Here is a 228,993-nt window from a genome sequence, read left to right as displayed (position 1 = left end):
ACGAGATCGCCGTCGTCGAGCCCGGGGTGATCACCGCCGACCTGGACAGGGCCGCCAGGGAGCACGGGCTCATGTACGCCCCGGACCCGTCGTCGTACGAGATCTCCACGATCGGCGGCAACCTGGCGACGAACGCGGGCGGGCTGCGCTGCGTCAAGTACGGCGTCACCCGGGACTCGGCGCTGGGCCTGGAGGTCGTCCTGGCCGACGGCCGGGTCATGAACACCGGCCGGCGCACCATGAAGGGCGTCACGGGCTACGACCTGACCGGGCTCTTCGTCGGCTCGGAGGGCACGCTGGGCGTGATCACCTCGGCCACCGTCCGGCTGCGGCGGGCGCCGGCCGCGCCGCCGGCGACGTTCGCGGCCGAGTTCGGCTCGCTGCGGGACGCGGGGGCGGCGGTGTCGGCGATCATGGCCGCGGGCTGTCAGCCGTCGCTCATGGAGCTGCTGGACCGCGCCACGCTGGAGGCCATCGACGACTGGCGCAACATCGGGCTGGAGCCCGCCACGCAGGCCATGCTGATCGGCCAGTCGGACGCCGCCGACGGCCAGGCGATGATCGAGCGCATGGAGCGGCTGTGCACCGAGAACGGGGCCTCCTTCGTGGCCGTGTCCTCCAGCCCGGCCGAGACCGAGGAGCTGATCGGGCTGCGGCGGATGGCGTACCAGGCCAAGGAGCGGCTCGGGGCGTGCCTGGTGGAGGACGTGTGCGTGCCGCGATCCGTACTGCCCGACATGATCTCCGCCATCGAGGCGGCGGGCGCGCGGCACGGGGTGCGGATCTGCACGGTGGCGCACGCCGGGGACGGCAACCTGCACCCGGTCTTCATCTTCGAGCACGGGACGGTGGAGCCGCCGCCGGAGGTGTGGGCGGCGGCCGACGAGGTGTTCAGGCACGCGCTGGAGCTCGGGGGGACGCTGACGGGCGAGCACGGGGTGGGGGTGCTGAAGCAGCGCTGGCTGGCGCTGGAGTCGGGGCCGGTGGCCACGGAGGTCCAGCGCGGCATCAAGGCGGTCTTCGACCCCCTGGGCATCCTCAACCCCGGCAAGGCGATCTAGACCCGGCGCCTCCAGAACCGCCCGTCGCGCGGGAGGCCGCCTTGGACCGATCCGGTTCAGGGGCCGGACCGGCGCCGGATCGTGGCCGTTCACCTGGCTGGACCGGTCCCGGCCCGGTTCTTGCGCCCCCATCCGCCTTCACCAAGCCGTGACCTTGGGCATCACGGCATTCACGACCTGCGATGAAGCTGACATCTCTCGTCAAAGGATGAAACTTCTGATAAGTCCGGCAGACGCCTCAACGGTCGCGCTGGTAGCGTTTCGCCACATCCGAAGGGTTTGATGGGGGTCCGACGTGAATCAGTTCCAGCCGTTGGCGGCGGACGATCCGCGACGGCTGGGGACGTTCGACATCGTCGCCCGGCTCGGCGAGGGTGGCCAGGGTGTCGTTTACCTGGGCAGGAGCGACTCGGGGGAACAGGTCGCCGTCAAGCTGCTGCACAACGCCCTGGTGGCCGATGCCGACGCTCGGACCAGGTTCCTGCGCGAGGTCGCGGTGGCGCAGCGGGTCGCCCGGTTCTGCACCGCTCCAGTGCTCCACGCCGACCTGGACGGGAGCCGCCCGTACATCGTGAGCGAGTACGTCCCGGGGCCGTCGCTGCGCGAGCTGGTCATCAACGAGGGACCGCGGCGGGGCGCGGCGCTGGAGCGCCTGGCGATCAGTACGGCCACCGCGCTCGCGGCCATCCACCGTGCCGGGATCCTGCACCGCGACTTCAAGCCGGCCAACGTGCTGATGGGCCCCGAGGGGCCGGTCGTGATCGACTTCGGCATCGCCCGCGCCCTGGACTCGCCGGGGGCGACGGCCACCGGGATGGCCATGGGGACGCCGTCGTACCTGGCGCCCGAGCAGCTCAGCGGCGCGGCCGTGTCGGAGGCCGCCGACGTGTTCGCCTGGGGCGTCACGATGGTGTTCGCGGCCACCGGCAAGCCCGCGTTCGGCGCCGACTCCATCCCCGTGGTGATGAACCGGATCCTCAACGAGGAGCCGGAGCTCGGCGGCATGGACGGCGTGCTGGCCGAGCTGGTGGAGGCCTGCCTCTCCAAGGACCCGGCCCGCCGCCCCAGCGCCGACGAGATCATCGTCCACCTCACCGGGCAGCCCGCCCCGAAGTCCGCCATCGAGCCTGTGGCGGGCGGGCAGTTCGCCACCCCCGCGCCGCACCCGTCCGGCCCGCGACCGGCCGCCCCCTCCGGGTCCACGGACGGCCACGACGTCTACCCCGGCCCCTGGACGCAGCCGACCGGCCCGCAGCAGGTGGGCCATCTCCAGGCGCCCGGCAACCCGCATCTCACCGGCCCGCAGCCCGTGGCCCCGCCCCAGACCGGCCCGTACGGGATGCCCGCCACCCAGACCGGCCCCTACGGGATGTCCGCCGCCCAGACCGGCCCCTATGGCGTGCCCGCCGCGGCCGCCCAGAACGACCCCGGGCAGAACGCCTTCGCGCCGGGCGTTCTCGGCGGCCCCGGCCAGGGCACGGGGCAGATCGGCCCCGGCCAGGGCCCCGCTCAGGGCGGACCGGCGGCGGGCGGACCAGCGGCGGGCGGACCAGCGGCGGGCGGTCCGGCGGCGGGCGGACCGGCCGGTAACTCGCCCTACGGAGTCCCGCAGGCGGGGCTCCCGCAGAACGCTCCGGGAATGCCCGGCAACCCGCAGGCCGGGATGCCCGGCGGGTCCCAGCCACCTCATTCCGCGGTCCCGGGCAACGGCGCCGGGATGCCGCACGGCGGTGGACACGGTGCTCCCCAGGGCGGCTTCCCCGGTGGCCCGCACGCTGCCGCGCCCGGCGTGCCGTCCCACGGTCCCGGCATGCCCCCGGGCCAGCCCTTCCAGGCGGGAACCCAGGGCGGCGGTCCTACTGGTCCTGGCGGCCCTGGTGGTCCGAACGGTCCTGGTGGGCTCGGCGGGCCGGGTGGACCGGCGGGGGCGGAGGACGGTGGGGCGGCCAAGCAGCGCCGTACCCTGACGCTCGCCCTGTCCAGTGCCGCCGCGGTGGCGCTGATCGTCGTCGCCGGCGCGGTCGTGGTGCAGGCGAACAGTAAGCAGGTCCCGGTGACCAGCGTCGGCAGCACCGCCCAGAACGCCTCCGGCTCCGGCGACCAGCCGCCCGGCGTCGAGCAGCCCCCCTCCTCCTCGGCCGTCCCGACGGACGTCTCCGTCCCGATCCCCACGATGGACATCGAGGAGGCCAAGCCGACCAGGAAGCCGAGCAGAACGCCCACCGTCCAGGTGCCGGACCCGGTCACCCACGCGCCCCAGCCCACCAGGACGGCCAGCCCCACCCCCACCAAAAAGAAGAAGCGGAACCTCGTCCCGCCCGCCGAGGACCCGACGACGACGCCGAAGGCGACCTCCCGCCCGACGATCAGCTCCAGCCCCAAGAAGAACCAGACTCAGCCGGTGCCGCCGCCGAAGCCCAACACGTACACGGCGACCTCGGTGTGCGGCTCCGGCTACAAGATCATCGACTCGCACGCACTGGGCAGCAGCGCCGTCATCTACCTGCTGTACAGCTCCGCCGCGGGCAAGAACTGCGTCGTCACGATGTCGCGCCTGATGTATCCGGACAAGATCCAGATGAACGCCACGCTCCAGGTCAAGGGCGGCTCCAGTGGGAGCAACCCGGGCGCGTTCACCGCCTACGCCGGCCCGGTCCGCCTGTCCGCCGTGAAGAAGTGCGTGATGTGGGGCGGTTCGTGGGGGATGCTGAGCTGGAAGTCCGCCTGGAGCCACTGCACCTGACGAACCACCGCACCCGACGAGCACCCCGCACCGCCTTCTCGATCAGCACCCGCACTGTCCCCTCGATGAGCACCGCACCGTCTCCTCGCTGAGCCCCGCGCCCGCCTCGGTGGGCGCTGCTCCGTGTTCCCGTCGCCGATCCGCACCGTGAGGCGATGCTCGCCGGGCGGCGTGTCCCTGGGCGGGATGCCCTGGGTGGGTGATCCTGGCGACGGTGGTGGCGCCCTGGTCGGCGGGCGCGTTCAGGATGGCCTCGGCCGGGGTGGCGGTGAGCGGCGCCGGGGCCGTCGCCGTGACCGGGCGGGACAGGGCAGGACAGGGCGGCGGCGGTGTGGTCGACGAGCCTGGGCGCCACCCCGTGACGTGGGCTCCGTTGTCCGCTAGCGTTGTTGACGTGATCGTCAAATCACCCGCGCCGACGTCCCGCGGCAGGCGGACGCGGGCCGCGTTGGTGCAGGCCGGGCGGGAGGCGTTCGACGAGCACGGCTACGACGCCGTGCGGGTCGACGACGTGTGCCGGCGGGCCCGGGTCTCCCATGGCACGTTCTACACGTACTTCGGGTCCAAGGAGGCGCTGTTCGGCGAGGTGGCCGAGGCGGTGGTCGGCGAGATGTTCGCGGCCAGCGTGGTCGGCGCGGCGGCCCCGGACGACCCGTACGCGCGCATCGAGGCGGCCAACCGGCTCTACCTGCGCGCCTGGGCCGCCAACTCCCGGATGGTGCGGATGCTGGAGCAGGCCGCGACCGGCACGGACCGGTCCGGGCGGCTGCTGCTGGAGTTGCGCGAGGTGTTCGTCCGGCGGGGCGCGGAGGGGCTGCGGCGGCTGCAGGAGCAGGGGCTGGCCGACCCGTCGCTGGATCCCCGGCTCACCGCGATCATGCTGGGCGGCATGGTGGAGCATTTCGCCCATGTCTGGCTGGATCTCGGCGAGCAGGCCGACGAGCAGGTGGCCGTCGACCACCTGACGCGGCTGTGGGCTCGGGCCATCGGGTTGACACGGACGTCAACTCCGGCGGAGGAGGGCACGTGATCAAAAGCAGGCTCGACCCCGGCGGCGAGGACTACCTGAGGCGGCGCGAGGCGATGCTGGCCAAGCTGGCCGAGCTCGACGCCGAGCACGCCAAGGCGGTGGGCGGCGGCGGCGAGAAATACGTCGAACGCCACCGCAAGCGGGGCAAGCTGCTGGCCAGGGAGCGGATCGAGCTGCTGGTCGACCCCGACTCGCCCTTCCTGGAGCTGTCACCGCTGGCCGCCTGGGGCAGCGAATACCCCGTGGGCGCCGGCGTGGTCACCGGCATCGGGGTCGTCGCGGGCGTCGAGTGCGTGATCACGGCGAACGACCCCACGGTCCGGGGCGGCTCGTCGAACCCGTGGACGTTGCGGAAAACCATCCGCGCCTCGGACATCGCCCTGCGGAACCGGCTCCCGTACGTGAACCTGGTCGAGAGCGGCGGCGCGGACCTGCCGGCGCAGAAGGAGATCTTCATCCCGGGCGGCCAGATATTCCGGGATCTGACCCGGCTGTCGGCGGCCGGGATCCCGACGGTCGCGATCGTGTTCGGGAACTCCACGGCGGGCGGCGCGTACGTGCCCGGCATGAGCGACTACGTGGTGATGGTGCGCGAACGCGCGAAAGTGTTCCTGGGCGGTCCGCCGCTGGTCAAGATGGCCACCGGGGAGGAGTCGGACGACGAGTCGCTGGGCGGCGCCGAGATGCACGCCCGGGTGAGCGGCCTGGCCGACTACCTGGCCGAGGACGAGCACGACGCGCTGCGCATCGGACGGAACATCATCGGCTCCCTGCACTGGCGCAAACTGGGCGTCACCCCCTTCGAGCCGCGGGAGCCGCGATATCCGGCGGACGAGCTGCTCGGGATCGTTCCCGAGGACCTCAAGGTCCCCTTCGACCCCCGCGAGGTGATCGCGCGGGTGGTGGACGGGAGCGAGTTCGAGGAGTTCAAGCCGGCCTACGGGACCTCGCTGGTCACGGGATGGGCGCGGATCCACGGCTATCCGGTGGGGGTGCTGGCCAACGCCCGCGGCGTGCTGTTCAGCGCGGAGTCGCAGAAGGCCACGCAGTTCATCCAGCTGGCCGGCCAGTCGCGCACCCCGCTGCTGTTCCTGCAGAACACCACCGGCTACATGGTCGGCAAGGACTACGAGCAGGGCGGCATCATCAAGCACGGAGCCATGATGATCAACGCCGTGTCCAACTCGACCGTCCCGCACCTGACCGTCGTCATGGGCGCCTCGTACGGCGCCGGCAACTACGGCATGTGCGGCCGAGCCTACGATCCCCGCTTCCTGTTCAGCTGGCCGAGCGCGAAGTCCGCGGTCATGGGCCCCGCGCAGCTCGCCGGCGTGCTGTCTCTGGTGGGCCGGGCGTCGGCGCAGGCCAAGGGCCAGGTCTACGACGAGGAGGGCGACGCGGCCATGCGCGCGATGGTGGAGGCCCAGATCGAGGCTGAGTCGCTGGCGTTCTTCCTGTCCGGGCGGCTGTATGACGACGGGGTCATCGACCCCCGCGACACCCGTACCGTGCTGGGCCTGTGCCTGTCGGCGATCAACAGCGCGCCGGTGCCGGCACCGGGCGGGTTCGGAGTGTTCCGGCCGTGATCAACCGCCTGCTCGTCGCGAACCGGGGCGAGATCGCCCGCCGCGTCTTCCGCACTTGCCGCGCGCTCGGCATCTCCACGGTGGCCGTGTTCTCCGACCCCGACGCGGACGCACCGCACGTGGCCGAGGCCGATCTGGCGGTACGCCTGCCCGGCGCCCGTCCCGCCGACACCTACCTGAACGTCGATCGCCTCCTGGACGCCTGCCGCGCGTCCGGTGCGGACGCCGTTCACCCGGGATACGGCTTCCTGTCGGAGAACGCGGACTTCGCCCGGGCCGTACTGGCGGCCGGGCTGGTCTGGGTGGGCCCGCCGGCCGCGGCCATCGCCACCATGGGCTCGAAGATCGGGGCGAAGCGGCTGATGGCGGAGGCCGGGGTGCCCGTGCTGCCCTCGCTGGATCCGGCCGCGCCCGGGGAGTTCCCGGTGCTGGTGAAGGCGTCCGCCGGTGGCGGCGGGCGGGGCATGCGGATCGTGCGCGGGCCGGATGAGCTGGCGCGGGAGGTCGAGTCCGCGCGGCGCGAGGCCGCCGCGGCGTTCGGCGACGGCACCGTGTTCGTGGAGCCGCTGCTGGAGCGGGCCAGGCACGTCGAGGTGCAGGTGCTGGCCGACCGGCACGGGACCGTGTGGGCGCTGGGCGAGCGCGAGTGCAGCGTGCAGCGGCGGCACCAGAAGGTGGTCGAGGAGTGCCCCGCGCCGGGGATCGCGCCGGAGTTGCGGGCGAGGTTGTGCGACGCCGCCGTCCGGGCCGCCCGGAAGATCGGATATGTCGGGGCGGGCACGGTGGAGTTCCTGGTCCTCGGGGACCGGGTGGCGTTCCTGGAGATGAACACCCGGCTCCAGGTCGAGCACCCGGTGACCGAGTTGGTCCATGGCGTCGATCTCGTACGGCTGCAGATCGAGGTGGCCGAGGGCGCCGCGCTGCCCCCGACACCGCCTGAACCCTCCGGGCACGCCGTCGAGGTCCGGCTTTATGCGGAGGACGGCGATTACGTCCCGCAGAGCGGGGTGCTACGGCGCTTCGAGGTCCCCGGCGACGTCCGGGTGGACTCGGGGGTGGAGTCCGGCTCCGTGATCTCGCCGCACTACGACGCGATGCTGGCCAAGGTCGTCGCGCACGGCTCGTCCCGGGCGCAGGCGGTGCGCCGGCTCGTCACGGCGCTGCGGCGGGCGCGGCTGCACGGCATCACGACAAATCGCGATTTGCTGGTAAAAATCCTGACGAGCCAGGCGTTCTTGGCCGGCGACACCCACACCGACTTCCTCTCCCCCACCGGCCCCCTCCACGACGGCGCCCGCCCGCACGCGCAACGTCCCGGCGACCCCCCGCACGCGGACCGCCCCGGCGAGCCGCCGCACGTGGAGCGTCCCGGCGAACCCCCGCACGTGCAACGCCCCAGCGGCCCCCTGCACGCGGAACGCCCCGGTGAGTTGCCGGTCCTGGCCGCCGCCCTGGCCCTGGCGGCCGCCAACAGGCGGCGGGCGCCCGTGCTGGCGAGCCTGCCGAGCGGCTGGCGCAACGTCCGTTCCCAGCCCCGCCACGCCCGCTTCGAGCAGGCCGAGATCGTCTACGACCCGCTCCCCGAGGGCGTCACGGTGATCGCCGCCGATCCCGGACGGGTCACTCTGGAACGCGACGGCGTCCGCCACACCTTCGACGTGGCCCGCTACGAGGACGACGGAACGGTCTACGTCGACCACGAAGGCGGCTGCCTGGCCCTCACCCCGATCCCCCGCCTGCCCGAGCCGGTCGAGCACGTCACTCCCGGATCCCTGCTGGCCCCCATGCCGGGCAGCGTGTCCCGGGTCGAGGTGGCGCCCGGCGACCGGGTGACCAGGGGCCAGGCGGTGCTGGTGCTCGAAGCGATGAAGATGGAGCATCGGATCGCCGCTCCGGCCGACGGCGTGGTGTCCGGGGTACACGTCGAGCAGGGCCAGCAGGTCGACGCGGGCGCGGTGCTGGCGATCATTCAAGAGGGGAACTCATGAGTCTCGTACACAAGGAGCTGGCGGCGGGCGTCGCCACCGTCACGCTGGACTCGCCGCCCAACCGCAACGCGCTGTCGATGCGGCTCCTGGGAGACCTCAAGGACCGGCTCACCTGGGCGCTGGCCGAACCGGAGGCCAGGGTGATCGTGCTGACCGCCACGGGCACGGTGTTCTGCTCCGGCGCCGACATCAAGGAGCAGCGCAGCGCGGAGGGCCGGCCGGAGGCGCCGGTGACGGCGTCGTTCCCGGAGATCCTCGAACTGATCTGGGAAAGCCCCAAGCCGGTCATCTGCCGCATGAACGGCACCGCGCGGGCGGGCGGCCTGGGACTGGTGGCGGCGTGCGATTTCGCGGTCGCGCCGCTGACGGCGTCGTTCGCGTTCACGGAGGTACGGCTCGGGGTCGTGCCCGCCATGATCTCGGTGCCGGTGCTCCGGCGGGTGGGCGCCCGGGCGGCGGCCGAGTACTTCCTGACCGGCGAGGTGTTCGACGCCGCCAGGGCGGTGGAGATCGGGCTGATCTCGCGGGCGGTGCCAGGGGAGGAGCTGGACGCGGCGGTCGCCCACTACGCCGGGCTGCTGGCCAGGGGCGGCCCTGAGTCCCTGGCCATCACGAAGCGGCTGGTCAGGGAGGTGCCCACGATGTCGTTCGCGGAGGGGTTGCGGCGGATGACCGAACTGTCGGCCGAGCGGTTCACCTCGGCGGAGGGCCAGGAGGGCATCGCGGCCTACATGGACAAGCGCCCGCCCAAGTGGGTCCCGCCCCAGGGATGAGCGAGTTGAGCCTGCGCATCGCCAACTGCAGCGGCTTCTACGGCGACCGCCTCTCGGCCGCCAAGGAGATGGTCGAGGGCGGTCCGATCGACGTGCTGACGGGTGACTGGCTGGCGGAGCTGACCATGCTCATCCTGGCCGGCAACCGCCTGAAGGGCCGCCCCGGCTACGCGCCGACGTTCCTGCGGCAGTTGGAGGACGTTCTCGGCCCCTGCCTCGACCGGGGCATAAAGATCGTGTCGAACGCGGGCGGCCTGGACCCGGCCGGTTGCGCCGAGGCCGTCCACGACCTGGCCGCCCGGCTCGGCCTGTCCCCCGCGGTGGCCCACGTCACGGGCGACGACCTCACCGGCACCCCGCTGGACCTGACGAACGCCGACACCGGCGAACCGCTCACCGCGACCCCGCTGACCGCGAACGCCTACCTCGGCGCCCGTCCCATCGCCGCGGCCCTGTCCGCGGGGGCCGACGTGGTGGTGACGGGCCGCGTGACGGACTCCGCCCTGGTGACGGGTCCGGGCATCTGGCGGTACGGGTGGGGCCCCGAGGACCTGGACCCGCTGGCGGGCTCGGTGGTGGCGGGGCACATCATCGAGTGCGGCTGCCAGGCCACGGGCGGCAACTACGCGTTCTTCCAGGACGTACCGGACCTGGCCCACTGCGGCTTCCCGATCGCCGAGCTGCACGCGGACGGCTCGTCCGTCATCACCAAGCACCCCGGCACCGGCGGCCTGGTCTCGACGGGCACGGTCACCGCCCAGCTCGTCTACGAGCTGACCACCCCCCGTTACCTCGGCCCTGACGTGGTGGCCCGCTTCGACACCATCACCCTGACGGACGAGGGCCCGGACCGGGTGCGCGTCTCGGGCGTCCGCGGCGAGCCTCCGCCCGACACCCTCAAGGTCTCCGTCACCTACCTGGCCGGCTACCGCAACACGATGACGCTCGTCCTCACGGGCCTGGACGTGGCGGCCAAGGCCCGGGTGGCGGAGGAGGCGATCTGGGCCAGGATCCCCCGGGAGTCGTTCGAGCACGTCGACGTGACGCTCACGGACTCGGGGCTGCTGCGGATCACGGTCATGGACGCCGACGCCCAGCGGGCCGGCCGCGCCTTCTCCGCCGCGGTGGTGGAGACGGGCCTGGCCAGCTACCCGGGCTTTTACGCGCTCACCCCGCCGGGCAATGCCTCGCCCTACGGCGTCCACTGGCCGGTGCTGGTCCCGGCCGCGCGGGTCCGCCCGCGCGTCTTCCTGAACGGCACGGAGCTCCCCCAGGCGCCACCGGCCCCTCCGCGCGCCCTCGCCGGAACGCGCCCCGCCGGCCCGGTGGACGACCGGAGGGCCACGCCATCCGCCCCCGGCGGACCGGCCGTGTGCCTGCCCCTGGGCCGGATCGCGGGCGCCCGCTCCGGCGACAAGGGCGGCGACGCCAACCTCGGGGTGTGGACGGACACCCGCGAGCGCTACGACTGGCTGGCGGGCCACCTGACGGCCGACAGACTGAAGGAGCTGCTGCCGGCCCTGGCCGGTTACCGCGTGGACCGCTACGAGCTGCCCAACATCAAGGCGCTCAACTTCGTCGTCCACGGCCTCCTGGGCAGGGGCGTCGCCGCCAGCCCCCGGATGGACCCACAGGCCAAGGCGCTGGGCGAGGAGCTGCGCGAGCAACTCCTCAACGTCCCAGCGAGCCTGGCCGGCTGAGCGCTCCGGAAGCTCAGCCCGAACCCTTGCCGGCTGAACGCCCCGACGGGCCAGCCTGAGCCTGGCCGGCTGAGCGCCCCCGGCGGGTTATCCGGCCGTGGAGGCGGCCCGCCAGCCCAGGAGCCCGGCTCCCAGCATCCCCGCCTGCGCCCCGAGGGCCGAGGCCAGGATCTCGGGAGGGCGCCGGAACGACAGGCGCGCCGACAGCCGCTCCCGCAGCGGGCTGAGCAGCGCTTCCCCCGCCTGCGACACCCCGCCGCCGATCACGATGACGGCCGGGTCCAGCAGCAGCGTGTACGTGGCCAGCCCCGCGGCCAGCGCCCCCACCGCCTCGTCCCACACCCGCACCGCCCGCTCGTCACCCTCCGCCACCCGCCGCGCCGCCTCCGAGGCCGAGGGGACCCCGCACCGGGCCGCGAGGGCGCCGCCCGAGGCGTAGGCGGCCAGGCAGCCCCGCTGCCCGCATCCGCAGGGCAACCCGTCGGGATGGACCGGGATGTGCCCGATCTGCCCGGCCCAGCCCCCGGCGCCGCCGTACAGCGAGCCTGACAGGACCACCGCGCCCGCGATGCCCGTGCCGATGGGGAGGAACAGCACGTCCCCGCTGGAATGCCCCCCGTAGGCCAGCTCCGCCTCACCGGCCGAACGCACGTCGTGCCCCAGCGCCACGGGCAGGTCCACCTCCGTGAACGCCGAGGCGGGCACGTCACGCCAGCCGAACGCCGCCGAGAAGACCGCGTGCGTCGGCGTGACCAGCCCGGGGACGGCCAGCCCGACGGCCAGCGGCCGCAGCCCGGCGCGGGGGCGGGACAGCTCGGAGACGAAGGCGGAGATCGCGGCGATGACGCGGTCGGCGCCTTCGGCACGCGGCGTGACCCGACGCTCGAAATGGAGAACCGTCCCGTCCTGGGCGACAAATCCGCCTTTCATGGTGGTACCGCCGACATCGAGCGCGACGACGCAGTACATACCTGGTCATCCCCCGTCAATGGTTTTGAGATCAACGTCCTCTCTGGAGAAAGATAGGTCCTATGTCGAGGGCGCGTCGGACGCCGGGCCCGGCAGGCTCGCCGTGCGCACAAGCGCTCACGCAGGGTTGACCGTGCGCGCGGTGCCCTCGTAGGGTCAGCGACTAGAATATCGTTCTGTAGAGGGGCGGTACATGACCTCCAGCCACATCGACGTCAGCGCCATCGACCTGGCCGAGCTCGCCACGTGGATGGACGGCCAGGGCCTGCCCGGTGGCCCGATCACGGGCGTGGCGCCGGTGCCGGGCGGCACCCAGAACGTCATGGTCCGCCTCGAACGCGCCGGCCGCCCGTACATTCTGCGCCGCCCGCCCCTGCACGCCCGCAGGAAGAGCAACGAGGTGCTGCGCCGCGAGGCGCGGGTGCTGGCGGCGCTGCGCGACACCGCCGTGCCCGCGCCCGTGCTGGTGGCCGCGCAGACGGCCCAGGAGCCGGTCTTCTACCTGATGGAGCCGGTCGAGGGGTTCAACCCCTCGCTCGGGCTGCCGGAGCCGCACTCCTCCGATCCGGCGATCAGGCACCGGATGGGGCTGGAGGCCGCCGCCGCGCTGGCCGAGCTGGGGCGGGTCGATCCGGGGGTGCTGCCGGGGTTCGGCCGGCCGGAGGGGTTCCTGGAGCGGCAGGTGCCGCGCTGGCTCAAGGAGCTCGACTCCTACGGCGAGCTCGACGGCTACCCCGGCCCCGACATCCCGCACCTGCCCGAGACCGCCGACTGGCTCACCCGCCACCTGCCGAAGACCTTCACCCCGGGCATCATGCACGGCGACTACCACTTCGCGAACCTCATGTTCGCCCCCGACGGCCCCCGCGTGGCCGCGATCGTGGACTGGGAGATGTGCACGATCGGCGACCCGCTGATCGACCTCGGCTGGCTGCTGGCCACCTGGCCCACCAACAACGGCCACGTCCCCGGCCTGCCGGCGCCGCGGGAGCTGATCGCGTACTACGCGGCGCTGTCGGAGCGGGACATGTCGGCCATCGACTGGTACGCGGTGATGGCCTGCTTCAAGCTCGGCATCGTCCTGGAGGGCAGCCACGCCCGGGCGTACGCCGGCAAGGCGCCCAAGGACATCGGGGACCTGTTGCACGCGACGACGCTGGGGCTGTTCGAGCGGGCCAGGGAGTTCATGGACGGCGCACTCGACTGACCCGCATCACGATTTCGGGAAATTTGATCACATAGCGCCCCCCAAGTCCTACAATTGCGCGCAATTGCATCACTTAACGGGGAAGGATCGTCATGCGTATGCGGTTCCTCGGCTCCACCTCGGAAGCGGGCGCCTGTCCCACCCTGTACGAGACCGACCGCGGCACCATCGTCGTACAAGGACTCCAGGTCACCGACGCGGAGGCGCTCGCCGACCTCCGCGACGTGCTCGACGGCGAGACCGCGGTCGAAGTGCCCCGAGAGCTCATCACCGAGATCGCCCGCCGAGTTCTGTCCGACGACCCGGCAACCGCTTTCCAGCCCGGCGAGCCATCACCGTCGGCCACCGGTTGATCACATTCGCTCCTGGCCCTGGCATGATCGGCATCACCGGGGCTAGCCTCTTGCGGCGTGACGTCGTTTCAACAGGCGCGCGTCGATCTCGGCGGTCACTTACGCCAGTTACGCGAGGCCGCTCATCTGTCGGGCAAGGAGCTTGCCGAACGGCTGCAATGGCAGCCGTCCAAGGTCTCGCGCCTGGAGAACGCCCGGCAGACGGCCACCGAGGATGACGTCATCGTGTGGGCGCAGGCCGTAGACGCCTCGCCCGGCACGACCGACGAGCTGATCAGGCAGGCCGTCTCTCTGCTGGAGCGGCACGACGACTGGAAGCAGCGCCACCGCAGCGGCCTGGCGGCCATCCAGGAGGACATCCGCGACCTGGAGGCACGCACCAAGCTGTTCCGGGTGTTCGAGCCCGGCATCATCGTCGGCCTGCTGCAGACCTCCGAATACGCCAGGCACGTCTTCCGCAAGGTCAAGCGCCTCTACAGCGCCGCTGACCAGATCGACGCGGCGGTGCGGGTGCGGATGCAGCGACAGGAGATCCTCTACGACCGCACGCGCACGTTCAGGTTCGTGGTGACGGAGGCGGTGCTGCGCACCTCCCTGGCGCCGCCCGAGGTCATGCGGGGCCAGCTCGACCGCCTGCTGGCCGTCAGCACGCTGCCGAACGTGGAGTTCGGCGTGGTGCCGTTCGGCACCGAGCTGCCGTCCAACCCGATCAACGGCTTCTGGATCTACAACGACTCCATGGTCTCCGTGCCCACCATGACCAAGGACCTGACCCTGCGCGACCCCGACGACATCGCCTTCTACGTCCGGGCCTTCAACGACTACGCCAAGGCGGCGGAGTTCGACGAAACGGGGCGAGGCGTCATCATCAGCGTTCTCGACGAGTATCGCAAACAATCCGCACATTAAACGCAGCAATTGCTTGCCTCCCGGCACAAGATCGTGCAATTCTGTCGCGAGACGTTGCGGAGGTGACGCATGATGCTCGATACCTCGCTCTGCCTAGAGCGGTTCGCCTGGCACGCGGGTCGTCACGCCGACCTGTCGGTCCAGAGCCTGGCCCTATCCAGCGACCCGGCCTACGTGTCGGTTCGCAATCGCTTCTCGGCGACCCTGGCGGAGACCGTGACCTGCTCCGACGAGGGGGCGTTCGTCACCTCGTGGGGCTACCGCCTGGGCACCACTGACGACGTCGAGTCCGCCGCCGCCCGGCTCGCCTTCCTGCTCGCCGCCCTTCCGGCCTAGCCACCGGCCTCGCGGCAGACCTTCCGGCCGCCGGGCCGCTTCGTGACGATGGTGGCGCGCGATCGACAGCGTGACCTGCTGGGTTGACAGCCTGACCCGCCGCTCCCTTGAACGCGACCAGGACGGGCCATGACGTGTCGCCGTCAAGGCCCGTCTCAAGCGGGCTGCCCGGCCTCCGAGCCCCGGACGACCGTCCCCGGCAAATTCATCGTGGCGACGGCGCCGCCGTCCTGTGCGTTGGCCAGGGTGACCTGGCCGCCGGCCTCCTTCACGGCCTGGGCCACGATCGCCAGTCCCAGCCCGGACCCCGGCAGGCCGCGCGCCAGCGGTGACCGCCAGAACCGCTCGAAGACGTGCGGCAGGTCCTCCTCGGCCAGCCCGGGGCCGTGGTCGCGCACGGTCAGCCAGCCGTGCCGCAGCCGCACCTCGACCTGGCCGCCGGGGCTGAACTTGGCGGCGTTGTCGATGAGGTTGAGCACGGCACGTTCGAGCGAGGCGGCGTTGCCGACGACGTACCAGGGGGACAACTCGGTGGTCACCTCCGCGCCGCGCAGCCGCGCGCGCTCGACGGCGGCGGTCACCACCTCGTGGAAGGCCAGCTCCACGTGCGGCTCGTGGTCGGTGTCGCCCCTGGCGAGCTGGAGCAGGTCGGCGACGAGCGTGGTCAGCTCGGCGAACTGCGCCTTCACGTTGACCAGCAGACGCTCCTTGGCCCCAGGGTCGAGGCTGCGCCCGGTCTGCTCGCTGCGCAGCAGCAGGTCGATGTTGGTGCGCAGGGTGGTGAGGGGGGTGCGCAGCTCGTGGCCGGCGTCGGCGACGAGCTGCCGCTGCCGCTCGCGGGACCCGGCCAGCGCGGTGGTCATCGCGTTGAACGAGGAGGACAGGCGGGCGATCTCGTCGCTGCCCTGCACGGGGATGTGTGTGCCGAGGTCCTCGGTCTGCGCGATGTGCTCGACCGCCCGGGTGAGCCGCCCCACCGGGCGCAGCGCGGCGCGGGCGATGAGCAGCCCGGCGGTCGCGGCCAGCAGGATGCCCAGCGCGGCCACGCCGCCGAGCAGTAACGCCACGCCCTGCAGCGTGTCGCGCAGCTCCCCCACCGGCCTGGCGTCCATGACCGCCGTGTTGTCCCCGACCCGCTCGGTGAGGATGCGCATCTGCGTGCCGTCCTCGGTGAGGCCGTTGTGGTAGTGCCGCTCGCGCGTGCCGGCGGCCACCTCCCGGTCCTCCTCGGTGACCACCAGGGCGGGGCCGTCGTAGCAGGTGGGACGGTCGTCGGAGTAGATGATCTGCGTGGAGTATTGCGGCCCGTAGTGGTCCTCGGCGACCGGCTCGGGCCTGCACTCCTCCCGCAGGTATTCGAGCTGCTCGTGCGCGTTCTTGCCCGCGCCGAGCTGGCGGTCCAGCTGGTCGTAGAGCTGCTGACGAACGATCATGAAACAGGCGCCCGCGATGATCGCCACCGCGAGCGCCACCGCGATGGTGACCAGCAGCGTCAGCCGGGTGCGCAGGCTGCCCCGAATCACCGCTCCGCCCGCAGCACGTAACCCACGCCGCGCACGGTGTGGATCACCCGCGGCTCGCCCCCCGCCTCGGTCTTGCGCCGCAGATACATCACATAGACGTCGAGCGAGTTGGACGTGGGCTCGAAGTCGAAGCCCCACACCTCGCTCAGGATCTGGTCCCTGGTCAGCACCTGCCGGGGATGCGCCAGGAAGAGCTCCATCAGCAGGTATTCGGTCCTGGTCAGGTCGAGCCGGCGCGTGCCCCGGGTGACCTCCCTGGTCGCCGGGTCCATCCGCAGGTCGCCGTAGGACAGCGTGTCGGCCTCGGGCGCGCCGGCGTTGAGCGCGCCCCTGCGCAGCAGGGCCCGCACCCGGGCCAGCAGCTCGTCCAGCTCGAACGGCTTGACGAGGTAGTCGTCGGCCCCCGCGTCCAGCCCGGAGACCCGGTCGCCGACCGCGTCGCGGGCCGTGAGCATGAGGACGGGGATGTGGTTGCCCGAGGCCCGCAGCCGGCGGCAGGCGGTCAGTCCGTCGAGGCGCGGCATCATGACGTCGAGCAGCACCGCGTCGAAGGGTCCTGCGGCCAGCGTGGCGAGCGCCGCGTGCCCGTCGCCGGCGGTGACGACCTCGTAGCCCTCGAACTCCAGGCTCGACTGCAGCGCCTCACGCAAGGCGGGCTCGTCGTCAACGACCAGCAAACGGGCGGGCTCACTCATGGCTTAAACGCTAGGGCCTCATCATGAGAACGCGATGAAGGGGTCCGCTGGTGTTCATGAGATCGGCTGGATTCGCTCCACTTCAGCGTCCCAGAACGGCCATGGCCGCGTTGTGGCCGGGGATTCCGCTGACGCCGCCGCCCCTGCGGGCGCTCGCGCCGCAAATGAGGATGCGCTCGTGCGCGGTTTCCACGCCCCAGCCGCTTTCCTCCGCGTACGGCCAGGTCAGGTCCTTGTGGAAAATGTGACCGCCGGGGAGTCCCGCGTCCTTTTCGAGATCGACGGGCGTTTTGGCCTCCACGCACGGGGTGCCGTCGGGGGTCCGGAGCAGGCAGTCCTCGATGGGTTCGGCGAGGACGGAGTTGATGGAGGCGAAGGTGGCATCCAAAGCGACTTCCCGCGATTTATCGGGATTTTTCCGGAAAAGTCGGGCTGGCATGTGCAGGCCGAACAGCGTCATCGTCTCGGCCTTCCCGCGCAGTTCCGGGCCGAGAATGGACGGGTCGGTCAGGGAATGGCAGTAGACCTCGGCCGGCGGCAGTTCCGGGATCTCGCCGTTCGCCGCCTGCGCGTACGCCCTGGCCAGCTGATCATGGCCCTCGTTGATGTGGAACGTCCCGCTGAAGGCCGCCCGCGGGTCCACCGTCGGGTCCTTCAGCCTGGGCAGGCGGGCCAGCACCATGTTGACCTTGAGCTGCGCCCCCTCGGACACCGTCGCCGGCCGGCCCATCACCCGGTCGAGCACGGCGGGCGGCAGGTTGACCAGCACCCGCGTACCGTTCACCGTGTGCTCGCGGCCCTCCGACTCGAACGTGACCTCCCCGGACGGCGCGATCCCGACGATCTCCGCCCCGGTCCTGATCTCCGCCCCCGCCCGCCGCGCCGCCGCCTCCAGCGCGCCGGACACCGCGCCCATCCCGCCCACGGGGACGTTCCAGTCGCCGGTGCCGTCGCCGATCACGTGATAGAGGAAGCACCGGTTGGCCAGCAGATCGGCGGCGGGGTCGGCGAAGGTGCCGATGAGCGCGTCGGTGAGCACGACACCCCGTACGGTGTCATCGCGGAACCGCTCCGCCACGGTCTCGCCGATCGGCCGGGCGAACAGGTCCCGCCACGCCTGCGCCCCGACCAACCGCTCGATCTCGACGGGTTTGCGCAGCGGTTCGAGCAGGGTGGGCGCCAATGCCTGCGCGACCTGCTGCACCATGCCGTAGAAGTCCTGCCACGCCTCGTGGTCGCGCCGGCCTCCCGTGACCGCCGCGAACGAGGCCGCCGTCCGACCCGCGTCCACGTTGTCCACGAGCAGCCCGGTGTCCCCGGTGGGGGTGTAGGAGGCATATCGCCGGCGCCTCAGCTCCAGGTCCAGCCCCAGGTCCCGGACGATCTTCGACGGTAGCAGGCTGACCAGGTAGGAATAGCGCGACAGCCGTACGTCGACCCCGGGGAACGGCCGGGCCGAGATCGCCAGGCCGCCGACGTGACCGTACCGCTCCAGCACCAGCACCCGCCGCCCGGCCCTGGCCAGGTACGCGGCCGCGACCAGCCCGTTGTGCCCACCACCGGCTACAACCACGTCATACACCCTCATTACCGCACCATAAGTCCCAAACCACACCATCCGTCAACAACCCCACCCCCCGACCACACACCGTCGCACGGCACTGCAGGCAGCCGGGGCGGCCTTACGTTCCGCGAGCGCCACCGCCCCGGGGCCTCCCGAGCGGGCCTCGCAGGCGGGCCTCGCGGGCGGGCCGAGCGGCACTTGCCGACGGGCCTTGCCGACGGGCTTCCCGGGCGGGCTTCCCGGGCGGGCCTCGGGGGCGGCACTTGCCGACGGGCCTGGCGGGTGGCCGGTTCAGGGGCGGCTGGCGATGCTGAGCAGCGTGGCGGCCGGGCCGGCGAGCGGGCGGCCACGCCGCCACACCGCGCGCAGGCTCCTGACCAGGTTGAGCCCCGCCAGCGGCACCTCCACCAGGCGCCCGGTCGCCACCTCGGCCTCGACCGCGTACCCGCTGAGCACCGCGGGCGCCGCGCCCGCCTGCGCCGCCCCCTTGACGGCGGAGTTCGACCCCAGCTCCAGCCGCGGACTGGCCCGAGGCAGGGTCGTGAACGCCACGTCCAGGGTCTCCCGCGTACCCGACCCGGGCTCCCGCACCACCAGCGGCGTGGCGGCCAGTTCCGGCCCTCTCAGCACCGTGCGGCGGCGCGCCCACGGATGACCCGGGGCCACCACGACCACCAGCCGGTCGGTGCCCACGACCCGGCTGGCCAGGCCCTCCGGCACCTGCGGCCCCTCGACGAACCCCAGCTCCACCTCCTCGCGCAGCACCCGCGCCGCGACGTCGGCCGAGTTGACGACGTCCAGCCCCACCTGCACGTCGGGTTCGCGGTTCTGCAGCTCGCCGAGCCACCGGGGCACCAGGTACTCGGCCACCGTCATGCTGGACGCCACCCTCAGATGGGCCGCCTCGCTGGTCCGCACGGCCTGGACGGCCCGCATGAGCTCGTGGGCGGCGGCCAGCACGTGGGCGGCCCAGTCGGCCACCATCCTGCCCTCGGCGGTGAGCGTGGATCCCCTCGGCGTGCGTTCGATCAACGGCAGGCCGAGGCGGCGTTCGAGGTGGGCGACGCGCTTGCTGGCCGACGGCTGCGCGATCCCCGCCGCCTTCGCCGCCTGCCCCAGACTGCCCAGTTCGCCCACATCGACGAGAAGCTTCAACGAATCGAGATCAGGCAGCCCGCTCATAGCCGCAGGCTATGACCTCCCAGGCAACATGCGCCTACCGCCCCCGCCCCACCCTCAGAACACTGAGCTCATGCCCGCCCCCGATCACCCCACCCCACCCTCCCCACGCACCTCCACCCCAACGCCCCCGCCCCCACACCCCACTCCACCGACCATCGCCGGTCCACTGGCGGCGCCCCCCCAGCCCACTCCCGCTCCACTGGCCACGCACTCGCAGCCCAATCCACCCGCCGCATCCCCGCCGCCCGCCACACCACCATCGCCGGCCCGCCACACCCCCGCGCGGACCGGCACGCTGTGGCCCGGGCTCGCGCTTGCGGCCGTGGCCGTGGTGGTCGCCATGCTGATCAGCCGGTTCGTGCCCGTGCTCAGCCCTGCCGTAGTCGCGGTGCTCTCCGGTGCGGCCCTCGCGAACACGGTGGGAATCCGGGAACGCTCCAAGCCGGGCCTCGCGTTCGTGTCCCGGCGGGTGCTCCGGGTGGCCGTCGCCCTGCTCGGCCTGCAGATCGCGATCCCCCAGGTGCTCGCCCTCGGCTGGCAGACCCTGGCCATCGTGGCGGTCGCGACGACGACCACGTACGCGCTGACGCCGCGCATCGGCCGCCGGCTGGGCCTGTCCCCGGGCACCTCCCTGCTGGTCGCCACGGGCGTGTCCATCTGCGGCGCGGCGGCCATAGCCGCCATGCGCGACAGCACGGACATCGCCGACGACGATGACACGGCCAACGCGCTCAGCGTCATCGTCCTGTACGGCACCGCCGCCATCGTCCTCGTCCCGCTCGCCGGTTCACTCCTCGGCCTCACCCCCGCGCAGCTCGGCGTCTGGACGGGAGCCTCCGTGCACGAGGTGGCCCAAGTGGCCGCGATCGGCGCCGCCACAGGCGTGCTGACCAGCGCGGTAACAGTCAAGCTGGGCCGCGTCATCCTGCTGGCCCCGATCGTCGCCCTCACCACCCACCGCCCGCGCCGCCACCCCGCCCCGCGCCGGCTCCCGGTCCCCCCACAGTCCGCCCACCCCGAAACCACCCCCCAGACCGACCCCCGATACCCGACCACCACCCCGCCACCCGGCACCCGGCACGCGGCCAAGCCCCCGATCATCCCCTTCTTCGTGGCCGCGTTCCTGGCGATGGTCGTCCTGCGGAGCACCGGCTGGCTCCCGCCCGCCGTCACCGCCGCCGCGCCGGTCGTCACCAATGTGCTGATGGCGGCCGCCCTGTTCGCCCTGGGCACCGGTATCAACCTGCGTAAACTCGCCAAGGGCGGCCGGGCCGTGCTGCTCGGCGGCATCGCCACGGGCATCATCGCCGCCGTGTCTCTGGCAGGCGTGACCCTCCTCGTGTGATCCTCAGGTGGACGGCCGGACCGAGAGGCCCGTAACCTCCTCTCTTTCTGAAGATAATCCGCGAAACACCCAGTTCCCGTTAAACGGGGTCAGGACCACGCAAGGAGCACATAACTCACCATGCGCAGCACCACGGACTCCGTTCTCCAGCCGTCCGACGAGGTGGCCGAGGCCCTGGCTCAGGGACGGCCGGTCGTGGCGCTGGAATCCACGATCATCTCCCACGGGCTGCCTCAGCCGCGCAATCTGGAGGTGGCACGGGAGCTGGAGGGTGTCGTACGCGCCGCGGGCGCCGTACCGGCCACGATCGCCGTGCTGGACGGCGTGCCCAGGATCGGCCTGAACGACGTGGAGCTGGAACGCGTCGCGACCGAGTCCGGGCTGCGCAAGCTGGGCCAGCGGGACCTGCCCATTGCGGCGGCGCTGAAGGCCAGCGGCGCGACGACCGTGTCGGCCACGTCGTTCCTGGCCGCCCGGGCCGGCATCCGGGTCTTCGCCACCGGCGGGCTCGGCGGCGTGCACCGTGGCTGGACCGAGGACCAGGATGAGTCCGCCGACCTCGACACCCTCGCCCGTACCCGCATCACGGTCGTCTGCGCCGGCGTGAAGTCGATCCTGGACGTGCCCGCCACGCTGCAACGCCTGGAGACGAGAGGGGTGGCCGTGGTGGGCTACCGTACCGACAGTTTCCCCGGCTTCTACCTGCACTCCTCCGGCCTGCCGGTCGACTGGCGGATCGAGTCGCCGGGCGAGGCCGCCGACATCATGCACGGACAGGACGCGCTCGGCGGCCAGGAGAGCGCGCTGATCGTCGCCAACCCGGTCCCCCGGGACCAGCAACTCGATCCGGAGCTGCACGACCGCGTACTGGCCGAGGCGCTGGCCGCCGCCGAGCGCGCGGGGGTCACGGGGCAGGCCATCACCCCGTTCCTGCTCGGCTATCTGGTGGACGGCACCGCGGGCGCCTCCCTGGAGGCGAACCTGGCCGCCGTACGCGGCAACGTCGCCCTGGCCACCCAGATCGCCCTGGCGTGGGCTCGGTCGTGACGGGCCGGGCGCTGCTCGTCATCGGGGACGTGGTCACCGACGTGGTGGCGTTGCATGGCTCGCCGGTCATGTGGGGCACCGACACGGCCGCCGACATCGTGCTCCGCCCCGGCGGCTCCGGCGCGAACACCGCCGCCTGGGCCGCCCACCTGGGCGCCGACGCCCGGCTGCTGGCCCGGCTCGGCTACGACAGCAGCGAATGGCACCTCGCCGAACTGGTCAAGACCGGCGTGCGCCCGCAGATCGCCGTGGATCCCGCGCACCCCACCGCCGTCGTGATCTCGATGGTGGACAAGAGCGGCGAACGTTCCATGCTCACCAACCGCGGCGCCGGCGGTCTGATCTCGGAGGCCGACTGGCACCCGTCCCTGCTCGACGGCGTCGGCCGCCTGCACCTGTCCGGTTACATCCTCTTCGCCCCGGCCGGGTTACTGCTGGCCAGGCGTGCCATGGCCGACGCGACCGCGGCGGGCATCCCCATCAGCATCGATCCGGCCTCCACGAGCCCGTTGGGTGACTTCGGCCTTGAACGTTTCATCCGCGAATCATCCCCCGCCGACCTGATCATCCCAAATCTCTCCGAGGCCCTCCTCCTCAGTGGTGCCACGAGCGCGGAGCCCGCCGCCGTACTCTTGAGTGAGATGTACGGCACAGCGGTCGTGAAGCTGGGAGCGAAGGGCGCGGTGGCTGCCGTCGACGGCGAGGTCGTCGCGACGGCGGCGGGCACGCCCGTCGAGGTCGTGGACTCGACGGGGGCCGGTGACGCGTTCGCCGCCGGGTTCCTCACCGCCACTTTGCATGGTGTCAGCGAGGAGGCCGCTTTGGAGGCAGGTTGCCGTGCTGGGGGCGAATGCGTGGCCCAGGTGGGCGGCCGTCCACGGTACGGTTTGGATCTGAACCGTCTTTACCCTATTCACACTGATTGATAGCTTGCCGCGTAGGCTGCACCAATAGCCACATTAGAGTAGGGCAGCACCATGCGGCTCACTTGGGGAGGATAAGGTCCGCCGATGGAAGTCGAGTCATCGATCTGCCTGAGCGACCTAGTCCCTGCGCTGCGCTGGAGCCGTCCGCAGCAGGTGGCCGAGGCGCTGGGTGATCCGCGCCTGCCCGCGGGGTGGTGGTCCTCTCTCGCGTTGTCGAGAGCGCTCGGCACGGCGGGGCTCGACTGGATCTGCGAGCGCCTGGCCCGACTGGCCACCGCCAACTGGGACCATCTGCCGCTGACCGACCTTCTGCCCGCACTGACGGTTCATCGCATCGATCCCGCGCTGCCCGGCTGGCCCGAATCCACCCGTACGGCGATCACCGGCCTCGGTGGCTGGCAGCGGCTGCGCCGCCTGTCGCCCAGTGACCTGAGCACTCCGTCGGCCACGCCGGAGGTGGTGATCGGATCGATCTTCCGCGAGATCCTCGCCCGCATCCCGGCCCAGTCCGACGCCGCCGCCTCCCTTCCTGCCAAGCCCGACGTCGCCCTTCCCGCCCAACGCGACGCCGCCGCCTCCCTTCCTGCTCAGCGCGACGCCGCCCCCTCGCTCCCGGGCCAGGGCGACGTCCCCGCGCTGCCGGGCCGAGCTCCCCTCCCCGCCGGGCACCCCGAGGTCACCCGCCCGCTCCAGCGCGGGGTCAGCGGCACGGGTTCGTTCCCGGCCCAGCCGCAGGGCGAGCCCTTCGCGGCACAGACCGGCTCGCTGTCCGACAGCGCGCCGCAGCACCAGCCCACCGGCCCGTTCCCGGGCCAGGGCGAGAACCTGCCGCAACGCCCGGCCGCCGCGGCGGAGGGCCCGCGCCAGCCAGGCTCGTTCCCGGGCCAGCCCACACCGCGCCAGACCGGCTCCTTCCCGGCGGTCGCCGCCGACGGCACACCGCAGCGCCAGCCCGGCACCTTCCCGGCAGGCACCCCCGAGGGCGGCTCACCCCGCCAAACCGGGTCCTTCCCGGCAGGAAGCTCCGAGAGCGGCTCGCCCCGCCAGACCGGCTCTTTCCCCGCCGTCACCCCTGAGGGCACTTCGCCCCGCCAGACCGGCTCCTTCCCGGCAGGCACCCCCGAGGGCGGCTCACCCCGCCAGACCGGGTCCTTCCCCGCCGTCACGCCCGAGGGCACGCCGCAGCGTCAGCCGGGCGCGTTCCCCCCGCCGGCGGTGCCGGACAGCGGCCCGCAGACCGGCATGTTCGCGGCTCAACCGGCGGAAGGCCCCATGCGCCGCCCGACCGACTCGTTCCCCACGCAGCAACCGGACAGCGGCCCGCAACGGCAGTCGGGCCCCTTCCCAGGTGGCGGCGCGCGCCAGGTTTTCCCGGCCGAGGGCCAGCGCCCCGCCCCCTCCGAACCTTTCTCAGGCCAGGGCGGACTCCCGCAGCGCCCGTCGGGCAACACCCAGTCCGGCGCCCAAGAACTCCCGGGCGCCCCCGCCCCCGGCGGCCCGGCATCGAGCGGTTCCGCCCCAGGCGGCTCGGGGTCCGGCAGTTCCATCCCCTCCCTCTCCGGCAGCCCTGCTTCCCTGTCCGGCGGCCCCACGTCCGCGAACCCCATCCCCGGCAGCCCGGAATCCACCGGCTCCATGCCGGGCGGACCTGGATCCGCAGGCTCCATGCCGGGCGCGCCCGGATCCGTCCCCGGCGGCGCAGGATCCACCGGCTCCACCCCTGCGGGCCTCCCCACGTCCGGCGTCGCCCCCGCAGGGTCCAAACCGGCCACGCCGGGCGCGCTTGGCTCCGGCGGCCCTCACACCGGCTCGATCCCGGCCATTCCCGGCACGGGCCCGGACAGCGCCAAAGGCACCACGAGCGGCGGCACGCCGGGCTACCCGGGCCCCCGCACCCCCTCCACCGAAACGCCCGCTCCCGTGTCGTCCGACCCCGACCACGCGATGGTCCGGGTCGTGGACAGCCTGTTCCGCAGCCTGGACAAGCTGGAGCTGGCGGTCGCGGTGCACCGGCTGTTCGCGGAGGATCCGATCAGCCTGCGTACCCTCGCACACAAGCTGCTGGTCGACAGGGATGCGCTGTCCCAGGCCCAGCGCACCGCCGAGGAGCGCGTGCTCCAGTGGCTCCGCTCCTCCGAGTCCGCGCCGGTCACGGGCCACATGTTCCGCCTGACCGAGTGGCTCGGCGCGGCGGCCACCGAAGAGCAGCTCGTCGGAGCGGACCCGGCCCACCCGGTGATGGTCCCGTCGCTGCGCACCCCGCTCTGGCGAGTGCTGGTGACGCTCATGCCCGACCGCCGTCTCCAGGACGGCTGGCTCGTGGTGGGCGACATCCACGGCCTGCAGGCCCGTACGAGGCAGCTGCTCGCCGCGAGCCCGGCCGACGCCGACCTCGTGGCCCTCATGTCCGAGCTGGGCATCCGCACCCACTCGGCCAAGGCGTGGCTCGACGCCCTCCCGCCGGAGTCGACCCGGGACGCGGTGGCCTCCGCGACCCCCATCCCGGCCCAGCCGCTACCCCGCCGCACCCCCGGCGCGAACGGCCACCACCACCGCGGCGGCCAGCCCATCCCCACGGCCCCGTCAGGCTCGATCGACCCGACGGCGGCCCTGGCCACGCTTTCGGCGCTGTCCGGCGGCCGCTCCCCGATTCTCGCGGGCACCCCGCCCACGCCGCCCCCGCCACTGCCCAGCCCGTCCTCCGACCCACGCCGCTGGCAGCGCATCGAAGTGACCCCCGAACACCTCAGGGGCGGCCCGGTGCCCGTCCCCGAGGGGTACGCGGCCCAGCTCGGCATGCGCCCCGGCACCCTCCTGTCGGTGACGGGCCCCGGCGACAACGCCATCGTCCTGGTCTGGCAGGGCCACCAGCCGGTCTTCGACTCCCTCCAGCCGGTGCTCATGCGCCTGAACGCCCGCCCCGGCGACCAGGTCTACGTCACGGTGGACGGCTACCGCCTGGAAGCCCAGCTGACCGGCTGACCCCTGACCACGTCGCCGGGTCCGGCGCGCACGTAACGGCGCCCGACCCCGCACCGGTCAGCGGCCGTTCTCCTGGAGGCCGCCGGCTTGGTCGGCGGGTGGCGGCCCACAGTGCGAAGCCGTACTGGAGGGACGTTAAAACCCCGTCCGACCGCCGGATGACCAACCCACCGAAACCACACCCCACCCGGCCGAGCAGTCACCCACACGAGCAGCCCCACCAAAGGCGGCACAGGAGACTTCCCCGATCGCCGACCTCACGCGCCACACAGCGACGGCACGGGCGTGCTGGCGGGAGTGCTCAATAAACCCGGTGACGTCGACGAACATCCCCGGGATACTGGTCGCCCATGGATGAGGTCAAAGTGGTCGTCGCCCATTCCGAGCGCGCGACCCTGCGCGTCGGCGACGTGTTCCTGAAGGTGGACTCCGATCAGGCGCGCATCGGCGTCGAGGTCGAGGCGATGGCCCTGGCGCCGGTCCCGACCCCGAAGGTCCTGTGGCACAAGCCGCCGGTGCTCGCGATCGCCGCAGTCCCGGGGACGGCGCTCGGCCGCCTCGGCGAGCCGTCGACCGCGTCCCCGGCGGCGTGGGCCGCGGCGGGCGCCGCCATTCGGAGGTTGCACGACGCGCCGTTGCCGCCCAGGCTCGGCCGGGCCGGCCGGGGCCTCGACGAGTTGGCGGCGGATCTCGATGGCGAGTGCGAGTGGCTTGTGACGAACGGCGTCCTGCCCGCCGACCTGGTCACCCGCAACCGCCAGATCGCCGAGGCCGCGCTCCGGCCGTGGGCCCCGGTGTTCACGCACGGCGACCTGCAGATCGATCACGTGTTCATCGACGGCGACGAGATCACGGGCATCATCGACTGGTCCGAGGCGGGCCAGGGCGATGCCCTGTTCGACCTCGCCATCTTGACGCTCGGACACGAGGAGAACCTCGACGACGTCGTCGCCGGTTATGGCACCGACGTCGACCTCGACGTGATCCGCGCGTGGTGGTCGTTGCGAAGCCTGCTGGGGGTTCGCTGGCTGAGCGAGCACGGCTTCGACCCGTTCGCGCCGGGCTGTGAGATCGACGTGCTGAGATCCGCGCGGGCCCGACTGCCATGAGACGTCCTAGCGGAACGATCAGTGGATGAGGCGTCGCCAGCAGATGATGCCGGCGGCGAAGGTCATGAAGGTTTCGTGGATGTCGTCGCGAATCTCCCAGCGGATGCGCAGGCGGCGGAACCAAGGCAACAGGGCGATCGTCTGCTCGATCACCGAGCGATGCCTACCCACGCCGGCGTGGCAAGACCGGCAACAACGGTTCGATCCGCGCCCACAACTCATCCGGGATGATCCACGGCGGCTGCTCGCCCCTCTCACACAGATGATCAACGGTATTCCTAGATCATTTTGTTGGGATTCTTAAGCCGCTCACCAACCGCTACGAGTCGGGGGCGTCGAAGAGGCGCAGGCGGTGGGCGGTGGCGGCGGCCTCGCCTCGGGTAGCGACGCCGAGCTTGCCCAGGATGTTGGAGACGTGCACGCTCACCGTCTTGATCGAGATGAACAGCGCCTCGGCGATCTCCCGGTTGCTCCGCCCGTTGGTCACCTCCCGCAATACTTCCAGCTCCCGAGCCGTCAGCCCCAGCGGATGCCCGTCGGCCGCCTCGTCCGTCCCGCCGATCCGGGCGCGCCGCCCGAAGACGTCGAGCTGCGCCAGCAGCGGCGCAGCGCCCAGCCGGCTCGCCAGTTCCCGTGCCCGTGCCAGCCGCGCCGCAGCCTCCTGACGATCGCCCATGGCGAGCGCCGCCTGCGCCGCACCCGCCTGAACCCGAGCCTCCGCGTACGGCTGCCGCAACGCCGCCCAGGCCCCCACCGCCAGATCCCACGCCTTGAACTGCCACGCCCCCGGCCCATCGACACCCTCCGCCGACACACCAGCCGACGGCCCGTCGGCACCCTCCACCGACACGCGCGCCCCCGGCTCGTCAAGCTCCTCCCCCGACGCGCCAGCCGACGGCCCGTCGGCACCCTCCACCGACACGCGCGCCCCTGACTCGTCAAGCTCCTCCGCCGACGCACCGGCCTCCACCTGGGACACGTCCGCCCCCAGCTCCTCCCCACGGACCCCCGCCTCAGACCCACGGGCTCCCAGCTGCGACCCCCGTCCCCCCGTCAGAGACACATGTGCGCCCATCAGAGCGGTGAACGTGAGCCGCTGCGCCTCCTGGAGATCCCCATCGGCCTGCAGCTTCTCCCCCAGCTCCCACAGCTGCGGCAGCAGGAACGCGCAGAACTGGGCGAGCCCCCTGAGCCCCGCCCCACTGTGGCGAATCGCCTCACCGGCCTGGCCACCCCCGAACCGCGCAACGTCCCCACCGACCCCCGCAGGGAAGGCAGGAGCCCCAGCACCCGATACAGACCCCCCACCAGCCCCGGAGCCAGCAGCCCCACCCGCCCCGGCACCCGAAGCGGCGCGATCCTCGCCCGCCCCCGGACCAGAACCCGACAGCCCACCACCGGAAGCGGACGGTCCACCAAGCCCACCACCCGAACCCGGCAGCGCACCGACTCCACCACCGGAAGCAGACACTCGGCCCGCGCCAGGACCGAGAGCTGGCGCCCCACCCGCCCCGGTGCCGGAGGCGGAGGCCAGCACCGCTCCCAGGAGCTGGGCGAAGGTCAGCAGCACCGGCCACGAGTAACGCGGGTTGGACAGCAGGTCGCGCTCCTCCATGGCTCGCGCCGCCGCCAACACGGCCGCCTCCATCTCCCCTCGCGCCTGGAGCAGCTGCACTTCCCTACACAAATGCGGCAGAACCACCTGGTCCCGATAAGTCCCGCGCGCCAGCACGCTCCGCGACGACTCCAGCAACCGCTCCGCCCGGTCGAACTGCCCCCGCGCGAGCGCGATGTCCGTCGCGAACCCCTGCAAACTCGCCCCGATGGGTGCCGGCGGCGCGAGGTCGAGCGCGTGCTCCAGCACCTCCAGCGCCTCGTCCCAGCGCCCGAGCGACACCAGCGGTTCGGCCAGGTTGATCGACAGGAACGTCCCCGACGTCCGTGCCAGGCCGTAGAGCCCGGCCTCCTTGACCCCGTCCCTGGCCACCTGCGCGGCCCGCTCGTGCCGCCCCGCGCCCTCCAGCGCGTCGGACTCGGAGATCGCGCAGCGCATCATCGCGTTGTACGCCTCCGCGCGGTGCGCGATGCGCCGCGCCTTCGCGAACGCCTCCAACTGGGCGTCGATCCCTGAGTAACACGCGTGCGACCAGGTGTAACTGATCAGGGCGTGGGCCTCGGTGTTGGCGTCGCCGACCTCGTGGGCGATCTCCATCGCGAGCCGGGCCGTGGCGAGCCGCTCCGGCCAGTCCGCCGGCCGGTAGAGCATGCGGGCCAGGCTCTCCAGGACCTGGCCGCGCAGCTTGCTCGGCTTGTCGGACGGGGTCAGCTCGGCCGCCCGGCGCAGATCGTCGAGGTGGTCGGGGCGGCCCAGGTCATAGCGGGTCAGGCCGCGCTGGCGCAGCATCTGGGCCGCCCTGATCGGGTCGGCGGCGTAGTCGAGGTCGGCGAGGGCGGCGCTGGCCAGGGCGACCGAGCGCTCGTATTCCCCGGCGAGGTGGGCGACCGTGGCCGTCTGCTTGAGCACGTCGAAGCGGTCGCCGCCGATGCGCTCGGCCGCGTCGGGCACCTGGTCCCACAGCTCCAGCACCCGGGACAGCATCCTGAGCTGCTCGTCGTAGGCGGTGGACTTGCGGGCCGCGGCGGCCGCGTGCCACGCGCTGACCAGCGCCCAGGTGGAGTCGTGGGCGGAGTGCCAGTGGTGGGCCAGCTCGATCGCGCCGCGCGGGACGGGCAGGATCGACAGGTCACGCTCAAGGGCCTGCGCGTAACGGGTGTGGAGACGGGTGTGCTCGCCGGGCAGCAGGTCGTCGTGGAGCGCCTCACGGATGAGCGCGTGCCTGAAGCCGTAGCCCTCGCCGTCGACCATCAGCACGTTGCCCGCCACCGCGGGCCGCAGCGCCCGGGAGAGCGCGCTGTCGTCGAGCCCGGCGACGGCGCTGAGCAGGTCGTGCTCGATGCGCTGGCCGCCGGCGCTGGCCACGCGCAGCAGCTCCTGCGTGTCGTCCGGCAGCCGCTCGACGCCGGCCAGCAGCAGGTCGCGCAGCGACTCGGGCAGCGCGTCGCCGGCGCCCGACTCGCTCAGCAGCGCCTCGACGAACAGCGGGTTGCCCTCGCTGCGCGCGTAGATCAGGTCCATGGTGGCGGGGGACGGCTCCCGCTCCAGGATGCTGGCCGCCTGCGCGACGGCCTCCCTGCGGGTGAGCCTGCGCAGCTCCACCCTGCCCACCCACTGGACCCGGCCCAGCTCGGCGAGCATCGGCCGCAGCGGGTGGGTGCGGTGCAGCTCGTCGGTGCGATAGGTCACGACGATCAGCAGGCGCCCGGCGGTGCGCTGGGAGCGGACGAGGAACGACAGCAGATCGCGGGTGGACCGGTCGGCCCAGTGCGCGTCCTCCACGAGGAGCAGCACGGGACGCTCCTCCGCCAGCCGCTCCAGCAGCCCGAGCATCTGCTCGAACAACCGCGCCCTGGCCTCCGCCCCGTCCTTGCCCGGCTCCCCGAACTCGGGCAGCAGCCGCGCCAGCCCGCGCGTGTTGCCGCCGGGCACGAGCGCCGCGACCCCGTCACGGCCCAGCTCGCGGACGAGCCCGCGCAGCACGGCCGTGAACGGCGCGAACGGCAGGCCCTCCGTGCCCAGCTCCAGGCACCCGCCGACGAGCACCGTCACGTCGTCGGCCCGGTCGGTGAACTCCTTGGCCAGCCGCGTCTTGCCGACACCGGCCTCGCCGCCGATGAGCACGGTGGACGACACCCCGGCACGCGCCCTGGCCAGCGCGTCACCGAGCATGGCCAGCTCGCGGGCGCGCCCGACGAACAGGGGGCTGACGGCGTGGATACTCACGCCTAAAAGGATGCCATCCGGCCACGACAGAAACGCGCCACCGCCGGTCTCCACCATTCAGCCAGAAGCTGACGACCTGCCCAAACCGGCCCTCACCCTCCAGCCGAGACGCCGACTACCCCCCCAGCCGATCCTCGCCGTTCAGCCGAGACGCCGGCCACCCGCCCAGCCCGTCCTCACCGTCCAGCCGAGACGCCGGTTGCCCCGCCCCCAGCCGATCCTCACCGTTCAGCCGAGATGCCGGCTGCTCGTCCCTAGCGCAGGACCTTGCGGAAGAACGTTGCCGACGCCTCGTATTCGAGCGCGTGATAGAACTCCGGCGCCCGCCGCGTGGCCATGCCCACATAACGCGCGTTGCGCACGCGGGCCCACTTCTCGAACTCCTCCAGCAGCGCCCTCCCGATCCCCTGCCGGCGCGCCCCCGACCCGACCATGGCCTCCTCGACCCAGGCGACCGGCCCGTTGGCGAACAGCGTCAGATGCACGAACCCCAGCAGGTAACCCTGGACATGCCCGCCCACGACGGCGGCCAGCAGCAGGGCGTCCCGGTTGGCCAGCAGCTCGGGCAGCGCGGCGTCGAAGGACTCGCGCTCCGGTCTGAAGGTCAACCCGAACTCGCGGGCCAGCGCGAACACCGCGTCCGCGTCGGCCTTCTCCGCCCTCCTGATGACAAGATCGTCAGCCGTCATGGTTCATGACACTAGATCGTCGCACGTTCCACGCGCAAACCCCGCGCCGGGCGGGCCGGTGAGTGCGCCACGCACCCGCACCGGGGCGAGCCGCTGGTCAAAGGTCGCCCAGCCCGAGCTGGCGGGCGATGAGCATGCGCTGCACCTCGCTCGTGCCCTCCCCGATCTCCAGGATCTTGGCGTCGCGGTAGAAGCGGCCGACGGGGAACTCGTTCATGAACCCGTACCCGCCGAACACCTGCGTGGCGTCCCGCGAGTTGTCCATGGCGGCGTTGGAGGCGACCAGCTTGGCGATCGCCGCCTCCTTCTTGAACGGCTGCCCCGCCATCATCTTCTCGGCCGCGTGGTAGTAGGCCAGCCGGGCGGTGTGCGCCCGCGCCTCCATGTCGGCGATCTTGAACTGGATGGCCTGGTAGTGGCCGATCGGGTGGCCGAAGGCCCGCCTGTCCCTGACGTACTTCAGGCACTCGTCCACGCACCCCTGCGCCAGCCCCACGCTGACGGCGGCGATGGCGACGCGGCCCTCGTCGAGCGTCTGCAGGAACTGGGCGTAGCCGCGGCCACGCTCGCCCAGCAGGTTCCCGGCGGGGACGCGGCAGTCGGAGAAGGACAGCTCGCGGGTGTCGGAGGCGTTCCAGCCGACCTTGGAGTACTTCTTCGACACCGTGAACCCGGGCGTCCCCTTCGGCACGAGGATCGTGGAGATCTCGCCCTCGCCGGTGAGCGCGGCCACGCCGACGAAGCCGGTGATGTCGGTGCCGGAGTTCGTGATGAAGGCCTTCGTCCCGTTGATCACCCATTCCGCGCCGTCGAGCACGGCCGTGGTGCGCATCCCGCCCGGCACGTCGGTGCCGCCGCCGGGCTCGGTCAGCCCGAACGCGCCCAGCTCGGCGCCGGAGGTCAGCCGGGGCAGCCAGTGCCGTCGCTGCTCCTCGGTGCCGAACCGGAAGATCGGCATCGCGCCCAGCGACACCGCGGCCTCCAGGGTGATCGACACGCTGGAGTCGACCCGGGCCAGCTCCTCCAGCGCGATGCACAGGGCGAAGTAGTCGCCGCCCATCCCGCCGTACTCCTCCGGGAACGGCAGGCCGAACAGGCCCATCGCGCCCATCTGCCGCACGATGTCGTACGGGAACTCCTCGCGCTCGTAGTAGTCCCCGATCACGGGGGCCACCACGTCGCGGGCGAACCCCTCGACCGTCTTGCGCAACTCTTCGTACTCGTCCTTGAGCATGTCAGCCTTTCGACAGCGCCTGTACGACGCGGGACGGGCTGGGCCGGCCGAGCAGCTCCGCCAGCCAGGTGCTGGTGGACACGAGCTTGCCCAGGTCGAGCCCCGTTTCGATGCCGAGCCCCCGCAACATCCAGACCAGGTCCTCGGTGGCGAGGTTGCCGGTGGCGGACTCGGCATAGGGGCAGCCGCCGATGCCTCCGGTGGAGGCGTCCACCGTGGTCACGCCGGCCTTGAGGGCGGCCAGGGTGTTGCCGAGCGCCTGGCCGTAGGTGTCGTGGAAGTGCACCGCGAGCCGCTCGGGCGTGCGGAAGGCCCTGATCAGGGCGGTGACGTGACCGGGCGTGCCGACGCCGACGGTGTCGCCGAGCGACAGCTCGTAGCAGCCGAGTCCGAGCAGCCGTTCGCCGACCCTGACCACCTGGGGGATCGGCGTCGGCCCCTCCCACGGGTCGCCGAAGCACATCGACACGTACGCCCGGACCTTGATCCCGTTGTCCAGCGCCCGCGCCACGACCGGCTCGAACATGTCGAACTGGCTCTCCAGGCTCCGGTTCAGGTTCTTCGCGGCGAACGTCTCGGTGGCGCTGGCGAAGATCGCGATCTCGTCCACGTTCAGTTCGAGCGCCCGGTCGAGGCCGCGCAGGTTCGGGACCAGCACGGGGTAGCGCACGCCGGGTTTGCGGTGCAGCCTGGTGAGCAGTTCGTCGGCGTCGGCGAGCTGCGGCACCCAGCGCGGGTGCACGAAACTGGTCGCCTCGATCACCTTGTGCCCCGCCTCGGCCAGCCGGTCGATGAACTCGGCCTTCACCTCGACGGGCACGACGGAGGACTCGTTCTGCAACCCGTCGCGCGGCCCGACCTCGTAGATCGTGACCTGCTGCGGAAGACCTTCCATGGGGTACGGCATCACGTCTCCTCGCTGGTGACCACGGCCAGCACGCCGTCCATGTCGACCGGCTGACCCGCCTGCACGGGCAGCTCGGAGACCACGCCGTCGCGCGGGGCGGTGACCGTGTGCTCCATCTTCATGGCCTCGACGACGACCAGCGGCTGCCCCTTGCTCACCCGCTCGCCCGGCTGGGCCTTGACGATCAGGACCGTGCCCGGCATGGGGCTCCTGACCACGCCGTCACCGGCCGTGGCGGCGCCCGGCCGGTCGCCGGGGTCGCCGATGAGGTGCCGGGTGAACGCCCACGATCCGCCGTCCCGGCCGAGCCACAGCGTGTCGCCCTGGCGCGCGCAGAGGTAACGCTCGGTACGCCCGCCGAGCGTGACCACCAGATCGGCCCCGTCGAACCGGAGGTGCCCAGCCACCTTCTCACCATTTATCAGCACTTCAGCGGACTCTTCGGGCAGTCCGCGGACCTGAACCGCGTGCACCCCGGCCCGCGACTCCAGCCGCCACGTCGTCCACGCCCGCTCCCCGACCCGCCACCCGTCGGTGACCTCCCACGGGTCCGCACCCTGCGGGAGGGCGTGGAAGGCGAGCCCGGCCGCCGCGACCACCTCGTCCGGCACGCCCACGTCCGGGACCAGCTCGGGAAGCACCCGCTCGACCAGCCCCGTGTCCAGCTCACCCGCCGCCACGGCCGGATGCGCGGCCAGGGCGCGCAGGAACGGGACGTTGGTGACCACCCCGAGAACGGCCGTGCGTGCCAGGGCGCGGTCGAGTGCCCTGAGCGCGGTCCCACGATCGGGTGCCCAGGCGATCACCTTCGACAGCATGGGGTCGAACTCGCTCCCCACGACCCCGCCCTCGACCAGCCCGGAGTCCACCCGGACGACCGCCGCCCGCCCGTCCGCCGCTCCAGGACCACCGCCGGGCCCACGGTCACCGGCGCCTGGCCCATGACCGCCGGCGCCCGGCTCGCGCAGTGCGAGGACGCGCCCGCCGCTGGGCAGGAAGCCGCGTGCCGGGTCCTCGGCGTAGACGCGGGCCTCGACGGCGTGACCGTCGAGCCGCACGTCCTCCTGCCCGAACGGCAGCGGCTCCCCCGCCGCCACCCGCACCTGCAGCTCCACCAGGTCCAGCCCCGTCACCAGCTCCGTGACCGGGTGCTCGACCTGCAGCCGGGTGTTCATCTCCATGAAGTGGTAGGCCCCGGTGGTCCCGTCCACGATGAACTCGACCGTCCCCGCCCCCACGTAACCCACGGCCCGGGCGGCCTCCACGGCCGCCGCCCCCATCCGGGCGCGCGTCTCGGGGTTCACGAACGGCGACGGCGCCTCCTCGATGATCTTCTGGTGCCTGCGCTGCAGGCTGCACTCGCGCTCACCGAGGTGTACGACGGTGCCGTGGGCATCGGCCAGGACCTGGATCTCGATGTGGCGCGGGTTCTCGACGTAACGCTCGATCAGCAGGGTCCCGTCCCCGAACGCCGCCAGCGCCGTACGCCGGGCCGACTCGATCGCCCCGGCCAGCTCGGTGGCCGACCGTACGAGCACCATGCCCTTGCCCCCGCCGCCGGCGGACGGCTTGATCAGGGCGGGGAAGTCGCGCCAGCCCTCCAGCGCGTCGTGCGGCTCGGCCCCGCCCGGCACCACGGGCACACCCGCGGCCGACACCGCGGCCTTGGCGCGGATCTTGTCGCCCATGGCGTCGATGGCCTCGGCCGGCGGGCCGACGAAGACCAGCCCGGCCTCCGCGCACCGCCTGGCGAACGCGCCGTTCTCCGCGAGGAACCCGTATCCGGGATGCACCGCTTGCACGCCCGAATCCCGCGCTGCCCCGACAATCGCCTCAATATCCAGATATTTCGGCACCTGGAGGGCTATGTCGGCTTCGCGGACGTGCCTGGCGTCCCTGTCGGACGCCGTGTGCACGGCCACCGACCCGATGCCGAGCCGGCGCAGGGTGCGGATGATCCGTACGGCGATCTCGCCCCTGTTGGCGATCAGAACACGGTCAAACACCTTGAGCCACCCTCATGCTTGGGCCACCGACAGCAGCGGACGACGCGCCGGCCGGGCGGGCCGGTGAATCGCGTACCTCATCTCAGCCTCCTCGTCGCGGAGAAGTGGGTACAAATCCCCCCGCCGGCGGCGGGGAGAGGTCAGATCCTGAACACGCCGTAACCCACGGGATCGAGCGGCGCGTTGGCCGCCGCGGACAGGGCCAGCCCCAGGACCGTGCGGGTGTCGAGCGGGTCGATCACCCCGTCGTCCCATAGCCGGGCTGTGGAGTAGTAGGGGTTTCCCTGGTGCTCGTACTGCGCCCTGATCGCGTCGGCGTCGGCGTCGCCGACGGTCGTGAGCACGTTCGCGGCCTGCTCGCCGCCCATGACCGAGATGCGGGCGTTCGGCCACATCCACAGGAACCTGGGGGAGTATGCCCGCCCGGCCATCGCGTAGTTCCCCGCCCCGAAGGACCCGCCGATCACCACCGTGAACTTGGGCACCCGCGCGCACGCCACGGCCGTCACCATCTTGGCCCCGTGCTTGGCGATGCCGCCCGCCTCGTAGGCCTTGCCGACCATGAACCCGCTGATGTTCTGCAGGAAGACGAGCGGGATCCGGCGCTGGTCGCACAGCTCGATGAAGTGCGCGCCCTTCATCGCGGACTCGCTGAACAGGATGCCGTTGTTCGCCACGATCCCCACCGGATGGCCGTGGAGGTGGGCGAACCCGGTCACGAGCGTCGGGCCGTATTCGGCCTTGAACTCCAGGAACCGCGACCCGTCCACGATCCTGGCGATCACCTCGTGCACGTCGTACGGCTGGCGGGTGTCGGCGGGCACGATCCCGTACAGATCGCGCGGGTCGAGCGCGGGCGGCTCCGGCCGGACGGTCTCCCACGGGCGCTCGGCCCGCGGCGCCAGCGTGGAGACGATGTCGCGGACGATGGCCAGCGCGTGGGCGTCGTCCTCGGCCAGGTGGTCGGTCACGCCGCTGACCCGGGCGTGCAGGTCGCCGCCGCCCAGCTCCTCGGCCGTGACCTCCTCGCCGGTGGCCGCCTTGACCAGCGGCGGGCCGCCCAGGAAGATCGTGCCCTGGCCGCGTACGATGACGGCCTCGTCGCTCATCGCGGGCACGTAGGCCCCGCCGGCCGTGCACGAGCCGAGCACCGCGGCGATCTGCGGGATGCCGCGCGCCGACATCGTGGCCTGGTTGTAGAAGATGCGGCCGAAGTGCTCGCGGTCCGGGAAGACCTCGTCCTGCCTGGGCAGGAACGCGCCGCCCGAGTCGACCAGGTAGACGCAGGGCAGGCGGTTGTGCAGGGCCACCTCCTGCGCGCGCAGGTGCTTCTTGACGGTGACCGGGTAGTAGGTCCCGCCCTTGACCGTGGCGTCGTTGGCGACGACCACGCACTCGCGGCCCGAGACCCTGCCGACCCCGGTGATGATCCCGGCGGCGGGCGCCTGGTCGTCGTAGAGGCCGTTCGCGGCCAGCGGCGACAGCTCCAGGAAGCGGGAGCCGGGGTCGAGCAGGCCGTCGACGCGGTCGCGCGGCAGCAGCTTGCCGCGCTCGACGTGGCGTCGCCGTGACCGCTCAGGGCCGCCGAGGGCGGCCGCGGCAAGGCGTTCGAGCAGCTCGGCGGCGAGCCGCTCGTTGAGCTCGGCGTTGCCCTTGTACGCCTCGCTCCCGGGCTCGGCGGCAGACTTCAGCACCGGCCAGTCGCTCATGAGTCCCCTCCTCCCACGCCACGGATGTTAGCCATCATTAACGTTATCGTCTAGCATGCGAAATGTGACCACCGCCTCCACCCCTACCCGCAATCGCGGCAACCGGCGCGCCGAGATACTGGAGGCGGCCGCCCGGCTGTTCGCGGCGCGCGGATTCCACGGCGTCTCGATCGAGGACATCGGGAGCGCGGTCGGCGTCTCCGGGCCGGCGCTCTACCGGCACTTCACCGGCAAGGAGGCGCTGCTGGCGGAGATGCTGCTGGACATCAGCTCCCGGCTGCGGGCCTCGGCCGCCGCGGTGGTGACGGCGTCGGCGGATCCGCACGAGACGCTGGACGCGCTGCTCGACACGCAGATCACCTTCGCGATCGAGCAGCCGGCGCTCATCTCGGTGCACGACAGGGAGCTGGGCAACGTGCCCGAGCCCGCGCGGCGCCAGATCAGGCGGCTGCAGCGGCTCTACGTCGAGGAGTGGGTGACGGTGCTGGCCGAGCTGCACCCCTCGTGCCCGCCCGCGCGCCTGCGCGCCACGACTCATGCGATCTTCGGGCTGCTCAACTCGACCCCGCACAGCGCGAACGAGCTGCCCGCGCAGGACATGCGGCCGCTCCTGCACGCGATGGCCCGCGCCGCCATCGACGCCGCGGTTAACGAGCGCTAACTAAGGGCGTCCGGCGACAGCCAATCGTCACCTTCGCATCGATTACTGAGTGCGTTCATTCGCTTACAATTACCGCATGGCTAGAGCAATGCCTTGCTGAACCAAATATCTAGATATATCGTCGGGCTATCTAGATATTTGGAGGGTTCATGCGCGAGCCTGACTTCTGGGACGCACCGCCGCCTCCGCCGCTCCCCGGACCGCCCCCTTCACCGCCCCCGATGCGCCCGATGCCGCTGATGCCCGGCCCGCCGCCGCACCTGTTCCAGGGCGAGCCGCCAGCGCCGAGGATCCGCCGGGGCGACGTCCGGGCGGCGCTGCTGGCCCTGCTGCACGAGGGCCCGCTGAACGGCTACCAGATGATCCAGGACATCGAGGAGCGCAGCCTCGGCGTCTGGCGGCCCAGCCCGGGATCGGTCTATCCGGCGCTCCAGCAACTCGAGGACGAGGGCCTCGTGACCGGCGACGAGTCGGGCGGGAGCCGTACGTACAGGCTGACCGAGCGGGGCGGCGCGGCGGCCGCCAGGCACGCCGGCGAGGCTCCGTGGGAGGAGGTCGCGCGCACGGTGCCTGCCGGGCACCACGAGCTGCGCCGGCTGTGGGCCCAGCTCAACGAGGCGTTCTCACACCTGATGAGCACGGCCAGCGACCGCCAGCTGGCCGAGGCCAAGAAGTTGATCAAGCAGACCCGGAAGTCCGTTTTCCAGATTCTGGCGGAGGACTGAATGGCTACAGACGCGGCGGTGTCCGTACACGGGCTGAAGAAGACCTACGGCAAGCTCGACGCCGTCAAGGGCGTCGACTTCGAGGTCCGGCCGGGAGAGGTGTTCGGCTTCCTCGGCCCGAACGGCGCCGGCAAGACCACCACCATCAGCATGTTATGCACCCTGGTCAACCCCACCGGCGGCAGCGCCACGGTGGCCGGCCACGACGTCGTACGCGAACGCGACGAGGTCCGCAGGAACATCGGCCTGGTCTTCCAGGACCCCACCCTCGACGGCTACCTCAGCGCCGAGCAGAACCTGCGCTTCCACGCCGAGCTGTACGGCGTGCCCAAGTCCGTCGTCGGCGACCGGATCCGGCAGGTGATGGAGATGGTCGCGCTCTGGGACCGCAAGGACGCCAAGGTCATGACCTTCTCCGGCGGCATGAAGCGGCGCCTGGAGATCGCCCGCGGCCTGCTGCACTCGCCGCGCGTGCTGTTCCTCGACGAGCCGACCGTCGGGCTCGACCCGCAGACCCGGTCGGCCATCTGGGGCTACATCAACCAGCTCCGCCTGCTGGAGGACATCACCATCTTCATGACCACCCACTACATGGACGAGGCCGAATACTGCGACCGCATCGCCATCATCGACCACGGCCAGGTCGTCGTCATCGACTCGCCCGAGGCGCTGAAGGCCAGCGTCGGCAAGGACCGGGTGCAGATCCACACCGCGGACGACGCGGCCGCGATCGAGGCGCTGCGGGAGCGGTTCGGGCTGGAGGCCGCCGTGCACGAGGGCGCGGTCACCTTCGCCGTCGCCGCCGGCGAGGAGTTCGTCCCCCGGCTGTTCGCCGAGCTCGGCATGCCGATCGAGTCGGTCAGCGTCTCCAAGCCGTCCCTGGACGACGTGTTCATGTCCTACACCGGTACCACGATCCGCGACGCCGAGGCCGGCGCCGACAACCTGTCGTGGATGAGAGCGATGGCGAGGCGATAGCCATGGCGACAGAGGCCATCAGTGTCCGCGTGCCCGCCCGGAGCACCGGTCACGACCTGCGGGCGGTCAAGGTCGTGCTGCACCGGGAGATGCTTCGTTTCGTCAACGACCGCACCCGCATGCTGTCCATGCTGATGCAGCCCGTGCTGTGGCTGTTCGTCATGGGTACGGGGCTGGGCTCGCTGGTGCAGGGGGCGATCCCGGGAATCGACTACCGTACGTTCATGTATCCCGGCATGATCTCCATGACCGTGATCATGACGGGCATGTTCTCGGCCGGGTCCATCGTGTGGGACCGCGAGTTCGGCTTCCTGCGGGAGATGCTGGTCGCCCCGGTGTCGCGGGGGGCGATCGTCGTCGGCAAGTGCCTGGGCGGGGCCATCGTGGCCACCGGGCAGGGCGTCGTCATCCTGGCCATGGCGGGGCTGGTGGGGGTGCCGTACTCGGTGACGCTGATGGTCACGCTGCTGGCGGAGATGTTCCTGGCGGCGTTCACGATCACGGCGTTCGGGGTGATGCTGGCGGCCCGGATGAAGAACATGCAGACGTTCTTCGGGCTGATGCAGATGGCGATCATGCCGATGATGTTCCTGTCGGGGGCGATGTTCCCGCTGGCCAACCTGCCCTCGTGGCTGCACGTGCTGACGGTGGTCAACCCGATGACGTACGCGGTGGACCCGATGCGGGCGGCGGTCTTCTCGCACCTCGACGTGCCCGCCCAGGTGAACGCGGTGCTGAATCCGGGGGTGCGGTGGTTCGACTTCCAGGTGCCGGTGCCGCTGGAGCTGGGCATCGTGGCGGCGCTCGGGGTCGTGCTGCTGGGGGTGGGGATCGCGGAGTTCCGGCGGGCGGAATAGGAGGGGCTTTCGCGTCCGACTGCGATCGATCTTGTACGGAGGGTAACCTTCCCGATGCGCGCGCACCGCAAGTTCCCCTCCCTCCGAAAGGAGCACGCCAGTGATGTTCGATGTTCGAGAGAAGTGTCGCGAGCTGGATGTCAGGGTCGCAGCCTTGGAGCGCGCTACTGTGAGTGGCGTGGCCGAGAGCAGCATCGCCGAGCGCTTCGACGAACTTCACAACCGTCTGGACCTCGTCGGGACGAACATCCAGGCCAAGATCGAACGAGAGGTCGGCCAGCTCAGGACAGAAATGAAGGCCGGCTTCGCCGGAGTAGAAGAGCGCTTCACGAAAGTCGACGAACAGTTCGACAAGATCGACGGACGCTTCACGAAGGTCAACGAACGCTTCGACGAGATCGACGGACGCTTCACGAAAGTCGACGAACGCTTCGACGAGATCGACGGACGCTTCACGAAAGTCGACGAACGCTTCGACGAGATCGACGGACGCTTCACGAAAGTCGACGAACGCTTCGACGAGATCGACGGACGCTTCACGAAGGTCAACGAACGCTTCGACAAGATCGAGAAGCGGCTCGATGGGCACGATGAGCGGTTTGATCGGATCGAGTCCATTCTCGTCCGTATCGATGCCAAGCTCACCGACCAGAGCCCCAACTGACCGAGCGCGAAGGAGAGGCCCGGGGTGGTGTGCCCCGGGCCTCGTCCCGTGTGCGGGTGGTCAGCGCTTCACAGTGACGTAGTCCCGCTCGCTGGTGGAGCCGTTGGTGTCCTCGTCACCGCCGAACACGAACCTCCACTGGCCCGAGTTCCAGGCCTTGGCCGTGGTGAACAGGCGGCCGTCGTCGTTCGCCCAAGTGGTCTTCACGTACTGCCACTTGCGCGAGCCCGGCGGCTGGAAGTACAGCGCCACGCGACCCGAGTAGCCCTCCCACGAGCCCTCGTCATCGATCTGGAGCCTGCCGGAGAACCGCAGGTCCTTGCCGCGCTTGACCGGGTCCGGGGAGGCGCCGAACCTGATCAGCCGCGTGTCCGCCTTCTCGGGCGGCAGGTTCACCTTGACCCGGTCCGGGGCGCTGGCCGAGCCCTTGACGCCGCGGTTGCCCTCGTACTCGGCCCGCCACCAGCCGGAGGTCTCGGCGGTGGCCGAGGCCCGGAAGCGGCCCTGGCGGCCGGTCACGTCGCTGGTGACGTACTTCCACCGGCGCGAGCCGTCGGCCTTGAACAGGACGGCCACGCGCTGGCCGGACACGCCGCCGCGGCGCTCCACCTGCAGCGCGCCGCTGAAGGTGAGCCTGTCGCCCTTGTCCACGGGCTCGGGACGGGCGTCGAAGCCGGTGATCCTGCTGGTGAGCTTGCCGCGCCGGACGTCCACCCGGTCGCCGTCGCTGACCGAGCCGCGAGCGGTGCTGGTGGTCGCGAACTCGGCCCGCCACCAGCCGGTGGCCTGGGCCCGTACGGTGGCGCCGAACCAGCCGCCGCGACCGGTCGTCACCTTGGTGACCTCGTCGTAGGAGTCTGCGCCGCGGGCGCGGAACGTGATCGCGACGCTCTGCCCGTCGTACCCCTTGCCGTTGGCCAGGAGCCGCCCGGAGACCTTGATCCGGTCGCCCTGGTCGACGCGGCCGGGGCCGGCACGGAAGTCGTCGATCTTGGTGTCGAGCGCCTTGACGATCTCGAACGAGCCGTTGGCGGACTTCTGGCCGTCACCGTGGGCGATGGCGAGGACGCTCCACCGGCCGGCGTTCGAGGCGCTGAAGGACTTGGTGCCGGTCCACTTCGTCAGCTGCCCGAACGGCTCCGGCTTCAGCTCGACCTGTGACGAGACGCCCGGACCCGGCGGTTTGACCTGCAGTTCGGCCCGTCCCGCGGCCTCGGTGGTGAAGGTGAACGTGACGGTCACCGGGTTGTCGAAGACGACGATCGGGGAGGCGGGGCTGATGGTCACAGCGGAGATGCTGGGAGCCTGGGCCGCCGTCGCGGGACTGGCCGTCAGGGCGAGGGCCCCGGCGCCGAGTACGAGAGCGAGGGCGGCGACACGAATGCGTTGTAACATGCGGGTTCCTTTCTGGAGACCCCATTGGTTCAACGCGGCATTGAGGGTGCCACGTGTGTCCTCCAAGTAGACGGGCACCCGCCGGTGAAAGTTGTGGGTTCTGACAAACGGTCATCTATGCGGGTCAAACGGACCGGTCCACGACATGTCACCGGGGTCCAGCAGACGGCGACGCCGGAGAACGACATAATCAGGAGTGTGGCGCGCGACACTGTTGAGACTCATTTCATCCAGGCGGTTGCGAATCTGGAGGCGGGCCCCGCGCGAGATCCCGGCCGGGCGGTGCACGACGGCACGGCCCTGACCGGTGAGATCTGCAGGAGGCTCTTCCTGCGCCAGATCGACAGCCGGCTGCTGGACATCGCCGCCCGCTGGCTGCGCGAGCAGGACGAGGGCTACTACACGATCGGCTCCGCCGGTCACGAGGGCAACGCGGCCGTCGCCGAAGCCCTGCGGCCCACCGATCCGGCGCTGCTCCACTACCGGTCGGGCGCGTTCTACCTGGCCAGGTCCGAGCAGGCCGGGCGGCTGCCCGAGCAGGGCATCCGCGACGTGCTCATGGGGCTGACCGCCGCCGCCGGCGAGCCCATCGCGGGCGGCAGGCACAAGGTGTTCGGCCATCCGGACTTGGCCGTCATCCCGCAGACCTCCACGATCGCCAGTCATCTGCCCAGGTCCGTGGGGGTGGCGTTCGCCATCGAGCGGGCGCGGGTGCTCGGCGTGCGCTCGCCGTGGCCGCAGGACGCGATCGCGGTGTGCAGCTTCGGCGACGCCTCCACCAACCACGCGAGCGCCCTGTCGGGCTTCAACACCGCCGCCTACGCCACCTACCAGGGCCAGCCGCTGCCGATCCTGTTCGTGTGCGAGGACAACGGCATCGGCATCAGCGTACGCACGCCCGCGGGCTGGGTGGAGACGGCCGCGCGGCGTCCCGGCATCGAATACTTCGCCGCCGACGGTTGCGACCTGGCCGCGGCCTACGACGCCGCCGTCCGGGCCGTCGAGCACGTGCGTACCAACCGCTCCCCCGCGTTCCTGCATCTGTCGACGGTGCGGCTCATGGGGCACGCCGGGTCCGACGTCGAGTCGGCTTACCGGACGCAGCGTGAGATGAGGGCCGACCTCGATCGCGACCCGCTCGTGCGCACGGCGGCGATGCTCGTGGCGGCCGGGCTGGAGACGCCGGAAGGGCTGCTCAGGACGTACGAGTCGGCGCGCGAGCACGTGCTGCGGATCGCGCTGGAGACCACCCGCAGCCCCCGGCTCGGCACCGCCAAGGAGATCATGGAGCCGATCGCGCCGCGCCGGCCCGAGCTGATCGCCAAGATCAGCCCGACCGCGGCCACCCCGGCGGCCAGGGAGAAGGCGTTCGCCGGGGCGCTGCCGGAGAACGACAAGCCGATGACCCTCGCCCAGGCCCTCAACCGCACGCTCGCCGACGCGCTGACCGTCTATCCGGAGATGACGGTGTTCGGCGAGGACGTCGCCAAGAAGGGCGGCGTCTACGGCGTCACCAGAGGGCTGCAGAAGCGGTTCGGGGCCGGGCGGGTCTTCGACACGTTGCTCGACGAGCAGGCCATCCTGGGGCTGGCGCTCGGCTCCGGCCTGGCGGAGCAGCTCCCCGTGCCGGAGATCCAGTATCTGGCCTACCTGCACAACGCGCTCGACCAGATCCGCGGCGAGGCGGCCACGCTGTCGTTCTTCTCGCAGAACAGGTACACCAACCCGATGGTGGTGCGGGTGGCCGGATACTCCTACCAGAAGGGGTTCGGCGGCCACTTCCACAACGACAACGCGGTGGCCGCGCTGCGGGACATCCCCGGGCTGGTCATCGCCTCGCCCGCGCGTCCCGACGACGCCTCGGCCATGCTGCGCACGTGCCTGGCCGCCGCCCGTACGGCCGGGTCGGTGTGCGTGTTCCTGGAGCCGATCGCGCTCTACCACACGCGCGACCTGTTCGACGAGGGGGACGGGGGCTGGCTGGCGCCGTACGCGCCGCCCGCGCGCTGGCCGGAGACGCACATCCCCATCGGGCAGGCGCGCTCCTACGGCGAGGGGCGCGACCTGACGATCGTGACGTTCGGCAACGGGCTGCGGATGAGCCTGCGGGCCGCGGTGCGGCTGACCCAGGAGGGGTACGGGTGCCGCGTCCTAGACCTGCGCTGGCTGGCGCCGTTGCCGAAGGAGGACCTGCTGCGGGCGGCCGAGCTGACCGGCAACGTGCTGATCGCCGACGAGACCCGGCACAGCGGCGGCGTCTCGGAGGGCATCGTGGCCGCGCTGATCGACGCCGGCTACAGCGGGTCGATCGCCCGGGTGACCTCGGCCGACAGCTTCATCCCGCTGGGCGGGGCGGCCGCGCACGTGCTGCTGTCGGAGGAGGAGATCGAGCAGGCGGCGCGCAAACTACTGGGGTGACCGGGCGACCGCGCCCCTGATGCAGGCGGGCTTGGACCAGGCGACCGTCGAGTTCTCCGAGAAGCTCAGCGGCACGCCCACCAGGAAGCAGTAGCCCGTGCCGGGGTCCAGGCCGGCCACCCGGGTGGTGGTCGTGCCCTGGGCCAGGGCGGTGATGGGGTTCTCGTCCTGCTCGATCGGGGAACGCTGGAGCACCACCGGATAGCGGCGGGCCCCGGCGGGCAGCGTCCAGCGCAGCTCCACCAGGGCGCCCTGGTCGGACGTCACCTGTACGCCACGCGGGGCGAGGGCGGCCACCTCCTGCTGGTCGATCGGCTGCTCGTTCTCGGCCGGGGGCTGCTGCTGCTCTGTCTGCTGTTGCTGGGTCTGCCGGGGCTCGGCGACCGGATCAGCCGGATCCTGCCGGACGGACAGGAAGATGGCCAGGGCCGCCCCGCCGAGCACCACCGTTGCGACCGCGAGACCGATGATGATGCCCTTCTGCGGGCCGGGCGAGGATCTGTGCGCGGGCGCGGACCTGGGTGAGGGACCGGGTGGGTATCCGGGCTGGTGGGCGGGGTGCGGCGCGTAACCGGATCCCGGCACGGGTGCGGGCTCGGGTGCGAACCCGGGACCGGGCGCGGGCATGGCGGCCGGTGGTGAGGCGGCCGGTGGGGTGGTCGCCGGTGGAGTGGTGGCCGCGGGGTGCGGGGGCGGGACGGTCGCCGGGAAAGGGGGGAGGTGGTTGCCGGTGAACGGCATGGACGCGTGGTCCGCGGGCTGTTCCGGGCCGTCGTGGCGGGGGCGGGGGACGGTGGACATGGTCGGTCCCGGGCCGGGATCCTCGCCCACCAGGTCCGTCACCGACAGGCCCAGCTCGGCCTGGACCTGCTGCAGGCGCCGGGCGAAGTCGCGGGCGGTGCCGTACCGGATCTCCGGCTGCTTGGCCATGGCCCGCAGGACCACCTCGAAGAGCACCGGCGGCACGTCCGGGCGGTTGAGCGGCGGCGGCTCGACGCTGAGCACCCGGTACATCAGCGGCGCGATCGACGGGTCGGCCGGGTTGTGGAAGGCGGGCTGGCCGGCCAGCAGGTGGTAGAGGGTCGAGCCGAGCGAGTAGATGTCGGTCGAGGCGGAGTGGGGCTGACCGGTGAGCACCTCCGGGGCGGCGTGCAGCGGCGTGAACGCCTGCGACGTGGCCGAGATCTCCGCGGCGTCCACGACCCTGGCCACGCCGAAGTCGGCGATGGCGAGCTCGCCGTAGCGGGAGATGAGGATGTTCTGCGGCTTGATGTCGCCGTGCAGGACGCCCGCCTCGTGCACGGCGGCCAGCGCGCCGGCCAGCTTCACGCCTGCCCGCAGCACGTCGGGCACCGGCAGCGGGCCTTCCTTGCGCACCCGGTCGCGCAGGGAGCCGTTCTCGAAGAAGTCCATCGCGATGTACGGCTTGCCGGACCTCGTCACGCCGGTGTCGAAGACGGTCACGACGTTGGGGTGGCCGGTGAGACGGCCGGTGAGCTGCAGCTCGCGCTGGAACCTGCGCATCGTGCGCTGGTCCACCCGGTCCACGGACAGCACCTTCAGCGCCACGACCCGGTCGAGGCGCTCCTGGTAGGCGCGGTACACGACGGCGAACCCGCCCTGCCCCGCCTGATCGAGCACCCGGTAACCGGGCGCGTCCTCGGCTGGCAGCACAACACTCCCCCCTGTTGCAGGCGAGTTTAGTGCGTTCAGAATGGATTCATGAGGTATGCCCCGAAGACCACGGACGCCAACGACACCAGCAGGAAGAAGAACACGTAGAAGCCGCCGGGCAGGACCGTCAGCCTGGCCAGCTGGTCGGCGTCGGAGTCGCGGGCCTGGCGGCGGCGGCGCTTGCGCTGTAACTCGATGATCGGCCTGATCCCGCCGAACAGCAGGAACCAGGTCGCCACCATGGCCACGACCTGCTGGGCGTCGCTGGGCGCGTACATGACCAGGGCGTACACGGCACCGCCGGTGACCAGCAGGATCAGCGCGCCGTACAGGTTGCGGACCAGCAGCAGCATGCAGACCAGGAGCAGCAGCACCGCCCAGATGAGCAGCGAGACGCGGCCCTGCTGGGTCAGCCAGGCGGCGGCCAGCCCCAGCAGCGGGGGCGCGAGGTAGCCGGCGAGCGCGGTCAGCACCATGCCGGGCCCCGTGGGCCGGCCCCTGGTGAGGGTCACGCCGGAGGTGTCGGAGTGCAGGCGGATGCCTTCGAGCTTGCGCCGGGTGAGCAGCGCCATCAGCGCGTGACCGCCCTCGTGGGCGATCGTGATCAGGCCTCTGGACATCTGCCAGGGCATGCGGAAACCGACGATCACGAGCGCGGCGAGCGCGGCGACCGCCACCACCCAGGGGTCGGGGGCAGGCTGAACCTTGATGAGGTGGGCCCAGAACTTGTCCATCAAGGTAAAACCCTATCCGGTTGACATCCTCCTGGGCCCTCAGGACCAAGATTCACAAGCCCCCGGTAAGGTCTGCCTCGTGGCCCTGGAACGACATTCTGACGTCGACGTGCCGGAGTGGTGGCGGGGGCTGGGGCTGCCCGGGCTGATCGACCTGCACGTGCACTTCCTGCCCGAGCGGATGGAGCGGCGGGTCTGGCACCACTTCAACCACGGCGGGCCGCTGGTGGGCGACGGGTGGAAGATCGAGTACGAGTGGCCGGTGGCCGAGCGGCTGGCCCGGCTGCGGGAGCTGGGGGTACGCGCGTTCCCCGCACTCGCCTACGCGCACAAGCCGGACATGGCGGCCGATCTCAATGCGTGGACCCTGGACTTCGCCCGCCGTACACCTGAATGTCTGCCGTCGGCGACCTTCTACCCCGAGCCTGGGGTCGTGGACTACGTGCGCCGGGCCTTGGTCGAGGGGGCCAAGATCTTCAAGGTGCACCTCCAGGTCGGCGGGTTCGATCCGCGGGTGGCCGAGCTGGACGAGGTCTGGGGGATGCTGGCCGAGGCCGGGGTGCCGGTGGTGGTGCACGCCAGCTCGATCCCGGTGCCCGGCGGCTATGTCGGGGCCGGGCCGATCGGGCAGGTGCTGCGGGCGCATCCGCGGCTGCGGGTGGTGATCGCGCATCTGGGGATGCCGGAGTACGACTCCTTCTTCGAGCTGGCCGCCCGCTACGAACGCGTGGCGCTGGACACCACGATGGCGTTCACCGACTTCTCCGAGCGCGGCATGCCGTTTCCCCGCCGGCTGCGGCCCGCGCTGCTTGATCTGGGTCTGGCGGGGAAGGTGGTGCTCGGCACCGACTTCCCGACCATTCCGTACCCCTATGCGCATCAGCTCGACGCGCTGGCCCGGCTCGACCTCGGCGACCCGTGGTTGCGGGCCGTGTGCTGGGAGAACGGAGCGGCCATGATCTGATAGAGGGGTGAACGACCGGCACGTGGCGCTGATCCGCGCTTTCTACGACGCTCTCGGGCAGGCGGACTTCCCTGCCATGGAGAGCTGCTACCACCCCGAGGTGAGCTTCGGCGACCCGATCTTCCAGGAGGTCGAGGGCCGGAACAGAGTGATGCGGATGTGGCGGCTCCAGCTCGGCATGCGTACGGGCCTCACGTCCGCGTACCGTGAGGTGACGGCGGACGACTTCAGCGGGTCGGCCCGCCGCACGGTTGGCTACACGTTCGCGGCTACGGGCCGCGAGGTCGTGCACGAGATCGACACACTGTTCAGGTTCGAGGCCGGGCTGATCGTCCGGCATCACGACGACTTCGACTTCAGGCGCTGGTCGCGGATGGCGCTCGGCAGGCCGCACGGGCCTCTGTTCGGGTGGACGCCGAGGTGGCGCAAGACCATCAGGGACGGGGCGACACGAAGGCTCGACGAGTACGAGCCGGCATAGACCTGACGAGGTCACGCCGATTGGAGGAGGAATGGCCAGGGTCAAGGGGTTCAGGCGCAGCGGTGACGTGCACGAGGAGGCGCCCGAGCATTCGATGGACCCGCGTGCCACCGAGGAGCCCTCCGACCGGCCCACCGTCATCGACAACGCGATCTACCTCGACGGCGAGCGCGTGGACGACCCCCCCTCGCTCGGGGCCGCCTTCGAACGTCTCAAGCAGATCCCGGGCAGCATGGCCTGGATCGGCCTCTATCGGCCGCAGGCGTCGGAGCTGACCAAGCTCGGCGAGGAGTTCGAGCTGCACGAACTGGCGCTGGAGGACGCCATCGTCGGCTCCCAGCGGCCCAAGGCCGACCGCTACGGCGACACGCTGTTCGTGGTGCTGCGGGCCGCGCGTTACCTGGACGACGTGGAGGAGGTCGCGTTCGGCGAGGTGCACGTCTTCCTCGGGCCCAACTTCGTGATCACCGTACGCCATGCCGAGGCGCCCGACCTGCAGGCCGTGCGCAAGCGGATGGAGTCGGACCCCGACCTGCTGCGCGAGGGCCCGCAGGCCGTCCTGTACGCCATCCTCGACGCCGTGGTCGACGGCTACGCACCGGTGGTGGCCGGGCTGCAGAAGGACATCGAGGAGATCGAGGCCCAGGTGTTCAGCGGTGACCAGTCGGTGTCGCGGCGCGTCTATGAGCTGTCCGGCGAGGTCATCGAGTTCCAGCGGGCCACGGCGCCGCTGGTGGGGATGATCCACGGGTTCATCGCGGGGGCGCCGAAGTACGGGGTGAACGACGAGTTGCAGAGCTACCTGCGCGACGTGGCCGACCACGCGATCACGGTGACCGAGCGGATCTCGAGCTTCCGCCAGATGCTGCAGAACATCCTCGTGGTGAACTCGACCCTCGTGACGCAGGCCCAGAACGCGGAGATGGCGCGGATGACGGAGGCGAGCATCCGGCAGGGCGAGCAGGTCAAGAAGATCTCGGCCTGGGCGGCCATTCTTTTCGCGCCGACGCTGGTCGGGACCATCTACGGGATGAACTTCGACTACATGCCCGAGACACACTGGGTGTTCGGCTACCCGTTCGCCATGGTGCTGATGGCGGCCGTCTGCCTGGTCCTCTACACGGTCTTCAAGAGCCGCGACTGGCTTTGACCTTCACCGCGCGATCTTGTACACGTCCTCGGCGTATCCCGCTCGTCCTTCTGGAGCGCCCAGGCCGCGCAGGACCTGGCCGCCTCGCAGCCGCCCGGGGTCGGGTTCAGTCGAAGAGCTCCTCAGCGGACGTGGCCTTGAGCGCCCGAATGAGCCAGCTCTCAAGGAGTTCGAGATCCGTGCACGCCAGAATCCGCTCCCGAACCGACGCAGTCACGGGCACACCGCGCTGCTCCAGGACCTTCACGACAGACATCGCCTCGCCCTCGGCCATGCCTTCGGCCCGACCCTCTTCGCGGAGCATCTCCGCGAACTCCGACTTGTATCGATAGTTCTGCATCGTCATGAGACTTCTCCAGATCTGTCGGGCGTGGGTGTCCCGGCTTCGGCTCTCGGACCCACTTGGCCGTGGCCCTATCCCGGCAGATCACCAGTAGTGTTACCGGACAGTCGTACTTGATGTGCGCGTGGCAGATGTGGTGGGCCCACGACATTCTGTAGACGATCGCATACGTGCCGCTCACTATACGGTCGCGATCACGAGGCTGAGCACGATCAGGGTCGTGAGGGTGATGCGTAAGGCCGCGACCGTGCGTCGGCGGGCGGCGGTGTGCACGTCAGGTCCTCACTCCCGCAGGCCCACATGGGCTTCCAGGCGTTCCAGGCGCTGGACGAGTGGCTGGAGTTCGCCTCTGATGGCGGCGGCCAGCATCGCGGTCTGCTGTGGTGTCGGGGCCCCGGATGAGGGTTGGGGGGCCGCGTCGCCCTGCTGGGCTTGGGCGCGTAGGTGGACGTAGCCGGCCAGGGCCGCGGACACGGCGCGGCGGGTCAGCCGTGGCTCGGCGCCCAGACCGCGCAGGACCTGGCCGGCCGTGCCGTCGGGTTCGGCTACGAGGCCGAGCAGGAGGTGTTCGCAGCCGACGTAGTTGTGGCCGAGGGAGGTGGCCTCTGTGACGGCGAACTCCAGGGCGTTGGCTGCGGTGCTGCCGAAACTTCCCGGTGTGGAGTGTTGGGTGGCGGTGTCCGCGTCGTTAGGGGTGGATTGGCGGGACAGGTCGCGTTTGACCTGTTCGGGGGTGATTTCCATGGCGCGGAGGACGTGGAGGGCCAGGTTGGTGCCTTCAGTCAGCATGCCGCCGAGCAGGTGCGTGGTGCCGATCGTGGTGGCGCCTTCGGTGCGGGCTTGGTCTGCGGCCAGCTTGAGCACCGTACGTGTCCTGGCCGTGAGGTGGGTCAGCGCTCCGGTCGGCCTGTCGAAGTCGACGTCGGCCAGGACGGTCTCCCTGATGGCGGTCACCCGTCGCACCGCCTGCTCCAGCGCACGCTGGCAGACCGCCGACACCGGCACTCCGGCCTGCTTGACGGCCTCCGCCAGTTCGTCCGGCAAGTAGACGTTGATCTTTGGCATACCTCCAATATAACCCCTTGGGGGTTACATGTGAAGGCGCATGTGCACGCCATCCCGCTGGCGTCCTGTGTCCAAGGCGGGGGGTGGAGCTTCAGGTAAGGAAGCGGTGTACGTCGGTGATCTCGTCGGCCAGCCGGTCGGCCGGCAGCTCGTCGAACGGCTCTACGGTCACCTGCGGCCCCTTCCTGGTCCACACGCCTCGGATCACGCCGTTCACCAGCACGACCGGGCGCAGGACGCCGCCGCCCGGGAACACCTTCCGTGTGTGTTCGGCGGCGAGGATCGGTTCGCGGCTCCGCCAGCCCATCAGGTATTCGTCGAAGGCGGGCGCGAGGCGTACCACCGGCTCCTGCTGGGCGGGGGGCGGGTCGGCGGGGGCCAGGCGCCAGGCGGCGCGGGACTCGCCGAGTGGCAGACCCGACCAGGCGGCCAGGTCCTCGGGAGTGGCCGGGTGGTGGGCGCGGCGGTAGCGGATGGCGAGCTCGCGCAGGGCTCGTTCGCGGTCGGGGTCGGGCACGATCGGGGCGCCCAGCCAGTCGGCGGCGTGGACGTAGGTGGGTTTGCCCGCACGGTTCGGGCCCAGTACGGCCAGGCCGTGGTGGGCGGCCAGCGCCACCAGGTGCACCACGCCCTGGCCCCGGGCCCGGCCCGCCAGGCGTTCCTCGAGCTCGGCCTTGGTGAGCGGGCCCTGTCCGGCGAGGGTGCGGACGATGAGGCCGAGCGGGTCGTCGGCGGTGACGCCCTCCTCCTGGAGGCGGCGCAGGGTGTTGGTGGGACGCCGGGTCAGCGCGTGAATCCAGGGCAGGTCGTCGGCGTGGACGAAGTGGAGGGTGCCGCGCGGGCCCCAGGTTCTGACGATCTCGCGGGACTGCCAGGCGGCCTCGACGGCGGCCGGGGGGAGGGTGGTGGAGCGGGCGCGGAAGGCCAGAAGCGCGGCGGGGACGTCCTGGGCCTGCATCGCTCCCAGGCGCCGGACGATCTCGCCCGCTGTCAGCGCCGGCGGGCGGTGCAGGAGTTGGGCCTCGACGCTTCTCACGCGGGAATCATCGCAAGGGAGTGGCCGCACGCGCGGGGCGGGTTGCAGGGGGTCATCTGCGGAGGAGGAGGCGGTTGCGGAGGCGGGTGGTGACGGGGGTGCGGGTTCGTACGGCGCGGCGGATGGCGTCGCTGTGTCGCCAGGCGGTGGTGGCGGCCGCTTCGGTGACGGTGTCGGGGGCATAGCGGACGAAGTTGGAAATGTCGGCCAATGGTCTTAGATGGTTGGATATTTCGTCTTGTAGGTGGGTGCGGGGGTCGGCGTGCCCGTTCGACCCGGCGGACAGGGTGATGACGTCCTCGGCCGTCAGGGCGTACCGGCCGGAGAGGCCGAGGTCGTCGCAGGTCTGGCGCCAGGCGCCGAGCACCCGCGACTTTGGCCCCGGGGCGCGTCTCCGGGCCCGCCTGCGCCACCACGGCAGCCCCGCCGCGACGCCCGCGTACCCCACCACCAGCACCCCGCCCACCACCGCCGCGATCAGCCACGGGGACAGGCCGCTCGCGGGCTCCTCACTCTGTCCGATGGCCTGCGGCTGGGACGACTGGGACTGCTCGGCCCCGTCCTTGCCGAACTCGTTCTCCAGTTCCTCGCTCTCCTGGATCGCCGACGACACCACGTCGTGGTCGTCCTTGGCACCGCTGCGGCCCGGCGTGGGATAGAACGCCTGCCAGCCGAGCTTGTCGAACTTGATCTCCGCCCAGGCCAGTACATGTCCGGACTTCACGTGATAGACCCCGCCGGACTCCTCCCCCGGCCGGAACCCCACCACCACCCGCGACGGCAGCCCTAGCGTCCTCGCCATGAGCGCGAACGTGCTCGCGAACTGCTCCGACGTCCCCCGGTGCGTCGTCTGCAGGAAGAACTCCAGCCCCTTGAGCGAGTGCCCGGGCGGGGCGGTCACGTCGTAGGCGGCATTGGTACGCAGGTAGCTCTGCAGCCGGTACGCCTGCTTGATAGGCACGTCGGCACCCTTCGTGGCCTGCTGGGCGAGCCGCCGGAAGAGCCGCTCCTGCGGCCCCTCGGGGAAGGCCGTCAGCGCCGGATCGCGCACCGGCGTGGCCGCCAGCAGTTCCTCCTTCGTCGGTTCCGGCACCCGCGACGTCACCTCGTACCTGAACCCCTTGGCGGGCTTCACCCCGGCCAGCAGCGCCCCGCTCGCCGGGTCCACCACCAGCCCGCGCACGCCGCCGACCTGCTCGGGCCGCTCGGCCGCCGGCAACCACGTGCCCGGCAACCCCTCGAACGTCACCTCCTGCCGTACGGTCTCCGTCCTGCCCGTCCACTCCCCCCGCGGCACCCGGCCGCCGGTCGGCTGGAAACGCGCGTCGGAGGTCCAGCGCACGCCGTCGTACCGATCGAGCACGGCCAGCCGCCAGTTGAGCGGTTCGTCGGCCTTGACGGTGAACAACTCCCGGTCGGGGATCTGCAGCCACGCGGAGACGCGGTCGAGCGGGCTGACGCTGTCCACGCGTACGGGCGGGGGCAGGTCGGCGTCGTCACGCGGGTTGTACGGCTGGGCGGCGATGGGCAGCAGCGGGCCCACGACGAGCGCCAGCGCGGCCAGCGCGGCGGCGGCCGGGATTCCGGCGAGGAGCCAGACCGGCGGGCGGCCGTCCCTGACCAGCGCCAGGGCCGCGACGAGCACGAGGAGCACGGCCGCGACCGGGAGGTTCGAGCCTTCGCCGTCGACGCCGAGCAGGAGCGCGACCCCGTACACCAGGAGGGCGGGGACGGCGGCGGCGATCCTGGTCCGGGTGCGGGCGAGGGTCTCGGCGCCGATGGTGGCGGCGGCCCAGACGAGCGTGTGGACCAGGACCAGCAGCTCCGGGTCCGGCTGGGCGGGGAGGAGGGTGGTGAGCAGTGCCTGCCAGGCGTTCACCACGTCGGCGAGCAGGGTGGGTTCGAGCCCGCCGTAGAGCGGGATCGTCCCGGCGAGCCAGAGCACGAGGTTGAGCGTCAGGGCCAGCCACAGGGGGCGCCGCCAGGTGAGCGCGGCCACGAGTGCGGGCGCCACGGCCGCGGGGACGACGGCTCGCAGGAGCTCCGCGCCGGGGAAGACCCGATGGAACCCCCACCCGGCGACGCCGGCGACCAGCGCCACGAGCGCCAGTCCCGCCAGCCGCCGCCACACGGGCTCGGTGTGCCCGGTTTCGCGCGTATCGTCCTCGCCCTTACGGCCGCGTGACCGGCCGCGTGACCGGCCGGCTCGCCGTGAGGATCGCGGCTGCACGTCGTCGTTCGGGTGGGCCGGGGTGTTCGGGGCGTTGTACGGCGCGTTCGGATGGGCCGGGGTGTACGGCGCACTCGGCGGAGCGGTGGGGTACGCCGCGCTCGGCGGAGCGGGGGTGTTCGGGGTGTGGGGCGGGGTGGTCATCGGGGCCCCCAGGCGAGCGGGAGATCGTCCAGGGACGTGATCGGCAGGACCGTCACGCCCGGCACGCTGACCGGTCCAGGGCCCAGGTACACGCAGAGGACGCGGTCGAAGCGGCGGCGTACCCCGGCGGCGCGGGCGGCCTCGGCCGGGTCGGCGGTGACCAGCACCAGCGAGCCGCCGCCGCGCGCCAGGCGCAGCGGCTCGGCGACGCCGCCGTGCCCGGCCGTCACCAGGGCCAGGCGGTCCAGGAGGGCGTCCGGGTCGGGCTTGGCCCCGGGGGCGGGGGCGTCGCCGGTGAGGACGCGTACCGGGAAGCCCGCCCTGGCGGCGGCGACGGCGACCGAGGCGGCGGCGTCCACGGCCGGTTCCGTGAGGTCGCGGGTGTCGAGCACCACCGTGGTGGTGGGCAGGCTGGCGTCGATGAGCTGGCGGACCATGAGCGTTCCGGTGCGGGCGCTGGATCGCCAGTGGACGTGGCGGAGGTCGTCGCCGACGACGTACTCGCGCAGGGTGTGGAACGTCACCGTCCCACTGGGGGCGTTGTCGCTGGTGGGACCCTCCAGGTGGTGGGCCCGGCCGGACGGGGGGACGGGGAGGGCGACGGTGCGGGGGCGTACCAGGAGGGTGGTGGGCAGGCCGTACTCCCTGACCCGGCGCGTCAGGCCGAACGGGTCGGCGCGGACCAGCCGGAGCGGGCCCACCGGGATCTCGCCCCGGATCTGTGTGGAGAGCGGGTACGTGACCGTACGGACGCCTCCCCTGGGGAGTCTGGGCAGGTCGATCGTGTGCTCGGAGGCGCCGATCCGGTCCTGGGCGCGCAAGCCGGACAGGGCGCGGCGGCCGAGGTTGGAGACGTTCAGCACGGCCACGGCGGCGTCGCCGCGCGGGACCTTCAGCGGGGTGACCTCCCGGTGGACGTCCAGCCTGGGCCTGGGAGCCGTCCACGCGAGCGCGGCGGCCAAGGCGAGCAGGCCGCCGGTGGCGAGCACGGCGGGCTCGGGGTAGCCGAGCGCGAATCCCGCCGCGTAGAGGAGGACGGAACCGGCCAGCGTGCCCCAGCCCAGCGGCGTCAGCACCGCGACGCGCCGAGTCCAGCGCGCCGCCACGGCGAACCGGGCCTTCGCCATCCGGGGATCGGCCTCAGGTGCCAGGGACTGCCCCATCCGAAGGTCGGTGCCAGGTGCCGGGGCCTGTGCCATCCAGGGGTCCGCTTCAGGTGCCGGGGCCTGTGCCATCCGGGGGTCGGCGCCAGGTGCCGGGGACTGGGGCTGCCGGGGGGCCGGTGCGGGTTGTGGGGGGCGCACCTCAGGCCGCCTGCGGCACCGGCATCCCGGCGAGGATCTCGCCGAGCGCGGTCGCCGCGGTGACCTCGCGCAACTCGGCCTCCGGCGTCAGGATCAGGCGGTGCGCCAGCACCGGTACGGCCAGCGCCTTGACGTCCTCCGGCACCACGAAGTGCCGCCCCACGGCGGCGGCCTTGACCCTGGCCGCCCGCAGCAACGCCAGGCTCCCCCGGGGGCTGGCGCCCAGCCGCAGGTGCGGACTGGTACGGGTGGCGGCGCACAACGCGACGATGTAGTCGTAGACCGGGTCCGCCACATGGATCCGCGAGGCGAAGTCGATCATCCCGGCCACGTCGGAGGCCCGCGCCACCACCGGCAGCCGCTCGACCTGCGGCCCCGTCGGCATGCCCTTGAGCACCTCGACCTCGGACACGTGATCGGGATACCCGACGGAGATCTTCATCAGGAAGCGGTCGAGCTGGGCCTCCGGCAGCGGGTACGTGCCGTCCATGTCCACCGGGTTCTGCGTGGCCACCACCAGGAACGGCCGGGGCACCGGATGCGGCTCGGCGTCCACCGTGACCCGGCGTTCCTCCATCACCTCCAGCAGCGCGGCCTGCGTCTTCGGGGAGGCCCGGTTGATCTCGTCGGCGAGCACGATGTTGGCGAAGACGGGCCCCTGGTGGAACTCGAACTTCTGGTGCGCCTGGTTGAAGATCGACACGCCGGTGATGTCGCTGGGCAACAGGTCTGGCGTGAACTGGATGCGCCGCCACTCGGCGTCCACGCTGGCCGCGACGGAGCGGGCGAGGGTGGTCTTGCCGGTGCCCGGCACGTCCTCGATGAGCAGGTGCCCCTCGGCGAACAGGCAGATCAGCGCCAGCTCGGTGGCCTCGCGCTTGCCGCGGATGATGCGCTCGATGTTCCCGGCCAGCAGCTGGAAGCGCTGCGCGAACTGGCCGGCGAGCTGCTGTTGCTGCGGCTGCTGGTACGCCTGCGCGCCCTGGTCGAACTGGCCCTGCGACGGCTGCTCGTACTGGCCGGGTGACGGCTGCTGATACTGGCCGGGCGGCGCCTGCTGGTACCCCTGGTCGTACTGGCCGGGCGAGGGCTGCTGGTACGCCTGGTCGTAAGGACCGGCGGACGCCTGCTGGTAAGGCTGCGCGGTCGGCTCGAACGCGTCCTGGTAGTTGTACTGGGTCAACTGAGTCCCCCTTCTCAGTCGGTGCACTCGAAGAGCGGTCCCTCGGGGAAACCGCCGTCCGGGCTCGCCACCAGCGTGTCGTTCAGGTAGCCGTTGCCGTACTGGCTCTCGATCCGGTTCCAGATGTCGCTGGACTTGCCGGTGGAGGGGTCGGTGAAGGACGGCCCCTTGACCTGGCAGATCACCGTCAGCGTGATGTACACCCCCTGCGGGATCTTTCCCGCTTCTCCGGATGCTCCGGGTCCGGGGCGGATGATGGTGTTGGTGTCCTCGTTGCTGGCGTTCTTGTACTGCTGCCTCGGGTAGGCCAGGTCCACCTCCGCGGTGGCCACGTCCGGGCTCTCCCCCGCCGCGTTCCTGGCCTTGAGCTGGAAGGTGTGCTTCTGGTTGTTCTTCAGCCCGTCAACGGTGAACGTCGTGTCCTTGATGGCGTTGCCGGTGGCGGCGCCGGTCAGCTCGTACGTGATGCCGTCGGCGCCGTTCTCGGGGGCGTTCCAGGTCAGCACGGCGCCCCGGTTCTTGGCCTTGGCCGTGAAGCCGGACGGCGAGCCGGGCGCCACGCACGGCTTGGCCCCGGCGCTGGGCTCCGACTCGACCTCGCCGCCTGACCAGTGCGCGACCACCACGAACGTGTACTCGTTCGCGCAGTCCCCGCCCGTGAACTCGAACTGGTACGGCCCGCCGGCGTCCACCGCCTCCGGCACGGTCCTGCCGTCGCCGGTCGTCTTGAGGGTGTACCGCTCGACCTTGCCGCCGGTGGACGGGCTGAACGTGATCGTCACCCTGCCGGGACCCGAGCGGGCACTCACGGCGGCCGGCGCGGAGGGCGCGGTCGCCTCGGGCGTGCGGGTCGGCGTCGGCGTGCGGGTCGGCGTGGGGGTCGCGGTCGGGGTCGAGGGCGGGGTCGAGGGCGGGGTCGTGGTGGCCTCGCGGGTACGCGTCGGGGGCGGACCGGCGGTCGACTCGGCGGGAACGGGATCGGGGTCGGGCGGGGAGTCGGACTGCGTGGGCGGTGTCACCGGCGTCCGCTTGGGCTTGGGGGTGTTGGTCGGCCCGGGTACGTCCGAGTCGTCCTTGTCGATGTCGTGCTTGCGGCCTTCAGGGTCGATGACGACGGCCTTGTCGCCGTTCTCGTCGTTCGCCCAGAGCAGGCCGTCCTTGACGAACACGTCCACCGGTCCCGGCCGCTGCGCCACCTGGAGTGTGGTGGGCCGGCCGCCCGCCGCGCTGTCCCAGACGATCAGCGAGCCCTCGCCCTGGTCGGGCACGTACACCTTCGATCCGAGCACCTGCGGCACCCCCAGCTCGGCCGGGTGGTCCGTGGCGAGCTTGGTGCTGAGCACGGAGTTGGAGCCGGTGTCGACCACCACGAGCAGCCCCGAGTCGCCGGACGCGAGCACCGGCACCAGGGAGCCCTCGGTCAGGGCGGGGGTGAGCGCGCCGCCCTCGGCGGCCTGGGCCACGCCCTTGGGCAGCGTGATCTCGCCGACTCCGCCGTCGGCGCCGACGATCGTGGCGGTGGCGGCCCGCGTGTTCACCACGACGGGCAGGCCGCCGGCGATCGTGACGGACAGCTCCTCACCGGGCTCGCCGACCTTGAGCGGGCTCGCGGCCACACCCTGGGACACCGGTACGACCTCGCCCTTCGCGGTCACCGGCACCCATAACCGGCCACCACCGTCGATACGGGCCGCGCCGAGCGGTCCTGGCAGGCTGATCGGGGAGCCGAGGGTGTCGAGGGTGGCAGGGTTGATCCGCTGGACCTTCCCGGCGGCGGGGTCGACGGCGTACCCGGCCGAGCCTGACACCGCGATCTGCGTCCCGGCCGCGCCGAAGTCACGGGTCTGGGAGACGCTGAGCTGGCTGGGCTCGATGCGGCTGACGTAGCCGGTGCGGTCGTCGACGAGCAGCACGTTGCCGCCGTCCTGCACGACGCGCAGCTGCCGGCCCGCCTTGTCGTCGAGATAGCCGTCCACCTCGCCGGACAGGCCGTTGACATGCACGATCTTGCCCTTGGCGCCGGTCCACAGCCAGGCGCCCACGTCGGCCAGCTTGGGCGTGGCGCTGGACACGCCCACCCCGAACCACGCCGCCACGGCCACCAGAATCACGGCCGCCGCGCCGGCGATCAGTGCCGTGGCTCGATCCCCTCGGAGGCTCCGCATCCGTCACTCACCCCGTACGTACGATTACAGAGCGTTTGCCCCAGTATTACCGGGCATCACCCTAGCGCTCGAGCGCCTCTCGCGTGGACGTACTGGCTGGTAGCCGCGTTGAGGTCCGAGAGTGTCGGCGTGAAGCCGTACCTTAGTGCGCGTGTCCGAACAGCCCCTGACCCTCGACGCCGCCCTCACCGACGAGGCGGTGTTGTCGACCTATCGCCGGATGTTCGCCGCGCTGGCGCGTGACAGCGGGGCGGTGGTCGACGACCCGGCGCTGGTCGACATCGCCGAGACGTTGTTCGCGGCGTTCGCGGAGGCGGGCGAGGAGTGGCTCACGCACGAGCAGATGCGCTTCGCCTGCCGGGCCTATCCGGGTGACCAGTTCGACAACCGGCTGCGGGTGCTCAAGGGGCTGGGCGCGATCAGGGAGGTGTTCCCCAAGCCCAACCAGCTTCGCTACCGGGCGTCGTTCACCAGCGTGGTGGGGCTGATGTTCATCCGGCGGATGATGTCCGACGGCGGGCAGTCGGAGATGCACCGGCTGCTGGCCCTGGAGGACCTCAACGTCGCCGACCCCCGCACCACGATGGAGCAGGCCGGCCAGAGTGCCGTCAACCTGACGCGGGCGTTCCGGCTGTGGGCGCTGGAGCTGATCACGCTCACCACGGGCACCATCGAGGAGCTGCGCGAGCAGGCGCCCAAGCTGTGGGGCACCGAGGAGATCGCGCGGCGGGCGCAGAGCCTGCACGGCACCATCCTGACCCGCTGGCCGGAGCTCGACCGGCTCTGCACCGACCTGCGGGCGGCGATCTACGCCTACAGCGACGCCTCCCGGCGCGCCGCCGGACGGCTGGCCGACTCGGCGGGCACTACGCGCAACCTGACGTTGCTGCCGACGGAGACGTGGCGCACGTTCGCGCAGACGGCGTCGCGGGAGCGGCTGGCCTCGGTGCTGGACGGGTTCGTGTTCGACGTGCCCGCGCCGTGGCACGACCCGGCCGCCATCGCCCGCGCCGTCGACGAGGCTCCGCGGCCGGCTCCCGCCCAGCCCACTCCCCCACGCTCCAACCTGCCCGACTCCGGCCCCGGCGACTCGCTCGACTCCTCGCCGAGCGCCGCCGTGGAACGATTGACGCAGGTGGCCGAGTCGCTGCTCGGCGACGCTCCCCGGGTGGCGCTGGCCGACGTGCTCGGCTCCGACTGGCCCTCCGCCCGCCGCGTGCTCGCCGACCTGACGACCGTGGACCTGCGGCCGGAGCTGCCCTACCGGCTGACCTGGTCCGACGGGCTCACCATCGACCCGGACCGCGAGCCCGCCTGGCTCTCCCACGGCTACCTGGAGCGCACCCGATGACGACCTCCAACGACCCGGGCCCCACACCCGACCCCACACCCGGCGAAGACCGGCGTGGCCGCCCGGTCAGATCCTCTGAATCGGCGGCTCACGGGACGACATCAAGGGGGAAGGCGGCTGCCGGGAAGGCGGTGGCTTCGGGGGCGGTCGCTTCCGGGGCGGTCGCTTCCGGGGCGACGGCTTCCGGGGCGACGGCTTCCGGGGCGACGGCTTCCGGGGCGGCGGCTCATGTGCGGGCGCGGGCGGGCGGGCCGTTGTGGCTGGGGGCCGGTGTCGCCGCGCCTTCCGGGATGACGCGGCTGACCCGTCCCGACTCCACCGGCCGGGCCCTGCCGGTGTGGCCGGACGGGGTGACGCCTTCGCTGCTGGACGAATACGGGGTGGCGCCCATCCCCGTGGAGCGGTCCGGGGAGACGCGGCGGGTGCTGGCGTCCGTGCTCAAGTGCTGCTGGACCGACCTGTCGGTGGATCCGTGGCCGGGCGATCCGGCGCCCGTGGAGCTGGTGCTCGACACCTATCGGGCGCTGATCGGCCGTACCGACGACCTGATGCGCAACTGGGCGATCGGCGCGCTGCGGCGCCTGAACGAATCGGCGTGGATCGTCATGGACGACGGGGTGGTCGTCCTGGGGCCGCGCTGCGCCCTGTGGCCGGTCGAGCAGCACGCGCAGTTGCAGGAGCTGGTCCGCCGCCTGCCCGAGCCGGAGCGGCCGGAGCTGACCGTGGTGGGCGACGCCGACATCGTGGCCGCCTCCGCCCCCGACCCTGGGACGTCGCCGGGGGGCCGGGTCGAGCCGGGCGCGGCGGAGTTCGACGACCTGCTGGGGGCTTATGAGGAGCGGCGGCGGGCGGAGCTGGTGGCGGCGTTCATGGTGGTGGAGCACGCGGCCGAGCCGGTGCAGGAGGCGCGCTTCGCCGCCCTGCGCGATCCCGCGCTGCGCCACACTCTGGGCGAGATGCTGGCGCGGCGCGGCCGTACGCTGATCCAGCACCGGGACCGCTGGATCTCCGGCTACGACGACACCGCCGCGGCCGTGCCGGCCGACTCCCCAGCCGTTACCGGCGTCACGCACGACCCGCCGCCGGCTACGTCCGGACTTCAGGACGAAGCCGTGGACGAGGACACGAACGCAGACACCGGCACGGGCACCGGTGCGGGTGCCGATGCGGGCGCCGGAGCGGGCGCGGGTACGGGTGCGGGCGCGGGTATGGGTGCGGGTGCCGGTGCGGGTGCCGGTGCGGGTGCCGGTGCGGGTGCCGGTGCGGGTGCCGGTGCGGGTGCCGGTGCGGGTGCCGGTGTTCGGCTGGGTGTGAGTGAGCGGGCGGTGTTGACGCTCGTGCTGGTGCACTCGGTGGCCATTCCGCGGGCGGAGGGGCTGCTGCCGGAGGACTCCTGGTTGTCGCCGCATCCCACTCCCGTGGACGAGTTGCGCCGCCACACCCAGGTGCCGATCGGCGAGCTGGAGGCGGCGTTGCGGACGTTGCGGCACGCGGGGCTGCTGGCGCAGGTCAAGGCGGGCGAGGAGGCGGGCGGTTACGTGCCGGGGCCGCAGTTCCACCGGCTCACTCCGGCGGCCCGGCGGCGTCTGCAGGAGGAGCTGATCCTGGCGGCCGGGCCGAGCACGCCGCTGGCGGCGGCCGTACGCGCTCGAAGATCGGCGAGATGAGCCCGCGCCCGCGGGACGGACATCTCAGCGCCGGCACGAACAACACGAAGGAAAGGGTTACGGGGGTACAGGTGTCGCAGGTGGAGAACATCGTCGGGGATCGGGTGCTGATCGCCGTGCAGGCGGTCAACATTTCGCGGCTCTCGACCCATCCGGTGCCCACCGTTCCCGGCACGCTCATCGTCGTGGCGGGCGCCGGGCCGAAGGACTCCAACGGCGCGGGCAAGTCCTCGTTCATCGCCTCCATCACGGCGCTGCTGGGGGACGAGCAGTGGCGTTTCGCCTCGGGCGCCAAGGCCGTGTCCGAGCTGCTCTTCAACGCCGAGCTGGCCAGCGGCGCGGGTGCCCGCCAGTGGGCGAGCGCCGACCACGGCTACATCGTCGGCGTCTTCGGCCCACCAGGCATGAACGGCTTCACCCCGCAGGATGCGGACGGTCACCCCGCGGCGGATGCCTCCCAGGCCGCCCCCGACGCCACCGGTGGTGATGACGAGCCGATGCTCGGGGAGGAGATGGGCGGGGAGCTGTTCGAGGTGCCGGACACCTCCGGTGGGGCGGTGACCGTGTGGCTCAAGGTCAACCAGGAGGCGCCGCACTTGGAGATCCGGTGGCGGGAGGGGGTGCACCTGGCCGCTTCGCCGTCCGAGGCCGAGCGGGTGGCCAAGGCGGACGAGATCTGGGCGTCGCTGCCCAGGTCGGCCGGGCGGCGCGATGTGGTGGCCCGTGACCTGACCAAGGTGCTCTACGGCGACCGGATCAGGTGCGTGTCGTTCCTGTCCACGTCCGTACGCAGCAAGGTCGCCACCAACCTGCTCTCCCAGCCGCTCAACGAGATCTCCCCCGAGCGGGTCTTCGAGGCCATCGCCGCCCTCACCGGTCTCGACGCCGAGCTGGAGCAGGAGCGGGAGGCCCGCCGCGACGAGCACGCCAAGCGGGTGCGGGCGGCGCAGGCGGCCGACCGGCTGGCGGAGTTCGAGGCGGAGTCGAAGGCGTTGCTGGCCACGTTCAACCGGCGCGACCAGGCACGGGTACGCCTGGCGGACGCGCTGCGCTGCTGGCGGGGCAGGCAGGCGCGCAAGCTGGCCGACGCGGCCGCCAAGGACGAGGCGCTGGCCGCCGACCTGGAGCGGCACCGCGCGGCCGGAGAGGCGGCGGGTGACGCGATCGCCCTGGTCAGGGCGGAGGTCGCGACGCTTCGGGAGGACACGCTCGACAGGCAGGTGGCGGGGGCGCGCAAGGAGCTGGCGGCGCTGCAGGCGCGGGCGGCCAAGCTCGACGCCGACCGCGCGGTGGCGGAAAACTCCGCCGACGAGCTGCGCGGGATGATTCCGGCGCTGGAGGAGACGCGGAGGTTCGCGGACGGGCGTGACGTGCCGGCCGCCGAGCGGGAGCTGGGCGAGATACGGCTGCGGCTGAACGAGGCGCTCAAGGCACTCGGGGTGGCCGACCAGGAGGTGTCCTCCGCCCAGGCCGCGCTGGACGACGCCGAGGGCGGCCCGGCGGCGGCCCAGCTCAACGCCCTGGCGGCGGCGGGCGTCGACGCGACGGGCCTGCTGGACGCCCTCGACGTGGCCGAGCAGGCCCGTGACGCCGCCCATACGTCCCCATCGGCCGCGCCGCACCCCGACGCCGCCCATCCGGCCCCGGCGACCGCGCCGCACCCCGACGCCGCCGACCACATCCAGGCGACCGCCCACGCCGCCCAGTCCGATGCCGGGGAGCTGGGAGCGGCGCTCAAGGCGCGTTTCGGCAGGAAGGCGGGCGCGGACCGGCCGGACGGCGGCGCGGGAGGCGTGGCCGGGGTGCTGGGTGAGTTGCGCGGGTGGCCGAACGAGCACGCGGTGATCGTGGACGCGGCGCACATGGAAGCCGCCGCCGCCGCGCTGGCCGGCCTGCCCGGGTCCGTGCTGGTCAGCGCGGCCGGGGTGAGCGTCGTGGGGGCGTTCGACGGGGTGGCGACCGGGCGGGAGGCCCGGATCAAGGCCGCCGAGCAGAGGCTGCACCGGGCCAAGGACGTTCAGGAGGCGGCGGCGCAGGCCGTGCACGACGGGGAGGAGGCCGTCGCGGAGGCGCAGCGGCGGCTGGAGGGCGCCAGGGCCGGGGTGCGGCTGGCAGAGCTGGAGGCGAAGCTGGGTGAGCGGCGTGCCCGGCTGGGCGAGCTCAACGCGGCGATCGAGGAGCTGACGCCCAAGGTCGCCGAGGCCGAGCGGCAGGCCGGAACGCTGGACTTCCGGGCCAGGACCAGGGACATGGAGATCGAGCGGCTGGAGGGGCGGCGGCAGCGGCACGAGACCGAGCGGGCCCAGGCGCGCGAGCAGGAGGCCAGGGTCGTGGCGGAGCGGGAGGCGCTCAAGCTGGACGCGCTGGCCGCCGACTGGGGCGGCACGGTGGAGGCGGCCCGCGAATGGCTGGCGGCGCTGCCGGAGGAGGAGCGGCCGCGGGCCGCCGAGGAGTGGTGGCGGGTCGCGGAGCGCCACTTCGACCAGGCGCTGCGGGACACGTTCCCGGAGGAGGACGCGGAGATCCCGGAGGAGCTGCGGTTCCTGCTGAACGAGCGGGGCGGGAGCACGGCGCGGGAGCAGGCGACGTTCGCGGCGGTGTGCGGCGCGCTGGCGTCCTACCTGCGGGGCCAGGAGGAGTACGAACGCCACCAGCGCCGCCAGATCGAAGCCCAGGTCGGCTCCAGGCAGCGCGACCTTGCGGCGGCGGCCAGGGGCGCAGAGGAGGCGGCGCAGTCGACGGCCGTGCACCGGGCGGCGTTGACGGCGGCGATCAAGGCGCGGCTGACGCGGGTGGCCGAGGAGTTCGAGAAGCTCGACACCTCGTACGGAGGCTACGGGGCGACGCTGGAGTTCCCGGTGCCGCCCGCGCCCGCCGACCCCGAGCAGCGCTGGCAGTGGCGGGTCACGCCGAAGTGGCGGCGTGGCGAGGGCCAGGGGTTCGTGCCGTACAACCGGCGGGCCAACACCGCCCTGATGGACGAGAAGGCGGTCAAGCTGGTGTGCGCGGCGGCCATCGCCTCCTCCGGCGGCGGCCATCTGTGCCTGGTCCTGGACGAGCTCGGGCGCAACCTGGGCAAGGAGCATCGCCGGGAGGCGGTGTCGTTGTTCAGGCGGGTCGGGGAGACGTACGGGATCACGGTGATCGGGGCGCTGCAGGACGACATGGAGCCGTACGCGATCGACGCCTGCGGCCAGTACATCAAGTTGCGGCGGTCGTCGGACGCGATGCCGTACAACGAGCCGCCGGTGATCATCGGGCACGACGAGCACGCCGAGCGGGTGCGTGCCCTGGCCGCGTACGTCGACCGCGGAGCCGCCTAGATGTCCTGTCCGTGTCATGTGATCGGCGGGCCGGTGTAGGAGGCGCGCAGGCGGAGCAGGGTGCCCCGGTCGTATTCCTCCATCGCGTGGGCCAGCCAGCCCGCCGCCCGGGCCACCGCGAAAACGGCCTCGCCCGCGCCGCTCACCATGCCGCTGACGGCGGCGAGGATGGCCAGGGCGAAGTCTATGTTGCGCTCGGGGAGCCGCCGGCGGCGCATCTCCGCGAGCACCGCCTCCCCGGCGGCGACCCGCTCGTGCCCCGGCGCGGCCTCCTTGATCAGGTCGAGCAGGAGGCCGCCGCGGCCGTCGCCGTTGCGGTAGACGCTGTGGCCGAAGCCGGGAACGCGTTCGCCGCGGCGGATCCGCTCGGTGACCGCCCGTTCGGCCTGGCGCGGCTCCCTGACCTCGGCGAGCAGCCGCTCGGCGCCGTAGGACGCGCCGCCGTGCAGCGGCCCGCCCAGCACGCCGAGTCCGGTCAGGACCACGGCGTACGGGTCGGCCCGGGCGGAGGCGGCGACCCTGGCGGCCAGGGTCGAGGCGGCCAGTTCGTGGTCGGCGAGCAGCACGAGGGCGGCCTGCAGGGCGGCGAGCAGGCCGGGGCCGGCGGGGTGGGGGCACAGGCGGGACCAGAGGCGTGCGGCGATCGACTCGCCCTGCGGCTCGCCGAGCTGCGGCAGGGCGTCGACCAGCCCGGCGATCAGGCGGCGGCCGGTGGCGGCCACCGAGGCGGGGTCGAGCTGGTGGCGCAGGGAGTCGGACGTGCCGAGCACGGTGGTGATCACCTGGAGGCGGTCGAGCGGCAGGAGGTCCTCGGGAAGCCCGCGCTGAGCGGCCGTCGCGGCCCGCAGCGCGCCGGGCTCGCACCGCCACGGCGGGCCGGGCCGGGCACCAGGACCGGGCCTGGTGGCGGGGCCGGCGGTCCAGAGCCGGGTGGCGACCGTCTCGAAGTCGCTCGTCCGCGCCAGCTCCAGCGCGTCGGTCCCCCGGTAGTAGTGCCGGTCCACGCCGAGGGCCGTGATCGACGACTCGATGACCAGCTCCGGCGGCTGGTTGCGGGGGCGGCCCCGGCGGGCCAGGCGTTCGATCTCCTCGGCCGAGAACAGGCTGCGGCGGCCGTCCTCGCCGTGCCGCCGCTGCAGCACTCCCCGGCTCACGTACGCGTAGAGCGTGGCGGGTTTGACGCCGAGGCGCTCGGCCGCCGTGGCCGCGTCGATCCACTCCACTCCGCCCACACCTCCAAGGTTGACGAAAATCAATATTGATACATGTTGAACGGGCATGTCAACGTGGATTCATGCCCAAAGTTCACTTCCTCGACGTGACGAACCGGGACGGCGTGCAGACCGCGCGCACCGGCCTGTCGAAGTTCGGCAAGACCATGGTCAACTTCTATCTGGCCAGGCTCGGGGTGGCGCAGTCCGAGATCGGCTTCCCCTTCCTGTTCCACGAGGTCCCGTACGTCAAGGCGCAGGTGGCGCTGGCCGCGGCCGGGGCGTTCGGCGAGCTGCGGCTGTCCGGCTGGTGCCGGGGCGTGCCGGGGGACGTGGAGCAGGCGGCGCCGCTGGGGTTGCGGCACTACAACCTGTCCATCTCGACGTCCGACTACATGATCCAGAACAAGTTCCGCGGCCGCTTGGACAGGGACGCCATCATCAGGGAGATGACGGCGGCGGTCCGGGTGGCCAAGGACGCCGGCGCGCTGACCGTGGGCGTGAACGCCGAGGACGGCTCCCGTACGGACGACGGCTTCCTGCTGGAGTTCGCGCTGGCGGCCAAGCAGGCGGGCGCCGACCGGGTGCGTTACTGCGACACGATCGGCGGCGACACGCCCGACCGGATCCGCGAGCGGTTCGCCAAGCTGGCGGCGGGCACCGCGATGCCGGTCGAGACCCACTGCCACAACGACCTCGGGATGGCCGTGGCCAACTCCGTCTCCGGCGCGCTCGGCGACCTCGACGCCGGCCAGGACGCCTGGATCAACACCTGCGTGAACGGCATCGGCGAGCGCTCAGGCAACGCCGACCTGCTGTCGACCATCCTGGCCTTCGAGCACGGCTTCGGGCTGGACGCGGAGATCGGCGACGCCCTCGATCTGTCGTGGGCCCGGCGGTTCGGGTTGTGGGCGAGTTACGCCCTCGGGCAGCCGCTGCCGTACCAGCAGGTCGGGGTGGGGCGGAACGCGTTCGCGCACGAGTCGGGCATCCACGCCGACGGCGCGCTGAAGGATCACGGCAACTACGAGCTGTACGACGAGGCGACCCTGGGCCCGTTCCCCGAGGACTGGCACGCCAGGAACGGCCGGGTGGTGCTGACCGGCGAGTACGGCGGCAAGGCCGGCTTCGCCCACGTCATGGACGGGCTCGGGATCGAGCCGAAGGACCCGGACCTGGCGTTCCGGCTGGTCCAGCTCTGCAACGCGATGACGGGCAGGCCGCTCACGGACGACGAGCTGCGCCTGATCGGGAGCTATCCGCGCGAGTTGTCGCTGATGTTCCCCGGCTACGCCTGACCCGCGAGCAGGGACTGCACGCCAGAGGAAGGAAACGGCCGCGCCGGCCAAGGGCAGCGGCGCGGCCGTGGGCGCCACGACTTGTTCACGGGCGTGGCAGTTGCCCTCACCTTAGCTCGCCGAAGCCGCCGGGACGGCCGGAATCGCCAGGTTCAGAGGGACTTGTCGCGGGTCTCGGGCAACGCCAGCAGGCAGAGCAGGCTGAGCAGGGCCATCGCGGAGACGTACCCGCCGACGGCCAGTGCGCCCAGCCCGTTCGCCCGCAGGCCGGTGGCGACCAGCGGCGGCACCGCGCCGCCGAGCACCCCGCCGAGGCTGTAGGCGGCCGAGGCGCCGCTGTAGCGGAACTCGGTCCTGAACAACTCGGGCAGGTACGCCCCCATCGGCCCGAAGATCAGCCCCATCAGCCCGAGCGTCCCGGCCAGCGACAACCCCGTCAGCGCGATCGAGCCCGTCTCCATCAGCGGGAACATCACCAGCCCCCATCCGACGGCGACGGCCGTCCCGGTGATCATGACGCGGCGGCGGCCCACGCGGTCGGACAGCAGCGCGGAGGCCGCCGTGCCCACGGCCATGAACACGACCCCGACCAGGGTGAGGCCGAGCATGGTGGTCTTCGGGATGCCGAGGGTGGTGGTGCCGTAGGCCAGGCAGTAGGTGGTGGCGGTGTAGAAGAGGGTGAAGACGACGATCATGGCGCCGGCGCCCAGGAGCACGCGCCGCCACTGGTGCCTGATCAGCCCGGCGAGCGGCACCCTGGCGATGCGCCGCCGCTCCATGGCCGCCAGGAAGACCGGGGTCTCGGCGATGCGCAGCCGTACGTACAGGCCGACGATCACGAGCAGCACGCTCGCCAGGAACGGCAGCCGCCACCCCCAGCTGCCGAACTCCGCGTCGCTGAGCACCGCGCCGAGGACCAGGAACGACCCGTTGGCCACGATGAACCCGACCGACGGGCCGAGCTGCGGGAACATGGCGTAGAGCCCGCGCTTGCCGGGCGGCGCGTGCTCGGTGGCCAGCAGCACGGCCCCGCCCCACTCGCCGCCGAGCCCGATGCCCTGCGTGAACCGCAGCACCACCAGCAGTACGGGCGCGAGCACGCCGATCGCCTCGTAGCCGGGCAGCAGCCCGATCGCCACCGTCGAGATCCCCATCACCAGCAGGGACGCGACCAGCATGGACTTGCGGCCGACCCGGTCCCCCCAGTGCCCGAACAGGACCGAACCGGGCGGCCGTGACAGGAAGGCCACCGCGAACGTCGAGAACGCGGCCAGCGTGCCCGCCACCGGGTCCAGCGTGGGGAAGAACGCGCTGTTGAGCACCAGAGCCGCTGCGGTGCCATAGATATAGAAATCGTAATATTCGATCGCGGTGCCGATCAGACTCGCGGCTGCGATCCTCGATCGGCTCGGCTCCGCGGGATGAGAGTCCACCAATGTCCCACTATGTGGACCTTCGTCTTGCCCTGTGATACGCCGACGCGCCATCTGCGAATTCTCTCGGAAAGGAATCGGCTTGGCTGTCGATCTGGTCATCTTCGACTGCGATGGGGTGCTCGTGGACAGCGAGCCCATCTCCGTACGCGTGGGCACGGCCGCGGTGCGGCGCCTGGGCTGGACCATCGACGAGGCCGAATACGCCGCGCGATTCGTCGGCTGCACGAAGGAGTACTGGGCCGAGCAGATCGGCGAGACGCCCCCGGGCTGGCGCGAGCGGCTCGACGCCGAGTACGTGGCCGCCGTCACGGCCGAGCTACGCACGATCGAGGGCATCGAAGACGTCCTCGACCGGCTCGAAGTGCCGAGCTGCGTGGCCTCGAACGGCCGCCACGCCACGATCCGCCGCAGCCTGGAGCTGACGGGGCTGGCCCGCCACTTCGACGGCCGGGTCTTCAGCGCCGAGGACGTGGCGCGCGGCAAACCCGCCCCCGACCTGTTCCTGCACGCCGCCGCCACGATGGGGGCGGCGCCGGAGCGCTGTGTGGTGGTGGAGGACAGCCCGTTCGGGGTGACGGCGGCGGTGACCGCGGGCATGCGCTGCCTGGCCTTCGCCGGCGGCCTCACCCCGGCCGAGCGCCTGGCGGGCCTGGGCGCCACCCTCTTCCACCACCCGGCCGCCCTCCTCGGCCTGATCGACTCGCTCGTCTGACGGGATCAGCCCCGCCGGGCGCGACCGTCCTCGTCCAGGTAGTCGCGCCACGACCGCTTCGGGCTCCACCCCAGCAGCCGGTACGCCTTGGCGCACGAAATGCCCGAGGCGTCCGGCCGGGACAGCGGGCGGAGCTCGATCTGGTCGCCGAACTGGCGGCGCACCATCTCGGCGAAGTCCTGCCCGCCCACGTTGTCCGGCGAGGCGATGTAGAACACCTCGTGGCCGGGCAGCTCCGACTCCGTCGCCAGGACGATCGCGTCCGCCAGGTCGTAGACGTCGATGTAGCTCGACAGCCCCGCCCCCACCAGCGAGGGATCACGCACCTGCGGGCCGAGGTTGCGCTCGTAGTTGCCCTCGTGCTGCACCCAGCTCGGCCGCAGTGAGATGCACCGGATGTCCGAACGGCGCACCGCGGCGTCCATGAGCTGCTCGCCGAAGTGCTTGGACAGCGCGTACGGGTCCTGCGGCCGGATCGGATGATCCTCGTCGACCGGCGCGTAGTCGGGCAGGAACGGCCGCTCGGGAAAGAAGAAGCCGGGGACGGTCTCGCTGGAGATGTTCACGAACCGGCGCACGCCCAGCCGCACCGCGGCCTCGATCATGTTGAACGTGGCCATCAGGTTGTTCTGGAACACCACGTGCGGCGGGTTGCTGGTGGGGTCCGGGATGGCCGCCGCGTGCACGACCGCCTCGGCCCCGACCACCACCGCGTACGCCTGCCCGGCGTCGGTCAGCTCGGCCTGCTGGTAGCGGGGGGCGCCGGGCTCGGCCCGTTCAAAGACCGGACGCGTGAGATCCACTGCGGTGACCTCGTGACCCGCCGCGGCCAGGGCTTTGACGGCCGCCCGGCCGACCTTGCCATGGGCTCCGGTGACGACGACGCGCATGAGCTGCTCCTTCGGGGCTTCGATGGGGGCAATCTATCCTGCGCCTTGGGACGGCTCAGGAGACGCCCACGGCGGTGAGGGTGGAGCCGGTGCGGGTCTTGCTGACCTTGAGCTGGGCGGTGATCCGGGAACGCAGCTCGGCGACGTGGCTGACGATGCCCACCGCGCGGCCCCCGTCCCGCAGCCCGTCGAGGATGTCGAGGACGCCGTCGAGCGTGTCCTCGTCGAGGGTGCCGAAGCCCTCGTCCACGAAGAGCGTACCGATCTCCGCGCCGCCGGCCTCAGCCGTGACGACGTCGGCCAGCCCGAGCGCCAGGGCCAGCGAGGTGATGAAGCTCTCGCCGCCGGACAACGTCGCCGGGTCGCGGTCGACGCCGGTCCATCCGTCGGCCACGCGCAGGCCCAGCCCGCCGCCCGCGCGCACCCGCGATCCCGCCGTCTTCCGCAGGTCGTGCCGTAGCAGGTAGCGTCCGCCCGACATGTGGTCGAGGCGCTCGTTGGCGGCGTCCACCACCTGCCGCAACCGCTCCCCCAGCACGAACGACGACAACGACATGCTCCACCGGTTGTCGCTGGACGTGCCGCCGGTCAGCGCGGCGAGGCGCTCGGTCAGCCGGTGCCGCTCGGCCGCCGGGCGCCACCGCTCGATGCGATCGGCCAGCTCGGCCCGCAGCTCCTCCAGCCGCGCCGCCCTGGCCACGGCCCGGTCGCGGACGCCGGCCAGCCTCGTGTACTCCGCCTCCAGGCCGTCCCGTTCGGCCCCCAGCGCCGTCAGGTCCGGCGCGGGCTCGGCCGCGGCGGCGACCAGCTCGGGATCGGCCAGCGTCCTGGTGACGGCGGCGTGCTCGTCGTCCAGCCCGCGCAGCGCCTCGGCCTTGCGATCCCGCTCCGCCGAACTCCGGTACGCGGCCTCCGCCCCCGCCACGTCCCCGAACCCGGCCTCCACCGCCGCCTCGGTGGCCGCCCGCCGGGCGGCGATCAGCTCCTCCTCGGCCGCCACCGCCGCCCGGGTGGCCTCCAGCGCCTCGCGCAGCAGCTCGGCCTCGTCGTGCAGCCTGGACAGGCGCGCGGTCAACGTCGTGTCGCCGCCCCGGGCGGCATCCAGCCGCGCGGTCAACCATCCGGCGTCCCCGCTCAGCTCCTCATGCCTGGTACGGCACGCGGCCAGCCGCGCGGCGACGCGGCGACCGCGCTCCTCCAGCTCCAGGCGTTCCCGGTTGAGCCCGGCGACCTGCGCCGCCAGCCCCGCCTCCCTTTCCGCCGACCCCTCCAGCCGCCGCAACTCCCGCTCGGCGGCCTCCAGCACGGCAACACCGGACACCATGTCCACCTCGGCCGTACCGTCGGCCCACCCGACCGCTCCCGCCCTGCCGCTGGCCCGGTCGGCCGCTTCCACCGAACCGGTGGACCGGTCGGGCGCTTCCGCCGAACCGGTGGACCGGTCGGCCGCTTCCGCCGAACCGGTGATCCGGTCAGACCCCTCCACCAAACCAGTGGACCTGTCGGGCGCTTCCGTCGAACCGGTGGGCCGGTCGGGCGCTTCCATCTGGCCGGCGGGTGCGGTTCGGGTGAGGCGGGTGCGCAGGCGGGTGCGTTCGGATTCGAGGTGGATGCGGTGGGCTCGGTGGCCGGCGAGGATCTCGGCGATCTCCCTGGCCTGGTCCCGGACGCGCTCGCGGTCGGCTTCGATGCTTTCCAGCGCGGCGGCCAGAGCGGGCTCACGGTCGGCGACCGACCGCAACCGGGCCAGCTCGTCCTCGGCCTGCCGCACCTGCTCCTCGGCGGAGTCCACGTCGAGGTCGCCGGTGGCCGCCACGGCGTCGGCGTACCGGGACTCCAGGGAGGCCAGGGTGCGTTCGGCGGCCTCGCGGTCGGCGAGGGCGGCGTCGTGGGCGGACTCGGCCTCCTGCTCGTCGTCGGCCGACGGGGCACTGGCCGCCGGGGCGGCCGGGTGGGGGTGATGGTCGGAGCCGCAGACCGCGCAGGGCAAGCCGGCGGCCAGGTCCTTGGCCAGCTCCGCCGCCATGCCGTCGATACGGGCCTGGCGCAGGTCGAGCCAGTGTTCCCGGAGGGCTTGGGCGCGGTCCACCAAGACCTGGTGAGCCGCCACGGCCGCCGCCAGCTCCCCGGCCAGGAGTTCGCGCCGGTGCGTGGCCTCGCGCGCCGCCGTGGCCGCCTCGAGTGCCGCCGTGGCCGCCGGGACGGCCGCCGCCTCGGCGCGTACCTCGGCCAGGGCCGCGCTCGCTTCGGCGATGCGTCCGGGAAGCTCGGCGTCGGCGGCCGACACCTCGGCCTCCCGCTGGGTCAGCACGTCGAGCTCCACCGCCAGCCGGGCCAGCTCGCCGTCGATCCCGATCAGGTCGGCCGCCGCGTCGCGCACGGCCTGCGCCGCCGGGATCCTGGCCGCGTCCACCCGCGCCCCGGCCAGCTCCTCCTCGGCGCGCTCGATCAGTCCAGGCAGCACGGCCAGCCGCGCGGCCACGCCCTCGTCGGCGCTGACCAGCTCGGCCAGCTCCCCCTCGGTACGCAGCAGGTCGCGCCGCACCACCGACAGCCTGGCTTCTTCGGTGAGCAACTCCGACAACCGGGCGATCTCCGCCTGCCGCCGCCGCTCCAACTCCTCCAGCTCACCCGGCTCCACCACCCCGCCCGCAGCGGCGGACGGTTCCGAGGCGGAGCCCGCAATGGGCTGCCCATGGACCGGACGAGCCGTGAACGGATCCGAGGCGGGAGACAACGGGACCGGCGTGGGGGTGGGGGCGGGTAGGAGGGGGCGGGCTCGGGAGAGGGCGTCGGCGGCCAGGGTGCGGGCCTTGGTGGCGGCTGCCGAGCGCTGCTTGGCCGCCGTGATGAGTGGCAGCACGCGGTCCGCTCTGGCGGCGTCGTCGAGGACGGCCTGCAAATCGGCGCGCTCGTCGGCGCGCTCGTCGAGGGCGCGGCGGAGGGTGAGGGCGTCGGCGTGGCGGCGCTGCCGTTCGGCGAGGGCGGCGGCCCGCTCGAACCGCACCCGCACCGAGCGCAGGGCGTGACCGGCCGCGTCGTGCTCCTCCTCGGCCCGCACCACGACGGCCCGCGCGGCATCGAGCAGCGCTCCCGCCCAGCGCAGGGGGTCATCGTCGGGCGTGGGCGGCCAGACATCGGCCGCACTGCCCGGCAGGTCATCACCGGCGCCTTGAGCGGGGCCGGCGGCAGGACCACCTTGCGAGAGGCCGGCGGCAGGCGGAGCTTGAGAGGGGGCGGGGGCGGGCCGAGCGCTCGCCTCATGGGCGGTCACCGTACCGGGGGACGCGGCGGGCGAGGTGGTGATGAGGGTGGGGAGGTCGGGGCCGGCCGCTTCTTCCACGCGTTTGATGGCGTAGTCCACCTGCTGGCGTAGCTCCTGGGCCGCCCGCCAGGCCAGTTTGCGGTGCTCGGCCAGCCACGACTCCGCCTGGGTGAAGACCTTGACCGTGAACAGCCGCTCCAGCAGCTTCGCGCGGTCGTCGCCCTCGGCACGGAGGAACCTGGCGAAATCACCCTGCGGCAGCATCGCCACCTGGCAGAACTGGTCGGCGTTCATGCCCAGCAGGCCGCCCACCAGGTCGCCCGCCTCGTCCAGCCGGGTGGTCAGGCCCTGCCAGGTGGAGCCGTGCCACTCCGACACGATGGCCTTGGACTTCTCCTCCGTGACGCCCGCGCCACGCAGCTTGGGGCGGAGCCAGGACGGGGAGCGCTGGATGCGGAGTAAGCGGCCCCGGATCGAGACCTCCAGCGTGACCGAGGGGCCGGCCGTGGACGGGGCGTGGTCACAGCGCAGGCTGCGGGCGCTGTTGCGCTGGCCGGGCACCTGGCCGTAGAGCGCGAAGCAGAGCGCGTCGAGGATGGTCGTCTTGCCAGCCCCGGTGGGCCCGTGGACGAGGAAGAGTCCGGCCTCGGCCAGGGCGTCGAAGTCGACCGTCTCGGTGCCGGGGAACGACCCGAACGCCGTCAGCGAGAGCCGGTGCGGCCGCATCTATGCCATCGTCTCCTTCACCCTGGACGCCTCGATGGCCTGTCTTAGCAGGTCTTCCTCGTCAGGTGCGGCAGGCTCGCCGCGAACCTCCCGAACGAAATCGAGCGCCACCTCCGCCTCGGGCCGCCCGCTGAGGCGGACGGGCTGGGCGGCGGGGGTGGCGCCGACCGGGTCGAAGGCGAGGGCCAGGGTGTGGGGAAAGCGGGCGCGCAGCCGGTCCATGGCGGATTTGGGGCGTACGGCGTCGGTCAGGGTGATGTGCAGCCAGTGATCCTCGTAAGGGTCATATTTCGGGAATGTCAGGAGCTCCTCCAGCTCCCCGCGCAACCGCCCGACCGGACGGGGCACCGGAGCCGGCACGAACTCCACCCCCACCACCGAGCCCTCCTGCGGGTCCGATCGTGTGTCCGGATCCAGCGTGACCAGCCAGGAGCCCTTGAGCTGGCCTACCTCTGAGAACGAATAGGCCAGGGGCGAGCCCGAGTAGCGCACGGTCTCCGACATGCGCTGCCGCCCGTGCAGGTGGCCGAGCGCCACGTAGTCCACCCCATGGAAGGCCGACAGCGGCACGTGCGCCACCCCGCCCACGCTGATGTCGCGCTCGCTGTCGCTGGCCTGCCCCCCGGTCACGAAGCAGTGGGACAGCACGACGGAGGCGCGTTGGCCGGCCGAAGAGGCCCGGACCCGCTCCATGGCGTGGGTGATCGCGGCCGTGTGGCTGCGGTCCGGCAGCTCCCACGCGGCACGCACCAGCTCCGGCTCCAGATAGGGGATCCCGTAGAAGGCCACGCCGTCCACCACCACCGGCTCCCAGGCCTGCTCTGGCGAGGTGCGCACGTGCACCCCCGCGGCCTCGAACAGCGCCGAGCCGAACCTGAGCCGCAGCGCCGAGTCGTGGTTGCCGCTGATCAGCACCACCCGCGCCCCGGCGGCGCGCAGCCGGGCGAGCGCCTCGTCGAGCAGCGCGACCGCGTCCACCGGCGGCAGCGCCCGGTCGTAGACGTCGCCCGCGACGGCCACCACGTCGACCCGCTCGGCCCGCACCGTCTCCACCAGGTGATCGACGAACGCCGCCTGCCCCGCGAGCAGGCTCTCCCGGTGGAACGAACGGCCCAGATGCCAGTCCGAGGTATGCAGGATCCGCATTCGCAGGAAGCTAACAGCTCTCACCGACAAACGTGTCCTCTTCTGTCTCACGGGGCGGGAGTACGCTGGAAGATCCGCGGGCAAACCAACGCACATGGGGAGGCCGATGCGCACTGGCCGTGGCACCTTGAGCGTCGCCGCCGGTCTGGTGCTGGTAGCTCTCGCGACGGTCGGATACGTACTGCCACCCGCATTCGACCCGCCGCCGCTCAAGGTGGATCCAGCCTTCCAGTCCATCCCGGCGCAGCCGACACATGAACTGGCTCCGGTGGTGGCCGTCGGCTCCGTCCGCAGGCAGGAGATCTCGGTCACGGCCGAGGGCCAGCGCCTGTACGGCACGCTACGGGTACCGCTCACCCCTGGGCGGCATCCGGCGATGGTGTTCGTGTCGGGCTCGGGCAACGGGTCGCGGACCGAGTTCACGCCGCAGGCCGAGTTCCTGGCCAAGGCGGGCGTGGTGACGATCGCGTTCGACAAGCGTACGGTCGGCTACAACTTCCGCGACCGGGACTTCGGGCTGCTCGCCGACGACGCGCTGCGCATGGTGGAATACCTGCGCACGCTCCCCGAGGTGGACCCCGCCCGCGTCGGGCTGTGGGGAGTGAGCGAGGGCGGCTGGGTGGTGCCGATCGCGGCGGCCAAGAGCCCGGCGGTGGGGTTCATGGTGCTGGTGTCCTCCCCGAACGTCTCCCCGCTGCGCCAGGTCGCCTGGGCCCTGAACGAGCAGCTGCTACGGCTGCGGGCCCCGGTCGGCGCGCGTGACCTGCTGACCAGGGCGATGGGCGGGGTCGGCTTCAACTTCCTGCGTTACGACGCGATGCCCGCGTTAAGCCAGGTCAAGCAGCCGGTCCTGGCGTTCTACGGCACGACGGACCCGTCCATCCCGTTCGTGGAGTCCACCAAGGCGCTCGTCACGGCCATGCGCGAGGCGGGCAACGACGACTACACGATCCGGTTCATGGCCAGGGGCGACCACGCCATGCGGGTCAACGGCGGCGAGTTCACCGAGGGCTACCTGGAGACTCTCACCAACTGGATCATCGGCCTGCCCGGCACGGGCAAGTCCGCGGTGCACATGGCGGGCGCCACGCCGGTGCAGCGGTTCGAGGCCAGCGACGTGCCGGCCGCCCCCTGGTACGCGGGCGGCACGATGCTGGGCCTGACGATCTGCCTGGCCGCCGTCGGCTACGTGGCCGGCCCGGTGGCGGCCATCGTCGTACGCCTGCGCGGCCGCTCCAGCCACCCCGTCGATACCAACGCCCGGTTGTGGCCGCCGATCCGGCGCCGGCTGGTCCGGATGGTGTGGACGAGCCTCGGCCTGCTGGTGTCGGTGGTGGCGTTCATCGCGGTGCTGGTGCTGTTCTCGATCAACCAGGCGGGGGCCTGGCCCGCGGTGCTGGCCGGCTGGCTGGTCGTGCGCGCGCTGGCCGTGCTCATGCTGATCCAGGAGGTCACGGCGGTGGCCGCGGTCGTGTCGGCGCTGCGCGAGGGCATGCGGCCGAGCCGCTGGCAGCACGTCGCGGTCGCGGGCGTGCTGGGCGGCACCGGCCTGCTGATGGTGGCGGCGGCCTACTACGGGCTGTTCTCGTTCCCCTGGTAGCGGGCGTGGCGCGGCCTACTGCGAGCCGGTCTCGTTCCCCTGGTAGACGTAGGTGTTCATCCAACGGTCGAGCTCGGCGAACACCTGCTTGCGCACCGGCTCCGCGGACAGCACCAGATCGTGCACGCCGTCGGCGATGCGTACGCACGTGACGTGCGGGCCGAGGGAGGTGGACCAGCGGGCGATCTGCCGGGGGTCGAGCACCACGTCGGCCGAGCGCGCCTCCGGCACGAAGTCGCGCACCCGCAACCCGCTGGCCGCGGCCAGGACGAGCACCGGGACGTCCACCGACAGGCCCGCGTGCAGCCGCCGCTGGGCCCGGCGGATGGCGGCCAGCCACATGGCGTGCACCGAGAACCCGCCCAGCGGCTTGAGCTCCAGGTCGTAGTCCCACTCGCCCTGCTCGGTGCGGTGCAGGCTCTGCCCGTAGACCCTGCTGGAGCCGAGCGGCAGCGGCCTGCGGGTGTAGGAGAGCGGGGTGCACAGCAGGTCGGCGGCCACCCGCAGCGGCGTGGACACGTTGAGGTCGAAGAACGGGCTGTTGAGCACGAGCCCCTGTACCAGGCCCCGGCCGCGGACCCGGTCGGCCCACAGGGGAGTGATCAGGCCGCCGGTCGAGTGGGCGTTGATCGTCAGCTCGTCGTGGTCCTGCCGGATGATCCGGACGGCCTCGTCGATCTCCGGGAAGTAGTCGGTGACGCTCCTGATCAGGCCCCTGGTCTGGTGCGGCAGCAGCGAACGACCGTATTTGCGCAGGTCGAGCGCGTAGAAGTCGATGCCGCGGTCGACGTAGTGGGCGGCCAGGTGATCCTGGAAGAAGTAGTCGGTGAATCCGTGCACGTAGAGCACCGCGCGTCGGGAACCGACCTTCCTGGAGATCAGCGTCGCGACGACCTCGCCCTCGAAGTCGTCCGGCAGGGGCAGCACGGTGATCTCGTACATGTTAGACACCATAAGGACTGTCCGGCCATGACGGCACCCCGGGTGGCAGGTCGGTGCTGACCTTCATCGGAAATTCGGCCTGCCGCTTGTCCAGGAACGCCGTCACCCCCTCCACGCTGTCGGGCGCGCCGCCCAGCTCGGACATGAGCCGGGAGTCGGCCGCGTGCGTCTCCCACGGCGAGGCCGCCGACAGGCCGGACCACATGAGCCTGCGCACGGCGGCCACGGCGACGGCGGAGGTGTTGTCGGCGACCTCCCGGGCCAGCGCGTACGCCGCCGGCAGCAGCTCCCCGTCCGGGTGCACCCGCGAGACCAGCCGCCCCGCGAGCGCCTCCGAGGCGGGGAAGACCCGGCCGGTCGCCGCCCACTCCATGGCCTGCGCGATGCCGACGATCCGGGGCAGGAACCAGCTCGACGCGGCCTCGGTGACGATCCCCCGCCGGGCGAACACGAACCCGAACCTGGCCGACTCCGCGGCCAGCCGGACGTCCATGGGCAGCGTCATCGTGACGCCCACGCCCACGGCGGGCCCGTTGATCGCGCCGATGACCGGCTTGAGCGAGCGGGCGATCCGGAGCGCGACCGTGCCGCCGCCGTCCCGGGGCACGCCGTCCACGGTCTCGCCGGGCTCCCGCTGCCCGAACGTGCCTCCTCCGCCGCCGAGGTCGGCGCCGGCGCAGAACGCCCGGCCCGCCCCGGTGACCACCACCGCACGCACCTCGTCGTCGGCGTCGGCGAGGTCGAAAGCCTCGATCAACTCTCCGCGCATGGCAAAGGTGAAGGCGTTGAGCCGCGCCGGACGGTTCAATGTGATCGTGGCCACCCGATCGGCCACGACATACTCGATCTCAGAGAACGCCATGAACCGAATCTTATTCTGTAACTGATGTTCACCCTCCGATAAAGACATATTTCGTATTTAGTGCGTAGGCTTCCGCCTCTACCGATGCCTGCGGCGGACCGCGTCCAACGGTCCGCCATGGCCGGCGGAGTCCGCACCTGCGGTGGAGTTCAGGGGAACGGGGAAGGCGTGCGTCAGGCTAAGGAACCGGTGGGCAGCGGAGCGGTCATCGGCTGGCTGGTGCTGGCGGCGCTGGCGCCCGGGGCCGCCCACCTGCGCGCCGGATGGCGGAAGACCGGGCTCGTCCTCATCTCCTGCTATGCGGTCGTCCTGCTGGCCCTGCTCGCAGTTAGCCTGACCACCGACCTCGACGAACTGGCCGGCTCGCTGACCGAGAACTACCTGCTGACCACGATCGTGGTGAGCGCCGCCCTGCTGGGTCCGGCGTGGTTCGCGCTCATCGTGCACTCGTTCGTGGTGCTGCGGCCGAGCCGGCTGCCGCAGAACGGGCAGATCCTGACCGGCACGATGGCGGGGCTGCTGGCGGTCGCGGTGGTGGTGCCGTTCGGGTTGGTCGCGCAGTTCGTGTCGACCTACCAGGCGGCGCTCAACGGCATCTTCCAGGAGACGCCGGCCGAGGGACAGCCCGCGCCGGCGGCGCAGGACAAGCCCGAGGACCCGTGGGCGGGGCGGCAGCGGGTGAACATCCTGCTGCTCGGCGGCGACGCCGACGACAACCGGATCGGCGTGCGTACCGACAGCATGAACCTCGCCAGCGTGGACGTGAAGACCGGCAACACCGTGCTGTTCAGCCTGCCGCGCAACCTGGAGGACGTGCGCTTCCGCCCGGGCACGCCGATGGCGCAGCGCTTCCCGGACGGGTTCCGGCTGCCGGCCGACCCCGGCGGCGGGCGCAGCGACCTGCTCAACAGCGTCTGGGAGTACGCCGACGCGCACCCCGAGATCTTCGGCGGCAAGCAGCACCAGGGCGCCAAGGTGCTGATGGAGACCATCGGCTACACCCTCGGCGTCAAGGTCGACTGGTACGCCCTGGTGAATATGTGGGGCTTCGCCCGCCTCATCGACGCCATCGGCGGCGTCACCATCACCGTCGAGCAGGACGTGGTGTTCGGCAAGTACAACGAGGGCCTGGTCAAGGCCGGCACGCGCAAGCTCAAGGGCGCCGACGCCATGTGGTACGCCCGCTCGCGTACGTTCAGCGATGACTTCACCCGGATGCGGCGGCAGCGGTGCGTGCTCGGCGCGATCCTCGACCAGGCGGACCCGGCCACGGTGCTCACCAGGTTCAACAGGATCGCGCTGGCCACCAAGGAGCTCATCAGGACCGACATCCCGCGCTCGATGCTCGCGCAACTGGTGCCGCTCGCGCTGAAGGTCAAGGACGCCAAGGTGACGAGCGTGCAGTTCGTGCCGCCGCTGATCAACACCGGCTATCCGGACTGGGTGAAGATCCGCAACGTCGCCACCAAGGCCATCCGCGACTCGGAGCGCACCACGCCGGCTGTCGCCGCGTCCGCGTCGGCCTCGCCCCCCGCCGCGTCCACCGGCTCGCCCTCCGCCTCGCCGACGAAGGCGCCGAAGCAGGCCGCGAAGCAGCCGACGAAGCCGCCCACCCAGGACAACAACCCGGCCAAGGGCCTCACGGAGGGTTGCGGCGGCGCCCTCTGAGAGGCCCGGTCACGGCCCACAGACGGGGCAGTCGGGCCGTTTCGGGATCGCCCTGGACTGGATCTCCAGCGGCCAGAAGTCGATCTCGCTCCACCGGTCGCCGAGGGCCGGCGGCAGTCCCGTGATGATGCGGATCGCCTCCCAGGCCAGTACGTTGCCGACGAGCCCGCAGAGCGCCCCCATGGCGCCGGCCTTCTCCCGCTTGCCCACGAGCGACTCCATGCGGTGACGGCCGTGGTCGGCGAACGTCTCGGCGCGTACGCAGGCCCAGCACGCGGTCCTGCCCGGGATGATCGAGGTGCCGAGCACGCCGATGTGGTAGGCGTAGCCGGTGCCCATGATGTGCGGCACGCGCGGCCAGCAGGCCGCGGCCACCCAGTCCGCCACGTCGTTGGCGGTGGGCTGGTCGGCCGCGTTGATCACGACGTCCGCGCCGTCCACCAGGTCCGCGAGGTCGTCGGGGCCGGTGATGCGGCGGTTGACGGCCGTCACCTCGACGTAGGAGTTGTGGCTCCGCAGCCTGGTGGCGGCCGCGTCCACCTTGGGCGCGCCCACGTCGCCGACCCCGAACAGCACCTGGCGGGTCAGGTTGGAGGCCTCGACCCGGTCGAAGTCGCAGATCCGGATCCGGCCGACCCCCGCGCCGGCCAGCGACAGCGCCACCCATCCGCCCAGCCCGCCGATGCCCAGGACCACCGCGGTGGCGGCGTCGAGGCGCCGCTGCAGGCCGACGCCGCTGCGCTCGGGGGTCAGGCCCTCGTCGCAGAAGTCCTGGAGCAGCCGAAGCTGGCGGTCGTAGAAGTCGGCCCGCCCGGCGCCCAGGCCGGCGAAGGCCGGTTCCTGGGCCTTGCTGAGGATGTTCTCCGCGGCCAGCACGCCGAGGACCTCGCGCACCAGCTCCCGTCCGTCCGCCTCGCCGAGAGCCTCGCGCACCCGCTCGGTGCCGTTCGCGACGCCGCCGCGGGCCAGCCGCTCGATCTCCGCGACGGTACGCGAGCCGTCCAGCAGGGTCACGACCTGTACGACGAAATCATCGGCGGTGAATCTCTTCACCGTGCGATCCGCCGTGCAGAGAAACAACAACGTACTGCCGTCCGTCTGCACGATCACGCTTTCGCGCAGACGAGGGCGCCACTCAAGGTCGTCCGTCAGCAACTTCCCCCCCAGGGCGTGGATGAGCGAAAAGTGCCTCACCCCACTGCGTGCTGCTTGAGCAGTGCGTTCAGTTTCCCGCGGAGTTGGACGCCGTCACCGCGCCGACCCGTAGCCTGGACTCTTCCACCTTGACCATCACCGGGCGTCGTTTCATCGCTACCCTCTCATCGGGGTTAGCCAGCCGCCGGAATTGTTCCCAGATTCCGGCGATTTCCTCAAACTCCGCCATTGACCAGTTGTCCGCGTCGATAGTCGGCTGGTTCGCGAATGGCCTCGTCAAGACCGTCCTCGACACCCCGGGGCGGGAAGCGTAAAGAACGCGCCGTGCCCCGGCGGCGGCGCGGCCGGGCGCGGACCCGTTCGTGATCTCCTGTGAAGCGTCATCATCGATTCTGGAGGTCACCATGCACCGTCGCGTTCACCTGCTCGCCACCGTCGCCCTGGTCTCCGCCCTCGCCCCGGTCGTGGCGAGCGCTCCCTGGGAGGACGTGTCCCACCGGATGCACAACATCCGCGAGGCCGTCCTCGACGCGGGCTCCCACTTCTACGGCCTGGCCGAAATCCTCGGCGACAACCTGCGCGCCGGCTCCGTCGGCGTGTAACCGGCCGGGGTCCCAGGCGCTTTCAGAGTACGTTTTCAGGTTTCTGTCGGGCGGTTTCAGATGGGCCGGTGGAAGGTCGCGCGTGCCGCCCGGCCGGACGAACTCCGACACCGCGGCGGTGGCGCGCGCGTGCAGCTCCTCCGGGAGGGCCTGCACGGTCATGATCTCGACGACCAGGTCGAACGCCCGCCGCCAGGCGGCGGGCGGGCTCAGCAGGTCGGCGGCCTCGTAACGCACGCCGCTGCCGGGGAAGCGCTCGCGGGCCAGCCGCACGGCGTCCGCGTCCGGATCCCTCGCGGTCATGCCCACCTCCAGCAGCCTTCGGCCTCCCGGGCGGTTCTACCAGGGTGAGTGGCTGAAAGGGAGCCGCGTCGCCTTTCCCTAGGCGTGGAAGGAGTCCTTCGCCAGCCGGCGCAGCCGCGTCTCGTCCACGTCGTGGCCCAGCCCCGACTGCGTCAGCGGGACCGCGATGACCCCGGCGTTCGCGCCCACGATCGGCGTGACGATCTGGTTCTGGCGCGGCGGCTGCGTCACGTCGCACGGCAGCGTGCACCCCGGCAGGCTGGCCACCGCCACCGTGGCCGCCCGGGACAACCCCGCCCCCTGGCCGCCCGTGCACTGGATGTCCCAGCCCGCCGCCGCGGCCCGGTCGTGCGCCCGGCGCGCCTCCGACAGGGACGGGAACGCCGCGGGCCGCAGCAGCAGCACCTTCGCCGCCCGCAACGTCAGGTAGTCGTCGAGCTCCTTCGTCGAGCCGACCTCGACCGCGACCGAGGCCGCCACCTGGTCCTGCAGCGAGGCGTGCGCGTAGGCGTCGGAGACGGCGAAGGGCCGCTCGATCACCTCCAGGCCGTAGGAGTCGATCGCGACGAGCTGGCCGAGTTCGGTGTAGGCGTTGCCGCCGTCGACGGCCAGGGTCAACGCCGGGTACGCCTGCCGCACCGCGCGTACGGGCTCCACGTCCCACCCGGGCCGGATGTCCAGCGTGACGTGCCCGTACCCGGCGCAGACCTGCTGGTTGACCCGGGCCACGAGGCTTTCCAGCGAAGGGTCGGGGCTCAGCCGCACGGTCGCCACGAGCGAGGTGCGGGTGCCGCCGATGGCCTCGGCGAGCGGCACGCCGCGCATCCTGGTCCACAGGTCCCAGCAGGCCATGTCCACCGCCGAGTCGCCGCTCGGCACGGCGTCGGGATGCTCCCAGTCGACGCCGATCAGCAGCGCGGCCAGCGTCTCCTCCAGTCGCGACCAGGCCTTCGGCTGCGGCGAGGTGACCTCACCCCAGCCGATCATGCCGCCGTGGTCGGTGAGCTTCACGAGCAGCGTCTCCTGCCTCCTGCCGAACGGCAGGACCAGCCGGAAGACCTCAAGCTCCCGCACTCGCGGCATGTACCCCCCTTATGACGCGCTTGTCTCCATAGTGCCTGCCTCACCCGCGTGCACAAAACGCGGGGCCAGCACAACGGCCACCAGAGCCAGCGCGACGGTGAACGCGAGCGCGATCGCGTAGTTCCCCGCCGTGGCGGTGAACAGGGCCCCGCTGAGCGCCACGGCGACCACGCCGAACACCGCCTCCCCCACGCTCACGGCCGCCGAGTTGCGGCCTTCCTCGCCCTCCTTCGACATCTCCAGCACCAGGACGGACACCGTCGGGTGCAGCGCGCCGATGCCCAGGCCCGCGATGGCCATGGCCACGTACGCGACCGCGATCGGCATGGCGTCCACCAGCACCAGCGTCACCAGCGTGACACCGACGGCGATCATGGCGGCGCCGCCCCGGATGGCGGCCAGATTGCCGATCATGCCGCGGCCCTTGATCCAGGAGCCGGCGGACCAGCCGAGCGCGCCGATCGTGAGCACCACGCCGGCCTCGATGGCGGTCAGGCCGCGCTCGTACTTCAGCATGAGCGGGATGAGCACCTCGGCCGCCGTGAACGAGCCGTAGGCCAGGCCGCGCAGCACGGGCGCGGTCGGCAGGCCGCGCGCGGCCCTGAGCGAGCCGGGCAGCAGCAGCTTGGGCAGGGCCACGGCCAGCAGGACGAGGCCCGCCAGGAGCAGCGGCAGGCCGGCCAGCTTCAGCGCGCTGCCGTACTGCATCAGGGCGGCGGCGACGGCGGTCACCGCCGCCCAGCCGACCTTGCGGCCGATGCCGCGCGCGGGCTCGGCGACGCTTTCCGCCAGGTCCCGGCCGGCGGTGCCGCGCCAGAGCAGCAGTGCCGCCGGGACGACGATCAGGGAGACGCCCCAGAAGATCCACCGCCAGTCGGCGTTCTCGGCCACGAAGCCCGCGATGGCGGGGCCGACCATCGACGGCACCACCCAGGCGGCCGAGAACAGCGCGAACACCTTGGGATGCAGGGCGCTCGGATAGACCCTGGCCACCAGGACGTACAGGGCGACCTGCACCAATCCGGCGCCCAGCCCCTGCACGAACCGGCCCGCGACGAACACCTCCATGCTCGGCGCGAACCCGGCCAGCAGCAGCCCGGCCACGAAACCCGCAACCCCGACCGTGACCGGTTGGAGCGGCCCCCGCATGTCGCTCCACCGGCCACCCAGCACCGTCGCGATCACGCTGGCCGCCAGGGTGGCGCTGAAGGCCAGGTTGTACAGGTGCAGGCCGCCGAGGTCGCGGGCCACCAGGGGCATGGCCGTGGTCACCGCCATGCCCTCGAAGGCCACCAGGGTCACGAGCGCCAGCAAGCCGATGCTGACCGCCCGGTAACGCGCGGACCCCACGCTCATGCGCTCGGCGGGAGAAACGTCAACAGTCGTCGTCATAGCCAGAAAGGTACGGTCAGGCACGAACATGCGCATCCGGCGCGGGCCCTAGGCAATTCGACCTAAGCCGCCATATTGGGCGCGGAGACCGCCTCACCCCCGGTCTCTGGCGGCCCCGTTGACGACATGATCGATCCGCGCGGCCAGTTCCACGTCCCGCTGGGTCACCCCGCCGGCGCTGTGCGTCGTGAGCCGGAACCGGATGCCCTGCCCGGTCCGCTCGATGTCCGGATGGTGATCCACCACGTCCGCCTCGTTCGTCACGGCCTGGCTCAGCCAGTCGTAGCTGTCGGGCGTGATCGGGATGTCGCGCACCAGGGCGTCGCCCTCCCTGCGCCAGCCCTCAAGCGCGGCCAGCGCCGTCTCGATCTCCTCGCCGCTCAAGAGTCGTGCCACGGTGCCCCCTGCGCTTGTACTGTCGTCCTCGCCCAGGGCCCTACCACCGCCCGAGGCGTTCACACGCGCGGGCCGAACCTGGCTCGGCTTCCCGGCCTAGTCAGCGCGGGCCTTGGGCATGCGGGCCTCGATGCCGTCCAGGAGCAGCGCGAGGCCGTAGTGGAAGCGGGCCTCGCCGTCGTCGGCGATCAGGTCGTCGGCATAGTCGCGCAAGTGCGGGAACCGATGGGACGGCAGCGTCCGGTAGTAGTCGTTGATCTGACCGACGAACGCCTCGAAATACGTTCGCTGGTCCAGCCCGGCCGCGCGCATCCGCGCGTAGTGCAGCGAGCCCTCGTACGCGTCGCCGACGACGTACAGCGAGAGCCGGTCCATCGCCAAGGACGCCTCCCGTGGCGGCATGCCGGCCTCGATCAGCAGCCCGAAGACGAACTCCCCCGCGCGCAGCGAGTTCTCCCCCGAGGGGATGGTGGCCAGTGCCGCCCGCGCCACGTCGGCGTGCGCGCGCAGCACCCGGTGCACCTCGGTGGCGTATCCGTGCAACTGCTCCTTCCAGCGGCTCGGGTCGCGTTCGGGCAGCTCGATCTCGCCGAGCACCCGATCGTAGATCAGCTCCAGCAGCTCGTCCTTGCCGGCCACGTGCGCGTAGAGCGAGGCGGGGCCGGTGTCGAGCTCCTGGGCGACGCGTCTCATGCTCAGCGCGTCGAGCCCCTCGGCGTCGAGCACGCGCAACCCGGTGCTGACGATGAGCTCCTGGCTGAGCTGCCGCCTGAGCTGTGCCGGCTTGCGTGACTTGCGCCACGGGGGCACGGGCACCCCGTCGTTGCCGCTTCCCCTGCGATCCACCATACGAACAATGTACTTGACACGAACGCCGTTCGTTACTACAAACAGTGTTTGTACGAACGATGTTCGTTGATCAGAACACTGTTATGCACCCCTTTGAGGAGCCCCCATGACCGTCACCGCCTCAGCGGCGGCAACCCAGGCCCAGCCCTACCGCTGGCGCTGGGCCGCCCTGTTCGTGATCCTGGCCGCCGAGGTCATGGATCTGCTCGACGCGCTCGTGACCACGATCGCCGCCCCCACCATCCAGCGGGAGCTGGGCGGCTCCGGCAGCCTCGTGCAGTGGCTCAGCGCCGGATACACCCTGGCCATGGCCGTCGGCCTGATCACCGGCGGGCGGCTCGGCGACCTGTACGGCAGGAAGCGCATGTTCGTGATCGGCGCCCTCGGCTTCACCGCCGCCTCCCTGCTGTGCGGCGTCGCGGCCAGCCCCGAGATGCTGATCGGCAGCCGCGTGTTGCAGGGCCTGTTCGGCGCGGTGATGATCCCGCAGGGACTGGGATTGATCAAGGAGATGTTCCCGCCGCAGGAGCTGGGCAAGGCGTTCGGCATGTTCGGGCCGGTCATGACCATCTCGTCCGTCGGCGGCCCGGTGCTGGCCGGCTGGCTGGTCGACGCCGACTTCTTCGGCACCGGCTGGCGCATGATCTTCCTGATCAACCTGCCGATCGGCCTGGCCGCCGCGCTCGCCGCGATGCGCTTCCTGCCCGAGCACCGCCTGTCCGGCGCCACCAAGCTCGACCTCGTCGGCGTCGCGCTCGTCTCCGTGGCCGCGTTCCTGATGATCTTTCCGCTCATCCAGGGCCGCGAGCTGGGCTGGCCGGCGTGGACGTTCGTGTCGATGGCGGCCTCCGTCGCGGTCTTCGCCGTCTTCGGCCGCTACGAGTCGCGCCGCGCCCGCTCCGGCAGGGACCCGCTCGTCACGCCCGGCCTCTTCCGCAAGCGTGCCTTCACCGGCGGGCTGGTCGCCGGGCTGGCCTTCTTCTCCGGGATGATGGGCCTCGGCCTGGTCTTCGGCCTCTACACGCAGCTCGGCCTGGGCTTCACGCCGCTCCAGGCCGGTCTGACCGGGCTGCCGCAGGCGATCGGCGGTGTCCTCGGCTTCGGCCTGGCGATGGCGGGGTTGCAGGAGAAGCTCGGCCGCGGGCTGCTGCAGATCGGCACCGTCGTCATGGCGGCGGGCGCGGCCGTGCTCGCCCTGACCATCCACCTGGCCGGGCTCGACGTCAGCGGCTGGCAGCTCGCTCCCGGGCTCGCCCTGGTGGGGGTCGGGATGGGGCTGACCATGGCGCCGTTCTTCGACATCGTGCTGGCCGGGGTCGAGCCGCACGAGTCCGGCTCCGCCTCCGGCACCCTCACCGCGGTCCAGCAGCTCGGCGGCGCGCTCGGCAGCGCCGTACTGGGCACGCTGTTCTTCAACCTGCTCGCGAACGAGTGGAGCTTCGGCTCGTCGATGCAGGTCACGGTGTGGGTGGAGGTGGGGTTGCTGGGGCTGACGTTCGCGCTGTCGTACCTGCTGCCCCGGCGGGCCCGCCCCGAGCAGCCCGGCCACTGAGACGGCGGGCCACCCTGGCGGCCTGCTCTCATGCGCTCAGGTGCCGCTCCGCCCACTGACCGATGTCCCGCCGCTCGATCGCGGCGGCCATCAGGTCGGGGAAGGCGTCCGGCGTGCACGCGAACGCCGGCACGCCCAGCGCGGCCAGCGCCGCGGCGTTCTCGTGGTCGTAGAACGGCGCGCCCTCGTCGGACAACGCCAGCAACACGATCACCTGTACGCCGGCCTGCGTCATCGCCGCCACCCTGCGCAGCATCTCCTGCCTGACACCGCCCTCGTAGAGATCGCTGATCAGGATGAAGATCGAGTTGGCCGGCCGGGTGACGAGCCCCTGGCAGTAGGCGATGGCCCGGTTGATGTCGGTGCCACCGCCGAGCTGCGTGCCGAACAGGATCTCAACCGGATCGTGCAACTGCTCAGTGAGATCCACCACCGCCGTGTCGAACACCACCAGCGACGTCCTCAGCGACCGCATCGACGCCAGCACCGCCCCGAACACGCTCGAATAGACCACCGAGGCCGCCATCGACCCGCTCTGGTCGATGCACAGCACCACCTCCCGCTGCACCGACCGCTGTCTGCGGGCGTAGCCGACCAGCCGCGAGGGGACCACGGTGTTCCGGTCGGGCAGGTAGTTCCTGAGGTTGGCCCTGATCGTCCGGTCCCAGTCGATGTCGGCCGCGCGCTTGGGCCGGTGCGTCCTGGCCGAACGGTCGAGCGCGCCGGTCACGGCCGCCCTGGTCTTCTGGGCGAGCCGGCGTTCGAGCTCCTCGACCACCCGGCGCACCAGCGCCCTGGCCGACTCACGGGCCTGGTCGGGCATGACCCGGTTGAGCGCGAGCAGGGTGCCGACCAGGTGAACGTCGGGCTCCACGGCTTCGAGCATCTCGGGCTCCAGCAGGAGCCTGGTGAGGTTGAGCTTCTCGATCGCGTCCTTCTGCATGACCTGGACGACCGTGGAGGGGAAGTAGGTGCGGATGTCGCCCAGCCACCGCGCCACCCGCGGCGCCGACGCGCCCAGCCCGCCCTCCCTCTTGCCCTGGTCGTAGACGTCGCTCAGCGCCGCGTCCATCTGCACGTCCACGCCTTCCAGACCGGCCCCGGTGCCGTCGGCGTCCCCACCGCCCAGCACCAGCCGCCACCGGCGCATCCGCTCGTCCGCCCCGCTCATCCGCCTATCCTCCCGCCCACCGACGTGCCCATCCCCCCGCCTCGCACCTGATTGCCTCGCACCCAGCCGCCTCTCACCTGGCCGTCTCGCACCTGATCGCCTCTCACCTGGCCGCCTCGCATCCGGCCGCCTCTCATCCGCCCGCGTCTCATCCGGCCGCCTTTCCGAGGATCGCCAGGACGGTGGCGACGGCCGCCGCCGCGCGCTCCTCGTCCACGTCCTGCTCCCGTTCCTCCTCGACTCCCCCGGCCGACCGCAGCCGCTCCCCGATGGCCCGGCGCTCGGGCGCGGCGAAACCGCCGAACGTACGGCGCAGCAGCGGCAGCACGTCGGTGAACTGCTCACCGGACAACCCGGTGAGCCACCCGTCCACCAGGCCCAGCAACCGCGGATCGTGCACCAGCAGCAACCCGCCCCCGGCCAGGAACCCCTCCACCCAGGCCGCAGCCCTGGCAGGCGTCTGACCCCGGGACATCGCCCTGGACATGCGGTCACCGGCGTCGTCGAGCTCCCCCGAGTCCAGCAGGATCCGGGTCAGCCGCCCCTCGATCAGCCCGTGCAGGTCCTGCCGGTCGCTGATCCCCCGCAGGGTGGCCAGCCACCGGCCGCGCGGCGACACGGACGCCGGCGCCGGGTCGTGCTCGGTGAGCAGGGCGACGGCCGCGTGCACGGCGTCCACGTGCTTGAGGAGGTCGGCCGCCGCGTCGTCGTCCAGCCCCGTCACCGCCACCGGCAGCCCCACGCAGATGCGCTCCAGCATCGAGCGCACGATCACCGCGAGCCCCTCGGCCGGGGTGCCCCGGACATCGCCATAGCGGTGGGCGCGCACCATCGCGGGCAGCGCCGCCATCAGGTGCGTGACGTCGGTGTCCAGCGCCGCCTTGGCCGACAGCGCGGCCAGCACGCCGGGCAGCGCAGGTGGCAGCTCCGCCAGCAGGCACTTCTCGACCAGCGACGTCAGATCCGCCAGCGCGGCCGACTCCGCTGCCGCCAGGTCCGTGGCCCGCTGCGCCGCGGCGGCGAGCACGGTGGTGCCGAGGGCGGCCTGCTCGATGAGCGCCAGGTCGTGCTCGGGCCGCCAGCGCAACGTCCACGTCTCCCGGAACGTGCCCTTCCCCCGCGCCTCCCCCAGCGTGCCCCAATCCACGCCGAGCAGCCGCAGCCGGTGCAGCAGCCGGCTGCGGTCCAGGTCGAGCGGCTTGCGCAGGTCCAGGTCGAACTCGCGGTCAAGCGCCTCCGGCTTGAGCCGCAGCCGCCGCTGCTGGTCACGCAGGTCCCGCTGGAGCGGCACCATCGGCGTGCCATCACTGACGTGGCCGAGCCGGTCGCCCACCACCATGCGCCGCTGGATCAGCTCCACGGCCAGGTCGTCGCCCTCGCACAACACCGCCCTGGCCGCCTCGGTGACCTCGCCCAGCCCGGCCAGCGGGCGGCCGCGCAGCGCGGCCAGGCTGTCGGCGAGGCGTACGGACTCGATGACGTGCGCCGACGACACGGCCAGCCCCTCGTCGCGCAGCACCGCGGCGGCCCCGGCCAGCCAGCGCTCCACCGGCCGGTCGGGGACGGTGAACAGGTGGTGATACCAGCCGGGCGAGGTGATCCCCGCCCCGTATCCGCTCCACGAGGCCAGCCGCCCGTACGTCCAGGGCACCCACGTCAGCTCCGCCTTCACCTTCGGCAGGCCGCGCAGGAGCGCGTTGTCGGCCGTGGCGGGCGGCAGGGTGCCGGTCAGCGCGGGGACGTGCCAGGCCCCGCAGATCACCGCGATCCGGGTGTGCCCCTGTTTGAGCGCCGCGCGCAGGGTCTTGCGCATGTACGCCTCGCGCCTGGCCTCCCGCTCGTCCGGCCGGTAGCCCTCGCGTACGGCGGCCATGGCCTCGGCGATCACCTCGAAGGGGGTGTCACCGCGGTGCTCGACGACGTCCTCCCACCAGCGCTCCGGGTCGTCGTATCCGGCGGCCGCGGCGAGGGAGCCGATGGGGTCGGCCCGCAGGTCCGGCGTCTCGGCGTCGTCGCGGTCGTCGGCCAGCGAATGGGCCGCGGGCAGGTCGCAGAAGCGCACAGGGACGCCGGCGGACGTGCCGTACTTGATGGCCTGCCACTCAGGGGAGAACCCGGCGAACGGCCAGAACGCGGCCCGCGCGGGCATGCCCGGGACGTGCGCGAGCAACGCGACCGGCGGCTCCAATTCGGGCGCCAGCCCGACGATCCCGTCAGCCTCCGGCGGTCCCTCAATGAGGATCGCGTCGGGCCGCAACCGCTCCAACTCGGCCCGCACGGCCCGCGCCGACCCAGGCCCATGATGCCGCACCCCCAACACAAAAACGCCAGCCCCACCGACCACCAACTGCCCAGCCCGCCCGGCCCCCTCCGGAACGACCACCACCCCACTCCCCCGCGCACCGACCACCCCCACAGGCAGCTCACCCTCCCCGCCCAACCGCTCCCCAGACAGCCCACCCGGCCGCTCTCCAGACAGCGCATCCTGCAGCGCCCTGGACAGCGCACCTTCCAGCACCCCAGGCAGCCCACCCGGCTGCTCCCGGGACAGCTCACCCCGCTGCTCCCCAGGCAGTGCACCCGGAGGGACCGCGAGCCGAGCCCCCGGAGCGACCGCAGGAGGTGCGGCCGAGGGGTGCGCGGGCGGTGGCGCCGATGGAAGCGTGGGCAGTGAGGTCGGCGGGGGCTCAGGGGGTGGGGCCGTGGTGGGCGGGTGCGGGTCGGCGTTCATGACACCTCGCGGCAGGCGCGGTAGAAGTCGCGCCAGTCCGGGCGCTCGCGCACCACCGTCTCCAGGTATTCGCGCCACACCACCCGATCCGATACCGGCTCCTGCACAACGGCCCCCACGATCCCGGCCGCCACGTCCGCCGGGCGCAGCACCCCGTCGCCGAAGTGGGCGGCGAGCGCGATGCCGTTGGTGAGCACGGAGATCGCCTCGGCCGTGGACAAGGTGCCGCTGGGCGACTTGACCTTGGTACAGCCGTCCTCGGTGACGCCCATGCGCAGCTCGCGGAACACCGTCACCACACGCCGGATCTCCGACAGCCCCGTCGTGGTCTCGGGCAGCTCCAGGGCCCGGCCGAGCTGGGTCACCCGGCGCGAGACGATGTCCACCTCCTCCTCAGCGGTCGCCGGAACCGGCAGCACCACCGTGTTGAAGCGGCGCCGCAACGCGCTGGACAGCTCGTTGACCCCACGGTCGCGGTCGTTCGCGGTGGCGATCACGTTGAACCCCCGCTCGGCCTGCACCTCGCGGTTGAGCTCGGGGATCGGCAGGGTCTTCTCCGACAGCACGGTGATCAGGGCGTCCTGTACGTCGGACGGCATGCGGGTGAGCTCCTCGACCCGGGCGATCCGGCCCTCGGCCATCGCGCGCATCACCGGCGACGGTGTCAGCGCGTCGATCGAGGGGCCCTCGGCCAGCAGCCTGGCGTAGTTCCAGCCGTAGCGGACGGCCTCCTCGGCGGTGCCCGCGGTGCCCTGCACGAGCAGCGTCGAGTCGCCGCTGATGGCGGCGGCGAGGTGCTCCGACAGCCAGGTCTTGGCGGTGCCGGGCACGCCGAGCAGCAGCAGCGCGCGGTCGGTCGCCAGCGTGGCGACGGCCACCTCGACGATGCGGCGGGCCCCGACGTATTTCGGGGTGACGCGGTCGCCGTCGCCCAGGATGTAGGTGGTCACGGCCCACGGCGACAGTTTCCAGCCGGGCGGCCGCGTCCGGTCGTCGTCCTTGGCCAGGAAGGCCAGCTCCTCGGCATATTGGTCTTCCGCGTGCGGGCGCAGAACGGTCATAGGGCAAGCTCCTTGTACATGTCAGCACGGAAACGCAGCAGAGCCGCGACCTGCTGGACGGACTCCACCGGCGAGTAGCTCTCGGCCAGCGGGAACAGCGCCGGGTCGATGTGCTCTCCGGCCAGCTTGACCAGCTCGCCGAGGTTCCACGGTTGCGTGGTGGCCACTTTGACGATCTTGTGCAGCACGGCCGTGGCCAGCCCTTCGCGCCAGTGGGACGACACGCCGCCCAACACCATGATCAGCTGGCTGTCCAGGTCGTGCCGGCGAACGAACTCGGCGGCGAGCTCCTGCTGCTCACCGGGCGGGAGCGCGTCGAGCAGGTCGGCGATCGGGTCCCACCCGAACATCGCCCGCGCCCACTCCGGGTCCCGTTGCAGCACGGCGCCGCGTACCCAGGCCGACTTCACCTCGGCGTCCCAGTCGGGGATCCGCATCTGGAGCAGCGTGGCGGGCGGGTGGCCCCAGACCGCCAGCGGGGCGCGGGCGATGATCTGCTGCAACCACCAGGCCCGCTCGCCGGTGCCGCGGGGCGGTTTGGGGCGGATGCCGTCGCGTTCCATGGCCTTGTCGCACTCCGCGGGGGCTTCGACGGCGATGACGTTTCCGGTGATCGCCACGCAGGCGCGCACCCTGTCGGCCATTCGCCTGGCCATGCGCGAGCCGGGCAGCCGGGTGAGCAGGTTCGCGGCGGCCTGGCGCACCTCTCTGCGCCGGTCGTCCAGCGCGGCTTCGAGGAACGGCTCGTCCTCCATGCTCAGCCCGTCGGTCAGCACCTCGACGAACTCGGCCCGGTCATCCGGCCCCTCCTGCTCCCAGGTGCTCTCCAGCAGCCGCCGGGCCGCACCGGGGTCGGCGGACCGGAGCGCGCGCAGATGCGCCCGCCGGTCGGCGGGACCGCCCAGCTCCCAGGTCTCTCCGGTCGGCTCCTCCAGCAGGAAGCCCCAGTCGGGGTTGAGCCCGGCCAGCCACCTGCCGCGCTGCCCGGCCAGCACGCCGAGGTGCCCCCTGATGAACCGGTCGCGCCGTCCCCGGTGGAGCAACTCGGGCAGCGCGTAGGGGGGCACCCGGCGGCCGGTCGCGGCGGCGGCGGCCAGCCACTCGGGCAGCAACCGCTCATGCTCGCCGCCCAGGATCCGCACCAACCGCTCGGCGGCCCGCCTGCTCACGGCCGCCTGCTCCTCTCCGGGCGCGGGCTCCGGCGGCCGCACCTCCTCCGCCCGGCGCCCGGCGCGCCGCCGCACAGCTTCGACGGCCGCGGTCTCAAGCAAATTTCCGTCGTACGGCCGCCGATCGGTGCCCACAAGCGCCACCGACACCAACTCATCCCAGCCGGTCACAGTTCACCGCCCTCCCGTCGTCGTCCCTGCCGCTCATAGGATCACCGCTGCCCCGTCGCGTCCCAGTGGTCGCAGGATCACGGCTGCCCCGTCGTCGTCCCCGCCGCTCACAGGATCACCGCTGCCCCGTTGTCGTCCCAGGTGGTCAGAGGCCGCAACCCCCGCGGGGTCCATTCGGCGGCCACGGTCACCGGCCGTCCGCCGGACACGGCGATGAGCCGCCATGGATCACGCGCCCTCGGGTGCAGCGGGAGCCCGCCGAGCGCGCCCCGCTCGGGCACCACCCCGGCGAGCACGAGCGGCCAGGACTCGGTCCACGGGTCCCCGGCCAGCGCCGCGGCCACCTCCCTCAGCCCCTCCTCCGGCGACACGCCGGGCGGTACGGCGGCGGGCACGAGGTCGTGGCGGGCGGCGACCAGGGCGCGCAGCGGGGCGGCGCCGGGATAGTAGGCCAGGTCGGCGTCGATCGTGGTGCCCGTGACCAGGGAGGCGTCCAGCGGCTGCCCGGGAGGCGCGAAGGACAGCACCAGCGCGGCCCGACGGGTGTGCCGGCCGCGCAACCAGACGCGCCGGGCCGTCAGCCGGTCCTGCTCCTCGTCGCGCCTGCCCAGCACGTCCCACTGATCGCGTACGGACGCCCCGGCCAGCACCTCTTCCCTGGTGACCGGGAACCCGGCCCGGGAGAGCACAGTCTGGACCAGCGCGGGGGGCAGCTCTGAGCGCCGCCGGTAGGCCACGGCGAGGAGGTTGGCCAGCGCGTATTCCGCCAGCAGCCGCCCCGGCCAGTCGTCCTCAGAGCGGACCCGGGACAGGCGGGAGACGACGCCCGCGGCCCCGGGGGCCTGGGCGTCGATGAGCCGCTTGGCCAGCCCGTCCCAGTCGTGCTCGGCCGCCCCCGCCAGCCCCTGCCGCACCTGGTCGGCCAGCCATCGCTCCAACTCGGCCAGCCCGGCGGCGACCCGGGCATGCCGCACGGACTCCCCACCGGCACCAACCCCCCGCGCACGCCGCCCGCCGCCGTCCGCCCCTCCAGCTCCCGTCCCACTATCGGCACCCACCACGACGCTCCCGGAGTCCCCCGACCCCCTGGAACTCCCGGAGCCCCCCGGCCCGCTGGAGCTCCCGGAGCCCTCGGACACGCCGGAACCCCCGGAGCCCCCCGACCCGCCGGAACTCCCAGAGCCCCCCGATCCGCCCGAACCCCCGGGGTCCCCGAAGCCGTCGGCGTCCTCAGCGTTTCCGGCGTTCTCGGCGTTTCCGGTGTTCTCGGGGTCCTGCGTGTCCCTGGTGGCCTCGGCTGCCTTGGCTCGTGCCGCCTCGATCTTGGCCGCCGACCTGGCGGCCCGCTCGGCGCGCCCGTCCAGCCACTCCGTCACCCACTGCGGCGCGCCCTCGGCGACCGGCAGCCCATCTGCCGACCACATGAGCAGCAGCCCGAGCGCGTGCTTGCACGGGAACTTCCGGCTCGGGCAGCTGCACCGGTAGGCGGGCTCGGCCAGGTCGACGCACGCCAGGTAAGGCTTGGACCCGCTGCCCTTGCACTCGCCGTAGACGACCGTGCCCGTCGTGCCGCGCGACGACCACTTCCCGGGCGCCGCGACGCCGTGCGCCGCCTTCTGCGAGGCGGCGTCGGGGGCGAGAGCGAGCACCTGATCACGGCTCCACCGTTCGATCACCTGCCGCAGACTAGCCACCCTGACCGACATTTCGCCGCGAGATCCCGCAAGGCCCTGCCGCCAGGCCGAAGGGCCCCACAGCGTGGTCAGCCGTCGTCAGCTCCCCGGCCGACACGAAGGAACCACCGAGGGCTCGCGAGCCCTTCAACAGGCCTCGACCGCCGGGAACGTGGCCGGCCGCGGCCGGGCGACCCCCGGGGCAGCTCCGCCCGGTTGATCCGCCTAAACTCCCAGAGTGGAGCTACGGATCTATCCCGACGGCCCGGCCGTCCAGGTGCCGGACGAGGCCGCGGCCCTCGCCAGCCCGCTCGACGGCCAACTCGTCCTGGACGGCAACCGCTTCCTGCGCAGGGACGTCACGGGCGCCCCGGTCGCGTTCGTGGAGCGCCCGCCCGTCGCCGCCGCCCTGGACCTGCTCCCCCACCCGGAGGGCGGCTGGTTCCGGGAGACCTGGCGAACGGCGGTGACCTTCCGCCCCGACGGGTACGACGGCCCACGGGCCAGCGCCACCGGCATCTACTTCCTCCTGAACCCCGGCGAGGAGTCGGTGCCGCACGTGGTCGCCTCGGACGAGGTCTGGCTGTGGCACCGCGGCGGCCCGCTGGCCCTGACGATCGGCGAGACCACGATCACGCTGGGCGCGCGGGTGGAGGACGGCGAGGTGCCCCAGGCGCTGGTGCCCGGCGGCGTGTGGCAGTCGGCCCGCCCGGCCGGCCCCGAGCCCGTCCTGGTGAGCTGCATCGTCTCCCCAGGCTTCGACTTCGCCGACTTCACCGCCTGAAGAACGTGTTTGAGAGGCCTTAGTAGATCACCGGGCAGCAGGGGACGACGCACCAGCACACCCAGGTAGCCGACGGTGCCAGCCTTAAGCTGACGGCCGCCATCCGCCGTTCCGACCCCGGACCCCCGTGATCCCCGCGGCCGGGTCGCGGTCATGACGAGGCCGGTGCCGCCGAACCGGCCGCCAGAGCCGCCTGCACGATGCGGAGCGCTTCGGCCGGGTCGAGGCCGACGCTGGCGATCACGGCGGCGTAGTCGGCGGCGGCCCGGCGGGCCCGCTCCCGGCCTTCCTCGCCGGCGGCCGACACGAACGAGCCCGCCCGCCCGCGCGTCTCGATCAGCCCGGCCTCCTCCAGCTCCCGGTAGGCCCGGCCGACCGTGTTGACGGCCAGGCCGAGGTCGGCCGCCAGGTGGCGGATGGTCGGCAGCCGGGCGCCCACGGCCAGCGTGCGGTCCTGGATCTGCCGGGCGAGCTGGGCCCGCAGCTGCTCGAACGGCGGTACCGGCGAGGCCGAATCGATGATGATCATCGCACGCCCATGGCCCGCTGGGCCACCGTCGCGCACGTCGGCGTCCTGGCATGAAGCGCGACGCACGCGACCAGACTCAGGACCAGGTAGGCGACCGCGGCGGCATTCCACCAGCCGGGCGCGGTGCCGACCAGCACCACCGGCAGCGACCATTGCACGTTCGGCGTGGTGAGCTCGCGGGCGTCTTCGACGCGCATGATGACGTCGGCGGTCAGCGACTCCTCGTCCTCCGCCACGACCGGGAACCTGAGCAAGTGGCGCAGTTGCAGGGCGGTGATGGCCGTCGCGCCGAGCAGGCCGATCAGCACGACGACGGCCAGCTGCCGCACGGTGGGGTCGGGAACGGCCAAGGCGCTTGCGGCCAGCGCCATCGCGCCGGCGAACGTGGCGACGGCGAAAATGGCGTACGGCCGGCCGAGCACGGTCCGCCAGCCGGGCTGAATCGGATGGGCGGCCCGGCGCGACAGCGTAGCGCCCGCCCGCTGGTCGACGCGTCGCACCCACCGGTCGAGCAGGGACTGTGCCAGCAGTAGCCCGGCCACCGACGCGGCCAGGGCCAGCAGCGGCAGCGGGCGATGCGGCTGGAGGCCGCCGAAAGCGGAAATGGCGACGAGGGCGCTCACGATGATCAGCGCGGCCAGGATGACGTAAGTGGCCAGGCGGGCGCGTCTGCGGACCGCCAGCCGGCTGGCGAGCAGCGGGGTCGGGTGGGCGTCGGCCAGGTCGTGGCGGGCGAGCCACTCGCCCGCCATGCGCAGATCGGTCGTGCGCGTCGGCGGGTCGGTGTCCGGTAGCGGTTCGCGGGTCACAGCGCCTCCTTTGTCGCAAGCTTTGTAGCAATAGGATGCGTCATAGGTTACGACAAAGTCAACGTCCGGGACTCTCGTCGTCCCGACGATGCAAGCCCCGGCTCAGCGGTGGCCGTCGCCCAGGCGTGCGCGGTCGCCGTAGCTTTGGGAGTACCGGGCTATATAGAGGGCGAAGACCCGCCGGCCTGCCTCGTCGATCTCCAGTGCCATCTGGAGGCGCGAGAGGGCGAGGTCCAGGCCGCTGGGCAGAGCGGCCTCGGGCAATGCGGCGCACCAGGGTGGCGATCGCGGCCCATCGAATCATCGCCTCACTGGTCAGTGGCCGACGCTCGCAATCACGGACTAACCGCCAATAGGCCATCAGCCAGGCCCGCGCCCGCGCCACCACCCAGCGCTCGTGGTGAACCAGAAAGCCTCGGCTTGGTGACGATGAACACGATGATGCCAGCACCTCACAGGCCCAGGCCACCAATCACGTACAAGCTATTATACCACAGAATTGCCAATTTCGCATTTCTGCTGCTATTTTAGAATTTCCCGCGAAATTTATTTATATTGGCACCCATGACGCATTCGAAGTTTGTTTCCTCTGGCGGTTTGCGGCTCTGGACCGAACGGTTCGGCGACCCCGGCGACCCCACGGTGCTGCTCGTCATGGGCACCTCCACCCCGGGTGCCGGATGGCCGGACGAGCTGGTGGAGGTGCTCGTGCACGGCGGGCGGCAGGTGATCCGGTTCGATCACCGCGACACGGGCCGGTCCGACTGCGTGGACTTCGCCGTCCGGCCGTACGCGCTCGCCGACCTGGCCGACGACGCCACCGCCGTGCTCGACGGGTACGGTGTGGCCGCCGCGCACGTGGTCGGGGCCTCGCTGGGCGGCGCGGTCGGGCAGTGGCTGGCGGTGCACCGGCCCGAGCGCGTACGGACCCTGACGGTGATCATGAGCGGCCCGATGGGCGCCGACGCCGGCCCCGCCTGGGCGCGGGCGATGGCCGGGCAGGAGCCCGACCCCGATGATCTGCCCCCGCCCGCGCCCGCCTTCCTCCAGCACCTGGCCAGGGCTGCCACCATGCCGCGGACGACCCGCGAGGAGCAGCTCGCCGCCGGCCTGGAGACCTGGCGGGTGCTGAACGGAGACGTGCTGCCGTTCGACGAGGAGGCCGCCCGCCGCCTCGCCGCGGAGGCGTACGACCACAGCCGCAACCCCGCCGCGGCCCTCAACCACGACCTGGCCGGGCGGCTGATGACCGACGACCGGCTCGTCCCGCTGTCGTCGGTCAAGGCGCCGACGCTGGTCGTGCACGGCACCGAGGACCCGCTGCGCCCGCTCCCCCACGGCGAGGCCGTGGCCGCCCAGATCCCCGGCGCGCGGCTCCACCGGATCCCCGGCATGGGGCACTCGTTGTTGTCCCCCGGGCTGCCGCGCCGGATCGCCGAGCTGATCCTCGATCACCCGGAATGACCGGACCTCCGCCGAAGGAGCGAGGAGACCCGGCCTCCGCGACCCGCGCACCGACCGGGACCATCGCGGCGAACGGTCGATACCGCATCGACGCGGTCCCGACCGGCTGATTCTTGGGTTTTTTCCGGCGAGATGATTGTCTGTCCGGAGGAACTATGAGGAGGGCACCGGTGAACCGTCAGATCGTTTCAGTCGTGGGTGGCAAGGACGCCGCCACCGCTGACACATATGAGTCGATCAATCCCGCCCGCACCACCGAGGTCGTGGCGCGGGTGGGCCTGGCCGACGCCGCCACGTTCGCCGCCGCCTGCCGCACCGCCAAGGAGGCCCAGCGCGAGTGGGCCAAGGTGCCCGCCCCCGTGCGGGGGCGGGTCATCGCCTCCATCGGGCGGCTGGTCGAGGCCAACGCCGAGAGCCTGGCCCGGCTGGTGACCGAGGAGATCGGCAAGCCGTACGCCGAGGCGCTGGGCGAGGTACGCGAGATCGTCGACACGTGCGACTTCTTCCTGGGCGAGGGCCGCCGCCTGTACGGGCAGACGGTCCCGTCGGAGATGCCGGACAAGAACCTGTTCACGTTCCGCAACCCCGTCGGGGTGGCCGCGGTGGTCACGGCCGGGAACTTCCCCGTCGCCGTGCCCTCCTGGTACCTGGTCCCGGCGCTGCTGTGCGGGAACGCCGTCGTCTGGAAGCCCGCCGAATACGCCGCCGCCTCCGCGCACGCGATGTTCCGGCTCTTCGTCGCCGCCGGGCTGCCCGACGGCGTGCTGAACATCGTGTTCGCCGACGGCGCCGAGACCTTCCGCGGCCTGGAGCTGGCCCTGGAGGAGGGCAGCGTGCAGAAGGTCGGCTTCACCGGGTCCAGCGAGGTGGGCCGGAAGGTCGGCGAGCTGACCGGGCGGCACCTGCAGTCCGCCTGCCTGGAGCTCGGCGGCAAGAACCCGATGGTGGTCATGCCGGACGCGGAGCTGGACCTGGCCGTGGAGGGCGCGCTGTTCGCCGGTTTCGGCACGGCCGGGCAGCGCTGCACCAGCCTCGGCACGGTGATCGTGCACGAGAGCGTGCACGACGAGTTCGTGGAGCGGTTCGCCCGGGCGGTCCGCGAGTCCAGGATCGGCGACCCCCGGCAGGACGTGCTGGCGGGCCCGCTGCTGGCAGAGAAGTTCGCGGAGCGGTACGAGGAATACCTGACCTGGATCCAGCCCCACCACAAGGTCGTGTCCGGAAATATCGGGAAAATTACTAAGGAGAACCCGCACGGCGACTTCGACGGCGACCAGGGGCTCTACTACCACCCGGTCATCGTGGACGGCGTCAGGCCCACGGACCGGCTGTTCCTGGAGGAGACGTTCGGCCCGATCGTGGGCGTGACCACCTTCAGGACCCTCGACGAGGCCATCGAGCTGGCCAACCTGCCCGGCTACGGCCTTTCGAGCTCCATCTACACCACCGACCCCAAGCACGTCTTCCGCTTCCGCGAGGGCATCTCGGCCGGCATGGTCAGCGTCAACAACTCCACCTCGGGAGCCGAGGCCCACCTGCCGTTCGGCGGCAACGGCAAGTCCGGCAACGGCAGCCGCCAGTCCGGCATGTGGGTGCTCGACCAGTTCACCCGCTGGCAGGCGATGAACTGGGACCACTCAGGACGCCTGCAGAAAGCGCAGATGGACGTGGCGGACATCACGCCCGACCTGGAGTTCCGCCTTCCATGACGTACGGCTACGGGCCCCGGAGACTGCCGGGGCCCGTGGCCAGAGAGAGCCGGGAGGGGGCCGTCAGACCTGGCCGGCCTTCTCCAGGGCCGTGCAGCAGGTGTTCACCAGCAGGCGGGTGACCACGTACGGGTCGACGTTGGCGTTGGGGCGGCGGTCCTCGATGTAGCCCTTCTTGTCCACCTCGACCTGCCACGGGATGCGCACGGAGGCGCCCCGGTCGGACACGCCGTAGCTGTACTTGTTCCACGGGGCGGTCTCGTGGGCGCCGGTCAGGCGGCCCTCGATGCCCGCGCCGTAGTGGGTGATGTGCTCCATCGGCTTGTCGCCCTCGCCCAGCGCCTCGCAGGCGGTGATGATGGCGTCGTAACCCTCGCGCATGGCCCGGGTGGAGAAGTTGGTGTGCGCGCCGGCGCCGTTCCAGTCGCCGCGGGCGGGCTTGGCGTCGAGCGTGGCCTCCACGCCGAACTCCTCGGCCGTACGGTAGAGCAGCCAGCGGGCGACCCACAGGTGGTCGGCGACCTCAAGCGGTCCCGCCGGGCCGATCTGGAACTCCCACTGACCGGGCATGACCTCGGCGTTGATGCCGGAGACCTTGAGCCCGGCGGCCAGGCAGCGGTCGAGGTGCAGCTCGACGATCTCGCGGCCGAAGACGGTGTCGGCGCCGACACCGCAGTAGTAGGGCCCCTGCGGGGCGGGGAAGCCGGCCTCGGGGAAACCGAGCGGACGGCTGCCCTTGAAGAAGGTGTATTCCTGCTCGATGCCGAACCACGACTCCTGGTCCGCGAACCGCTCGGCGATCGGGCGCAGCCGGGCGCGCGTGTTGCTGACGTGCGGGTCGCCGTTGGTCTCCTCGACCTCGGCCAGGACCAGCACGTTGGCGCCACCGCGGATCGGGTCGGGGCAGGTGAACACCGGACGGAGCACACGGTCGGACGCGTGGCCCTCAGCCTGGTTGGTGCTGGAGCCGTCGAAGCCCCAGACCGGCGGCTCGGCCCCGTCGTCCAGGATCTTCGTCTTCGAGCGCAGCAGAGCGGTGGGCTCGGTGCCGTCGATCCAGATGTACTCAGCCTTGTAGCTCACAGCGGTCCTTTCGGTTTTCCTCCGGCTCGCCGAGTCTCGCGGTCGGCCGTTTCCCGGTTTTTGCCCGCGTGTGAACGGCGTGTTAATCGGTGTTCCCGGGGACCTACTCGAACGCGAACCCGGCGGCCGGCGACCAAGCCGGCGCCATGCTTACGCAACGCGGTCACGATGGAGACGAGGCCCCGAAGGGCGGCCTCGGAGAGATCGCTCCCGGCGGGCCTCGACGACCTGCCGCGACCTCATGCGTAGCATTCGAAGCACCTTGCTGAAGACAGCAATCAAGGTGATCAGGGAGTTCGGCTGACCGTGCCGGTGGCGCAGCACCCGAACCGGCCCGCAGGGACATCCCGGCCATACATCTGATCATCTGGAATTCGCGCAAGGAGCGATGAATGGCTGAGATCTACGATCACCTGGGGAACCCGGTCACGCATGGCCGGGCGCACGTCAACGGCATCCGCATGCACTACGTGACCGCCGGGCAGGGCGAACCGCTGCTTCTGCTGCACGGCACACCCAAGAACCACTACTACTGGTACAAGCTCATACCCTTGTTGACCGGGGATTTCACGGTCGTCGCGCCTGATCTTCGCGGTTTCGGCTACACGGACAAGCCGCCGGCCGAGGAGGGCTACGACAGCCTCACCAGCACGACCGACCTGGCGGAGCTCATGCACCAACTCGGCCACCAGAGCTACCACGTCCACGGGGAGGACCGGGGAGCGGAGTATGGCTACGTACTCGCCGCCACACGTCCCGAGCAGGTCAGGACGCTCTCCTTCTGCGAGATGCTGCTCCCCGGCCACGGTTTCGAAGAATGGTCCTACTTCACACCGGATCACATATCAGCGCAGTATCGGCGCCAGGGCGTCTGGCTCTGGCATGTTCCATTCTTCTGGATGCCTCACATCCCGGAAATGCTGATCACCGGCCGCGAGCGGGAATTCTGGGAATACTGGATCAAGGCCGAGACCTATAACCCCTACGCCATCTCCGAGGAGGCGATCTCCGAGTGGATCGGCTGCCTCAAGGCGCCAGGAGGGCTGCGCGGCTGCCTTGAGAGCTATCGCGCCGGTCTCAAGAACGCGCGCATCAACCAGGACCTCAAGCAGAAGAAGCTGACACTGCCGATCATGACAGTGAGCGCGGCGGAATTCTTCGGTCCTCTCGTCGCCGATCAGATGCGCAAGGTGTCCGAGGGCGTCGAACACAGCGTGGTCTTCGACCAGTGCGGTCACAGCCTCGCGCTCGAGGCTGAGGACCGGCTGGCCACCACCCTCCGCGACTTCATGCTCGGACGCTGAGCTTGTCGTCGAGGGCGGGGCCATCGGCGAACCGCGACCGGGGCGTCAGGGGCGGAAGGCGGCGAACTCGGCCGAGAGCTCGCCCTCCAGGATCGACCCGGCAAGGGCGTCGCCGCTGAGCGGCGCCATGGTCAGCCCAGCCGCGCCGAACCCGCTCATGACGTGCACCCCGGCCGCGTCCGGCAGGGCGCCGACGATCGGCAGGGCCCCGGCCAGCGGTCGCAGCCCGACGCGGGTCTCGATGAGCGTCGCCTCGGCCAGTCCCGGCGCGATCCGCAGCGCGTCCGACAGGACCTGCCACTGCCCCTGGGCGGTCACCCGGGGGTCGAAGCCGCTGCCGGTCTCGCGGGTCGCGCCCACCGCCACCCTGGAGTCGTCGAAGGCCACCAGGTAGTGGTGGGACAGCGGGTTGACCGACGGCCAGCCGCTCGTGTCCACCCCGTCGAGCCTCAGGTGCGTGATCTGCCCGCGCTGCGGTACACGCCTTCCAGGTCGGGCGCGAGGACGGGGACCAGGGCGCGTACCTCCGCGTTGTCGACGCGCTGGATGTCGCCCACGATGCCGCCGGCCGTACGGGCACGGGCCTCGACGCGCGCCTGCGCCTCGGTGAGCCGGTCCGGGTCGGCGCTGACCAGCAGCGCACCGGTACGGCGGTAGTCGGTACGCTCGACGCCCGCCTGGGCCAGCAGCTCGATGACGCGCGGGTAGTAGGCGGCGCCCGCCGCGTACAGCTCGTAGGCGGGGCCTTCGGCGGTCGAGGCCCAGGGCGAGATGATGCCGGCGCTGGCGGCCGTGGCCTGCCCCTTGAGCGCGGAGTCGACGACCGTGACGGCCGCGCCGCGGCGGGCCAGCGCGAAGGCCGCGCTGGCGCCCGCGATGCCGCCGCCGATGACGATGACGTGGTGCTGAGACACGATGTCCTTCCCGCCGGGGTCGAATACCACCTGCGAGAATACGAGCCCGAACCACGCCACGCCGTCACGGGGATGCCCGGCTGCTCCGGGAGTCGGGGCGTCTCGAGGTCGCCCGGTGACCCGGGGCCTGGCCGTATCGAGGCCGCCCGGTGACCCCAGGGCCTGGCCGTCTCGGGGATGCCTGGCGGCTCCGGGGGCCGGGGCGTCGCGGGGGGACGCCCCGGCGGGCCGGTCAGGTCGCTCCGGGGCGCCCGTCGCTTCCCTTGCCGTCGTAGCCCAGCAGCCGCATGGCCGTGTCCGGGTCCATCGCCGCGGCCAGGAGCTGGGCCCGGGCGTGCGCCTGGTCGCGTTCGTGCTCGGCCTTGACCTGCGCGGTGCGTACCCCCTTGATCGCCACGTACGCCAGCCCGGCGCCCACGATCACCGCGACCACCACCACGAACAGCAGGAGCAGCAGCCCCGGCGAGGCCACCACGGGCGCGGCGGCGGTGCCGGTGCCGCCCGCGACCGGGCCCGTCACCGCCAGCGCGATGATGATGGCCAACGCCACCAGCCCGAGCAGGCTGGCGACGACCACCCAGAGCCGTACGGCCCGCCGCCGCGCCACGAGCGGCGCGGCGACCGGTCCGTACGAGGTCGCGGCAGCGGCTCCGGTCATGGGCCCGGTCATGGGCATGGCCGTGGGCATGGCCGTGGGCACCGGCGGGGACGTCTGTGCCCACGGCACGAAGTCGGGCCGCCCCGCCCGTTCCGGCCGAACCGCCGCCCCCAGCGGGTCCGGCTCCCCGGCGACCGGGACGTACGGCGGTTCCGGCCGCTCGGCAGCCGCGAACGGAGGCCCACCCGCTACGGCAGCCGGGGCGACCGGGGGTGCGACGGGCACGACCGGGGGCGGGATCACGGGCGTCGCCTGGACGGCCTTGACGCCGGCGCCGACGGGCTCGACGGGTTCCGGGTCGATCGGCGCCGGGCCGGGCAGCTCACGCTCGATGCGGCTGTGCTCCTTGTGCGCCCGGACCGCGTCCCGGTGGTAGTCCTCCAGCTCGGCGTAGAGCTCGTCGGAGGCGTAGATCGTGCCGTCCACGAGCGGCCCCCGCCGGCACGTGAGGATGGCCACCACGTCGTCGCCGTTGAGCGTCTTGTACGTCTCCAGCGCGTGCGACAGGCACAGCACCTCCCTGCGGTGCCGCAGCAGCAACTCCTCGGTCTGCTCCAGCAGCCGTACCAGGTTGAACTCGATCCGCTCCCCGAGCACGTCGGGGGTCAGGTCGGGCTGGGACCGGGCCGGCTCCCTGTCGGTGATGCCGATGCCACCGCCCTCGATCCGCTTGCGCACGGACTTGCCGCCCATGATCTCCAGCTCCTGCAGCGCGGGCAGCGAGGTGACGCCCGACCCCATGCCCCAGTACGACTCCATGAGCGCGGTCAGGTACGTGGCCGAGTGCAGGTCGCCGGACACGCCGGAGGAGTTGTCCTCGCCGAAGAACATGCGCTCGCCCGCCAGCGAGGCCAGCGAGACCATGATGTCGGCCTCGTACTCGGACTTCCACCGGGTGAACTGGTCCTCGGGCTTGATCGAGGCGACCATGCCCAGGTAGTCGGCGCCCTTCTCGATGGTGGCGATGTCGATCTCAAGGTGGAAGCGGGTCACGTACGCCACCACGGCGTGGCAGGCCTCGTGCACGGCCACGGCGTGCCGTTCGCGCTCGATGTACTCGACGTCCTCGGGCGGGCCGAGTTGCTTGAGCCGCTTGGCCCGCAGCACGTCGGACCAGGTGATGACCTCGCGGCCGTCCCTGATGGCGGTGATCAGGGACTCGTTGACCAGGTCCTTGATCGTGGCGCCGGTGGCGTAGGGGGTGATCGTGGCCAGCTTGTCGATCTGCTCGGGGGTGAGCTCGTGCCACACCTTGTCGAAGTAGCCCTGGTAGGTCCGCAGCCGTCCGGCCTTGGACGGATAGCCGACCTTGTAGATGCGGTCGATGCGGCCCGGCCGCAGCAGCGCCTCGTCCAGCGCGTCCGGCCGGTTGGTGGCCATCATGACGAGAATGCGGTATTTGGGCGGCGGCTTGGGCCGCATCCCGAGCAGCCGCCTGACCAGCCGGTTGAAGAACCCTCGCGGCTTCTTCAACCCCGACAACTCGGTGAGCAGCGCCTGCAGCGTGCCGGGGTCGCCACTGCCCATCATCCCGCCGCCCATGACGAACCGGCTGCGCCGCTCCGGCTCCTGATCCAGGGTGCGGCCTGCACGGTAGGCGAGCACCTGGCGGGTCTCCTCGGAGAGGTAGTTCACACCATGGCAGCCGGTGTGTCCGGAGAAGCCGCCGCCCTGCCCGGGCGGGCCCTGCTGGGCGAGCCGGCCGCGCTTGCCGAGCGAGTCGGCCTCGTCGAAGAAGACGATCACGCCGCCGTACCTGAGGGCCAGCTTGCGCAGCTTCCTGAACAGCGACTTCACCTTGAGGATGCCGATGCCCATGAACATGTTGGTGAACGCGCCCGGGTCCACGAACACGTACGGCTTGCCGGTCTCACCGGCGACGGCCTCGGCCATGAGGGTCTTGCCGGTCCCCGGTGGGCCCCACAGGAGCAGGCCGCTGGGGACGTACCCGCCGCGCTTCTCGATCTCGTCGGGCCGCTCCAGGAAGACGATGTTCTCCTGGACGCGCTCGACCACGTGGTCCTGCCCCCACACGTCGTGGAAGCGGGTCTTGATGTCATCCGGGAAGTACGTCTCGACACCGCCCCTGGACAGGAACCAGAACAGCCCGACGAACTGGATGATGATCACGAAGAACAGGAAGATGATCTGCAGCAGGAACGGCATCGCCTGCCAGATCAGCGCGGGCGCCTGGAACAGCGCCTGGAACGGGCTGGTGTCCAGCACCGCGCCCAGCACCAGGGCGATGAGCACCACGAAGAACGTGATCTTGAGAGCCCGCGAGAGGCGGTACCGCGTCCAGTCGTCGAAGCGGCGGTGGGTCCAGCGTTCGGTCCCGCCGAAGACCCGCTCGCTCCAGAAGCGGTGGTAGGCCGACCAGTGCTCGCTGACGAGGAAGTGCAGCTGCCGCGCGGCCTCGACGCCGAGCAGCCAGAAGATCCACTGGTACGACCTCGCGATCCGCAGCGCCGCCTCGGGGAAGGTGACGATCCCCTCGAAATCGGCCATCACCTTCCACGTGAGGATGAGGTAGGCCACCGCCAGGGCGATGAGGAATTTGCTCCGGTCCCAGAACTGCATCTTCTTCCTGGTCACGGAGTCCGGGTCAGAGGGCCCGCTGCCGGGGGCACGCAGCCCTTCGTGATGAATGCTCGTGGTCAATGGTGCTCCCTCATCCAGGCAGCCGGAGCAGCTTGAAAGTACTCACGATCTTTTCGAACTCGGCGGTGCGCGTACGGAAACAGATCGCCTGGCAGCCGACGAGCATGACCGAGACCGTGCCGCCCTTCTCGTCGAGAATCGCGGTGTGGTCGAACGTCTGAACGTCATTACCGATCTGGTAGTTGAACCGCACATGTACGCCCCTGGCCCCCTTGTCCAGAAGCAGAACCTCGTCGCGGAGGGATTCGAAGCGGTTGAACACCGGCGGCCGGCCGAGGGCCATCGCTCGTTGCATATAGAGGTCGCGGGTCGGCTTGGTCACCGGCAGGACGAAGTCCCGAAGCCCGTTGAGCGAGATCGTGTCGCGCTGCTCGTCGGTGAGCCGGTGCACGGTGGCGTACACGAACGGATCGAGGGAGCCGAGCAGGTGGTCGACCGACGGTCGCGTGGACTGGTCGAAGGCGGTCGACCAGACCCGCTCCGCCCGCAGCAGCGCCGCCTCGGAGTTCGGATGGTCACCGGACAGGTACAGCTCGATGCGGTACGCGTCGAGTTGCGTGAATGAGGAGGGCACTTTGAAGTAGGTGGTGCCGGCCTTGTCACGTACGTAGGTGAACTCCGGCTGCCCGCACGCCGGCAGCACGAAGACCGCGACCATGAGCGTGATCAAAGCCCGTGTCTTTATCACCAGGGCTTACCTCCGCTTTACGGACCAACGGAGTTGTTGTGCCCGCTTTCAGGCGGAATGAGCCCGATGCACGATGAGAAATCTTGACCAAATCTTGGCCATACATTGGCTTTACTTGTTACAGATCAAATTCGACTCGCCCGCGCGGGGCGGGCGCTCTCCGAGCAGCCGTTCGGTACAACGTCCATGCAACCCCCATTGGTTCAACTCAGGAAGTAGCGAAAGATATGAGGATCCCTTCCGCCCACCGGGAGCGCACCATGACAGAGCCCGCAAGGGAGATCGTCGATTCCTTCGGCATGACGGCTGAGCGCCAGTTCGCCGACGTCTGGGCGAGGACGGTCCTGCCGGACAGGGACCGCCGCCTGCTCCTGCTCGGGCTGCTCGTCGGCCAGGGGCTGCACGAGATGACGGAGGTGCACCTCGACGTCGCCCTGCGCACCGGCGAGCTGTCGGAGGTCGAGCTGCGCGAGGTCGTCGTCTTCCTGTCCCACTACGCGGGCTGGGCCCGTGGCGCCAAGCTGAACGACCAGGTGGAAGAGCTGATCGAGCGGGTCAGCCGGACTCGATCCGATAGAGCGGACCCTGCAGACTGAGCGCGTAGAGCTCGCCGTCGTGCCCCTCCCCGAAGGACGAGAGCTGCTCGACCTTGCCGACCTCAGTCGCCTTGTCCAGCTCGTCCACGGGCGCTGCCTTGATCCAGCCGGCGCAGAAGTCGCCGTAGAGGAACTGTCCCTGCAACCAGGGGATCTTCCGCCCCCGATAGACATAGCCGGCGATCACCGAGCAGTTGCCGCCCTCGTGCAGCGGATAGGTGATCACCGGATCCACCATCTCCCCGCTCTTCTCCCCGCTGTGGCGCTCCTTGCCCTCACGGGCGTTCCAGCCGTAGTTCTCGCCGCCCTCCGAACCGGCGGGCTGGTAGTCGACCTCCTCCCACGCGTTCTGGCCGACGTCGCCGATCCACAGGTCGCCGGTGTCGCGGTCGAAGCCGAACCGCCAGGGGTTGCGCAGCCCGTACGCCCAGATCTCGGTCTTCGCGCCCTCCTTGCCGACGAACGGATTGTCCTTCGGCACCGTGTACGGCCGGCCGCCCTGACCGTCCGGGCGCGGGTCGATGCGCAGGATCTTGCCGAGCAGTGTGCCCAGGTCCTGGCCGTTGCCCTGAGGATCGCCCCCGCTGCCGCCGTCGCCGAGGGCGATGTAGAGATAGCCGTCGGGCCCGAAGGCGAGCTGGCCGCCGTTGTGGTTGGGATAGGGCTGCTCCTGGAAGAGCACGTCGCGCCGGCCGGTCGCCCGGGTGCCGTCGTAGGCCCACTCCGTGACGTGGGTATGGCCCCGCGCGTCGGTCCAGTCGAGGTAGAGCCAGCGGCCCGAGGGGTGGAACGCGACGCCGAGCAGCCCCTGCTCGTTGCCGCCGCTCACCTCGGCGCTCAGGTCGATCACCGTGTCGCCGTCCGAGGTGCGTAACCTGCCGGTCTGCTCGGCGATGTAGAGGCGCTCGTCCCCCTCGCGAACGGCGAAGGCCACGGGCTTGTCCAGCGTGGCGATCTCCGTGAAGCGCAGCTCGCCCCGCCCGGTGGACGTGGCCTGCGACGGGCTCGCCGATGGGACGGGCGTGGTGCCGCCGGAACCGGCGGGCGGTGACGGGGAGGCGGAACACGCGATGAGAGCCGCGAACAGCAGCCCGGACACGACGAGGCGCACGTCCCTCATCCTGCCACGGACGTTAAGGTTTCACGCATGCCTACCGCATTGATCACCGGCGCGACCTCCGGCATCGGCGCCGCGTTCGCCCGCCGCCTGGCCGCCGACGCCTACTCGCTCGTCCTGGTGGCACGCGACGAGCTCCGGCTGGCCCGCGCCGCCGACCAGCTCAAACTCCGCTACGGCGTGGCCGTCGAGGTGCTGCCCGCCGACCTGGCGACCGAGCAGGGGCTGGAGAGGGTCGAGTCGAGACTCCGCGACGGCGTCGACCTGCTGGTGAACAACGCCGGTTTCGGCCACCCCGGCCACTTCCCCGACGTGCCGGTCGCGGACGAGGTACGCATGCTCAAGGTGCACTGCGAGGCCGTGCTCAGGCTCACGCTGGCCGCGCTGCCCGGCATGCGGGAGCGCGACCGGGGCGCGGTGATCAACGTGTCGTCGGTGGCGGGGTTCTTCACCCGGGGCACCTACAGCGCGTCCAAGGCGTGGGTGATCAACTTCAGCGAGTCGGCCGCGAGCGACGTGGGCAACCCGCGCATCAGGATCATGGCGCTGTGCCCCGGTTTCGTGCGTACCGAGTTCCACCAGCGCGCCTTGATGGACACCTCCGGCATTCCCGGGTTCATGTGGCTCAAGGCCGACAACGTGGTACGCGCGGCGATGCGCGACCTGGCCCTGGGACGGCGGGTGTCGATCCCCGACTTCCGCTACAAGGCCGTCGTCGCGATCGGCAGGCTGATCCCGCGCGGCCTGCAGTCCCGGGTGTCGGGCAGGATCGGCCGCTGACCTCGGACCCCGGCGGCGACACCAGACGAGTAAGTCCTTCAGGCCTGCCGCTGAGCCGGGGTCGCGGCGGTCACCCGCTGTTGGTGATGTTCGCCAGGTCGCTGATGCGGTGGAGCTCGGCCAGATGCCCGGCCAGTGCCCGCCGGCCCGCCGGGGTGAGCGAGATCCAGGTGCTTCTTTCGGCGGCCCTGCCCGATGTCTTGGCCGTCTCCACGTATCCCGCCGTCTGCAGGACCTTGAGGTGCTTGCTCAGCACCGAGTCGCTGACCGCGAGGGTGTCGCGGAGCACGGCGAATTCCGCCGAGTCCACCGCCGAGAGCATGGCGCAGATCTGCAGCCGGTTGGGGGCATGGATGATCTCGTTAAAGACCGGGGCGTTCATGGGATGCCCGCAGATCCGCTCGAAGCGCCGCGTCGATGCGGTAGCCCACGGCGACGGTGAGGGCTCCGATCAGCAGGCCGGCCACCGCCACGGCTCCGTACACCTTGGCTCCCCATTCCAGGTACATCGCGATCGCGGTCACGGCGAGGGCGGTCAGTCCATGCGCCATGGAGAGCTTCCGAGCTCCCGGAGTGGCCGCGTAGCGGTCCAGAGACAGGCCCGTGGAGCGTTTGAGCGCCGTTCCGAGGAGGAGTCCCGCGAGCAACGCCATCGGGACGCCGTAGGACGCCCAGCGCATGCTGATGGAGAGGAAGGCGACGGCGAGCACTGTCCCGAGTCCGAAGTGGTACCACCATGGGCTCGTGATGTGCTCCGCCGTACGGGCGCGCACGGCGGTGACGCTGTCCAGGGCCGCGCGCGCGGCGGCCGGATCGGGGGTTTCCGTGCGGCTCCTACTTTCCATGCCGGAAAGCTTACATCAAGCTTTCCGGCATGGAAAGTAGTTGACCGTCGCCGCCCGCCGGATCCAGCGACTTCTGGCTGGACAACTGCCGGATCGTGGACTCCACCCCGGTGCCCTGCGGGATGTCCCGGCCAACGGTCAGCCGATCCTGGGGGCACTGGCCGACCCCGGAAAGCGGCGAGCGCGAGGGCCTGGCCGCGATGCTCAAGGTCGACGCGGGTGTGATGACCACCCACGACGGCATCCTGCTGACCTGCGACAAGAGTCGCCGGCCTGGCGATGGCCGACGCGATCTGGCCAGACGACTTGGCTTTCACCGTCGCTAGCCGGGATCGGTTGGCCAGCCAGGCGGTGCCGCAGTGGCGGCGTTCTGCCATGCGGGCACACCACCCGGCAGGGGCCAGGCGCGGGTGCGCTCACGTTCGCTGGGAATAGCGGCGTACACGCCGGCGAAATGCCGCTGTTGGACTCGGACGGCGCTGTCGACGCCAGCCCGCCCCGCCCGGCGGGCGTGTTCTAATCCCTCCGCGGTGACGGAATCGTGCCACATCGCGTTCGTGATCGCCTCATCGATCTGTACAGGCGAGGGAGCGAGGTACAGGCTGAGCATGGGTGGGATGAGCCTTTCGGCGAGCGCCGCGGCCAGTCGGGCGTGCCCGTCCAGCAGGAGCCAGCCATCCAGGCCGCTGATCCACCACAGCAACAGCGGCGGCAGCAGCCCTTCCTGGGCGAGCTTGCGGTAAGCCTTCACTCTGCCCTCATCAGCGGCAGGAAGCCGTCGCATCGGCACCACACCCTGCCAGCCCTCGAGCCAGTCCAGGTACCCGACGGGATCAGCGTCAGCGACCTCGCGCCTCCAGACGGATTCCGGCCATGGTGGCTGCCACGCACGCAGGCTCCACCAGCCGGCGTGCAAAGGCCCTGGCGCGGTGGCCAGCCAGGACGCGTACTGGTGTGGCCACGACGGAGCCGTCCGCGCCGACGCCGCAGTGATCGGCGGCAGCACGGGGACGGCCCCGGGCAGCCGCAGATAGTGCACGCCGTAGTTCCAGCGCGCCACCTTGGCCAGCAAGACCGTCCGCGTCTCCTGCCGCACCCAGAACCGGTTCGGACCGGCGACCTCGATCCGCATGCGCGGGAGTGCGGGCTTGGTCACGCTAAGCCTCAGACCTCCGCCCGGCAGTTCTTCTCTGCGCACAGCCGCAATCTAACGTGTGCCAGTTGGCCAGAGGACTTATCCGACTAGAACGGGCCCCCGCCGCGGGAGGGGGTCGCGGTGGGGGCCCGAGCGACCGCTGAGCAAGCTCGGCGGCCGGGACTGGTGGAGGTTACCGGTTGGCCTCGTGGCCGATGGACAGGCCGGAGGTCGGGTCGAAGAAGTGCAGGTTGTGCGTGTCGACGACCAGCTCGATGTGCTGGCCGGGACGGACGTGGCTGCGGGCGTTGACGCGGGCGGTCCACAGCGACTTGTCGCCCGTCAGCGGCAGCGAGGCCTCCTCGTCGTCGCCCGTGTCGGCGGCGGCGACGGTGTCCTTGTGCTCGACCGGCGGGGCGTCGATCAGGAACAGCACGTTGATCTCGGAGCCCAGCTCCTCGGTGACCTCCGCCTTGACCGGCAGCGTGGCCCAGCCGTTGGCGTGGTTGCCCGCGGAGGTGGCGTCCTCGAAGTCCGACGGGCGGATGCCGAGGATGATCTTCTTGCCGATGTACTGGTCGAGGCCCGGCTTGTCGGTGAACGTCGAGTCCGGGATCGGCAGCTTGATGTCGGCGAAGGTGACCGCGGCGCCGCCGTCGCGGACCAGCTCGGCGGTGACGAAGTTCATCGAGGGCGAGCCCATGAAGCCGGCCACGAACAGGTTGACCGGCTTGTCGAACAGGTTCTGCGGAGTGTCGACCTGCTGCAGCAGGCCGTCGCGCAGGACGCAGACCCGGTCGCCCAGGGTCATGGCCTCGACCTGGTCGTGGGTGACGTACACGGTGGTGACGCCGAGGCGCTCGTGCATCTGGTTGAGCGAGGCGCGCATGGAGACGCGGAGCTTGGCGTCCAGGTTGGACAGCGGCTCGTCCATGAGGAACGCCTGCGGCTCACGCACGATGGCGCGGCCCATGGCGACGCGCTGGCGCTGGCCACCGGACAGGGCGGCGGGCTTGCGCTTGAGGTAGGTCTCCAGGCCGAGCATCTTGGCGGCCTCGTTGACGCGCTTCTGGATCTCCGGCTTGGGCATCTTGCGGAGCTTGAGACCGAAGGCGAGGTTCTCCTCGACGGTCATGTGGGGATAGAGCGCGTAGTTCTGGAAGACCATCGCGATGTCGCGGTCCTTGGGCGGAAGGTGGTTGACGACCTTCTCGCCGATGGCGATCTCGCCGCCCGTGATGTCCTCGAGGCCCGCGATCATCCGGAGCGCGGTCGACTTACCGCAACCGGAAGGGCCGACCAGCACCATGAACTCGCCGTCCTTGATCTCAAGGTTCAGCCCGTTCACGGCCTTCACGCCACCGGCGTAGACCTTGTCGACGTTCGTCAGAACGATGGATGCCATGACATTCCTTCGCGCTCCAGGGCGGTGGCCCGGACGTTGTTACCGTGTCCCCACTTACGTGGAGTGGATACGTTTTCAAGCATCTCACCCGAAACGGACATCGGTGTCAAGGGTTGCCGTGTGACCAGCCGTTGTCGGCATCGACGACTTCCGGTTTTCGCGGAACCATGATGGAATCGTTTCCATGGAGAAGCGGGCGACCATCAAGGATGTGGCCGAGGCGGCGGGCGTCGGTGTCGCGACCGTGTCCCGGGTGCTGTCCGGCGGCTCGGCCAGCTCGCACACCAGGGAGCGTGTCCTGGCCGTCGCCGCGCAGCTCGACTACCGCCCCAGCGCCCTGGGCCGCAACCTGCGCCAGCGCCGCACGGGCGGCATGGGCCTGCTCGTCCCCGACCTGACCGACACCTTCTACGGGCAGCTCGCGGAGGGCGTGCTCGCCTGCGCCCGCTCGGCCGGCGAGCCTGTCATGCTCGGCTCCACGGGCGGCGACCCCGAGCAGGAGGCCGAGCTGATCGGCATGCTCCTCGAACAGAGCGTAGACCGCCTGATCGCCGTCCCGTCGGGAGACGCGGAAACCTGGGCCCCGGCGATCCGCGCGGGCATGACGGTCGTGTTCGCCGACCGCCTGCCCGCCCAGCCGGACCACGAGGAGGACCCCGCGGCCGCCGCCGCCCACGACCTCCTGCTCCTGGACGGCCTCTCCCCCGCCCCGCAGAGCCGCCCGATGGACGTCCCTGCCGTGGTGGCGGACGACCGGGCGGGCATCCGTACGGCGGTGCGCTACCTGCGCGGGCTGGGCCACAAGCGCATCGCCTTCCTCGGCGGGCCCGGCCAGGACCGGCGGGTGGCCGCCTTCGGGGAGGCGGTGGGCGCGCCGGTGGACGAGGAGCTGGTCGTGTTCGGCACCGGCAGCCGCGACTCCGCCTACGCCGCCGCCTCCGGCCTCTTCCAGAGCCGCCCCGACCTGTCGGCGGTGGTGGCGGGCGGCAACGTGCTGGGCGAGGCGGCGGTGCTGGCGGCCAGGGAGCTGGACCTGCGGGTGCCGCGGGACGTGTCACTGGTGATGTACGACGACGTGCCCTGGGCCGAGCTGTGCTCCCCGCCGCTGACGGTGATCGCCCAGCCGGGCCGGGACATGGGCTACCGGGCGGCGGAGCTGGTGCTACGGGCGGGAACCCGCCGCCCCCGCAGCGTGGTCCTGCCGACGGAGCTCATCATCCGGGGCAGCTGCGGCCCCCGCCGATAGCGCCCCTTCAACCGGCGACGCCCCCTCAGCCGGCGGCGCCCCTCCGTCCGACAGCACCCCCTCGTCTTGTGGCGCCCTTCATCCCGCGGCGGCTTTCATCCTGTGGCAGCCTTCGTCCTGCGGCGCCCTTCACCCTGCGGCGGCTTCCATCCTGCGGCGGCCCCTTTTCATCCGGCCCCGGTGTAGCGGCGCGGAAGGATCATGACCGGGTTGTCGTCCAGGATCACCTCCGGCGGCCCGAACCGCGCCGCGACCTCCCTGATCTCCGGCTCGTCGAGCAGCAGCAGCCGGCCGTGCTCGATGAACAGCTCCCCGTCCACCAGCACGGTGGGCCGGTCCACCTGGCAGTCGCAGTGCGCGAAACCGGGCCCCGTCTTGACCGGCCGGCCGTCGGTCAGGCCGTCGATGCCGCAGTAGAAGGCCCCGGCGTGCTTCTCCCGCTCGAACTGGGTCCCGCCCGCGATCCGTACCTTCGGGTTGAGCCCGATCAGGCCGTGCCGCATGTAGAAGCCATCGGGCGCGTACCGCCGTAGCTGCTCGGCGGCGGCGCCGCCCTCGATCTTGCGGACCAGGTTGCCTTCCAGGGTGATGCGCAGGGGCTCCTCGGGCACGCCGGTGACCGTGCTGTCCTCGATCACGATCACGCCCTCGGTGTCCGTCGGCCAGAAGTTGGCGCCCCCGTACGGGAACGGCCGCCAGTCGCCGGGCCGCATCGCGCCCGGGTCGGGGTCGAACGCCGGCCCGCCGAACGTCACGTCGGTGCCCCGCTTCGAGGTCACCCGGATCGTCCTGGCCACGGACAGCTGCCGCAGCGCCCGGCGCAGCAGCGCGTAGAACACCTCAGCGGGCAACCGGCCACCGGTGAGCAGCGCGCCGGCGGTGGCCGTCATGTGCAGCGACAGGAAGCGGGAGGACCGCGCCTTGATCTGGTCGAAGAACAGCGGCGCCGTGTGCACCTCGCCCCACCACGTGCCGCTGATCACCACGTCGGACTCACGGAACGCGGCCGTCTCGATGTCGAGCGACGCCTCCCTGTCCCACCCGCCGGGGCTGAACGGCGGCACCGACAGGATGCGCACGTCCGCGTCGCGCAGCGCCGCCGCCGCCGCGATGGCCTGCACGACGACCGGGTCCACGGTGTGCTCCATGAGCAGCAGCACCCGCTCCCCGGCGGTCAGCCGCACGTATTCGCACAGGTTGCGGACGCCGGGCATCAGCTCCACGATCGAGTACGGCGCCACGGCCGGCTCGGTGACATAGCTGAACGGCGATCCGGCGTACGGATTGATCGTCATCGCGCGCTCCCCGCGGGGCCGATTACGGAACATGCGATTACATACCGCAATCATTCCATCACTACACGCGATGCCCACGGGTGCCACGGACCGGTCGCCAGACCCGCCAATACAGTTTTTCTTTGTGCGCTCCCCTGTGCTTTATGGCAGAACCCCCGAAATCACCGCCATCGACCACCTGATCGACCGGGCCCGTGGTGGCGCGGGCGGCGCGCTGGCGCTGCACGGCGAGGCGGGCGTGGGCAAGACGGCCCTGCTGGACCTGGCGGCTGCGCGCGGGGGTTCGATGCGGGTGCTGCGGGCCACGGGCGTGGAGCCGGAGGCGGATCTGGCCTTCGCCACCCTGCACCAGTTGTTGCGGCCGGTGACGGGACTGCTGGACGCCCTGCCGGAGCCCCAGCGCGCGGCCGTGCGCGGGGCGCTGGGGCTGGCGGCGGACCCGTCCGGCGATCGGTTCCTGGTGGCGGCCGGGGTGCTGTCGTTGCTGGCGGAGGCCGCGGCGGCGGACGGGCTCGTCTGCGTGGTGGACGACTTCCAGTGGGTGGATCGGGCCTCGGCCGACGCCCTGCTGTTCGCCGCCCGCCGGCTGGGCACGGAACGGATCGCGATGCTGCTGGCCGTCCGGGGAGACCTGTCCCTGCGGGGCGTCCAGCCGCTCCCCGTCACCGGCCTGACGGAACCGGCGGCGACCGCCCTGCTCAACGCCGCAACACTGGCCGTTCCGGAGCGGGACGCCGCAGGACCGGCCCTTCCAAACCAGGACATCACAGGACCGGTCACTCCACCGCCGGACACCGCCCGACCGGCCCCGCTTCCGGACACCGCCCGACCAGACACGCCGCTCCCGGACACCGCCCGACCGGACACGCCGCTATCGGACACCGCCCGACCGGACACGCCGCTATCGGACACCGTGCGACCGGCTGCTCCGGTGCCGGGCGCCGAGGAGTCGGCGGCGGCCGGCGGCTCGCTCGACGGGCGGGATGCGGTCTCCGCGCAGGTCGGGCGGGAGCTCGTGGCGCTGACCCGGGGCAACCCGCTGGCCCTGCGTGAGACGGTCCGGCGGCTGACCCCCGACCAGCTCGCCGGGCGCGCGCCGCTTCCCGATCCGCTGCCCGGCGGCACCCGGCTCTTCGGTGAGCAGGTGGCCGCACTGCCCGCCCCGGCCCGAAGGGTCGCCCTGCTGGCGGCGCTCGAAAGCGACCTCGCCCCCGTGCTCCGCGCCGCCGCCGGCCCGCCGGCGGACCACGACACCGAACCCGACGTCGGGCGCGGGGTGCTGGGAGCGCTGGAAGCCGCGGACCTGGTGGTCGTCGCGGGCACGCGGGTGCGCTTTCGGCATCCCCTCATCCGGTCCGCGGTGTACGAGGCGGCGACCCCGGCCGAACGCCGCGAGGCGCACGTCGCCCTGGCGGCGGTGACCGACGGCGACCGGCGGGCCTGGCACCTGGCGGAGGCCGCGCTCGGCCGGGACGAGCGGGTGGCCGCCGCGCTCGTGGAGACCGCCGCCCGCGCCCGCGACCGCGGCGGGTACGGCGCCGCCGCCACGGCCCTGGCCAGGGCCGCCGAGCTCACCCCCGCCCCCCGCACCCGCGCGAAACGCCTCAAGGACGCCGCCACCGCGGCCTGGCTGGGCGGCCGTCCAGGCCAGGCGGAGTCGTTGCTGGCCGAGGCCCGCGAGCTCGCCGGCGCCGACGCCGCGCTGGCCATGGAGATCGCCCGGTTGCAGGGCCGGTTCGAGCTGAACTCCGGCAGCGCCGCGGAGGCCGTACGCGTCCTTGCCGCGGGTGACAGCCTGGACATGCTGGCCGACGCCACGGAGGCGGCCTCGTACGTCGGCGACACGACCACCGTCATCCAGCTCGGCCGGCGGGCGGAGGCGTTCCCCGTGGGGTTCCTGCGCGACGTGATCGCCGGGATCGGGCGGACGCTGGCCGACACCAGCGGTGGCCATGAGCTGCTCAGACGTGCACTCGGGCGGACCGGCGAGCTGACGGAGGCGGCCGAGTTCCTGTGGGCGACGGCGGCGGCCAGCCACCTGGGCGAGCCCGACCTGGCGATCGACCTGGCCGGGCGGGCCGGGCGGGTGGCCAGGGTGTCGGGGATGGCGGGCCAGCTCCCGGTGGTGCTGGAGTTCGTGGCCACCGCCGAACGCATCGCCGGACGGCTGGCGGAGAGCCAGGCCATCTCGGAGGAGGGGCTGGAGCTGGCCCGCGAAGCCGGGTACGGCAACACCGGGGCGTCCCACCTCGCCAACCTCGCGGTCCTGGCGGCGCTGCGGGGCGAGGAGGAGCCCTGCGACCGGTACGCCATGGAGGCGCTGGCCATCGCCGTTCCGCACCGGGTGGGCCTGTGCACCGGCGTGGCCGCGTACGCGCTGGCCATGCTCGACCTGAGCCTGGGCCGGTACGCGGCCGCCCACGACCGGTTCACCTCGATCGCCACCGCGGGCCCGGGGGCCGGGCATCCGACCGTGGTCTGGCGCTCGACCCCGGACCGGATCGAGGCCGCCGTGGGCGCGGGCGACCTGGACGCGGCGCGGGTCGCGCTGGCGGAGTACGAGCGCTGGTCGGCCCACGCCGGGACCGCCGAGTCGCAGGCCCTGCTCGCCCGGTGCCGCGGCCTGGTCACACCACCCACACCGCCGTCCGATGCCACCACCCGGCACGCCGCCCAACAACCTGCCCAGCAGCCTGCCGGGCCTTCTACCGATCCGCTGGAGGCGCTGTTCGAGGCCGTGCGGTTGCATGCCAACCCGTTCGAGGCGGCCAGGACCGGACTCCTGCTGGGCGAGCGGCTTCGCCGGGGCCACCGTCCCGGCGAAGCGCGGGCCTATCTGCGGGCGGCGCTGGAGACGTTCCAGCGGGCGGGTGCGCACCCGTGGGCGCGGCGGGCGCACGGCGAGTTGCGGGCGGCGGGCGAGAGCGCGCAACCCCCGCGCGGCACGGTGCTGGACACGCTGACCCCTCAGGAGCGGCGCATCGCGGGCCTGGTCGCCGACGGCCTGTCCAGCAAGGAGATCGCCGCCCGCCTGTTCCTCAGCCCGCGCACGGTCGAATACCACCTCTACAAGATGTATCCGAAGCTGGGCGTGGGCACCCGTACCGAACTGGCCCGCCTAGTAGTTCTACAGAAGACGCCCGGACCGGCGCAGGACATGCTTTGAGCATGTCAATCACGCTCTGGAGCGAAGAATTCGGCGCCGTCACGGACGCCCCGATCGTCCTCATCATGGGCTCGATGTCGCAGGGCATCCTGTGGCCGGACGAGTTCGTCGGCAGGCTCGCCGCCGGGGGCCGCCGGGTGATCCGCTACGACCACCGCGACACCGGCGCCTCGGACACCGTCGACTTCGAGGCCGAGCCGTACACCTGGGAGGACATCTACGACGACGTCCTGCGGGTGCTGGACGCGCACGGGCTGGACAGCGCCCACCTGGTCGGCCACTCGGCGGGCGGGCTGCTCGGCCAGCTCATCGCGGTACGGCGCCCGGAGCGGGTGCGGACGCTCACCGTCATCGGCTCCTCGCCGCTGGGCGCCGGCGAGGGCCTGGTCCTCATGCGGGCCCTGATGGGCGAACCCCAGCCGGCGGGCAGCCTGCCGGAGCCGACCCCGGAGTTCGTCGCGTTCTACCGCGAGCTGATCGCCGCGCCGCCCCCCGCCGACCGCCGCGAGCAGATCGCCCGCATGATCGCGGAACAGCGCGTCCTGCACGGCCCCGCCCTGCCGTTCGACGAGGACGCCGCCCGCAAGCTGCAGGAACGCCTCTACGACCGGGCCCGCGACCTGGCCGCCACGGCCAACCACCGGCGGGCCGCGGCGGCCAGACCGGACTTCGAGCCCGTGGGCGTGCTCGACCAGGTGAAGGCGCCGACGCTGGTGATCGAGGGCACCCACGAGCCGGCCAAGCCCGGCCACGGCCGGATCATCGCGGAGCGGATCCCGGGAGCACGGCTGCTGATGGTCGAGGGCATGGGTCACACCCTGCCCCCGCAGGTGCACGAACAGCTGGCCACGGCCGTCCTCGCGCACACGGCGGAGCCCACGTGAACGAAGGCCACGGCGAAGCGGCGCCGCGAGGTCCGGCCACGCGGCGCCGCCGGGACGGGGTCAGAGGAGCTTCTCGACGGCCTCGGTGATCGCCGGGTCCTCCGGGGTCGTGCCGGGGCGGAAGCGGGCCACGACCCTGCCCTCCCGGTCCACCAGGAACTTCTCGAAGTTCCACTGGATGTCCCCGGCCTCGCCCTGGTCGTCCTGCGTTTGCGTGAGCCGCTCGTACAGGGGGTGCCGGTCGGGGCCGTTGACGTCGGTCTTCGCCAGGAGGGGGAAGTCCACACCGTACGTGGCCGCGCAGAACTGCTGGATCTCCTCCGCCGAGCCCGGTTCCTGACCGGCGAACTGGTTGCAGGGGACGCCGACCACCGTGAAGCCGCGTGGGCCGTACTGCCGGTGCAGGGCCACCAGGCCGGCGTACTGCGGGGTGAGACCGCACTTCGACGCCACGTTCACGATCAGGACGGCCTTGCCGGGGGCCAGCTCGCCGAGGGTCGTGGGGCTGTCGTCGAGGGTGCGCAGAGGAATGTCGCTCAAGGTCATGAGACGACCCTACAGAACGAGTAAAGGCCAGAAATGTGACGCAGTCCTCATTTTCCCGACAAAACCCCAGAAGGAACATATATCGGGATCTTTGCTGACGATCTACGTTTCCATGGTCAATTCGCCGTAAAGGTGGCGCATCGGGCAGGGTGGCGCGGTCCCCTGAACCCTTCGGAAGGGAATCCGCATGCCCATGCTCCGCCGTACCGGCGTACTGGTCCTGACCGCCACCCTGGTGGCGACCGGACACGCCGCGGCCGCACAGGCGCAGAGCTCCCAGATCAGCGGCAGGAACAAGTCCATCGCCCGGCCCATGGCGGCCGCGCGCGGCTGGGCCTCGACCCAGTTCGGGTGCCTGGAACGGCTCTGGACGCGGGAGAGCGGCTGGAACCACCGCGCCGGCAACCGCTCGGGCGCGTACGGCATCCCGCAGGCCCTGCCCGGCCACAAGATGGCCTCATCGGGCCGCGACTGGCGGACCAACCCGCGCACCCAGATCGAGTGGGGCCTCGGCTACATCAAACAGCGGTACGGAGCGCCGTGTCGCGCCTGGGCGCACTTCCAATCCCACCATTGGTACTGAGCCAAACCCCAGGCTTGATCGCTTTTTGCGGCAAGCGCGCCCCATGAGGGCGACGGACCGGGCAATCCCGGCCCAGCGAGCGGACCCTTTATCCGCAACGATCACACAAACACCTGTCCCACGTGTGTCGAGATAGCCGGTCAGCGGTTACGGAGAGTAATAGGAATCGTGCTAAGGAGCACGTCGCGGCGCCCTCCGGGCCGCCCAGCACGATCGGGCGGTGCAAGAACCCGGAGGGCCGCGCGGACCTTCCGCGTCCCAGCCATGGACGCGGATCGGCAGGACGCCGGGTGACCGGCGCCCGTCCGCACGCGACCGGACAGCAAGGATCGATTTGGACAGCAAACGTGCACTATGCGGCACACTACTTTCCGTAACCGCGTTCACCGGGCCGTGCGGCACCGCGACGGCCTGGGCGGAGACCTCGCCCCCCATCAAGACGCGGATCTGGACCACGTCAGCGCAACCGAGGATCGTGGCCGCCAAGCCGGCCGACAGGAACAAGAAATTCGCCCTGGGCCAGGTCGTCCAGCGCTCCTGGAATCTCCGGGAGTTCCGCTGCCTCGACAACCTGTGGACCAAGGAGAGCAACTGGAACCACCGGGCCCACAACCGCTCGTCGGGCGCGTACGGCATCCCGCAGGCCCTGCCCGCCGGCAAGATGAGCGGCGCGGGGCGTGACTGGAAGTCGAATCCGGAAACGCAGATCCGGTGGGGCCTGGCCTATATCAAGGGGAGGTACGGCAGGCCTTGCGGCGCCTGGGGACATTGGAGATCGCACAACTGGTACTGAGAGCAACCGGGCACCCGGGGCTCACCGGGTGCCCTCCTTACGTCCCGAATGCACGTGCATGGCCTGGATCAGCAGCTCCACCCCGAAGTCGAACTCGGCCTCGTGGTCGCACTCGTCGAGCAGCGGAGCCAGCGAGCTCACCTCGGGGAACAGCGCCGGATCGACCCCCTCGGCCTTGATCGTCCTGGTCTGCACCGGCGCGAACGTCGGCGTCACCCCGACCTCCCGCAGCAACGACCCGACGATGAACGCGATGAACATGCGCAGCATCCGCACCGCGTCCGGGCCGTCGAATCCGGCGCCGCGCAGCGTGGCCAGCGCCCGCTCGACCGGCAGCAGCCCGGCGGCGGAGTGCAGCTGGCGGCTGACCACGAGCATCGTCGAGCGCGGGTGGTGGTGCGCGATCTGCCGGAAGGCCCCCGCCTGCGCGCGCACCCGGTCGGTCCAGTGCGCGTCGGGGTCGTCGGTGAACTCGATCTCGCTCAGCACCGCCTCGGCCACCGCGTTGAGCAGGGCGTCCTTGTTGGGCACGTGGTTGTAGAGGGACATCACGCCGACCCCCAGCTCGGCCGCGATGCGCCGCATGGAGACCGCGTCGGCCCCCTCTCGCTCGATCAGGTCGATGGCCGCGGCGACGATGCGGGCGCGGGAAAGCGGCTCGGAGCGCATAGCTCATTCTATTGACTTCACGTACGGCGTACGTGCACGCTCAAAAGGTACGTACGGTGTACGTAACCCCCGGAGGCCCCATGTCGACCCACGACCTTCTCACCATCCCCGCCGGCCTCGCCACCTGGGACGTCCAGATGTCCGGCAGCAGCCGGTTCACCTGGGAGTACGACGACGGCAGAGATCGCATGCTGGCGCTGTACCAGAAGGGCAAGGACAAGCAGTGGGACTCCACCAAGCGCATCGACTGGGACCTTGAGGTGGACCCGTACGACGTGCTGGGCACCCCCGACGAGATCATCGCGATCTACGGCACCCCGCTGTGGGAGCGGATGAGCAAGCAGATGCGCAAGGACGTCAGGCTGCACAGCGCGGCCTGGCAGTTCTCCCAGTTCCTGCACGGGGAGCAGGGCGCGATGATCTGCTCGGCCAAGATCGTGGAATCGGTGCCCGACCTGGACTCGAAGTTCTACGCGGCCACGCAGACGATGGACGAGGCCCGGCACGCCGAGACCTACGCCCGGTTCCTGCAGGAGAAGGTGGGCCTGGCGTACCCGATCAACGAGCACCTCAAGGCACTGCTCGACAGCACGCTGAGCGACTCCCGCTGGGACATGCCCTACCTGGGCATGCAGGTCCTCATCGAGGGACTGGCGCTGGCGGCGTTCGGGGTGATGCGCGACATCACGACCAAGCCGCTGCCCAAGCAGATCCTCGCGTACGTGATGCAGGACGAGGCCAGGCACGTCGCCTTCGGCCGGATGGCGCTGCGCGACTACTACCGCGAGCTGTCGGAGGCCGAGCTGCGCGAGCGCGAGGACTTCGTCATCGAGGGCTGCTACCTCATGCGCGACCGGCTGCGCGGCCGGGAGACCTGGGAGCACCTGGGGCTGTCGAAGGCCGAGGTCGACGAGGCCATGGTGGCCACCGACCGGTCGGACTACCTGCGGGCGTTCAGGTCGCTGCTGTTCAGCAGGATCGTGCCGTGCGTGAAGGACATCGGGCTGTGGAGCCCGCGGCTGCGGCAGGCGTACGCGGACATGGGCGTGCTGGAGATGGCGGGCCAGTCGCTGGACACGCTCATGAAGCAGGACGAGGAGATCGCCGACAAGATCGACGAGGCGCGCTTCGCCCAGGAGGAGGCCGAGCGGCACGCCGAGGTGGCCGGCACGATCGCCCTGGGATCCGCATCCTGACGGCGTGCGCGAGGCTCAGGTGACGAGCGGCAGCCGCAGGAGCAGCCGGGCGCCGGGTCCCTCCTCGACGGTCAGCGTCCCCCCGTGGGCGGTGGCGATGTCGCGGGCGATCGGCAACCCCAGCCCGCTGCCCCCGGTGTCCCTGGACCGGGCGCGGTCGAGCCGGGTGAAACGCTCGAACACCCGCTCCCGCATCTCCACCGGGATCCCGGGCCCGTCATCGACCACCCGCACCTCGGCCATGTCCCCGCACGCCCGCACGCTGACCGCGACGACGGTGTCGCCGTAGCGGTCGGCGTTGGACAGCAGGTTCGTCAGCAGCCGGCAGAGCTGCAACCGGCTGCCCCGGATGTGGACGCCGGGCTCGATGTCGGTGGTCACCGGCAGCCGGGCGGGGCGGCGCGCGATCTCGTCCGCGACCAGCCGTCCCAGGTCGAGCCGCTCCTCGGGGGGCTGCGCCCCGGCGTCGAGCCGGGCCATCAGCAGCAGGTCCTGCACGATGTCCGACAGCCGGTACGCCTCGTCCAGCGCCGCCCGCCAGTCCTCCGCGTCCAGGCCCTCCAGCCCCGCCTCCAGCCGTACCGTCAGCGCGGTGATCGGGGTGCGCAGCTCGTGGGAGGCGTCCGAGACGAACCGGCGGTGCCGCTCCACGGCGTCCTCCAGCCGGCCCAGGGTGTCGTTGACGGTGGCGGCCAGCTCCTCGACCTCGTCGCGGGTCGCGGGCACCTCGATGCGCCGGCTCAGGTCCTCGGCGCTGATGCGTTCGAGGCCCGTGCGGATGCGTTCCACGGGGGCCAGCACCCGGCCGACGCCGTACCAGGAGGCCCAGCCCATCAGCGCCAGCAGCAGGGCGGACGAGCCGAACAGGACCAGCGGCAGGAACGGCGAGTAGAGCAGGAACGGCTCCCGCACGGCCGCATAGGCGACGACGGGCCCGTACGCGGTGTTGCGCTGGCCGAACCCGGCCACGATCATGCATCCGCCGGACTGGCACACCCGGTCGCGGACCAGGGGATCGCCGCCGCTGGGCCGGACCCGGGTGAGCGGCGGCCGGCCGACCAGCCCTCCGTTCGAGGCCAGCACGTGCCCCCGGTCGTCCACGATCTGCTGGAGCGCGACATCGCCCTGCGGCGGGATCAGCCCGGTGAACCGGTGGTTCTCGACCTCCATGGCGAGGTGCCGGCTGGCCCGGTCGGCCTTGGCGGTGAGCTGGCTCCGCACCCACGCCGGGTAAGCCGCCAGGAGCACGATCACCCCGGCCAGCAGGACGATCCCGAACACGACCATCGTCGCGATCGTCACCCTCGCCCTGATGGACCGGCCGAACACCATGATCCAATTGTGCCACGCACAGTACAAACCGCAGGTCAAATGGCATACGTGAGGTGGTGACCCGGCTACCTGGAACCGCCGCCGGACCCGGCGGACGTGCTCCGGGCGCCGGTGACCAGGGCGAGCAGCGCCGCGCCGAGGTAGGCGCCGCCGGCCACGACGGCGGCGTGGTGCACGCCGGCCACGAACGCGGCGGGCCGGTCGGGGTCCCCGGCGAGGGCGCCGAAGGTGGCGACGCCGACCACACCGCCCGCCTGCCTGGCCGAGGTGTTGAGCGCGCTGGTCAGGCTCTCTGCGCCGGGTGGCGTGGCGGTCATGGCCAGCGCGACGACGGCGGGGGTGAGCAGCCCGGCGCCCGCGCCGATGACGACCATGCCCACGGCCAGCGCGCCGTACCCCGAGTCCGCCCGGAGGGCGAGCAGCGGCGCGAAGCCCGCCACCAGCAGCACCAGCCCGGCGAGCATGACGGGACGGGGGCCGCGCCGGGCGGCCGCCCGCGCGGCGTGGGCGGGCAGCAGCACCAGCGGCACGAACAGCGGCAGCAGCGCCAGCCCCGACTGGATGGGCGGGTGGCCGCGGACCATCTGCAGGTAGACGCTGAACAGGATGATGACGCCGTTGACGCCGAAGTTCATGACGGCGGCGACGATCGTGCTGACCGCGATCGGCCGCTCGCGCAGCAGGGACACCGGCAGCACCGGGTGGGTGCGGCGCCGCTCGACCAGGACGAAGGCGGTCCCGGCGGCCAGCGCGAGGGCGGCGGGCAGCAGGAAGACCGACGACCAGGTCCCGAGCCGGCCGGTCTCGATGACGGTGAACGTGAGCAGCGCCAGCGCCCCCGTGCCGAGCACCGCGCCGGGCACGTCCAGCGGCCGGGGCTCCGGCGCGGTCTCGGTGACCAGGTACAGGGTCCCGGCGACGACCAGCGCGACCACGGGCACGTTGATCCAGAAGATCCAGGGCCAGCCGAGCGACTCCACCAGCAGCCCGCCGAGCACCGGCCCGGCGGGCAGCGACAGGCCCGCGACCACGGCCCACACGCAGACGGCCCTGGCGTGCTCCTCGCGGGCGGTGTAGAGCCGGGTGACCACGGACAGGGTGCCGGGCATCAGCAGCGCGGCGCCCATGCCCTGCACCGCGCGGGCCCCGACCAGGGCCCACAGGCCGGGGGCCAGGGCGCAGGCCATCGAGGCCAGGCCGAAGATCAGAAAGCCGGTGACGACGATCCGCCGGTGGCCGTACCGCGCTCCGAGCGTGCCGCCGAACAGCAGCAGGCCCGCGAGGGCGAGCTGGTAGGCGCCGATCACCCACTGCAGATCGGCCACGTTCGTGATGCCCGTGGCACGCCCGATGGAAGGCAGTGCGATGTTAACGATCGTGACGTCGAGCAGCACGAAGAACATTCCCGTGCACATCATTACGAACGTCGCAGCCTTCCGAAAGCCCATGAACTTTCACGTTTCCGCACGTCACATACAGAAACCACACCCCGGGGGTCACAGAAAATCGGTTGAACGGACGTATTAGCCTGGAGGGGATGCCTCCCGATACGCACACACCTCGCCGTCCCCTGCTCTCCTCCAATTCCCTGTGGCGGATGAAGTCCTATCTCCGCCCGTACGTCCTGCGGCTTGTCCTCATCTGGCTGGCAGCGATGATCGGCATCGGCGCCAGCATCACGCTGCCTCTCATCAGCGAACAAGTCATCGACGGCCCCGTCCTCCATGGCGACCAGGGCGCCCTGCTCCCCCTCGGCTTAGTCGCCCTCGGCGTGGGCGCCGTCGAGGCCTTCATGATCTTCTTCAGGCGCTGGGTGCAGATCAAACCGGTGCTCGGACTCGAAACCGCCATCCGCGACGACCTCTACGAGCACCTGCAGCGCCTGCCCATGGGATTCCACGGCGACTGGCAGTCCGGCCAGCTGCTGTCGCGGGCCACCACCGACCTGTCGACGATCCGCCGTTTCCTCGGGTTCGGCATGCTCTTCCTGGTCATGAACATCCTTCAGCTGATCACGGTGACCGTGCTCCTGCTGAACAAGTACTGGCCGCTCGGGCTGCTCGTCGCGGCCTCGGCGGTGCCGATCGTGGTGGTCTCGCTCCGCTTCGAGAAGCGCTACATCAGGATCTCCCGCCAGGTCCAGGACCAGCAGGGCGACCTCGCCACGCTGGTCGAGGAGTCGGCCATCGGGATCCGTACGATCAAGGCGTTCGGCCGCCGCCACCACGTCTTCGACAACTACGACGAAGCAGCCCTCAAGGTGTACGGGTCGTCGCTGGACAAGGTGCGCCTGTCGGCGAAGTTCTTCGCCTTCCTCGGGCTGATCCCCAACGTCACGCTCGCCTTAGTGCTGCTGCTCGGCTCGCTGGCCGTCGGCTCCGGCTCGCTGACGCTGGGCGGGCTGGTGGCGTTCACCACGCTGATGCTGCAGCTCGTCTGGCCCATCGCCAGCCTCGGCCACATCCTGGCCATGGCCCAGGAGGCGATGACCTCCGCCGACCGCGTCATGGAGGTCATGGACACCGTCCCGGCCATCGAGAGCGGCGACCGCACGATCGACACGCCGCGCGGCCACCTGCGCTTCGAAGGCGTCGGCTTCTCCTTCCCCGGCTCCGACGAGCCGGTGCTGCACGACGTCTGGCTCGACGTGCGCCCCGGGGAGACGGTCGCCATCGTGGGCGCGACCGGCTCGGGCAAGACCACGCTGACCGCGCTGGTGCCCCGGCTGATCGACCCGACCGAGGGCCGCATCACGATCGACGGCCAGGACGTGCGCGACCTGACCCTGCCCGCGCTGCGCTCGGTGGTGGCCACGGCCTTCGAGGAGCCCACGCTGTTCTCCATGAGCGTGCGAGAGAACCTCACCCTCGGCCGCCTCGACGCCACCGAGGAGGAGCTCGCCGCCGCGATCCAGACCGCGCAGGCCATGTTCGTGTACGACCTGCCGTGGGGCCTCGACACCCGCATCGGCGAGCAGGGCCTGTCGTTGTCCGGCGGGCAGCGCCAGCGGCTGGCCCTGGCCAGGGCCGTGCTCAGCAAGCCCAGGATCCTGGTGCTCGACGACACGCTGTCCGCGCTCGACGTCGAGACCGAGGCGCTGGTGGAGGAGGCCCTCCGGCACGTGCTGCGCGAGGCCACCGGCATCGTGGTGGCGCACCGGGCCTCCACCGTGCTGCTGGCCGACAAGGTGGCGCTGCTGCGCGACGGCACCATCACCCACGTCGGCCGCCACAACGAACTGCTGGCCGAGGTGCCCGAATACCGGGAGTTGCTGGCCCAGGACGCCGACTTCGACCCGTCGGAAGGGGCACTGCGATGACGACCGCCACGACGACCTGGCGCGGCGTCGCCTCCGAGGAGCAGGACGAGCTGCCGGAGAAGGTGTCCGTCCTGCTGCGGGCCCGCTCCCGCCGGCTGCTGGGTGACCTGCTGTCGCCGTACAAGAAGTCGATCGCCTGGCTGACTACGGTCATCGTCATCTCCAACGCGGCCGGGCTCGCCATCCCCTACCTGGTCAAGGTGGGCATCGACGAGGGCATCCCGCCGATGCTGCACGGCGGCGGGCCGGCCACGATGCTGACCGTGGTCGGCGTGATCCTGGCGGCGGCGGTCACCCAGGCGGTGACGCGGCAGGCGTTCCTGCGGCTGTCGGGCCGGATCGGCCAGAGCATCCTGCTGGAGCTGCGCCGCCGGGTGTTCGACCACTTCCAGCGGCTGTCGCTCAGCTTCCACGAGAAGTACACCTCCGGCCGGGTCATCTCCCGGCTCACCTCCGACGTCGAGGCCATCGCCGAGCTGTTGCAGGCGGGCTTCGACGGGCTGGTGACGGCGGTGCTGACCATGATCGGCACGGCCGTGCTGCTGCTGGTGCTGGACGTGCACCTGGGCCTGGTGGCGCTGGTGCCGCTGCCGATCCTGCTGCTGTTCACCCGGTGGTTCAGGCGGCAGTCGGCGATCGTCTACCGGCGCACACGGGAGACCGTGGCGCTGGTGATCGTGCACTTCGTGGAGTCGATGACCGGCATCCGCGCGGTGCAGGCCTTCCGCCGGGAGCCGCGTAACCAGGAGATCTTCAAGGAGCTCAACGACGGTTACCGCGGCGCCAACGCCAGCAGCATGCAGCTCATCGCCGTGTTCATGCCGGGGATCAAGCTGATCGGCAACATCACGGTCGGCGGCGTGCTGATCTACGGCGCCTACCTGGCCTTCAACCAGGAGGTCACGGTCGGCGTGCTGGCCGCGTTCCTGCTGTACCTGCGGCAGTTCTACGAGCCGATGCAGGAGATCAGCCAGTTCTACAACACGCTGCAGTCGGCCGGCGCGGCGCTGGAGAAGCTCTCGGGCGTCCTGGAGGAGGAGCCGGACGTGCCGGAGCCGCGCGATCCGCAGCCGCTGCCCCAGGGCAGGGCGCGCGGCAAGGTGCGCTTCGAGGACGTCAGGTTCGCCTACGTCGAGGAGATGCCGATCCTGCCGAACCTCGACCTGACCATCCCGGCCGGGCAGAGCGTGGCGCTGGTCGGCGCGACGGGCGCGGGCAAGACGACGCTGGCCAAGCTGATCTCCCGCTTCTACGACCCCACCGGCGGGCGGGTGCTGCTCGACGGCGTCGACCTGCGCACGCTGGACGAGCCGACGCTGCGCCAGGCCGTGGTCATGGTGACGCAGGAGAACTTCCTGTTCAGCGGAACGGTGGCGGACAACATCAGGTTCGGCCGCCCGGAGGCCACCGAGCGGCAGATCCGGGAGGCGGCCAAGGCGATCGGCGCGCACGACTTCATCTCGGCCCTGCCCGAGGGCTACGACACCGAGGTGGGCAAGCGCGGCGGCCGGATGTCGGCCGGGCAGCGTCAGCTGGTGGCCTTCGCCCGGGCGTTCCTGGCCGATCCCGCGGTGCTGATCCTGGACGAGGCGACCTCCAGCCTCGACGTGCCGAGCGAGCGGCTGGTGCAGCGGGCGCTGCGTACGATCCTCGCCGACCGTACGGCGCTCATCATCGCCCACCGCCTGTCGACGGTCGAGATCGCCGACAGGGTGCTGGTCATGGACAGGGGCGAGATCGTCGAGGACGGTCCGCCGGATCAGCTCATCGCCGCCTCGGGCCGGTTCGCCGGGCTGCACCAGGCGTGGCTGGACAGCCTGAGCTAGTGCTGCGGGCGTGCCACGGCCACGAGGTTGGCGTACAGCTCGTAGCCGACGAAGACGGCCAGCGGCACGCCGAGCGCGACCAGCAGGCGGCCGGGCAGGTGTGTCCGCTCAGCGGGCGCCCTGCCCGGCTCCGGCTCCCGCACGAACAGCGGCGCCGGCTCCGGCGCGGGGCCGGGCATGAGCTCGGGATGGCGCGCTAAATACCCCGCGGGGAACGACGTCACGTGGTACGCGCCGCAGCCCGGGCAGCAGACGCCGGACCACGGCGGTGGCACGGGCAATCCTGAGCTGAGCCAGACCTCGACGGTGTTGCCGTGGTTGTCGGTGAGATGTCTGCGGACGAAGTCCTCTTCCCAGACGTGAAGACAACGTAGGCACTCGTAGGGCCATGTTTCCCGGATGTCGAACCCGTCGGGCACTTGGACCACCCCCGGCTGCGAGTCGCCGTTCCGCTCCGAGTGTGCGCCCCCGCTCATACCCCCATCAAGGCGCGCCTTGTGACACTCGGCGCTACGTAATGCTCACCAAGTGTCATGGTTAGTTATCAGTAAAGCGGCTTGGGGACAGGACTGAGCAGTGGCGTGGGATCGGGCGCGACCGGGCCCGGCGGCGGGATCAGCTCGGGATGATGTGCCAGATAACCGTTGGGGAACGTCGTGGCCTGCTGGGCTCCGCAGCGCGGGCAGATGGCGCCCGGCGCGGGTGGCGGCACGGGCTGACCGGCCTGCAGCCAGACCAGGCTTTCGTGGCCACGGGAGTCGACGTGCCTGACGATGTAGTCCTCTTCCCAGACGTGCCAGCAGCGGCGGCACTCGAACGGTATGTTCCTGTGTTCTTCCTCCAATGAGGTCACCCCCTCGCTTTCGAGTTTCCGCCTCCTCCTCCGCCCGGTGCAAATCGGGGCTCACCTGACGGTGAGCACGAAGGTCCACGCCCCGGCGACCACGCTGAGCGTGCCCAGCCAGGCGAAGAGCACGTCAAGCCCGGCGTCCAGGGGCTTGCCGTTGTGCAGGGCCGCCTGCACGCGGCGGAAGCGTACGCGGGTCCTGATGAGCAGCACGGCGCCGCAGAGCGCGGCCAGTGTGAAACCGATCACGGCGGACAGCGGCAACTGGTGCCGCAGGGACAGCCCGGCCGCGCCGAGCCCGCCGGTGGCCAGGGCCACGGCCATGCGCACCCAGGCGAACCGGGTGCGCTCGCTCTGCAGCCCGCGATCCCAGATCCGCTCCTCGGGCGCCACTCTCAGGCCGCCAGGATGATGAGGACGAGGGCGAGCACCGCCACGGCGGCCACGCCGTACCCGAAGACGGCGGCGAGCGCGGGCGGCGGCAGCGGCGCCTGCTTGCGCAGGGCGCGCTGGATGTTGCGCCAGCGGGGATAGGCCATGCCGGCCGCCAGCGCGGAGAGCGTGACCAGAATCACAGCCAGTCCGGTACGGATCCACGGCACGAACACGTCGGAAGGCACCGCCGCCATGGCCACCCCCGCCGCGCTCAACGCCAGCGCCGTGCTCAGCCAGGTGAGGAAGGTTCGTTCGTTGGCCAAGGTGAAGCGCGGGTCGGGTTCCATGGCATTTACGATAATTCGTCCACATTTCCCCTAGAGAAGGCGGGATTGCCGACCCCGCCGGGGACCTCGACCCTCCAGGGTCAACTACAGGCCTGAGCCACCTGCTCCAGGTAGGCGGCCCCTTCGGCGGTGGCCTTCTGCGCCGCGTCGACGGTGTCGTTGACGTTGTCGACGCTGATGCCGCTCAGCGTGGCCGCCAGGTTGTCGGAGGCCTCCTTGAGGGTGGTGTTGGCGGCATCGTCGGCCACGGTGTTGAGCTTGGTCGCGGTTTCGTCCAGAGCCTTCTCCATGGCCTGGGGGTCATTGGCGAAATCGGTGAGCTTGGTGCCCAGTTCGGCGATGATCTTGGGCGCCTCCAGGCATGCCTGGGCCTTGTCGATGGTGCTGTTGACTTCGCCGCACCCGGCGGCGAACACGCAGACGGCGAAGACTGCGAGGGGCACGTACCGGCTTTTGAGGTGAGGCATGGTTCGACCCTACCCAAGCGCCCGGCCACGTGACGTGACCAACGATATTCCCTTAGTCGACCCTTGACTGACCTTGATGGCCCACATTCCAAAGAAATCCTTGACATCCACGCGCCGTGCCGCCGATGATTCCAAGCATGTCTTTGGAATCCTCCGGGCGGCGGGTGCTCGACAACCCGGCGGCGATGCGGGCCTTCGCCCATCCGGTGCGGCTGGCCCTGCACGAGCTGCTGCTGCGGGCGGGGGCGACGACCGCGGCTGACGCGGCCCGCGAGGTCGGCATCAGCCAGGCGCTGGCCTCCTACCACCTGCGTCAGCTGGCCAAATACGGGTTCGTGGAGCAGGCCACGGCGCGGGACGAGCGGGAGCGGCCGTGGCAGGTCACCCAGCGCGTCCAGGTCTGGGACGACAGCGCGACGGGGCCCGACCGGTCGGCGGCCATGAGCCTGCTGGAGCAGGTCATGGCCGAGCGGGCGCTGTCCCGGCTGATCGAGTGGCAGGACCGGCGGCGCGAGGAGCCCGACGCGTGGCGGGCGATCGGCGGCGTCGGCAACAGCTACCTCTACGCCACGCCGGAGGAGGCCACGGCGCTCGGCACCGCCATCGCGGGCCTGCTGGAGCCGCTGATGGCCCGCGCCCAGGACCCCGCGACCCGGCCCGCGGGGGCACGCCCCCTGCTGCTGACCCAGCTCGTGGTCCCGCTGCCACCCACCGCCTCAGGTGACTGAGGAACGCGCCGCCGGCACGCCTTCGGTGGCAGGGGAGCGCGCCGTCGGCGGGCCCATGGCGCTGCTGCGCGGGAACCGGGACTTCCGCCGGTTGTTGCTGGCCTCCCTGGTCTCCCAGACAGGCGACTGGGTGGTCAGCACCGGCCTGGCCTTCCATGTCTACCAGCTGACCGGCTCGACGCTCTCCAGCGCGATCATGCTGCTGGTCACGCGGCTGCCCGACGTCCTGTTCGGGTCCCTGGCGGGGGTGCTGGCCGACCGCTGGGACCGCCGCAGGCTGCTGGTCGCCACCGACCTGCTGCTGGCGGCGGGGCTGCTGCCGCTGCTCGTGGTGCGGGGGCCGGACCAGGTGTGGATCGTCTATGCCGTGGCGCTGTGGTCGGGCGTGCTCGGCACCCTGCTCGCCCCGGCGCAGAAGGCGCTCCTGCCGGGGCTCGTGGCCGGGTCCCGGCTGGTCCCGGCCAATGCCCTGCACGCCCAGAGTGGCCAGGTCGCGCGCCTGCTGGGTGCGGCGCTGGGCGGGGTCGCCGTCACCGCGGGCGGACTGCCCGCCATCGTGCTGCTGGACGTGACAAGCTTCCTGATCTCCGCGGCCCTGCAGGCGACCCTGCGTGCCCCGGCCCGGTCGGCTGCCGTGACGTCCGTCGGCGGCCAGTGGGTGTCCGGGTTGCGGCTGGCCGGGACGGACCCCGGTGTCCGGTCGCTGGTCGTGTACATGGTGATCACGGGGCTGGGAGAAGGGATCTTCGCCACCCTCGCGGCGCCCTTCGTGGCGGACGTCCTGGGCGGCGGAGCCGACGCGTACGGGGTGTTCGTGTCGGCGCAGGCGGTCGGCGGGCTGGTGGGCGGCCTGGTCGTCGCGGTGGCCTTGGGCCGCGCAGGTCCGCGGGCGTTACTCGGCTGGGGAACGGTCGTGTTCGGGGTGCTCGATCTGGCGTTGTTCGCCTACCCGCTGGTCGCGCCCGCGTTGTGGCCGGCGCTGGTGCTGATCGCGCTGGCGGGGGTTCCGGCGGCGGCCGCCACGGCGGGATTCGCCACCCTGGCGCAGACCGTCACCGCCGACGACCGCCGGGGCGGCGTCATCGGCCTGCTGGGCAGCGCCCAGGCCGCCACGTCGCTGGGTGGCATGGCGCTGGCCGGGGTGCTCGGCGGGCCGGTGGGCATCGTGGCGATGCTCTGCCTGCACGGCGGCGGCCTCGTCGTGGCGGGACTGCTCGTGCTCGCGCTGGGGCGGAGCCGGAGCAGGACCTTTCCCACGGTTTCCGGCGAGGCGGACGTGGGTTGAGCTGTGATCATGCCGGAACGGATATCGAGGCGGTCGCGGTATCGCTATTAGACATCGGCCGATCGGATCTGCTTGGCTCCTTGCCCTCAGACGGACGAGCTCAAGGACTTGGCATGCGACACCGCCGTTTCACGGCAGCGACCACGTTGACGACCTCCCTGCTGGCGGGCGCCGCGCTCATCCCGGGACCGGCCTCGGCCGCGCCGGTGGCCGGCGTCCAGGCCTCCACGGTACGGGCGGCCACGGGTGAGGCGCGGGCCCGCAAGGAGTTGCGCGCGCTGGAGGCCTCCTTCAAGGGCCGCATCGGGGCGTACGCGATCGACACGGGCACCGGCAGGACCATCGCCTACCGGTCGGGCGAGCGGTTCCCGCTGCTGTCGACGTTCAAGGCGATGGCGTGCGCGGCCGTCCTGCACAAGGCCCGTACGTCCGAGCCCGGCCTGATGCGGAAGGTCGTACGCTGGACGGCCGCCGAGGTGCAGGAATACTCGCCGGTCACCGAGAAGCACGTGAAGGACGGGCTGACGGTGGCCCAGCTCTGCAAGGCGGCCATCACACTCAGCGACAACACCGCGGGCAACATGATCCTCAAGCAGATCGGCGGCCCGGCCGGGCTGACCCGGTACTTCCGTACGCTGAAGGACCCGATCTCCCGCCTCGACCGCTGGGAGACCGAGCTGAACGTGTGGACGCCGAAGGAGAAGCGCGACACCACCACGCCCGCGTCCATCGCCCGCGACCTGCGCGCGGTGGCGACCGGCGACGCGCTGACCGCCGCCGACCGGCGGCAGCTCAACGCCTGGATGCGCGCGACCGAGACCGGTGACACCCGCATCCGCGCGGGCCTGCCGAAGACCTGGACGATCGGCGACAAGACCGGCAGCAACTCGGAGTTCGGCGGCGCGAACGACATCGCCGTCGTCTGGCCCAAGAAGACCTCGGCGCCCATCATCATGGCGGTCTACACCAACCGGGCCCAGGGCGTCGCGGGTGACGACTCCGCCGTCGCGCGCACCGCCACCATCCTGGCCCGCGGCCTCGGCAGGCTCTGACTCAGCGGGGGTGGCGGGTGAGGGTGGCGTGCACCATCCGGGTCAGGGTCACGACGTCGAAGACCGGCAGCCCGACGCGGGCCTGTACGGCGGCCGCGAACGGCGCCAGGTCGGCGCACTCGATGAGCAGCGCGCCCAGGTCGGGATTGTCCCGGGCCAGCCGTTCGACCTGCCCGACCACCTCCCCCTCCAGCCGCGCCACGTCGAGCTCGCCTCGCCGGCCCTCCAGCAGGACCTCCCGGAACTCGGGCTGCTCCGCCATCCCCGCCACGCACACCGGGACGCCCTCCCCGTCGATCGCCGCCAGGTGCCGGCGGGTGAGGGCCTTCCGGTCGGCGACGAGCAGGCCGACCTTGCGGTCCGGGCGGAGCATGCGGTGGATCATGGGGAGCTGGATCAGACCGGAGGCGTAGAGGGGGACGCCGACCGCGGCGGTCAGCCGTTCCTGGAAGAGCACGAGGAAGCCGCAGGCGCCGGTGATCGCCGCGGCGCCGTCGGCCTCCAGCTTGCGGGCTGCGGCCACGAACGGGTCGAGCAGCCGGGGATCGGCCCCGGTGACCAGCCGATCGGGCGTCGCGCCCGGCACCGTCCCGTACATCACCGGGAAGGGGAAGGTGTCCGGGTCGCGGATGTGGCCGGGGATCGTGGGCAGCGTCGTTTCGAGGCAGAGGACGCCGATCGCGGCTTCGCGCGTCACCCGGGGCACCTGCCGTGACGGAACGGGGTCGGAGGTGGTGGCACGGCGGCTCCCTACGGGATGGTCCGATCGCACGGCGAGGCGTCCCTGGATGCTCCACCGGGGGCGGCCGCGTGTCATCGTCAGAACTGTGCTGAAGGCTTGATCGCCATCTAGCAAGTTTTGTCGCGAGTCAGGGCACCGGGCTCACGGCTCCAGCAGGTTGACGCGGAGCCGCGCGATCACCTCCCGGTCGAGGCCGAGCCGGTCGGTGGCGTAGTCCTCGACGGAGCCGTACGTCGCCGCGAGGTCGGCCAGCACCAGCCGCATCACCTCGGCCGGCGCCCGCCCGTAAGCGGGCCAGCGCAGTTCCCGGCCCGGATGGGCGGCCCGCCATTCGGCGACCAGCCGGTCGGTGGCCAGTTCGGTGAGCGCGAAGTCGGCCACGACGTCCTCCTCCGCCACCCCCAGCAGCACCAGCACCAGCGCGGCCACCAGCCCGGTCCGGTCCTTGCCCGACTTGCAGTGGAACACCAGCGGCCCGCTGTCACCGGCGATGACCTCGATCGTCCTGCGCAACTCGGCCACCCCGTCCACCGCGACCTCGGCGTAGCGGTCGGCCAGGTAGCGCCACGGGTCGACGGCAGGATCGATCTCCGCCTGGTCGTAGGGCCGGTGCTCGATGCTGAGGTTGAGGTAGTCCGTGCCCGCCAGCTCCGGCACCCGGCCCTGCGCCTCGATCTCCCAGGGATAGCGAAGGTCGATCACCGTACGGATCCCCAGCGCCAGGAACCGCTCCCGGTCCTCCCCCGCGAGCCGCGCCAGCGAGCCCGAACGATACAGCCGCCCCCACCGCACCGTCCGGCCACCGGCGCCCCGGTAGCCGCCGAGGTCGCGGAAGTTGTGCAGCCGATCGAACGCGATATGTCTTCTCACGAAGATCAGCCTAGGCCCCGGGTTATCGTCGCGGAACGTGCCTGCGCCGGGCCCGGTGTCCTCCCTCGCCCGGCACCCGGCAAGGGGGCCCGGCTGAATTCGCGCCTCGCTCTGCGCCTAGGATTTCTGCCATGGCAATGTGCGATCACCTTTCCCAGGCCGACGACCCGGCCGCGACGACTCCCGAGGGGTGCGAGGAGTGCCTGGCCTCCGGTGGCCGCTGGGTTCACCTGCGGCGCTGCCTGGAGTGCGGCCACATCGGATGCTGCGACTCCTCGCCGAGCAAACACGCCACCGCGCACTTCCACGCCACCGCCCACCCGGTGATCCAGTCCTACGAGCGCGGCGAGAGCTGGCGCTGGTGCTTCCTGGACAACCAGATGGCCTGACGGTCCGGCCTAGCGTTCCAGGATCGCCTCTTCGAAGTCGAGCTGGGCCATCACCTCGCGGAGCACCTCGTCGTCGAGGCGGCGTTCGTCGCGCAACTGGACGAAGACCCGGCGCTCGGCCTGGAGCATGTCGCGGCGCAGGCGGCGGTAGAGGGCGCTCGGGGTCTCCGCGCCGCCCGCGCCGGTGCCGCCGCCCAGGCGTTCCCACGCGCTCAGCGAGCGCCGCCACGACTTCTCCCTGAGCTGGTCGATGACCTGACTCTCGATCTCGTCGAGCTCGCCGTGCTCGCCGATCAGCCGCTCCAGCTCCGCCAGGCCCGCCTCCAGCGCCGCCTGCTGGGCCGCCGCCTCGGCCAGGCGGTCCTCGTACTGCTCCTGCTCGCTCGACACGTGCAGCCGCCTGATCAGCGCAGGGAAGGTGGTGCCCTGGATGAGCAGCGTGCCGATCACGGTCGTGAACGTCAGGAACAGCAGCAGCGCCCGGTCCCGCGCGGGGACCGTCGGCGGGATGGCGAACGCCGCCGCCAGCGACACCACGCCCCGCATGCCCGCCCAGCCGAGGATCGCCGTCTGCTGCGGGGTCGGCTGCGAGGCCCCCCTGCCCAGCAGCCGGGCCAGCGACGTGAGCGCGAACAACCACACGAACCTGGACACGATCGTCACCGCGAGCACCGCCGCCGCGTATCCGGCGACCTTCCACGGCTCGTAGCCGGTGATGCCCTGAATCACGGTCACGAGCTGCAGCCCGATGAGCGCGAAGACGATCGCCTCCAGGAAGAAGGCGGTGACCTTCCACACCGAGTCGGACACCAGCCGGGTGCCGAACCCGCTCAAATGCATGCGGTTGCCCAGGTAGAGGCCGACGATCACCACCGCGATCACGCCCGAGGCGTGCACACTCTCCGCCGCCAGATAGACGGCGAACGGGATGAGCAGCATCAGCGTGTTCTCCACCAGGGAGTCCCGCGTGCGATTGAAGAGCCAGCCGAGCCCGAGCGCCACCACCAGCCCGATCACCACGCCGCCGCCCGCGGCGAACAGGAACTCCCCGAGCCCGTGCCACAGATCGAGCGCGCCGCCCACGGCCGCCCCGATGGCCACCCGGTAGAGCGTCAGCGCGGTGGCGTCGTTGAACAGGCTCTCGCCGATCAGGATCGTCAGCGCCCGGCGCGGCAGGCCCAGCCGCCGGCCGACCGCGACGGCCGCCACGGCGTCGGGCGGCGCGATGATGGCGCCGAGCGCGAACGCCAGCGCCAGGTTCAGGTCCGGCAGCATCAGGTGGACGAGCAGCCCCACCGCGACCGTGCTGAACAGCACCAGCCCCACCGACAGCAGCGTCACCGCCCGCTTGACGTCGCGCAGGCGCAGGTAGGAGCTGTCGAACGCGGCCGCGTAGAGCAGCGGCGGCAGGAACACATACAGCACCAGCTCGGGCTGCAGCGGCACCCCGGGCACCAGGGGCGAGACGAGCAGCCCCGCGGCCACCAGCAGCAGCGGCGCCGGCCAGCCCTTGCGCCGCGCGATGGCCGCGACAGCCACCGACCCTCCGGCCACCAGCAGCAGTTGCAGGCCCATGGTCGGATTCACCGGTGCTCCTTAGCTCAGCCCGTACCCGTCAGCCTCGCCGAGAGAGTACCCGCCACGCGGACGTGGTCGGGTCCTACCATTCCCTGCGGTCGCTGCGCTCGTGATAGTCGGGCTGCTGCTGCTCGGGGCGCAGCCGCTCGCCCGTGGAGAACATCGGGTCACCGACGTAGGGGCGGGACATGGACGGGTCGTCCGGCTGCTGATACTGCTCCTGCCGGCCCATGGCCAGCAGGGGATCCACCGGGTTGGGCTGGACGCCCTGGTGGCTCGGGTAGTCGTCGTGCGCGGGCGACGCTGGTTGCCGCCGCTGGGGCATCGAGCGGGGCCTGCCCGCGCCCGGGATGCCGTGCATGGGGGTGCCGAGACCCGCGCTGCTCTGGGGCTGCTGCGGCTGGGGCTGCTGGTATCCGCCGCCGTAGGGGTCGGAAGGATACTGCTGCTGGTACGGCTCGGCCGCCTGTGAGGGGAAGCCGAGCGGGTCGGTGTTCGGCGAAGGGCGGCGCTGGTCGGCGACCGGCATCTGGTAGAGGTCGGTGTCGACGTACTGAGGGCCGGTGAAGGGCTCGGGCTGCTGCTGGACGCCGTGGGGGCCGCTGTAGGGATCACCGGAGTACTGGGGGCCGGTGAAGAGGTCGCCGCCGGTCTGCTGGGGACCGCTGTAAGGGTCGCCGGAGTACTGGGGGCCGCTGTAGGGATCGCCCGTGTACTGGGGGCCGCTGTACGGGTCGCCGGTGTAGCGCTGCTGCGGGCCCGTCGTGTCGACGTACTGAGGGCCGGTGAAGGGGCTCCGCTCGCCGTAGGCCGGGGTGGTGTCCCTGGGCACGGTGGTCTCGCCGTAGACGGTGTCCCGGTGCGCTGTTTCGCCGTACGTCTCACCGTACGGCGTCTCCCTGTGGGCCACCGTCTCGCCGTAGGCCGGTTCCCTGGGGGCCGTTCTGTCGCCGTAGGGCGCCGGATCCCTGGGGGCGGTGGGCGGGGGGTCGGTGTACGAGGCCACCAGCTTGTCCTGGCGCGCCGGCGGGGTGCCTCTGGCCACGAGCACGTCGTTGGGCGACAGGGCGACCGCGGGCCGTTCCTCGGCGGGCTGCGCCACCGGCTGCGGAGCCGTCTGGGCGGGCCGGTGATAGGTGCCGGTGCCGGGGATGACCTCGGTGCCCGGATCATGCGCGGGCACGGCGGGCTGCTCGCCCGTCGCCTCGGCATAGCCCTCGTCGAGGGTGTCGAGCAACCGGCCGACGTCATCCATCGGCATGCGGAAGCTCGCTGTGCACATCTCTCCCCGCCACAGGCTGAGCACCAACGTGCCCTCGTGCCACGTGACACGAAGACACCGCTCCTGACCTCGCGCATCGAAGAAGACTTCGCCGAACGACGGCAACGGGACAACTTCCGACATGGCAGACATACTGCTTTAACCAGCCTTTATTCGTCCACTCAACCCCGGAAAACCCTACTGATCCGGCCTTCCCACCTACACCGCGAACCCCCCTGATCACGCCCGGTGAAGATCTTCTTCTTCGACCAGTTGGAGTTCCGATCGCTCAGTGTGCCACGCCGACCGCCGCAAGGGTCCGGGAATGCCGGGATGCGTCTGGCCGGTCACACCCCGTTCGACGCCCCGGCCCGTACACATGATCTTCCACCGGGACTATACGTCCCGGGACGCCTGAACGCCCAAGCCCACACAGCGGAGGCAAAACCGCCCACCCCAGACGGGCCGGGCTCAGGCGAGGGGGACGGAGTGCGGGCGCTGGAGACACGCGGGCCAGCCGCACACGCAGACGGGCCGGAGCACGGACACCGGCGTTCGCCCGCACCGCCGAGCCGCCCCCACCCGCTGAACAGCCACACCGGTGGACCGCCGCACCACCGGCCATCGGCCACCGGGCCACCAGCCGCCACCATCACCAGACCGGCCACACCACCGGACCACCAAACCTGCCACACCACCAGACCCGCCGCACCACCGGGACCACCGGACCCGCCACAGACCAGTATCCGGTGCTACGCGGCGGGCGGAACGTCCTGCGTCCGGGCGCGTCGGCCCCGGAATGCGGGTAGCGTTTAGTGCCGTGCCGGACTCCGATCTCCCGTCAGTCGACGAACTGCTCAATATCGCGGTCAACGCTCTCGGAGGGAGCGAGCGGCAGGGCCAGATCACCATGGTCCACGCCGTGCAGAAGGCCATCGAGGCCGAGGAGCACCTCGCGGTCCAGGCGGGCACGGGCACCGGGAAGTCCCTGGCCTACCTCGTGCCCTCGATCCGGCACGCGATGGGCAGCGAGGCGCCGGTGGTGATCTCCACGGCGACCATCGCGCTGCAGCGCCAGCTCGTCGACCGCGACCTGCCCAGGCTGGCGGAGACGCTGGGCAAGGACCTGCCGCACGAGCCGACGTTCGCGATCCTCAAGGGCCGGCGCAACTACCTGTGCCGCTACAAGGCGACGGCGGGCTGGCCCGAGGAGGACGAGCAGGACCAGCTCTTCGACCCGCGCGAGGTGAGCGCGACCGGGCGCATGGTGCAGCGCATCCAGGAGTGGGCCGAGGAGACCGAGACCGGCGACCGCGACGAGCTGGTGCCGGGGGTGAGCGAGCAGGCCTGGCGGCAGTTCTCGGTGAGCGCGCAGGAGTGCCTGGGCGCGACGCGCTGCCCGAGCGGCGCCGAGTGCTTCGCCGAGCTCGCCAGGGCGCGGGCGGGCGAGGTGGACGTCGTGGTGACCAACCACGCGCTGCTGGCCATCGACGCCATGGGCGACCTGCCGGTGCTGCCCGAGCACGAGGTCGTGGTCGTGGACGAGGCCCACGAGCTGGTCGACAGGGTGACCTCGGTGGTGACCGCCGAGCTGTCGGATACCTCGGTCATGCTGGCCGTACGCCGGGTCGGCCGGCTGATCGAGCAGCCGCTCGCCGACCAGCTCATGGAGGCAGGCGAGGACCTCAAGGCGCTGCTGGCCGCCGCGCCGGCCGGCCGCATCGACGAGCTGCCGGAGGTGCTGGGGCTGACGCTGGCCCTGGTGCGCGACTCCGCGTGGCGATGCCTCACCGCGCTGGGCCCGCGCAACGCCGACAAGGACGATCCCGACAAGGCGGGGCAGCGCAAGGCGGCGTTCACGGCGCTGGACGAGGTGCACGACACGGCGGTCCGCATGCTGGAGGCCTACGGGCACGCCTCGGAGGCCGACCGGGCGGAGGTGGTCTGGCTCGACGAAGGCAGCGACCGGCGCCCGCCCGTGCTACGGGTGGCACCGCTCACCGTGAGCGGCATGCTGCGCGACAGGCTGTTCGGCAACCGTACGGTGGTGCTCACGTCCGCCACCCTCGCGCTCGGCGGCACGTTCGACGGCCTGGCCGGGCAGTGGGGGCTCAGCGACAGCAAGGGCTGGCAGGGCATCGACGTCGGCTCCCCGTTCGACCACCCCAGGTCCGGCATCCTCTACGTCGCCAAACACCTGCCCCAGCCGGGCCGCGACGGGCTGCCGCAGCAATACCTGGACGAGATCACCGAGCTGATCGAGGCGGCGGGCGGCCGCACGCTGGGCCTCTTCTCCTCGATGCGCGCCGCCAAGGCCGCCACGGAGGCGCTGCGCGACAAACTGGACGTGCCGCTGCTGTGCCAGGGCGACGACTCGACGATGCTGCTGGTCAAGCAGTTCGCCGAGGACGAGCCGACCTGCCTGTTCGGCACGCTGTCCCTGTGGCAGGGCGTGGACGTGCCCGGCCCCTCGCTTCGCCTGGTCATCATCGACCGCGTCCCGTTCCCCCGCCCCGACGACCCGCTCACGTCGGCCCGCCAGCGTCATGTGGCGGCCAAGGGCGGCAACGGCTTCATGGCGGTGGCCGCCAACCACGCCGCCCTCCTCCTCGCCCAGGGCACGGGCCGCCTGCTGCGCTCCCAGAACGACAAGGGCGTGATCGCGGTCCTGGACCCCCGCCTCGCCACGGCCCGCTACAGCAGCTTCCTCCTGGGCTCCCTCCCCCCGTTCTGGCGCACCACGGACCCCGCCATCCCCCGCGCAGCCCTCAAACGCCTCTCCACCGAATCCTGACCCACCCCCAGGTTCCGCCCACAACCCCACCGAACAACCCGCATCCCCACCCACAGACAACACGCACACGCATGCACCACCACCCGATCAGCGCCTCGCCTTGTCGGGCTTGGCGCCTTCAACGCCGCCCTCGTCGGGTTGGTGCGTTCGAGGTCGCCCTCGTCGGTTGGTCCGTTCGGGGTGCCCTTATCGGCAGTGCGCGACCTGGTGGCAGGCGCCATTCAAAGGATGCAGGGCGCCTCAGCGCACGGCCGACTGTTGGATCGCACCACAAGGGTCACATCTCACAACACGCAGCCCAGCGCACCACCCGACTGGCAGCTATGGGGCAGTCGGGGCATCGCCTGGGCGCTGGCTCGCGAGCAACGGTCCAGCCGCTCGGCGCATCCCCCGCGCCCTGGCCTGCGCGCAACGGACCCAGACGGTGGACACATCGCCCGAACCCAGACGGTGGACGCATCGCCTGAACCTCGGCAGGCGCGGAGGAGGAGCGGCCGAGCAACGGGCCGGACGGTAGACGCATCGGCCTTGTCACGCCTCGCGAGCAACGGACCCGGACCGTAGGTGCATCGTCAGTGCCCCGGTTCGTGAGTCACCGGGCCCAGGTTCTGCCACGGAGTCGGTCAAGCGAGCGCCGTTACGGCGGCCGACCACGTGCGGGTCAGCGAGCGTCACCCTGGAGGCCCTCAAGCCTGGACGGCGAGTGGCGTGACGTTGGCTCCGCCGTAACATATGGCTTTGGCTCTGCCGCAAAACGTGGCGTTGCTCTGCCGCACAGGAGGATGGTTTGGAGCCATCCCCAAAAGAGCCAGAGCCGCTACGGGGACCAGGGGGAGAGTTGCGGGCGTTTCGGGTGGACGCCGTCGCCGGAGGAGGTGCCGCGGATGCGGCGGGTGACCCAGGGCACCAGGTGATCGCGCATCCACTGCGCGTCCTCGCGCCGCCGCACCCGAGGATCCACCGTCCGCTCCGGCCAGTCCTTGCGCCAGTCCTCGAACGGAACCCCCAGCACGTCGAGCACGCGCGCCGCCACCAGCCGGTGCCCGTCCTCGTTCATGTGCAACCGGTCGGCGCTCCACGCCCGCCAGTCCCGCAGCCCCTGCATCGACCACTGGTCCACCAGCCGGCAGCCGTAGAGGTCGGCGATGGAGCGCACGTGCAGGTAGTAGATGGCGAAGCGGCCGCGCAGGCGCCGCATCAGCGGCGTGTCACGCGGGTCCACCCCGGTGAACAGCAGCACGTCCGCGCCCCCGGCCCGCAGGTCGCGTACGGCCCGCGCGAGCTTCTTGGCCATCACGTCGGGGTCGCTGCCCGGCCTGAGCAGGTCGTTGCCCCCGGCGCACAGGCTGACCAGGTCGGGCGCCATCTCGACGGCCAGCGGCACCTGCTCGCTGACGATCTGGTCGATCAGCTTGCCGCGGATGGCCAGGTTGGCGTAGCGGAAGGACGGGTCGTCGGCGGCGAGCCGCTCGGCCACCCGGTCGGCCCAGCCACGGTAGTGCCCGTTGGAGCCGGGGTCGTTCAGTCCTTCTGTGAAGCTGTCGCCCAGCGCGACGAAGGACTTGTAGTGCCTCATGACGTGGTGTTCATCTCCGAGATAGCGTGCAGCGCAAGGACGTATGACTGTAGTCCGAACCCCGCGATCGTGCCCGTCGCCACCCCGGCCACGACGGAGGTATGGCGAAACTCTTCCCTGGCGGCGGGATTGCTGATGTGCACCTCGACGAGCGGGGCGGTGCGCTGGGCGATCGCGTCGCGCAGGGCGTAGGAGTAGTGGGTGAACGCCGCGGGGTTGAGCACCACCGGGATGCGGCCGTCGGCGGCCTCGTGCAGCCAGCCGACCAGCTCGGACTCGTCGTCGGTCTGGCGCACCTCGACGTGGTGGCCGAGCTCCCTGCCGGTGTCGCGGCAGAGCGCGGCCAGGTCGTCGAACGTCTCCGCTCCGTAGACGTCGGGCTCGCGGGTGCCGAGCCGCCGCAGGTTGGGCCCATTGAGCACGAGGATCATGCGCAGATCTCCTTGTAGGCGGCTTCGAGCAGCTCTTCCGAGGGGCCTTCGAGACGGCCGGGCCGGGCCAGGGCGTCGAGCACGACGAATCGTTGCTTGGCGCCGCGGTTTTTCTTGTCCAGGCGCATGTGGTCGCGCAAGTGGGGCCAGGCGCCGGCCTGGTAGGTGGTGGGCAGGCCGACGGCGGTGAGGATCGAGCGGGTGCGGTCGACGAGGTCGGCGCGCCCGGCGAGCCGGGACAGCTCGGCGGCGTAGACCATGCCGATGGCGACGGCCTCGCCGTGGCGGATGCCGTAGTGCTCCTCGCGTTCGATGGCGTGGGCGAGGGTGTGGCCGTAGTTGAGGATCTCGCGCAGCCCGGCCTCGCGCAGGTCGGCCCCCACGACGTCGGCCTTGACCCGGATCTTGCGCTCGATCAGCTCGCGGGTGTGGGGGCCGTCGGGGCGGGTGGCCGCCTCGGGGTCCGCCTCGATGAGCGTGAGGATCTCGGGGTCGGCGATGAAGCCGCCCTTGATGATCTCGGCGAGGCCCGCCACGTAGTCGCGGCGCGGCATGCTGGCCAGCGTCTCCAGCTCGCACAGCACCCCCGCCGGCGGCAGGAAGGTGCCGACGAGGTTTTTGCCCTCGGGGGTGTCGATGCCGTTTTTGCCGCCGACCGCCGCGTCGACCATGGCCAGCAGCGTCGTGGGGACGAGCACGACCTGGATGCCGCGCAGCCAGGTGCCCGCCACGAACCCCGCCAGATCGGTCGTCGCTCCCCCGCCCACGCCCACGACGGCGTCGGAACGGGTGACGCCGTGCCGGCCGAGCGCCGACCAGAGCCCGGCCGCCACCTCGACGGTCTTGGCCTGCTCGCCGTCGGGCACGGGCAGATCGGTCACCTCGTAGCCCGCCTCGGACAGCGCCGCGCCGACCGGGCCGGCGATCTCCGGCAGGGTCTCCGGGCGGATGACCGCGACCGTGCGCACGCCGGGCCGCAGCAGCGTGGCCAGCTCGGCCAGCACGCCGGTGCCGACGACCACGTCGTACGGGCTGTCGCCGTTGACGGTGATCCTGGTCGCGCTCATGCGGGCAGCCCCTTGACGATCTCGTCGGCGAGCTCCTCCGGCTCGCGCTTGTCCGTGGCCACGGTCACCACGGCCAGCGACTCGTAGACGGGCCGCCGCTCCTCCATCAGCTTCTTCAGCTGGCTGCGCGGGTTGAGCACGAGCAGCGGCCTGGCCGAGGCGAGGCCGACCCGCTGGATCGCGTCGGCCAGCCCCACCTGGAGGTAGACCACGTGGTGGCCGGCGAGCAGGGCCTGGGTCTCGGTGTTGAGCACGGCGCCGCCGCCGAGCGACAGCACCCCGTCGTGCTCGGCCAGTGCCTGGCGCACGGCCTGGTGCTCCAGCTCGCGGAACCGGGCCTCGCCGTCCTCGACGAAGATGTCGGAGACGGGCTTGCCCGCCACGGCCTCCACGTCGGCGTCGGTGTCGCGGAAGCCGACTCCCAGCCGCTCCGCGACCAGCCGGCCGAGGGTGGTCTTGCCGGACCCGGGAGGGCCGATCAGCACGATGACGCTCATGGGTCGCTCCGAGATCACTTGATCACCATGGAAGACAGGTAGCCGGACAGGTTGCGGGCGACCTCCTCGACGGAGTCGCCGCCGAACTTCTCCAGCGCCGCGTCGGCCAGCACCAGCGCCACCATGGCCTCGGCCACGATGCCGGCCGCGGGCACCGCGCACACGTCGGAGCGCTCGTGGTGGGCCTTGGCCGCCTCGCCGGTCTTGACGTCGATGGTGGCCAGCGCCCTGGGCACGGTGGAGATGGGCTTCATCGCGGCGCTGACGCGCAGGATCTCGCCGTTGGTCATGCCGCCCTCGACGCCGCCCGCGCGGTTGGTGACGCGCCGGACGCCGCCTTCGACGGTGTATTCGATCTCGTCGTGGGCGCGGGAGCCGGGCCTGCGCGCGGTCTCGAAGCCGTCGCCCACCGCGACGCCCTTGATCGCCTGGATGCCCATGAGCGCCCCGGCCAGCCGGGAGTCGAGCCTGCGGTCCCAGTGGGTGTAGCTGCCCAGGCCGGGCGGCAGGCCGTAGGCGAGCACCTCGACGACGCCGCCGAGCGTGTCGCCGTCCTTGTGCGCCTGGTCGATCACGTCGACCATGGCGGCGCTGCCCTCGGGGTCGGAGCACCGGACCGGGTCGGCGTCGATGCGGGCTAGGTCGTCGGGGCCGGGCAGCGTCTCGGCCGGGGTCTGGGCGCCGCCGATGGAGGTGACGTGGCTGACGATGTCGACGCCGAGCGCCTGCTTGAGGAAGCGCCTGGCGACCTCGCCGAGCGCGACGCGGGCGGCGGTCTCGCGGGCGCTGGCCCGGTCTAGCACCTGCCTGGCGTCGTCGAACCCGTATTTCTGCATGCCCGCCAGGTCGGCGTGCCCGGGGCGGGGGCGGGACCTGGGCGCGTTGCGGGCCAGCCCTTCCAGCTCGGCCGGGTCGACCGGGTCGGCCGCCATGACCTTCTCCCACTTGGGCCACTCGGTGTTGCCGACGCGGACGGCGATCGGGCTGCCCATGCTCCGCCCGTGGCGGACGCCGCCGACGATCGTCACCTCGTCCTGCTCGAACTTCATCCGGGCGCCGCGGCCATAACCGAGCCTGCGTCGGCGCAGGGCCTCGTCGATCGCGGCCGTGGTCACCTCGACCCCGGCCGGGAGGCCTTCGAGGATGGCGACGAGTTCGGGTCCGTGTGACTCTCCGGCGGTCAACCAGCGCAACATGGTTCCAAGTCTTCCACGCGCCGCCGAGTGGGCGGTCCCGGGTTCACCACCCGAGAACGAGCACGCTGAACGCTCCGAGCAGCATGAACGGCCCGAGCGGAAACTGGGTGCGCCCGGTGCCGCGCCTGGTCACCAGGAGCGCGAGGCCGTAGAGGGCGCCGAGCACCTGCCCGCAGAAGGCCGCCACGACCAGCGCCTGCCACCCCAGCGCCGCGCTGGCCATGCCGATGAGCCCGGCCAGCTTGACGTCCCCCAGCCCCATCGCCTCGGGCCGGAGAAACCACAACACCCCGTATCCCGCCGCCAGCACCACCCCGCCGGCCACCGCCCGCGGCAACTCCCCGGTGGGTACGAGCGCCAGCGCCACGATCGGGTACGCCGGCAGCGTCACGGCATCCGGTAAAAGCCCGGTACGCCAGTCGACGAACGCCAGAGCGGTGCCGATCACGGCGAAGCACACGTACGGCGCCCCCACCCGCCACGCGACGATCCCGGCCACGGCCGCGGCCACCAGCTCGACCGACGGCGGCCAGGCGGGAACGGGCGTGAGGCCGCCATGGGAGGTGAGCACGGGCCCGGCGCCGGAGGCGTCGGCCAGGGCGCGCCCGGCGTAGGCGTCGGCCAGCCCCCTGATGGCGTGCCCGCACACCAGCCCGATCACCGCCATGAGTGCGACCACGAGCAGACCCTAGTCGAGCCGGACCAGGCGGGAACGAGCATCAGACCAGATCGGAATACGTCGGCGGATGACGCCCGCGTCAGCCCCGCCGCTTACCCCTGGAGAACCACCGCCGCCCGCGGACCGGCTCCACCCTCGCGACGGTCACCCCGGTGAGCTCCCCGACGGTGCCGGAGTCGACCGCGGCCAGCGCCTCCAGCACCTCCCCCTCGATCACGAACTGCACCGGCCCCGCCACGTCCACCACCACGGCCGCCGCCTTCTCCTGCACGGCGGCCCGGCAGACCTGGAGCGCGGTGGCCTGGATCGGCCTGGCGTCGGCCCGCCACCGGGCGAGCGCCTCCGCCCCGGTGAACGCGAGCACCGCCTGCCGGCCGTCCTGTCCGACGAGCTTGGGCAGCGCCATCTCGCTCTCCTTCTCCTGCCGCAGCCCGTGCGCGCCGACCTCGGACTCGGTCAGCAGGGCGACGACGGGCACCAGCAGCCTGGCGCCGCTCAGCGCGGCCAGCACCTCACCGGCCCCGGCGGTGCCCGCCTGGTAGGAGGAGAGCGCGGCGGTCACCGCGGGCGCGACACCGCCGTCGTCGCGGGGATCGAGTGGTTGCGGGATGCTCGGCACAACGTCCGAGCCTACCCAACCCGGGCCGACCCCCCGGAGCGGCGATCGCCCATGGGTCTATGTTCAGCCGAGGTCGGAGATGGCCGCCACCGGACCGCCACCGGAGGGGCCCTGGTGCACGGCCGCCACCGACACGAACACCGCCGGGTCGCCCGTGACCGAGGCCGCCACCCCGCCCACCGTCGCCTTGATCTGCCGGTGCCAGTGCACGTCGGAGTCGTCCAGCATGATGTTGCGCCGTCCGCGTACCCGCCCCGACGGGTCGGCCTCGCACTTCATGAACACGTTCACCAGCCGTCCCCCGAGGTCCGACGGGTGCGGGCGCTCGGGCAGCGGCAGGCCGGAGTCCCTGATGGCCTCCCAGATGCCGTCGGCGTCCAGGGCGTCCTTCATGACGCTGTGGCCGATGCGGTAGCGGCCGCCGATGCCGCGTACGTTGCCGACCAGCACGATCTGCGCCCGGTCGAGCTCGACCCCGGACGAGCAGGAAGCCACCGACGAATACAGCGACAGGTCCTTGTGGATCTGGTCGGCGCGCGGCATGTCGATCTCGCCGAGGGCGACGGCGATGCCGAGGGCGGTGGTGGAGTTGGACAGGTCCATGGAGGGACCGGTCTCCTCGATCGCGGTGTCCTGGCCGCGGCTCTTGGCGTCGGTGATGGTGGCCAGGGTGAGCAGGGGCGTCTTGGTCTGTACGTAGTGGACGTCGCGCGGGTCGTCGATGCCCGCGATCTTCATCGCCTCCCGTACGCCTGCCGCGACCTTCTCCACCATCGCGGGGCGGCCGATGTCCTCGGGCAGGATCACCTCGCTCATCGCCACGCCCACCGACAGCCGCGGCTCGTCGGAGGCGGGGGCGTCGGCCGTGGTGGCGAAGATGGTGGCGTGCGGGCTGAGCACCCCGTCCGTGCCGCCGGACCACACCAGCGGTACGTTCTCCGGCGCCGGATGCCCGTGCTCGGCCAGCACCTCGCGGAAGGCGCGGTCGGCGAGGATGCGCGTGTAGTCGTTGACGCCGCCGTTGCCCTCGGTCTTGCCCACGACGGCGAGCACGCGCCGGGCGTCGATCACCCCGTCGGCGATGAGCCGGGACAGCCCGGAGGCGTCCGTGACGCTCTCGATCGGCACTTTGCGGACTTCGATCGGGTCCGGCATGCGATGCCCCTTCACGTGATACCGGCAACCCCTGCCCTGGCGACGCTAGCCGAGCCGGTCGGCGGGGTTCATGGTCAATGTCTGCCCAGGAAGCCCGGTTTCGATGTCAAGGTGCGCCAGCCGGCACCGTCAGACCGGCCCACCGCCCGTGGCCCGTTCGCGGCCCGCTGAAAGCATCCGGTGCCCTCGCGGGGCGAAGGTAGGGTCGCGGTTGTGATTCACGAAGCGCACGTCAACGGGATCAAGCTCGTCTATCGCGAGGAGGGCGATCCCGCCTCTCCCCCGCTCGTGCTGATCCACGGCCGCACCGCCGATCACAACGACTGGAACGGCATCACCCAGCATTTCGCGGCGCGCTATCACGTCTTCGCACCGGACCTGCGGGGGCACGGGGCCAGCGACCATCCGGGCGACTACCCGCTGCCCGGCATGGCCGCGGACATCGTGGCGCTGCTCGACCACCTGGGAGTGGCGCGCGCCACGCTGATCGCGCATTCGCTGGGCGCCGTGGTGGCCCATCTCGTGGCGAGCGAGCATCCCGAACGCGTCGAGCGACTCGTGCTGGAGGACGTACCGCCGCCCTATCCGCTCAAGGGCCGCTCACCCGTCGTGGAGGATGGCTCCACGGGGTTCGACTGGCGCATGATGCACGAGACCGAGCGGCAGTTGCTCGACCCCGATCCCGCCTGGCTCGCCGGGCTCGGCAAGATCACGGCACCCACGCTGGTGTTGTCGGGCGGCGAGAAGAGCCCGTTCGACGCCGGAGACCTGGCCGCCAGGATCCCGGGGGCCAAGCTGGTCACGATCGAGGTGGGGCACCTGATCCACATGGACGCCCGCGCCCGGTTCCTGCGCGTGGTGGACGACTTCCTGAACGCCTGAGCGAGATCCCCTCCTTGCTCTCCGGGTGCTCAGCCCGTCGGCTGGGACGAACGTGACCCCAATGTCATAAAGCTTCGCCAAGGTAGAAATGTGCAAACCCGGCTCAGCGATCACGTAAGGGAACGACTGGGCACGTTCGGCCTGATGGCGCCCTCCATCGCGCAGTGCGCCGTCGGTGCCGCGCTGGCCTGGATCGTCGCCATCGAGCTGCTCGGCCACCCTTCGCCGTTCTTCGCGCCGATCTCTGTACTGGTGTGCGTGGGCGTCGGCCTCGGGCAACGACTACGCCGGGTGACCGAGCTGGTGGTCGGCGTGAGCCTCGGAGTGGGCATCGGCGACCTGCTGGTGTCCTGGATCGGCTCCGGCGCCTGGCAGCTCGCGCTCGTGGTGGCACTGGCGATGTCGGTGGCGGTGCTGCTCAACAGCGGGGCGCTGTTCGTCGCGCAGGCGGGGTCGTCGGCCGTACTGGTGGCCGTCCTGGTGCCGGGCGACGGGGCGGGCGGCCTGGATCGTATGGCCGACGCGCTCACCGGCGGCGTCATCGGGATCGCCGCGGTGGCGTTGCTGCCCGCCAGTCCGTTCACGATCGCGGCCAAGCACCTGTCGGGGGTGCTCGACGCGCTGTCCACGGTGCTGGAGCAGGCGGCGGAGGCGATCGAGAAGCAGGACGCCGACCTGGCCGCCGAGGCACTGGAGCAGGCGCGTACGACCCAGGCGGCGGTGGAGGAGTTCGAGGCCGCGCTGGAAACCAGCAAGGAGATCACCCTGATCTCTCCCCTGCACTGGCATCGCCGCGCCCGCCTGGCCCGCTATGAGACCGCCGCCGTACCGGTGGACCTGGCGCTGCGCAACGCGCGGGTGCTGAGCAGGCGCACGCTTTCCGCCCTCGGCGAGGCCGCTCCCCCGCCCGCCGCGCTGGCCGAGGTGATGCGGGAGGTCTCGGAGGCGGCCCTGCTGCTGCAACTGGAGCTCAGCGCCGGCCGCGAGCCGACCCTGGCCCGCCAGGCACTGCTCGCGGTGGCGGCCCGCGAACGGCCCGCGGGGCTGGGGTTCTCCGCGCACGTCATCATCGCGCAGTTGCGTTCGCTGGTGGTCGATCTGCTGCAGGCGACCGGTATGGACCACGAGGCCGCGACGGCGGCGCTGACGCCGCTGGAGGAACCGCAGGGCGAGAGCAGGCCCGCCTGACCGTCCCGCCCGTCAGGATCGGGGCGTGAACGTGCGCAGGACGTCGGCGATCTCGTCCAGCTCGCTCACCTTGCCCGCGGCGACGGCGACGACCAGGTCGTAGGCGACGTCATCGTCGGCCGGGTCAAGCTCGACGCCGTTTTTCGCGAGGAGGACATAAGTCGTCAGCCAGCCCGCCCGCTTGTTGCCATCGACGAAGGGGTGATTGGTGACGATCGAGTGGAGCAGGGCCGCCGCCTTCACCATGAGATCGGGGTAGGCGTCGCGCCCGAACAGCGACGTCCGCGGCCGTAGGAGTGCGGCCTCGAGCAGGCCGAGATCCCGCACCTGGATGGGACCGCCCACGCCCGCGCGAGCAATGCGGAGCCCCTGCTGCAGGGTGATATATCGGATCATTCGCCCAGCCGCCGCAGGAGGTCGGCGAACCGCTGGGCGCCCTTCTCCGCGAGCGCGTCCGTGACCTCGTCGTCGGAGACGTGCTCGAGGTAGTAGTCGATCGCATGGAGTGCGACCTGCTGCATGCTGCGTCCCTCGAACTCGGCGCGCTTGCGAAGGGCCTCGGTCTGCTCGTCGCTCAAGCGAAGGGTCATAGCCATGCCCCCCATCGTAGGTCAACGGCGGTATCACGGCGATACCACGACCAAGAGTTTACCATCCGTCACTCTTCGTCAGCGTCGAATTCCGCGACCGTGATCCGGGGCGCGCCGCGTGCTCGCAGGGTGCCGACGGCGAGCACCGTGTGGGTGCCGGGAACGTGGGTCATGGCCGTGAGGTCGCCGATCTGGCCGCGCGGCATCCGCATCTTCGGGAGTTCGGCGACGGCGCCGTCAGCGGTGAGGCGCCAGGTGTTGGAGATGCCCGCGAAGGTGGTGCCCAGCAGGACGCCGCCCGTGCCGTCCGGTGCGAGCAGCAGGCAGCAGGTCGCCCGGATGGGCACCAGGTGGCGGTTCCAGGCGCTGCCGTTCCAGCGCAGGACGACGGGCGGCGGATCGGCGGGGTCCTGGCCGCCCTCCCCGTGGTTGAACGTGTGCACGCCCACCGCCCACGCCTCCTTCCCCGACGGGACGACGACGTCGTACAGGAACGTCTCCTCCTCGGGAGGCCGGGGATCGGGGAAGCGGTAGGCGGGGGTGGGGGTCAGGCGCCAGGCGCGGCCGTTCCAGTGCATGGCGGCGGGCTGCGAGTACGGCCCCGTGCCCGTGTCCCGGTGGCCGACCGCCCACATGTCGTCGGGGGCGGCGGCGCCGAGGGCACTGGCGTGGGCGGGAAGGGTACGGGTGCGCCAGCGCGTGCCGTCCCAGTGTCCGGCGCGGCGGTCACCGGCCAGCAGCCAGACGTCCCCGGGCGCGAACACCCGCACGTCGATCGCCTGCCACGGGTACGCGGGGAGCTCGTGCCAGCCCGTGCCGTCCCGCCGGAAGACGCGCGTTCGCCGGGGGTCCGGGCGGAACAGCCACAGGTCGTCCCGGCCGGCGGCGGCCAGCCGCAGGTCCTCCTTCCGCTCGACCTCGCCGAGGCCCTCGGGGAGGTCCGCCGGTCGCCAGGTGCGGCCGTCGTATTCGAGCAGGAACGCCTTGCCGCCCTTCGCCCCGACCGCCCAGGCGCTGTCCGGGCCGGTGGCGGCGAGGTCCCACAACTCGCCGCCGAGTTCCGCGCCGACGTAGGTGTAGTGCCAGCCACCGGGGAGCGTGCTCGGCCGTACGAGGGATGTGCTCGCCGGCCGGGGGTGCGACGGGACCTGGCAGGCCGCGCAGAGGCCGATCAGGAGGGCCGCCACGGCCTGCCGTCGTTTCATGCCGCCAGACGTACCACACGGAGTGGACGTCACCGGGGGACTCACCGGGGGACGAGGTGGAAGAAGGAGCCGTCCATCGGGCCGAGGTCGAGATGGGAGATCTCGTCCAGCCGGGCCGTCACCTCCCGTGGCAGCTCCAGCTCGAACGCCGCCAGGTTCCCCCGCAGCTGCTCCACCGAGCGGGGGCCGATCAGGACGGAGGTCACCCCGGGCCGCCCGGCCACCCAGGCCAGCGCCACCTCGGCCGGTGCGGCGCCCAGCTCGGCCGCGACCTTGACCAGCTCTTCGGCGATGGCCAGGTTGCGGTCGTTGAGCAGGGACCGGGCCCATCGGTTCGCGGCCGGCACGGACTGGCCGAGCAGGCGGCCCATCCGGCTGTCCGGGTCGGGGATCTCGCCGTGGCGGTAGCGGCCCGTCAGTACGCCGCCGCCGAGCGTCCCGTACACGACCGTGCCCATGCCGTGACGCTCGCAGGCCGGCAGGATCTCGGCCTCGATCACGCGCTGGACCAGGGAGTACTGCGGCTGCAGGCTCACGAAGGGAGTGCCGCCCACGCGCTCGGCCGCCCACTGCGACTCGACGATCTGGGTCGCGGTGAAGTTCGAGCAGCCGAGGTAGCGGACCTTGCCCGCGCGGACGAATGCGTCGAGCGTGGCCATGACCTCGTCGATCGGGGTCAGGGGGTCCCACTGGTGGCACTGGTAGAGGTCGATGTAGTCGGTGCCGAGGCGGCGCAGGCTGGCGTCGAGAGCGCGGGTCAGGTGGCGGCGTGACAGGCCGCGCCCCTCGGGGCCGACCGGCATGGCGCCCTTGGTGGCCAGGACGACCCACTCGCGCCTGCCCTTCAGCGCCCGGCCGAGAATCTCCTCGGTCTCGCCGCGGTGGTAGAGGTCGGCGGTGTCGATGAAGTTGCCACCCGCTTCGAGGAACGCGTCGATGACCCGGCCCGCCTCCGCTTCGTCACCGGCCGCCAGGCCGTACTCGGTACCGAAGTTCATGGTGCCCAGACAGGCCCGGGAGACGCGCAGGCCGGAATGGCCCAGGTTGAGGTGGTCCATGGGAATCCCTAGAATCGGAATTAGTGTTCCGCTTGGACGATACGGAACACTTGTTCCGGTTGTCAACGGGAGGAGCCGAAGATGCGCGCCGACGCGCAACGCAACCGTGCCCGCGTGCTGGAGGCCGCCGAGACGGTGCTGGCCAGGGACGGCCTGTCCGCGTCGATGCGCGAGATCGCCGAGCTGGCCGGGGTGGGAGTCGGTACGATCTACCGCCAGTTCCCGACCAAGGAGGTCCTCTACCAGGCGATCGTCACGGACCGGATGCGACGGCTGGCCGAGCTGGCCGACGAGCTGGCGGCGGCTGCCGATCCCGGGGATGCGTTCTTCGAGTACTTCACCACGATCGTGGAGGATTCGACCGTCAAGAAGGTGCTCGTCGATGCCCTGGCCGCCGCCGGGATCGACGCCAAGGCGGGGGCGCCCGACATCAAGGGATCGATCGAGACGCTGCTGGTGCGGGCGCAGGAGGCGGGGGCGGTTCGGGGGGATGTGGGGATGGAGGAGTTGCTGGCGCTGCTCAGCGCCACCTGTCTGGCGGCCCAGCACCACAACTGGAACGCCGACCTGCGCACCCGGACCCTCGCCGTCGTCTTCGACGGCCTACGACCGGTCGGTGCCGCTCACGCGGTGACCGGCGCCTCCTGACCCGGCGCGGCGCGCCAAGGGTGAAGCCCTGCCGGGCATGGCAAGCCACGCGCAGGGCTCCACGTCCCATGCTTCACGCCGGCACGTCGGGCGGCCGTACCCCGAGGGGTGGGGTCAGGAGGAGAGGCGTTTGAGGCGGGTCACGGCCTCGTCGATGACCTCGTCCTTCTTGCAGAAGGCGAAGCGGACGAAATGCCGGCCGCGTTCGGCGTGGTCGTAGAAGACCTGTGTCGGGATGGCGACCACCCCGGCCAGCTCCGGGAGGCGGCGGGTCAGTTCGAGGCCGTCGGTGAAGCCTAGCGGGCGGATGTCGGTCTGGACGAAGTAGGTGCCCGAGGGCTTGAGCACGTCGAAGCCCGCCGCCGCCAGCCCTTCCATCAGCCGGTCACGCTTGTCCTGCAGGCCCGCGCGCAGCGCCGAGACCCACTCCATCTCCCGCCGCAGCCCGTACGCCACCGCGAGCTGCCACGGCGCGGCGGCCGTGAACGTGAGGAACTGCTTGACCGTCTGCACCGCCGTGACCAGGGCCGGAGGGGCGCAGACCCAGCCCGTCTTCCAGCCCGTGACCGAGAACGTCTTGCCCGCCGAGGAGATCATGACCGTGCGCTCGCGCATGCCGGGGAGCGTCGCCAGGGGGATGTGCTCGACCCCGTCGAAGGTCAGGTGTTCGTAGACCTCGTCGGTGACGGCGGTCAGGCCGTGCTCCTGGCACAGGTCCGCGATGACGGTCAGCTCGGCCCGGGTGAAGACCGTTCCGGTGGGGTTGTGCGGGGAGTTGACCAGGATGAGGCGGGTGCGCGGGGTGACGGCGGCGCGGAGCTCGTCCGGGTCGAAGGTGAAGCGGCCCTCCACCGGGCGCAGGGTCACGGCCACCAGCCGGGCCTGGGCCAGCGCGATCGAGGCGGCGTAGGAGTCGTAGTACGGCTCGAACGCGATCACCTCGTCCCCCGGCTCGCACAGCGCCATGACGGTCGCCGCGATGGCCTCGGTCGCTCCCACCGTCACCAGGACCTCACCGGCCGGGTCGTAGGAGAGGTCGTAGTGCCCCGCTCGGTGGTCGGAGACCGCCTGGCGCAGCTCCAGCACCCCCGGCCCCGGCGGGTACTGGTTGGCGCCCGCGGCGATCGCCTGGACCGCGCGGTCGAGCATCGCCGCCGGCCCGTCGGTGTCGGGGAAACCCTGGCCGAGGTTGATCGAGCCGGTCTGCACGGCGAGGGCGCTCATCTCCGCGAAAATCGTCGTGCCGAAGGCGCGCATCCTGGTAACAAGTGGTTCGGTCACGGCTCCAGACTATTAGTCTCGTCACCGTGATCATTCGGGTCGCCCTCGTTCTCGCCCTGGCAGCGCCGCCCTTCACGATCCAGGACGCAGCCGGGCAGCTTGCCTGCCCGGTGGCCGTGCCCGCCCGTACGACCTGCGGCTTACTGGTCGTTCCCGAGCGCAGGGACGCCCCGGGGAAGACGATCAGGGTCGGATACGCCGTGCGCGCCTCGATGGCCAAGAACCGCCGGCCGGACCCGGTGGTCTACATGAGCGGTGGGCCCGGGTCCGCGTCCATGCAGCTCACCGGCTTCCTCAGCCAGCTGTTCCCGGATCGGGACGTGGTGACGATCGAGCAGCGCGGCAGCCGCTACTCCGAGCCGTCGCTGGGCTGCCCGGAGACCGCGCAGGCCCTGCTCGGGCAGTTGCGCGAGCCGGTCGCCGACGTGGCCGCGGCCGCCGTACGGTGCCGGGACAGGCTCCGGGCGCAGGGTGTCGACCTGCGGGGATACCAGACGAAGGAAATCGCGGCCGACGTGGTGGCGCTGCGCAAGAAACTCGGTTACCCCTCGTGGAACCTGTTCGGCGTCAGCTACTCCACCCGGGTCATGCTGGCCGCCGCCGCGGCCGACCCGCAGGGGGTGCGGTCGGTGGTGCTGGACTCGTTCCTGCCGGAGCAGGTCGGCTGGTACGACGACTTCGACGCCAACCTGGCCGCCACGATGGCCCGGCTCGGCGTGCGGGACCGGTTCGAGGCCGTGGTCGCCCGGCTGAACGCGGCCCCCGCCCGGGTCGAGACCGTCGATCCGCTGCTCGGCAGGCGGTTCACGGCACGGATGACCGGTGACGACGTGGCCACGATCATGGCGGAGGCGCTGCAGGACTCCGAGGTGACGGCGCTGGCCCCGGCGATGGTCACCGCGCTGGCCGAGGGGCGCGACGAGCTGCTGCGGCCGCTGGCCGACGCCGTGGGCGAGGGGCTGGTGTCGCACGAGTTCGGGCTGTATCACGCGGTGCAGTGCCAGGACGAGGTCCCGTTCAACAAATCCACCACCAAATCCCGACTTTTCACCATAAATGGGGATAAAGCGGTGTGTGATGCCTGGAAACTCCCCGCATCCACCCCCGCGAACGCCACCACCAAGGCCCCGGTCTACGTCCTCGCCGGCCAGTACGACCCCACCACCCCCGCCAGAACCGCCGAACCGGCCGCCAGAGCCCTCCCGAACGCCCGCTTCGAGGAATTCCCCGGCACCTCCCACGCCGTCTTCCTGGCCAACGCCTGCGCCCGCCGGAAGATCGCCGAATTCGTCGCCACACCGACCGCTGCCTCACCGGCCTCCGGTCCCTGCCTGGACGCTCCCGCCCCGGTCCCCGACCTGCACGTGACCGCGGCGCCGTACCAGATCTCCCGCTCCCCCTGGCTGGCCGCCCCCTTCGCCCTGTACGCCCTCGCCTCCCTGATCCAGCTTCTCTCCGGCGCGCTGAAGGGCAGGTCGCTGGCGGCCTTCGGCGGCCTGACCGGGGTGGCGTTCACCGGTCTGGTCGCCCAGTCGGTCGCCGCCCTGGCCACCACGAACGAGACCGCCCTGGCCGTCGGCATCCCGGCCATGGCCGCCCTCTACACGTGGATCGCGGCGGGCTCGACCGTACTGACCGTCGCGGCCCTGCGACACGACAGGAGATGGCCACAGATCGCGGTAGCCATCCTCAGCGCCGGATTCCTCGTATGGTGGTGCACCTGGTGCCTTTGACACGCATTCGTGAGCTCGACGCTCTCCGTGGCTTCGCGGTGGGCGGCATCATGCTGGTCAACACCTGGCAGCACACCGTCGAGACCCTCGGCGACCACCGCGTCCCGCTCGACGGGGCCATCGAGGCGCTGTTCCAGAGCCGGTTCTATCCGATCTTCTCGCTGCTGTTCGGCATCAGCTTCCTGCTGTTCCTGCGCGGCAACAGCCGGTGGGCGCTGCTGAGCAGGCTGTTCTGGCTGTTCGTTTTCGGGCTGGTGCAGCACACGTTCTACGAGGGCGAGGTGCTGACCGACTACGCCTTCTACGGGGCGTTGGTACTGCTGCCCGCCTCGTTCATGGCCGCCGGATGGCCCGTGCTGACGCTGGGGCTGGCGGTGCTCGCGTGGGGGATGCTGGTGGGCGGCGGGGTGTGGCTCATCCCCGGGCTGTTCCTGATCGGCATGGCGTTGTGGCAGCTGCACCCGCCCCGGTCGCTGCTGTTCCCGGGGTTCGCGGTCGCCGCGCTGGCCGGCGTGCTGCTCATCGGCGCCTGGATCGGCACGAACGAGTGGTGGGTCTACAGCGTGGCCGGCCTGGCGGGCGCGGCTGCGTACTCGCTGGGCCTGCTGCTCGTCCTGCGGCCGCGGTTGTCGGCCGTGCTGGAGCCGCTGGGCAAAATGGCGCTCACCAACTACGTCTGGGGCACCGCGATCATCGCCGTGGCCGTGCCGGTGCTGGTCCGCGACCCGACCCGGTGGTCGGTGGTGGGGCTGACGGTGGTGACCCTGGCGGTGCAGATCGTGTTCGCCAGGTGGTGGCTGGCCAGATTCAGGTACGGGCCGCTCGAATGGCTCTGGCGGTGCCTGACCTTTTATCGGTGGGTGCCCAACAGGTTAGAGTCGGGCCGTGACCAGAATCGCCCTCTGCCAGATCCCGGTGTCCCCTGATCCATCGACGAACCTCAAGAGGGCCACGGAGGCGCTCGCCAGGGCCGAAGGGGCGGATCTCGCGATCTTCCCCGAGGCCACGCTCACCCGTTACGGCAGGCGGATCACGGGTCTGGCCGAGCCGCTGGACGGGCCCTTCGTGTCCGGCCTGGCCGAGGCCGCCAGGCGGCACCGGCTCTCGGTGATCGCCGGGGTGTTCGAGCCGGGCGAGGGCCGGGTGCACAACACGGCCGTGGCCATCGACGAGCAGGGCGCGGTGCGGGCGGCGTACCGGAAGATCCACCTGTTCGACTCGTTCGGCGCGAAGGAGTCCGACCTGGTCGCGCCCGGCGCCGAGCCGACGGTCGTGGAGCTGGCCGGGCTCAGGGTCGGGCTGGTGACCTGCTACGACATCCGGTTCCCCGAGCTGACCCGGGCGCTGGTCGACCGGGGCGCGGAGCTGTTCGCGGTGATCGCGGCCTGGGGCTCAGGGCCGCTCAAGGAGGACCACTGGGTCACCCTGGTCAGGGCGCGGGCGCTGGAGAACACCATGTGGACCGCCGCCGTCGGCCAGGCGCCCAATCCGGCCGAGTCCTCCGACGGGTTCGGCGTGGGCCGCAGCATGCTGGTGGATCCGCTCGGCGTGGTGCGCGCCGACCTCGGCACCGGCCCCGGCGTGCAGATCGTCGAGGTCGACCACGAGTGGACCGCGACCGCCCGGACCACGCTGCCGTGCCTGGAGCACCGGGTGCTCTGAGCCCGTTCCGGTCCGCGTCGGCGCGGGTGGACATAGAGTGCTCGGGGCCGCGGACACGCGGTGATCGTCATGGTGGTCCCATCACAGGGCCAACCGATCGTAAAGTAGAACGGTGAGCGGAACGCAGATGCAGAAGGTCGTCCCGCCGCGACTGCTCGTGCCCTACCTGTCAGGCAAGCGCACGGTCATCTCCGGCTACGTCTACCGGGTGCAGGACTGCGTCAGGCTGACCACACCCGAGTCGCTCTTCTACGGGCTCGACCTGGCCTTCGACGGCTCGGAGCTGTTCGCGGAGGTGCCCGAGATCTACCTCATGCGCTGGTATGCACGCGACGTCGACACCTACGCGGTGCCGTACGGGCCGCACATGGGGGGCGACTGGAGCGACGCGCCGCCGTTCGCCGGCAACGGGTTCACGACCTCGTCGGAGCATGTAGTGCCGCAGTTCCACACCGTTCCGATGCCGATCCCGGCCGGGGCGGAGATCGTCCACGTGAGCGACGAGGGTGAGCGGCCCTTCGCCGACTACGACGGGCTGACCTGGCGGCCCTGCGCATGAGCGACGAGATCGTGCCGGTCGCCTCCGGCTTCGTGGCCGGCTTCGGCGACCTTACTCTGCCTGCCGCGCTCGGCCCGGACAACGACCAGGTGGTGCTGTTCAGCGAGATGGAGCTGCCCGGCTTCGAGGCGGCCGCCGGCTACTGGCGGCGGGTGGTGCCGAGGTCGGAGGTGGAGTGGCTGGTGCTGATCCGCACGGTCGGGGCGTTCGGCGGCGAGCCGTGCATCGTGCTCGACGAGGACGACGACGGGCTGCACATCGCCTACACGGGGCACAGCGGGATGAAGGCGGAGGCGCTGGGCTACTGGATGGTGGACCACGGCGCCTACGAGGTCGTGGTGCCCCGCGAGGAGGTCTTCTCGATCCGGATCGAACGGATCCCGGTCCCCTAGCGGGCCGGGCTAGGGCGTGCCGAGGGCGCGGTAACGGGCCTGGCGGGCCGCGAACCGGTCGGCCGGGCTCACCTCCAGCAGCCTCGCGATCTCGTATTCGAGCGCCCGCCCCACCCGCTCGCAAAACTGGTGGGGCTCGTAGGCGGCGTCCGGCAGCTCGGGGATCACCCGGTCCACGATGCCGTCGTGGCGCAGGTCGGTGGCCCGGATGCGCTGCGCCTGGGCGATCTCGGGGGCGAAGTCGACCGACCGGTAGAGGATGGCGGAGGCGCCCTCCGGCGGCAGCGGCGACAACCACGCGTGCTGCGCGCACAGCACCCGGTCGGCGGGCAGCAGCGCCAGCGCCGCTCCTCCGGCGCCCTCGCCGAGCAGCAGGCAGACGGTCGGCGCGTCGAGCATGAGCAGCTCGGCCAGGCAGCGCGCGATCTCGGCGGCCAGCCCCTCCTCCTCGGCCGCCTTCGACAGGTCCGCTCCCGCCGTGTCGATCACCGTGACCAGCGGCAGGCCGAGCTCGGCGGCCAGCCGCATGCCGCGCCTGGCCACCCTCAGCCCGGCCGGGCCGAGCGGTGAGCCGGTCCGCTGCAACCGCCGGTCCTGGCCGAGCACGACCGCGGGCGCGGTGCCGAACCTGGCCAGCGCGAGCAGCAGCCCCGGGTCGTTGACGCCCTCGACGGTGCCGCTGAGCGGGGTCACGTCGGTGGCGGCGAGCTTGAGCAGCGTACGCACGCCCGGCCGGTCGTCGCGGCGCGAGCGGGTGATCGCCTCCCATGCCTCGACCGGTCGCAGGTCCTCCTCGGGCGGCCGGCCCGCCACGATGCCGGACCGGTCGGCGGCCAGGACGGACAGGGCCCTGACAGCGCTGTCCCGTACGTCCTCGGCCGGGACCACCGCGTCCAGCAGCCCCTTGCGGTGCAGGTTCTCCGAGACCTGCACGCCCTCCGGGAACGGATAGCCGTGCAGCGACTCGAACACCCGCGGCCCCAGGAACCCGATCAGCGCCCCCGGCTCGGCCAGCGTGACGTGCCCGAGCGACCCCCAGGACGCGAACACGCCGCCCGTCGTCGGGTGCCGCAGGTAGACCAGGTAGGGAAGGCCGACGGCGCGGTGCGCCTGGATCGCGGCGGTGATCTTCACCATCTGGACGAACGCCAGCGCGCCCTCCTGCATCCGCGTGCCGCCCGAGGCGGGGGCGGCCAGCAGCGGCAGCCGCTCGCGCGTGGCCCGCTCGACCGCGGTCACGAACCGCTCGGCCGCCGCCACCCCGATCGAGCCCGCCATGAACGAGAACTCGCACGCCACCATGGCCACCCTGCGCCCGCCCAGCAGCCCCTCGCCGGTGATGAGCGCCTCGTCATAGCCGGACTTGACGCGGGCCGCGGCCAGTTCGTCGGCGTAGGAGGAGCCTGGCGGCGCCGGGTCGGCGGGCGGCGCGTCCCACGATTTCCACGACCCCCTGTCGAGGACCGTTTCGATCAGTGTGCGCGCGTCCGGACGGCTCACTATCGCTCCCTAGATGTCGGCCGACGATGCAATGTTGACGCACGAGCCCCCCGCCCGGTGCCGTGAAATGCGGATCATCTCTCACGTTCTTCGAGCCAGCGCAGCACGGCGTCGTCGTGCTCGCCGAGCATGGGCGGCGCGGTGTGCTCGACCCCGGTCAGCCCGTCGAAGCGCAGCACCGGCCCCGGCAGCTCGATCGGGCCGAGCACCGGGTGGTCCACCGATACGACCAGGCCCTGCGACCGCGTCTGGTCCCAGGCGTAGACCTCGTCGATCGTCCTGATCGCCCCCGCGGGCACGCCCACCTCTGCCAGCTTCGCCAGCCAGTGGCCGCGGTCGTGGACGGACAGGGCCTTCTCCATGTCGGCGACGAGCTCGTCGCGGTGCTGGAACCGGTCCCGGTTGGTGGCGTATCTCGGGGTGTCGGGGTCGATGCCGAGGAGCGTGGCCACCTTGCGCCACTGGCCCTCGTTGGCGGCGGTGAGCTGGAGCATGCCGTCGGCGCAGCGGAAGGCCCCGTAGGGCGCGATGGAGGCGTGGTGGTTGCCGCTCGCGGCCGACACCTTGCCGCCGACCGTCCAGGCGGTGCCGTGGTAGGCGTGCACGCCGGTGATGGCGGCCAGCAGCGACGTGCGCACCACGCGGCCCTCGCCGGTCCGCTCGCGCTCGTAGAGGGCGGCGGCCACGCCGTAGGCGCCCTGGATGCCGGCCAGCAGGTCGGCGATGGAGGCCCCGACGCGGTAGGGCTCGTCGAGCGACGGCCCGGTCAGCGACATCAGGCCGCCCTCGCCCTGCGCGATCTGGTCGTAGCCCGGCCGGCCCCCCTCGGGGCCGTCGTGGCCGAACCCGGTGATCGACAGGACGACGAGGCGGGGGTTGAGCTCGTGCAGGCGTTCGACGGGGAAGCCGAGGCGGTCGAGCACGCCGGTGCGGAAGTTCTCCACCAGGACGTCGCTCTGGCGTACGAGGCGCTCGATGAGCTGCTTGCCCTCGGCGGACTTCAGGTCGACGCGGATGGACTGCTTGTTGCGGTTGGCGGCCAGGAAATAAGTGGAGATGTCATGATCCGGCCCGACGAACGGCGGCCCCCAGCCGCGCGATTCGTCACCCCCGTCGGGATGCTCCACCTTGATCACCCGAGCGCCCAGGTCACCGAGCAACTGCGCGGCGTGCGGCCCGGCCAGGGCCCTGGACAGGTCGAGCACGACGATGTCCTTGAGGGGTCCGAGCAAGATCCAACCTCCTACTTGCGTTCGGGGCGAAAGAACATTCTCTCAGTTGCCCACCCTTCGTCATCTACCCTGGGTCCCCATGATTTCGCCGGACGGGCGCGCCGGCCGGCCTCGGCCCGCCTGCCAGGGCGAATGATCGAATGCGCACGCCCCGCCGGGCGGGTCATCGGCCGCCGAGGTGCGACACGTCGTTGAAACGTACGAGCTCGAAACGGCCGCCACCGGTCCGCCACACGGACACCGACGCGTTCAGCACCGGCGCGAACTCCAGCACGGCCGCCAGCTCCGCGTCCGGGCTCCCCGCGATGACGTGGCGCAGCGCCAGCACCACCGAGTCGTGGGCGACGATCAGCACCCGCCGCCCGTCGGCCCGCTCGCCCAGGTCCGCCAGGAAGCGCCGGAGCCTGGCCGCGACGTCGGCCAGGGACTCGCCGCCGGGCGGGCGGAAGGCGTAGGCGCCCTCGGCCTCGCGCCGCGCCACCTCGGCGGGGAACCGCTCCTTGATAGCGGCCAGGTTGAGCCGGGCGAACACCCCCGCCTCCTGGTCCCTGAGCCGCCCGTCCACGGTGACCGGGAGCGCGGGGTCGATCCCCCAGGTCCGCTGCGCGTCCCGCCAGGTGTCGAAGGCGCGCCGGTAGGGCGAGCACCACACCAGCTCGGGCGCCTCGCCGGCGGGCAGGGCCGCGAGCAGCCGCCCGAGGGCCGCCGCCTGCGTCCTGCCCAGCTCCGTCAGCGTCACCTCGTCGTCGCCCTGCTCGTAGACCAGCGGCGTCGTGCCGGCCAGCCGGAAGGCGAGGTTCGCCGCGCTTTCTCCGTGTCGTACCGCGATGATCCGGGTCGGGCCCATGCCGCCCATCCTCACACGGGGGCCCGCGGATGTCCCCGGAGCGTCACTCCTTCCGCTGCTTGGGCAGGTGGCCGGAGCGGACCAGGCACCCGAGCGTGTCGCAGATGACGCGGGTGGCGATCAGGGAGGTGATGTCGGCGTTGTCGTACGGCGGGCTGCACTCGACCACCTCGATCCCGGCCAGCGGCGCGGCGTCGGCGATGAGCTGGATGAACTTGAGCACCTCGCGCGGCAGGAACCCGCCCGGCTCCGGCCATCCGGTGCCCGGCACGAACGCCGCGTCCAGGCAGTCCACGTCGAACGACAGCCACACGGCCTCCGCGTTCCGCCAGGCCACCTCCAGCGCCCGCTCGGCGGCGGCCTCGATGCCCATCTCGACGCAGTCGGTGACGGTCATGATCGTGGTGCCCCGCTCGCGCCCGACCTTGACGCCCGGCCGGGGCGCCTGCCAGCCGCCGATGCCGATCTGTACGAGGTTCTGTGGGGGTACGTTCGGGATGTCCGTGGCGTGGAACCACGGGGTGGTGTGCATGCGCTCGTCCAGGTCGGTCTCCTGGGTGTCCACGTGCCGGTCGAAGTGGATGATGCCCAGGTTGCCCGACAGGTGCTCGGCCACGCCGCGTACCGTCGGGTAGCCGATCGAGTGGTCGCCGCCGAGGACGACGGGGAAGGCGCCGCTCGCGTAGACGTGCGAGACGGCCTTGGAGATCTGGTCGAACGTCTTCTCGATGTTGCCCGGGATCGTGAACACGTCCCCGAGGTCGGCGATCGTGATCGACTCGCGCAGGTCCACGCCCAGCTCGAAGCTGTAGGGCCCGTACAGGGCGGAGATCCGGCGGATGCCCTGGGGGCCGAACCGGGTGCCCGAGCGGTAGGTGGTCCCGCCGTCGAACGGGGCGCCGAGCACGGCCACGTCGTAGGCGCCGCAGGTCCGCACGTCCTCGACGTACGGGGCCTTGAGGAAGGTGTTGATGCCCGCGAAGTGCGGCAGCTCGCCGCGCGAGAACGTCGGGATGCGCCGGTCCACGATGGAGTCGGCCCCCTGCAGGCCCAGCTCCAGCGCTCTGGCGACCTCGCGGTCCCAGGCGGTGGTGGGCAGTTCGGCCTCACGCTCGACGGCGAAGCGAGCCTCGGGTCCGTAGTCGTCGTGCGGTTGACGGGGGTGCCAGTGCATTCGAGCTCCGAATGGTCGGCCCGGCCGGGGAAGGCAGCCGGGCGAGGGCTGGCCTCCCGGGCTTTTGTCCCGCCGTGGAACGGCCCTCGCGGAGCCGCCTGCACCTCTCGGACCAGGCCCGGCGCCTGCCGGCGGAACCCTAGGTGCGCCCCACCGTCTCGGTGAGTCCTCCTCAGTCCACCCTCGCGGTGTTTCCGTCCAGTTAAGTCCTGGTTCCAGTACGCTTACCGCCCCCTGGGCGCGACGTGACGGACTCCGGTTCATAAGGTGATCTCATGAGTAGTGTCGCAGTCCTCGGAACGGGGCTCATGGGCGCTCCCATGGCCCGAAACCTGGCCCAGGCGGGGATGGAGGTCAGGGTCTGGAACCGTACGAAGGCGAAGGCCGAGCCGCTGTCGGCGGCGGGCGCGGTCGTCGCCGGATCCCCGGCCGACGCGGTCGAGGGCGCGGACGTGATCATCACGATGCTGACCGACGGGGACGCGGTGCACGCCGCGTTGTCCGCCGCCGCCCCCGCGCTGAAGGCGGGGCAGGTGTGGGCGCAGATGAGCACGGTCGGGGTGGCGGCCGTCGACCGGCTGTCGGCGCTGGCGGCCGAGCACGGGCTGACCTTCGTGGACGCCCCGGTCCAGGGCACCCGGCAACCGGCCGAGCAGGGCAAGCTCGTCATCCTGGCGGCGGGGGCCGAGTCCGCGCGGCAGGCCCTCGATCCGATCTTCGACGTGCTCGGCGCCCGTACGCTCTGGCTCGCCGGCGACGGGGCCACCGGCGCCGGGACCAAGCTCAAGATGGCCACGGTGAGCTGCGGCATCTCGATCACCGCCGTCGTGGCCGAGGCCCTCGCCCTGGCCCGCGGCCTCGGCCTCGACCCGGACCTGGTCCGCCAGGTGATCTCGGGCGGGCCGATGGACAGCCCGTACTTCCAGGCCAAGGCCCGGGCCATCCTGGAGAACGACTACGCGCCCAGCTTCACGGTGAGCAACGCGGAGAAGGACACGCGACTGATCGCCGAGGCCGCGGAGACCGCCGGTGTCCGCCTGGACGTCGTGGCGGCGGCAGGCGACCGCTTCCGCCGCGCCGAGTCCCAGGGACACGGCGACCAGGACATGGCCGCCACCTATTTCGCCAGCTTCGACAAGAGCTGAACCCGTACGCACGCGGGCACGCTGTAAACGCCGCCTCCTACGGGGGGGGAATGGAAGTGAGCCCGGGTGGACCGCCGGACGACGGAAGCCCGGGCTTTGCGTTGTCAGCGCATCGCCGCTGAAGCTCGCGCGCTCAGGGCGCGTCCTTCATGACGTCCTTATAGTTCGTCCACCTCGGCGAAGGGGCGGCCGGCCGACAGTTTGGCGTAGCCCGGGCCTCGGTCGAAGAAGCGGTCGGTCGGGGGGCGGAGGCGGGCTCGGAGTTCGGCGGTGGCCCGCTCGTCGATGCGGTCGCCGTCCAGGACCACTCCATAGTCGCCGAGGGCGCCCGCGATCGACACCTTCCCGTCCCGTACGTCGGCCGCCACCGCACGAGGGTCGCGGTCGTAGGGTGAGCCCCATCCGCCGCCGCCGGTCGTACGGATCCTGATCAGGTCCCCGGCCTGCACCGGGTGGTCGTCCACCAGGCCCTCCATCTCCTTGCCCGCGATCTCCACCCGGAACGGGCGCCCCGCGAGCCCGCCGTTGACGCCCCAGCAGGAGAGGATCGAGCGGTCGGCGATGGACATGTACGAGGCGTCCCTGAGCATCCTGATGTGCTTGTCGTAGCCCAGCCCGCCGCGGTACATCCCGGGCCCGCCCGAGTCGCAGGCCAGCGCCAGCCGCTCCACCCGGAACGGCCAGCGCGACTCGGCGAACTCCACCGGGATGTTGCGCGAGTCGGGCACCACGTGGATGGTGTCCTCGCCGTCGGCGTACCAGCGCCCGCCCGAGCCGCCGCCGAGGACCTCGCGCATCAGGTACGGGGTCCCCTCCGCGTCAGTGCCGTAGACGCCGGTGTAGCGGATGGTCTCCTGGTCAGCGGGCATGCGGCCGCCGGTGGCCTTGGCCAGGACGCCGGCCAGGACGCCGAGAAGGCGCAGGATGACGAAGGTGCGGGCGTTGGTGGGCGCGGGAAAGACCGGGGTCAGCAATGTGCCTTTTTCCGGAAAAATCATCTTAATGAGGGGCACGACGCCCTCGTTGACCTCCAGCTCCGCCATCCGCTCCGGCGTGTCGGCCAGGTTGCGCAGCACCGGGGCCAGCCACTTCTTCAGGAACACCCCGTCCGCGTAGTCGCCCGCGTGGTTGATCGGCCCCTTGGCCTGCGGCGACGTACCGGTGAAGTCGATCGTGAGCGGGGACTCCGCCGCCTGGTCGACGGTGAGCGTGATGCGCTGGGCGTGCAGCCGGGGCTCGTCCACGCCGTCGTGCTCGGCGTAGTCCTCCCACACGTACGTCCCCTCGGGGATCTTCGCCAGCAACTCCCTGCGGAACGTCTCGGTGGTCTTGGCGATGATCGCGTCGAAGCACTCCTCGACGGCCTGCCTGCCGTACCGGTCGAACAGCTCCCCCAGCCGCCGCGCCCCCATCAGGCACGCGGAGCACTCGGCGTCCAGGTCGCCGGCGAGCGAGTCCGGCATGCGCGAGTTGCGGGTCATGATGCGCAGCGCGGCCTCGTTGGGCACGCCCTGGTCCCACAGCTTGATCGGCGGCACCATCAGGCCCTCTTCGTAGACCGAGCGGGCGTGCGAGGGCATGGAGCCGGGTACGGCCCCGCCGATGTCGTCGTGGTGGCCGAAGGCCTGCACGAACGCCACCACCTCATCCTCGTGGAAGACCGGCACGGTGACGCAGAGGTCCGGCAGGTGCCCGATGCCGCCCTCGGAGAGGTAGACGTCGTTGTGGAAGTACACGTCGCCGGGCCGCATGGTCTCGATCGGGAAGTCGCGCACCACCGGCTGGACGAGCGCGCTGTAGGAGCGGCCGGTCAGCTTGCGCAGCCGTGCGTCGTGGATGCCCGCGCGGAAGTCGTGCGCGTCGCGGATCATCGGCGAGCGGGCCGTGCGCGCGATGGCGGTCTCGACCTCCTTCTCGACGGAGGCCAGCGTGCCTTCGACGATCTCGACGAGGATGGGGTCAATCACGCCTTATCTCCACATTTCCGTATTCGTCGACTTTCGCGGTGAAACCGGGGTGCACCGGGATCGTGGAGCCGTACTCCTCGATCACCGCCGGCCCGCTCACCACGGCGCCGGGGCCGAGTGCGGCACGCTGGTGGATCGGCGTGTCGCGGGTCTCGTCGAAGTGCACGCTCCGGACCGACGTGGCCCCCTCGCCGGGCTTCTCTAGGCGGCGGATGGCCGGCCGGTTGATCGGCCCGACGCCGGACACGCGCAGGTTGACCCATTCGACGCCGTGCCGGGGGTCGTCCCGGTAGGCGTACCCGTACAGCTTCTCGTGGGCCTGGTGGAAGCGCTCGACCACGGTGGCCTTCCAGTCCTCGTCGATCTCGCCGGCCGGGGCGGTGACGCGGACCTCGTACGCCTGGCCGTTGTAGCGCAGGTCGGCGCTGCGCAGGTAGACCGGGTCGTCGAAGCCCTCCCGGTCCAGCGCCTCGCCCGCCTGATGCTCCAGGTCGTGGAAGATCTCGGCGGCCCTGCCCAGGGAGAGGTCGCGGGTGACGTACGTACGGACGTAGTCGTTCTTGACGTCCACCGTGAGCAGCCCGAACGCCGAGACGTTGCCCGGGTCGCGCGGCACGACGACGGCCGGCAGGCCGAGGATGTCGATCAGCCGGCACGCCAGCAGCGGCCCCGACCCGCCGAACGTCACCAGCGGGAAGTCCCGCACGTCCAGCCCGCGCTTGACGGTGAGCTGCCTGATCGCGTTGCTCTGGTTGAACGCGCTGATCTCCAGGATGCCGGTCGCCGTGCGCTCGGGCGTGAGGCCGAGCTTGTCCGCCAGCGCCTGGATGCCGCCGCGGGCGGCGTCGGCGTCCAGCCGGATCTCCCCGCCGAGCAGGTGCGGCGGGATCCGGCCGAGGAACACGTGCGCGTCCGTCACCGTCACCTCGGTCCCGCCCCTGCCGTAGCAGAGCGGGCCGGGGTCGGCCCCGGCGGACCTGGGCCCCACCTTGAGCGTGCCCTCCGGGGAGATCCACGCGATCGAGCCGCCGCCCGCGCCCACGGTGATGATGTCGATCATCGGGATCTTGCACGGGTAGCGGCCGACGGCCCCCTCCGTGGTGACCGAGGGCTCGCCGTCGACCACCACGGCCACGTCGGTCGAGGTGCCGCCGCCGTCCAGCGTGATCACCGACTCGTGCCCCGCCGTGGAGGCGATGAGCGCCGCGCCGAGCGCCCCGGCCGCCGGGCCCGACAGGACGGTGGTGATCGGCTGGTTGACGACCTCGCGGGCGGACAGGACGCCGCCGTTCGACTTCATCACGGAGAACGGCATGCCGAGCCGGTTGGACAGGCTCGCGATGTAGCCGCGCATGGCCGGCTTGACGGCGGCGTCGACCAGGGTGGTGACCGAGCGCTCGTACTCGCGGTATTCGCGCAGGACGTCGCTCGACAGCGAGATCACCGCCTCCGGGTGCTCGCGCCAGAGGATCTCACGCATGCGGCGCTCGTGCTCAGGGTTGGCGTAGGAGTGCAGGAAGCAGACCCCGATCGCGGTGACGCCCTTGCTCTTGAACCAGCGGGCGACCTCGGCGGCCTGCTCGTCCGAGAACGGCCACACCTCCGCGCCCGTGTGGTCGAGCCGCCCGCCGACGGTCTTGACCAGGTGCACGGGGACGATCCTGGGCGGTTTCACCCAGAAGTAGGAGTTGCCGTACCCGTCGGGCACGCTCTGCCTGGCGATCTCCAGGACGAACTCGAATCCCTCGGTCGTGATGAAGCCGAGGTTCTCGATCCGGTCTTCCAGCAGCTGGTTCGTGGCCACCGTGGTGCCGTGGACGATCGAGCTCACGTCGAGCCCGCCCAGCTTCTCGATGCCCGCGACGAACCCGTCCGCCGGGTTCGCAGGGGTCGAGGGGGTCTTGGTGGTGAGGATCTCACCGGTCTCTTCGTCCACCGCCACGACGTCGGTGAACGTGCCTCCGGTGTCCACACCGATACGGACGCTACGCATGACTCCTCAGCTTCGGCGACGGCCGAGCACTTCGTCGATGACTCGGGGCGCGTTCTCAGTGCCGACGTAGGCCGCCAGCCGTACCACCATCTCCTGGGCCCTGGCCAGCTCGGCCTCGACCCTGGCCTTCCCCGACTGCCCGGCCTGCACGCCGAAGTAGGCCCCGATGATGGTGCCGATCACGCCGGCCACTCCCGCGAACAGCGCGGCGAGCTCCCCGGTGGCGAACACGGCCGCGCCGAAGGCGATCAGCGTCGCGACGATGCCCGTCACCACGACCAGGAAGCCGTACCGCCAGCGGGTGGCCTCGGCCTGGGCGGCCGTGAGGTCGTCCTGCGTCATCATCATGTCGAGCGCGGATGGCGGGGACGGCGGCGGGGACGGCGGTGGGAACGGCGGCGGGGATGGCGGTTTGTCGGTGACCACAGATTCCTCCTGAAACTCCAGGGGAGAAATGTCCCACGAGGTCATGGAACAAGCCAAGCCGCTAAGCTGGCATCCCGTGACCCATTCGTCTGCCTTGTCGCCGGTGCCCTCTGGATCCAGGGATGCCGTACTGAAGTTCTACTTCGGCCCCATGGACTGCGGGAAGTCCACGCTGGCGCTCCAGATGAACTACAACCACCGGCGTCAGGGACGGCGCGGACTGCTGCTCACCAAGCACGATCGCTCGGGCGGCCCCAAGATCACCAGCCGGATCGGGCTCGGGCTGGAGGCCATCGAGGTGGACGACGGGCTGGATCTCGTACGGCTGGTGACGGCCTACGACCGCATCGACTACCTGATCTGCGACGAAGCCTGCTTCTACTCCGTGGAGCAGATCGAGCAGCTCGCCGACCTGGTGGACGAGCACGGGGTGGACGTGTTCGCGTTCGGACTGGCCTCCGACTTCAGGTCGGTGATGTTCCCGGCGGCGCAGCGGCTGTTCGAACTGGCCGACGAGGTGTCCCGGCTGCAGGTCGAGGTGCTGTGCTGGTGCGGGCGGCCGGGGCAGCTCAACGCCAGGGTGGTGGGCGGGGCGCTGGTCCGCGCCGGTGAGCGGGTCGTCATCGGCGACACCGACGCCTCACCCGTGCGCTATCAGGTCCTCTGCCGCCGCCACCACCGCTCCGGCGAGCTCGGCGAGGGCACGGGCGACCCCTCCCCGGAGTAGACGCCCGCCCGCGCCCTCACACCACGCGCTCCAGAAGCTCCCTGAGGCGCCGCGCGTCACCCTCCGGCAACGAGGACAGGAAGGCCCGCTCGGCCTCGTCCACGACCCGCGTGGCCCCTTCCAGGGTGTCCCGGCCGCGTTCGGTCAGCTCGACCACGTTTTTACGCCGGTCGTCGGGGTGCGGGCGGCGCGCCACCAGCCGCTTGCCTTCGAGCGCGTCGAGCAGGGCCACCATCGTCGTCCGGTCGATCCCCAGCCGCTGGGCCACCGCCAGCTGCGACAGCGGCCCGGGCCCGCCCAGCACCGTCAGCACCGCGAACTCGCGCCCGTCGATCCCGTACGGCTCCAGCGCCGGCCCCGTCAGCCCCGCGAGGCGCAGGTTGGCGTGCTTGAGCAGGTAACCAAGGCGACGACTCGACACGTCACGATTCTCCCACCCGTTCAGACGGCGCAGTATCCGTCGTCACACCCGTCGACGGGAGCGGCGAGCTGAGTGATCGGCGTCTGCCCGGTGCGCTCCGCCACCTCGTCGATGGCCGCCGCGAACGTGTCCTCCGGCTGGGCCCCGGACACCGCGTACTTGCCCTCGAACAGGAACAGCGGCACCCCGCTGATCCCGAGCGCCCGGGCCCGGCCGAGCTGCTCGCGCACCTCCTCGGCCCCCTGGCCGCCGTCCTCGACGCCGACCTCCCCGGCGAGCCCGCGCAGGACGCCGGCGTCGCCCACGTCGAGCCCGTCGCTGAAGTGGGCCCTGAACAGCCGCTCGGCCATCTCCTGGCCGTGGCCCTGCCGTCCGGCGACCTCGATCAGCCGGTGCGCCTCGAACGTGTTGGCGCTCAGGGCCCTGTCGTAGTGCATCTCCAGGCCCTCGTCGGTGGCGGTGTCGATGACCCGCCGCGTCATCTGGCGGGCGTTCTGGCCGAACTTCCGCTCCAGGGCCGGGATCACCGGCTCCCCCTGCTGAGGGGCGTCGGGGTCGAGCTGGAACGGCCGCATCGTCACGTCGATGACACCGCCCTTGGCCCGGAACCGCTCGGCCGCCCGGCCGAACCTGACGTGCCCGATATAGCACCAGGGGCACACGACATCAGAGAAAATCTCCACCTTCACGGTCAGGCACAACCACCCGCGGCCGAACCTGATTCCGCTCCCGGGGCGCGAACCCGCCCGCGCCGCTATCCGGCGGCGAGCTCCTCCAGCCGGTCAGGGAGGTAGCCGGAGTCGTCCACCAGGGCGGAGGCTCCGCGCCACCACCCGAACCACTCCCCGCTCCGCCACATCCAGTCCACCCGTTCGATGGCGGCCACGACGTCGCCCACGGTCTCCCACCGCTCACCGAGCTGCTCCAGCGTGGCACCGTGCCGCATCGCCCACGCCCGCAGGACGTCGCCGGCGGCGGACGGAACCTGCCGCGCGTAGGGATCGGGGTCCTCCCCTGGCAGCCGGTGCGGCCCCAGCCCGGCCGCCACCCCCCAGCTCCACAGGGCCTCGGCGGGGCGCGAGTAGCGCAAGGAGTGGAAGTCGAGGTTGGACCCGAGGTCCTCGTCGGGCCGCCGGGTGACGACGGCGTCGAGCCGACCGCCGGCGTCGAAGTGCACCACGAGCCGCTGCCCCGGCTTCACCCCCGCGGGCAGGTCGAACCGGTCCTCGGCCTGCCAGGAGTTGAGATCGACCTGGGCGACCGGCTGTCCCCACATCTGGTCGGCGGCGTCGTCGGAGACCCAGGCGGCCAGCATCTCCAGCGCCGTGAGATCCGTCCACGGCTCGATGGCGACGGCCGTGCGCAGGACCTCGTCGGGCGGCGGCAACTTGCCGCCCCTGGAACGGGTCCACCACTCGGCGCCGAGCTCGCGGGTCCCGACCAGCAGGGCCGCGATGGCGGCCAGTTCGGCCGACCGCCTGGTGAGCGAGGCCCCCAGCGCGAGCCCGAGACTGCGGTCGGTCCGCTCGTCCCCGAGCACCGGGCGCGCGCCACCGATCAGCGCCTCGGAGGTCGGCCGCTCCTCACCGAGCAGGTTGCGTACGACTCGCCTGGCTTCGGTCCGGGCGTCTTCAGCGTGTGCCTGCCGCATACCGCCACGCTACGCCGGGAGATCCTTTTCCGCGAGGGCCCCGACCGGCTCCCAGAATCGCGTCCATCACCCGATATGCGCCGCTCAGGCCGCCTTGACATCACCCACGCCACAAGCGACACACGAGGTGCCACGGCCCGGGCGCGGTTCGGGGGGTGGCGCGGTGTCAGGAGCGCGGGCGGCGGGTGCCGCGCCCGAGGAGCCAGCCCACCGCGACCCCGGCGAGCGCGATCCCCGCTCCCATGCCGAACGACGCCAGCATCACCCACGGCCGCGCCTCGGTGTGCCGCCTGGGAGGACGCTCGTAGACGGCGCCCCGGCCCACCGCGCCCGCGCCCGCCGCGAACCCCTCGGGCGCCGGCACGGCCTGCCGGCGGCCCGCCTCCACGATCCCGGCGCCGTCTCCGCCGGCGATGGCCATCCCCGGATACCCGGCGCCGGCGGTGGCCATGGCGAGCTGCTCGGCGCCGGCCGTCCGCAGGCATTCCTCGACGGCGGTGAAGAACTCGGCCGCCGTCCGCTTGGCCACCGAGGCCAGCATGCGCTGCCCGACCCCGCCGATCATCCCGCCGATCACCGCCTCGGCGTCGTAGTCCACCCGGGTGCCGCCGTCGGTCTCGCTCAGCCGTACCAGGACGGTGGCGTCCACCGTCCCCGGCGCGCCCTGCCCGCGTGCCTTGAGCGTGAAGCTCTCCGGGGCCAGCGGGTCGGCCAGCGCGACCTCCCCCTGATAGACGCCCTTGACGGACGCCACCCCCGCGGTGACGGTCATCCGGTACGTGTCAGGCCCCGCCTCCTCCAGCCGCTCGCAGCCCGGAATGCTGCGGACGAGCACCGCCGGGTCCTGGAGCGCCGCCCACACCCGATCCCTCTGAACGCCGATCACGGCACTGCCGGCCACTTTCATGGTCGTCACTCTAGGCATCCCCGCCCGTCCGGATAAGGGCAACACCTGCCAGAACCGGGATGTGACGAAGGTCGCAGCGCATTGCTCTACAGCTTGTAGTACTACTGCAAGTAGATGTACTACAACGTGTAGAGCAAAGCTCGAAGGAGTGGGACGGGAAGAGATGGACGCACTGGACCTGGCACGGTGGCAGTTCGGGGTCACCACCGTCTACCACTTCCTGTTCGTGCCCCTGACCATCGGTCTGGGAATCTTCGTGGCGGGCCTCCAGACGGCCTGGCACCGCACGGGGAAAGAGCACTACCTGAAGCTCACGAAGTTCTTCGGGAAGCTGTTCCTGATCAACTTCGCCATGGGCGTGGTCACCGGCATCGTGCAGGAGTTCCAGTTCGGGATGAACTGGAGTGAATACTCCACCTTCGTCGGCGACGTCTTCGGCGCGCCGCTGGCGATGGAGGCGTTGCTGGCCTTCTTCATGGAGTCCACGTTCCTGGGACTGTGGATCTTCGGCTGGGAGCGGCTGCCGAAGCGGGTGCACCTGGCGTGCATCTGGGCGGCCGCCATCGGGTCCAATTTGTCGGCCTACTTCATCCTCGCGGCCAACGCCTGGATGAAGCACCCGGTCGGCTACGAGGTGGTCGACGGCAAGGCCAGGATGACCGATCTGTGGGCCGTACTCACCAACTCGACGGCGCTCGCCCAGGTCCCGCACGTGATCGGGGCGGCGTTCATCGTGGCGGGCGGCTTCGTGCTGGCGGTGTGCGGCTACTGGATGATCAGGACGCGCGCGCCCATGTGGCGCAGCGCCGCCCGGGCCGCACTGGTCATGACGGCCATCGCGGGGGTCGTCGTCGCGGGCACCGGTGACACCTCCGCCCGGCTGATGTACGAGCAGCAGCCCATGAAGCTGGCCGCCGCCGAGGGGCTGGAACACGACACCGCGAGCGCCCCGTTCTCCGTGGCCCCCGGCATCGAGATCCCCGGCGTGCTCAGCTTCCTGTCCACCCACGACCCCAAGGCCGTCGTCCAGGGCACCGAGGACCTGCAAAAGCGCTTCGAGCAGCAGTTCGGTCCCGGCGACTACCGGCCGAACCAGACCGTGGTGTTCTGGTCGTTCCGGGTGATGATCGGGTTCGGGATGGCCACGGTGGGCCTGTCGCTCCTCGGGCTCTGGCTGACCAGGCGCCGGCGGCCGTTCCCGGTGCCGCTGTCGCGGGCGCTGCTGCTCGCGCTGCCGCTCCCCCTGGTCGCGGTGATCGCGGGCTGGCTGCTGAGCGAGATCGGCCGCCAGCCGTGGACGGTCGCGGGCGAACTGCTCACGGCCTCCAGCGTGTCGCCCGGCGTGAGCCTGGCCGAGGTGGCCACCTCGCTGACGATCTTCACGCTCCTGTACGGCGGTCTCGCGGTGGCCGAGGCCGTACTGCTGGCCAGGCACGTCCGCAAGGGCGCCGAGGAGCCGGACCCCGCTCCCGCGCCCGAGCGGCTCGAACCGTCGCTGATGTACTGAAGGGCACGACCGTGATCGATCTGTGGTTCGTCATCATCGCCTTCCTCTGGACCGGCTACTTCGTGCTGGAGGGCTTCGACTTCGGCGTCGGGATGCTGGGGCCGCTGGTGAGCCGGGATCCGGCCGAGCGGCGGCAGAGCCTGGAGACCATCGGGCCGGTGTGGGACGGCAACGAGGTGTGGCTGATCACCGCGGTGGGCGCCATGTTCGCCGCCTTCCCGGCCTGGTACGCGGGGGTGTTCAGCACGTTCTACCTGCCGGTGGTGCTCGTCCTGGTGGGGTTGATCGTGCGCGGCGTCGGCCTGGAGTGGCGCGGCAAGGTCGCCGATCCGCGCTGGTGCGACCTCGGCATCGTGGCGGGCAGCGCGCTGCCGGCGTTCCTGTGGGGCGCGATCTTCGCGGACCTGGTCTTCGACGGCCTCCCTGCGGCGTTGCTCGGCGGCGCGTTCACGCTGGCGGTGTGCGCGCTGCACGGCGCCGTCTTCCTGGCGCTCAGGACCACCGGCCCGGTACGCCGCCGCGCCCGCCGCGCGGCCCTGGCCGCCGGGGCCGTGGTCATCCCGGTGGCGGTGTTCGCCCTGTCCGGCCTGGGCACCTTCCCCGCGCTGGCCTCCATGGCGGCGCTGGCCGCGGCCACGGCGCTGACCTGGCGGCGCAGGGAGGGCTGGGCGTTCGCGGCCACGGCGGGCGCCATCGTGCTGGCCTCGCTGGCGGTGTTCATGGAGCTGCGGCGGCAGCCGCTGCCGGGGCTCACGCTCGCCGAGGCCGCCTCCGGCGCGTACACGCTGACGGTGTTGAGCTGGATCGGCCTGATCACGCTGCCGTTCGTCCTGGTGTACCAGGGGTGGACGTACTGGGTGTTCCGCAAGCGGGTCCAGTCGGCCCCTGTCGCGTAACGGGCGCGCTAGTCGACCGTGCGCATCTGCTTGGTCCGGTGGTCCGTCAGGTGCAGGTCGCCGCCGAGCCGCTCCTTCAGCAGGTCGAGCACCTGCCTGCTGGACAGGACCGTCCAGAGCGTGCCGACCAGGTGCGGGTTGTACTCGGGGGCGGCGTCCATCCAGGCGTCCTTGCCGGCCTGGGTCGTGAAGGTGCTGACGAAGAACTCGCCGTCCGGGGTCTTGCAGTACCCCGTACGGATGTCCGCGGCGTCCACCTGCATCTTCGGCTCGCAGCCGACCTTGGCGGAGAGTTGCTCGACGGTGAGAGGGGCGGCGTTCTGCCGGCCGTTGCCTGCTGCGACGTAGCCGCCCCCGCTTCCGGAGGAGCAGGCGGCGACCAGCCCGGCCAGCAGCGCGAAAGCGGCCAGACGTGGAAATGTCGTCATGTGCGGAGTTACGCAGACTGGCCCGCCCGGGTTCACCCCTGCGGCGTCGGGGTTCCCGAGACCCGGTGATCCGTGAGGTGGAGGTCGCCGTTGAGCGGCTCCTGCAGCGCCTTGAGCACGTTGAGCGGGCCCAGGACGGTCCAGCGGAAGCCGACCAGGTGCGGGTTGTACTCGGGCGCCTCGTTCATCCACGCGTCCTTCAGCGCCTCGCTGGCGAAGGTGTTGACGAAGAACTCGCCGTCCGAGGTCTTGCAGTACCCCGTACGCAGGTCACTGCCCTCGACCTGCATCTTCGGCTTGCAGCGGACCTTGGCGGAGAGCTGCTCGACGGTCAGCGGCGTCGTGACTTCCTTGTCCTTGGCTCCTGCGGCATAGTCGCTCCAGCCCGCCGACGACGAACAGGACGAACAGGCGGCGACCAGCCCGGCCAGCAGCGCGACAGCGGCCAGACGTGGATAAGTCCTCATGTGCGTGGGTACGCAGCCCCAAGCCTCCGGGTTCAGCGCAAAATGACGCAGCCGCGCTCGCGCAACCCCTGCAGCACCTCCGGCTCGCCGTCGAGCTTGTTCCACCGCAGGTCGAGCTTGTCCAGGGCGGGCAGCCGCGCGGGCAGCGTGCGCAGCCGGTTGTTGCGCAGGTCGAGCTGGGTGAGCCGGGGCGGCAGGGTCTCGGGCAGCTCCGTCAGCAGGTTGTCACGCAGGTCGAGCACCCGCAGCTCGCCGAGTTCGGCGATGGCCGCGGGCAACCGGGTCAGCCGGTTGCCCCGCAGGTGCAGCTCCCGCAACCGCCGCAACCCACCCACCGTGCCGGGCAGCTCCGTCAGCCGGTTGCCGTAGAGTCGCAGCTCCACGAGCGCGGTCATGGCGCCGAGGGAGTCGGGCAGCCGGGTGAGCCGGTTGTCCGTCAGATTGAGGTAGGTCAGCCGGTCCAGCCGCCCCAGCGCCGCCGGCACCTCGGTGAGCAGGTTGTCGCTCAGGTAGAGGTAGTCGGTGAGGTGGAGGTCGCCGAGCTCGGCGGGAACGCCGGCGAGCCGGTTGTGCCCCAGGTCGAGCATCCGCAGCCGGGTGAGCCCGCCGACGGCCGCGGGGATCTCGGTGAGCGCGTTTTCGGCCAGGTTGAGCGACTCCAGGCCGGTCAGCGCCCACCATGGGCCGGGCACGTGGGTCAGGCCGTTGGCGCCGACCGACAGGTGACGCAGGCTCGGGCCCGGCCGGTCGGGCAGCGAACCGACGCGGTTGCCGTACAAGGAGAGCGTCTCCAGGCCCGGCGGGCAGCGCGGGAAGTCCGTCAGCTCGTTGCCGTCGAGGTGCAGCGCGCGCAGGGCGGTCAACCCCGACAGGTCGGGCAGCGAGCGCAGCCGGTTGCCGTCGAGCCGGAGCTCCTCCAGCGACCCCAGCCCGGCCACCCGGGCCGGAACCTCGGTGAGATCGTTCCAGGACAGGTCGACCAGCCGGACGTCGTCGGGGAGGGCGGGGAAGGAGGCCAGACCGGAGGCGGGCGCGCGCACGGCACCGATCATTTCATGTCGCGGGCGGTGCGCAGGTCGAAGAGCTCGGACGGGGACAGGGGCATGCGGTCGATCTCGATGCCCTCGGCGTCCTCGACGGCCGAGGCGATGACGGCGGCCACGGGGATCACACCGGCCTCGCCCGCGCCCTTGACGCCGAGGGGGTTGAGCGGCGAGGGCGTCTCCAGGTGGGCGGTCTCGACGTGCGGGATCTCGGTGGCGTACGGCATGAGGAAGTCCATGAAGGAGGCGTTGACGAGCTGGCCGTGCGCGTCGTACACCATGCGCTCGTACAGCGCCCCGCCGATGCCCTGGGCGACTCCCCCGTGGATCTGGCCCTCGACGAGCATCGGGTTGATCAGCTTGCCGCAGTCGTGCACGACGGCGTAGCGCACCACCCTGATCTCGGCGGTGTCCGGGTCGGTCTCGACGATCGCCGCGTGCATGCCCGCCGCGAACGTGGACCTGATCGGCGAGTAGAAGTCGCGGCCCTCCAGCCCCGGCTCGTCGCCCTCGGCCACCGGCGGCCGGTCGAAGTCGGCGGCGCCGGCGAACGGGGTGGCCCTGGTCGCCTCCTCGTCGAAGGCGTAACGCAGCGGGTTGGCCAGCACGGCCACCGTGCCCAGCGGGATGGTGGCGCCCGGGGCCCCGGCCACGCGCACGACCCCGTCCTCGATCTCCAGGTCGGCCGGGTCGGCCTCCAGCGCGTCGCCCGCGATGCGCAGCGCCTTCTCGCGTACTTTGCGGCAGGCCAGCGCGATGGCGCTGCCGCTGACGACGGCCGCCCTGGAGGCGAACGTGCCCACCGCGTACCCGAACCTGCGGGTGTCCCCGGTCACCACGCTCACGCGCTCGATGGGCACGCCCAGCTCGGTGGCGGCGATCTGGGCGAAGACCGTCTCGTGCCCCTGCCCCTGCGAGGTGAGCCCGGTGGAGACGTGCACCCGCCCGTCGGAGGTGATCTGCACGTGCCCGCCCTCGTAGGGCCCGACCCCGGTGCCCTCGACGTAGCAGCCGATGCCGATGCCCGTGCCGGGCCGCCCCACGTGCTCGTCCCAGCCGATCAGCTCCTTGATCATGCGGAGCATCTCGGGATAGTTCCCGCTGTCGTAGATGAGCGGGCGGCCGTCCTGGAAGATCATCCTCTGATCGTACGGGAACTCGTCGGGCCCGATGAAGTTGACCTCGCGCACCACGGTCCGGTCCTTGCCCAGGTAGCGGGCGATCTTGTCCATCGTCCGCTCCATGCAGAACGCCCCCTGCGGCCTGCCGGCCCCCCGGTAGGGCGTGACCTGCACGGTGTTGGTGTAGACGGCGCTGAACTCGACCCGGTAGGCCCCGATCTTGTACGGCCCGAGCAGCTGCGTGGAGGTGATGATCGGCACGATGATGCCGTAGTGCGTGTAGGCCCCGTGGTCGTGCAGGAAGGTCACGTCCAGCCCCAGGACGCGCCCGTCGTCGTCGAACCCCACCCGTACGTAGTGCACCTGTCCCCGCTCGTGCGCCGAGGAGATGAAGTGCTCCCTGCGGTCCTCGGCCCACTTGACCTCGCGGCCGAGCGTCATCGCCGCCCACGGGACCAGCACCTCCTCCGGCCACGGGTGCACGATCTTCACCCCGAACCCGCCGCCCACGTCGGGCGCGATCACCTCGACCTGGGTCAGCGGCAGTTGGAGCGCGGCGGCCACGGCCATGCGCACGCTGCTGGAGGTCTGGGTGCTGGAGTAGACGCGCAGGTCCCGGCCGTCCCAGCGGGCATAGACGCCGCGCCCCTCCAGCGGGGTGCTGGCGCTGCGCTCGATGTCGAGCCGGAAGGCGAGCGTGTGCGGCGCGGCCTCGATCGCCTCCCTGGCGCCGCGCCCGTCGAGGCCCGCCACCTCCTGGACGAAGTGCGTGCCCAGGTTGCCCGGCACGTCCTCGTGCACGAGCTGGGCCCCCTGGACCGCCTCCTCCAGGCCGACGACCGCCTTGAGCGGCTCGTAGTCGACGTCGATGAGCCCGCAGGCGTCCTCGGCCGCGTACCGGTCGGCGGCCACGACCATCACCACCGCCTCGCCCACGTGCCTGACGATCTCCCTGGCCAGCGGGTAGGCCGTGCGCCCGTGGGTGAGCGCGGGGTGCGGGATCAGCAGCGGCAGCGGGCGGGCCACCCGTTCCGGCAGGTCCTCCCAGGTGTAGATCGCGACGAGTCCCGGCACGTCGAGTGCCCGCGTCACGTCGATGTCGCGGATGCGGGCGTGCGCGTGCGGGGAACGTACGAACGCGGCGGCCAGAGCGTCCCGCCCCAGGTCGTCGAGGTATCGCCCCTGCCCGGTGAGCAGCCGTGGGTCCTCCCGCCGCCGTACCGGCTCCCCGAACAGCTTGGTGGTCATGACTCCTCCGCCAGCAGCTCGGCGGCCCGGTGGACGGCCTTGGCGATGTTCTGGTAGCCGGTGCACCGGCACAGGTTGCCCGACAGGCCCTCCAGCACCTCCTCGTCCGTCGGCGCCGGGTTGTCCCGCAGCAGCGCGGTGACCGTGCACAGGAACCCCGGCGTGCAGAACCCGCACTGCAGCGCGTGGCACTCGGCGAAGGCGCGCTGCACCGCCGACAGCCCGCCCGCCGGGGCCAGCCCCTCCACGGTGGTGATGTCGCGCCCGTCCACGGTGACCGCGAACGTCAGGCACGAGCGCACCGGCTCCCCGTCCAGCAGCACCGTGCAGCATCCGCACACGCCGTGCTCGCATCCCACGTGGGTGCCGGTCAGCCCCAGGTCGTGGCGGAGGCAGTCGGACAGCAGCCGCCGCGCGGGCACGGTCACCCGCCTGGCGGTGCCGTTCACGACGAGCGTGATCTCATGCTCCACCGGCCGCCTCCCTCGCCGCACCGCCCAGTGCCCGCCCCGCCAGCACGCCCACCAGGTGCCGCCGGTAGGCGGCCGAGGCGTGGATGTCGTCCTCGGGCTCGATCTCCTCCTGTACGCGCCGCGCCGCCGCGTCCCAGCCGTCCCGCGAAGCCTCGGTCACGTCGACCACGACCGGCACCGGGCCGACCCCGGTGCAGGCGACCCTGGCGGCGGCCACCTGGCCGTCCTCGTCCAGCCTGACCACGGCGCAGACCCCGGCCAGCGCGTAGTCGCCGTGCCGCCGGGCCAGCTCCTCGAACGCGGCCCCGGTCCGCGGCCCCAGGGCGGGGAAGAACGCCGACACCGCCAGCTCCCCCGGCCTGACCGCCGACTCCATGGGCCCGACCAGGAACTCGCGCGCGCCCACCTCCCGCGTCGCGATCCTGCCGGACTCCCAGCGCGCCAGCCGTACGGAACCGTCCAGGACGGCCAGCACCGCGGGCAGCTCGGCCGCCGGGTCGGCGTGGGCGAGGCTGCCCACCACCGTGCCCCGGTTGCGGATCACCGGATGGGCGACCAGCCGCAGCGCCCGGGTGAGCAGCGGATGGGACCGGCCCCGCTCCACCTGCGAGTGCCTGGCCAGCGCGCCCACCCGCACCCCCGCCGCGCCCGCCTCGACCCCGTCCAGGGAGGCGACCCGGTTGATGTCGACGAGGTGCGCGGGCGCCATCAGCCGCATGTTCAGCATCGGGATCAGGCTCTGCCCGCCTGCCAGCACCTTCCCGTCCGTCCCCACCCGCGCGAGAGTGCGCAGCGCGTCATCGAGGTCGCGGGGGGCGTGGTATTCGAATGGAGGTGGCTTCACCCGTTGTCGCTCCTGACCGGTTCGTCGCTCCTTACCGGCTCGGTGCTCTGCCGGGCGATGGCACGCAGCAGGTGATAGCCGCCCAGCACGACGATGGTGCCGAGCGCGATGCCCTCCAGCGTGAACTCGCCGGCGATGTGGTGCTGCACGGGTCCGATGGCCAGAATGATGCCCGCGCCGACCGGGACCATGTTCACCGGATCGGCGAGGTTCACCCTGTTCTCGATCCAGATCTTGGCGCCCAGCAACCCGATCATGCCGTAGAGGATGACGGTGACGCCGCCCAGCACCCCGCCCGGCGTGGCCGCGACCAGCGCCCCGAACTTCGGGATGAGCCCGAACAGGATGGCGATGACCCCGGCGATGTAGTAGGCGGCCGTGGAGTAGACCTTGGTGGCGGCCATGACCCCGATGTTCTCGGCGTAGGTCGTGGTGGGCGAGCCGCCCACGGCGCTGGTGACCATGGTGCCCACCCCGTCGGCCAGCACCGCCCGTCCCACGTACGGGTCCACGTCGGTCCGCGTCATCTCCCCCACGGCCTTGACGTGCCCGATGTTCTCCGCGATGAGCGCGATGACGGCGGGCAGCACCAGCAGCACGGCCGACATCCGGAAGTCCGGGACGTGGAAGTTCGGCAGCCCGACCCACGCGGCGTCGGCCACGGACCCGAGGTTCACCCGGTCGTGCGGGAACGCGGTGGCCACGCAGTAGGTCCCCTCGGCCGGGCAGGCCGCCCCCGCGGCGTCCCGCAGGTTCGCCCCGGGCAGCACGGAGGTGACCGGCCCGACCATCCTGTCCAGCACCCACGACAGCACGAACCCGGCGACCAGCCCGACCAGCACGCCGATCCGCCCGACGAACCCCTTGAACAGCACGATCACCAGGAACGTGATGACCATGGTGAGCAGCGCGACCCAGTGGTCCTGCGGCCAGTAGACGTCCGCCACCACGTAGGCCAGCCCGAACCCGATCAGCATCACCACGGCCCCGGTGACCACGGGCGGGAAGATCCGGTGGATGATCTGCACCCCGAGAACGTGAATGGCCACGCCGGACAGCGCGAGCACGAACCCCGCGACGAGGATGGCCCCGGTGACGATGGCGTCGGTCCCCGCCGTGTCGCCCCCCATCACGGCCCTGATGGCCAGCACCCCGCCCACGAAGGACGCGCTGGTCCCCAGGTAGCTCGGCACCTTCCCCTTGACGATCAGCAGGAACAGGATGGTCGCGACGCCGGACATCATCACGGCGACGTTCGGATCGAGCCCCATGACGAGCGGGAAGACGAAGGTCGCGCCGAACATCGCGATCACGTGCTGCGCTCCGAACCCCACCATCCGGGGCCAGCTCAGCCGCTCGTCGGGCCTGACCACCTCACCGGGGGCCAGGTGCTTCCCGTCACCGTGTCTGGTCCATCCCCAAGCCATGAGAGCCCCTCTTGTACTGGGCCATAATCGGCCGGCGACACGTTCCGTTGCGGGCACATTAGGCCCGGTGGCACGCGCCCACACGGGCATGATCTGCCAAATCTGACCTCATGACCAGTTAAAGCCACGCCCACCCGCGCACCACTACCCGCCCCCGTCAGTTCCAGTACGGCGGCCGGTGATAAACGGTCCCGTCCGGCGCGTGCAGAATGTCGGGCAATTGGGACTGTCGGATCACGGCGTCGCCCAGCGGGAACCAGGCATCGCTGACCTGCCGCAGGCTTTCGGAGCGCCTTCGCGGCGGGAACACGGTGACCACGCGCGTCTTCGTGCCACGCTCCAGATCCAGCCGTCTGATGGCGTGGATGGCAGCGCACATGTCGGAGTCGGCCGACACCAGCATGACGACGTCGACCTTGCCGGTTGCCGCGTCGGACACCATCGCGGTGCCGAGCGCCACGTCGGACTGCTTCTCCGCGTAGGTCCGCCGCGTCTGGCCGCATGCCCGACATCGCACCAGTTGTTCCTGGTATCTGCCCAGGACGACCTCCACCCCGATGCTCTGCACCGCCGCCAGATACACCTCCTGCCGCGCGATGGCCGGGGGATCGTTGCGAATGGCGGCGGTGAAGTAGCGAAGGGCCACGAGGCGCTGATGAGACCGCAGGATGCGCAGGACCATGGACCGAAGGTCGAGCCACAACAGCCGGCGCCTGCCGAGCTCCCGCAGGCCGTAGTAGAGGTTGAAGCCGTCGACGTAGACGCCCACTCGCTCAACCTCACCATTCGACTTGTCGCGCACCGCCACCACGCCCTAACATGAAGTCACCCGCTCGGGGCTACGTTCCCGGGTACTACGGCCCCCGGCAGGGGGCCGTTTCTTTTTGTCAGTGCGCCCGATGTTAGTAAACAGTGCGTAATGTCGTGGTGACTTCCCGTGAAAGGCCCTCGTCACTCCACCCGGATCGAGAACCCGTCCCCGCTGACCACCTGCCCCGACCGGATCTTGGCCCGCTTGCGCAGCTCGACCTCGCCGTCCACCAGCACCATGCCCTCGGCGACGAGTTGCTTGGCCATCCCGCCCGTCTCCGTGATCCCGCAGTATTTCAGCAGGTCACACAGCGGGATGTATTCGGAGCGCAGTTCGAAGTCCACGAGGCCCCAGCCTAGATCCCCCGCATCCGTAACACGTGCAGGGCCAGGGTCAGGTTGAGCCGCAGGTGCGGGTCGTCGGTGAAGTTGCCCAGCAGGCGCTCCAGCTTCCCGATCCGGTAGCGCAGCGTGTTGTAGTGGAAGTGCAGCCGCCTGGCCGTCTCCGCCACGTTCAGGTTGGTCTCCAGCAGGACCTGGAGCGTGCGCCGGAGGTCGGCGTTCTCGGCGTCGTCGTCGGAGGCCAGCGGCCCGAGCGTCTCCCTGACGAACGCGTGCAGCTCCTCCGTGTCGTTCACCAGGGACAGCAACCGGTAGACCCCCAGCTGGTCGAAGTGGGCCACCGCGCCGGGCCCGTGCAGCTGGCGGCCCACCCGGGCGGCCTTCAGCGCCTGCGAGTAGGCCTCCGGCAGCGTCTCCGCCCCCGGGCTGGGACGCGACGTGCCGGTGGAGAAGGTGGCGGGCGGCACCTCGGCGAAGGCCGAGGCGGCGTCCTTGGCCACCCGGGCGGCGTCGAGGGAGGCGTCCACCACGGCCACCACCTCGTGCGAGAACCCGGCCACGGCCCCGCGCGGGTCGTGCCGCCGCATCGCCGCCGTCCAGCACGCCACCAGCCGGTCCTGCGCGCTGCGCTCGTCGCCCTCCGGGTCCAGTTCGGCCACCAGCACCGTCACGGGCCGCGCCAGGTCCCATCCGAACGCCCTGGCCCGCGCCGTGACCCGCTCCGTCGCGCCGGCCCGGCCGGTGAGCACGTCGCGCAGGAAGTCGGCCCGGTATTTGCTCTCGACGGCGTTGACCGCCTCCTGCCGGGTGACGACGAGCGCGGCGACGGTGGCGGCGCGTTCGAGGATGCCGACGTCGCTGTCCCTGATCTCCCCGGTCGGGCTGTGGGCGACGATCCGGCCGTGGTGGTGCCCGCCGGCCAGGACCGGCACCGAGGCGAACGCCCGCGACCGCCCGACGCCGGGCAGGGACCCCTCACTGGAGATCGACGCGCGCAGGGCGGCGACGTGGTCGGGGGGACCGGCCGAGGCGAGCACGCGGCCGCTGCCGTCCACGGCCGCCACCGACACGTCGAGCAGCTGCGCCACCTCGGCGGTGACCTCGCGGAGCCCGCCGCCCGCCAGCACCACCTGGACCAGCGCCCGGTGCGCCTCCTCGGCGCGGGCGAGCACGGCGGCCTGGCGGTTGAGGATGTCGGTCAGCACCTGGTTGAGGATGTCGTCGAAGCCGACGTCGTTCGGCAGCAGGATGAGGGGGAAGCCGAGCCGGTCGGCCTGCTCGACCATCTCCTCGGGCAGCTCGTCCACGTAGCGCCCGAGTTTGATCGCCAGCGCGGCCAGCCCGCGCTCGTCCAGGTCCGCCACCAGCCGGCCGAGCGACTGCGGGGTGTTGCGCAGCGGGTAGCCGGTGGTGAGCAGCAGCTCGTGCGGCTTGACCCAGGCCAGGATGTCGGGCACTTCCATGACGTTGAGCCGCTGCACGATCCGGCCGAGGCCGCTCTCCCCCGCGATCAGCCTGGCCTCGGCGAGCGTCGAGACGCCGAGCACCTCTCCCACGGAGACACCGTGAATGATCGTTCCGGTGCTGGCGAGACGGACAGGGGGCTCCATGAGCAAATTGTGACCCCGGAAGCCGTCTGTCAGGAAGAGCCAACCATCCCGCTGACTGTTGGCAAATTTACCCGTACGGAGGGGTTCCCGGCCCGTTCTACGGTCAGGTCCAAGCTCGGTTGGGAGGTCCGGTGACCGTCAGTACTCAGGTGAGGCGCTCCCGCGTCCACGTCACGGGCGCGGCCAGCGCCGCGGTGCGCCCTGTCCTGGAGTCGTCCCGCCGCCCGGCACGCGTGCTGGCCGCGTTCCCGACGGGGGTTTATCTGGAGGTCAGGACGGATCTGGAGCCTTCGGTGATCGCCGTCATCACGGGCGAGGCCACCCGGCTGCCGAACTCCGTACTGCTGGCCACCCGGCTGCCGCACGTCACGGTCGGTGACGAGGCCACGGTGGGCGACCGGTCGGTCGAGCTGGGGCGGCTGACTCTGAGCGTGCGCCGCTGGTGGGATCCCGCGCCGCCGCCGGGCCGGACGGACCTCGCCCGCCTGGCGCGGGCCGCCACCGTCCTGGGCGATCCGCCGGGTGCCGGGCTGGCCGGCAACGACGCCGTGGACCTGCTGGCGAGCAGTTGCGCGAAGGGCTGGCTGCTGGGGGCGGTGACGGCGGCCGAGCAGCTCGTGGGCCTCGGGCCCGGGCTCACGCCGAGCGGCGACGACGTGCTGGCGGGGCTGCTCGTGACGCTGCGGCAACTGGGCGCGGCGGCGGGCGTGGAGCGGGCGGTGTGGCTGGCCGGCTGGCTGGCGGCGGCCGTGACGTTCGACGCGGGCACGCGGACCACGCCCATCTCGGCGACGTTGCTGCACTGCGCGGCCAGGGGCGAGGCCAGCCCCGAGGTGAGCGCGGTGTTGCGCGCCGTCGCCGCCGGGCAGGGCCTCGAACCGGCGCTGCGCCGGCTGCACCGCCTCGGCCACACCTCGGGCGCCGACCTGGCCCAGGGCATCGCCATCGGGGTGAGCGCCGTGCTCTCGCTGGGTGGGTCGCGGTGACCCGGGAGCTGGTGCTGGTACGGCGCGGGGCGTACCACGACTCAGTCACCCTGATGCGGATAAGTCGTGCGCTAACCGAAATGCCGGGAGTGTCGGCCGCGATGGTCGCCATGGCCACCGACCTGAACCTCTCCGTCATCAGGGACCTGGGCTTCCCCGCTCCCGAGGCCGGCCCCGGCGACCTGCTCATCGCCCTGCGGGCCGAGGCCCCAGAGGCCGCCGTCGCGGAGGCCGACCGGCTGCTGAGCACGTTCCAGCAGCCGCAAACGCCGGCCGAGCAGCCCCCGCTGACCACGCGCTCGGCCCTCCGCACGAGCGCCGACCTGGTGCTGGTCTCGGTGCCGGGCGAGTACGCCTTCGCCGAGGCGCACGACGCCGTCCAGGCCGGCCTGCCGGTCATGATCTTCAGCGACGGCGTCACGGTCGGGCAGGAGAGGTGGCTGAAGGAGCTGGCCGAGACCAAGGACGTGCTGGTCATGGGCCCGGACTGCGGCACCGCCGCGATCGCCGGCGTGGGCCTGGGCTTCGCGAACGTCCTCACTCCCGGCCCCGTCGGCGTCGTCGCGGCCTCCGGCACCGGCGCGCAGCAGGTGACGTGCCTGCTCGACTGGGCCGGCACCGGCGTCAGCCACGTGCTCGGCGTGGGCGGCCGGGACCTGTCGGCCGAGGTGGGCGGCCTGTCCACGCTGCGGGCCCTGCGCATGCTCGACGACGACCCGGCCACCGAGCTGATCGTGCTCATCTCCAAGCCGGCCGCGCCCGAGGTGGCGCGGGCCGTACAGGAGGCGCCGCTGCGCACGCCGGTGGTGCGGGCGCTGCTGCGCGAGGGCGGGCCCGACCTGACGGAGGCGACGGAGCAGGCGCTGCGCGCGCTCAAGCGGCCCGTCCCCGAGTGGCCGGCGTGGCCCGCCTGGTCGGGGCGTACGGCCCGGCACAAGGCGATCAAGGGCCTCTACTCCGGCGGGACACTCGGCACCGAGGCCGCCCTGGTCGCCGGGCAGGGAGACTTCGTCGACTTCGGGGACGACGTCTACACCAGGGGACGCGCGCACCCGATGATCGACCCGACGCTGCGCGTGGAGGCGCTCTCCCGCGCCGGTGACACGGAGGTGGTGCTCATGGACGTCGTCCTGGGCCACGGCGCCGATCCCGACCCCGCCGCCTCGCTCGCGCACGCCGTCGCCCGCACCCCCGCCACGGTCGTGGTCGCCCTCATCGGCACCGAGGGCGACCCGCAGGACCTGCACCGCCAGGCCGCCGCCTTCCGGGAGGCGGGCGCGGCGGTGTTCACCTCCAACGCCCAGGCCGCCCGGCACGCCAGGAGTCTGCTGTGACCCTGCTCTCCGCCCCGCCCCGCGTCGTCACGGTCGGCGCGGGCCTGCTCGACGAGTCGCTCAGGGCGCAGGCCGTGCCGACGGTCCCGGTGTCCTGGCGGCCACCGCTGCCCGGCACCGCGCGGGCGCTGGTCACGGTGCTGGCCGACCCGCGCAGGCAGGCCGCCAACGAACTGGCCGTGCGCCGGCTGACCTCCGCGCGTCCGCAGCTCGTCCGGGTGCGGCGGGCCTCGGAAGTGCTCGACGAGGACACGTTCCTGCACGCGGGCCCGCCCATCGAGTGGGAGCGCGCCTCGGGCCCGATGCGCGGCGCGCTGATCGGCGCGATGCTGCTGGAGGGCCGGGCGCGCGACGAGCGCGCCGCCGAGCGCGCGCTCGCGGCCGGCGCGGTGGCGTTGCGCCCGTGCCACGAGCACGGGGCCGTCGGCCCGATGGCCGGAGTGGTCAGCCCGTCGATGTGGCTGTTCGAGGTACGCGACGACGAGCACGGCGGCACCGCCTACTGCTCGCTCAACGAGGGCCTGGGCAAGGTCCTCCGATACGGCGCGTACGGCCCCGAGGTGCTGGAGCGCCTGCGCTGGATGGACGAGGTGCTCGGCCCGGCCCTGGCGGCCACGCTGGAGCGCACCGGGCCGATCGACCTGCGCTCGCTGATGGCCCAGGCCCTGCAGATGGGCGACGAGCTGCACAACCGCAACCGCGCCGCCACCTCCCTGCTGCTGCGCGAGCTGGCCCCGGCCGTGGTGGAGGCCGCCCCGGACACGGCCGCGCAGGTGCTGCGCTTCGTCAACGGCAACGACCACTTCTTCCTGAACGCCGCCATGGCCGCGGCCAAGGTCAGCACCGACGCGGCCCGGGACATCCCCGGCTCGTCCCTGGTCGTGGCCATGGCCAGGAACGGCACCGACTTCGGCGTGCAGGTGTCGGGCCTGGGCGGGCGCTGGTTCACCGGGCCCGCCGGCGTGCCCGATGGCCTCTACCTCGGCGCGTACGGCCCCGGGGACGCCAACCCGGACATCGGCGACTCCACGATCACCGAGACCTCGGGCCTGGGCGGCTTCGCGATGGCGGCGGCCCCGGCCATCGTGCGGTTCGTCGGCGGCGAGGTGGCCGACGCCGTCAGGGCCACCCGCTCCATGTACGAGATCACGCTCGCCGAGCACCCCGCCTACCAGATCCCCGGCCTCGGTTTCCGGGGCACGCCGGTCGGCATCGACGTCACGCTGGTGGCCAGGACCGGCCTGCTGCCCGTGGTCAACACCGGCATCGCGGGCCGCGTCGCAGGCACCGGACAAGTCGGTGCAGGACTGGTCAAACCCCCAGTCGAGGCGTTCACGGCCGCATTGCTGGCCCTGGCGGACGAGATAAGTGATCCATTTGATGATCAGGGTCCGCGCACGTCAAGCCCGCAGTAGGGGGACCTCGCCTTCCATTACGGATTTCTCACCGATATCGTGTCGAACCTCATAATCTGCAAGTAGCGCGCGACGCACGTGACGGATGAGGCGAGATGGGGGCGGAAACATGGCAGCCGACCGCTTGCTCAGCGGGCCCGGCGCGGAGGGGGGCGCCTCGCAGGGCGAGGGCCGCCTGATCGGCCGGCGCTATCGCCTCATGTCCCCGGTCGGCAGGGGCGGCATGGGCATGGTGTGGCATGCCCATGACGTGCTGCTCGACCGGGACGTGGCGGTCAAGGAGCTGATCCTGCCCTACGGGCTGGACCACGCCGGCAAGCAGGTGGCGCACCGGCGCATGCTGCGCGAGGCGCGCTCGGCCGCGCGGCTCCAGCACCCCGGCATCGTGACCGTGCACGACGTGGTGGAGGAGGACGGCCGCCCCTGGATCGTGATGGAGTTAGTCCGGGCGTGGTCCCTGGAGCAGGCCGTACGCCAGAGCGGGCCGCTGCCGGTGATCCAGGCGGCCGAGATCGGCATCCGGGTGCTCGACGCGCTCAGGCACGCGCACGCCGCCGGGATCCTGCACCGCGACATCAAGCCGGGCAACGTGCTGCTGACCTCGGACCGGGTGGTGCTGACCGACTTCGGCATCGCGGCCATCGAGGGTGACGTGAACATCACGCAGACCGGGCTGCTCATGGGGTCGCCCGCGTACATACCGCCGGAGCGCCTGTCCGGGCAGCCGATCACGCAGGCGGCCGACCTGTGGTCGTTCGGGGCGACGCTGTACGCGGCGGTCGAGGGGCGGCCGCCCTACGAGGGGCCGGACCCGGTCGCGGTGCTCGGCTCGGTGGTCACCCAGGACCCGATCAGGCCGCAGCGGGCCGGCTCGCTGCTGCCGGCGATCGAGGGCCTGCTGCGCAAGAACCCGGCGGAGCGGCTGACGTCGAGCCAGGTCATCGAGATGCTGGAGACGGTGCTGCGCGCGCACGGCTCCACCCGGCCGCGCCCTGCCGAGACGCTGCCCAGCCCGGCGAACCCGACCCCGGCCGGGCTCCTGCCGCCGCTGGAGTCGCCGTCGGGGCCGATGCCCTCGCGCATCGTGGAGACCCCCTCGGGTCCGGTACGGGTGCCGTACGACCCGATCAACAGCCCGTCCGGCGGCTATTCGATGCCCTATGACGGCCTGACGAGCCCGTCCGGCAACCACCGGACCGATCAGCTCCACCCGGCGGGCGGTTACGACGCCTTCGGCAGCACGTCAGGGCCGCAGCAACCGGAGGCGGGCCGGCAGCCGTTCGGGGCCCCGGACGCGGGGCAGCCGTTCGGCCACCCGGGGCGCCCGCAGCGGTTCGAGCCCGACGAGGACCTGGAGGGCTCGGGCCCGCGCCCGCAGCCGATCCTGCCGCTGACCACCGACAGCCGCACCTCCTCCACCGGCCCCACCCCGTGGCCGCTGGCCTCGGCCGACGACCTGCGCGAGCAGTCGCGGGACCTGTCGCACGACATCGGCCGCAGCCGGCTGGCCACGTTGCCGAGCTCCACGCCGCGTACCGGCAAGAGCAGGCGCAGGCCGGACGAGGAGGACGGCGGCCCCTGGATGCGCGACGGGCGGCCGACGCCGCTCACGATCATCGGCGCGCTCGTGGCGGTGGCCGTCGTCGTGGGCGCCGTGATGATCATCATGACCGGCGGATCGCCGGCCCCGGTGTCCCCGGGCACGGTCAGCGCCGCCTCGGAGAGCGCCACGGGCGAGCCCGGCGCGCCCTCGACCGCGCCGGAGGGCTACAAGGAGCACTCCCCGCCCGGGTTCACCGCCGCCGTGCCCGAGGACTGGACGGTGACGACGGCGGAGGACGTGGCCACGTTCAGCGGGCCGAAGGACTCCGGCCTGCGGATCGTGGTGGAACGGGTCACGCCGCAGACCGACGGCGGCCTGTCCGAGCTGGGCCGGCGCGAGGCCGAGGGCGGCGTGGAGGCCTACATCCAGGTGCAGCTCCAGGGCCTGAAATATCGCGGCTGGCAGGCCGCCGACTGGGAGTACACCTACACCACCAGCGCCGGCGTCCCCATGCACCGGCTGACCCGCTACGTGACGCTCGACGACATCACCGCGTTCACGATCACCTTCGACCTGCCCGACCTCAAGTGGGACGAGCAGGCGGAGACGCGCAAGGTGTTCCTGGACACGTTCGGGCCCACCACCTGAATTGAACTGACCGTTCCAAAACGTGCTAGCGTTCCCGGCATGGCACGACCGAGGAAGTTCGAGGAGGAACGGGCGGTCGAGGCGGCCATGCGCGCGTTCTGGCGGACGGGCTACGAGGCCACCTCGACCGAGGACCTGTGCGCGGCCACCGGGCTGGGGCGCAGCAGCGTCTACAACACCTTCGCGAGCAAGCACGACCTGTTCGAGAGGGCGCTGCGGCGCTACACGGACGAGCGCAACACCGCGCTCGCCGACCTGATGGACGGCGACCTGCCGGTCAAGGAGAAGGTGCGCACGGTCCTGTGGTGGGCGGTCGACCCCGATCCGGACGACCCGGCCGGCTGCCTGGTGATCAACTCGCTGGTCGAGCTGGCCCCGCGGGACCCGGAGATCGCCGAGCTGCTCCGGCGCGACACCGAGCGGCGGGTGGAGATCATGCGCGGCGCGTTCGAGCTCGGCCGCGCCCGGGGCGAGCTCGCCCCGGACAAGGACCCGTCGGCACTGGCCCACTTCGTCGCCACCACGGTCGGCGGGCTGCGGGTGGCCGCCCGCGGCGGGGCCGGCCGGGCCACGCTGGAGGCGGTGGCGAACACCGCGCTGAGCGCCTTCTGACCCCTCCTTCCCTCTTTTCCATGCCTTCGTTTTGAACTGATCAATCTAAAACTGTGAAGGAGTTCCCCATGCCGCTTGCGGTCTACATCCTGGGCCTGGCCATCTTCGCCCAGGGCACCTCGGAGCTGGTGCTCGCCGGGCTGCTCCCCGAGCTGGCCGCCGACCTCGGGGTGTCCGTGCCGGACGCGGGCCTGCTGATCTCGGCGTTCGCCGTGGGCATGCTGGTGGGCGCCCCGGTGCTGGCCGTCGTCACGCTGCGCTGGCCCCGCCGTACGGCGCTGCTGACGTTCCTCGCGGTCTTCGTCCTGGCCCACGCCGCCAGTGCGCTGACGTCGAACTACGGCATGCTGCTCGCCGGCCGCGTGGTGGCCGCCTTCGTGTACGCCGGGTTCTGGGCCGTGGCCGGCAGCACCGTGGTCGGCCTGGTGCCGGAGAACGTCCGCGGCAGGGCCATGAGCGTGCTGGCGGGCGGCCTGACGGTCGCCACCGTGCTCGGGCTGTCCCTGGGCACCGTCATCGGGCAGCAGCTCGGCTGGCGGGCGACGTTCTGGACGGTGGCCGCGATGTCGGCGCTCGCCGGGATCGGCGTGCTCACCACCGTCCCCGGCGGCAGGCCGGCCGCAGGGACCGCCCGCGTGGCCGCCGAACTGCGCGCCATGATCAACCCCAGGCTCTGGCTCGCCTACGGCACGACCGCTCTGACCACGGGAGCCCTGCTGGCCTCCTTCAGCTATCTGAGCGCGATGCTGGTCGACACGACGGGCCTGGAGCCCGCCTGGGTGCCCGCCGTGCTGGCCCTGTACGGGGCGGGCTCGCTGCTCGGGATCACCATCGGCGGCCGGAACGCCGACGCCCGGCCGTTCCCCCTCCTGTACGCCGGGGTCGCCGGCCTCGTCCTCACCTCCGTGGCACTGGCCCTGACCGCGTCCGTGCCGCCCCTGGTCATCCCGCTGGTCTTCCTGCTCGGCGCGTTCGGCTTCGCCACCAACCCCGCGCTCACCACCCGGGTCTTCGCGCTGGCCCAGGGCGCCCCCACGCTGGCCGCGGCGCTGAGCGTCTCCTCGTTCAACCTCGGCATCACCGTCGGCCCGTGGCTGAGCGGGCTGTTCATCAGCGCGGGCCTCGGCTACCCGTCGGTGGCGTGGACCGGCGCCGCGATCGGCCTGGCCGCCCTCGGCAGCGTGGCCCTGGCCGCGACCCTGCACCGCAGGGGCTCCGCGCTCAGCGAGCCGGTACGGTCACCCGTATGAACCTGGCGAGCATCCACTTCTATCCCATCAAATCCACGACGGGACACGATGTGCCGGAGATCGAGGTGCAGCCGTGGGGGCTGGCCGGCGACCGGCGCTACCTGGTCACCGGCGAGCAGGGCGAACTCGTCACCGCCCGCGAGGAGCCCCGGCTCCTGGCCTGCGTCGCCCGGCTCGACGACGCGGGGACGCTCACGCTGACCGGCCCGCACGCCGCTCCCCTGCGGGTCGTCCCCACCACCGAGCGCTCCCTGATCAAGGTCGGGCGGACCCCCGTGGAGCTCACCGACTGCGGGGACGACGCCGCCCGGTGGCTGTCCGCGCTGCTGGGGCGCCAGGTCAGGCTCATGTGGCTGGACGACCCGACCCGCCGCCCGGTCAACCCGGAGTACGCCAGGCCGGACGACCGCGTCAGCCTGGCCGACGGCTATCCGCTGCTGCTCACCTCCAGCGCCTCGCTCGCCCGGCTCAACGACTGGATCGCCGAGGGCGCGGTGGAGCGCGGCGAGGAGGTGCCGGCGCCGCTGTCCATGCGCAGGTTCCGGCCGAACGTGGTGATCGACGGGGTCGGCACGCCGTTCGCCGAGGACGCCTGGCGGCGGGTACGCATCGGCTCGGTGGAGTTCCGGGTGACCAAGGGCTGTGACCGCTGCGTGCTGACCACGGTCGACCCCGACACCCACACCAAGGGCAAGGAGCCCATCAGGACGTTGTCCAAGTACCGCAGGTGGGAGGGCAAGGTCTGGTTCGGGGTCAATCTGATTCCGGACGGACCGGGCCGCATCGCCCAGGGGGATTCTGTCACCATTCTCTGAAATATCACTTTGTGGGCGGCTCTTGTGGGCTATGCGAGACTTCACGCGTGACCAGTGCCCCCACAAAGCCCGCTGTCCCTGCCTATGACCGAATCAGCGTTCAACGCCGTACCCTGAGCGTCCTGTCCGCGGCGCAGATCGTGGGCGGCGTGGGAATGGCCGTCGGGATCGCCCTCAGCTCGGTGGTCGTGGACGAGCTGTCGGGCTCCACGGTGATCAGTGGCTTCGCGGGCACGGCCACCACGCTCGGGGCGGCGCTGCTGGCCCTGCCCACGGCCAGGGCCGCGGGCCGAGGCGGGCGGCGCGCGGGCCTGACCCTGGCGTACGCGGCGGCGCTGGCGGGCTGCGTGATCTCGGCGACCGCGATCGGCCTGCGCTCGTGGCCGCTGCTCCTGGTGGGGCTGGTGCTGGTGGGCGGCGGCAGCGCGGGCAACCTGGCGGCGCGCTACTCGGCGACCGACCTGTCACCGCGGGGCCGCTCGGCCAGGCACCTGTCGCTGGTCGTCTGGGCCGCGACGGTCGGCTCCGTGGCCGGTCCGAACCTGGCCGAGCCCGCCGACCGGATCGGCATGCGGCTGGGGCTGGCGGCGAAGGCGGGGCCGTTCCTGTTCTCGGCGCTGGCGTTCACGCTGGCGCTGGTGATCATCTTCGGCCTCCTCCGGCCCGACCCGCTCAAGCTGGCCCGCGAGCTCGACGGCACGCGGGACGCGGGCGGGGCGCGTACCCGGACGATCCGGGCGGCGTGGGAGACCCTGCGGACGACGCCGATGGCTCTCAGGGCGCTGGTCATGATCGCGGTCAGCCACACGGCGATGGTGTCGATCATGTCCATGACCCCGGTCAAGCTGCACCACGACGGCTCGAACCTGGAGGTCATCGGCCTGGTGATCAGCCTGCACATCGCGGGCATGTACATGCTGTCGCCGGTCGTGGGCTGGCTGGCCGACCGGGTGGGCAAGGTGCCGGTGCTGGTCCTCGGGATGGCGCTGCTGCTGGGCGCCGCCGCGTCGTCGGGCACGGCGGGCCACCGGGTCTGGCAGGTGACGGTGGCGCTGGTGCTGCTCGGGCTGGGCTGGTCGTGCGGCCTGGTGGCGGGCTCCGCGCTGGTCACGGAGTCGGTCCCGATCGACCGCCGCCCGGCCGTCCAGGGACTGTCCGACCTGCTCATGAACGTCTGCGGGGCCACCGGCACGATCGTGGCCGGCGCCATCGTGGGCGTGCTCTCCTACGGCGCGCTCGGCCTGGGCGTGGGCGTCATGGTGACTGTGGCGACGCTCTGGCTCGTCGTGCCCCGCCGCCCCGCCACCCCCTGACCGCGCCGCTTCACTCGCGGGTTGCTCACTTGGCGTCGGCGTAGGACGTGACGGCCACGGTCTCCATCGGGAAGCGCACCGGCGTCTGGCCGAACAGCAGCCTGCTCGCCTCGGCCGCCGCCGCGGACACGGCCGCGATCACCTCCTCCGCCTGCTCCAGCGGGCAGTGCACCATCACCTCGTCATGCTGGAAGAACACCAGCCGGGCCGGCTCGGGCAGCAGCCCGCGCAGCACCGCCAGCAACGCCAGCGCCCACTCCGCGGCCGTGCCCTGCACCACGAAGTTCCGGGTGAAGCGGCCCCGGTCGCGGGCCGCCCGGTTGCCCTCAGGCCCCGACACCAGCTCCTTCCACCGGGCCGACGGCGGCGGGCTGGTGCGCCCCAGCCAGGACCGCACCAGCCGGCCCTCCTCACCGGCCTTGGCCGCGTCCTCGACGAACTGGTAGGCCTTGGGGAAACGCTGCCGCATCACCGCCAGCAGCTTGGGGGCGTCGCCGCTGGTGCCGCCGTACATGGCGGAGAGCATCGCGATCTTGGCGTTGCCGCGCTCGCCGCCGAACGACTGCGCCAGCGCCGAGTAGAGGTCGATCTGCCCGGCCGCCCTGGCCAGCCCCACATCCCCGGCCATCGCGGCCAGCACCCGCGGCTCCAGCTGCGCGGCGTCGGCGACGACCAACGTCCACCCGTCGTCGGCGACCACCACCCGCCGCATCGCCTTGGGGATCTGCAGCGCCCCGCCCCCGCTGGTGGCCCAGCGGCCGGACACGACGCCGCCCACCACGTATTCCGGCCGGAAGCGCCCGTCGCGCACCCACTGGTCGGCCCACGTCCACCCGTGGAAGCTGAACAGCCGGGCCAGCTCCTTGTAGGCCAGCAGCGGCGCCACGGCCGGATGGTCGATCTGCTTGAGCTCCTCCGACCTGGTCGTCTTGAGCCCCACTCCCGCGCCCCTGAACGCCTTGACGAGCTGCTGCACCGAGTCGGGGTTGACCGGGTGCCCCAACGCCGCCGTCACCTCGTCGGCCAGCGCCTGCAGCCGGGCCGGGCGCATGCCGTGCACCGGCCGCGGCCCGAGCAGCTCGGTCAGCAACTCGTCGTGCACGTCTCTGCGCCAGGGCATGCCGTCGTGCGACATCTCGGCGGCGACGAGCGCCCCGGCCGACTCGGCCGCCACCAGCAGCCGGAACCGCCCGGGCGCCGGCAGCGCCTCGATCCGCCGGAGCTGGTCGGCCAGCACCTCGGCCACCGCCTCGGCGCCCAGCGGCTCGGGCGCGAACAGCGTGTCCTGCGCGCTCGGCTGCTCCTCGGGCACCGGCAGCCCGCGCAGCCTGGCGTGGGCGGCCCTGGCCGAGCGCGCCTCGCCGAAGCGGCCCTCGTGGGCCAGCAGCAGCCCCTCGGTGAGCGCGATGTCGTGGCAGCGCGAGACGCGGACGCCGGCGCGCAGCAGGCCGGGATAGACCTCCCGGGTGTCGGCCCACACCCACCGCGGCCGCTCCGCCTCCAGCTCCCGCACCGCCCTGACCAGGTCGGGGGGACGCCGGGCGGAACCCCCGGCCGGGAGCACCGTCTCACCCGCGACTACCACGTACACGTGGTCAAGGGTGCCAAACCGCTACGACAAACTGATGCGCACCTCGTCCTCCAGCGGCGGCTCCAGCTCCTGGGCCAGGCAGCCGGTGGCGGCGAAGCAGCGCAGCGTCAGCTCCTCGGGCGTGACGGAGACGTGCAGCACCTGCTTGAAGAACGGCGGGGTGTCCCAGTCGGACATCTCGGACAGGAAGCGGTGGAACACCCTGTCCACCGGCAGCCTGAACGGCCACGGCCAGGCCCCGAGCAGCCGCGCCGCCCACCGCATCCTGCGGGTGATCCGCACCGGCCCGGCCGGGGTCCTGACCGGCTCGTTCTTGATGTGCTCCGACATGACGCACAGCGCCTCGGAGGGCGTGAGGTAGAGCCACTTCATCCGCAGCCTGCGGGCGTAGAGCTGGCTGTAGAAGGACAGCGAGTCGCCGCGCAGCGGGTAGCACCTGAAGTCGTCCTCGTCCACGCCGGCCACGTCCACCCTGCCGATGGTGTGCGTGGCGTGCATGAACGCCCCGGCGCCGCCGGACACGACGTACTGGATCACCCGGTCGCCGACCTGGACGGGGTAGCGCTGGTAGTTGTGCACGTCGCCGCCGATGACCGCGACGTAGCGGTGTGCCGGGTCCCGCACGATGTCGTCGATCGTCCCGCCGCCCTCCAGCGGCGACGGCTTGTACGCGTTGCCGGTGTAGATGGGCTTGCCCGTCAGGAGGACCTTCGGCCGCGGGTCCAGCGAGACACGCCGCAGCCACTCGGCCTGCCCGCGGTCGATCACGTTCCTGATGCCGGTGTCGACCCCCACGAGTAACAGGTTCTCGCTCTCGATCACCCAGTACGGAGCCGGCTGCGTCGCCTGCTGGGACGGCCTGCCCCGCAGCGCGCGCGCCTCGGCCAGCCGCGCCTCGTCGATCGTCTCCGGCTTGCGCCAGAGCAGCCCGCGCAGCCCCCGGTCCGGCTTCGGCTTGAGCGGCGGGGCGTCGCAGAAGACCCGCATGAAGCCGCCGAGCCCGTCGTACCAGTCGTGGTTGCCGGGGATCGCGTAGATGGGGGCGTCGTAGTCCTGGTACGGGCGGAAGAACTTGTCCCCGTACTCGTTGCCCGATCCGGTGGGGTAGATCACATCGCTGACGATGACGGCGAACGACGTCTCCTCACCCAGTTTCAGCATGCCCGGAACAACGGCGTACTGGGAGGCGTCGCCCTCGCCGGTATCGCCGAGCAGTAGAAAACTGAAATTCCCCTCAACGGATGGCTTGATACGAAATTCCGGATCAATCCCGCGCGCTTCCTGCGCCTCCACCCACCGCGCCCGAACCTGCCCCGAAGGATCACCGAACAGCCCGGCCAGGATCTCGTTACGCGAGCGCCAGAGCGTTCGCACATTCAGCCAGGAAAAACTCCGGCTATTCGGCCTGAGCTGGGCAAATGTCCCTATCTGCGTACAGGCCCACCCAGCCCCCTCCTCCGACACCCGGGACGAAAGCTGCTTTCCACGCTCAGCCGCGACTTCCACCATGACCACATCCTTGCCGTGATCTACCATTCGCGCACCATGAACGCTCCGTGCCGTGGAGAACACTCAAGGTTCGCAATGGTGTACCCTCACCCCCCAAGCAAGCGGTTGGGACCGTCGAGGGGAGGCTCCCATGACGCGTAACGGCCAGGATGACGCCGCCGGAGGCATTTCCGAGGCGAGGGCCATCGAGGGCCTGCTCGCTTACGCGCTGACCAGCCCGCGCTGGGGAGGCGGTGCGGTCCAGAAGGTGCGTGAGGCCGTCGCGCGGAGCCGGGTCCTGGCCAAGCGGTTTCCCGGCGAGTACACGGACCTGCTGGCGCACTCCCTGCTCACGGCGGCCCGGATCCAGCTCAACCGCGGCCGTGCCATCGAGGCGCTGCCCCTGGTCCAGGAGGCGGTGGCGCTCGCCCGCGTGACCGGCGGCGACCGGCTGATCGCTTCCCTGCACCGCCTGGCGGAAGCCCTGGAGGAGCTCCACCGCTACAGCGAGGCCGCGGCCGCCCTCGCGGAGGCCGATCAGCTCCCACCGCCGTCCGGCTGAGGGATGAGGATGCCGGGGTTGAGGATGCCGGCCGGGTCGAGGCGGGCCTTGACCGCCGCCAGCACGCTCACCCCCACGGGCCCCAGCTCGGCCCCGTACGCCTCCCGGTGGTCGCGGCCGACCCCGTGATGGTGGGTGATGGTGCCGCCGGCCGCCACGATGGCCGCGTTCACCGCCGCCTTGGCCCGCTCCCACTGGGCGAGGGGGTCCGCCTCCTGCGCGGTCACGACGGTGAAGTAGAGGGAGGCGCCGGTCTCGTACACGTGCGAGATGTGGCACATGACCAGCGGCGCGCCGAGCGCGCCGAGCAGCGCGAGCCGGACCGCGTCGTAGAGCCGCGGCAGGTTCGCCCAGAACCCGGCCGTCTCCAGCGTCTCGACGGTGGCGCCGGCCGCCAGCAGCGAGTCCCGCAGGTACGGCGCCGAGAAGCGGCCGCGCTCCCAGCCCTCCCCCGGCTCCGCCCCGAGGAGCTCCCCGCCCAGCCGCGACAGCGCCTCCGACACGGCGGACTCCGCCGAGCCCCCCTCGTAGCCCACGATCATCAGGCACCCCGAGTCCCCCGAGCCGATCGCGTCCGGCCTGGCCAGGCCGACCATCGTCTCGGTCTCGTCGGACAGCCGCAGCACGGCGGGCAGCGGCCCGTCCTGGGCGAGTGCCCGCAGAGCGGCCGTTCCCGCCGCGAACGACGCGAACCGCCACCCCTCGTACCGGCTCCCGGCGGGCGCCCGCCGCACCCGCAGCCGCAGTGCCGTGATGACGCCGAAGACGCCCTCCGAGCCGAGCACGAGCTGCCGCAGGTCGGGGCCGGCCGCGGACCTGGGGGCGCGGCCGAGGTCCAGGGTGCCCGCGGGGGTGGCCAGGGTCAGGCCCACGACCATGTCGTCGAAGCGCCCGTAGCCGGCCGAGGCCTGGCCGCTGGAGCGGGCCGCGGCGAAGCCGCCGAGGGTGGCGTACTCGAAGGACTGCGGGAAGTGGCCCAGGGTCAGCCCGTGCCCGGCGAGCAGCCGCTCGGCCTCGGGAGCCCGCACCCCCGGCTCGAACTCGGCCACCATCGACTCGGCGTCCACCCACCGCAGCCGGTCCAGCCGCGCCAGGTCCAGCGCGACCACCCCGGCGAAGCCCGCCCGGGCGGCCGCGAGCCCGCTCACCACCGAGGTGCCGCCGCCGAAGGGCACGACCGCGACCCGCGCGTCCGAGCACACCCGCAGCAGCTCGGCGATCTCGTCGTGCGAGCCGGGCAGCACCACAGCGTCGGGGGCGTCCGAGCCGTCCCCCGCGCGGATCCGCAGCAGGTCGGGGGTGGACTTGCCGCGCGTGTGCCGCACCCGCGCCTCGTGGCCGGTCAGCACGTGCCCGGGGCCGACGACGTCCGCCAGCGCGTCGAGCACCGGCCCGGCCAGCGCGACGGCCGGCAGGCGCACCGACTCCAGGGGGACGGCGGGGGCGTCGGGCGCGCGCACGCCGAGGAGGTCGCGCAGGAGCGCGCGGACCTGCTCGGGAAGCTCGCGGGCGCGGGCGGGGTCGCCCCACCCGGACCAGGACATCGGTTCTCCAGCCACGATTACACTGTGACATATGGCGTCGATTCGTCACAATGACCGTGTGCTGGACGCGGCTCGCGACTGCCTGCTGGCCTACGGGGTGCGCAGGACGACGCTCACGGACGTGGCGCGGCGGGCCGGCGTGTCCCGGATGACGCTCTACCGCCGCTGGCCCGACGTTCGCTCGCTGGTCGCGGACCTGATGACCCGGGAATGGGTACGGGTGGTCACGGAGCTCGACATGTCGGACCCGGTGCGGGCCATCGTGGCCGGGGTGCGGGGGCTGCGCGGGCATCCCCTGTGGCGGAAGATCGTGGAGGCGGATCCGGAGTTGCTCATGCCGTACCTGCTCGACCGGCGCGGGGCGACCCACGAGGCCGTCCTGTCGGTGCTCGAACCGGTCGTCGGCGACCCGCTCAAGGCCAGGGCGGTGCTGCTGGTGTCCCAGTCGTTCCTGGTGTCCGCGCCGACCATGCTCGACCCCGTGACCCTGGACGAGCTCGACGCCGAGCTCGCCGTCCTGCTGGAGGCCTACCTTGGATAGCTCGCTGAACGCCGGCAGAAGAGCCCGCGAGTTGCGCCGCGTCGCGGAGGAGCGGGTGGACGTGCTGGTCGTGGGGCTCGGGGCGACCGGGGCGGGGGCCGCGCTGGAGGCCGCGTCCCGGGGGCTGAGCGTGGCGGCCGTCGACGCGCACGACCTGGCCTTCGGGACCTCCAGGTGGAGCTCCAAGATGATCCACGGCGGGCTGCGCTATCTGGCCAGGGGGCAGGTGGGCATCGCCCACGAGAGCGCGGTCGAGCGCGGCATACTCCTCCGCACCACCGCTCCGCACCTGGTCAAGGCGCACCCGTACGTGCTGCCGCTGACCCCGGCGGTCTCCCCGCGGCAGGCGGCCCTGGTGATGGCCGGTTACCGGCTCGGCGACGGGTTGCGCGCCGCCGCCCGTACGCCGCGCCGCCTGCTGCCCGGCCCCACCCGCCTGACCGCGGCCCGCACCCGCACGCTGGCGCCGGTGCTGGCCGCGGACGGCCTGCGCGGCGCGCTGCTGTCGTGGGACGGCCGCCTGCTGGACGACGCCCGCCTGGTGGTGGCCCTGGCCAGGACCGCCGCCGCGCACGGGGCCCGGGTGCTGACCCGCTGCCGCGCCCTGCGGCTCTCGGACGACGGCGCACTCGTACGCGACGAGCTGACGGGCGAGGAGTTCACCCTCCGCGCCAGGGCCGTGATCAACGCGACCGGGGTCTGGGCCGCCACCCTGGACCCGCAGGTGAAGCTGCGCCCGTCCCGGGGCACCCACCTCGTGCTGGCCCCCGGCACGCTGCCCGGGCTGATCGCCGGGCTGCACCTGCCCATTCCCGGAGAGACCAACCGATTCGCGCTCGTTCTGCCGCAGCGCGACGGCCGCATTCACGTCGGCCTCACGGACGAACCGGTGGACGGGCCGGTGCCCGACGTTCCCGAAGCACCCGAGGAGGACGTCAGAGCCCTCCTGAAGGTGCTGAACGGGGTCCTTGAGGTCCCAGTGACCAGAGAGGCGGTTGCGGGCGCGTACGCGGGCCTCAGGCCCCTTCTGGCGGCCGATGGGGGGACGGCCGACCTGTCCCGGCGGCACGCCGTGCTCTCGGACGGCGGGATCGTCACCGTTGTGGGGGGCAAACTGACGACATATCGGCGCATGGCCGAGGACGCGGTGGATCGGGCGGTCGCGTCCAGGAACCTCCGGGCGGGGCGCAGCCGTACGCGGAAGCTGCCGCTCGTCGGCGCCGGCCCGCAGCCGGACGGGGCGCCCCCGCGCCTGGCCGAGCGCTACGGCAGCGAGGCCCTGGCCGTGCAGGCCCTCGTCAAGGAGCATCCCGAGGAGGTCGGGCTCGGCATCACCAAGGGCGAGCTGCTCTGGTCGGTCCTGCACGAGGGCGCGCTCGACGAGGGCGACCTGCTGGACAGGCGGACCAGGATCGGCCTGGTACGGCGGGACCGGGACGAGGCGTTGCCCGCGGCCCGGGACGTACTGGACCGGGCGGCCCGCACCTGACCTCCCCGCCCCCGACCCCCGCAGCCACAGACGGCATCGTGACCCGTTAGGTTAGTCTTACCTAATCGACTGTTCGGCACGGGGAAGGAACGGGGCGTTGGCGAGGGGCTGCGAGCATCCGATCGGCTGCCACACCGGCGCGCTGCCCACCCGCGCCAGCGCCACCGTGGGAGCCAGGCTCTGGCTGCTCATCGAATACGCCGGCCCGTGGCCCTCCCATCTGGAAAGCTTCGAACTTCCTGAAAAGATCTCAGAACTCGTCCGCCGGGCCCTCGAACGCGGTATCCGCCCCCAGCTCATCCGCCGCCCGGGAAGACGGACCCGCCCGCGAGAGCAGGGAATCCGTGTGCTAGTGGCGTACGCGACCGGGCAACGCCCCTGGATGGCGGGAGGCGTCGTCGCAGGTCCTGACGATCTTGACCTGGACGCGCTGGTGGCCGGAGTGGTCCCGGAGTCCTGCATACTTGAAGACGAGCCGGTATTTCTGGTCTGCACGCACGCCAAGCGCAATGCGTGTTGCGCCCGCATTGGACTACCCCTCGCCCGGTCCCTGGCGGATTCGCTGCCGGACAGAGTGTGGGAAACGTCACACGTTGGCGGCGATCGCTACGCCGCCAACCTGGTGTGCTTGCCACACGGAATTTTCTACGGCAGCATGTCTCAGGCTGCTGCACTGGCAGCGGCTAACGCGTACCGGTCGGGCGAGATCATTCTCGACCGCTACCGGGGACGCGCAGGCATCCCTGAGCCATTGCAGGCCGTGGAGCACTTCGCCCGAGTCCATACGGGAGAGCGCTCCGTCGGCGCAGTGGCCGTGGAATCCTTCAGGTCGGACGGCGACGTCACCAAAGCCATCGTGCGCTGCGGCGACGTCCGGTTCCAGGTTGTGGTTGAGCCATCGGCGCTCTCGGCGCCGTGTGGTACGGCTTGCGCCGAGACGATCACCACCTACCGGCTGGTTTCGCTGGACAGGCTCGCGCCTGTACGGTACGCCACGCCCGCCCTCACCTGAGCCAGGGAACATCACGGCCCGGCCCTGCGTTGGAACAGTGACGCCATAAGCGTCCAATGCGGCTCAATTACCGAAATACCTCTCACGAAGGTGGTTTTCTCATGTCTCAGGTACGTCGGCAGCTCGCCCGCCCGCGCCCCAGCTGGGGTTGGCAGGATGATGCCGCGTGCCGGGGTGAGGACCTCGTGCTCTTCTTCGGCCCCGATGGGGAGCGGCAGCCCGAGCGTGACGTACGTGAGCGGAAGGCCAAGGCGATCTGCGCCCAGTGCCCTGTCCGCAACGAGTGCCTTGACTACGCGCTGTCCCGGCCCGAGAAGTACGGCACGTGGGGCGGTCTCAACGAGGACGAGCGCGCTTCCGAGCGTCGCCGTCGCATGCGCCGCGCGGCCAGCGCCGGCATCTCCGCCGCCTGACACACCCGGCAGCGTCACCAGCATCGCGTGATCAAGCAGTTGTCCTGATGAACCGGAGCCTGGCCAGCCACGTCCAGGCTCTGGCGAACCCGGTCGGGACAACTGCCTGATCAGGCACCTCACCCCCGCACGGCTCAAGGCGTCGTCGTGTCCACGCGACGCCGATCCGGCGCGGGATGACAACCCCATTCATACCCATCCCAATCGCCCGGCCAAACCCAGCAACTCCCAGCGAAATCAGCGGTCTCCCCGCCACCACCCGTCGCCCGGGCGCGCTTCAAGCGCCCACCCGGATGTCGAGACGCGCGGGCCTGCTACGACCACCGGTTGAGAGGCGGCCCCCGCCTCCACGGAGGACGTTCCCAAGGAGGAGACCCATGGCGCGAACCGTTACCTCGGCCGACGGCACCGGCATCGCCTTCGAGCGGGCCGGCGACGGGCCACCCGTGATCCTGGTCGGCGGCGCGTTCAACGATCGCACCATGGCCACCGGCCTGGCGGCCGCGCTCGCCCCCGAGCTCGGCGGCATCGCCTACGACCGGCGCGGGCGGGGCGACAGCGGCGACGCGGCCACGTACGCGGTGGAGCGCGAGGTGGCGGACATCGCCGCGCTGATCGAACACGTGGGCGGGCGGGCGAGCGTGTTCGGCCACTCGTCCGGCGCGATCCTGGCGCTGGAGGCGGCCCGCCTGGGCCTGCCGATCGACCGCCTCGCCGTCTACGAGCCGCCCTACGTCGTGGGCGACCGGCGGCCGCGCCCGGGAGCCGACCTGGCCGACCGCCTGCGCGCGCTGGTGGACGCGGACCGCCGCGACGACACCGTGGCCCTGTTCCTGACCGAGGCGGTGCGGTTGCCCGCGCCCGTGGTGGACGCCATGCGGGCCGAGGAGGTCTGGAAGCTTTATCTTCGGCTGGCGCACACCCTGCCGTACGACGTCGCCGTGTGCGGTCCCGGCAACGTACTCCGGCCTGAACCGCTGGCGCGGATCGCGGTGCCGACACTGGCCATCAGCGGCGGCCGTACCGAGCCCTGGCTCACCGACGGGACCCGCGCGGTGGCCGAGGCCGTGCCCGGCGCCCGGCACGTGGTCCTGGAGGGCCAGGACCACGGCGTGCTCGGCGATCCCGGCTCGCTCCGCCCCCTCCTGCTGGAGTTCTTCCTGAGCGGGTGAAGGGGCGAGGACGCGCGATGGACGCCACGTCCCCTTCGCCGCGCTCAGACGATGAGGTCGTCGAACTCGCCGTCCTTCGCCCCGAGGACGAAAGCGGTGATCTCCGCCTGCGTGTAGACCAGCGCCGGACCTTCGGGAAAGCGTGAGTTACGCATGGCGATCTCCCCTGTGGGCAGGCTCGCGACCTCGACGCAATTGCCGTTGGGGTTGCTCCGCCTGCTCTTGCGCCAGACGACGGGAAGGCGACCGGCGGAGGTTCCGTTCAGGAACTCAGGCATGGGGGCAGCTCCTCACAATCTTACGTATGCACGTGCATCCGCGTTTGCGAGCTGACAATACGGCAGCGCGTTGATCTCCATATACCGGACAACCAAAAATCCCCGTATGGAGTGGATCACAGGCCGATGCCGGCACTCATTCGGAAATGAGGCGTTCCAGGAAGCGTCTGGTCGCTTTCGGCTCTTCGGCCTGGATGCTGAGCCGGTCCATCACTTCCATATAGTGATCGGAATCGACCGCTTTGTCCAGATATAGGGCACTGGTGAGCTGCTCCATGTAGACCACGTCGGGCAGCTCACGCTCCGGGAAGCGCAGGATGCTGAAGGAACCCCCGGCCGCCGCGTGGCCGCCCCGGTCGAACGGCATGATCTGCACGGTGACGTTGGGCTCGGCCGTCATGTCGAGCAGGTGGGCGATCTGCGCGCGCATCGTCTCCGGGCCGCCGATCGCGCGCCGCACGACGGCCTCGTCGATCACCGCCCAGAGGGTGAGCCCGTTCTCCAGCCGCCGCTGCCGCGTGGTGCGCAGCGTCACCCGCCGATCCATCTCCGGCTTCGCGGCCCTCTCGTGACCCAGCTCGATGACCGCCCTGGCGTAGGCGGCGGTCTGCAGCAGGCCGGGCACGAACTGGTTCTCGAACGTACGGATGCTGGAGGCGGCGCCCTCCAGGCCGATGTAGACCTCGAACCAGCCGGGCAGCACGTCGCCGTACTTGTGCCACCAGCCGGGGGCGTTGGCCTGCTTGGCCAGGGCGAGCAGGGGGTCGCGCTCGGCGGGGTCGGTGACGCCGTAGAGGGTCAGCAGATCGGCCACGTCGCGCTGCTTGAAACTTACCTGGCCGAGCTCCAGCCGACTGATCTTGGCATGAGATGCGCGAATCGAGTATCCGGCGTCCTCCCGCGAGATACCCTTCTCCGTACGCAGTCTGCGTAACTGGGTCCCGAGCAGGATGCGCAGCACTGTCGGGCTTCCCGGCGAATGACCGAGAATCCTTCCCTCGGCGCTCTCAGCGCTCACCGCACCGCTCCTAGATCATCTGCACGTGCAGATGCGATTCGCATCCGTAAACCACGAAAAGTCTTGCATCGGTAAGCACTCCCCGTAAAGATGGGCATTGGATCACCAGACCGCGCTTCGGGGGCCAGAATGACGACTTTCGACGCTCGGCCGCAAGCCGCCATCGGTTCCCGGCCACCAGGATGGCTTTCGTCCATTCTGGTGGAAGGTCGTGCCGGTGAATGCGACGCGATGTTCCCCTTTCATCAACGCGCCGCGTTCGAGCCCGCCTGCGTGGCGATGGCGCGGCGGTTCGTCGACCAGACGCTGACCACGTGGGGCGTGATCGAGCTGACCTTCGACGCTCAGCTCGTGGTGTCGGAGCTGGTGACCAACGCCATGCGGCACGGTGGAGGGGCCGTGCAGCTCCGGTTATTGACTCATGGGGCGGAGCTGGCCTGCGTGGTGACCGATCACAGCCGTACGGCGCCGATGGCGGCCACGCCTGACGTGTTCGCGGAGTTCGGGCGCGGGTTGCGGCTGGTGGACGCGCTCTCCACTACGTGGGGCTGGCTATCCCCCGGCGGCACCCGCAAACTCGTCTGGGCCGTCCTCACGGGCTGACCCGCCCTTCACCACCCGATCCTCCCCTGCCCAGCAGGTCGAGCACGTCGGCGTCGCTGAGCTGCTCGAAGTGCACGTACCACTGGCCCACCGCCCTGAAGTCGAGCGGCATCTGCAGGACGACCACCTCGTCGGCCTCCTTCCGCAGGGACCTGACGGTCTCGCGGGCCCCCACGGGTACGGCCAGCGTCACCTTGGCGGGCTTGGCCGCCCCGACCGCCCTGAGCGCGGCCCGCGCGGTGCCGCCGGTGGCCAGGCCGTCGTCGACCACGATCACTTCCCGGCCTTCGAGCGAGGGCAGCGGGCGGTCGCCACGGTAGGCCCGCACCCTGCGGGCCAGCTCCCGCCGCTCCCGCTCGACCACGCCGGCGACCGACTCGGGCGTCAGCCTGAGCCGCTGCAGCAACGCCAGGTCGAACACCGGCTCCCCGCCCTCGGCCATCGCGCCGACACCCAGCTCGGGCGCCGGCGGGTAGCCGATCTTCCTGGTCACGAGCACGTCGAGCTGGGCGTCGAGCGTGCGCGCGATGGGCACGGCCACCGCCACACCGCCGCGGGGCAAGGCCAGCACGATGGGGTCGTGCGCGTCCCGCAGCCGCTCGGCGAGCCGCCTCCCGGCTTCGGCCCGGTCTGCGAAAAGCTCCATGACCAGTGCCTACCCGCAGACGCCCGCTCCTCGCCTCCCCTCCCCGCCATTCGCGGGCCTGGTGAACGGACCCCGGGCCCCGGTCGGCGCGATCCCGGTTTCCCTGCCCTCAGCCGCCGCCCGTGGGGTCTCGGTCAGGGGCGGCTGCGGCCCGAGCGGCGCATCTCCTTGGTGATGATCCGCCACTTGTTCTGCTGCTCCTTACGCAGCCGGGCATCCGTGCGGGAGGCCATCCACACGGCCTCCCGCTGGAGCTTGCGCCAGCTCTCCAGGCGCCGCTCCGGCAGCTCACCGCTCTCCAGCGCGGCCAGCACCGCGCACCCGGGCTCCCCCGAGTGCCCGCAGTCGGCGAACCTGCATCTCTCCGCCAGCTCCTCGATGTCGGCGAAGACCCGGTCGACGCCCTCCCCCATGTCGTACAGGCCGATCCTGCGGATCCCCGGCGTGTCGATGACCAGCCCGCCTCCGGGCAGCGGGATCAGCTCCCGATGCACGGTGGTGTGCCGGCCGCGCCCGTCGGCGGCGCGTACCTGCTGGGTCTCCATGACCTCGGCCCCGGCCAGCGCGTTGACCAGGGTGGACTTGCCCGCGCCGGACGGGCCTAGGACGACGGCCGTACGGGAGCCCTCCAGGTAGGACCCCACCAGCGGGACGCCGTCCCCGTGCAGCGAGGAGACGGCGTGCACGTCCACGCCGGGCGCGGCCACCCGCACCTCGGCGAGCAACTGGTCGAGGCCGTCCTCGAACAGGTCGGACTTGGTGACGAGCACGACGGGCGTGCCGCCGGACTCCCAGGCCAGGGCGACGAGGCGTTCGATGCGGCCGAGGTCGGCGAAGTCGGTGGAGTGCATGGACGGCTCGGCCACGAAGACGACGTCCACGTTGGCGGCGAGCACCTGGCCCTGGCCGTCGCCGGACAGGCCGCCCACCGAGTCGCGGCTCACGCCGCCCCGGATGAACGCGGTCGTCCGCGGCAGGACTTCGTCGAGCTCGTGGCGGCCCTCGGGAAGGAGCCGGAGCGCGACCCAGTCGCCGACGCACGGCAGCGCGACCGGGTCGGCGGCCGACGCCCGGCGTACGCGGGCGCCGTACTTGACCTGGAGCTGACCGTCCGCCGCGATCACCTCGGCGGCGCCGCGGTCGACGCGGGCCACGCGGGCGGGGACGGTGCCGGCGGGCAGCTCGGCGGCGCGGAGATCGTTCCAGCCGAGCAGCGAAAGATCGTAGGACAACGTGATCAACCTTTGGTGTCGAGGAGGAAGGAAGAAGCCGGGCGGCGTCAGATGAGCGCCCGGAGGTGGACGGACGGCATGCCGAAGTCGATTGCCCGCATGGTCCTCACCCCCTCGATCAGTTGCCGGTGTGACTCTACGCACCCTGTCCGGAGGGACGCAATCACATTAACTTCCGCGCTCTGTTGAACCGTGCCAGGGCAACCGGCCGTACCCCCTGCCGACGGACGCGAGAAAGGGGAAGCATGCGAATCAGCACGTATCCCCCGCCCTCGGCCGACGGAACCGCCCCGATGGGCAAGCCGCGCTTACGACACTGGATCCGGCGGGTGCGACCGGATGATGAGGTGGTCGTGTCCGCGCTCTACCGGGAGTATCACAGGCCGCTGCTGGCCTTCGTGATCAGATTGACGGCGGGCGATCGGCAGTGGGCGGAAGACGTGGTGCAGGAGACCATGATCCGGGCCTGGCGCAGTGCGGAGCAGCTCGACCCGGACTCGGAGTCGCTGATGCCCTGGCTCGCCACGGTCGCCCGACGTATCGTGATCGATGACCGGCGGCGCCGGGAGGCCCGGCCGCGGGAGTCGGGCGACGGGCCACTGGAGAGCATGCCAGTGCCGGACGAGATGGAGGGCCTGCTGCACCAGGTGGTCGTGTCAGAGGCGTTGAAGGCGTTGTCACCGGCGCACCGCGAGATCCTCAACGAGACGATCCTGCGGGACCGGTCGGTCAACGACGCCGCCGAGGCTCTCGGCATCCCGGTGGGCACCGTGAAGTCCCGGGTCTACTACGCGGTCCGCGCGCTGCGGCTCGCGTTGGAGGAGAGGGGGGTGACGGCGTGACTTCGAGGGTCGAGCACACGGATGTGGGAGCCTACGCGTTGGGGCTGCTGGAAACGGACGACAGAGTGGCCTTCGAGGCCCATCTGCTGATCTGCCCCTCCTGCCGGGACGAGCTGGCCGACCTGGCCGGCGTGGCGAGCGTGCTGCACGGGATCGGGCGCGTCGAGGAGCCCGACCCCCCTTCGCCTGAGGGGCAGGACGACGTGATCGACCTGCTCCGGCGGAGGAAGGCGGCGGATCGGCGCACGCGCAGGGGGACGTTCGTGATCGGGATGGCGGCGGCGGTCACGCTGGTGGCCGGCGGGCTGACGATCGGCACCCAGCTGGACGCGGACGGCACGCCGCAGGTCGCGCAGGATCACTCCAGCCACATGGGTCCGGCCGAGCAGTTCTACGTCGAGGGCAAGCCGATCGAGGGCAAGGGGGCCGCCGGGGTGACCGGCGGGCTGGTGGTGGAGTCCAAGGGGTGGGGCACGCACGCCGCCCTCAGGCTGGCCGGGGTGCAGGGCCCGCTGGAGTGCGAGCTGATCTCCGTGGCCAGGTCGGGAGAGCGCAGGGTGATGACCGGGTGGTCCGTACCTCCAGCCGGGTACGGAGTTCCCGGATCGCCTGATCCGCTCTACATGCACGGCGGCAGCGCCACGCCGTTGCAGGACATCGACCATTTCGAGGTGGTCACCTCGGCGGGTGAGAAGTTGCTCACCGTCGAGCTCTGATCGGGTCCAGGAGCCCTCCCGCCGCCGGTGGGAGGGCTCCTGGCTCTCCCCGGCCGATCCGGCGCCCGGCGTCCCCCGGCGCGCCGGCCGGCCACCGCGAGCGGGGCGACTCCGGCCCGCCCCGCTCGCGACAGGCGCCCCGCCGCACCTGAGAGCCCGTGCGGCGGGGCCGCCCGTCCGCACCGAACGCCACGGACATGGCCCAGGTCGCGCCGTTGCGGCGGCCGGCCCCGTGCGGGTCAGCGGGCGTCACCCTGGAGGCCCTGTGCCCCGGACGGCGGGTGGCGTGACGTTGGCCCCGCCGTAACGAAGGGAGCTTTTACAGACCCGGCGCCGGGAACTGGGCGGTGAGCTCGCTGACCTCGTGGTGGACGCGGGTGATGACGTCCTCGGCGTCGCCCTTGGCCAGCGCCGTGACGACCTCGTCCATCCACGCCCCGATCTGCCGCATCTCCGGCTCCCCCATCCCGCGCGAGGTCACCGACGGCGTGCCGATGCGGATGCCCGACGGGTCGAACGGCTTGCGGGTGTCGAACGGCACCGTGTTGTAGTTGGTCTCCAGCCCCGCGCGGTCGAGCGCCTGCGCGGCCGGCTTGCCGCCGATGCCCTTGGGCGTGAGGTCGAGCAGGATCAGGTGGTTGTCGGTGCCGCCGGAGACCAGGTCGAACCCGCGCGAGGCGAGCTCGTCGGCCAGCGCCTTGGCGTTGGCGACGACCTGGTGGGCGTAGTCGCGGAAGGACGGCTGGGCGGCCTCGTGCAGGGCGACGGCGATGGCGGCGGTGGTGTGGTTGTGCGGGCCGCCCTGGAGGCCGGGGAAGACGGCCTTGTTGAGCGCCGTGGCGTGCTCGTCGCTGGTGGCCATGAGCATGGCGCCGCGCGGGCCGCGCAGGGTCTTGTGCGTGGTCGTGGAGATCACGTCGGCGTGACCCACCGGGGACGGGTGCGCGCCGCCCGCGACCAGGCCCGCGATGTGGGCGATGTCGGCCGCGAGCACGGCGCCGACCTCCCGGGCGATCGAGGCGAAGCCCTCGAAGTCGATCGTGCGTGGGATCGCGGTGCCGCCGCAGAAGATCAGCTTCGGCCGGTGCTCCAGCGCGAGCTCGCGGACCTCGTCGAGGTCGATGCGGCCGGTGTCCTTGCGCACGCCGTAGCGGACCGGGGTGAACCACTTGCCGGTGGCCGAGACCGACCAGCCGTGGGTGAGGTGGCCGCCGAACGGCAGGCCCATGCCCAGCACGGTGTCGCCGGGCTGCAAGAACGCCATGTAGATCGCGAGGTTGGCGGGCGAGCCCGAGTAGGGCTGGACGTTGGCGTGGGCGACCCCGAACAGCGCCTTGGCACGCTCGATGGCCACGGTCTCGATCTGGTCGATGACCTGCTGGCCCTCGTAGTAGCGCTTGCCCGCGTAGCCCTCGGAGTATTTGTTCGTCAGGACGGTGCCGGTGGCCTCCAGCACGGCCTTGGACACGTAGTTCTCGGACGCGATCAGCTTGACGGTGTCGGCCTGACGCCGCTCCTCCGCCTTGATGAGCTCGGCGATCTGCGGGTCGACGCTAGCGAGAGAACTCATGACTCTCCTGTCATCGTTGACAATGCGCGAAGACCCAGGCGCACGGCCTCCGCTCCCTTCGCTCCCTGGTGGTCGATCCCACCGAATGCGCCAGTCGCGTCTCGTCCTAGACGATAGCGGATGCGGCAGGGCCTCAGTCCGTCGTGATCAGCGGGTTCGCGTCCCGCCCCGGCTACTGGTGACGGCCCACGCCCGGCCAGAGCCGGTCCACCTCGGCGTTCAGGATGGCGCCGATCAGCACGGCCAGCGCGGTGATGTAGAGCCAGAGCAGCAACGCGATGGGCGCGGCCAGCGAGCCGTAGACGGAGACGGGCGAGAACCAGGCGGCCAGTACGGCGCGCAGCACCGCCGCGCACACGATCCACAGGAACAGCGCCAGGATCGCCCCCGGCAGCTCCCGGTACCACTTGGTCCGCACCGGCACGCTCACGTGGTAGAGCACCGTCAGGAACAGCACCGAGCCGATGATCACGACCGGCCAGTAGAGGACGTCCACGAGCACGCCGTATTCGCCGGGCAGCGTGTCCTTGAGCAGCGTCGGCCCGATGACCAGGATCGGCATCACGATGATCCCGATGATCAGGCCCACGACGTAGAGTCCGAACGACATCAGCCGGGTGCGGATGATGCCCCGCTCCTCCCCCAGCCCGTAGGCGACGGAGATGAGGTCGACGTAGACGTACAGGGCGCGGGAGCCGGACCAGAGCGACAGCAGGAAGCCCAGCGAGATGATCGAGACCTTGCCCGCGTCGTCGCTGAGGACGTCGGTGATGAGCGGGTTGATCACCTTGTTCACCGCGTCGTCCGTGAACAGCAGCCCGGCCTGGTCGATCACCCACGTCTTGACCTGTGTGACCACCGTGGCCCCGATCCAGGTGCCGAGCTTGCCCAGCACCCCGATCAGGCCCAGCACGAAGGGCGGCAGGGACAGCAGCGCGAAGAAGGCCGCCTCACCCGCCAGGCCGGTGACCCGGTAGGTGACGCCGGCGTTCGTGGCCGCGCGGACGGTCGCCCATGACTTGGTGTCGAGCACCCAGCTCAGCCTGGCCCGGGCATGGGAAGCGAGCCGGCCCTTGGGCCGAGAAGGCGCGTCGGTCGACGTCATGGCACCCAACGGTATTTCGCAGTGAGTCTTCGGGACAGCTTACGTCCCGGCTCCTGCCCTAGTCGTTGGTCACAATGCGCGCGCCCAGCGGGAGCAGGGAAATCGGGATCAGTTTCAGGTTGGCCACGCCCATCGGGATGCCGATGATCGACAGGAACAGCGGGATCGAGGTCACCACGTGGCCGATCGCCAGCCAGATGCCCGCGACGACGCACCAGATGATGTTGCCGAGCGTCGAGAACACGCCCGCGTCCGGGTCGCGCACGACGGTCCTGCCGAACGGCCAGAGCGCGTACGCGGCGATCCTGAACGAGGCGATGCCGAACGGGATCGTGACGATGAGGACACAGCAGATGATCCCGGCCAGAGCGTATCCGATGGCCAGCCAGATCCCCGCGAAGACCAGCCAGATGACGTTCAGGATTGTGCGCATGCTCACAGCATGTCAGCGGTTGTGCGGTCTGCGTCATCCGGAATGTCCCTGAGCCGACCCTGACCTCGGCGCCCGGCCCTTCCCCGGGGGTCCGGCGAACGCCTGCGCGATCTCCATCCAGGCCCGCGCCGGCCCTCCGGACAGCTCCAGCGCGGTGTCGGACAGGTGGACGCGCTGGGTGACGGCCAGGCAGAAGTCGAGCATCGGCCCGCGCACGACGCCGGCCGCATCGGCCGGTCCCGCCGTCCACGTGCCTCCGCCGGGCATGGCCAGCTCCACCCGCACCTGCTCGTGCTCCCCCGGCGGGGGCAGTCCGTGCGCGGCGAAGCTGTACGGCCGGGCCCGGAAGCCGAGCGTGGCCACGTGCCGCAGCCTGACGGTGGGCTCCCGGGTGACGCCGAGCGCGTCGGCCACGTCCTGGCCGTGCGCCCAGGTCTCCATCAGCCGGGCGGTGACGAAGGAGGCGGCCGACATCGCCGGGCCGAACCACGGGACCCGGACGCGGGGACCCAGCTCGGCGAACACGTCGAGGCTGCGGGCGCGGGCCGCGCGGAACCAGGCGTGCAGCTCGGCGGGGGGCATCCCGCGCGACTCGCGTACGAGGTCGTCCACCGAGCCGAAGCCCGCCGTCGTGGCCAGGAAGGCGCCGGGGTCGGTGACTGCGAGCACGGCGGCGTCGTCGAACCAGGCCAGATGGCTCACCTGGTCGCGGATCGCCCACCCTTCGGCGGGCGTGTCCAGCTCCCAGTCCTGCGCCCGCAGCGGCTGGAGCAGCGTCTCCAGGGACGCGGTCTCGGCGCGCAGGTCGTCGAGCAACTCCGCCATGAGCTCCACGGGCGCCAGCCTAACCCGAACAAGGTTCTGGGAGAATAATGCAAACGTGATCTGCGACAGCTGCAAGGACAAACGGCACGAGGACTGCCGCGGCGGCTCGTGGTGTGACTGCCAGCACCAGACCCTCTCCCACGAGGGACACGAGGGGCCCACCTCGCCCGGCGAGCGGGCGGAGCGCGAGCGGGAGCCGCAGGTCAACTGGCTGCGGCAGGGCTAGGCGCGCACGCCGGCGGTGGCCTGGCAGGCGACGCCGGGCGGAGTCGGGCAGTCCCACACTCTGGACGCGCTCTTGGACATCCCGGACGGTCGGAGTATCGTCAAGGTATGCCAGCGGACCCCATGCTTGTCGGTCGACGCCACGTCGATCTTCAGCGTGTCCGCAGTGCCATCTGTTGCGACGCCCAGTAACCCATCTGCTTTTTCCTGCCACTGAGCGCGTCGCACTCCTCTCACCGCCCCTGCCCTCGACGATGAGCGCAGGAGGGACGTTGCGCGCGCCCATGAACCGAAGGACGCGCAATGAGCACCCCTGCCAGCCGCACTCCCGCCAGTCGGCATCACAAACGCCCGCGCGGCGAAGGCCAGTGGGCTCTCGGTTACCGTGAGCCGCTCAACAAGAACGAAGAGAACAAGAAGAACGACGACGGCCTCAACGTCCGTCAGCGCATCATCGATATCTACTCCAAGCGGGGCTTCGACTCGATCGACCCGGCCGACCTGCGTGGCCGCATGCGCTGGTACGGGCTCTACACCCAGCGCAAGCCCGGCATCGACGGCGGCAAGACGGCGATCCTGGAGCCGGAGGAGCTCGACGACCGCTACTTCATGCTGCGTGTACGCATCGACGGCGGCCAGCTCGACCTCGCCCAGCTCCGGGTGATCGCGGGCATCGCCAACGAATACGCCCGCGGCACCGCCGACGTGACCGACCGCCAGAACATCCAGCTCCACTGGATCGAGATCGAGTCGGTGCCGGACATCTGGGAGCGCCTGGAGGCCGTGGGCCTGTCGACCACCGAAGCCTGCGGCGACACCCCGCGCGTGATCCTGGGCTGCCCGCTGGCCGGGATCGACTCCGGCGAGGTGATCGACGCGACCGAGCAGATCGAGCAGGTGCACGAGCGCGTCGTGGGCAATCCCGCGTACTCCAACCTGCCGCGGAAGTTCAAGTCGGCGCTGAGCGGCTGCCCCGTGCACTGCACGGTGCACGAGATCAACGACGTCGCCTTCGTCGGCGTGGTCAACGAGCGCGGCGAGCTGGGCTACGACCTGTGGGTGGGCGGCGGCCTGTCGACCAACCCGATGCTGGGCAAGCGCCTGGGCGTGTTCGTACGGCCGGACCAGGTGGCCGACGTCCACGAGGGAGTTGTCGGGATATTTCGTGACTACGGCTACCGGCGGCTGCGGCACCGGGCCCGGCTGAAGTTCCTCGTCAACGACTGGGGAGCGGAGAAGTTCCGCGAGGTCCTCGAGACCGAATACCTCAAGGAGCCGCTGCCCGACGGTCCCGCGCCCGAGCAGCCCCGCGGCAGCCGCCGCGACCACGTCGGCGTCTTCCCGCAGAAGGACGGCAACTTCTACGTCGGGTTCGCGCCCAAGGTCGGCCGCCTGGACGGCGACAAGCTGCACGCGATCGCCGACATCGCCGAGCGGCACGGCTCCGGCCGGGTCCGTACGACGGTCGAGCAGAAGATGGTCGTCCTCGACGTGGCGCCCGACCAGGTGGACTCGATCGTGGCCGCGCTGGAGGCCCACGACCTCCAGGTCAGGCCCTCCACATTCCGCCGCCAGACGATGGCCTGCACCGGCATCGAGTTCTGCAAGCTCGCCATCGTCGAGACCAAGGACACGGCCGCCACGCTGATCGACGAGCTGGAGCGGCGGCTGCCGTCGTTCGACGAGCCGCTGACCATCAACGTCAACGGCTGCCCCAACTCCTGCGCCCGCATCCAGACCGCCGACATCGGGCTGAAGGGCCAGCTCGTCGTGGACGAGAACGGCGACCAGGTCGAGGGCTTCCAGATCCACCTGGGCGGCTCGCTCGGCGTCAACTCCGGCTTCGGCCGGAAAGTACGCGGGCTCAAGACCACCGCCAAGGCGCTGCCCGACTACGTGGCGCGCGTGGTGACCAACTACGACACCCAGAAGAAGGAAGGCGAGTCCTTCGCCGACTGGGTGCAACGAGCGGACGAGGCGGACCTGAAATGACCACGCGAGCGGTTCCCTTCCACTGCCCCTACTGCGGCGACGAGGACCTGGAGCCCTACGAGGGCGAGCCGGACGTCGCCGGGTCCGCGACGGGTGTGAATGTCGCCGGGTCCGCGACGGGTGGCGGCTGGTACTGCCGGGCCTGCGCTCGCGCCTTCAAGCTCAAATTCCTTGGCATCGGAGTGAAGATATGACGCTCGTGGACATCGAGGTGGGCCTGAAAGAGCAGAGCGGCACGCTCGACCTTCAGGACATCGTGGAGTCGGCCGCGACCTTCCTGGAGGGCGCGCCCGCCCGTGAGATCATCCGGTGGGCGGCGGCGACGTTCGGCGACCGGCTGTGCCTGACGTCGTCGATGAGCGACGCGTTGCTCATCGACCTCGTGAGCAGGGTCAAACCCGGCGTGGACGTGTTGTTCATCGACACCGGCTACCACTTCGCCGAGACGATCGGCACGCGGGACGCGGTGCGGCAGGTCTATGACGTCAACGTGATCGACATCAAGCCGTCCCGGACGGTCGAGGAGCAGGATCGCGACCTCGGCCCCCGGCTGTTCGGCCGCAACCCGGACCTGTGCTGCTTCCTGCGCAAGGTCGAGCCGCTCAACCGGGCGCTGGAGCCGTACCTGGCGTGGATCTCCGGCATCCGCCGCGACGAGTCCGCCAGCCGTACGGACACCAGGGTCGTCGAGTGGGACGCCAAGCGGCAGATGGTCAAGGTCAACCCGATCGCGGCTTGGACCCAGGAGGACGTGGACAACTACATCGCCGACAACGGGGTGCTGATCAACCCGTTGCACTACGACAACTACCCTTCGATCGGCTGCGCGCCCTGCACGCGGCAGGTCCTGGAGGGGGAGGATCCGCGCAGCGGGCGCTGGGCGGGCCTGGGGAAGGTCGAATGCGGCATTCACCTGTGATCCCCAGCAGGGGACATGTCCCGTTGGCAGGCGGGACGGCCCCCGGCCGCGTGCCACTGGTGGCGGTGGCGCACGGGTCCCGTGACCCGCGTGCCGCCGCCACCGTGGCCGCGCTGCTCGACCAGGTACGCCTGGCGCGCCCTGAGATGCCCGTACGGGTGGCGTACCTGGACCACTGCACCCCGGCACTGGGGCAGGCGCTGAACGGCCTGCAGGAGGCCGTGGTGCTGCCGCTGCTGCTGACGGAGGCGTACCACAGCCGGGTGGACCTGCCGGCCGCGCTCAACGAGGTCCGCGCCCGCGAGCCGCGCCTGCGCGTGCACTACGGCACGACCTTGGGGCCGCACCCGCTGCTGCTGTCCGCGCTGGAGCGGCGGCTGGCGCAGGCGGGCGTGCCGGCCGGCGACCCGGACACGGCGGTGGTGCTGGTGTCGGCGGGATCGAGCGACGCCAGGGCCAACGCGGTGGTCGCGGGGCTGGCTCGGACGTGGCGGCGGTCGGGCTGGTGGGCGGTCTCGGCCGCGTACGCCTCGGCCGCCGAGCCGACGCCCGCCCAGGCGGTGTCGGCGCTGCTGCGGGCGGGCGCCCCTCGGGTGGTCGTCGCGCCCTACCTGCTGGCGCCCGGCTACTTCGCCGACAAGGTGCGGCGCACCACGCTGGAGGCGGGGGCGGAGGTCGTGTCGGACGTGCTCGGACCCGCGCCCGAGCTGGTGGACGTGCTCCTCGAACGGTATGAGTCGGCCCTGTGGCAGCCGGTGCCCCTGGCCGGCTGACCGGTGCTGCGTCAGTAGGGCAATGCCTGACCGGCGCTGCGGCGCGTCAGCAGACGTGCCGCCCTACGCGCTTCCGCGTCAGTAGCCGTGCCGCCCCAGGTCCCTGTGCCCTTCCCGGTGGTCGTCGCGGAGCTGCCTGCGCAGCTCGCGGCCCTCGGCGCGGAGCTGCCTGCCCAGCTCCCGCCAGTCCTCGCCGTGCAGCCGCCGCCAGTGCTCCCGCCAGGCCGTCAGCCCGCGCTGCAGCGGCTGCGCCCGCGAGTCGCCGATCACCTTCACGTCGCCCATCACCGCGTACGCCTTCACCCGGATCACGGGAACGTTCATCCCCGGTGCCGCCTCCTGGACGTCGATCCGCTTGTCGCCCATGATCGCGACGCCGTCGAGGTCCACGTTGACCCCGTCCGGCACGATGATCTTCACGTTGCCCATCACGGAGACGGCCGTGATGTCCACCATGTCCGTGCGCACCTCGGCCTCGCGCAGGTCGAGCAGCACGTCGCCCATCACGGCGACCGCGCCGATCTCCTGGTCGATCCGCCAGGTCCCGCGCCGCTTGGAGTCGCCCATGACACCCACGAACCAGCGCCGCTTCCTGGCCGGCTGGGGCGCGGACGCCGGCGGGGCGCCCATGCCTCCGGCGGCGGGCAGGTCCTGGGTGAGCATGGCCAGCTCGGCGTGCGTGGTCGCGGTGTAGGCGGCCTCCGTACGGTCGGTCAGCTCGGCGAGCGTCAGCCGGCCCTCGACCGAGGCGACCCGCAGTTGCTCGACGACGGCCTCTCGCTCGCTGTCCGACGCGCGGACCTCACCGGGATCAGTCATACTCGCAACATATCGCGTCTTGCCGGGCTTGTGACTCCCCCTCAAGGAGGAAACACCGTCCGCCGAACGATGCTCATTCGTCATGGCGTTTGAACCCTGGCGGGGCTCCGGCACGTACTACGCGATGACATGGCCCTAGCAAGGTCCGGGGCGCGGCCGGACCAGGCTAGGGTCCTGTCATGACTGAGGAAGAGCTCTACCGCGCGGCGTTGAACGGCCAGTCCGAGATCGTGGGCAGGCTGCTCGCCGGTGGTGCCGACCCCAACAAGCTCAGCGAGGGCGCGGACGAGGGGCTGCCCCTGTGCGCGGCCGCCGCCTGGGACCGGGACGAGGTGGCCGCCACGCTGCTGGCGGCGGGTGCCGACGTCAACGGCCGGGAGGCGGGCGGCTGGACGGCGCTGCAGTGGGCGGCCGCCAACGGCCACGCCGCCACCGCCAGGGTGCTCATCGAGGCGGGGGCCGAGATCGACGCGACCAACGACGACGGCGACACCCCGCTCACGCTGGCCGCCAGGCGTGGCGCGCTCGGCGTGGTGCAGGTGCTGCTGGAGGCGGGGGCCGACCACCACAAATACGACGGCGACGGCGACACGCCGCTGGAGATCGCCGTCGACTGGGTGGGCGTGCACCTGGAGAGCGCGCTGCTGGACCAGGTCGAGCAGGACGGCTGGGAATACGTCGTGGCCCGCCAGTACGCCAAGGACGGCACCGAGCTGGTCACGGTGGCCGGGCGCTCGGCCGACGGCTCGGAGACCGAGCAGGTGCAGGCCCAGCGCGGCCACGCCGCCATCGCGACGCTGCTGGAGGACGCGGCGGGCGTGTACACGCCGGTGGACCGGCTGGTGGCGCGCGCCCTGGCGCACCGCGACGTCGACGAGGACGCCGAGACCTGGTGGGTCGTCGCCGACGTGCTGGGCAAGCGGGCGGACGAGGAGACGTACGAGGCGCTGGCCCGGCTGTGCGTGAGCGAGGACGCCCGGGAGCGGGAGTTCGGGGTGGACGCGATCGCCCAGTTCGGGTTCGCCGACGGCGAGAAGCCCTACCTGGAGCGGACCCTGCCGCTGCTGCAGAAGATGGTCACCACGGAGGGCAACCCCCAGGTCCTGCGCTCGGTCCTGGCCGCGCTCGGCCACCAGGGCGACCCGCGGGCGCTGCCGCACGTCCTCGACGTGATCGGCCGCCCCGGGCACAAGCGCACGATGACCGACGCGATCGCGCTGGCCGACGTGCTGCCGCCGGACCACGAGGAGGGCCTGGCGCTGCTGATCGAGATGTCGGAGGACGAGGACTCCGAGGTCCGTGACTGGGCCACGGCGGGGATCGCCGGGCTGCCGGGCGACACGCCGCGGATCAGGGAGGCGTTGGCGGCCCGGCTCACCGACCCGGACCTGCGCACGGTGGCCGAGGCCACGCGCGGGCTCGCCGTGAGAGGCGACGAGCGGGCCTCCCAGGGGGTGGACCGGGTGCTGGCGGAGAGCGACGACGACTACGCCCGCGACCTCGTCACGCAGCAGCACGACGAGTAACCGCCCCGGCGCACGGGCGCGTGCCTCGCGGACGCACAGGCGCGGCCCGTGGGCCGGAGATGAGCGCGCGGGCCGGGTTCGGCCGGGCCGCCGGCTCGCACGTCGGTGGTCAGTCGCCGTTGAGGACGCGGGTCACCCATTCGAGGGTGCCCGTGCGCAGGGCCTCCTCCGCCAGGCGCTTGCCGGTCGGGGTGGTCAGCGCGGCGAGCGAGCTGTCGATCCAGCCCTGGACGTTCTGGTGCCCCTGTTCGCGATATTCGACGGCCTGGAGGAGGCACTCCAGCTTGTCGGCGTCCCGCGCGCAGACGGCTTCGAGGCTGGCCTTCTCCTCGTATTCGCCCACGGCGTCCGCCACCATGTCCGCCACCTCGGCGGGCACCCCCCGCACCTGGTCGGCGGTGACGTCCTCGTTGGAGGCCGCCTTGAGGTAGCGCTTGCCGATGTACGGGATGTCGGTGATGCGGGTTTCCTGCGTGTCGTGGAAGAGGCTCATGAACGCGGCCCGCTCCGGATTGCCGCCCTCCAGCCGGGCGATCATGCCGGCGATGACCGCCGCGCGGAACGAGTGCTCGGCGATGCTCTCCGGATCGCGTACGCCCGCGACCAGCCACCCGGTCCTCTTGTAGCGCTTGAGCAGCCCGAACTCGTACAGCAGGCCTGCCAGCCCCGTCACCTCGCCGTTCACGACGACCCCCTCTCGTCTATGCGCCGAGCCTAGACGACGGCCGGGCGGCTTTCGGTGTGTGCGGCCCGCGCCCACCGCGAGGGGGCGGTGCGCCCGGCCTGCCGGTCCCGGCCGGTGGCGTCGACGGTCCCCGTCGCCCTCGACGACACCGCTCGGGAACCCGTCGCTCCTGAAGTCGCTCTCGAAGTCGCGGTCGAAGTCGTCATGGTCCTCGAAGGTCGTCGTGGCTGAAGGGCCTGCGTGGCCGGGATCGGTGATGATCCGGACATAATCCGGCTTACCCACCCGGAGAATCCCACCTACCCCTTTCAACTCAAACAACCCGTCAAATCGCCAGAACCCGCCGCGCAACACCGGCGAGCTCGTCAGTCGTCGATCGCGGCGTACGCCGCCGTCCAGAAGTTCTGGAACACGCGCGGGGCCACCGGCGAGTCGAAGACCCGCTGGGTCAGCAGGACGCCCACCAGGTCCTCGTGCGGGTCGGCGTACGCCTCGGTGCCCAGGCCGCCGGTCCAGCCGAATCTGCCGGGCCTGAACGCCAGGTCGTCCCGGCGGGCGTCGACCGCGAGGCCGAAGCCCCAGCCGCCCGATCCGAGGAACATCTCGTTGCCCGCCTTCTGTCCGGGCGTGAGGTGGTCGGTGGTCATCAGCTCCACCGCCGGTCTGGACAGGAGGCGGCCGCCGTCGTACCGGCCCTTGTCCAGCAGCATGCGGCTGAAGGCGAGGTAGTCCCCGGCGGTCGAGAGCAGGCTCGGGCCGCCCCCGCCGGAGGCGAAGACCGGCGGCCGGTCCCACGCGCCGGCCCGCGCTTCCCGGCTGCGGGCCATCCCGCCGGTGACCGGATCGGTCCCGTACGGCACCGCCATCCGGCCGAGCTTCCCGGCCGGCACGTGGAAGCCGGTGTCGCGCATGCCGAGCGGGTCGAAGACGCGCTCGCGCAGGACGTCCGCCAGCGGCTGCCCGGCGGCGCGGGCGATCAGCACGCCGAGCACGTCCGCCCCGGTGTGGTACATCCACGCCGTTCCCGGCTGATGGACCAGCGGCAGGGCGCCCAGGCGCTTGAGCCACTCGTCGGCGCCGACCTGCGGGCCGTCGGGGCCGATCTCCAGCCCGGCCTCCGCCGTCGCCCGCTGGATCGGGCAGCCCTCCGGCAGGCCGAACGTGGCACCGTAGCCGAGGCGGAAGGTCAGCAGGTCGCGCAGGGTGATCGCGCGTTCGGCCGGGACCGTGTCGTCGAGCGGCCCGTCGGCGCGGCGCAGCACCCGCCGGTCGGCCAGCTCCGGCAGCAGGTCGTCGACCGGGTCGTCCAGCCGCAACCGGCACTCCTCGACCAGGGTCATCGCGGCCACGGCGGTGATCGGCTTGATCATGGACGAGATGCGGAAGATCGTGTCCGGCCGCATGGGCGGGGCGTCCTCGTCGAGTGACTGGGTGCCGAGCGCCTCGACGTGGGTCTCTCCGCGTCGGTGCACCAGCGCGACCAGCCCGGGTACGTCGCCGCTCTCGACCCCCTCGGCCAGGATCTCGCGCATCCGCCCGAGCCGTGCCCGCGACAGCCCACCGCCGTCAGCCGAAGCGCTCATCCCACCGCTCTCACCCAGAATGCTCATGAAAACTCCCTCCTGCCGGTTGTCATGAGGACAGACCGGCGGGGGACGCGGAACTCATCGGCCGCGACCGGGGCTCAGGGGCCGGAGAAGGCGGGGGCCGTGGTCAGGATGTCTCTGGCCAGGTCGGCGTCGCCGGTCACGTCGGCGGGGAAGGCCGCCGGGTCGCCCCGGCCGCCCAGCAGGAAGCAGAACGTGACCACGTCAGCCGTGATGTGGACGTCAGGGGTGCCCGGGGTCGTCTCCTCGACGCCCAGCGGGAGCGTCCACTCGCCGCCGCCCGCCCCCGTCAGCCTCAGGTGCAGGGTGCGGCCGGCGCCGTCCAGGCCGGAGAAGAGCATCGTCCAGGGGAGCAGGCGGGCGCACAGGTCCGCCGTCGGGCGGATGTGCTCGGCGATCGGGTCGGGCAGGCGCACCTGGGCCGTCGCGGCCGCGTCGGAGCTGTGCACCCAGGTCTCCAGGCCCCGGGCCAGGATGTGGTCGCCGATCACCGAATCCATGCCGTCCAGGCTGGCCGGGGTCGCCGGGTCCAGGTCGGCCAGATGGCGGCAGAGGGCGTCCGCCTGGGCCCGCCAGTCCCGCCGGGTCTGCTCCGGGCTGCGGCCCCGTTCGTACGCCTGCACGTCCCGGGTGCGGCTCATCGAGTCGGTCGCCCCGAGCGGCGGGCCCAGCACCGGGGCGCCCACCGAGGCGGCCAGCAGGCCGTCCTTGGCGGCCAGGTGCGCCACCAGCTCCTGCAGGGTCCAGCCCTCGACGATGATCCGCGACCAGTCGTCGTCCACCGCCGAGGCCAGCAACGCGTCCATGGCGGCGACCCGGCCCGCGTACGGCTGCGCCCAGACGGCCGTGGGAGCAGCGGGCCTGCGCCGCGCCCTGGCTCCGGCCAGCAGTTGGGGACGCAACGAGTGGGCCGGCACCGCCGGGTCCTCCATCATCGCGTCCAGGTAGAGACGCTCGACGGGGTCCATCACACCTCTTCCTCCGCAAGCGCGTCCGCCAGGCGTCTCAGCGCCAGCCGGATGCGCGACTTGGCCGTGCCCTCGGGCACGCCGAGTTCCTCGCCCACCTGCCGGTAGGTCCGCCCGCCGAAGTAGGCGAGCTCCACCGCCTCCCGCAGCCCGTCGGGCAGTGACGTCACCGCCTGGCGCACGCGCTCGGCCTCGTCGGCGGCGAGCACCGTGTCCTCCAGTCTCGCAGGTTCGCGCTCGAACAGCCGCGGTCCCAGGGCGGACACGCGCCGGCGCTCCTCGGCGCGTACGTGGTCGACGGCCCGGCGGTGCGCGATCGTGGCCAGCCACGCCCGCAAGGTGCCGCGGTCCGGGTCGTAGGCCAGCGGCCGCTCCCAGAAGACCAGGAAGACCTCCTGCGTGATGTCCTCCGCGATCACCCGGTCCCTGGTGACACGCAGGGAGAGACCGAAGATCAGCGAGGAGAGCCGATCGTAGACCTCACCCAGTGCGGCCTCGTCGCCGCCGACCACCCGCTGGTGCAGCAGGCGGTCGTCGTACGGTGCCTCCACTGGCACCACACTCCCGTGTAATGCGGACCAAGGCGGCGGTGCGCCGCGACCCGAGCATGTCATTATTCGCCGCAAAAGTAGAGCCGGATGACCCCAAGAACGGACTTTGTCGGCGCGCGATAAGGTCGGAGCAGCGCAACGGAGGGAGCACACGTCATGGCCACCACTCGCACCGCCACCACTCGGTGGAAGGGCGCCCTGATCAACGGTTCGGGCACCGTCTCGCTCGACACCTCGGGTGTCGATG

The 228,993-nt window shown here is 71.7% G+C and carries 207 protein-coding genes, 1 pseudogene and 2 riboswitches (2 of these 210 cut by a window edge); of the genes and pseudogenes, 90 read left to right on the top strand and 118 right to left on the bottom strand.

Going from position 1 to position 228,993, the window contains the following annotated elements:
• From BLS95_RS05335 to BLS95_RS05305, 7 genes are all read left to right on the top strand, one after another.
• Positions 1-1,061: the 3' portion of an FAD-binding oxidoreductase gene (locus tag BLS95_RS05335; protein ID WP_245764854.1), read on the top strand. 301 nt of this gene lie to the left of the window's left edge; only the last 1,061 of its 1,362 coding nucleotides appear in the window; its start codon lies off the left edge, out of view; the stop codon is at positions 1,059-1,061.
• A gap of 295 nt (positions 1,062-1,356) precedes the next feature.
• Positions 1,357-3,804 (top strand): serine/threonine protein kinase, encoded by a 2,448-nt coding sequence (locus BLS95_RS56720; protein ID WP_245764853.1) that lies wholly within the window; start codon positions 1,357-1,359, stop codon positions 3,802-3,804.
• Positions 3,805-4,003: 199 nt separating this feature from the next.
• Complete coding sequence (locus BLS95_RS05325; protein ID WP_090929710.1) at positions 4,004-4,834, top strand: TetR/AcrR family transcriptional regulator; 831 nt, start codon at positions 4,004-4,006, stop codon at positions 4,832-4,834.
• A gap of 53 nt (positions 4,835-4,887) precedes the next feature.
• Positions 4,888-6,420 carry an acyl-CoA carboxylase subunit beta gene (locus BLS95_RS05320; RefSeq protein WP_090929931.1) on the top strand — a complete coding sequence of 511 codons (1,533 nt, stop codon included), beginning with the start codon at positions 4,888-4,890 and terminating at the stop codon, positions 6,418-6,420.
• Entirely contained in the window at positions 6,417-8,408 is a 1,992-nt protein-coding gene (locus BLS95_RS05315; protein ID WP_090929709.1) for an ATP-binding protein, read from the top strand. The genes BLS95_RS05320 and BLS95_RS05315 overlap by 4 nt, the downstream gene beginning before the upstream one ends.
• Positions 8,405-9,181 (top strand): enoyl-CoA hydratase-related protein, encoded by a 777-nt coding sequence (locus tag BLS95_RS05310; protein ID WP_090929708.1) that lies wholly within the window; start codon positions 8,405-8,407, stop codon positions 9,179-9,181. Before BLS95_RS05315 ends, BLS95_RS05310 begins: the two co-directional genes overlap by 4 nt.
• Complete coding sequence (locus BLS95_RS05305) at positions 9,178-10,881, top strand: acyclic terpene utilization AtuA family protein (RefSeq protein WP_090929707.1); 1,704 nt, start codon at positions 9,178-9,180, stop codon at positions 10,879-10,881. Before BLS95_RS05310 ends, BLS95_RS05305 begins: the two co-directional genes overlap by 4 nt.
• An 87-nt stretch (positions 10,882-10,968) precedes the next feature.
• On the opposite strand, the gene BLS95_RS05300 is transcribed toward BLS95_RS05305, so the two are convergent.
• Positions 10,969-11,811 carry an ROK family protein gene (locus BLS95_RS05300; RefSeq protein WP_218135607.1) on the bottom strand — a complete coding sequence of 281 codons (843 nt, stop codon included), beginning with the start codon at positions 11,809-11,811 and terminating at the stop codon, positions 10,969-10,971.
• A gap of 232 nt (positions 11,812-12,043) precedes the next feature.
• Here BLS95_RS05300 and BLS95_RS05295 point away from each other — a divergent pair, with 232 nt between their 5' ends.
• The 4 genes from BLS95_RS05295 (at position 12,044) to BLS95_RS05280 (ending at position 14,655) form a co-directional block, all read left to right on the top strand.
• A complete protein-coding gene (locus tag BLS95_RS05295; protein WP_090929705.1) occupies positions 12,044-13,057 on the top strand; it encodes a phosphotransferase family protein in 1,014 nt (337 codons plus the stop codon).
• A 92-nt stretch (positions 13,058-13,149) separates the two neighbouring features.
• The gene (locus BLS95_RS05290) at positions 13,150-13,410 is read left to right on the top strand and encodes a hypothetical protein (RefSeq protein ID WP_090929704.1); all 261 of its coding nucleotides are present in this window, start codon (positions 13,150-13,152) and stop codon (positions 13,408-13,410) included.
• 57 nt (positions 13,411-13,467) lie between these two features.
• Positions 13,468-14,319, top strand: coding sequence for a helix-turn-helix domain-containing protein (locus BLS95_RS05285; RefSeq protein WP_090929703.1), 852 nt, complete (start codon positions 13,468-13,470; stop codon positions 14,317-14,319).
• Between the two features lie 69 nt (positions 14,320-14,388).
• The gene (locus BLS95_RS05280; RefSeq protein WP_090929702.1) at positions 14,389-14,655 is read left to right on the top strand and encodes a hypothetical protein; all 267 of its coding nucleotides are present in this window, start codon (positions 14,389-14,391) and stop codon (positions 14,653-14,655) included.
• A 155-nt stretch (positions 14,656-14,810) separates the two neighbouring features.
• Here BLS95_RS05280 and BLS95_RS05275 read toward each other — a convergent pair whose 3' ends face one another.
• From BLS95_RS05275 to BLS95_RS05260, 4 genes are all read right to left on the bottom strand, one after another.
• Positions 14,811-16,178: a sensor histidine kinase gene (locus tag BLS95_RS05275; RefSeq protein WP_245764852.1), complete on the bottom strand. Its 1,368-nt coding sequence runs from the start codon at positions 16,176-16,178 to the stop codon at positions 14,811-14,813.
• Positions 16,175-16,873 (bottom strand): response regulator transcription factor, encoded by a 699-nt coding sequence (locus BLS95_RS05270; protein ID WP_090929701.1) that lies wholly within the window; start codon positions 16,871-16,873, stop codon positions 16,175-16,177. The genes BLS95_RS05275 and BLS95_RS05270 overlap by 4 nt, the downstream gene beginning before the upstream one ends.
• Before the next feature lie 82 nt (positions 16,874-16,955).
• On the bottom strand, positions 16,956-18,461 hold the full coding sequence (locus BLS95_RS05265) for a phytoene desaturase family protein (RefSeq protein ID WP_090929700.1): 1,506 nt from the start codon (positions 18,459-18,461) through the stop codon (positions 16,956-16,958).
• A 267-nt stretch (positions 18,462-18,728) separates the two neighbouring features.
• Positions 18,729-19,619, bottom strand: coding sequence for a LysR family transcriptional regulator (locus tag BLS95_RS05260; protein ID WP_090929699.1), 891 nt, complete (start codon positions 19,617-19,619; stop codon positions 18,729-18,731).
• Positions 19,620-19,647: 28 nt separating this feature from the next.
• Here BLS95_RS05260 and BLS95_RS05255 point away from each other — a divergent pair, with 28 nt between their 5' ends.
• From BLS95_RS05255 to BLS95_RS05235, 5 genes are all read left to right on the top strand, one after another.
• Positions 19,648-20,964 (top strand): putative sulfate exporter family transporter, encoded by a 1,317-nt coding sequence (locus BLS95_RS05255; RefSeq protein ID WP_143043590.1) that lies wholly within the window; start codon positions 19,648-19,650, stop codon positions 20,962-20,964.
• A 120-nt stretch (positions 20,965-21,084) separates the two neighbouring features.
• Complete coding sequence (locus BLS95_RS05250) at positions 21,085-22,011, top strand: pseudouridine-5'-phosphate glycosidase (protein WP_090929697.1); 927 nt, start codon at positions 21,085-21,087, stop codon at positions 22,009-22,011.
• A complete protein-coding gene (locus BLS95_RS05245; protein WP_245764851.1) occupies positions 21,996-22,937 on the top strand; it encodes a carbohydrate kinase family protein in 942 nt (313 codons plus the stop codon). The genes BLS95_RS05250 and BLS95_RS05245 overlap by 16 nt, the downstream gene beginning before the upstream one ends.
• Before the next feature lie 84 nt (positions 22,938-23,021).
• Positions 23,022-25,919, top strand: a complete 2,898-nt coding sequence (locus BLS95_RS05240; protein WP_090929696.1) for a hypothetical protein — start codon at positions 23,022-23,024, stop codon at positions 25,917-25,919.
• Positions 25,920-26,269: 350 nt separating this feature from the next.
• Positions 26,270-27,028 carry a phosphotransferase family protein gene (locus BLS95_RS05235; RefSeq protein WP_090929695.1) on the top strand — a complete coding sequence of 253 codons (759 nt, stop codon included), beginning with the start codon at positions 26,270-26,272 and terminating at the stop codon, positions 27,026-27,028.
• Between the two features lie 18 nt (positions 27,029-27,046).
• Here the strand turns inward: BLS95_RS05235 and BLS95_RS58900 are convergent, their stop codons facing one another.
• The 7 genes from BLS95_RS58900 to BLS95_RS05200 form a co-directional block, all read right to left on the bottom strand.
• Positions 27,047-27,181: a hypothetical protein gene (locus BLS95_RS58900; RefSeq protein ID WP_281249949.1), complete on the bottom strand. Its 135-nt coding sequence runs from the start codon at positions 27,179-27,181 to the stop codon at positions 27,047-27,049.
• A 166-nt stretch (positions 27,182-27,347) separates the two neighbouring features.
• Positions 27,348-30,869, bottom strand: coding sequence for a helix-turn-helix transcriptional regulator (locus BLS95_RS05225; protein WP_245764850.1), 3,522 nt, complete (start codon positions 30,867-30,869; stop codon positions 27,348-27,350).
• Positions 30,870-31,123: 254 nt separating this feature from the next.
• On the bottom strand, positions 31,124-31,558 hold the full coding sequence (locus BLS95_RS05220; protein ID WP_090929694.1) for a GNAT family N-acetyltransferase: 435 nt from the start codon (positions 31,556-31,558) through the stop codon (positions 31,124-31,126).
• A 97-nt stretch (positions 31,559-31,655) separates the two neighbouring features.
• The gene (locus tag BLS95_RS05215; RefSeq protein ID WP_090929693.1) at positions 31,656-32,792 is read right to left on the bottom strand and encodes an acyl-CoA dehydrogenase family protein; all 1,137 of its coding nucleotides are present in this window, start codon (positions 32,790-32,792) and stop codon (positions 31,656-31,658) included.
• Position 32,793: 1 nt separating this feature from the next.
• The gene (locus tag BLS95_RS05210; protein WP_090929692.1) at positions 32,794-33,699 is read right to left on the bottom strand and encodes a hydroxymethylglutaryl-CoA lyase; all 906 of its coding nucleotides are present in this window, start codon (positions 33,697-33,699) and stop codon (positions 32,794-32,796) included.
• Positions 33,699-35,705 carry an acetyl/propionyl/methylcrotonyl-CoA carboxylase subunit alpha gene (locus tag BLS95_RS05205; RefSeq protein WP_090929691.1) on the bottom strand — a complete coding sequence of 669 codons (2,007 nt, stop codon included), beginning with the start codon at positions 35,703-35,705 and terminating at the stop codon, positions 33,699-33,701. The genes BLS95_RS05210 and BLS95_RS05205 overlap by 1 nt, the downstream gene beginning before the upstream one ends.
• Before the next feature lie 140 nt (positions 35,706-35,845).
• Entirely contained in the window at positions 35,846-37,414 is a 1,569-nt protein-coding gene (locus BLS95_RS05200) for a carboxyl transferase domain-containing protein (RefSeq protein WP_090929690.1), read from the bottom strand.
• Between the two features lie 55 nt (positions 37,415-37,469).
• On the opposite strand from BLS95_RS05200, the gene BLS95_RS05195 reads away from it, so the two are divergent.
• The 5 genes from BLS95_RS05195 (at position 37,470) to BLS95_RS05175 (ending at position 41,299) form a co-directional block, all read left to right on the top strand.
• Positions 37,470-38,075 carry an SACE_7040 family transcriptional regulator gene (locus BLS95_RS05195; protein ID WP_090929689.1) on the top strand — a complete coding sequence of 202 codons (606 nt, stop codon included), beginning with the start codon at positions 37,470-37,472 and terminating at the stop codon, positions 38,073-38,075.
• 149 nt (positions 38,076-38,224) lie between these two features.
• Positions 38,225-38,800 (top strand): PadR family transcriptional regulator, encoded by a 576-nt coding sequence (locus tag BLS95_RS05190; RefSeq protein WP_143043589.1) that lies wholly within the window; start codon positions 38,225-38,227, stop codon positions 38,798-38,800.
• Positions 38,801-39,778 carry an ATP-binding cassette domain-containing protein gene (locus BLS95_RS05185; protein WP_090929687.1) on the top strand — a complete coding sequence of 326 codons (978 nt, stop codon included), beginning with the start codon at positions 38,801-38,803 and terminating at the stop codon, positions 39,776-39,778. It begins immediately after the preceding gene.
• 2 nt (positions 39,779-39,780) lie between these two features.
• Entirely contained in the window at positions 39,781-40,635 is an 855-nt protein-coding gene (locus BLS95_RS05180; RefSeq protein WP_090929686.1) for an ABC transporter permease, read from the top strand.
• 100 nt (positions 40,636-40,735) lie between these two features.
• On the top strand, positions 40,736-41,299 hold the full coding sequence (locus tag BLS95_RS05175; protein ID WP_143043588.1) for a hypothetical protein: 564 nt from the start codon (positions 40,736-40,738) through the stop codon (positions 41,297-41,299).
• 60 nt (positions 41,300-41,359) lie between these two features.
• Here the strand turns inward: BLS95_RS05175 and BLS95_RS05170 are convergent, their stop codons facing one another.
• Positions 41,360-42,694 carry a hypothetical protein gene (locus BLS95_RS05170; RefSeq protein WP_090929684.1) on the bottom strand — a complete coding sequence of 445 codons (1,335 nt, stop codon included), beginning with the start codon at positions 42,692-42,694 and terminating at the stop codon, positions 41,360-41,362.
• Between the two features lie 198 nt (positions 42,695-42,892).
• Between BLS95_RS05170 and BLS95_RS05165 the strand changes: the two genes are divergently transcribed.
• Positions 42,893-45,112, top strand: a complete 2,220-nt coding sequence (locus BLS95_RS05165; protein WP_090929683.1) for a thiamine pyrophosphate-dependent enzyme — start codon at positions 42,893-42,895, stop codon at positions 45,110-45,112.
• Here the strand turns inward: BLS95_RS05165 and BLS95_RS55435 are convergent.
• Complete coding sequence (locus BLS95_RS55435; protein WP_176993024.1) at positions 45,101-46,786, bottom strand: serine/threonine-protein kinase; 1,686 nt, start codon at positions 46,784-46,786, stop codon at positions 45,101-45,103. The genes BLS95_RS05165 and BLS95_RS55435 overlap by 12 nt on opposite strands.
• A gap of 35 nt (positions 46,787-46,821) precedes the next feature.
• Positions 46,822-47,520 carry a M50 family metallopeptidase gene (locus tag BLS95_RS05155; RefSeq protein WP_090929682.1) on the bottom strand — a complete coding sequence of 233 codons (699 nt, stop codon included), beginning with the start codon at positions 47,518-47,520 and terminating at the stop codon, positions 46,822-46,824.
• 79 nt (positions 47,521-47,599) lie between these two features.
• Between BLS95_RS05155 and BLS95_RS05150 the strand changes: the two genes are divergently transcribed.
• The 3 genes from BLS95_RS05150 to corA are packed head-to-tail and all read left to right on the top strand — an operon-like array spanning position 47,600 to position 50,115.
• Positions 47,600-48,484 (top strand): amidohydrolase family protein, encoded by an 885-nt coding sequence (locus tag BLS95_RS05150; RefSeq protein ID WP_245764849.1) that lies wholly within the window; start codon positions 47,600-47,602, stop codon positions 48,482-48,484.
• 7 nt (positions 48,485-48,491) lie between these two features.
• Positions 48,492-48,965 (top strand): nuclear transport factor 2 family protein, encoded by a 474-nt coding sequence (locus BLS95_RS05145; RefSeq protein WP_245764848.1) that lies wholly within the window; start codon positions 48,492-48,494, stop codon positions 48,963-48,965.
• Between the two features lie 31 nt (positions 48,966-48,996).
• Positions 48,997-50,115 carry a magnesium/cobalt transporter CorA gene (gene corA / locus BLS95_RS05140; protein ID WP_090929680.1) on the top strand — a complete coding sequence of 373 codons (1,119 nt, stop codon included), beginning with the start codon at positions 48,997-48,999 and terminating at the stop codon, positions 50,113-50,115.
• 106 nt (positions 50,116-50,221) lie between these two features.
• On the opposite strand, the gene BLS95_RS05135 is transcribed toward corA, so the two are convergent.
• The 7 genes from BLS95_RS05135 to BLS95_RS55430 all read right to left on the bottom strand — a co-directional run bounded on the left by BLS95_RS05135 (position 50,222) and on the right by BLS95_RS55430 (position 59,585).
• The gene (locus BLS95_RS05135) at positions 50,222-50,461 is read right to left on the bottom strand and encodes a hypothetical protein (protein ID WP_090929679.1); all 240 of its coding nucleotides are present in this window, start codon (positions 50,459-50,461) and stop codon (positions 50,222-50,224) included.
• 279 nt (positions 50,462-50,740) lie between these two features.
• On the bottom strand, positions 50,741-51,523 hold the full coding sequence (locus BLS95_RS05130; protein ID WP_090929678.1) for a Clp protease N-terminal domain-containing protein: 783 nt from the start codon (positions 51,521-51,523) through the stop codon (positions 50,741-50,743).
• 91 nt (positions 51,524-51,614) lie between these two features.
• Positions 51,615-52,559 (bottom strand): winged helix DNA-binding domain-containing protein, encoded by a 945-nt coding sequence (locus BLS95_RS05125; RefSeq protein WP_176993023.1) that lies wholly within the window; start codon positions 52,557-52,559, stop codon positions 51,615-51,617.
• Positions 52,560-52,611: 52 nt separating this feature from the next.
• Complete coding sequence (locus BLS95_RS05120) at positions 52,612-54,933, bottom strand: transglutaminase TgpA family protein (RefSeq protein WP_143043587.1); 2,322 nt, start codon at positions 54,931-54,933, stop codon at positions 52,612-52,614.
• Complete coding sequence (locus BLS95_RS05115; protein ID WP_218135606.1) at positions 54,930-56,060, bottom strand: DUF58 domain-containing protein; 1,131 nt, start codon at positions 56,058-56,060, stop codon at positions 54,930-54,932. Before BLS95_RS05115 ends, BLS95_RS05120 begins: the two co-directional genes overlap by 4 nt.
• Positions 56,061-56,238: 178 nt before the next feature.
• Positions 56,239-57,420 carry an AAA family ATPase gene (locus BLS95_RS05110; protein WP_245764847.1) on the bottom strand — a complete coding sequence of 394 codons (1,182 nt, stop codon included), beginning with the start codon at positions 57,418-57,420 and terminating at the stop codon, positions 56,239-56,241.
• Between the two features lie 14 nt (positions 57,421-57,434).
• Positions 57,435-59,585, bottom strand: coding sequence for a fibronectin type III domain-containing protein (locus BLS95_RS55430; protein WP_090929675.1), 2,151 nt, complete (start codon positions 59,583-59,585; stop codon positions 57,435-57,437).
• Between the two features lie 151 nt (positions 59,586-59,736).
• On the opposite strand from BLS95_RS55430, the gene BLS95_RS05100 reads away from it, so the two are divergent.
• From BLS95_RS05100 to BLS95_RS05080, 3 genes are all read left to right on the top strand, one after another.
• A complete protein-coding gene (locus BLS95_RS05100) occupies positions 59,737-60,936 on the top strand; it encodes a hypothetical protein (protein ID WP_090929924.1) in 1,200 nt (399 codons plus the stop codon).
• 290 nt (positions 60,937-61,226) lie between these two features.
• Positions 61,227-62,603 carry a hypothetical protein gene (locus BLS95_RS57625; RefSeq protein ID WP_245764846.1) on the top strand — a complete coding sequence of 459 codons (1,377 nt, stop codon included), beginning with the start codon at positions 61,227-61,229 and terminating at the stop codon, positions 62,601-62,603.
• 71 nt (positions 62,604-62,674) lie between these two features.
• Positions 62,675-65,926, top strand: a complete 3,252-nt coding sequence (locus BLS95_RS05080) for a coiled-coil domain-containing protein (protein WP_090929674.1) — start codon at positions 62,675-62,677, stop codon at positions 65,924-65,926.
• A gap of 14 nt (positions 65,927-65,940) precedes the next feature.
• Here the strand turns inward: BLS95_RS05080 and BLS95_RS05075 are convergent, their stop codons facing one another.
• The gene (locus BLS95_RS05075; RefSeq protein WP_245764845.1) at positions 65,941-67,158 is read right to left on the bottom strand and encodes a citrate synthase; all 1,218 of its coding nucleotides are present in this window, start codon (positions 67,156-67,158) and stop codon (positions 65,941-65,943) included.
• 62 nt (positions 67,159-67,220) lie between these two features.
• Between BLS95_RS05075 and BLS95_RS05070 the strand changes: the two genes are divergently transcribed.
• Positions 67,221-68,435: a LeuA family protein gene (locus tag BLS95_RS05070; RefSeq protein WP_090929672.1), complete on the top strand. Its 1,215-nt coding sequence runs from the start codon at positions 67,221-67,223 to the stop codon at positions 68,433-68,435.
• A gap of 152 nt (positions 68,436-68,587) precedes the next feature.
• Here the strand turns inward: BLS95_RS05070 and BLS95_RS05065 are convergent, their stop codons facing one another.
• Positions 68,588-69,922 (bottom strand): MFS transporter, encoded by a 1,335-nt coding sequence (locus BLS95_RS05065; RefSeq protein WP_090929671.1) that lies wholly within the window; start codon positions 69,920-69,922, stop codon positions 68,588-68,590.
• Positions 69,923-69,950: 28 nt separating this feature from the next.
• Here BLS95_RS05065 and BLS95_RS05060 point away from each other — a divergent pair, with 28 nt between their 5' ends.
• Entirely contained in the window at positions 69,951-70,583 is a 633-nt protein-coding gene (locus BLS95_RS05060) for an HAD family hydrolase (protein ID WP_218135605.1), read from the top strand.
• 5 nt (positions 70,584-70,588) lie between these two features.
• Here BLS95_RS05060 and BLS95_RS05055 read toward each other — a convergent pair whose 3' ends face one another.
• From BLS95_RS05055 to BLS95_RS05045, 3 genes are read right to left on the bottom strand one after another with little or no spacing between them, the layout of a single operon-like run.
• Positions 70,589-71,473 carry an NAD-dependent epimerase/dehydratase family protein gene (locus tag BLS95_RS05055; RefSeq protein ID WP_090929670.1) on the bottom strand — a complete coding sequence of 295 codons (885 nt, stop codon included), beginning with the start codon at positions 71,471-71,473 and terminating at the stop codon, positions 70,589-70,591.
• A 55-nt stretch (positions 71,474-71,528) separates the two neighbouring features.
• On the bottom strand, positions 71,529-75,464 hold the full coding sequence (locus BLS95_RS05050; RefSeq protein WP_090929669.1) for an AAA family ATPase: 3,936 nt from the start codon (positions 75,462-75,464) through the stop codon (positions 71,529-71,531).
• The gene (locus BLS95_RS05045; RefSeq protein ID WP_090929668.1) at positions 75,465-76,610 is read right to left on the bottom strand and encodes an exonuclease SbcCD subunit D; all 1,146 of its coding nucleotides are present in this window, start codon (positions 76,608-76,610) and stop codon (positions 75,465-75,467) included.
• 106 nt (positions 76,611-76,716) lie between these two features.
• On the opposite strand from BLS95_RS05045, the gene BLS95_RS05040 reads away from it, so the two are divergent.
• Complete coding sequence (locus BLS95_RS05040) at positions 76,717-78,210, top strand: alpha/beta hydrolase family protein (protein WP_090929667.1); 1,494 nt, start codon at positions 76,717-76,719, stop codon at positions 78,208-78,210.
• Positions 78,211-78,225: 15 nt separating this feature from the next.
• Here the strand turns inward: BLS95_RS05040 and BLS95_RS05035 are convergent, their stop codons facing one another.
• Positions 78,226-79,152 carry an alpha/beta hydrolase gene (locus BLS95_RS05035; protein WP_090929666.1) on the bottom strand — a complete coding sequence of 309 codons (927 nt, stop codon included), beginning with the start codon at positions 79,150-79,152 and terminating at the stop codon, positions 78,226-78,228.
• A gap of 1 nt (position 79,153) precedes the next feature.
• Entirely contained in the window at positions 79,154-80,014 is an 861-nt protein-coding gene (locus tag BLS95_RS05030) for an enoyl-CoA hydratase-related protein (RefSeq protein ID WP_090929665.1), read from the bottom strand.
• 168 nt (positions 80,015-80,182) lie between these two features.
• Between BLS95_RS05030 and BLS95_RS05025 the strand changes: the two genes are divergently transcribed.
• Positions 80,183-81,682, top strand: coding sequence for an LCP family protein (locus BLS95_RS05025; RefSeq protein ID WP_245764843.1), 1,500 nt, complete (start codon positions 80,183-80,185; stop codon positions 81,680-81,682).
• Between the two features lie 9 nt (positions 81,683-81,691).
• Here BLS95_RS05025 and BLS95_RS05020 read toward each other — a convergent pair whose 3' ends face one another.
• The 7 genes from BLS95_RS05020 to BLS95_RS04990 all read right to left on the bottom strand — a co-directional run bounded on the left by BLS95_RS05020 (position 81,692) and on the right by BLS95_RS04990 (position 87,462).
• Complete coding sequence (locus BLS95_RS05020; RefSeq protein ID WP_143043586.1) at positions 81,692-82,735, bottom strand: HesA/MoeB/ThiF family protein; 1,044 nt, start codon at positions 82,733-82,735, stop codon at positions 81,692-81,694.
• Between the two features lie 169 nt (positions 82,736-82,904).
• The gene (locus BLS95_RS55425; protein WP_176993022.1) at positions 82,905-83,066 is read right to left on the bottom strand and encodes a hypothetical protein; all 162 of its coding nucleotides are present in this window, start codon (positions 83,064-83,066) and stop codon (positions 82,905-82,907) included.
• A gap of 154 nt (positions 83,067-83,220) precedes the next feature.
• Positions 83,221-83,742 (bottom strand): class I SAM-dependent methyltransferase, encoded by a 522-nt coding sequence (locus BLS95_RS05010; RefSeq protein ID WP_090929661.1) that lies wholly within the window; start codon positions 83,740-83,742, stop codon positions 83,221-83,223.
• 78 nt (positions 83,743-83,820) lie between these two features.
• Complete coding sequence (locus BLS95_RS05005) at positions 83,821-84,825, bottom strand: enolase C-terminal domain-like protein (RefSeq protein ID WP_176993021.1); 1,005 nt, start codon at positions 84,823-84,825, stop codon at positions 83,821-83,823.
• A gap of 9 nt (positions 84,826-84,834) precedes the next feature.
• Positions 84,835-86,217 carry an MFS transporter gene (locus BLS95_RS05000; protein WP_245764842.1) on the bottom strand — a complete coding sequence of 461 codons (1,383 nt, stop codon included), beginning with the start codon at positions 86,215-86,217 and terminating at the stop codon, positions 84,835-84,837.
• Positions 86,218-86,310: 93 nt separating this feature from the next.
• Entirely contained in the window at positions 86,311-86,613 is a 303-nt protein-coding gene (locus tag BLS95_RS04995) for a 4a-hydroxytetrahydrobiopterin dehydratase (protein ID WP_176993020.1), read from the bottom strand.
• Positions 86,614-86,709: 96 nt separating this feature from the next.
• Positions 86,710-87,462, bottom strand: coding sequence for a TetR/AcrR family transcriptional regulator (locus BLS95_RS04990; RefSeq protein ID WP_090929658.1), 753 nt, complete (start codon positions 87,460-87,462; stop codon positions 86,710-86,712).
• A gap of 106 nt (positions 87,463-87,568) precedes the next feature.
• Here BLS95_RS04990 and BLS95_RS04985 point away from each other — a divergent pair, with 106 nt between their 5' ends.
• Positions 87,569-89,014 carry a DHA2 family efflux MFS transporter permease subunit gene (locus BLS95_RS04985; protein ID WP_090929657.1) on the top strand — a complete coding sequence of 482 codons (1,446 nt, stop codon included), beginning with the start codon at positions 87,569-87,571 and terminating at the stop codon, positions 89,012-89,014.
• Positions 89,015-89,042: 28 nt separating this feature from the next.
• On the opposite strand, the gene BLS95_RS04980 is transcribed toward BLS95_RS04985, so the two are convergent.
• The 5 genes from BLS95_RS04980 to BLS95_RS57620 all read right to left on the bottom strand — a co-directional run bounded on the left by BLS95_RS04980 (position 89,043) and on the right by BLS95_RS57620 (position 96,993).
• The gene (locus BLS95_RS04980) at positions 89,043-90,185 is read right to left on the bottom strand and encodes a VWA domain-containing protein (RefSeq protein WP_090929656.1); all 1,143 of its coding nucleotides are present in this window, start codon (positions 90,183-90,185) and stop codon (positions 89,043-89,045) included.
• A gap of 148 nt (positions 90,186-90,333) precedes the next feature.
• The gene (locus tag BLS95_RS04975; RefSeq protein ID WP_245764841.1) at positions 90,334-92,463 is read right to left on the bottom strand and encodes a DUF5682 family protein; all 2,130 of its coding nucleotides are present in this window, start codon (positions 92,461-92,463) and stop codon (positions 90,334-90,336) included.
• 449 nt (positions 92,464-92,912) lie between these two features.
• A complete protein-coding gene (locus tag BLS95_RS04970; protein ID WP_090929655.1) occupies positions 92,913-93,977 on the bottom strand; it encodes an ATP-binding protein in 1,065 nt (354 codons plus the stop codon).
• Positions 93,974-95,317 (bottom strand): DUF5691 domain-containing protein, encoded by a 1,344-nt coding sequence (locus BLS95_RS04965; protein ID WP_245764840.1) that lies wholly within the window; start codon positions 95,315-95,317, stop codon positions 93,974-93,976. The genes BLS95_RS04970 and BLS95_RS04965 overlap by 4 nt, the downstream gene beginning before the upstream one ends.
• A gap of 107 nt (positions 95,318-95,424) precedes the next feature.
• Positions 95,425-96,993, bottom strand: coding sequence for an SWIM zinc finger family protein (locus BLS95_RS57620; RefSeq protein ID WP_425434688.1), 1,569 nt, complete (start codon positions 96,991-96,993; stop codon positions 95,425-95,427).
• A gap of 235 nt (positions 96,994-97,228) precedes the next feature.
• Between BLS95_RS57620 and BLS95_RS04950 the strand changes: the two genes are divergently transcribed.
• Positions 97,229-97,774 carry a cupin domain-containing protein gene (locus BLS95_RS04950; RefSeq protein WP_218135603.1) on the top strand — a complete coding sequence of 182 codons (546 nt, stop codon included), beginning with the start codon at positions 97,229-97,231 and terminating at the stop codon, positions 97,772-97,774.
• 151 nt (positions 97,775-97,925) lie between these two features.
• Here BLS95_RS04950 and BLS95_RS04945 read toward each other — a convergent pair whose 3' ends face one another.
• The 3 genes from BLS95_RS04945 to BLS95_RS55420 form a co-directional block, all read right to left on the bottom strand.
• Entirely contained in the window at positions 97,926-98,303 is a 378-nt protein-coding gene (locus BLS95_RS04945) for a GntR family transcriptional regulator (RefSeq protein ID WP_090929654.1), read from the bottom strand.
• Positions 98,300-99,112 carry a hypothetical protein gene (locus tag BLS95_RS04940; RefSeq protein ID WP_090929653.1) on the bottom strand — a complete coding sequence of 271 codons (813 nt, stop codon included), beginning with the start codon at positions 99,110-99,112 and terminating at the stop codon, positions 98,300-98,302. Before BLS95_RS04940 ends, BLS95_RS04945 begins: the two co-directional genes overlap by 4 nt.
• Positions 99,113-99,214: 102 nt before the next feature.
• A complete protein-coding gene (locus tag BLS95_RS55420) occupies positions 99,215-99,376 on the bottom strand; it encodes a hypothetical protein (RefSeq protein WP_176993019.1) in 162 nt (53 codons plus the stop codon).
• A gap of 300 nt (positions 99,377-99,676) precedes the next feature.
• On the opposite strand from BLS95_RS55420, the gene BLS95_RS04935 reads away from it, so the two are divergent.
• Both BLS95_RS04935 and BLS95_RS04930 read left to right on the top strand, forming a co-directional pair.
• Positions 99,677-100,576: an alpha/beta fold hydrolase gene (locus BLS95_RS04935; RefSeq protein WP_090929652.1), complete on the top strand. Its 900-nt coding sequence runs from the start codon at positions 99,677-99,679 to the stop codon at positions 100,574-100,576.
• Positions 100,577-100,746: 170 nt separating this feature from the next.
• Positions 100,747-102,285, top strand: a complete 1,539-nt coding sequence (locus BLS95_RS04930; RefSeq protein WP_090929651.1) for an aldehyde dehydrogenase family protein — start codon at positions 100,747-100,749, stop codon at positions 102,283-102,285.
• A 63-nt stretch (positions 102,286-102,348) separates the two neighbouring features.
• On the opposite strand, the gene glnII is transcribed toward BLS95_RS04930, so the two are convergent.
• Positions 102,349-103,368 (bottom strand): glutamine synthetase, encoded by a 1,020-nt coding sequence (glnII, locus tag BLS95_RS04925; RefSeq protein ID WP_090929650.1) that lies wholly within the window; start codon positions 103,366-103,368, stop codon positions 102,349-102,351.
• 392 nt (positions 103,369-103,760) lie between these two features.
• Between glnII and BLS95_RS04920 the strand changes: the two genes are divergently transcribed.
• A complete protein-coding gene (locus tag BLS95_RS04920) occupies positions 103,761-104,672 on the top strand; it encodes an alpha/beta fold hydrolase (protein ID WP_090929649.1) in 912 nt (303 codons plus the stop codon).
• Between the two features lie 45 nt (positions 104,673-104,717).
• On the opposite strand, the gene BLS95_RS57615 is transcribed toward BLS95_RS04920, so the two are convergent.
• The 4 genes from BLS95_RS57615 to BLS95_RS04905 all read right to left on the bottom strand — a co-directional run bounded on the left by BLS95_RS57615 (position 104,718) and on the right by BLS95_RS04905 (position 109,593).
• The gene (locus BLS95_RS57615) at positions 104,718-105,110 is read right to left on the bottom strand and encodes an NAD(P)/FAD-dependent oxidoreductase (protein WP_245764838.1); all 393 of its coding nucleotides are present in this window, start codon (positions 105,108-105,110) and stop codon (positions 104,718-104,720) included.
• An 11-nt stretch (positions 105,111-105,121) separates the two neighbouring features.
• A complete protein-coding gene (locus BLS95_RS57610) occupies positions 105,122-105,586 on the bottom strand; it encodes an FAD-dependent oxidoreductase (protein WP_245764837.1) in 465 nt (154 codons plus the stop codon).
• A 232-nt stretch (positions 105,587-105,818) separates the two neighbouring features.
• A complete protein-coding gene (locus BLS95_RS04910) occupies positions 105,819-108,905 on the bottom strand; it encodes an AAA family ATPase (protein WP_090929648.1) in 3,087 nt (1,028 codons plus the stop codon).
• 10 nt (positions 108,906-108,915) lie between these two features.
• A complete protein-coding gene (locus BLS95_RS04905) occupies positions 108,916-109,593 on the bottom strand; it encodes a hypothetical protein (RefSeq protein ID WP_143043585.1) in 678 nt (225 codons plus the stop codon).
• 260 nt (positions 109,594-109,853) lie between these two features.
• Here BLS95_RS04905 and BLS95_RS04900 point away from each other — a divergent pair, with 260 nt between their 5' ends.
• Complete coding sequence (locus BLS95_RS04900; protein WP_143043584.1) at positions 109,854-110,189, top strand: carboxymuconolactone decarboxylase family protein; 336 nt, start codon at positions 109,854-109,856, stop codon at positions 110,187-110,189.
• Here the strand turns inward: BLS95_RS04900 and BLS95_RS04895 are convergent.
• On the bottom strand, positions 110,149-111,309 hold the full coding sequence (locus BLS95_RS04895) for a PQQ-dependent sugar dehydrogenase (RefSeq protein ID WP_090929645.1): 1,161 nt from the start codon (positions 111,307-111,309) through the stop codon (positions 110,149-110,151). The genes BLS95_RS04900 and BLS95_RS04895 overlap by 41 nt on opposite strands.
• Before the next feature lie 27 nt (positions 111,310-111,336).
• Between BLS95_RS04895 and BLS95_RS04890 the strand changes: the two genes are divergently transcribed.
• Positions 111,337-112,086, top strand: coding sequence for an SDR family NAD(P)-dependent oxidoreductase (locus BLS95_RS04890; protein ID WP_090929644.1), 750 nt, complete (start codon positions 111,337-111,339; stop codon positions 112,084-112,086).
• Positions 112,087-112,156: 70 nt separating this feature from the next.
• Here the strand turns inward: BLS95_RS04890 and BLS95_RS04885 are convergent, their stop codons facing one another.
• Together BLS95_RS04885 and BLS95_RS04880 are read right to left on the bottom strand one after the other, a co-directional pair.
• Positions 112,157-112,468 (bottom strand): transcriptional regulator, encoded by a 312-nt coding sequence (locus BLS95_RS04885; RefSeq protein ID WP_090929643.1) that lies wholly within the window; start codon positions 112,466-112,468, stop codon positions 112,157-112,159.
• Positions 112,449-112,931, bottom strand: coding sequence for a hypothetical protein (locus BLS95_RS04880; protein WP_090929642.1), 483 nt, complete (start codon positions 112,929-112,931; stop codon positions 112,449-112,451). The genes BLS95_RS04885 and BLS95_RS04880 overlap by 20 nt, the downstream gene beginning before the upstream one ends.
• A gap of 56 nt (positions 112,932-112,987) precedes the next feature.
• Between BLS95_RS04880 and BLS95_RS59745 the strand changes: the two are divergent.
• A pseudogene (locus BLS95_RS59745) lies at positions 112,988-113,194 on the top strand (IS982 family transposase); the annotation flags it as partial.
• 59 nt (positions 113,195-113,253) lie between these two features.
• Here BLS95_RS59745 and BLS95_RS04870 read toward each other — a convergent pair.
• Together BLS95_RS04870 and BLS95_RS04865 are read right to left on the bottom strand one after the other, a co-directional pair.
• Positions 113,254-114,063, bottom strand: coding sequence for a hypothetical protein (locus BLS95_RS04870; RefSeq protein ID WP_090929641.1), 810 nt, complete (start codon positions 114,061-114,063; stop codon positions 113,254-113,256).
• Positions 114,064-114,259: 196 nt separating this feature from the next.
• A complete protein-coding gene (locus BLS95_RS04865; RefSeq protein WP_090929640.1) occupies positions 114,260-115,471 on the bottom strand; it encodes an ABC transporter ATP-binding protein in 1,212 nt (403 codons plus the stop codon).
• 184 nt (positions 115,472-115,655) lie between these two features.
• On the opposite strand from BLS95_RS04865, the gene BLS95_RS04860 reads away from it, so the two are divergent.
• A complete protein-coding gene (locus BLS95_RS04860) occupies positions 115,656-116,717 on the top strand; it encodes a LacI family DNA-binding transcriptional regulator (RefSeq protein ID WP_090929639.1) in 1,062 nt (353 codons plus the stop codon).
• 167 nt (positions 116,718-116,884) lie between these two features.
• Here the strand turns inward: BLS95_RS04860 and BLS95_RS04855 are convergent, their stop codons facing one another.
• On the bottom strand, positions 116,885-118,012 hold the full coding sequence (locus BLS95_RS04855) for a 2,5-dihydroxypyridine 5,6-dioxygenase NicX family protein (protein WP_090929638.1): 1,128 nt from the start codon (positions 118,010-118,012) through the stop codon (positions 116,885-116,887).
• Between the two features lie 124 nt (positions 118,013-118,136).
• Here BLS95_RS04855 and BLS95_RS04850 point away from each other — a divergent pair, with 124 nt between their 5' ends.
• Positions 118,137-121,178 (top strand): AAA family ATPase, encoded by a 3,042-nt coding sequence (locus tag BLS95_RS04850; RefSeq protein WP_245764836.1) that lies wholly within the window; start codon positions 118,137-118,139, stop codon positions 121,176-121,178.
• Between the two features lie 2 nt (positions 121,179-121,180).
• A complete protein-coding gene (locus BLS95_RS04845; RefSeq protein ID WP_090929636.1) occupies positions 121,181-122,062 on the top strand; it encodes an alpha/beta fold hydrolase in 882 nt (293 codons plus the stop codon).
• A 60-nt stretch (positions 122,063-122,122) separates the two neighbouring features.
• Here BLS95_RS04845 and BLS95_RS04840 read toward each other — a convergent pair whose 3' ends face one another.
• Positions 122,123-122,608: a glutathione peroxidase gene (locus BLS95_RS04840; protein WP_090929635.1), complete on the bottom strand. Its 486-nt coding sequence runs from the start codon at positions 122,606-122,608 to the stop codon at positions 122,123-122,125.
• 187 nt (positions 122,609-122,795) lie between these two features.
• On the opposite strand from BLS95_RS04840, the gene BLS95_RS04835 reads away from it, so the two are divergent.
• Positions 122,796-123,191, top strand: coding sequence for an aggregation-promoting factor C-terminal-like domain-containing protein (locus BLS95_RS04835; protein ID WP_342742671.1), 396 nt, complete (start codon positions 122,796-122,798; stop codon positions 123,189-123,191).
• 334 nt (positions 123,192-123,525) lie between these two features.
• Positions 123,526-123,984: an aggregation-promoting factor C-terminal-like domain-containing protein gene (locus BLS95_RS57605; protein WP_245764835.1), complete on the top strand. Its 459-nt coding sequence runs from the start codon at positions 123,526-123,528 to the stop codon at positions 123,982-123,984.
• A gap of 21 nt (positions 123,985-124,005) precedes the next feature.
• Here BLS95_RS57605 and BLS95_RS04825 read toward each other — a convergent pair whose 3' ends face one another.
• Entirely contained in the window at positions 124,006-124,653 is a 648-nt protein-coding gene (locus BLS95_RS04825) for a TetR/AcrR family transcriptional regulator (RefSeq protein ID WP_090929634.1), read from the bottom strand.
• An 80-nt stretch (positions 124,654-124,733) separates the two neighbouring features.
• Here BLS95_RS04825 and BLS95_RS04820 point away from each other — a divergent pair, with 80 nt between their 5' ends.
• Positions 124,734-125,849 (top strand): ferritin-like domain-containing protein, encoded by a 1,116-nt coding sequence (locus BLS95_RS04820; RefSeq protein ID WP_090929633.1) that lies wholly within the window; start codon positions 124,734-124,736, stop codon positions 125,847-125,849.
• Positions 125,850-125,864: 15 nt separating this feature from the next.
• Here the strand turns inward: BLS95_RS04820 and BLS95_RS04815 are convergent, their stop codons facing one another.
• Both BLS95_RS04815 and BLS95_RS04810 read right to left on the bottom strand, forming a co-directional pair.
• Positions 125,865-127,181 carry a sensor histidine kinase gene (locus BLS95_RS04815; RefSeq protein WP_090929632.1) on the bottom strand — a complete coding sequence of 439 codons (1,317 nt, stop codon included), beginning with the start codon at positions 127,179-127,181 and terminating at the stop codon, positions 125,865-125,867.
• A gap of 65 nt (positions 127,182-127,246) precedes the next feature.
• Positions 127,247-128,584: an MFS transporter gene (locus BLS95_RS04810; protein ID WP_218135602.1), complete on the bottom strand. Its 1,338-nt coding sequence runs from the start codon at positions 128,582-128,584 to the stop codon at positions 127,247-127,249.
• A gap of 194 nt (positions 128,585-128,778) precedes the next feature.
• Between BLS95_RS04810 and BLS95_RS04805 the strand changes: the two genes are divergently transcribed.
• Together BLS95_RS04805 and BLS95_RS04800 are read left to right on the top strand one after the other, a co-directional pair.
• A complete protein-coding gene (locus BLS95_RS04805; protein ID WP_090929630.1) occupies positions 128,779-130,500 on the top strand; it encodes an ABC transporter ATP-binding protein in 1,722 nt (573 codons plus the stop codon).
• Positions 130,497-132,326 carry an ABC transporter ATP-binding protein gene (locus BLS95_RS04800; protein ID WP_090929629.1) on the top strand — a complete coding sequence of 610 codons (1,830 nt, stop codon included), beginning with the start codon at positions 130,497-130,499 and terminating at the stop codon, positions 132,324-132,326. Before BLS95_RS04805 ends, BLS95_RS04800 begins: the two co-directional genes overlap by 4 nt.
• Here BLS95_RS04800 and BLS95_RS04795 read toward each other — a convergent pair.
• The 5 genes from BLS95_RS04795 to BLS95_RS04775 all read right to left on the bottom strand — a co-directional run bounded on the left by BLS95_RS04795 (position 132,323) and on the right by BLS95_RS04775 (position 134,362).
• Positions 132,323-132,802, bottom strand: coding sequence for a hypothetical protein (locus BLS95_RS04795; protein ID WP_090929628.1), 480 nt, complete (start codon positions 132,800-132,802; stop codon positions 132,323-132,325). The genes BLS95_RS04800 and BLS95_RS04795 overlap by 4 nt on opposite strands.
• Positions 132,803-132,870: 68 nt before the next feature.
• Positions 132,871-133,170, bottom strand: a complete 300-nt coding sequence (locus BLS95_RS04790; protein ID WP_090929627.1) for a hypothetical protein — start codon at positions 133,168-133,170, stop codon at positions 132,871-132,873.
• Between the two features lie 60 nt (positions 133,171-133,230).
• Entirely contained in the window at positions 133,231-133,566 is a 336-nt protein-coding gene (locus tag BLS95_RS04785; RefSeq protein WP_245764834.1) for a DUF202 domain-containing protein, read from the bottom strand.
• Between the two features lie 2 nt (positions 133,567-133,568).
• Positions 133,569-133,895, bottom strand: a complete 327-nt coding sequence (locus BLS95_RS04780) for a YidH family protein (protein ID WP_090929626.1) — start codon at positions 133,893-133,895, stop codon at positions 133,569-133,571.
• Between the two features lie 80 nt (positions 133,896-133,975).
• Complete coding sequence (locus BLS95_RS04775) at positions 133,976-134,362, bottom strand: hypothetical protein (RefSeq protein ID WP_090929625.1); 387 nt, start codon at positions 134,360-134,362, stop codon at positions 133,976-133,978.
• A 137-nt stretch (positions 134,363-134,499) separates the two neighbouring features.
• Here BLS95_RS04775 and BLS95_RS04770 point away from each other — a divergent pair, with 137 nt between their 5' ends.
• The 3 genes from BLS95_RS04770 (at position 134,500) to bla (ending at position 137,427) form a co-directional block, all read left to right on the top strand.
• Complete coding sequence (locus BLS95_RS04770) at positions 134,500-135,090, top strand: winged helix-turn-helix domain-containing protein (protein ID WP_090929624.1); 591 nt, start codon at positions 134,500-134,502, stop codon at positions 135,088-135,090.
• Complete coding sequence (locus tag BLS95_RS04765) at positions 135,083-136,375, top strand: MFS transporter (RefSeq protein WP_143043583.1); 1,293 nt, start codon at positions 135,083-135,085, stop codon at positions 136,373-136,375. Before BLS95_RS04770 ends, BLS95_RS04765 begins: the two co-directional genes overlap by 8 nt.
• A gap of 113 nt (positions 136,376-136,488) precedes the next feature.
• A complete protein-coding gene (gene bla, locus BLS95_RS04760; protein ID WP_090929622.1) occupies positions 136,489-137,427 on the top strand; it encodes a class A beta-lactamase in 939 nt (312 codons plus the stop codon).
• 1 nt (position 137,428) lies between these two features.
• Here the strand turns inward: bla and BLS95_RS04755 are convergent, their stop codons facing one another.
• Positions 137,429-138,124: an aspartate/glutamate racemase family protein gene (locus BLS95_RS04755; protein WP_245764833.1), complete on the bottom strand. Its 696-nt coding sequence runs from the start codon at positions 138,122-138,124 to the stop codon at positions 137,429-137,431.
• 186 nt (positions 138,125-138,310) lie between these two features.
• Positions 138,311-139,039: a tyrosine-protein phosphatase gene (locus tag BLS95_RS04750; RefSeq protein ID WP_090929620.1), complete on the bottom strand. Its 729-nt coding sequence runs from the start codon at positions 139,037-139,039 to the stop codon at positions 138,311-138,313.
• A 131-nt stretch (positions 139,040-139,170) separates the two neighbouring features.
• Between BLS95_RS04750 and BLS95_RS04745 the strand changes: the two genes are divergently transcribed.
• Positions 139,171-139,428, top strand: a complete 258-nt coding sequence (locus BLS95_RS04745; RefSeq protein ID WP_176993016.1) for a UBP-type zinc finger domain-containing protein — start codon at positions 139,171-139,173, stop codon at positions 139,426-139,428.
• A gap of 9 nt (positions 139,429-139,437) precedes the next feature.
• Here the strand turns inward: BLS95_RS04745 and BLS95_RS04740 are convergent, their stop codons facing one another.
• Both BLS95_RS04740 and BLS95_RS04735 read right to left on the bottom strand, forming a co-directional pair.
• A complete protein-coding gene (locus BLS95_RS04740) occupies positions 139,438-141,015 on the bottom strand; it encodes a Na+/H+ antiporter (protein WP_090929618.1) in 1,578 nt (525 codons plus the stop codon).
• 73 nt (positions 141,016-141,088) lie between these two features.
• Positions 141,089-142,267, bottom strand: a complete 1,179-nt coding sequence (locus BLS95_RS04735; protein ID WP_090929617.1) for a hypothetical protein — start codon at positions 142,265-142,267, stop codon at positions 141,089-141,091.
• 799 nt (positions 142,268-143,066) lie between these two features.
• Between BLS95_RS04735 and BLS95_RS04730 the strand changes: the two genes are divergently transcribed.
• Positions 143,067-145,061, top strand: a complete 1,995-nt coding sequence (locus BLS95_RS04730) for an ATP-dependent DNA helicase (RefSeq protein WP_090929616.1) — start codon at positions 143,067-143,069, stop codon at positions 145,059-145,061.
• A gap of 817 nt (positions 145,062-145,878) precedes the next feature.
• Here BLS95_RS04730 and BLS95_RS04725 read toward each other — a convergent pair.
• From BLS95_RS04725 to bar, 8 genes are all read right to left on the bottom strand, one after another.
• Positions 145,879-146,637, bottom strand: coding sequence for an SGNH/GDSL hydrolase family protein (locus BLS95_RS04725; RefSeq protein ID WP_090929615.1), 759 nt, complete (start codon positions 146,635-146,637; stop codon positions 145,879-145,881).
• Positions 146,634-147,068 (bottom strand): type II 3-dehydroquinate dehydratase, encoded by a 435-nt coding sequence (gene aroQ / locus BLS95_RS04720; RefSeq protein WP_090929614.1) that lies wholly within the window; start codon positions 147,066-147,068, stop codon positions 146,634-146,636. Before aroQ ends, BLS95_RS04725 begins: the two co-directional genes overlap by 4 nt.
• A complete protein-coding gene (gene aroB, locus BLS95_RS04715; protein WP_090929613.1) occupies positions 147,065-148,135 on the bottom strand; it encodes a 3-dehydroquinate synthase in 1,071 nt (356 codons plus the stop codon). Before aroB ends, aroQ begins: the two co-directional genes overlap by 4 nt.
• A complete protein-coding gene (locus tag BLS95_RS04710; protein ID WP_218135629.1) occupies positions 148,132-148,647 on the bottom strand; it encodes a shikimate kinase in 516 nt (171 codons plus the stop codon). The genes aroB and BLS95_RS04710 overlap by 4 nt, the downstream gene beginning before the upstream one ends.
• Positions 148,647-149,828, bottom strand: coding sequence for a chorismate synthase (aroC, locus tag BLS95_RS04705; RefSeq protein WP_090929611.1), 1,182 nt, complete (start codon positions 149,826-149,828; stop codon positions 148,647-148,649). The genes BLS95_RS04710 and aroC overlap by 1 nt, the downstream gene beginning before the upstream one ends.
• Positions 149,829-149,871: 43 nt before the next feature.
• Positions 149,872-150,507: a prepilin peptidase gene (locus tag BLS95_RS04700; protein WP_090929610.1), complete on the bottom strand. Its 636-nt coding sequence runs from the start codon at positions 150,505-150,507 to the stop codon at positions 149,872-149,874.
• A gap of 79 nt (positions 150,508-150,586) precedes the next feature.
• Positions 150,587-151,126: an SseB family protein gene (locus BLS95_RS04695; protein WP_090929609.1), complete on the bottom strand. Its 540-nt coding sequence runs from the start codon at positions 151,124-151,126 to the stop codon at positions 150,587-150,589.
• A 63-nt stretch (positions 151,127-151,189) separates the two neighbouring features.
• Positions 151,190-152,281 (bottom strand): barbiturase, encoded by a 1,092-nt coding sequence (gene bar, locus BLS95_RS04690; RefSeq protein ID WP_090929608.1) that lies wholly within the window; start codon positions 152,279-152,281, stop codon positions 151,190-151,192.
• A 213-nt stretch (positions 152,282-152,494) separates the two neighbouring features.
• Here bar and BLS95_RS04685 point away from each other — a divergent pair, with 213 nt between their 5' ends.
• Both BLS95_RS04685 and BLS95_RS04680 read left to right on the top strand, forming a co-directional pair.
• Positions 152,495-153,163 carry an alpha/beta fold hydrolase gene (locus BLS95_RS04685; RefSeq protein WP_176993015.1) on the top strand — a complete coding sequence of 223 codons (669 nt, stop codon included), beginning with the start codon at positions 152,495-152,497 and terminating at the stop codon, positions 153,161-153,163.
• A gap of 144 nt (positions 153,164-153,307) precedes the next feature.
• Positions 153,308-154,351 carry an FUSC family protein gene (locus BLS95_RS04680; protein ID WP_245764832.1) on the top strand — a complete coding sequence of 348 codons (1,044 nt, stop codon included), beginning with the start codon at positions 153,308-153,310 and terminating at the stop codon, positions 154,349-154,351.
• A gap of 12 nt (positions 154,352-154,363) precedes the next feature.
• Here the strand turns inward: BLS95_RS04680 and BLS95_RS04675 are convergent, their stop codons facing one another.
• The 4 genes from BLS95_RS04675 to BLS95_RS04660 all read right to left on the bottom strand — a co-directional run bounded on the left by BLS95_RS04675 (position 154,364) and on the right by BLS95_RS04660 (position 157,204).
• Positions 154,364-154,747 carry a type II toxin-antitoxin system death-on-curing family toxin gene (locus BLS95_RS04675; protein ID WP_090929605.1) on the bottom strand — a complete coding sequence of 128 codons (384 nt, stop codon included), beginning with the start codon at positions 154,745-154,747 and terminating at the stop codon, positions 154,364-154,366.
• Positions 154,744-154,947 (bottom strand): type II toxin-antitoxin system TacA family antitoxin, encoded by a 204-nt coding sequence (locus BLS95_RS04670; RefSeq protein WP_245764831.1) that lies wholly within the window; start codon positions 154,945-154,947, stop codon positions 154,744-154,746. The genes BLS95_RS04675 and BLS95_RS04670 overlap by 4 nt, the downstream gene beginning before the upstream one ends.
• 62 nt (positions 154,948-155,009) lie before the next feature.
• Positions 155,010-156,146: a hypothetical protein gene (locus BLS95_RS04665; protein ID WP_143043582.1), complete on the bottom strand. Its 1,137-nt coding sequence runs from the start codon at positions 156,144-156,146 to the stop codon at positions 155,010-155,012.
• A 41-nt stretch (positions 156,147-156,187) separates the two neighbouring features.
• Entirely contained in the window at positions 156,188-157,204 is a 1,017-nt protein-coding gene (locus BLS95_RS04660; protein ID WP_090929603.1) for an aldo/keto reductase, read from the bottom strand.
• 81 nt (positions 157,205-157,285) lie between these two features.
• Between BLS95_RS04660 and BLS95_RS04655 the strand changes: the two genes are divergently transcribed.
• On the top strand, positions 157,286-157,852 hold the full coding sequence (locus BLS95_RS04655) for a TetR/AcrR family transcriptional regulator (RefSeq protein ID WP_090929602.1): 567 nt from the start codon (positions 157,286-157,288) through the stop codon (positions 157,850-157,852).
• A 114-nt stretch (positions 157,853-157,966) separates the two neighbouring features.
• On the opposite strand, the gene BLS95_RS04650 is transcribed toward BLS95_RS04655, so the two are convergent.
• Complete coding sequence (locus tag BLS95_RS04650; RefSeq protein ID WP_090929601.1) at positions 157,967-159,133, bottom strand: pyridoxal phosphate-dependent aminotransferase; 1,167 nt, start codon at positions 159,131-159,133, stop codon at positions 157,967-157,969.
• A 26-nt stretch (positions 159,134-159,159) separates the two neighbouring features.
• Here BLS95_RS04650 and BLS95_RS04645 point away from each other — a divergent pair, with 26 nt between their 5' ends.
• The 5 genes from BLS95_RS04645 to BLS95_RS04625 all read left to right on the top strand — a co-directional run bounded on the left by BLS95_RS04645 (position 159,160) and on the right by BLS95_RS04625 (position 163,479).
• Positions 159,160-160,866, top strand: coding sequence for an alpha/beta fold hydrolase (locus BLS95_RS04645; protein WP_143043581.1), 1,707 nt, complete (start codon positions 159,160-159,162; stop codon positions 160,864-160,866).
• Positions 160,863-161,792 carry a DUF418 domain-containing protein gene (locus BLS95_RS04640; RefSeq protein ID WP_245764830.1) on the top strand — a complete coding sequence of 310 codons (930 nt, stop codon included), beginning with the start codon at positions 160,863-160,865 and terminating at the stop codon, positions 161,790-161,792. The genes BLS95_RS04645 and BLS95_RS04640 overlap by 4 nt, the downstream gene beginning before the upstream one ends.
• Complete coding sequence (locus tag BLS95_RS04635; RefSeq protein WP_090929598.1) at positions 161,752-162,528, top strand: carbon-nitrogen hydrolase family protein; 777 nt, start codon at positions 161,752-161,754, stop codon at positions 162,526-162,528. Before BLS95_RS04640 ends, BLS95_RS04635 begins: the two co-directional genes overlap by 41 nt.
• A 112-nt stretch (positions 162,529-162,640) precedes the next feature.
• Positions 162,641-163,087, top strand: coding sequence for a hypothetical protein (locus tag BLS95_RS04630; RefSeq protein WP_245764829.1), 447 nt, complete (start codon positions 162,641-162,643; stop codon positions 163,085-163,087).
• Entirely contained in the window at positions 163,084-163,479 is a 396-nt protein-coding gene (locus BLS95_RS04625) for a hypothetical protein (RefSeq protein ID WP_090929596.1), read from the top strand. Before BLS95_RS04630 ends, BLS95_RS04625 begins: the two co-directional genes overlap by 4 nt.
• A 9-nt stretch (positions 163,480-163,488) precedes the next feature.
• Here the strand turns inward: BLS95_RS04625 and BLS95_RS04620 are convergent, their stop codons facing one another.
• The 4 genes from BLS95_RS04620 to BLS95_RS04605 all read right to left on the bottom strand — a co-directional run bounded on the left by BLS95_RS04620 (position 163,489) and on the right by BLS95_RS04605 (position 168,232).
• Positions 163,489-164,979, bottom strand: a complete 1,491-nt coding sequence (locus BLS95_RS04620; RefSeq protein ID WP_090929595.1) for a carboxyl transferase domain-containing protein — start codon at positions 164,977-164,979, stop codon at positions 163,489-163,491.
• Between the two features lie 74 nt (positions 164,980-165,053).
• On the bottom strand, positions 165,054-166,211 hold the full coding sequence (locus BLS95_RS04615) for a CaiB/BaiF CoA transferase family protein (RefSeq protein WP_090929594.1): 1,158 nt from the start codon (positions 166,209-166,211) through the stop codon (positions 165,054-165,056).
• Between the two features lie 163 nt (positions 166,212-166,374).
• The gene (locus BLS95_RS04610) at positions 166,375-167,058 is read right to left on the bottom strand and encodes a histidine phosphatase family protein (protein ID WP_218135601.1); all 684 of its coding nucleotides are present in this window, start codon (positions 167,056-167,058) and stop codon (positions 166,375-166,377) included.
• Positions 167,059-167,101: 43 nt separating this feature from the next.
• Positions 167,102-168,232: an agmatinase family protein gene (locus BLS95_RS04605; RefSeq protein ID WP_090929593.1), complete on the bottom strand. Its 1,131-nt coding sequence runs from the start codon at positions 168,230-168,232 to the stop codon at positions 167,102-167,104.
• A 51-nt stretch (positions 168,233-168,283) separates the two neighbouring features.
• Positions 168,284-168,386, bottom strand: a riboswitch (guanidine-I (ykkC/yxkD leader).
• A gap of 121 nt (positions 168,387-168,507) precedes the next feature.
• Here BLS95_RS04605 and BLS95_RS04600 point away from each other — a divergent pair.
• Positions 168,508-169,377: an NAD(P)-dependent oxidoreductase gene (locus tag BLS95_RS04600; protein ID WP_090929592.1), complete on the top strand. Its 870-nt coding sequence runs from the start codon at positions 168,508-168,510 to the stop codon at positions 169,375-169,377.
• A gap of 158 nt (positions 169,378-169,535) precedes the next feature.
• Here the strand turns inward: BLS95_RS04600 and BLS95_RS04595 are convergent, their stop codons facing one another.
• Genes BLS95_RS04595 through BLS95_RS04585 form a run of 3 tightly spaced genes read right to left on the bottom strand, consistent with a single transcriptional unit; the run spans position 169,536 to position 173,685 of the window.
• Complete coding sequence (locus tag BLS95_RS04595) at positions 169,536-171,344, bottom strand: hydantoinase B/oxoprolinase family protein (protein WP_090929591.1); 1,809 nt, start codon at positions 171,342-171,344, stop codon at positions 169,536-169,538.
• Positions 171,337-173,337 (bottom strand): hydantoinase/oxoprolinase family protein, encoded by a 2,001-nt coding sequence (locus tag BLS95_RS04590; protein WP_090929590.1) that lies wholly within the window; start codon positions 173,335-173,337, stop codon positions 171,337-171,339. Before BLS95_RS04590 ends, BLS95_RS04595 begins: the two co-directional genes overlap by 8 nt.
• A gap of 6 nt (positions 173,338-173,343) precedes the next feature.
• Positions 173,344-173,685, bottom strand: a complete 342-nt coding sequence (locus tag BLS95_RS04585) for a hypothetical protein (protein WP_090929589.1) — start codon at positions 173,683-173,685, stop codon at positions 173,344-173,346.
• Between the two features lie 154 nt (positions 173,686-173,839).
• On the opposite strand from BLS95_RS04585, the gene BLS95_RS04580 reads away from it, so the two are divergent.
• Positions 173,840-174,490, top strand: a complete 651-nt coding sequence (locus BLS95_RS04580; protein WP_245764828.1) for a thymidine kinase — start codon at positions 173,840-173,842, stop codon at positions 174,488-174,490.
• Between the two features lie 16 nt (positions 174,491-174,506).
• Here the strand turns inward: BLS95_RS04580 and BLS95_RS04575 are convergent, their stop codons facing one another.
• The 4 genes from BLS95_RS04575 to BLS95_RS04560 form a co-directional block, all read right to left on the bottom strand.
• Positions 174,507-174,911, bottom strand: a complete 405-nt coding sequence (locus tag BLS95_RS04575) for a MarR family winged helix-turn-helix transcriptional regulator (RefSeq protein ID WP_218135600.1) — start codon at positions 174,909-174,911, stop codon at positions 174,507-174,509.
• Positions 174,912-174,931: 20 nt separating this feature from the next.
• Positions 174,932-175,600 carry a DsbA family oxidoreductase gene (locus BLS95_RS04570; RefSeq protein WP_090929913.1) on the bottom strand — a complete coding sequence of 223 codons (669 nt, stop codon included), beginning with the start codon at positions 175,598-175,600 and terminating at the stop codon, positions 174,932-174,934.
• Positions 175,601-175,665: 65 nt separating this feature from the next.
• Positions 175,666-176,562: a hypothetical protein gene (locus tag BLS95_RS04565; RefSeq protein ID WP_090929587.1), complete on the bottom strand. Its 897-nt coding sequence runs from the start codon at positions 176,560-176,562 to the stop codon at positions 175,666-175,668.
• A 166-nt stretch (positions 176,563-176,728) separates the two neighbouring features.
• Complete coding sequence (locus BLS95_RS04560) at positions 176,729-177,469, bottom strand: SRPBCC family protein (RefSeq protein ID WP_090929912.1); 741 nt, start codon at positions 177,467-177,469, stop codon at positions 176,729-176,731.
• A gap of 163 nt (positions 177,470-177,632) precedes the next feature.
• Between BLS95_RS04560 and BLS95_RS04555 the strand changes: the two genes are divergently transcribed.
• Both BLS95_RS04555 and cydB read left to right on the top strand, forming a co-directional pair.
• Positions 177,633-178,976, top strand: coding sequence for a cytochrome ubiquinol oxidase subunit I (locus BLS95_RS04555; RefSeq protein WP_090929586.1), 1,344 nt, complete (start codon positions 177,633-177,635; stop codon positions 178,974-178,976).
• Positions 178,977-178,987: 11 nt separating this feature from the next.
• Positions 178,988-179,872 (top strand): cytochrome d ubiquinol oxidase subunit II, encoded by an 885-nt coding sequence (gene cydB / locus BLS95_RS04550; protein WP_090929585.1) that lies wholly within the window; start codon positions 178,988-178,990, stop codon positions 179,870-179,872.
• Between the two features lie 8 nt (positions 179,873-179,880).
• Here the strand turns inward: cydB and BLS95_RS04545 are convergent, their stop codons facing one another.
• From BLS95_RS04545 to BLS95_RS04500, 10 genes are all read right to left on the bottom strand, one after another.
• Positions 179,881-180,300 carry a hypothetical protein gene (locus BLS95_RS04545; RefSeq protein WP_090929584.1) on the bottom strand — a complete coding sequence of 140 codons (420 nt, stop codon included), beginning with the start codon at positions 180,298-180,300 and terminating at the stop codon, positions 179,881-179,883.
• A 32-nt stretch (positions 180,301-180,332) separates the two neighbouring features.
• Positions 180,333-180,767, bottom strand: a complete 435-nt coding sequence (locus BLS95_RS04540) for a hypothetical protein (protein ID WP_090929583.1) — start codon at positions 180,765-180,767, stop codon at positions 180,333-180,335.
• Positions 180,768-180,799: 32 nt separating this feature from the next.
• A complete protein-coding gene (locus tag BLS95_RS04535) occupies positions 180,800-181,807 on the bottom strand; it encodes a leucine-rich repeat domain-containing protein (protein WP_245764827.1) in 1,008 nt (335 codons plus the stop codon).
• A gap of 8 nt (positions 181,808-181,815) precedes the next feature.
• Entirely contained in the window at positions 181,816-184,179 is a 2,364-nt protein-coding gene (gene cutA, locus BLS95_RS04530) for an aerobic carbon-monoxide dehydrogenase large subunit (RefSeq protein WP_090929581.1), read from the bottom strand.
• Entirely contained in the window at positions 184,176-184,652 is a 477-nt protein-coding gene (locus BLS95_RS04525; RefSeq protein WP_090929580.1) for a (2Fe-2S)-binding protein, read from the bottom strand. The genes cutA and BLS95_RS04525 overlap by 4 nt, the downstream gene beginning before the upstream one ends.
• On the bottom strand, positions 184,642-185,496 hold the full coding sequence (locus BLS95_RS04520; RefSeq protein ID WP_090929579.1) for an FAD binding domain-containing protein: 855 nt from the start codon (positions 185,494-185,496) through the stop codon (positions 184,642-184,644). The genes BLS95_RS04525 and BLS95_RS04520 overlap by 11 nt, the downstream gene beginning before the upstream one ends.
• On the bottom strand, positions 185,493-186,923 hold the full coding sequence (locus tag BLS95_RS04515; RefSeq protein WP_090929578.1) for a uracil-xanthine permease family protein: 1,431 nt from the start codon (positions 186,921-186,923) through the stop codon (positions 185,493-185,495). The genes BLS95_RS04520 and BLS95_RS04515 overlap by 4 nt, the downstream gene beginning before the upstream one ends.
• Positions 186,924-187,080: 157 nt before the next feature.
• Complete coding sequence (locus BLS95_RS04510) at positions 187,081-187,731, bottom strand: NYN domain-containing protein (protein WP_176993014.1); 651 nt, start codon at positions 187,729-187,731, stop codon at positions 187,081-187,083.
• A gap of 143 nt (positions 187,732-187,874) precedes the next feature.
• Positions 187,875-188,078: an RNA-binding S4 domain-containing protein gene (locus tag BLS95_RS04505; protein WP_090929576.1), complete on the bottom strand. Its 204-nt coding sequence runs from the start codon at positions 188,076-188,078 to the stop codon at positions 187,875-187,877.
• 11 nt (positions 188,079-188,089) lie between these two features.
• Entirely contained in the window at positions 188,090-189,685 is a 1,596-nt protein-coding gene (locus tag BLS95_RS04500) for a PucR family transcriptional regulator (RefSeq protein ID WP_090929575.1), read from the bottom strand.
• Positions 189,686-189,816: 131 nt separating this feature from the next.
• Between BLS95_RS04500 and BLS95_RS04495 the strand changes: the two genes are divergently transcribed.
• From BLS95_RS04495 to BLS95_RS04460, 8 genes are all read left to right on the top strand, one after another.
• A complete protein-coding gene (locus BLS95_RS04495; RefSeq protein ID WP_245764826.1) occupies positions 189,817-190,671 on the top strand; it encodes an oxamate carbamoyltransferase subunit AllH family protein in 855 nt (284 codons plus the stop codon).
• Positions 190,668-192,005, top strand: a complete 1,338-nt coding sequence (locus BLS95_RS04490; RefSeq protein WP_090929573.1) for an AllF/FdrA family protein — start codon at positions 190,668-190,670, stop codon at positions 192,003-192,005. The genes BLS95_RS04495 and BLS95_RS04490 overlap by 4 nt, the downstream gene beginning before the upstream one ends.
• Complete coding sequence (locus BLS95_RS04485) at positions 192,002-193,420, top strand: YlbE family protein (RefSeq protein ID WP_090929572.1); 1,419 nt, start codon at positions 192,002-192,004, stop codon at positions 193,418-193,420. The genes BLS95_RS04490 and BLS95_RS04485 overlap by 4 nt, the downstream gene beginning before the upstream one ends.
• A 109-nt stretch (positions 193,421-193,529) precedes the next feature.
• Positions 193,530-195,611 (top strand): serine/threonine-protein kinase, encoded by a 2,082-nt coding sequence (locus tag BLS95_RS04480; protein WP_176993013.1) that lies wholly within the window; start codon positions 193,530-193,532, stop codon positions 195,609-195,611.
• A 39-nt stretch (positions 195,612-195,650) separates the two neighbouring features.
• On the top strand, positions 195,651-196,223 hold the full coding sequence (locus tag BLS95_RS04475) for a TetR/AcrR family transcriptional regulator (protein WP_090929570.1): 573 nt from the start codon (positions 195,651-195,653) through the stop codon (positions 196,221-196,223).
• A gap of 68 nt (positions 196,224-196,291) precedes the next feature.
• On the top strand, positions 196,292-197,473 hold the full coding sequence (locus BLS95_RS04470) for a Cmx/CmrA family chloramphenicol efflux MFS transporter (protein ID WP_090929911.1): 1,182 nt from the start codon (positions 196,292-196,294) through the stop codon (positions 197,471-197,473).
• The gene (locus BLS95_RS04465) at positions 197,470-198,288 is read left to right on the top strand and encodes an MOSC domain-containing protein (protein WP_090929569.1); all 819 of its coding nucleotides are present in this window, start codon (positions 197,470-197,472) and stop codon (positions 198,286-198,288) included. Before BLS95_RS04470 ends, BLS95_RS04465 begins: the two co-directional genes overlap by 4 nt.
• Positions 198,289-198,443: 155 nt before the next feature.
• Positions 198,444-199,601 carry an MFS transporter gene (locus BLS95_RS04460; protein ID WP_245764882.1) on the top strand — a complete coding sequence of 386 codons (1,158 nt, stop codon included), beginning with the start codon at positions 198,444-198,446 and terminating at the stop codon, positions 199,599-199,601.
• 25 nt (positions 199,602-199,626) lie between these two features.
• Here BLS95_RS04460 and BLS95_RS04455 read toward each other — a convergent pair whose 3' ends face one another.
• Together BLS95_RS04455 and BLS95_RS04450 are read right to left on the bottom strand one after the other, a co-directional pair.
• The gene (locus tag BLS95_RS04455; RefSeq protein ID WP_090929568.1) at positions 199,627-201,192 is read right to left on the bottom strand and encodes a bifunctional 3'-5' exonuclease/DNA polymerase; all 1,566 of its coding nucleotides are present in this window, start codon (positions 201,190-201,192) and stop codon (positions 199,627-199,629) included.
• A gap of 21 nt (positions 201,193-201,213) precedes the next feature.
• Complete coding sequence (locus tag BLS95_RS04450) at positions 201,214-202,485, bottom strand: metallophosphoesterase family protein (RefSeq protein WP_245764881.1); 1,272 nt, start codon at positions 202,483-202,485, stop codon at positions 201,214-201,216.
• Between the two features lie 346 nt (positions 202,486-202,831).
• Here BLS95_RS04450 and BLS95_RS04445 point away from each other — a divergent pair, with 346 nt between their 5' ends.
• Positions 202,832-203,242, top strand: a complete 411-nt coding sequence (locus BLS95_RS04445; RefSeq protein ID WP_090929566.1) for a hypothetical protein — start codon at positions 202,832-202,834, stop codon at positions 203,240-203,242.
• On the opposite strand, the gene BLS95_RS04440 is transcribed toward BLS95_RS04445, so the two are convergent.
• Positions 203,218-204,786, bottom strand: a complete 1,569-nt coding sequence (locus BLS95_RS04440) for an FAD-binding oxidoreductase (protein ID WP_090929565.1) — start codon at positions 204,784-204,786, stop codon at positions 203,218-203,220. The genes BLS95_RS04445 and BLS95_RS04440 overlap by 25 nt on opposite strands.
• A gap of 31 nt (positions 204,787-204,817) precedes the next feature.
• Here BLS95_RS04440 and BLS95_RS04435 point away from each other — a divergent pair, with 31 nt between their 5' ends.
• The 5 genes from BLS95_RS04435 to BLS95_RS04415 all read left to right on the top strand — a co-directional run bounded on the left by BLS95_RS04435 (position 204,818) and on the right by BLS95_RS04415 (position 209,413).
• Complete coding sequence (locus BLS95_RS04435; RefSeq protein ID WP_090929564.1) at positions 204,818-205,327, top strand: TetR/AcrR family transcriptional regulator; 510 nt, start codon at positions 204,818-204,820, stop codon at positions 205,325-205,327.
• Positions 205,320-206,816 carry a glycerol-3-phosphate dehydrogenase/oxidase gene (locus BLS95_RS04430; RefSeq protein WP_090929563.1) on the top strand — a complete coding sequence of 499 codons (1,497 nt, stop codon included), beginning with the start codon at positions 205,320-205,322 and terminating at the stop codon, positions 206,814-206,816. The genes BLS95_RS04435 and BLS95_RS04430 overlap by 8 nt, the downstream gene beginning before the upstream one ends.
• A gap of 97 nt (positions 206,817-206,913) precedes the next feature.
• Positions 206,914-207,828, top strand: a complete 915-nt coding sequence (locus tag BLS95_RS04425; RefSeq protein ID WP_090929562.1) for a sucrase ferredoxin — start codon at positions 206,914-206,916, stop codon at positions 207,826-207,828.
• A 101-nt stretch (positions 207,829-207,929) separates the two neighbouring features.
• Positions 207,930-208,241, top strand: a complete 312-nt coding sequence (locus BLS95_RS04420; RefSeq protein WP_080036407.1) for a WhiB family transcriptional regulator — start codon at positions 207,930-207,932, stop codon at positions 208,239-208,241.
• A gap of 377 nt (positions 208,242-208,618) precedes the next feature.
• Positions 208,619-209,413 carry an alpha/beta fold hydrolase gene (locus BLS95_RS04415; protein WP_090929561.1) on the top strand — a complete coding sequence of 265 codons (795 nt, stop codon included), beginning with the start codon at positions 208,619-208,621 and terminating at the stop codon, positions 209,411-209,413.
• Between the two features lie 44 nt (positions 209,414-209,457).
• Here BLS95_RS04415 and BLS95_RS04410 read toward each other — a convergent pair whose 3' ends face one another.
• Together BLS95_RS04410 and BLS95_RS04405 are read right to left on the bottom strand one after the other, a co-directional pair.
• Entirely contained in the window at positions 209,458-209,691 is a 234-nt protein-coding gene (locus tag BLS95_RS04410; protein WP_090929560.1) for a DUF397 domain-containing protein, read from the bottom strand.
• A 136-nt stretch (positions 209,692-209,827) separates the two neighbouring features.
• Positions 209,828-210,709 (bottom strand): helix-turn-helix domain-containing protein, encoded by an 882-nt coding sequence (locus BLS95_RS04405; RefSeq protein ID WP_245764825.1) that lies wholly within the window; start codon positions 210,707-210,709, stop codon positions 209,828-209,830.
• A 231-nt stretch (positions 210,710-210,940) separates the two neighbouring features.
• Between BLS95_RS04405 and BLS95_RS04400 the strand changes: the two genes are divergently transcribed.
• Positions 210,941-211,312 (top strand): ATP-binding protein, encoded by a 372-nt coding sequence (locus BLS95_RS04400; protein WP_176993012.1) that lies wholly within the window; start codon positions 210,941-210,943, stop codon positions 211,310-211,312.
• Here BLS95_RS04400 and BLS95_RS04395 read toward each other — a convergent pair.
• Together BLS95_RS04395 and rsgA are read right to left on the bottom strand one after the other, a co-directional pair.
• Entirely contained in the window at positions 211,302-211,958 is a 657-nt protein-coding gene (locus tag BLS95_RS04395; protein ID WP_090929558.1) for a phosphoribosyltransferase, read from the bottom strand. The genes BLS95_RS04400 and BLS95_RS04395 overlap by 11 nt on opposite strands.
• A gap of 134 nt (positions 211,959-212,092) precedes the next feature.
• The gene (gene rsgA, locus BLS95_RS04390) at positions 212,093-213,190 is read right to left on the bottom strand and encodes a ribosome small subunit-dependent GTPase A (protein ID WP_090929557.1); all 1,098 of its coding nucleotides are present in this window, start codon (positions 213,188-213,190) and stop codon (positions 212,093-212,095) included.
• A 245-nt stretch (positions 213,191-213,435) separates the two neighbouring features.
• Here rsgA and BLS95_RS04385 point away from each other — a divergent pair, with 245 nt between their 5' ends.
• Together BLS95_RS04385 and BLS95_RS04380 are read left to right on the top strand one after the other, a co-directional pair.
• The gene (locus tag BLS95_RS04385; RefSeq protein ID WP_090929556.1) at positions 213,436-214,032 is read left to right on the top strand and encodes a sigma-70 family RNA polymerase sigma factor; all 597 of its coding nucleotides are present in this window, start codon (positions 213,436-213,438) and stop codon (positions 214,030-214,032) included.
• Complete coding sequence (locus BLS95_RS04380; RefSeq protein WP_090929555.1) at positions 214,029-214,748, top strand: anti-sigma factor family protein; 720 nt, start codon at positions 214,029-214,031, stop codon at positions 214,746-214,748. Before BLS95_RS04385 ends, BLS95_RS04380 begins: the two co-directional genes overlap by 4 nt.
• Before the next feature lie 319 nt (positions 214,749-215,067).
• Here BLS95_RS04380 and glyA read toward each other — a convergent pair whose 3' ends face one another.
• The 4 genes from glyA to BLS95_RS04360 all read right to left on the bottom strand — a co-directional run bounded on the left by glyA (position 215,068) and on the right by BLS95_RS04360 (position 218,681).
• Positions 215,068-216,342 (bottom strand): serine hydroxymethyltransferase, encoded by a 1,275-nt coding sequence (gene glyA / locus BLS95_RS04375; protein ID WP_425434692.1) that lies wholly within the window; start codon positions 216,340-216,342, stop codon positions 215,068-215,070.
• 1 nt (position 216,343) lies between these two features.
• Positions 216,344-216,426: riboswitch (ZMP/ZTP riboswitch) on the bottom strand.
• Positions 216,427-216,490: 64 nt separating this feature from the next.
• The gene (locus BLS95_RS04370; protein ID WP_245764824.1) at positions 216,491-217,423 is read right to left on the bottom strand and encodes a YihY/virulence factor BrkB family protein; all 933 of its coding nucleotides are present in this window, start codon (positions 217,421-217,423) and stop codon (positions 216,491-216,493) included.
• A 58-nt stretch (positions 217,424-217,481) separates the two neighbouring features.
• Positions 217,482-217,856: a YccF domain-containing protein gene (locus tag BLS95_RS04365; protein ID WP_090929552.1), complete on the bottom strand. Its 375-nt coding sequence runs from the start codon at positions 217,854-217,856 to the stop codon at positions 217,482-217,484.
• A gap of 33 nt (positions 217,857-217,889) precedes the next feature.
• The gene (locus BLS95_RS04360) at positions 217,890-218,681 is read right to left on the bottom strand and encodes a TIGR03084 family metal-binding protein (RefSeq protein WP_090929551.1); all 792 of its coding nucleotides are present in this window, start codon (positions 218,679-218,681) and stop codon (positions 217,890-217,892) included.
• Between the two features lie 55 nt (positions 218,682-218,736).
• On the opposite strand from BLS95_RS04360, the gene BLS95_RS55410 reads away from it, so the two are divergent.
• From BLS95_RS55410 to BLS95_RS04340, 6 genes are all read left to right on the top strand, one after another.
• Positions 218,737-218,907 carry a hypothetical protein gene (locus tag BLS95_RS55410; RefSeq protein ID WP_176993011.1) on the top strand — a complete coding sequence of 57 codons (171 nt, stop codon included), beginning with the start codon at positions 218,737-218,739 and terminating at the stop codon, positions 218,905-218,907.
• Positions 218,908-219,014: 107 nt separating this feature from the next.
• Positions 219,015-219,098: a putative leader peptide gene (locus BLS95_RS59740; protein ID WP_425434691.1), complete on the top strand. Its 84-nt coding sequence runs from the start codon at positions 219,015-219,017 to the stop codon at positions 219,096-219,098.
• A 111-nt stretch (positions 219,099-219,209) separates the two neighbouring features.
• Positions 219,210-220,898, top strand: coding sequence for a nitrite/sulfite reductase (locus tag BLS95_RS04355; RefSeq protein ID WP_090929550.1), 1,689 nt, complete (start codon positions 219,210-219,212; stop codon positions 220,896-220,898).
• The gene (locus tag BLS95_RS04350) at positions 220,895-221,092 is read left to right on the top strand and encodes an Insertion element protein (protein ID WP_090929549.1); all 198 of its coding nucleotides are present in this window, start codon (positions 220,895-220,897) and stop codon (positions 221,090-221,092) included. The genes BLS95_RS04355 and BLS95_RS04350 overlap by 4 nt, the downstream gene beginning before the upstream one ends.
• The gene (locus BLS95_RS04345; protein WP_090929548.1) at positions 221,089-221,817 is read left to right on the top strand and encodes a phosphoadenylyl-sulfate reductase; all 729 of its coding nucleotides are present in this window, start codon (positions 221,089-221,091) and stop codon (positions 221,815-221,817) included. The genes BLS95_RS04350 and BLS95_RS04345 overlap by 4 nt, the downstream gene beginning before the upstream one ends.
• Positions 221,799-222,590 carry a sirohydrochlorin chelatase gene (locus BLS95_RS04340; RefSeq protein ID WP_090929547.1) on the top strand — a complete coding sequence of 264 codons (792 nt, stop codon included), beginning with the start codon at positions 221,799-221,801 and terminating at the stop codon, positions 222,588-222,590. Before BLS95_RS04345 ends, BLS95_RS04340 begins: the two co-directional genes overlap by 19 nt.
• A 78-nt stretch (positions 222,591-222,668) precedes the next feature.
• Here the strand turns inward: BLS95_RS04340 and BLS95_RS04335 are convergent, their stop codons facing one another.
• Complete coding sequence (locus tag BLS95_RS04335) at positions 222,669-223,409, bottom strand: DUF1707 SHOCT-like domain-containing protein (RefSeq protein WP_090929546.1); 741 nt, start codon at positions 223,407-223,409, stop codon at positions 222,669-222,671.
• A 179-nt stretch (positions 223,410-223,588) separates the two neighbouring features.
• Here BLS95_RS04335 and BLS95_RS58895 point away from each other — a divergent pair, with 179 nt between their 5' ends.
• Positions 223,589-224,935 carry an ankyrin repeat domain-containing protein gene (locus BLS95_RS58895; RefSeq protein ID WP_281249945.1) on the top strand — a complete coding sequence of 449 codons (1,347 nt, stop codon included), beginning with the start codon at positions 223,589-223,591 and terminating at the stop codon, positions 224,933-224,935.
• 109 nt (positions 224,936-225,044) lie between these two features.
• Here BLS95_RS58895 and BLS95_RS04325 read toward each other — a convergent pair whose 3' ends face one another.
• From BLS95_RS04325 to BLS95_RS04310, 4 genes are all read right to left on the bottom strand, one after another.
• On the bottom strand, positions 225,045-225,620 hold the full coding sequence (locus BLS95_RS04325; protein ID WP_090929544.1) for an HD domain-containing protein: 576 nt from the start codon (positions 225,618-225,620) through the stop codon (positions 225,045-225,047).
• 365 nt (positions 225,621-225,985) lie between these two features.
• Positions 225,986-227,230 (bottom strand): serine hydrolase domain-containing protein, encoded by a 1,245-nt coding sequence (locus BLS95_RS04320; protein WP_245764821.1) that lies wholly within the window; start codon positions 227,228-227,230, stop codon positions 225,986-225,988.
• 74 nt (positions 227,231-227,304) lie between these two features.
• Complete coding sequence (locus BLS95_RS04315) at positions 227,305-228,195, bottom strand: maleylpyruvate isomerase family mycothiol-dependent enzyme (protein WP_090929540.1); 891 nt, start codon at positions 228,193-228,195, stop codon at positions 227,305-227,307.
• Entirely contained in the window at positions 228,195-228,752 is a 558-nt protein-coding gene (locus tag BLS95_RS04310) for a sigma-70 family RNA polymerase sigma factor (protein WP_218135599.1), read from the bottom strand. Before BLS95_RS04310 ends, BLS95_RS04315 begins: the two co-directional genes overlap by 1 nt.
• Before the next feature lie 150 nt (positions 228,753-228,902).
• Between BLS95_RS04310 and BLS95_RS04305 the strand changes: the two genes are divergently transcribed.
• Positions 228,903-228,993 carry the start of an OsmC family peroxiredoxin gene (locus BLS95_RS04305; RefSeq protein WP_090929536.1) on the top strand. It continues 335 nt past the right edge of the window, so only the first 91 of its 426 coding nucleotides appear in the window; it begins with the start codon at positions 228,903-228,905; its stop codon lies beyond the right edge, outside the window.

It is taken from the genome of Nonomuraea jiangxiensis, from assembly GCF_900099965.1.
In the GTDB taxonomy this organism is placed as follows: domain Bacteria; phylum Actinomycetota; class Actinomycetes; order Streptosporangiales; family Streptosporangiaceae; genus Nonomuraea; species Nonomuraea jiangxiensis.
Note: the sequence above shows the minus strand (reverse complement) of the source record. Positions and strands in the feature narration are given on the sequence as shown.

Bases quoted from the DNA above. Each gene is read 5' to 3' on its own strand.
- BLS95_RS05320 (WP_090929931.1), top strand. From the start codon at position 4,888: ATGCTGGCCAAGCTGGCCGAGCTCGACGCCGAGCACGCCAAGGCGGTG.
- BLS95_RS05310 (WP_090929708.1), top strand. From the start codon at position 8,405: ATGAGTCTCGTACACAAGGAGCTGGCGGCGGGCGTCGCCACCGTCACG.
- BLS95_RS05305 (WP_090929707.1), top strand. From the start codon at position 9,178: ATGAGCGAGTTGAGCCTGCGCATCGCCAACTGCAGCGGCTTCTACGGC.
- BLS95_RS05300 (WP_218135607.1), bottom strand. From the start codon at position 11,811: ATGAAAGGCGGATTTGTCGCCCAGGACGGGACGGTTCTCCATTTCGAG.
- BLS95_RS05295 (WP_090929705.1), top strand. From the start codon at position 12,044: ATGACCTCCAGCCACATCGACGTCAGCGCCATCGACCTGGCCGAGCTC.
- BLS95_RS05290 (WP_090929704.1), top strand. From the start codon at position 13,150: ATGCGTATGCGGTTCCTCGGCTCCACCTCGGAAGCGGGCGCCTGTCCC.
- BLS95_RS05280 (WP_090929702.1), top strand. From the start codon at position 14,389: ATGATGCTCGATACCTCGCTCTGCCTAGAGCGGTTCGCCTGGCACGCG.
- BLS95_RS05270 (WP_090929701.1), bottom strand. From the start codon at position 16,873: ATGAGTGAGCCCGCCCGTTTGCTGGTCGTTGACGACGAGCCCGCCTTG.
- BLS95_RS05265 (WP_090929700.1), bottom strand. From the start codon at position 18,461: ATGAGGGTGTATGACGTGGTTGTAGCCGGTGGTGGGCACAACGGGCTG.
- BLS95_RS05260 (WP_090929699.1), bottom strand. From the start codon at position 19,619: ATGAGCGGGCTGCCTGATCTCGATTCGTTGAAGCTTCTCGTCGATGTG.
- BLS95_RS05255 (WP_143043590.1), top strand. From the start codon at position 19,648: ATGCGCCTACCGCCCCCGCCCCACCCTCAGAACACTGAGCTCATGCCC.
- BLS95_RS05250 (WP_090929697.1), top strand. From the start codon at position 21,085: ATGCGCAGCACCACGGACTCCGTTCTCCAGCCGTCCGACGAGGTGGCC.
- BLS95_RS05240 (WP_090929696.1), top strand. From the start codon at position 23,022: ATGGAAGTCGAGTCATCGATCTGCCTGAGCGACCTAGTCCCTGCGCTG.
- BLS95_RS05235 (WP_090929695.1), top strand. From the start codon at position 26,270: ATGGATGAGGTCAAAGTGGTCGTCGCCCATTCCGAGCGCGCGACCCTG.
- BLS95_RS05220 (WP_090929694.1), bottom strand. From the start codon at position 31,558: ATGACGGCTGACGATCTTGTCATCAGGAGGGCGGAGAAGGCCGACGCG.
- BLS95_RS05215 (WP_090929693.1), bottom strand. From the start codon at position 32,792: ATGCTCAAGGACGAGTACGAAGAGTTGCGCAAGACGGTCGAGGGGTTC.
- BLS95_RS05210 (WP_090929692.1), bottom strand. From the start codon at position 33,699: ATGCCGTACCCCATGGAAGGTCTTCCGCAGCAGGTCACGATCTACGAG.
- BLS95_RS05200 (WP_090929690.1), bottom strand. From the start codon at position 37,414: ATGAGCGACTGGCCGGTGCTGAAGTCTGCCGCCGAGCCCGGGAGCGAG.
- BLS95_RS05195 (WP_090929689.1), top strand. From the start codon at position 37,470: ATGCGAAATGTGACCACCGCCTCCACCCCTACCCGCAATCGCGGCAAC.
- BLS95_RS05190 (WP_143043589.1), top strand. From the start codon at position 38,225: ATGCGCGAGCCTGACTTCTGGGACGCACCGCCGCCTCCGCCGCTCCCC.
- BLS95_RS05185 (WP_090929687.1), top strand. From the start codon at position 38,801: ATGGCTACAGACGCGGCGGTGTCCGTACACGGGCTGAAGAAGACCTAC.
- BLS95_RS05180 (WP_090929686.1), top strand. From the start codon at position 39,781: ATGGCGACAGAGGCCATCAGTGTCCGCGTGCCCGCCCGGAGCACCGGT.
- BLS95_RS05170 (WP_090929684.1), bottom strand. From the start codon at position 42,694: ATGTTACAACGCATTCGTGTCGCCGCCCTCGCTCTCGTACTCGGCGCC.
- BLS95_RS05155 (WP_090929682.1), bottom strand. From the start codon at position 47,520: ATGGACAAGTTCTGGGCCCACCTCATCAAGGTTCAGCCTGCCCCCGAC.
- corA (WP_090929680.1), top strand. From the start codon at position 48,997: ATGGCCAGGGTCAAGGGGTTCAGGCGCAGCGGTGACGTGCACGAGGAG.
- BLS95_RS05135 (WP_090929679.1), bottom strand. From the start codon at position 50,461: ATGACGATGCAGAACTATCGATACAAGTCGGAGTTCGCGGAGATGCTC.
- BLS95_RS05130 (WP_090929678.1), bottom strand. From the start codon at position 51,523: ATGCCAAAGATCAACGTCTACTTGCCGGACGAACTGGCGGAGGCCGTC.
- BLS95_RS05120 (WP_143043587.1), bottom strand. From the start codon at position 54,933: ATGACCACCCCGCCCCACACCCCGAACACCCCCGCTCCGCCGAGCGCG.
- BLS95_RS05115 (WP_218135606.1), bottom strand. From the start codon at position 56,060: ATGGCGAAGGCCCGGTTCGCCGTGGCGGCGCGCTGGACTCGGCGCGTC.
- BLS95_RS55430 (WP_090929675.1), bottom strand. From the start codon at position 59,585: ATGCGGAGCCTCCGAGGGGATCGAGCCACGGCACTGATCGCCGGCGCG.
- BLS95_RS57625 (WP_245764846.1), top strand. From the start codon at position 61,227: ATGACGCGGCTGACCCGTCCCGACTCCACCGGCCGGGCCCTGCCGGTG.
- BLS95_RS05070 (WP_090929672.1), top strand. From the start codon at position 67,221: ATGCCCAAAGTTCACTTCCTCGACGTGACGAACCGGGACGGCGTGCAG.
- BLS95_RS05065 (WP_090929671.1), bottom strand. From the start codon at position 69,922: ATGGCGCGTCGGCGTATCACAGGGCAAGACGAAGGTCCACATAGTGGG.
- BLS95_RS05055 (WP_090929670.1), bottom strand. From the start codon at position 71,473: ATGCGCGTCGTCGTCACCGGAGCCCATGGCAAGGTCGGCCGGGCGGCC.
- BLS95_RS05050 (WP_090929669.1), bottom strand. From the start codon at position 75,464: ATGCGGCCGCACCGGCTCTCGCTGACGGCGTTCGGGTCGTTCCCCGGC.
- BLS95_RS05045 (WP_090929668.1), bottom strand. From the start codon at position 76,610: ATGCGGATCCTGCATACCTCGGACTGGCATCTGGGCCGTTCGTTCCAC.
- BLS95_RS05040 (WP_090929667.1), top strand. From the start codon at position 76,717: ATGCGCACTGGCCGTGGCACCTTGAGCGTCGCCGCCGGTCTGGTGCTG.
- BLS95_RS05035 (WP_090929666.1), bottom strand. From the start codon at position 79,152: ATGTACGAGATCACCGTGCTGCCCCTGCCGGACGACTTCGAGGGCGAG.
- BLS95_RS05030 (WP_090929665.1), bottom strand. From the start codon at position 80,014: ATGGCGTTCTCTGAGATCGAGTATGTCGTGGCCGATCGGGTGGCCACG.
- BLS95_RS55425 (WP_176993022.1), bottom strand. From the start codon at position 83,066: ATGGCGGAGTTTGAGGAAATCGCCGGAATCTGGGAACAATTCCGGCGG.
- BLS95_RS05010 (WP_090929661.1), bottom strand. From the start codon at position 83,742: ATGACCGCGAGGGATCCGGACGCGGACGCCGTGCGGCTGGCCCGCGAG.
- BLS95_RS05005 (WP_176993021.1), bottom strand. From the start codon at position 84,825: ATGCCGCGAGTGCGGGAGCTTGAGGTCTTCCGGCTGGTCCTGCCGTTC.
- BLS95_RS05000 (WP_245764842.1), bottom strand. From the start codon at position 86,217: ATGACGACGACTGTTGACGTTTCTCCCGCCGAGCGCATGAGCGTGGGG.
- BLS95_RS04990 (WP_090929658.1), bottom strand. From the start codon at position 87,462: ATGGTGGATCGCAGGGGAAGCGGCAACGACGGGGTGCCCGTGCCCCCG.
- BLS95_RS04985 (WP_090929657.1), top strand. From the start codon at position 87,569: ATGACCGTCACCGCCTCAGCGGCGGCAACCCAGGCCCAGCCCTACCGC.
- BLS95_RS04980 (WP_090929656.1), bottom strand. From the start codon at position 90,185: ATGAGCGGGGCGGACGAGCGGATGCGCCGGTGGCGGCTGGTGCTGGGC.
- BLS95_RS04970 (WP_090929655.1), bottom strand. From the start codon at position 93,977: ATGACCGTTCTGCGCCCGCACGCGGAAGACCAATATGCCGAGGAGCTG.
- BLS95_RS04945 (WP_090929654.1), bottom strand. From the start codon at position 98,303: ATGATCATCATCGATTCGGCCTCGCCGGTACCGCCGTTCGAGCAGCTG.
- BLS95_RS04935 (WP_090929652.1), top strand. From the start codon at position 99,677: ATGACGCATTCGAAGTTTGTTTCCTCTGGCGGTTTGCGGCTCTGGACC.
- BLS95_RS04920 (WP_090929649.1), top strand. From the start codon at position 103,761: ATGGCTGAGATCTACGATCACCTGGGGAACCCGGTCACGCATGGCCGG.
- BLS95_RS04900 (WP_143043584.1), top strand. From the start codon at position 109,854: ATGACAGAGCCCGCAAGGGAGATCGTCGATTCCTTCGGCATGACGGCT.
- BLS95_RS04895 (WP_090929645.1), bottom strand. From the start codon at position 111,309: ATGAGGGACGTGCGCCTCGTCGTGTCCGGGCTGCTGTTCGCGGCTCTC.
- BLS95_RS04890 (WP_090929644.1), top strand. From the start codon at position 111,337: ATGCCTACCGCATTGATCACCGGCGCGACCTCCGGCATCGGCGCCGCG.
- BLS95_RS04885 (WP_090929643.1), bottom strand. From the start codon at position 112,468: ATGAACGCCCCGGTCTTTAACGAGATCATCCATGCCCCCAACCGGCTG.
- BLS95_RS04880 (WP_090929642.1), bottom strand. From the start codon at position 112,931: ATGGAAAGTAGGAGCCGCACGGAAACCCCCGATCCGGCCGCCGCGCGC.
- BLS95_RS04870 (WP_090929641.1), bottom strand. From the start codon at position 114,063: ATGCGGATCGAGGTCGCCGGTCCGAACCGGTTCTGGGTGCGGCAGGAG.
- BLS95_RS04865 (WP_090929640.1), bottom strand. From the start codon at position 115,471: ATGGCATCCATCGTTCTGACGAACGTCGACAAGGTCTACGCCGGTGGC.
- BLS95_RS04860 (WP_090929639.1), top strand. From the start codon at position 115,656: ATGGAGAAGCGGGCGACCATCAAGGATGTGGCCGAGGCGGCGGGCGTC.
- BLS95_RS04855 (WP_090929638.1), bottom strand. From the start codon at position 118,012: ATGACGATCAATCCGTACGCCGGATCGCCGTTCAGCTATGTCACCGAG.
- BLS95_RS04845 (WP_090929636.1), top strand. From the start codon at position 121,181: ATGTCAATCACGCTCTGGAGCGAAGAATTCGGCGCCGTCACGGACGCC.
- BLS95_RS04840 (WP_090929635.1), bottom strand. From the start codon at position 122,608: ATGACCTTGAGCGACATTCCTCTGCGCACCCTCGACGACAGCCCCACG.
- BLS95_RS04835 (WP_342742671.1), top strand. From the start codon at position 122,796: ATGCCCATGCTCCGCCGTACCGGCGTACTGGTCCTGACCGCCACCCTG.
- BLS95_RS04825 (WP_090929634.1), bottom strand. From the start codon at position 124,653: ATGCGCTCCGAGCCGCTTTCCCGCGCCCGCATCGTCGCCGCGGCCATC.
- BLS95_RS04820 (WP_090929633.1), top strand. From the start codon at position 124,734: ATGTCGACCCACGACCTTCTCACCATCCCCGCCGGCCTCGCCACCTGG.
- BLS95_RS04815 (WP_090929632.1), bottom strand. From the start codon at position 127,181: ATGGTGTTCGGCCGGTCCATCAGGGCGAGGGTGACGATCGCGACGATG.
- BLS95_RS04810 (WP_218135602.1), bottom strand. From the start codon at position 128,584: ATGTTCTTCGTGCTGCTCGACGTCACGATCGTTAACATCGCACTGCCT.
- BLS95_RS04805 (WP_090929630.1), top strand. From the start codon at position 128,779: ATGAAGTCCTATCTCCGCCCGTACGTCCTGCGGCTTGTCCTCATCTGG.
- BLS95_RS04800 (WP_090929629.1), top strand. From the start codon at position 130,497: ATGACGACCGCCACGACGACCTGGCGCGGCGTCGCCTCCGAGGAGCAG.
- BLS95_RS04795 (WP_090929628.1), bottom strand. From the start codon at position 132,802: ATGAGCGGGGGCGCACACTCGGAGCGGAACGGCGACTCGCAGCCGGGG.
- BLS95_RS04780 (WP_090929626.1), bottom strand. From the start codon at position 133,895: ATGGAACCCGACCCGCGCTTCACCTTGGCCAACGAACGAACCTTCCTC.
- BLS95_RS04775 (WP_090929625.1), bottom strand. From the start codon at position 134,362: ATGCCTCACCTCAAAAGCCGGTACGTGCCCCTCGCAGTCTTCGCCGTC.
- BLS95_RS04770 (WP_090929624.1), top strand. From the start codon at position 134,500: ATGTCTTTGGAATCCTCCGGGCGGCGGGTGCTCGACAACCCGGCGGCG.
- bla (WP_090929622.1), top strand. From the start codon at position 136,489: ATGCGACACCGCCGTTTCACGGCAGCGACCACGTTGACGACCTCCCTG.
- BLS95_RS04745 (WP_176993016.1), top strand. From the start codon at position 139,171: ATGGCAATGTGCGATCACCTTTCCCAGGCCGACGACCCGGCCGCGACG.
- BLS95_RS04735 (WP_090929617.1), bottom strand. From the start codon at position 142,267: ATGCCGATGGATGACGTCGGCCGGTTGCTCGACACCCTCGACGAGGGC.
- BLS95_RS04730 (WP_090929616.1), top strand. From the start codon at position 143,067: ATGCGGGTAGCGTTTAGTGCCGTGCCGGACTCCGATCTCCCGTCAGTC.
- BLS95_RS04725 (WP_090929615.1), bottom strand. From the start codon at position 146,637: ATGAGGCACTACAAGTCCTTCGTCGCGCTGGGCGACAGCTTCACAGAA.
- aroQ (WP_090929614.1), bottom strand. From the start codon at position 147,068: ATGATCCTCGTGCTCAATGGGCCCAACCTGCGGCGGCTCGGCACCCGC.
- aroB (WP_090929613.1), bottom strand. From the start codon at position 148,135: ATGAGCGCGACCAGGATCACCGTCAACGGCGACAGCCCGTACGACGTG.
- aroC (WP_090929611.1), bottom strand. From the start codon at position 149,828: ATGTTGCGCTGGTTGACCGCCGGAGAGTCACACGGACCCGAACTCGTC.
- bar (WP_090929608.1), bottom strand. From the start codon at position 152,281: ATGCCGGACCCGATCGAAGTCCGCAAAGTGCCGATCGAGAGCGTCACG.
- BLS95_RS04680 (WP_245764832.1), top strand. From the start codon at position 153,308: ATGGCGCCCTCCATCGCGCAGTGCGCCGTCGGTGCCGCGCTGGCCTGG.
- BLS95_RS04675 (WP_090929605.1), bottom strand. From the start codon at position 154,747: ATGATCCGATATATCACCCTGCAGCAGGGGCTCCGCATTGCTCGCGCG.
- BLS95_RS04670 (WP_245764831.1), bottom strand. From the start codon at position 154,947: ATGGCTATGACCCTTCGCTTGAGCGACGAGCAGACCGAGGCCCTTCGC.
- BLS95_RS04665 (WP_143043582.1), bottom strand. From the start codon at position 156,146: ATGAAACGACGGCAGGCCGTGGCGGCCCTCCTGATCGGCCTCTGCGCG.
- BLS95_RS04660 (WP_090929603.1), bottom strand. From the start codon at position 157,204: ATGGACCACCTCAACCTGGGCCATTCCGGCCTGCGCGTCTCCCGGGCC.
- BLS95_RS04655 (WP_090929602.1), top strand. From the start codon at position 157,286: ATGCGCGCCGACGCGCAACGCAACCGTGCCCGCGTGCTGGAGGCCGCC.
- BLS95_RS04625 (WP_090929596.1), top strand. From the start codon at position 163,084: ATGAGCGACGAGATCGTGCCGGTCGCCTCCGGCTTCGTGGCCGGCTTC.
- BLS95_RS04610 (WP_218135601.1), bottom strand. From the start codon at position 167,058: ATGGGCCCGACCCGGATCATCGCGGTACGACACGGAGAAAGCGCGGCG.
- BLS95_RS04605 (WP_090929593.1), bottom strand. From the start codon at position 168,232: ATGCACTGGCACCCCCGTCAACCGCACGACGACTACGGACCCGAGGCT.
- BLS95_RS04600 (WP_090929592.1), top strand. From the start codon at position 168,508: ATGAGTAGTGTCGCAGTCCTCGGAACGGGGCTCATGGGCGCTCCCATG.
- BLS95_RS04590 (WP_090929590.1), bottom strand. From the start codon at position 173,337: ATGCGTAGCGTCCGTATCGGTGTGGACACCGGAGGCACGTTCACCGAC.
- BLS95_RS04585 (WP_090929589.1), bottom strand. From the start codon at position 173,685: ATGATGATGACGCAGGACGACCTCACGGCCGCCCAGGCCGAGGCCACC.
- BLS95_RS04565 (WP_090929587.1), bottom strand. From the start codon at position 176,562: ATGCGGCAGGCACACGCTGAAGACGCCCGGACCGAAGCCAGGCGAGTC.
- BLS95_RS04560 (WP_090929912.1), bottom strand. From the start codon at position 177,469: ATGAAAGTGGCCGGCAGTGCCGTGATCGGCGTTCAGAGGGATCGGGTG.
- BLS95_RS04555 (WP_090929586.1), top strand. From the start codon at position 177,633: ATGGACGCACTGGACCTGGCACGGTGGCAGTTCGGGGTCACCACCGTC.
- BLS95_RS04545 (WP_090929584.1), bottom strand. From the start codon at position 180,300: ATGACGACATTTCCACGTCTGGCCGCTTTCGCGCTGCTGGCCGGGCTG.
- BLS95_RS04540 (WP_090929583.1), bottom strand. From the start codon at position 180,767: ATGAGGACTTATCCACGTCTGGCCGCTGTCGCGCTGCTGGCCGGGCTG.
- cutA (WP_090929581.1), bottom strand. From the start codon at position 184,179: ATGACCACCAAGCTGTTCGGGGAGCCGGTACGGCGGCGGGAGGACCCA.
- BLS95_RS04515 (WP_090929578.1), bottom strand. From the start codon at position 186,923: ATGGCTTGGGGATGGACCAGACACGGTGACGGGAAGCACCTGGCCCCC.
- BLS95_RS04500 (WP_090929575.1), bottom strand. From the start codon at position 189,685: ATGGAGCCCCCTGTCCGTCTCGCCAGCACCGGAACGATCATTCACGGT.
- BLS95_RS04480 (WP_176993013.1), top strand. From the start codon at position 193,530: ATGGCAGCCGACCGCTTGCTCAGCGGGCCCGGCGCGGAGGGGGGCGCC.
- BLS95_RS04475 (WP_090929570.1), top strand. From the start codon at position 195,651: ATGGCACGACCGAGGAAGTTCGAGGAGGAACGGGCGGTCGAGGCGGCC.
- BLS95_RS04470 (WP_090929911.1), top strand. From the start codon at position 196,292: ATGCCGCTTGCGGTCTACATCCTGGGCCTGGCCATCTTCGCCCAGGGC.
- BLS95_RS04465 (WP_090929569.1), top strand. From the start codon at position 197,470: ATGAACCTGGCGAGCATCCACTTCTATCCCATCAAATCCACGACGGGA.
- BLS95_RS04460 (WP_245764882.1), top strand. From the start codon at position 198,444: ATGGCCGTCGGGATCGCCCTCAGCTCGGTGGTCGTGGACGAGCTGTCG.
- BLS95_RS04445 (WP_090929566.1), top strand. From the start codon at position 202,832: ATGACGCGTAACGGCCAGGATGACGCCGCCGGAGGCATTTCCGAGGCG.
- BLS95_RS04440 (WP_090929565.1), bottom strand. From the start codon at position 204,786: ATGTCCTGGTCCGGGTGGGGCGACCCCGCCCGCGCCCGCGAGCTTCCC.
- BLS95_RS04435 (WP_090929564.1), top strand. From the start codon at position 204,818: ATGGCGTCGATTCGTCACAATGACCGTGTGCTGGACGCGGCTCGCGAC.
- BLS95_RS04420 (WP_080036407.1), top strand. From the start codon at position 207,930: ATGTCTCAGGTACGTCGGCAGCTCGCCCGCCCGCGCCCCAGCTGGGGT.
- BLS95_RS04415 (WP_090929561.1), top strand. From the start codon at position 208,619: ATGGCGCGAACCGTTACCTCGGCCGACGGCACCGGCATCGCCTTCGAG.
- BLS95_RS04410 (WP_090929560.1), bottom strand. From the start codon at position 209,691: ATGCCTGAGTTCCTGAACGGAACCTCCGCCGGTCGCCTTCCCGTCGTC.
- BLS95_RS04400 (WP_176993012.1), top strand. From the start codon at position 210,941: ATGTTCCCCTTTCATCAACGCGCCGCGTTCGAGCCCGCCTGCGTGGCG.
- BLS95_RS04395 (WP_090929558.1), bottom strand. From the start codon at position 211,958: ATGGAGCTTTTCGCAGACCGGGCCGAAGCCGGGAGGCGGCTCGCCGAG.
- BLS95_RS04385 (WP_090929556.1), top strand. From the start codon at position 213,436: ATGCGAATCAGCACGTATCCCCCGCCCTCGGCCGACGGAACCGCCCCG.
- BLS95_RS04370 (WP_245764824.1), bottom strand. From the start codon at position 217,423: ATGACGTCGACCGACGCGCCTTCTCGGCCCAAGGGCCGGCTCGCTTCC.
- BLS95_RS04365 (WP_090929552.1), bottom strand. From the start codon at position 217,856: ATGCGCACAATCCTGAACGTCATCTGGCTGGTCTTCGCGGGGATCTGG.
- BLS95_RS04360 (WP_090929551.1), bottom strand. From the start codon at position 218,681: ATGGCGGAGTTGCTCGACGACCTGCGCGCCGAGACCGCGTCCCTGGAG.
- BLS95_RS59740 (WP_425434691.1), top strand. From the start codon at position 219,015: ATGCCAGCGGACCCCATGCTTGTCGGTCGACGCCACGTCGATCTTCAG.
- BLS95_RS04355 (WP_090929550.1), top strand. From the start codon at position 219,210: ATGAGCACCCCTGCCAGCCGCACTCCCGCCAGTCGGCATCACAAACGC.
- BLS95_RS04350 (WP_090929549.1), top strand. From the start codon at position 220,895: ATGACCACGCGAGCGGTTCCCTTCCACTGCCCCTACTGCGGCGACGAG.
- BLS95_RS04345 (WP_090929548.1), top strand. From the start codon at position 221,089: ATGACGCTCGTGGACATCGAGGTGGGCCTGAAAGAGCAGAGCGGCACG.
- BLS95_RS04340 (WP_090929547.1), top strand. From the start codon at position 221,799: ATGCGGCATTCACCTGTGATCCCCAGCAGGGGACATGTCCCGTTGGCA.
- BLS95_RS04335 (WP_090929546.1), bottom strand. From the start codon at position 223,409: ATGACTGATCCCGGTGAGGTCCGCGCGTCGGACAGCGAGCGAGAGGCC.
- BLS95_RS58895 (WP_281249945.1), top strand. From the start codon at position 223,589: ATGACTGAGGAAGAGCTCTACCGCGCGGCGTTGAACGGCCAGTCCGAG.
- BLS95_RS04320 (WP_245764821.1), bottom strand. From the start codon at position 227,230: ATGAGCATTCTGGGTGAGAGCGGTGGGATGAGCGCTTCGGCTGACGGC.
- BLS95_RS04315 (WP_090929540.1), bottom strand. From the start codon at position 228,195: ATGGACCCCGTCGAGCGTCTCTACCTGGACGCGATGATGGAGGACCCG.